The 230686-nt window shown below is 42.6% G+C and carries 174 protein-coding genes, 4 tRNA genes, 1 other RNA gene and 2 pseudogenes (2 of these 181 cut by a window edge); 106 read left to right on the forward strand and 75 right to left on the reverse strand.

Annotated elements, in window-relative coordinates:
* Window positions 1-419: the start of a penicillin-binding protein activator gene (locus FJ709_RS01690; RefSeq protein WP_226412847.1), read on the reverse strand. Its footprint begins 1408 nt before the window's first position; 419 of the gene's 1827 nt are visible here — the first part of the coding sequence; it begins with the start codon at window positions 417-419; the stop codon falls past the left edge of the window.
* An 89-nt stretch (window positions 420-508) separates the two neighbouring features.
* On the opposite strand from FJ709_RS01690, the gene rsmI reads away from it, so the two are divergent.
* From rsmI to FJ709_RS01715, 5 genes are all read left to right on the forward strand, one after another.
* Window positions 509-1351, forward strand: a complete 843-nt coding sequence (gene rsmI, locus FJ709_RS01695; RefSeq protein WP_226412849.1) for a 16S rRNA (cytidine(1402)-2'-O)-methyltransferase — start codon at window positions 509-511, stop codon at window positions 1349-1351.
* Window positions 1352-1417: 66 nt separating this feature from the next.
* An RNA gene (rnpB, locus tag FJ709_RS01700) (RNase P RNA component class A) lies at window positions 1418-1769 on the forward strand.
* Between the two features lie 325 nt (window positions 1770-2094).
* On the forward strand, window positions 2095-7011 hold the full coding sequence (locus FJ709_RS01705) for a PAS domain S-box protein (RefSeq protein WP_226412851.1): 4917 nt from the start codon (window positions 2095-2097) through the stop codon (window positions 7009-7011).
* On the forward strand, window positions 7011-7946 hold the full coding sequence (locus tag FJ709_RS01710) for a diguanylate cyclase domain-containing protein (protein WP_226412853.1): 936 nt from the start codon (window positions 7011-7013) through the stop codon (window positions 7944-7946). Before FJ709_RS01705 ends, FJ709_RS01710 begins: the two co-directional genes overlap by 1 nt.
* Before the next feature lie 382 nt (window positions 7947-8328).
* On the forward strand, window positions 8329-9795 hold the full coding sequence (locus tag FJ709_RS01715) for a carbon starvation CstA family protein (RefSeq protein ID WP_226412855.1): 1467 nt from the start codon (window positions 8329-8331) through the stop codon (window positions 9793-9795).
* Window positions 9796-9848: 53 nt separating this feature from the next.
* Here the strand turns inward: FJ709_RS01715 and FJ709_RS01720 are convergent, their stop codons facing one another.
* The 3 genes from FJ709_RS01720 to FJ709_RS01730 all read right to left on the reverse strand — a co-directional run bounded on the left by FJ709_RS01720 (window position 9849) and on the right by FJ709_RS01730 (window position 15333).
* A complete protein-coding gene (locus tag FJ709_RS01720) occupies window positions 9849-11993 on the reverse strand; it encodes a TonB-dependent receptor (RefSeq protein WP_226412857.1) in 2145 nt (714 codons plus the stop codon).
* Window positions 11994-12126: 133 nt separating this feature from the next.
* Complete coding sequence (locus FJ709_RS01725) at window positions 12127-13800, reverse strand: BamA/TamA family outer membrane protein (protein WP_226412859.1); 1674 nt, start codon at window positions 13798-13800, stop codon at window positions 12127-12129.
* Between the two features lie 312 nt (window positions 13801-14112).
* Entirely contained in the window at window positions 14113-15333 is a 1221-nt protein-coding gene (locus tag FJ709_RS01730) for a threonine/serine exporter family protein (protein WP_226412861.1), read from the reverse strand.
* A gap of 187 nt (window positions 15334-15520) precedes the next feature.
* Between FJ709_RS01730 and FJ709_RS01735 the strand changes: the two genes are divergently transcribed.
* From FJ709_RS01735 to FJ709_RS01745, 3 genes are all read left to right on the forward strand, one after another.
* On the forward strand, window positions 15521-15916 hold the full coding sequence (locus tag FJ709_RS01735) for an MAPEG family protein (RefSeq protein WP_226412863.1): 396 nt from the start codon (window positions 15521-15523) through the stop codon (window positions 15914-15916).
* Between the two features lie 209 nt (window positions 15917-16125).
* Window positions 16126-18453, forward strand: a complete 2328-nt coding sequence (locus FJ709_RS01740; RefSeq protein ID WP_226412865.1) for a YgiQ family radical SAM protein — start codon at window positions 16126-16128, stop codon at window positions 18451-18453.
* Between the two features lie 184 nt (window positions 18454-18637).
* On the forward strand, window positions 18638-19231 hold the full coding sequence (locus tag FJ709_RS01745; RefSeq protein ID WP_226412867.1) for a hypothetical protein: 594 nt from the start codon (window positions 18638-18640) through the stop codon (window positions 19229-19231).
* Window positions 19232-19903: 672 nt separating this feature from the next.
* On the opposite strand, the gene FJ709_RS01750 is transcribed toward FJ709_RS01745, so the two are convergent.
* The 5 genes from FJ709_RS01750 to FJ709_RS01770 form a co-directional block, all read right to left on the reverse strand.
* Window positions 19904-22747 (reverse strand): aryl-sulfate sulfotransferase, encoded by a 2844-nt coding sequence (locus FJ709_RS01750; RefSeq protein WP_226412869.1) that lies wholly within the window; start codon window positions 22745-22747, stop codon window positions 19904-19906.
* Window positions 22748-23231: 484 nt separating this feature from the next.
* Complete coding sequence (locus FJ709_RS01755; RefSeq protein ID WP_226412871.1) at window positions 23232-23810, reverse strand: YSC84-related protein; 579 nt, start codon at window positions 23808-23810, stop codon at window positions 23232-23234.
* A 138-nt stretch (window positions 23811-23948) separates the two neighbouring features.
* Window positions 23949-26012, reverse strand: a complete 2064-nt coding sequence (locus FJ709_RS01760; protein ID WP_226412873.1) for a S9 family peptidase — start codon at window positions 26010-26012, stop codon at window positions 23949-23951.
* A gap of 9 nt (window positions 26013-26021) precedes the next feature.
* Window positions 26022-26924 (reverse strand): hypothetical protein, encoded by a 903-nt coding sequence (locus FJ709_RS01765; RefSeq protein ID WP_226412875.1) that lies wholly within the window; start codon window positions 26922-26924, stop codon window positions 26022-26024.
* 68 nt (window positions 26925-26992) lie between these two features.
* Window positions 26993-27379: a nitrous oxide-stimulated promoter family protein gene (locus FJ709_RS01770; protein WP_226412877.1), complete on the reverse strand. Its 387-nt coding sequence runs from the start codon at window positions 27377-27379 to the stop codon at window positions 26993-26995.
* A gap of 321 nt (window positions 27380-27700) precedes the next feature.
* Here FJ709_RS01770 and FJ709_RS01775 point away from each other — a divergent pair, with 321 nt between their 5' ends.
* The 7 genes from FJ709_RS01775 (at window position 27701) to FJ709_RS01805 (ending at window position 33541) form a co-directional block, all read left to right on the forward strand.
* A complete protein-coding gene (locus FJ709_RS01775; RefSeq protein ID WP_226412879.1) occupies window positions 27701-28462 on the forward strand; it encodes a hypothetical protein in 762 nt (253 codons plus the stop codon).
* Between the two features lie 99 nt (window positions 28463-28561).
* Window positions 28562-29017, forward strand: a complete 456-nt coding sequence (locus tag FJ709_RS01780) for a hypothetical protein (RefSeq protein ID WP_226412881.1) — start codon at window positions 28562-28564, stop codon at window positions 29015-29017.
* Window positions 29018-29078: 61 nt separating this feature from the next.
* Window positions 29079-30560: a protein adenylyltransferase SelO gene (locus FJ709_RS01785; protein ID WP_226412883.1), complete on the forward strand. Its 1482-nt coding sequence runs from the start codon at window positions 29079-29081 to the stop codon at window positions 30558-30560.
* A gap of 12 nt (window positions 30561-30572) precedes the next feature.
* Window positions 30573-30875, forward strand: a complete 303-nt coding sequence (locus FJ709_RS01790; RefSeq protein ID WP_226412885.1) for a DUF3630 family protein — start codon at window positions 30573-30575, stop codon at window positions 30873-30875.
* Window positions 30876-30915: 40 nt separating this feature from the next.
* Entirely contained in the window at window positions 30916-31905 is a 990-nt protein-coding gene (locus FJ709_RS01795; RefSeq protein WP_226412887.1) for a serine/threonine protein kinase, read from the forward strand.
* Window positions 31906-32081: 176 nt separating this feature from the next.
* Complete coding sequence (locus tag FJ709_RS01800) at window positions 32082-32699, forward strand: thiol:disulfide interchange protein DsbA/DsbL (protein ID WP_226412889.1); 618 nt, start codon at window positions 32082-32084, stop codon at window positions 32697-32699.
* A 635-nt stretch (window positions 32700-33334) separates the two neighbouring features.
* Window positions 33335-33541 carry a DUF1107 domain-containing protein gene (locus FJ709_RS01805; protein ID WP_226412891.1) on the forward strand — a complete coding sequence of 69 codons (207 nt, stop codon included), beginning with the start codon at window positions 33335-33337 and terminating at the stop codon, window positions 33539-33541.
* Window positions 33542-33555: 14 nt separating this feature from the next.
* Here the strand turns inward: FJ709_RS01805 and FJ709_RS01810 are convergent, their stop codons facing one another.
* On the reverse strand, window positions 33556-33756 hold the full coding sequence (locus FJ709_RS01810; protein ID WP_226412893.1) for a cell division protein ZapB: 201 nt from the start codon (window positions 33754-33756) through the stop codon (window positions 33556-33558).
* Between the two features lie 253 nt (window positions 33757-34009).
* Between FJ709_RS01810 and FJ709_RS01815 the strand changes: the two genes are divergently transcribed.
* The 3 genes from FJ709_RS01815 to FJ709_RS01825 all read left to right on the forward strand — a co-directional run bounded on the left by FJ709_RS01815 (window position 34010) and on the right by FJ709_RS01825 (window position 36662).
* A complete protein-coding gene (locus FJ709_RS01815; protein WP_226412895.1) occupies window positions 34010-34360 on the forward strand; it encodes a RidA family protein in 351 nt (116 codons plus the stop codon).
* 234 nt (window positions 34361-34594) lie between these two features.
* Complete coding sequence (locus FJ709_RS01820) at window positions 34595-35686, forward strand: branched-chain amino acid aminotransferase (protein WP_226412897.1); 1092 nt, start codon at window positions 34595-34597, stop codon at window positions 35684-35686.
* Window positions 35687-35984: 298 nt separating this feature from the next.
* Window positions 35985-36662, forward strand: a complete 678-nt coding sequence (locus tag FJ709_RS01825) for an SDR family NAD(P)-dependent oxidoreductase (RefSeq protein ID WP_226412899.1) — start codon at window positions 35985-35987, stop codon at window positions 36660-36662.
* Window positions 36663-36866: 204 nt separating this feature from the next.
* Here FJ709_RS01825 and exaC read toward each other — a convergent pair whose 3' ends face one another.
* Window positions 36867-38387, reverse strand: coding sequence for an acetaldehyde dehydrogenase ExaC (gene exaC / locus FJ709_RS01830; protein ID WP_226412901.1), 1521 nt, complete (start codon window positions 38385-38387; stop codon window positions 36867-36869).
* Window positions 38388-38616: 229 nt separating this feature from the next.
* Here exaC and FJ709_RS01835 point away from each other — a divergent pair, with 229 nt between their 5' ends.
* Window positions 38617-39525: an AraC family transcriptional regulator gene (locus FJ709_RS01835; protein WP_226412903.1), complete on the forward strand. Its 909-nt coding sequence runs from the start codon at window positions 38617-38619 to the stop codon at window positions 39523-39525.
* Between the two features lie 26 nt (window positions 39526-39551).
* Here FJ709_RS01835 and FJ709_RS01840 read toward each other — a convergent pair whose 3' ends face one another.
* A complete protein-coding gene (locus FJ709_RS01840; protein ID WP_226412905.1) occupies window positions 39552-40559 on the reverse strand; it encodes an ecdysteroid 22-kinase family protein in 1008 nt (335 codons plus the stop codon).
* A 1-nt stretch (window position 40560) separates the two neighbouring features.
* Window positions 40561-41196: a flavin reductase family protein gene (locus FJ709_RS01845; protein WP_226412907.1), complete on the reverse strand. Its 636-nt coding sequence runs from the start codon at window positions 41194-41196 to the stop codon at window positions 40561-40563.
* A 128-nt stretch (window positions 41197-41324) separates the two neighbouring features.
* Here FJ709_RS01845 and FJ709_RS01850 point away from each other — a divergent pair, with 128 nt between their 5' ends.
* From FJ709_RS01850 to FJ709_RS01880, 7 genes are all read left to right on the forward strand, one after another.
* On the forward strand, window positions 41325-42767 hold the full coding sequence (locus tag FJ709_RS01850; RefSeq protein ID WP_226412909.1) for an MBL fold metallo-hydrolase RNA specificity domain-containing protein: 1443 nt from the start codon (window positions 41325-41327) through the stop codon (window positions 42765-42767).
* 124 nt (window positions 42768-42891) lie between these two features.
* A complete protein-coding gene (locus FJ709_RS01855) occupies window positions 42892-44247 on the forward strand; it encodes a M20 metallopeptidase family protein (RefSeq protein WP_226412911.1) in 1356 nt (451 codons plus the stop codon).
* Between the two features lie 99 nt (window positions 44248-44346).
* Window positions 44347-44844: a peptidylprolyl isomerase gene (locus tag FJ709_RS01860; RefSeq protein WP_226412913.1), complete on the forward strand. Its 498-nt coding sequence runs from the start codon at window positions 44347-44349 to the stop codon at window positions 44842-44844.
* 295 nt (window positions 44845-45139) lie between these two features.
* Entirely contained in the window at window positions 45140-45931 is a 792-nt protein-coding gene (locus FJ709_RS01865) for an EcsC family protein (protein ID WP_226412915.1), read from the forward strand.
* 123 nt (window positions 45932-46054) lie between these two features.
* A complete protein-coding gene (locus tag FJ709_RS01870; RefSeq protein WP_226412917.1) occupies window positions 46055-47632 on the forward strand; it encodes an FG-GAP repeat domain-containing protein in 1578 nt (525 codons plus the stop codon).
* A gap of 371 nt (window positions 47633-48003) precedes the next feature.
* Window positions 48004-49623, forward strand: coding sequence for a methyl-accepting chemotaxis protein (locus FJ709_RS01875; RefSeq protein ID WP_226412919.1), 1620 nt, complete (start codon window positions 48004-48006; stop codon window positions 49621-49623).
* A gap of 183 nt (window positions 49624-49806) precedes the next feature.
* On the forward strand, window positions 49807-51465 hold the full coding sequence (locus tag FJ709_RS01880) for an amidohydrolase (protein WP_226412921.1): 1659 nt from the start codon (window positions 49807-49809) through the stop codon (window positions 51463-51465).
* A 90-nt stretch (window positions 51466-51555) separates the two neighbouring features.
* On the opposite strand, the gene ubiK is transcribed toward FJ709_RS01880, so the two are convergent.
* Complete coding sequence (gene ubiK / locus FJ709_RS01885; RefSeq protein ID WP_226412923.1) at window positions 51556-51804, reverse strand: ubiquinone biosynthesis accessory factor UbiK; 249 nt, start codon at window positions 51802-51804, stop codon at window positions 51556-51558.
* Window positions 51805-51946: 142 nt separating this feature from the next.
* Here ubiK and rep point away from each other — a divergent pair, with 142 nt between their 5' ends.
* Entirely contained in the window at window positions 51947-53959 is a 2013-nt protein-coding gene (rep, locus tag FJ709_RS01890) for a DNA helicase Rep (RefSeq protein ID WP_226412925.1), read from the forward strand.
* Between the two features lie 99 nt (window positions 53960-54058).
* Here the strand turns inward: rep and FJ709_RS01895 are convergent, their stop codons facing one another.
* On the reverse strand, window positions 54059-56653 hold the full coding sequence (locus FJ709_RS01895) for a bifunctional diguanylate cyclase/phosphodiesterase (protein ID WP_226412927.1): 2595 nt from the start codon (window positions 56651-56653) through the stop codon (window positions 54059-54061).
* A gap of 218 nt (window positions 56654-56871) precedes the next feature.
* Here FJ709_RS01895 and FJ709_RS01900 point away from each other — a divergent pair.
* From FJ709_RS01900 to FJ709_RS19645, 5 genes and pseudogenes are all read left to right on the forward strand, one after another.
* Window positions 56872-56948: transfer RNA gene (locus FJ709_RS01900), tRNA-Arg, on the forward strand.
* 49 nt (window positions 56949-56997) lie between these two features.
* Window positions 56998-57073 (forward strand) — tRNA-His (locus FJ709_RS01905).
* A gap of 26 nt (window positions 57074-57099) precedes the next feature.
* A tRNA-Pro gene (locus FJ709_RS01910) sits at window positions 57100-57176 on the forward strand.
* 73 nt (window positions 57177-57249) lie between these two features.
* A tRNA-Pro gene (locus tag FJ709_RS01915) sits at window positions 57250-57326 on the forward strand.
* A 93-nt stretch (window positions 57327-57419) separates the two neighbouring features.
* Window positions 57420-57509, forward strand: a pseudogene (locus FJ709_RS19645) (pentapeptide repeat-containing protein); the annotation flags it as partial.
* Window positions 57510-57540: 31 nt separating this feature from the next.
* On the opposite strand, the gene rimO reads toward FJ709_RS19645, so the two are convergent.
* The 8 genes from rimO to FJ709_RS01960 all read right to left on the reverse strand — a co-directional run bounded on the left by rimO (window position 57541) and on the right by FJ709_RS01960 (window position 73681).
* Window positions 57541-58968 (reverse strand): 30S ribosomal protein S12 methylthiotransferase RimO, encoded by a 1428-nt coding sequence (gene rimO, locus FJ709_RS01925; RefSeq protein WP_226412929.1) that lies wholly within the window; start codon window positions 58966-58968, stop codon window positions 57541-57543.
* Window positions 58969-59155: 187 nt separating this feature from the next.
* Window positions 59156-60271, reverse strand: coding sequence for a PepSY-associated TM helix domain-containing protein (locus FJ709_RS01930; RefSeq protein ID WP_226412931.1), 1116 nt, complete (start codon window positions 60269-60271; stop codon window positions 59156-59158).
* A 111-nt stretch (window positions 60272-60382) separates the two neighbouring features.
* Complete coding sequence (locus tag FJ709_RS01935; protein ID WP_226412933.1) at window positions 60383-62539, reverse strand: TonB-dependent siderophore receptor; 2157 nt, start codon at window positions 62537-62539, stop codon at window positions 60383-60385.
* A 564-nt stretch (window positions 62540-63103) separates the two neighbouring features.
* A complete protein-coding gene (ushA, locus tag FJ709_RS01940; protein WP_226412935.1) occupies window positions 63104-64846 on the reverse strand; it encodes a bifunctional UDP-sugar hydrolase/5'-nucleotidase UshA in 1743 nt (580 codons plus the stop codon).
* 154 nt (window positions 64847-65000) lie between these two features.
* Window positions 65001-67649, reverse strand: coding sequence for an endonuclease (locus FJ709_RS01945; protein WP_226412936.1), 2649 nt, complete (start codon window positions 67647-67649; stop codon window positions 65001-65003).
* 74 nt (window positions 67650-67723) lie between these two features.
* Complete coding sequence (locus FJ709_RS01950; protein ID WP_226412937.1) at window positions 67724-70972, reverse strand: ExeM/NucH family extracellular endonuclease; 3249 nt, start codon at window positions 70970-70972, stop codon at window positions 67724-67726.
* Between the two features lie 33 nt (window positions 70973-71005).
* The gene (locus tag FJ709_RS01955; protein WP_226412938.1) at window positions 71006-72058 is read right to left on the reverse strand and encodes a porin; all 1053 of its coding nucleotides are present in this window, start codon (window positions 72056-72058) and stop codon (window positions 71006-71008) included.
* A gap of 519 nt (window positions 72059-72577) precedes the next feature.
* A complete protein-coding gene (locus FJ709_RS01960) occupies window positions 72578-73681 on the reverse strand; it encodes a phosphoribosylaminoimidazolesuccinocarboxamide synthase (RefSeq protein ID WP_226412939.1) in 1104 nt (367 codons plus the stop codon).
* A gap of 237 nt (window positions 73682-73918) precedes the next feature.
* On the opposite strand from FJ709_RS01960, the gene FJ709_RS01965 reads away from it, so the two are divergent.
* Complete coding sequence (locus tag FJ709_RS01965) at window positions 73919-74881, forward strand: DMT family transporter (RefSeq protein ID WP_226412941.1); 963 nt, start codon at window positions 73919-73921, stop codon at window positions 74879-74881.
* A gap of 100 nt (window positions 74882-74981) precedes the next feature.
* On the opposite strand, the gene FJ709_RS01970 is transcribed toward FJ709_RS01965, so the two are convergent.
* The 5 genes from FJ709_RS01970 to uvrA all read right to left on the reverse strand — a co-directional run bounded on the left by FJ709_RS01970 (window position 74982) and on the right by uvrA (window position 82872).
* Entirely contained in the window at window positions 74982-75551 is a 570-nt protein-coding gene (locus tag FJ709_RS01970; protein ID WP_226412943.1) for a LemA family protein, read from the reverse strand.
* 9 nt (window positions 75552-75560) lie between these two features.
* Window positions 75561-76583 (reverse strand): hypothetical protein, encoded by a 1023-nt coding sequence (locus tag FJ709_RS01975; RefSeq protein ID WP_226412945.1) that lies wholly within the window; start codon window positions 76581-76583, stop codon window positions 75561-75563.
* Between the two features lie 235 nt (window positions 76584-76818).
* Entirely contained in the window at window positions 76819-78690 is a 1872-nt protein-coding gene (locus tag FJ709_RS01980; protein WP_226412947.1) for a DEAD/DEAH box helicase, read from the reverse strand.
* Window positions 78691-78909: 219 nt separating this feature from the next.
* The gene (locus tag FJ709_RS01985; RefSeq protein WP_226412949.1) at window positions 78910-79950 is read right to left on the reverse strand and encodes a M28 family peptidase; all 1041 of its coding nucleotides are present in this window, start codon (window positions 79948-79950) and stop codon (window positions 78910-78912) included.
* Between the two features lie 36 nt (window positions 79951-79986).
* Window positions 79987-82872, reverse strand: coding sequence for an excinuclease ABC subunit UvrA (gene uvrA / locus FJ709_RS01990; protein WP_226412951.1), 2886 nt, complete (start codon window positions 82870-82872; stop codon window positions 79987-79989).
* Between the two features lie 287 nt (window positions 82873-83159).
* Here uvrA and FJ709_RS01995 point away from each other — a divergent pair, with 287 nt between their 5' ends.
* From FJ709_RS01995 to FJ709_RS02025, 7 genes are all read left to right on the forward strand, one after another.
* Window positions 83160-84527 (forward strand): MFS transporter, encoded by a 1368-nt coding sequence (locus FJ709_RS01995; RefSeq protein ID WP_226412953.1) that lies wholly within the window; start codon window positions 83160-83162, stop codon window positions 84525-84527.
* A gap of 54 nt (window positions 84528-84581) precedes the next feature.
* Window positions 84582-85277 (forward strand): single-stranded DNA-binding protein, encoded by a 696-nt coding sequence (gene ssb, locus FJ709_RS02000; protein ID WP_226412955.1) that lies wholly within the window; start codon window positions 84582-84584, stop codon window positions 85275-85277.
* A gap of 126 nt (window positions 85278-85403) precedes the next feature.
* Window positions 85404-86414, forward strand: a complete 1011-nt coding sequence (locus FJ709_RS02005) for a glycosyltransferase family 9 protein (protein ID WP_226412957.1) — start codon at window positions 85404-85406, stop codon at window positions 86412-86414.
* Between the two features lie 57 nt (window positions 86415-86471).
* Window positions 86472-87425 (forward strand): ADP-glyceromanno-heptose 6-epimerase, encoded by a 954-nt coding sequence (gene rfaD / locus FJ709_RS02010; protein ID WP_226412959.1) that lies wholly within the window; start codon window positions 86472-86474, stop codon window positions 87423-87425.
* A 37-nt stretch (window positions 87426-87462) separates the two neighbouring features.
* Window positions 87463-88308: a glycosyltransferase gene (locus tag FJ709_RS02015; RefSeq protein ID WP_226412961.1), complete on the forward strand. Its 846-nt coding sequence runs from the start codon at window positions 87463-87465 to the stop codon at window positions 88306-88308.
* A 67-nt stretch (window positions 88309-88375) separates the two neighbouring features.
* Window positions 88376-89152 (forward strand): glycosyltransferase family 25 protein, encoded by a 777-nt coding sequence (locus tag FJ709_RS02020; RefSeq protein WP_226412963.1) that lies wholly within the window; start codon window positions 88376-88378, stop codon window positions 89150-89152.
* A gap of 8 nt (window positions 89153-89160) precedes the next feature.
* The gene (locus FJ709_RS02025) at window positions 89161-90267 is read left to right on the forward strand and encodes a glycosyltransferase family 9 protein (protein WP_226412965.1); all 1107 of its coding nucleotides are present in this window, start codon (window positions 89161-89163) and stop codon (window positions 90265-90267) included.
* A 75-nt stretch (window positions 90268-90342) separates the two neighbouring features.
* On the opposite strand, the gene FJ709_RS02030 is transcribed toward FJ709_RS02025, so the two are convergent.
* A complete protein-coding gene (locus FJ709_RS02030; RefSeq protein WP_319002889.1) occupies window positions 90343-91101 on the reverse strand; it encodes a substrate-binding periplasmic protein in 759 nt (252 codons plus the stop codon).
* 194 nt (window positions 91102-91295) lie between these two features.
* On the opposite strand from FJ709_RS02030, the gene FJ709_RS02035 reads away from it, so the two are divergent.
* Both FJ709_RS02035 and FJ709_RS02040 read left to right on the forward strand, forming a co-directional pair.
* On the forward strand, window positions 91296-92297 hold the full coding sequence (locus tag FJ709_RS02035; RefSeq protein ID WP_226412969.1) for an NAD(P)H-quinone oxidoreductase: 1002 nt from the start codon (window positions 91296-91298) through the stop codon (window positions 92295-92297).
* A gap of 370 nt (window positions 92298-92667) precedes the next feature.
* Window positions 92668-93099, forward strand: a complete 432-nt coding sequence (locus FJ709_RS02040) for a hypothetical protein (RefSeq protein ID WP_226412971.1) — start codon at window positions 92668-92670, stop codon at window positions 93097-93099.
* 102 nt (window positions 93100-93201) lie between these two features.
* Here FJ709_RS02040 and FJ709_RS02045 read toward each other — a convergent pair whose 3' ends face one another.
* From FJ709_RS02045 to hemC, 11 genes are all read right to left on the reverse strand, one after another.
* A complete protein-coding gene (locus FJ709_RS02045) occupies window positions 93202-95127 on the reverse strand; it encodes a bifunctional diguanylate cyclase/phosphodiesterase (protein WP_226412973.1) in 1926 nt (641 codons plus the stop codon).
* A 7-nt stretch (window positions 95128-95134) separates the two neighbouring features.
* The gene (locus tag FJ709_RS02050) at window positions 95135-95773 is read right to left on the reverse strand and encodes a transglutaminase-like cysteine peptidase (protein ID WP_404829998.1); all 639 of its coding nucleotides are present in this window, start codon (window positions 95771-95773) and stop codon (window positions 95135-95137) included.
* 109 nt (window positions 95774-95882) lie between these two features.
* Entirely contained in the window at window positions 95883-96488 is a 606-nt protein-coding gene (locus FJ709_RS02055) for an OmpA family protein (protein WP_226412977.1), read from the reverse strand.
* Window positions 96488-97849 carry a TolC family outer membrane protein gene (locus FJ709_RS02060; RefSeq protein ID WP_404830034.1) on the reverse strand — a complete coding sequence of 454 codons (1362 nt, stop codon included), beginning with the start codon at window positions 97847-97849 and terminating at the stop codon, window positions 96488-96490. Before FJ709_RS02060 ends, FJ709_RS02055 begins: the two co-directional genes overlap by 1 nt.
* A gap of 74 nt (window positions 97850-97923) precedes the next feature.
* The gene (locus FJ709_RS02065) at window positions 97924-99306 is read right to left on the reverse strand and encodes an HlyD family type I secretion periplasmic adaptor subunit (protein ID WP_226412981.1); all 1383 of its coding nucleotides are present in this window, start codon (window positions 99304-99306) and stop codon (window positions 97924-97926) included.
* Window positions 99303-101480 (reverse strand): type I secretion system permease/ATPase, encoded by a 2178-nt coding sequence (locus FJ709_RS02070; RefSeq protein ID WP_226412983.1) that lies wholly within the window; start codon window positions 101478-101480, stop codon window positions 99303-99305. The genes FJ709_RS02065 and FJ709_RS02070 overlap by 4 nt, the downstream gene beginning before the upstream one ends.
* A 106-nt stretch (window positions 101481-101586) precedes the next feature.
* Complete coding sequence (locus tag FJ709_RS02075; protein WP_226412985.1) at window positions 101587-122061, reverse strand: retention module-containing protein; 20475 nt, start codon at window positions 122059-122061, stop codon at window positions 101587-101589.
* A 466-nt stretch (window positions 122062-122527) separates the two neighbouring features.
* Window positions 122528-123700 carry a heme biosynthesis HemY N-terminal domain-containing protein gene (locus FJ709_RS02080; RefSeq protein WP_226412987.1) on the reverse strand — a complete coding sequence of 391 codons (1173 nt, stop codon included), beginning with the start codon at window positions 123698-123700 and terminating at the stop codon, window positions 122528-122530.
* Window positions 123697-124905, reverse strand: a complete 1209-nt coding sequence (locus tag FJ709_RS02085; RefSeq protein WP_226412989.1) for a uroporphyrinogen-III C-methyltransferase — start codon at window positions 124903-124905, stop codon at window positions 123697-123699. Before FJ709_RS02085 ends, FJ709_RS02080 begins: the two co-directional genes overlap by 4 nt.
* Before the next feature lie 77 nt (window positions 124906-124982).
* A complete protein-coding gene (locus FJ709_RS02090; protein WP_226412991.1) occupies window positions 124983-125705 on the reverse strand; it encodes a uroporphyrinogen-III synthase in 723 nt (240 codons plus the stop codon).
* Between the two features lie 10 nt (window positions 125706-125715).
* Entirely contained in the window at window positions 125716-126645 is a 930-nt protein-coding gene (hemC, locus tag FJ709_RS02095) for a hydroxymethylbilane synthase (protein WP_226412993.1), read from the reverse strand.
* A 461-nt stretch (window positions 126646-127106) separates the two neighbouring features.
* Here hemC and FJ709_RS02100 point away from each other — a divergent pair, with 461 nt between their 5' ends.
* On the forward strand, window positions 127107-129539 hold the full coding sequence (locus FJ709_RS02100) for a class I adenylate cyclase (protein WP_226412995.1): 2433 nt from the start codon (window positions 127107-127109) through the stop codon (window positions 129537-129539).
* 27 nt (window positions 129540-129566) lie between these two features.
* Here FJ709_RS02100 and cyaY read toward each other — a convergent pair whose 3' ends face one another.
* The gene (cyaY, locus tag FJ709_RS02105) at window positions 129567-129896 is read right to left on the reverse strand and encodes an iron donor protein CyaY (protein ID WP_226412997.1); all 330 of its coding nucleotides are present in this window, start codon (window positions 129894-129896) and stop codon (window positions 129567-129569) included.
* Between the two features lie 79 nt (window positions 129897-129975).
* Between cyaY and lptM the strand changes: the two genes are divergently transcribed.
* From lptM to FJ709_RS02135, 6 genes are all read left to right on the forward strand, one after another.
* A complete protein-coding gene (lptM, locus tag FJ709_RS02110) occupies window positions 129976-130152 on the forward strand; it encodes an LPS translocon maturation chaperone LptM (RefSeq protein WP_404829999.1) in 177 nt (58 codons plus the stop codon).
* Window positions 130153-130167: 15 nt separating this feature from the next.
* Window positions 130168-131412 carry a diaminopimelate decarboxylase gene (gene lysA, locus FJ709_RS02115; RefSeq protein WP_226413001.1) on the forward strand — a complete coding sequence of 415 codons (1245 nt, stop codon included), beginning with the start codon at window positions 130168-130170 and terminating at the stop codon, window positions 131410-131412.
* Window positions 131413-131437: 25 nt separating this feature from the next.
* On the forward strand, window positions 131438-132265 hold the full coding sequence (gene dapF, locus FJ709_RS02120) for a diaminopimelate epimerase (RefSeq protein WP_226413003.1): 828 nt from the start codon (window positions 131438-131440) through the stop codon (window positions 132263-132265).
* A gap of 124 nt (window positions 132266-132389) precedes the next feature.
* On the forward strand, window positions 132390-133019 hold the full coding sequence (locus FJ709_RS02125; protein WP_226415806.1) for a DUF484 family protein: 630 nt from the start codon (window positions 132390-132392) through the stop codon (window positions 133017-133019).
* 138 nt (window positions 133020-133157) lie between these two features.
* Window positions 133158-134060, forward strand: coding sequence for a tyrosine recombinase XerC (gene xerC, locus FJ709_RS02130; protein WP_226415807.1), 903 nt, complete (start codon window positions 133158-133160; stop codon window positions 134058-134060).
* Window positions 134061-134068: 8 nt separating this feature from the next.
* The gene (locus FJ709_RS02135) at window positions 134069-134809 is read left to right on the forward strand and encodes an HAD-IA family hydrolase (RefSeq protein ID WP_404830035.1); all 741 of its coding nucleotides are present in this window, start codon (window positions 134069-134071) and stop codon (window positions 134807-134809) included.
* On the opposite strand, the gene FJ709_RS02140 is transcribed toward FJ709_RS02135, so the two are convergent.
* The 3 genes and pseudogenes from FJ709_RS02140 to FJ709_RS02150 form a co-directional block, all read right to left on the reverse strand.
* Window positions 134796-135305, reverse strand: coding sequence for an AlbA family DNA-binding domain-containing protein (locus FJ709_RS02140; protein ID WP_226413005.1), 510 nt, complete (start codon window positions 135303-135305; stop codon window positions 134796-134798). The two genes, FJ709_RS02135 and FJ709_RS02140, sit on opposite strands and share 14 nt — an antisense overlap.
* Window positions 135306-135460: 155 nt before the next feature.
* Window positions 135461-135946 (reverse strand): annotated as a pseudogene (locus tag FJ709_RS02145) (hemerythrin domain-containing protein); the annotation flags it as partial.
* 316 nt (window positions 135947-136262) lie between these two features.
* A complete protein-coding gene (locus FJ709_RS02150; RefSeq protein ID WP_226415809.1) occupies window positions 136263-136472 on the reverse strand; it encodes a YeeE/YedE family protein in 210 nt (69 codons plus the stop codon).
* A gap of 245 nt (window positions 136473-136717) precedes the next feature.
* Between FJ709_RS02150 and FJ709_RS02155 the strand changes: the two genes are divergently transcribed.
* Complete coding sequence (locus FJ709_RS02155; protein WP_226413007.1) at window positions 136718-137242, forward strand: DUF3087 family protein; 525 nt, start codon at window positions 136718-136720, stop codon at window positions 137240-137242.
* 119 nt (window positions 137243-137361) lie between these two features.
* Here FJ709_RS02155 and FJ709_RS02160 read toward each other — a convergent pair whose 3' ends face one another.
* Window positions 137362-137784, reverse strand: a complete 423-nt coding sequence (locus tag FJ709_RS02160; RefSeq protein ID WP_226413009.1) for an organic hydroperoxide resistance protein — start codon at window positions 137782-137784, stop codon at window positions 137362-137364.
* Between the two features lie 197 nt (window positions 137785-137981).
* On the opposite strand from FJ709_RS02160, the gene FJ709_RS02165 reads away from it, so the two are divergent.
* A complete protein-coding gene (locus FJ709_RS02165) occupies window positions 137982-139166 on the forward strand; it encodes a tetratricopeptide repeat protein (RefSeq protein ID WP_226413011.1) in 1185 nt (394 codons plus the stop codon).
* A gap of 329 nt (window positions 139167-139495) precedes the next feature.
* Window positions 139496-141256: an alkaline phosphatase D family protein gene (locus FJ709_RS02170; protein ID WP_226413013.1), complete on the forward strand. Its 1761-nt coding sequence runs from the start codon at window positions 139496-139498 to the stop codon at window positions 141254-141256.
* 93 nt (window positions 141257-141349) lie between these two features.
* Here the strand turns inward: FJ709_RS02170 and FJ709_RS02175 are convergent, their stop codons facing one another.
* The 4 genes from FJ709_RS02175 to arfB form a co-directional block, all read right to left on the reverse strand.
* Window positions 141350-142357: a class I SAM-dependent rRNA methyltransferase gene (locus FJ709_RS02175; RefSeq protein WP_404830036.1), complete on the reverse strand. Its 1008-nt coding sequence runs from the start codon at window positions 142355-142357 to the stop codon at window positions 141350-141352.
* A gap of 138 nt (window positions 142358-142495) precedes the next feature.
* On the reverse strand, window positions 142496-142894 hold the full coding sequence (locus FJ709_RS02180) for a DUF3859 domain-containing protein (RefSeq protein WP_226413015.1): 399 nt from the start codon (window positions 142892-142894) through the stop codon (window positions 142496-142498).
* Between the two features lie 47 nt (window positions 142895-142941).
* Window positions 142942-143397, reverse strand: a complete 456-nt coding sequence (gene aroQ, locus FJ709_RS02185) for a type II 3-dehydroquinate dehydratase (RefSeq protein ID WP_226413017.1) — start codon at window positions 143395-143397, stop codon at window positions 142942-142944.
* Window positions 143398-143508: 111 nt separating this feature from the next.
* A complete protein-coding gene (arfB, locus tag FJ709_RS02190; protein ID WP_226413019.1) occupies window positions 143509-143928 on the reverse strand; it encodes an alternative ribosome rescue aminoacyl-tRNA hydrolase ArfB in 420 nt (139 codons plus the stop codon).
* A 138-nt stretch (window positions 143929-144066) separates the two neighbouring features.
* Here arfB and FJ709_RS02195 point away from each other — a divergent pair, with 138 nt between their 5' ends.
* The 10 genes from FJ709_RS02195 to FJ709_RS02240 all read left to right on the forward strand — a co-directional run bounded on the left by FJ709_RS02195 (window position 144067) and on the right by FJ709_RS02240 (window position 158870).
* Entirely contained in the window at window positions 144067-144438 is a 372-nt protein-coding gene (locus FJ709_RS02195) for a SpoIIAA family protein (protein WP_226413021.1), read from the forward strand.
* A gap of 73 nt (window positions 144439-144511) precedes the next feature.
* Window positions 144512-144688, forward strand: coding sequence for a DUF3012 domain-containing protein (locus tag FJ709_RS02200; protein ID WP_226413023.1), 177 nt, complete (start codon window positions 144512-144514; stop codon window positions 144686-144688).
* 21 nt (window positions 144689-144709) lie between these two features.
* Window positions 144710-145153: a hypothetical protein gene (locus FJ709_RS02205; protein ID WP_226413025.1), complete on the forward strand. Its 444-nt coding sequence runs from the start codon at window positions 144710-144712 to the stop codon at window positions 145151-145153.
* Window positions 145154-145280: 127 nt separating this feature from the next.
* Entirely contained in the window at window positions 145281-146525 is a 1245-nt protein-coding gene (locus FJ709_RS02210; RefSeq protein WP_226413027.1) for an efflux RND transporter periplasmic adaptor subunit, read from the forward strand.
* Window positions 146526-146534: 9 nt separating this feature from the next.
* Window positions 146535-149714, forward strand: a complete 3180-nt coding sequence (locus FJ709_RS02215; RefSeq protein ID WP_226413029.1) for an efflux RND transporter permease subunit — start codon at window positions 146535-146537, stop codon at window positions 149712-149714.
* 179 nt (window positions 149715-149893) lie between these two features.
* Window positions 149894-150268: a BlaI/MecI/CopY family transcriptional regulator gene (locus FJ709_RS02220; protein WP_226413031.1), complete on the forward strand. Its 375-nt coding sequence runs from the start codon at window positions 149894-149896 to the stop codon at window positions 150266-150268.
* Entirely contained in the window at window positions 150268-151485 is a 1218-nt protein-coding gene (locus tag FJ709_RS02225; RefSeq protein ID WP_226413033.1) for a M56 family metallopeptidase, read from the forward strand. The genes FJ709_RS02220 and FJ709_RS02225 overlap by 1 nt, the downstream gene beginning before the upstream one ends.
* A gap of 534 nt (window positions 151486-152019) precedes the next feature.
* A complete protein-coding gene (locus FJ709_RS02230; RefSeq protein ID WP_226413035.1) occupies window positions 152020-154851 on the forward strand; it encodes a hypothetical protein in 2832 nt (943 codons plus the stop codon).
* A gap of 93 nt (window positions 154852-154944) precedes the next feature.
* Window positions 154945-157653 (forward strand): TonB-dependent receptor domain-containing protein, encoded by a 2709-nt coding sequence (locus FJ709_RS02235; RefSeq protein WP_226413037.1) that lies wholly within the window; start codon window positions 154945-154947, stop codon window positions 157651-157653.
* 254 nt (window positions 157654-157907) lie between these two features.
* Window positions 157908-158870: a hypothetical protein gene (locus FJ709_RS02240; protein WP_226413039.1), complete on the forward strand. Its 963-nt coding sequence runs from the start codon at window positions 157908-157910 to the stop codon at window positions 158868-158870.
* A gap of 636 nt (window positions 158871-159506) precedes the next feature.
* Here FJ709_RS02240 and FJ709_RS02245 read toward each other — a convergent pair.
* The gene (locus FJ709_RS02245) at window positions 159507-160112 is read right to left on the reverse strand and encodes a short chain dehydrogenase (protein WP_226413041.1); all 606 of its coding nucleotides are present in this window, start codon (window positions 160110-160112) and stop codon (window positions 159507-159509) included.
* Window positions 160113-160257: 145 nt separating this feature from the next.
* Here FJ709_RS02245 and FJ709_RS02250 point away from each other — a divergent pair, with 145 nt between their 5' ends.
* The 7 genes from FJ709_RS02250 to FJ709_RS02280 all read left to right on the forward strand — a co-directional run bounded on the left by FJ709_RS02250 (window position 160258) and on the right by FJ709_RS02280 (window position 168240).
* Window positions 160258-161142, forward strand: coding sequence for a LysR family transcriptional regulator (locus FJ709_RS02250; protein ID WP_226413043.1), 885 nt, complete (start codon window positions 160258-160260; stop codon window positions 161140-161142).
* 200 nt (window positions 161143-161342) lie between these two features.
* Window positions 161343-163532, forward strand: a complete 2190-nt coding sequence (locus FJ709_RS02255; RefSeq protein ID WP_226413045.1) for a TonB-dependent receptor domain-containing protein — start codon at window positions 161343-161345, stop codon at window positions 163530-163532.
* Between the two features lie 254 nt (window positions 163533-163786).
* Window positions 163787-164758: a hypothetical protein gene (locus FJ709_RS02260; protein WP_226413047.1), complete on the forward strand. Its 972-nt coding sequence runs from the start codon at window positions 163787-163789 to the stop codon at window positions 164756-164758.
* Window positions 164759-165067: 309 nt separating this feature from the next.
* Complete coding sequence (locus tag FJ709_RS02265) at window positions 165068-165823, forward strand: substrate-binding periplasmic protein (RefSeq protein ID WP_226413049.1); 756 nt, start codon at window positions 165068-165070, stop codon at window positions 165821-165823.
* A gap of 298 nt (window positions 165824-166121) precedes the next feature.
* The gene (locus tag FJ709_RS02270) at window positions 166122-167057 is read left to right on the forward strand and encodes a substrate-binding periplasmic protein (RefSeq protein WP_226413051.1); all 936 of its coding nucleotides are present in this window, start codon (window positions 166122-166124) and stop codon (window positions 167055-167057) included.
* Window positions 167058-167182: 125 nt separating this feature from the next.
* Complete coding sequence (locus FJ709_RS02275; protein ID WP_226413053.1) at window positions 167183-167644, forward strand: nuclear transport factor 2 family protein; 462 nt, start codon at window positions 167183-167185, stop codon at window positions 167642-167644.
* Window positions 167645-167730: 86 nt separating this feature from the next.
* Window positions 167731-168240, forward strand: a complete 510-nt coding sequence (locus FJ709_RS02280; protein WP_226413055.1) for a hypothetical protein — start codon at window positions 167731-167733, stop codon at window positions 168238-168240.
* A gap of 625 nt (window positions 168241-168865) precedes the next feature.
* Here the strand turns inward: FJ709_RS02280 and FJ709_RS02285 are convergent.
* Entirely contained in the window at window positions 168866-170800 is a 1935-nt protein-coding gene (locus tag FJ709_RS02285) for a B12-binding domain-containing radical SAM protein (RefSeq protein ID WP_226413057.1), read from the reverse strand.
* A gap of 120 nt (window positions 170801-170920) precedes the next feature.
* The gene (mtgA, locus tag FJ709_RS02290; RefSeq protein WP_226413059.1) at window positions 170921-171595 is read right to left on the reverse strand and encodes a monofunctional biosynthetic peptidoglycan transglycosylase; all 675 of its coding nucleotides are present in this window, start codon (window positions 171593-171595) and stop codon (window positions 170921-170923) included.
* A 428-nt stretch (window positions 171596-172023) separates the two neighbouring features.
* Between mtgA and FJ709_RS02295 the strand changes: the two genes are divergently transcribed.
* Window positions 172024-173256, forward strand: a complete 1233-nt coding sequence (locus FJ709_RS02295) for a glycerophosphodiester phosphodiesterase family protein (RefSeq protein WP_404830037.1) — start codon at window positions 172024-172026, stop codon at window positions 173254-173256.
* Between the two features lie 173 nt (window positions 173257-173429).
* Here FJ709_RS02295 and FJ709_RS02300 read toward each other — a convergent pair whose 3' ends face one another.
* Window positions 173430-173987 carry a protein tyrosine phosphatase family protein gene (locus FJ709_RS02300; RefSeq protein WP_226413063.1) on the reverse strand — a complete coding sequence of 186 codons (558 nt, stop codon included), beginning with the start codon at window positions 173985-173987 and terminating at the stop codon, window positions 173430-173432.
* A gap of 267 nt (window positions 173988-174254) precedes the next feature.
* Window positions 174255-174881 (reverse strand): DsbA family protein, encoded by a 627-nt coding sequence (locus tag FJ709_RS02305; RefSeq protein WP_226415811.1) that lies wholly within the window; start codon window positions 174879-174881, stop codon window positions 174255-174257.
* Between the two features lie 192 nt (window positions 174882-175073).
* On the opposite strand from FJ709_RS02305, the gene FJ709_RS02310 reads away from it, so the two are divergent.
* From FJ709_RS02310 to FJ709_RS02355, 10 genes are all read left to right on the forward strand, one after another.
* Window positions 175074-175457 (forward strand): hypothetical protein, encoded by a 384-nt coding sequence (locus FJ709_RS02310; protein WP_226413065.1) that lies wholly within the window; start codon window positions 175074-175076, stop codon window positions 175455-175457.
* A 1-nt stretch (window position 175458) separates the two neighbouring features.
* Window positions 175459-175950 carry a GNAT family N-acetyltransferase gene (locus FJ709_RS02315; protein ID WP_226413067.1) on the forward strand — a complete coding sequence of 164 codons (492 nt, stop codon included), beginning with the start codon at window positions 175459-175461 and terminating at the stop codon, window positions 175948-175950.
* Between the two features lie 122 nt (window positions 175951-176072).
* Window positions 176073-177320 carry a DEAD/DEAH box helicase gene (locus tag FJ709_RS02320; RefSeq protein ID WP_226413069.1) on the forward strand — a complete coding sequence of 416 codons (1248 nt, stop codon included), beginning with the start codon at window positions 176073-176075 and terminating at the stop codon, window positions 177318-177320.
* A gap of 312 nt (window positions 177321-177632) precedes the next feature.
* Window positions 177633-178829: an HD-GYP domain-containing protein gene (locus FJ709_RS02325; protein WP_226413071.1), complete on the forward strand. Its 1197-nt coding sequence runs from the start codon at window positions 177633-177635 to the stop codon at window positions 178827-178829.
* Between the two features lie 420 nt (window positions 178830-179249).
* Window positions 179250-179981, forward strand: a complete 732-nt coding sequence (locus FJ709_RS02330; protein ID WP_226413073.1) for a substrate-binding periplasmic protein — start codon at window positions 179250-179252, stop codon at window positions 179979-179981.
* Window positions 179982-180482: 501 nt separating this feature from the next.
* Window positions 180483-180767, forward strand: coding sequence for a cold adaptation protein ActJcold adaptation protein ActJ (gene atcJ, locus FJ709_RS02335; RefSeq protein ID WP_226413075.1), 285 nt, complete (start codon window positions 180483-180485; stop codon window positions 180765-180767).
* Window positions 180768-180774: 7 nt separating this feature from the next.
* Entirely contained in the window at window positions 180775-181305 is a 531-nt protein-coding gene (atcA, locus tag FJ709_RS02340; RefSeq protein WP_226413077.1) for a cold adaptation protein AtcA, read from the forward strand.
* Complete coding sequence (atcB, locus tag FJ709_RS02345) at window positions 181305-182066, forward strand: cold adaptation protein AtcB (RefSeq protein WP_226413079.1); 762 nt, start codon at window positions 181305-181307, stop codon at window positions 182064-182066. The genes atcA and atcB overlap by 1 nt, the downstream gene beginning before the upstream one ends.
* Window positions 182067-182077: 11 nt before the next feature.
* Window positions 182078-182968 (forward strand): cold adaptation protein AtcC, encoded by an 891-nt coding sequence (gene atcC / locus FJ709_RS02350; protein WP_226413081.1) that lies wholly within the window; start codon window positions 182078-182080, stop codon window positions 182966-182968.
* 302 nt (window positions 182969-183270) lie between these two features.
* Window positions 183271-185334 carry a PhoX family protein gene (locus tag FJ709_RS02355; protein ID WP_226413083.1) on the forward strand — a complete coding sequence of 688 codons (2064 nt, stop codon included), beginning with the start codon at window positions 183271-183273 and terminating at the stop codon, window positions 185332-185334.
* 189 nt (window positions 185335-185523) lie between these two features.
* Here FJ709_RS02355 and FJ709_RS02360 read toward each other — a convergent pair whose 3' ends face one another.
* Entirely contained in the window at window positions 185524-187818 is a 2295-nt protein-coding gene (locus FJ709_RS02360) for an aminotransferase class V-fold PLP-dependent enzyme (RefSeq protein ID WP_226413085.1), read from the reverse strand.
* A gap of 255 nt (window positions 187819-188073) precedes the next feature.
* On the opposite strand from FJ709_RS02360, the gene FJ709_RS02365 reads away from it, so the two are divergent.
* Window positions 188074-188607: an NUDIX hydrolase gene (locus tag FJ709_RS02365; protein WP_226415812.1), complete on the forward strand. Its 534-nt coding sequence runs from the start codon at window positions 188074-188076 to the stop codon at window positions 188605-188607.
* 108 nt (window positions 188608-188715) lie between these two features.
* On the opposite strand, the gene FJ709_RS02370 is transcribed toward FJ709_RS02365, so the two are convergent.
* Window positions 188716-189177: a YhcH/YjgK/YiaL family protein gene (locus FJ709_RS02370; protein WP_226413087.1), complete on the reverse strand. Its 462-nt coding sequence runs from the start codon at window positions 189175-189177 to the stop codon at window positions 188716-188718.
* A 91-nt stretch (window positions 189178-189268) separates the two neighbouring features.
* Here FJ709_RS02370 and FJ709_RS02375 point away from each other — a divergent pair, with 91 nt between their 5' ends.
* From FJ709_RS02375 to FJ709_RS02390, 4 genes are all read left to right on the forward strand, one after another.
* Complete coding sequence (locus tag FJ709_RS02375) at window positions 189269-190324, forward strand: patatin-like phospholipase family protein (protein ID WP_226413089.1); 1056 nt, start codon at window positions 189269-189271, stop codon at window positions 190322-190324.
* Between the two features lie 167 nt (window positions 190325-190491).
* On the forward strand, window positions 190492-191070 hold the full coding sequence (locus FJ709_RS02380; RefSeq protein ID WP_226413091.1) for an LON peptidase substrate-binding domain-containing protein: 579 nt from the start codon (window positions 190492-190494) through the stop codon (window positions 191068-191070).
* A 43-nt stretch (window positions 191071-191113) separates the two neighbouring features.
* Window positions 191114-192055 carry a pseudouridine synthase gene (locus FJ709_RS02385; RefSeq protein WP_226413093.1) on the forward strand — a complete coding sequence of 314 codons (942 nt, stop codon included), beginning with the start codon at window positions 191114-191116 and terminating at the stop codon, window positions 192053-192055.
* 75 nt (window positions 192056-192130) lie between these two features.
* On the forward strand, window positions 192131-193624 hold the full coding sequence (locus tag FJ709_RS02390; RefSeq protein ID WP_226413095.1) for an EAL domain-containing protein: 1494 nt from the start codon (window positions 192131-192133) through the stop codon (window positions 193622-193624).
* Window positions 193625-193768: 144 nt separating this feature from the next.
* Here the strand turns inward: FJ709_RS02390 and FJ709_RS02395 are convergent, their stop codons facing one another.
* Window positions 193769-194500, reverse strand: a complete 732-nt coding sequence (locus tag FJ709_RS02395) for a sulfite exporter TauE/SafE family protein (RefSeq protein ID WP_226413097.1) — start codon at window positions 194498-194500, stop codon at window positions 193769-193771.
* Window positions 194501-194673: 173 nt separating this feature from the next.
* On the reverse strand, window positions 194674-194988 hold the full coding sequence (metJ, locus tag FJ709_RS02400) for a met regulon transcriptional regulator MetJ (RefSeq protein ID WP_188840950.1): 315 nt from the start codon (window positions 194986-194988) through the stop codon (window positions 194674-194676).
* A gap of 207 nt (window positions 194989-195195) precedes the next feature.
* Here metJ and metB point away from each other — a divergent pair, with 207 nt between their 5' ends.
* The 8 genes from metB (at window position 195196) to FJ709_RS02440 (ending at window position 204226) form a co-directional block, all read left to right on the forward strand.
* Window positions 195196-196368, forward strand: a complete 1173-nt coding sequence (gene metB, locus FJ709_RS02405; protein WP_226413099.1) for a cystathionine gamma-synthase — start codon at window positions 195196-195198, stop codon at window positions 196366-196368.
* A gap of 21 nt (window positions 196369-196389) precedes the next feature.
* On the forward strand, window positions 196390-198783 hold the full coding sequence (locus FJ709_RS02410) for a bifunctional aspartate kinase/homoserine dehydrogenase II (RefSeq protein ID WP_226413101.1): 2394 nt from the start codon (window positions 196390-196392) through the stop codon (window positions 198781-198783).
* Window positions 198784-199048: 265 nt separating this feature from the next.
* The gene (gene metF / locus FJ709_RS02415; protein ID WP_226413103.1) at window positions 199049-199933 is read left to right on the forward strand and encodes a methylenetetrahydrofolate reductase; all 885 of its coding nucleotides are present in this window, start codon (window positions 199049-199051) and stop codon (window positions 199931-199933) included.
* A gap of 306 nt (window positions 199934-200239) precedes the next feature.
* Window positions 200240-200836, forward strand: a complete 597-nt coding sequence (locus FJ709_RS02420) for a c-type cytochrome (RefSeq protein ID WP_404830038.1) — start codon at window positions 200240-200242, stop codon at window positions 200834-200836.
* 9 nt (window positions 200837-200845) lie between these two features.
* Window positions 200846-201904 carry a c-type cytochrome gene (locus FJ709_RS02425; RefSeq protein WP_226413107.1) on the forward strand — a complete coding sequence of 353 codons (1059 nt, stop codon included), beginning with the start codon at window positions 200846-200848 and terminating at the stop codon, window positions 201902-201904.
* Window positions 201905-202006: 102 nt separating this feature from the next.
* On the forward strand, window positions 202007-202258 hold the full coding sequence (locus tag FJ709_RS02430) for a cysteine-rich CWC family protein (protein WP_226413109.1): 252 nt from the start codon (window positions 202007-202009) through the stop codon (window positions 202256-202258).
* Window positions 202259-202421: 163 nt separating this feature from the next.
* The gene (locus FJ709_RS02435) at window positions 202422-203786 is read left to right on the forward strand and encodes an alanine/glycine:cation symporter family protein (protein WP_226413111.1); all 1365 of its coding nucleotides are present in this window, start codon (window positions 202422-202424) and stop codon (window positions 203784-203786) included.
* A gap of 56 nt (window positions 203787-203842) precedes the next feature.
* The gene (locus tag FJ709_RS02440) at window positions 203843-204226 is read left to right on the forward strand and encodes a hypothetical protein (protein ID WP_226413113.1); all 384 of its coding nucleotides are present in this window, start codon (window positions 203843-203845) and stop codon (window positions 204224-204226) included.
* Window positions 204227-204304: 78 nt separating this feature from the next.
* On the opposite strand, the gene FJ709_RS02445 is transcribed toward FJ709_RS02440, so the two are convergent.
* Window positions 204305-205660 (reverse strand): flavohemoglobin expression-modulating QEGLA motif protein, encoded by a 1356-nt coding sequence (locus FJ709_RS02445; RefSeq protein WP_319002917.1) that lies wholly within the window; start codon window positions 205658-205660, stop codon window positions 204305-204307.
* 225 nt (window positions 205661-205885) lie between these two features.
* On the opposite strand from FJ709_RS02445, the gene FJ709_RS02450 reads away from it, so the two are divergent.
* A complete protein-coding gene (locus FJ709_RS02450) occupies window positions 205886-206848 on the forward strand; it encodes a PDC sensor domain-containing protein (RefSeq protein ID WP_226413117.1) in 963 nt (320 codons plus the stop codon).
* A gap of 102 nt (window positions 206849-206950) precedes the next feature.
* Here FJ709_RS02450 and FJ709_RS02455 read toward each other — a convergent pair whose 3' ends face one another.
* From FJ709_RS02455 to FJ709_RS02475, 5 genes are all read right to left on the reverse strand, one after another.
* Window positions 206951-207127 (reverse strand): PA3496 family putative envelope integrity protein, encoded by a 177-nt coding sequence (locus FJ709_RS02455; protein WP_226413119.1) that lies wholly within the window; start codon window positions 207125-207127, stop codon window positions 206951-206953.
* 344 nt (window positions 207128-207471) lie between these two features.
* Window positions 207472-208158, reverse strand: coding sequence for a TorF family putative porin (locus tag FJ709_RS02460; protein ID WP_226413121.1), 687 nt, complete (start codon window positions 208156-208158; stop codon window positions 207472-207474).
* Between the two features lie 308 nt (window positions 208159-208466).
* Complete coding sequence (locus tag FJ709_RS02465; RefSeq protein ID WP_188840938.1) at window positions 208467-208739, reverse strand: HU family DNA-binding protein; 273 nt, start codon at window positions 208737-208739, stop codon at window positions 208467-208469.
* A gap of 123 nt (window positions 208740-208862) precedes the next feature.
* Complete coding sequence (locus FJ709_RS02470; RefSeq protein ID WP_226413123.1) at window positions 208863-209660, reverse strand: response regulator; 798 nt, start codon at window positions 209658-209660, stop codon at window positions 208863-208865.
* A gap of 102 nt (window positions 209661-209762) precedes the next feature.
* A complete protein-coding gene (locus FJ709_RS02475; protein ID WP_226413125.1) occupies window positions 209763-210158 on the reverse strand; it encodes a hypothetical protein in 396 nt (131 codons plus the stop codon).
* Between the two features lie 66 nt (window positions 210159-210224).
* Here FJ709_RS02475 and FJ709_RS02480 point away from each other — a divergent pair, with 66 nt between their 5' ends.
* Window positions 210225-210734, forward strand: coding sequence for a DUF4240 domain-containing protein (locus tag FJ709_RS02480; RefSeq protein ID WP_226413127.1), 510 nt, complete (start codon window positions 210225-210227; stop codon window positions 210732-210734).
* A gap of 126 nt (window positions 210735-210860) precedes the next feature.
* Here the strand turns inward: FJ709_RS02480 and FJ709_RS02485 are convergent, their stop codons facing one another.
* A complete protein-coding gene (locus FJ709_RS02485) occupies window positions 210861-211163 on the reverse strand; it encodes a hypothetical protein (RefSeq protein WP_226413129.1) in 303 nt (100 codons plus the stop codon).
* A 307-nt stretch (window positions 211164-211470) separates the two neighbouring features.
* On the opposite strand from FJ709_RS02485, the gene FJ709_RS02490 reads away from it, so the two are divergent.
* Window positions 211471-212013, forward strand: coding sequence for a DUF3016 domain-containing protein (locus tag FJ709_RS02490; RefSeq protein ID WP_226413131.1), 543 nt, complete (start codon window positions 211471-211473; stop codon window positions 212011-212013).
* Here the strand turns inward: FJ709_RS02490 and FJ709_RS02495 are convergent.
* Together FJ709_RS02495 and FJ709_RS02500 are read right to left on the reverse strand one after the other, a co-directional pair.
* Window positions 212010-213758 carry a GGDEF domain-containing protein gene (locus FJ709_RS02495; RefSeq protein ID WP_226413133.1) on the reverse strand — a complete coding sequence of 583 codons (1749 nt, stop codon included), beginning with the start codon at window positions 213756-213758 and terminating at the stop codon, window positions 212010-212012. The genes FJ709_RS02490 and FJ709_RS02495 overlap by 4 nt on opposite strands.
* 190 nt (window positions 213759-213948) lie before the next feature.
* Complete coding sequence (locus tag FJ709_RS02500; protein WP_226413135.1) at window positions 213949-214260, reverse strand: prephenate dehydrogenase; 312 nt, start codon at window positions 214258-214260, stop codon at window positions 213949-213951.
* A 134-nt stretch (window positions 214261-214394) separates the two neighbouring features.
* On the opposite strand from FJ709_RS02500, the gene FJ709_RS02505 reads away from it, so the two are divergent.
* Window positions 214395-215258, forward strand: a complete 864-nt coding sequence (locus FJ709_RS02505; protein WP_226413137.1) for a TraB/GumN family protein — start codon at window positions 214395-214397, stop codon at window positions 215256-215258.
* 88 nt (window positions 215259-215346) lie between these two features.
* Here FJ709_RS02505 and FJ709_RS02510 read toward each other — a convergent pair whose 3' ends face one another.
* Window positions 215347-216123, reverse strand: coding sequence for a methyltransferase domain-containing protein (locus tag FJ709_RS02510; protein ID WP_226413139.1), 777 nt, complete (start codon window positions 216121-216123; stop codon window positions 215347-215349).
* A gap of 232 nt (window positions 216124-216355) precedes the next feature.
* Here FJ709_RS02510 and FJ709_RS02515 point away from each other — a divergent pair, with 232 nt between their 5' ends.
* Window positions 216356-217192, forward strand: a complete 837-nt coding sequence (locus tag FJ709_RS02515) for a MaoC family dehydratase (RefSeq protein WP_404830039.1) — start codon at window positions 216356-216358, stop codon at window positions 217190-217192.
* A 68-nt stretch (window positions 217193-217260) separates the two neighbouring features.
* On the opposite strand, the gene FJ709_RS02520 is transcribed toward FJ709_RS02515, so the two are convergent.
* On the reverse strand, window positions 217261-218151 hold the full coding sequence (locus FJ709_RS02520) for an aldo/keto reductase (RefSeq protein WP_226413143.1): 891 nt from the start codon (window positions 218149-218151) through the stop codon (window positions 217261-217263).
* Between the two features lie 89 nt (window positions 218152-218240).
* Entirely contained in the window at window positions 218241-219911 is a 1671-nt protein-coding gene (locus FJ709_RS02525) for a mechanosensitive ion channel family protein (protein WP_226413145.1), read from the reverse strand.
* A 207-nt stretch (window positions 219912-220118) separates the two neighbouring features.
* On the opposite strand from FJ709_RS02525, the gene FJ709_RS02530 reads away from it, so the two are divergent.
* Window positions 220119-220445: a hypothetical protein gene (locus tag FJ709_RS02530; protein WP_226413147.1), complete on the forward strand. Its 327-nt coding sequence runs from the start codon at window positions 220119-220121 to the stop codon at window positions 220443-220445.
* Here the strand turns inward: FJ709_RS02530 and FJ709_RS19580 are convergent.
* Window positions 220442-220567, reverse strand: coding sequence for a hypothetical protein (locus FJ709_RS19580; protein ID WP_264177953.1), 126 nt, complete (start codon window positions 220565-220567; stop codon window positions 220442-220444). The genes FJ709_RS02530 and FJ709_RS19580 overlap by 4 nt on opposite strands.
* A 210-nt stretch (window positions 220568-220777) precedes the next feature.
* Between FJ709_RS19580 and FJ709_RS02535 the strand changes: the two genes are divergently transcribed.
* From FJ709_RS02535 to rraB, 6 genes are all read left to right on the forward strand, one after another.
* Entirely contained in the window at window positions 220778-221071 is a 294-nt protein-coding gene (locus FJ709_RS02535; RefSeq protein ID WP_226413149.1) for an ABC-type zinc uptake system zinc chaperone, read from the forward strand.
* A gap of 121 nt (window positions 221072-221192) precedes the next feature.
* Window positions 221193-222404 carry a porin family protein gene (locus tag FJ709_RS02540; protein ID WP_226413151.1) on the forward strand — a complete coding sequence of 404 codons (1212 nt, stop codon included), beginning with the start codon at window positions 221193-221195 and terminating at the stop codon, window positions 222402-222404.
* Window positions 222388-223293: a metal ABC transporter solute-binding protein, Zn/Mn family gene (locus tag FJ709_RS02545; protein WP_226413153.1), complete on the forward strand. Its 906-nt coding sequence runs from the start codon at window positions 222388-222390 to the stop codon at window positions 223291-223293. The genes FJ709_RS02540 and FJ709_RS02545 overlap by 17 nt, the downstream gene beginning before the upstream one ends.
* A gap of 3 nt (window positions 223294-223296) precedes the next feature.
* Window positions 223297-224079, forward strand: a complete 783-nt coding sequence (locus FJ709_RS02550; protein ID WP_226413155.1) for a metal ABC transporter permease — start codon at window positions 223297-223299, stop codon at window positions 224077-224079.
* Between the two features lie 176 nt (window positions 224080-224255).
* Window positions 224256-224990 (forward strand): 1-acylglycerol-3-phosphate O-acyltransferase, encoded by a 735-nt coding sequence (locus FJ709_RS02555; RefSeq protein ID WP_226413157.1) that lies wholly within the window; start codon window positions 224256-224258, stop codon window positions 224988-224990.
* A gap of 59 nt (window positions 224991-225049) precedes the next feature.
* Window positions 225050-225511: a ribonuclease E inhibitor RraB gene (gene rraB / locus FJ709_RS02560; protein WP_226413159.1), complete on the forward strand. Its 462-nt coding sequence runs from the start codon at window positions 225050-225052 to the stop codon at window positions 225509-225511.
* Between the two features lie 160 nt (window positions 225512-225671).
* Here rraB and FJ709_RS02565 read toward each other — a convergent pair whose 3' ends face one another.
* Window positions 225672-226637, reverse strand: coding sequence for a sensor domain-containing diguanylate cyclase (locus FJ709_RS02565; protein ID WP_226413161.1), 966 nt, complete (start codon window positions 226635-226637; stop codon window positions 225672-225674).
* Window positions 226638-226655: 18 nt separating this feature from the next.
* Window positions 226656-227651 (reverse strand): response regulator, encoded by a 996-nt coding sequence (locus FJ709_RS02570; RefSeq protein ID WP_226413163.1) that lies wholly within the window; start codon window positions 227649-227651, stop codon window positions 226656-226658.
* A gap of 373 nt (window positions 227652-228024) precedes the next feature.
* Here FJ709_RS02570 and FJ709_RS02575 point away from each other — a divergent pair, with 373 nt between their 5' ends.
* Window positions 228025-228831: a crotonase/enoyl-CoA hydratase family protein gene (locus FJ709_RS02575; RefSeq protein WP_226413165.1), complete on the forward strand. Its 807-nt coding sequence runs from the start codon at window positions 228025-228027 to the stop codon at window positions 228829-228831.
* A gap of 34 nt (window positions 228832-228865) precedes the next feature.
* Here the strand turns inward: FJ709_RS02575 and FJ709_RS02580 are convergent, their stop codons facing one another.
* Complete coding sequence (locus FJ709_RS02580; RefSeq protein ID WP_226413167.1) at window positions 228866-229720, reverse strand: DUF3530 family protein; 855 nt, start codon at window positions 229718-229720, stop codon at window positions 228866-228868.
* Window positions 229721-229883: 163 nt separating this feature from the next.
* Window positions 229884-230686: the 3' portion of an RNA polymerase-associated protein RapA gene (gene rapA / locus FJ709_RS02585; protein WP_226413169.1), read on the reverse strand. The gene runs 2101 nt beyond the window's last position; only the last 803 of its 2904 coding nucleotides appear in the window; its start codon lies off the right edge, out of view — the gene reads right to left on this strand; its stop codon occupies window positions 229884-229886.

Here is a 230686-nt window from a genome sequence, read left to right on the forward strand (position 1 = left end):
TATGTCGCCATTTGCCAACGGGGCAGTTTCCAATGGGGTGGATATTGTAATGTGTTTAATGCAGCCTGCGCATTTTGAGTCTTTTCATCAATACGCGCATTTAAGTAAATGTGCTCAGCCTGAATGGTAGACACTTTCACCATATTTTTTAGCATCGATGACAAAATGCTACGAGCAGAACTGTAATTACCATCATTAATATACGCATGGGCTGCTAATAACAGGTTGCGATCACGTTTTTCAGGTAAGCTGCTTTTGCTGGCTTCGGATAAATAAACACTTGCTGGTTGCTCTACAGACACTAATGACGTATTGACTACTTGATCAATACTTTCGGTTTTAGTGGCTGAACAACCAATCAATAATGCTGGTAGTGTCAGTGCCAATAGAAATTTAATTGAAATCAGTCTTTTTAACACAGGGCTTCACTCTGGTAAGATATTGGCTTTAGTTTAACCTGCTCTTACGCTGGGCGAAAGACTTGTGCAAAGAGATTATTGAGGTAGTTATGGATCAAGCCGCAGCACTTTATATTGTGCCCACCCCCATTGGCAATTTCGCGGACATGAGTAGCCGTGCAATTGAAGTGTTAAATCAAGTTAGTTTGATAGCATGTGAAGATACTCGGCACAGTGGCAGATTGTTAAGTCATTACGGTATTGAAACCCGTAAAACAGCCTTACATGACCACAACGAGCGTGATCGTGCCCAGTGGATTGTTGAGCAATTACAATCAGGTCAATCGGTTGCGCTTATTTCAGATGCTGGCACACCGCTAATATCTGATCCAGGCTATCACCTAGTTAAACATGTTAGAGAAGCTGGTCATAAAGTCATTCCACTGCCGGGGCCTTGCGCGGCAATTACTGCACTAAGTGCTTCTGGACTTCCCTCAGACAGATTCAGTTTTGAAGGTTTTTTACCGGCGAAAGAAAAAGGCCGTATTGATAAATTAACAGCGCTTAAAGAAGACCCGCGTACGTTAATTTTTTATGAATCACCACATCGTATTGTCCACAGCCTTACCTCGATTGTTACCGCGCTGGGCGCCGATCGCCAAATTGTTATGGCCAGAGAAGTCACTAAAACCTTTGAAACCTTCTTATCAGGCACTGCTGAAGAAGTACTGGCGATGGTTATCGCAGATGAGAACCAGCAAAAAGGTGAAATAGTTATTATGTGTCATGGCTTTGCCCAGGCCGATGATGAGGCGATTCCCAAGGTCGCTATTGACACTTTGACTCTGCTTGCTGCTGAATTGCCGCTTAAAAAAGCCGCCGCAATAGCCGCGCAAATACATGGTTTTAAAAAGAACGCATTGTATAAAATCGGGCTTGAACTCGGCTTATAATTTAAGTCATATCGATAAAGTAAACTATGGATTGGTTTGTTGGCAGGCTTACGCTATAATCCGCGCCGAGTTGGCCAGACAGTTGCCGCGTACGTAAGTACGGGGAGGAAAGTCCGGGCTTCAAAGAGCAGGGTACCAGGTAACGCCTGGGCGGTGTGAACCGACGACAAGTGCAACAGAGAGGAGACCGCCATTTTAGCTTGCTAAAATGGTAAGGGTGAAAGGGTGCGGTAAGAGCGCACCGTGCGGTTAGCAATAGTCCGTAGCAAGGTAAACTCTACCCGAAGCAAGACCAAATAGGGTTCCGCATGGCGCTGCTCGCGTTGGAACCGGGTAGGTTGCTTGAGCCTGTGAGCGATTGCAGGCCTAGATGAATAACTGTCCACGACAGGACCCGGCTTATCGGCCAACTCACCTCTTTATAATAAAAGGCCTCACAGCGATGTGAGGCCTTTTGTTTTTGCGCTTATGTCTATATACGCAGTAGCCGTTCTAACTCGCATGTTATGAAGGTTGGTATTATTTACGGCATAAGCTAATTTTATCAAAGATATCATCAGCCTTGTTGTCTAGTGGCTAAATCTAACTAATTTATCAAAGTGCTCATAAACGGTTTGTGAGTGAAATTAACGCTTTAGAAAAGATCTTTTTAACCATTAGTGATTCTACTGGCGAAATCTTTCTGAGTAGTCCAATATCATAACTCTATAATTTTAATATCTTAGGTGATTATGGATTTGTCTTTGGAGTACAACACTGCCGTTAAGCGGGGCTTCGCAGTGCTATTTTTGGGCTTAATCATCAGTGCCGCTTTGGCCTGGGTAGTTAATGAGCGTAACTCTGCTGAAATCAATAAGTCACTTCAAACTGCTTCAGAACAAATTAGTTATCAAGTATTGAGCCGTATCACTCTTTATCAATATGGCCTTCGCGGTGCTCGTGGAATGATTGTTACCGCTGGCGAAAATGAAGTATCTCGTGAGGCATTTGCTCGCTACAGTGCAACGCGAGAGGTTGACAAGGAGTTTCCTGGCGCGCGCGGATTTGGTTTTATTCGTATCGTTTCACCCGAGCAGCAAGCGTCTTTTCTTACCCAGGCTCAACAAGATAGTTGGCCTAATTTTGCTATTCGTCAGCTTGCTCCCCACGATAATGACCGTTATGTGATTCAATATATTGAACCGGTTGAACGTAATATTGCTGCTGTTGGTCTTGATATTGGCTCAGAGCTGCAACGCCGAGAGGCAGCCGATGCCGCAATACTATCTGGTGACGTGCGTTTGTCTGGGCCAATTACCTTAGTGCAGGTGACAGGCAAAGCGTTACAATCTTTTTTAATTTTGATGCCAATATACCGCAGTGTAGTTACTCCTTTAACACCAGAAGCTCGCAAAATGGAAGCATATGGTTGGAGCTATGCGCCTTTGGTGGCCGATGAGGTATTGAGCGGATTAGCTTTATACCAGCAAACAGCTCAGCTAAAGCTGACGGATGTAACTTCGCAAGATAACCCCAGTACCTTTTATACAACTGAGGCAGCAACAGCGGCTGCTGTTACCCACTATCAATATACGGTGAACAAGAATGTTTTTGGCCGTACATGGCAATTTACGATCAGTGCCTATCCAGAATTTATCAATAACTTACACCTTAATCATGCCAGTGTTGTATTTATTTATAGTGTGCTTGTCAGCATTTTATTGGCGGCATTGGTTGTGCTGTGGTCTATTGGCTTACAACGTAAACAACAAGTGTTAACTGAACAGGCAAGGCTGGCCAATATGCTAGAGCATTCGCTTGATGGCATCATTAGTTATGATCTCGACGGTTATATCACCAGCTGGAATCGAGGTGCTGAGTTACTGTTTGGCTACAACGAGTCCGAGGTGCATGGGTCACTCAGTACTGAGCTGATTGTACCGCCTGAAAAAGCTGAACTTGAAAAGTGTTGGTTTGCGAAAGTGTTAGCTGGAGAGGTTATTTTAAATCAAGTTTCATCTCATCTGTGCCAAGATGGTAAAATTTTAGCAACATCTATGACCGCTATGACGATAGTTGATGAACAGGGTGATATTGTCGGTGTCTGTCAAACTATTCGCGATATTACGGCGCAGCAAGATGCAGAGCTGCGGATTTTAAAGTTAAATGAGAGCTTAGAATTTAAGGTTGCCAACAGAACGCAAGAGCTGCAACATGCTCTATCTGAAAATAGAGCCCTGCTTAAATCAATTAATGATCAACTACTTTCGGTTGTCACTGATATTGACGGTGTTATTTTAGAGGTCAACGACTACTTTTGTCGAATGAGTGGCTATTCTCGCGAGCAGCTCATAGGGAAAAACCATTCAATATTACGCTCTGGTGAACATGATGCTGTATTTTGGCAAGGCATGTGGGCACAGATTAATTCGGGGCAATCCTGGCACGGTGAAATTTGTAATTTAGACCAACAGGGTAGTAGACATTGGTTTGATACCATTATTGGCTCAGTAGCCGATGACAATGGCAATATCGAACGCTTTATTGCACTCAGTACCGATATTACTGAGCGTAAATTTGTTCAGTTAGAGAAAAACAAACTTGGATCACTATTAACCAGTGTATTAAATGCCGCTTCAGAAATGTCAATTATTGCCACAGATGAACAGGGTATTATTAGTATATTTAATTGCGGCGCAGAAAGTTTATTAGGCTATGACGCTAAATCGATAGTTGGGTTATCTAGCCCTGCTTTTTTACACCTCCCTGAGGAAGTTGAAGCACGCTCAATTGAATTATCACAACACTATGGTTTGGCCATTGAAGGCTTTGATACTTTTGTTTATAAAGCCAGAGTTGAAGGACCTGAGACGCGTAATTGGACTTATGTAAAAAAAGATGGTTCCCATTGCCAAATTTCTTTGTCTGTGACTGCGATGCGTGACAGTGATGGTCAGTTACTCGGTTATTTGGGTATCGGGGTTGATGTCACCCAGTCGCTGCTGCAACAAGAGGCCTTGATCTCTGCAAGTAACCATCTGAGTAAGGCTGCTGAGGTCGCTAAGCTAGGCATTTGGACTTTAAACGTACTAGACAATAGTTTGCAGTGGAATGATCGTATGTTCACCATTTACGATCATCCTCTGAGTTTACGAGAACAAGGAGTAACATACCAACATTGGTTGATGCGGGTTCATCCTGATGACCTCCAACGGGTAAAGCAAAAACTGGATGATGTGATAGCCGGTATTGGAAAATTTGACCCTTTATTCAGAGTGGTGAGTGCTGATGGTGAAGTGCGTTATATTCAAGCGGCTGCCGAGATTGAAAAAGACAAGCATGAAAATGTTGTTAGAGTGATTGGTATTAATATTGATATTACCGAACAACGTGAAATAGAAGAAACGCTTCGCACAGCCAAAGAACAAGCTGATGCAGCTAGTGCTGCAAAGTCGGTATTTTTAGCCAATATGAGTCACGAAATTCGTACTCCAATGAATGCGGTGCTGGGTTTGTTACAGTTAATGCAGCATACCTCCATGTCCACTCAGCAAGAGGATTATATTGCTAAGACTCAAACTGCTGCTAAGTCTTTGTTGGGTTTATTAAATGACATTTTGGACTTTTCTAAAATTGAAGCCGGTAAGTTACAACTTGACCCGCAGCCCTGCGAGATAGAGATGTTAATGCGCGACCTTGCCGCGGTGTTATCAGGACATTTTGGTAATCGTGATGTTGAAGTGATGTTTAATCTTGACCCCGCTATCCCATCTTGGCTGCTTATCGATAAGCTAAGATTGCAGCAAGTGCTAATCAATTTAGCCGGTAATGCGCTGAAATTTACCCAACAAGGGCAAGTCGTGATTGGTATTGAGTGCCTTGAATCAACAGCCAATAATAACAAGCTGCGTTTTTCGATTACCGACACAGGGATAGGCATCAGTGAAGAGCAAATTAGTCGCATTTTTACCGGATTTGAACAAGCTGAATCTTCTACAACTAGGCGTTTTGGAGGCACAGGTCTGGGGTTAGCCATCAGTAAACGTTTGGTAGAATTGATGGACGGTGAGTTGTTAGTCACCAGCCAAGTCGGCAAGGGAAGTCGCTTCTGGTTTGATGTCACTTTACCGCTAATACCTATGACCGCAGAAGCTTCAATCGATATTCAGGGATGTCGAATTTTAGTGGTAGATGACAATCATACCACTACGGACATTTTACAAAGTATCTTGGTTAATTTTGGCTGCGTAGTCGAGTGTGCTTATAGTGGTGCAGAAGCGATAGTTAAATGCAAACAGGCAAATAATGCTCGACAGCCGTTTGATGTTGTACTAATGGATTGGAATATGCCTGAACTTAATGGCATTAATGCCGCGAGGTTATTACGGGCTTCGGTGCAAGGTCAGCAGGGCCAGCAAGGTATGGCGCCGGCGGTGATAATGTTGACGGCTTACAGTGAAGAAGTCTTCCGTCAAGATGATAAAGAGTCAAGTGCGCCATTTGTGCACTTTTTAACTAAGCCTGTAACGTCTAAGCTTTTGGCTGAGTCCATTAGCCAAGTGATCCGCGGTGAGCTGATGGCTTTACCGGTACCGTTAAAACTGCACAAGCAAAAGCGCTTGTCTGGATTAACTATTTTAGTGGTAGAAGATAATCAATTAAATAGGCAAGTGGCCGATGAACTACTTACCCTAGAAGGCGCTAAGGTCGTGTTAGCTGAAGGTGGTATTAAGGGCGTGTCTTTGGTTACCCAAGCAAAACAGACATTCGATATCGTTATTATGGATATGCAGATGCCTGATATAGATGGTCTAGAGGCGACTCGACGCATTCGAGAAGATGCCCGTTTTGATCTGTTGCCTATTCTTGCTATGACGGCTAATGCCTCGCAGTCAGACAGAGTCGATTGTATCAATGCCGGCATGAACGATCACATAGGTAAGCCTATTGATATGCAGAAGTTAGTGCCGAGTATTTTGGCCCTTGTCGGACGTGAATTTACCTCAGTTGCAATCGATAATATTGTAGGCAAGGAAGAGACATCTGTTGTGCTTGAGCCTAAAGTTCCTGCTGAGGGGGAGCATTTATTAGATAGTCTTGAACAGATACTGAGCCGATTTGGAGACAATGAAGTTTTTTTCAAAAAAATGGCCAAAGGATTTGAGGCTGAAATAGATAAACAGTTATTACTGTTTACAGCTGCGATTAGGCAAGCCGATCCATTAATTAGCGCCGCAGTTAGCCATGGAATTAAGGGCGTTGCCAGTAATTTTGGCGCAAAAACCTTAGCTGATTTTGCGGCTTATTTAGAACAGCAGTTTAAACACGGTAACCCTCAAGTGCGACAAGTTGAACGCTGGACGGAGAAGTTAACTTTATTAGCTCAACTCAGCGTTAAGCAGCTGTCTGAGTATATATCTGAGACGCTATCAAATGAAGCACCAGCAGTTGACCCACAAGTGCAAGGTTTACCTGAAGATATTGAACTTATTAACAATAAAATCATGTTGTTGAAGCAATATTTACAACAAAACAACCTGGATGCTATTTACCTAGTGGACGACATGGCCGCTTCATTGTCTTATCATAGGTGTTGGACCGAGTTATATTCCCAAGTTCAAGCGCTTGATTTTGAAAATGCTTTGGCATTACTTGCGGTTATCGAGACGGAGGTAGGTTAATGTTAGATTCTGAAGTACTTAGTTTGGCTGACGATAATAAAGGTAAGATCTTGATTGTTGATGATCAGCCGTTAAATATAAAAATATTACATCCGCTATTTCATCAAGAGTTTGATGTCTATATGGCTACTGGTGGTAAACAGGCCATTGAGGTGTGCCAAAAAGTTAAGCCTGACGTGATATTGTTAGATATTGAAATGCCCGGAATGTCAGGGCTGCAGGTCTGTGAAGAGATAAAAAACAATCCCATAACCGCCAATGCTGCAGTGGTTTTTGTGACAGCGCACTTTGATGAAGAGTTAGAAGTTAAAGGGTTTCAATTAGGTGCTGTTGATTTTATTCATAAACCAATAAACAGCATTATTACCACCACAAGAGTTAAAAACCAATTTTTACTCAAGCGCCAATCTGATATTTTACGAGCGATCGCCCTGCTCGATAGCTTAACTGGATTAGCTAATCGCCGTCAATTTGAACGGAGCTTACCTGAATCGTGGCGCCATTGTATTCGTCACAATAAGCCTTTGTCATTGGTCATGCTGGATGTCGACTTTTTCAAACGCTACAACGACACCTATGGCCATCAAGAAGGTGATAATTGTCTTCGCTCGGTCGCACAAGCTATTTATGGCATAGCAATGCGTCCCTATGATCTGGTCGCTCGATACGGTGGTGAAGAGTTTGTTTGTATTCTACCTGACACTGACAGTGAAGGTGCAGTCTCTATTGCTCAGAAGATGGTACAGGCAGTGCAGGCATTAGCTATTGAGCATACTGACTCTAGTATTTCATCTACTGTGACTATTAGTGCGGGCGTTGCCACCATTTTGCCGACGCTAGACGAGACATGGGAACAGGTACTCAAAGAGGCTGATATGCAGCTATATGAAGCTAAGGCAGCTGGACGTAATCAAGTTAAGGGCATAGCTTTGTAAGGCGTGTTTAATCAATTAGCATCCCGATGGTGAGTTCAATAGATTGAGCTTGATTTCACACTCAGTCTTACAATTCATCAATACAAATAGTAACAGCCCACAGGGCACTGTTTTATCGATCACAGCGGCCGAAACTGGATTGAGTTAAGCCATTCGTCGAGGCCACTTTAACCAACCGAAAAACATCATCTTTAGAGACCACAATCAGTATGAGTCATAAGTGAGTGACTCTCTTTGTCTCTCATTCAGCAAAAAAGCTAAAAATGTGAAGTTAAATAGGGATTTGTTAGACCTTAGTCTAGCAGCTCGAGCCTTGACCTCGCACGGTAAGTCGTTGACACTTCTAAGCTACAATAATGCCTCTCCCTACTGGACAAATATTATGCTTATATTTTTCATATGTATTGCGTTGCTGGTCCTAGCTTATAAATTCTACAGCCCATTTGTAGAACGACAAGCTGGAATAGACCCCACCGCAAAAACGCCGCAAGCTCGATTTAATGATGGTGTGGACTATGTTGAAGTTCACCCTGTAAAAGCTTATTTAATTCAATTTTTAAACGTTGCAGGCGTAGGACCAATATTCGGTCCTATTCTTGGCGCTTTATATGGCCCCGTAGCCTTAGTATGGATTGTCATCGGTAATATCTTAGGTGGCGCGGTACATGACTATTTTTCGGGTGTATTGAGTATTAAAGAGGATGGTAAAAGTTTACCTGAAATTGCAGGTCACTATTTTAATATATTCTTTAAAGGTTTAATGCTGGTCTTTACTGCTATGTTACTGTTTTTTGTGGGCGTGGTATTTATCATGAGCCCAGCAGGACTATTAAGTAATTTAAGCTATTTTGAAGGCACATTCTTAAGCGGAAATACCTTTTGGGTATTGGTTATTTTAGTTTATTACTTTCTAGCGACCTTATTACCTATTGATAAGATTATCACTAAGTTATATCCGGTATTTGGGCTGTTAATGATTGTGATGACCCTGTCGTTGGCTGTGGCACTATTAATCAATGCACCGCATTTACCTATGGCCGGAGATTTTCTAGCGTATTTTGACCATAGCCATTATAACAATGATTTATTAGAACCTAATCCTGACGGGTTACCCACATGGCCATTATTATTTGTCACCATTACCTGTGGTGCTATTAGTGGTTTTCACTCGACTCAAGCACCCATTATGGCGCGCTGTTTAACCAATGAGAAATATGTCCGCCCAGTGTATTTTGGCGCCATGATGTCAGAGGGTATTGTGGCGTGTGTATGGGCTACTGCAGGTATTGCAGCATTCCCAGGTGGTTATGTTGAGCTTAAAGAGATTTTGGCTCAGGGCGGCCCTGGGTTAGTGGTTAATCAGGTTGCAACCACTTATTTAGGTGTAGCGGGTGGCATTATGGCAATTATTGCCGTGGCCATTTTCCCTATCACCTCTGGTGATACCGCGTTCCGTTCATTGCGCTTAACCATTACCGATGCGTTTAATATTCCGCAAAGTATGCGTAACCGTTTATTGTTGGCTGTGCCGATTTTAGTGATTGCTTATTTCATGACGAAGATTGACTTCACATTGATCTGGCGTTATTTCGCCTTCTCAAACATGTTGTTATCAACCAGTGTATTGTGGCTAGCGACTAAGTATTTGTTTGACCGTGGCACTTTCCATTGGATTGTCAGTTTACCGGCGATTATTGGTACCAGTATTACGGTATCTTATATTATGACCGCAGGTATTGGTTTTGGCCTACCGATGGAATTAAGTAAGCCAGTCGGTATTGCGGTTGGTGTGGTGTCATTGATTGCACTTGTACTCGCACATCAAAAGCGTAAAACTGCAGTGGTATAAAAAACAGTTTTTGTAATTAAAAAGACCTTGCGCTTGCAAGGTCTTTTTTGGGGTTAAAAATTGGCTTTAACCCCTAGGTTAACAGTAGTGCCCAGAGATTTAGTATTATAGCCATTGTAAGTATATGCCTGTGAACGGGCTGAGAAATAATCTTCATTTAATAGATTTTCAATACCAAGCGATAATTGCCAGCTGTCAATTTGATAGCTGCTGCTCAGGTTCACTACATTGTAATGTTCAATTGGCCCCTGTGCTCCAACGTACGCACCATTGACCTGTTCAAAGCGTTTACGATCGCCTACATACATATAATTTAAGCCGATGCTGGCCTGCTGAATAGGCTGCCAGTTAAGGTAAGCAGTAAATTTAGGTGCGGCAATAATGCCGCCATCTAGGTAAATGTCAGCATCGGTATCTTTACCTTCTACCCAACTGTAGGACATTCCGGAACTTAGGTTGTCGAGTATTTGGTAGTCAAGTTGTGCCTCATATCCCCATATTTTTTGTGGTGCACGCACTGGCATATAAACCCCTGTAACCGGGTCAAATTTGTTACTGGTGCCAAGTTCAGATTCACTCTTGTAAGCCGCAACTTCATAGCTTAGGTCGTTTAATTGACCAGACAGTCCGATTTCATAATTATCAACAACCGAGGCTTGTGTTTGTACTAGGTTGATATCATTAACGGTAGCGGCTCGTAGTAATCTGCCTAAATCTGAAATATCTGCACCTTGAGAAAAACTAACAAATGGGCTGAATTGAGGGTTGAAGTTATATCTTAGCCCCAAATTGTAGGTGGTAGAGTCATAGCTTAAGTCGCCACCTTTTACGTCAAATGGCACAGAACAGGTGCTAGGGGTACTGCATAACTTGAGTGTTTGATAGTTATCAACGGCTAAGTCGACACTGTCTTGTCTTACGCCTGCTTTTATAATCCAGTCATCGGCAATAATAAACTTGGTTTGTAAGTAGGCCGCTAAATTATACATGTCCATTTCTGGCACCCAAATACGGCCATCTTCTAGCGGTTGTGAGCTCACATCTTGTAGCGCATCGATACCATAAATGAAGGTTGCTGCAACGTGTTCCCAGTCGGCAGCTGTGGCCAAATTAACGCGCAAGCCTGTTTTTTCAGATTTAATCAGTGATTGTCCACCATCATAACCTTCGCTAGGGTTAGCTAAGCTAGCTGAATAGAAAAACATGTTCTCTATTGTTTGAAGGTATCCATCTAATGTGAGTTGGGTGTTATAAAAAATGTCCTGGTCGACGTATTTCAACATTAAATTATGATTGCCTCTAGGGCCTTGTGGCACCCCGGGTTTTGCAATGCCTTGAGTGTTATGAATAGCATAGGTTTTTACGCCACTATTAACACTGCCAATTACATCAATCAAATCTGCATCTTGCTGGGCTTCATAATAGTTGTAAGTGAGTTGTACAGACTTATCATCGTCTAGCTGGTAAGCGAGTTTAGTGAAAAGGTTATTTGATTGGGTTTCAGACAAACCATAGATCAAGCCAATAATATCGCCTTCAGCATCTCGCTCTAAACCTGTTTTTTCACTTATTGCACTCAATACATAACTAAAATCATCTAGTGTGCCGTCTATCGAGGTATCAAGCCTTACACCTGCGCTGTCGTCTAGCTTTACCGCGCTAAATTTGGTTGAAACGCCCAGATTAATATTTGCTTTGTCAGTGCCCGCATGTTTGGTGATGTAGTTGATAATGCCACCAGAGGCACCATTACCATAAATTGAGGTTGCCCCTTTAATCACTTCAATACGTTCTATTGCACCTGGGTCGATAGAGCTTATCCCCAGTTGGCCATTACGCAGAGGGGTAGATTGCGGGACACCGTCAATCATAACCAATGCGGCGCGACCACGTAGTGTTTGCCCTGAATTACTTGAGGTCCCCGTGCTAGGGGCAAGGCCTGGCACACGAAAGGCGAGTAAGTTTTGTAGCTCACTGGTCACTTGCATATCTTGTGCTAGGGTTTGTTGATTTATTAACGTAACCGATGACGGGACTTCGTCTATGCGCTCAACAGCGCGACTGCCAGTTATGATCATCCGTTCCATTGATTTGTTGCTAGTCTGAGCCTCATCGGCGATAGCGCTGGCTGATGATAAAGACATTAAGCATAATGCCCAGCGCGTCGCAGTCGCTAATTTACTAGGGGTAAATAACATATGTGTACCTATTGTGAATAATTTTGGCAAATGATATTAGTTATCATTTACGTTTTCAGGTTATTTTCACAATATTTACATTCACGAGACATTTATGCTCGATGCTAGGCTTAGCATCAAACGTGTTACCGAGTTAGAAGTGGTCTTTAATTTGGAATCGAAACTCCCAGCTATTCAAGTCTTGTCCATTAGTGAACGGCTTGGCAATATCAATGTGGGCAATATTACCGTAACTTGATTTAGATGAATAAATTCGAGCGCCAATACCAATACTGCCTATAGGATCATTTACTTCATTAAATGCATCTGTCCCACCAAATGCCTGACCAACATCGGTAAATAAAGCCCAGCCCAAATCGGCGAGTTGATATAAATTGATATTAGGATAATTTCTTAATTCAGCGGTCAACACCCACTGATTATCACCGTGTTGATAATCATTAGGGTAGCCTCTAATACCGGTCTCATCCCCTAAGGCGAATGTACGGTCAAGGTAGTTATTTTTTGATGCTGCAACGACTGCTTTGGTGTAAGCGGTCCATTTATCTGTAATGTTATAAAAGTATTCAGACGCTAACGAAACATTATAAAAATCATCCTGGCTGGTGGTTAAATCAGCCTCGCCCTGCAGTTTGATTAAAAATAAATGGTTATCTGACTGCCATCCTCTGCTGCTGAGAATATTTAAGTGATATCCCAAATTAGCGTTATCGGCAAGATCATTGGTTTCAAAGCCAAGCTTAGCCGAATGGTGCCAACCTAAATTAAAGTCTTCGTTATTGCCGATAAGGTGAATGTTATTAAGAACAGTAAAATCATCCTGTAGATATTCATAGCCTATCCAGGGGTAGATAAAGTCACGATCAACGGGTAATTCACTTAGCGGATACGTTTCAAGATTTTCAAATTTATTGCTATCTTGAGTCAAACCCAAAGTCACCCGGCTAAGTTGATCCTGATCACGGGTTAACAACCAACCATAGGTTAGGTTAGCAAACTCGACATTATGTTTAAATTCATTCACGTCGACACCATTTTGTCTAATGATGTCTGTTCGCTCATCTTGTACCCAAGATGTGCCATACATGTGCTTAGTATCTAAAGCATAAAAGGGTTTGTAAAAAGCCAATGCTGTGGCTTGGCCATCACTATTATCGTAAAAATCTGCTGCAACAATGGCATGTTTGATTGCTGTTACCGGTGCGCTAAAGGCAAATTTGTAGCCTGTTCTGTCATCGCTAGCTTGATATTTCACCCGAGTATTAATACCTAAACCGAGTAAGTTATCCTCCTTAATACCAAAAGAGTACTTAGTGCCGCCGCCATTTTTGCTTAAACTCACAGTCGGTAACAGTGACCAGTTATCCCATGTTTCAACCAGCATGGTTTGGTCGGTGGTATTATCGGCGTCTGGCGCCTTTTGGGTAACGGTAATTTTTGCATCACGAATATAAGATTCTGACCGTAAAAGACGCTGTGCTTCTTCAATATCTTTTTGACTAATATCATCACCCACTTCAAAGCTTAAATTTTCTATGATAGTTGAGTCGGTAGTATTGATATGCAGATAGTTTGCCCAATGATGAATAAAGAATGATTCTGGGTCAGATTCATCAAAGATTGGATTGCTTTGAACCACTATTTTACTGACTTTAACCGTCGATTTTTGCTTATCTTTTTCTGCAGAAAAGGCCGTTTCAGGTGGTGGTGTTAATGATGTGTTATTTGAATTAATGTCAGCGGTATAAGCTGCGAATGGTAAAGTTGAACACGCGATACTCAGTAACACTAAACAGGTTTTTGGCATCGAGACGTCCTTTAATTATTATTTTTAGAGCAATTGTTACTAAAATGGTCGTTAACATTTTGCTGGTGTTTTGTTTTTGTTGTCAGCATGTTTAATAACACACCTGAATTGGTGTAGAGTCAAGTGTTTACCGTATTTGATTGGTATTGTTTTTGATATTGGTTATTAAAAAAACTACACAGACAGGATTAGCTATAAATGGGTAACTAGAATGGTTAATGATTCAGTAGGTAAAATACTATTGTGTAGCGAGAAAAATTAAGCAGGCCGAAAAATAGCAGCCTGCAGTATTTATCTGAGTATTGCTCCTGCCTATAAAGATCGTCTAGGCGGCACTATCACGTTAGCAAAAATAAGCCCTGCGATAAGCGACATAAAGATTAAAAATATTTGCGAACCCAGGTGTGCCTGATTCAACATAGTTTCACCAGAAATCAACGCATTAAGGCCGATATAAGTTTTACTGCCGGGCACCAAAATAACGATGCCTTGCAACAGCGCGATAGAGGCAGGCGCTTTCATCCAACGTGCATACAAATTGGAGTAAATACCTACCGCCAGAGCGCCTACAAAAATACCGATGGATTCGCCTAAATAAAGGCCGCCTAACATGGCTGAGAAAAATGCCACTATGCCGGCAAAAACACCCCATGGCGAATCTTTAAGGCGAGCTTTAAATATAATCACCAGTGACATAGAGAGCATGGGTACCGCGGACCAAATGGCCCAACGAGGCAGTGGTTCAGGATCAATGTAAATCGCTTCGCCAAAAATGGCTTTACCTATGGTCATCCCAAGTACGGCGCCAAAATACAGTTTAAACAACTGCATAACGGCATCCATGATGCGTGCCGTGCCTGATATTAAATCGCGTGCGGCTAACTCAGCTAACCCTAAAGTCAGTGCTAAACCAGGGACAAAGATGATGATCCCAGATAAAATAGTCACAGGTAAATTAATGCTGGCATCAAATTGCGCAATACCACAGGCCAGGATAGCCACAACAACGGCAGCCAAAGGCTCTAGCATTTCGGCAACACGTTTAGAGCGCTCAGCCCAAAACACTAAACTGTATACAATTAGCCCCAGCATGGCAGACCAGAACACATCATGCCAACCCGTACCCATTAACATAGCAAAGGCACCGGCACTTGAGCCAAAGGCTAATAAAGTAAGCTTGTGGCCGTAAGGGTTGGGTTTGTTAGCAATTTCTTCTAAACGGTCAAGCGCCTCTTGCAATGTGCGTTGGCCAGAACTTAATTCTTCAACTAATTCAAAGGTACGCGCCAGTGAGCCTAAATCTAAATCACCGGGTTTTACGCGGGCAACATGGTTGTATTCTTGTTCAGTATCATGTTGTAAAACAAACGTCATAGACGTGGGAGATATAAGAAAATAACCTTCAATACCAAGGGTGTGGGATACCGTCTGCAAATGGGATTCAAGGCGATAAGCTGGCGTACCAAACTTGTGTAATGCTTTACCTAATTTAATGATAAATCTACGTTTTTCGATAAAGTCTTGATTATCCACTGGCCGTCAGTCACTCTTAATTAATCTTGGGTTAATAATGCAGCGAATAGTAACCGATCCGTTGTTATTAATCGATAAACTATTTGCCTTCAATACCAGCCGTTAAAATTTTAGCTGGTTTTTATCAAGGTGATAGTTTACTCATTTATGGTTATGATAGTGTTACAAAAATTGACTGGAGCAAAAAATGGCTTTATTGGTAACAGGTTTGTATGCGAGTTTGACCGGATTACTGGTGATCGCGCTTGCTTATCGCATTGTTAAATTACGACGTTTACATTCTATTGGCATTGGTGATGGTGGTAATAAAGACTTATCGTTAGCAATGCGAGTGCATGGAAACTTATTAGAAAACGCGCCACTGGTATTAATTTTACTTGGGGTGGCAGAAGCAAATGGCATGCCTGTTTATTTACTTCACTGTTTTGGTACCGCTTGGATTGTGGCGCGTTTACTACACGCCATAGGATTAACTCAAGGAAAAGGCGGTTATCATTTTGGCCGTTTCTGGGGAGTATTAACCACCTGGATCGTCACCTTAGGTTTAGTGATAGCTAATATTGGTTTCTTTATCGGTTTTTAATAAACCAGCCACTTTTCAAGTTATCAGTAATAACATACAGAAATAAGTGGAAATTTTTCTATTTCCACTTATTTTATAGGGTTTTAAGCTCTGGTGAAAACATAAAATTATTTCACCTTTGCTGTTTTTTTAGTCACACTTACCCCTTGCCAACTGCTATACTCCGCGTCCGCTTCTTTGGCGTATTTTTCCAATTTTAGGTCATACACATGCAAGTTGAGTCTACATTATTTAGTTATCCCAAATTTTGGGCCGAAAGCTTTGGTGCGGCGCCATTTTTACCTATGTCCCGCAAAGAAATGAATAAGTTGGGTTGGGATAGCTGTGACATTATCATTGTGACTGGTGACGCCTACGTCGACCATCCTAGCTTCGGCATGGCCGTTATTGGCCGCATGTTAGAGGCTCAAGGTTATCGGGTGGGGATCATTTCTCAACCCGACTGGTCAAGCAAAGAAGACTTTATGCAGCTGGGTCGACCAAACTTATTTTTTGGTGTCACCGCTGGCAACATGGATTCGATGATCAACCGGTATACCGCTGACCGTAAATTACGCCATGACGATGCTTACACCGCCGGAGATATTGGTGGTAAACGCCCTGATCGCGCCGTGACGGTTTATGCCCAGCGTTGTAAAGAAGCATTTAAAGAAATACCTGTAGTAATAGGCGGTATAGAAGCGAGTTTACGCCGTATTGCTCATTATGATTATTGGTCAGACAAAGTCCGTCGCAGCGTGATTTTTGATGCAAAAGCCGACATTTTGATTTACGGCAATGCCGAGCGTCCTTTGATGGAAGTTGCTCGCCGTATCGCCAGTGGTGAAGCTATTGGCGATATTGATGATGTGCGTGGCACAGCTGTCATGCGCAAAGAAGCTATGCCTGGCTGGCGCGGCATGGATTCACGCAAAATTGATCAACTGCATAAAATTGAACCTATACCCAATCCTTATGGAGCTGATGACGTTGGCTGTGCCAAACTATCTGGGCCAACGGATAACAAAATTTTTGACAACGATGCGCCTAAAGCGATCAGCGTACAACCGCCTAAACCAAAACCTTGGGATAAAACCTACGTACTGCTGCCAGCCTATGACAAAGTAGCAAGTGATAAGTATTTATACGCCCACGCATCACGTATTTTACACCAGGAGCAAAATCCAGGTTGTGCCCGTGCGTTATTCCAGCCACACGATGCCAATCGTGGTGTGTGGGTTAACCCACCAGCTTGGCCGTTAAATACCGATGAAATGGATGCGGTATTTGATTTACCATACCAGCGCATTCCGCACCCTGTGTACGGCAAGGAAAAAATTCCTGCTTACGACATGATTAAAACCTCAATCAATATCATGCGTGGTTGTTTTGGTGGTTGTTCATTCTGTTCGATTACCGAGCATGAAGGGCGAATTATTCAAAGTCGCTCGCAAGAGTCGATCATTAAAGAAATTAAAGATATTCAACAAAAAGTGCCGGGCTTTACCGGGGTTATTTCTGACTTAGGCGGCCCAACAGCTAACATGTATCGCTTAGGTTGTACTAGCGAGAAAGCCGAAAAAACCTGTCGCCGTTTATCCTGTGTTTACCCATCAATATGTGGCCATTTAGGCACAGATCATAAACACACCATCGACTTGTATAAAGCGGCGCGTGAAGTGCCGGGTATTAAAAAGGTATTGATTGCATCTGGGGTTCGTTACGATTTAGCTATCGAAAACCCAGAGTATATTAGAGAGTTAGCTAAGCACCATGTGGGCGGCTATTTAAAAATAGCCCCTGAACATACCGAAGATGGCCCATTAAGCAAGATGATGAAGCCGGGTATGGGCACCTATGATAAGTTTAAAGAATTGTTCGACAAGTTCTCTAAAGAGGCAGGTAAAGAACAGTTTTTAATCCCTTACTTTATTTCTGCGCATCCAGGCACTACCGATGAAGACATGGTCAACCTGGCGTTATGGCTTAAAGGTCAAAAATTTAAGTTAGATCAGGTGCAAAATTTTTATCCTTCACCTATGGCCAATGCGACCACGATTTATCACACTGAGTTAAACTCACTTAAAAATGTGAAGCACACCAGTGAGATAGTGACAGTACCTAAAAAAGGTCGTCAGCGTAAATTACATAAATTCTTATTACGTTATCATGACCCAGCAGGCTGGCCGATGATCCGTGAAGCCTTGATAGCCATGGGTAAAGAATCGCTTATTGGTAATAGCCCAAGCTGTTTAGTGCCACCCGAAACCCGCAATGAGCAAACAAAACTTAAGTGGGGCCAAAAGCCTGCTAAGTCGTCTGCCAAAGCCGATGGTAAGCAAGATGGCCAAAAAGCCATGACCCGTTTTTCATCAAATCAATTTGATGATCGCAAGGGCGAAGCCAAAGCAGATAAAAAGCCCAAAGCGGCGAATGGACCCGCTAAAGCTGGCACAAGCAAAGCTGGTTCAGGCAAAGCTAATGCTAGTAAATCTAATGCCAGTAAAGCGGGTGGCAAAAGCAATGGCTGGGCAACACCGTCAAAGCATACACGCTAAGATGCACTAGTTAGGTTTATTTGATTCATCAAAGCCGTACAGTTTAACTGTACGGCTTTTTTATTAGCTAAATTTGGGGCTAGGCTCAATTATTTAAACGACTTCCTTTCGGTGCATTTATTCAGGTTCAATTCAAAAAAAACTGCTATGGTTGCCAATCTTACCCATACCAATAGGCATAATAATGACAACAACTCCTATCAAATCAGCCCTATCTTTATCATTACTTACGACAGCACTTTTTTCCGTTGCAAGCCTTGCGGCGGATGACATTCAAAATCAATATTTTGATGCCTTATCCGCCCACTGTGGTAAAGCATTTGAAGGCGTGGTTACCGCAGGTAGCAGTGCTGATGATGGTTTTAGCGGCAAAAAATTGGTGATGCATGTACGTGAATGTAGCGACACCGAATTAAAAGTGCCATTTCATGTTGGCGATGACCATTCTCGTACTTGGGTGATCACTAAAACTGAAACCGGTTTACGCTTAAAGCATGATCACCGTCATAAGGATGGCACAGAAGATAAAGTGACCATGTACGGTGGCGATACCGCAGATTCGGGCACGGTTACCCAACAATCTTTTCCGGTTGATGCTGAGTCCATTGCCAACTTTAAGCAAAACGGTCTAGATCAGTCAGTGACCAATGTATGGCACATGTATATTGAGCCAAACACCTTTACTTACCGCCTAACTCGCGAAGAGCGTAACTTTAGAGTCGACTTTGACTTGACCAAACCCGTCGCATTACCGCCAACGCCTTGGGGGCATAAGTAAGTTTTTGCTGAAAGCATGCAGGTTCTAGAAATACTTAACGTGTAAACTTTCTGCGGTGCGTCACAGATTGCTTAAAAGATAACAGCAAAATCGCAGGATTCCATCCTGCACCGGCCAAAAGGGTATCTACAGCAATACCCTCTTGGAACACCCTGCCGCCCCAGACGAAAAATGCTGAAAAGCGCATCTTTTCGATGGGTATCGATCCAGCTTTTACCCACGTCGGCCATTGTCGACAATCCCTAACGCTTCCGACGGGCCGTCCCTGGCCCAACGTAAGCTAGCGTGGCATCCATGCCAAGCTCACGGAATTGTCTCGATGACCTCAATTCAAATGAAGTCTGATAGTGATATACTGATACAAGTAGTTATTTTTAATGGAAAATTTAGTTTCAAGTGTGACAAAAACCTTGAATTAAACCCACAAATCAGATTAAAGTATAGCCACTTAAGGGTAGGCTTAGCTCGAAACAATCATCGAGCACGCCATTTAGGGAAGAAGAAGCCATTCAGCGGTGATGTGTCAATCGACTGATTTATAGAGATCACTCTGACCCAGTTATTGCAGTAGGTATTTTCGCACTAGCGCTTCCTATCAGTTTTTTGTTGATTGTATTATTTAGATTTATTCAAAAATGGGGTACTCATTTCAGAGCACCCCAAAGGTAGCGGCTAGTTATTATTTATGTTTAGGTCTTGAGGCGTACCCCTAAAACACCCTACGTTATAAGGGAAATCATATGTCCAGTGGTAGTGGAACATATTACGAGTTTCACCATCCCATTCTATTTCATGGGTATGACCATGGCATTCATCCAGATCTGCTGATGTTAACACCTTTCCATCTTCTCCTCTTGGACCAAAAATACCAAAGCCATCTTGGATATATCCCATCAGTTTAGAGTGTCCGCCATTATCTGGATCTAGCTTTGCTGATACATTTTCAGCAAGATAGTGGTAGTGGTATGTTTCAGTGCCGTCAGTATGCCCACCACTGCTGTCTAGCATTTCATAGGCAGAGGCATCGGTGCCAACAGTTGAAGCGCCTTGATAAATAGCAGAGCCAGTAAGTGAAATGCCATTGGCCCCAAACCCAACACAGTTAGGCTGGGCATTGACGCTTGGAATAGCATCAAAGCTTATTTGGATATTGTGTGATCGAATCAAATTTGGGTTTTTATCATATCCATAGGCGACAGTGCCACGCTCAATGGGGAAGGTGCCGGTCGCTGTTGTTGGCAGGTTGTTTCCGGTGATGAGGCGCTTTCCTTGGCCATCAAGCGTCACGCTGAACTCACTGGCAAAATAACTTTCACCCTCAACTTGGGGTTTAAGAATATAGTTCCAGGTACCATCTGCATTGGTCCAGTCGTCGGAAGGCGCTGCTCCAGCACCATCTGCAGGAAGCCGACAAAGCCAGAGTTTACCGACTTCAGGCGTATCATCGCCATTTATCCGCTGCAGAATAAGCGGGTCACCAATGGGAAGGTGGGTTAAGTCGGCATTCACCTTGCTGTCGTTACAAGTGACGCTAACATCGGCGATATTGGAGCTCATGGTGCCGGACCCATTATTAATGTTACAGGTGTGATTATCGGGTAGGGTAATTAACTGGATATTATACGCAGCGCTTTCGCTCACGGTTTCTGTGAATGTAAATCTTGTTGCACCAGCAGAAATTGCTAAGGTTTCATTACCATTAAAAAGACTCAAGCCATCGGCGTGAAGCCCTGAAATTTCGCCCGCTAATATCAATTCACTGGCCGAATCCTTGTTTAAAGATAACAACTCTTCCCAGCCAACGCGTTCAGCGCGGTAGATCTTGTTATTGTTAACATGTAATTCCCAAACAACTTGCGATGGATTAGCGGCGGTCACTTCAACCAAATAAGCATTGTCATTACTGCCTGGTCCTCCAGCCGTGATCAGAATATTACCATTGGGCAGTTCATCAACATCCCCTAAAGATTGAGTATACTTATCAACAATATGCTCCCAAACTTGGGTTGCTGTCTTGGTATCAGCATTAACTCGATACTTAACGGCACGGCTGTTATTCTGCGAACCCGCTAACTCAGCTTCGTTACGATTATCAAACATCAGATAGTCTCCGTTGGCGGTTTGCATCGGCGCGTGTTGCGCTGACATCCAACTGCCTTGTTCTAGACTGATAAATTTGTCCTGTAACGACTGTTTTTGGGTACCTTCAGCGCTGCCAAGGATCCAGTTAATATCGCCACTCTGGTGATTAATATTGACGACCCAGCTTTGAGATCGAACGGAGAGTAACAGCGAACCATCGTCTTGCTGCTGTATTGCATTGGCATGTGTCCACTCCATTGCACCATCAACGACACGTGTCGATAATGCTCCGGGGAAACGTTCGGTATCGAGATGGTCGAAGCTCGACCATTGCCATACTAAGGTTCCTGAAGGGTTATATTCCTCGATACGATCACCTTTTAGTGAGTTGCCATTAACATCTTCAAATTCGTTAACCAACACCACAATATTGCCATTATCTAAAATGCTTGCTTCGTGATGGTAGGTAGGGAGTGGGTAAGAGGATAAAATATTACCTTCTATGTCTATTACCCACACTTCGCGCCTCAGCATTAACATTATTTTGCCATCGCCAAGGTATTTGATGGCAGGAGAACTCGCTAACATAGGAACATCAGTGTTGTGTAAATACCAAACAACTTGACCTGCTTCATCTACGCCAATAAAACGGGCATCTGTATCAGCCACCGAAAAAAAGGTAACGCCTGGATAGCTATTATCACTGCTAGTTTTTAATTGAATATCAGGCAAGCTAAAGGGGAGGCTGGGCGTGGTGTAAGCTTTTGGTTCGCTGCTTGTTACTTCGCCGGATTGACTGGTGATCACGGCGGTGAATTGGTAGTTGGTTTCTGGCCTTAACCCAACCACGGTTAAATCATGGGTTAGTGCAGCTGCAGACTTTGAGGTTGCTCGGCTTGGTGTATCTACCGACTCAAATTGAATGGACACCTCAGTGACTTCACTTGTAGTCACATTTGCATTAACCATTAGCACATTGCTGTCGTGAGCACTGAGACTAAAGTCAAAATCAACAGTAGTTCCATCACTATTAGCCTTCGTAGCAGTGATTGTCACCACATCGGCAGGGCTATTAACCTTGCCATCATTCACAACCAGTGAAATATTATAGCTACCATCAAGATCGCTAGTGAAACTTGGACTCACGCTACTGGGACTACTCAATGTTGCGCCGCTACCGCTTGGTATACCCGTTAGCATCCATTGGTAAGTCAGTGAGTCGTTATCAGGATCTGAACTACGGTTTCCATTGAGGGAGACAAGGCTACCCGTAGTGATATTTAGGTTGTCGCCAGCGTCTGCGATAGGCGCACTATTTGTGATCCCCGTATCAGTGCCAGGATCATTAGCAGTTTCAGCGCCTCCTCCGCAACCAGATAGTAAACTCAAACTAGTAACTAAAATGGGTACTAATATTCGATGATTAACTTTCATTTGACACTCCTTTTTTATCATTAGTACATAGTTCACCTCGTTCTGCATTTACCTTTACTCAGCTTTATTTATCTTTACTCACCTTTACTCCTTTAAGATGCCTAAATAATGATGAACTCAGCGATTGCGATAATGACCCGAGTGATGTCTGAATTTAGTGGGGTCAGTGTAAAAGATAAGTTAACCCATTATCTTTTATCTTGTTTGGTATAGCTTTTTCCTGCAGCTATCAATGAAGCTAAATCGTGTATTAGTCTTAGGGTCAGTATTAGTCGGGTCAGGGTAAACATTTATCGCAGATGATTGTAGTGCCATTCTGCTTCTGGTTATTTCCGCAGGTTGCGGTGTTATCTTTAACTCATTCATTGAATTATAGCTGTACATAAAATTGGTAAAGAAACAAACAAAAATGGCTACCTCAGGTAGCCATTTTTATTGGATAAAACTCACTGGATGAAACTAAATCATCGCAGTTTAACTTGTGTTACTTAGCATCAAAAGTAAACGACTGCCCCGCTAATGCGGCTTCGTACATTAAGCCACCTTTTGCTGCGGTGAAGATAGCCATATTATTGATGTAAACAGCGTTTGCCGCATGATTACTGCCAGCTTGTCCCGCGCCTGCTGAGTTACCTGTCGTACCGACTTGAGCACTGGCACCGACGTTAATTGCTACCGCAGAGGCCTGGGCGCTAAACTCAAAACTACCGCTGGTAAAGTCATTATAGGCTTGAGCATTTTTGAAGAAGATGATTTCGCTATAAGCTTGGCCACCTAGCTGAAAACCAATCGATATTTGCGTTAAGCTTGAGTCACCAGTGTGCACACCACTTTTATACACACGACCTTTACCATAGGCTGCGCCAATGCCAATGCCACCTTTTCCTACCGTGGGGAAAAGCGCGTAACCATATGCGGTATTAAAAAATGCTTGGGTTTCAGTCGCTTTTTTGAAATTAGTAATCGCATCGGGATAACTTGATTCATCAGCATAACTTACAGGGCTTAATAACAAAGATAAGCTAACCATAGTTGTACTAAGCAGGGTGAGTAAACGTGTCATAAATACCTCAATAGGGTGTATTTGTGTCGTAATAATATGAGTAAGCTAACATACTGAGCATACTCAATACCGTGAAAAATGAATATTAATTAAGCCAAGCTACTCTTATTTTAACTATTTACCCGCTTTATCGACTTATTATTTATCCAGCACATAATATTCAAACCACTTTTTGTCCCACTCCATTTTGGCTTTGCGGTGCTGATAAAGGTTAAGTCCGTGCCCCTCGCCAGGATAAACAATCATCTCTACCGGGACATTTAAGTAGTGTTTTAAACTGCGATAAAGCCCTTGGGCATGGCCGACCGGAACACGTTGGTCATGTTCGCCAATATGAATAAGTGTAGGGGTGTTAATGTTATTGGCATAGGTTAAAGATGAGGCTTTATCATAAGCGTCTGGCTGCGCCCAAGGCAGTCCTTGCATAAAGTTAATCACATGACCTGGAGTGTCTTCTTGCATCCACTGTAAACGCTGGTCGAACACACCTGCACCTGAACTAGCTGCTTTAAAGCGATTAGTGGTACTGATTAACGCATTAGTCAGGTAGCCGCCATTACTCCAGCCCATTACCGCCATTTTCTCGCCATCAACAATGCCATCAATAATTAACTTATCGACACCGGCCATAATATCAGCCACCTCGATTTGATGCTCTTTACCGACAAGATCGGTTAAAAACTTATCGCCATAGCCTGTAGAGCCGCGATAGTTAGGCGATAGCAGTGCCCAACCGCTAGCTGGAAATGTTGCACGCCCATATGAGCGATGCTGCAATGAATAAGGTGTGGCAGCGGTAGGGCCGCCATGAATTTGCACCACTAAAGGTAATTTACCCTGGGATTTTTTATAACCGTAGGGCAGTTCTAAAATACCTTCAACAGTTGCCCCATCGGGGGCTTTCCAGGTGACTACTGATATTTGCGGTAACTGCCAGCTATCGACTTGCGGATTGATATTAGTTAAGCGTTTAAATTGGCTGCGTTTATAGTCGGCGTCGGCGATAAATAAGTCATGAAAATGGGTCAAGCTATTATGGCTAAATACCACTTGTTTACCTGATGCGCCAAAACTGTAGCTACCTACTACAGTATCACCGGCTAACACGCTACGTGTATCGCCTACTTTACCTTTATTTATTTGGCTGCAGAATAATTGCGTGCGGGCCGATTGTGCGCCGAGATAACATAACTCATTACTTTTGGGGCGCCATTGAATATCGCCACCTTGAAAGGTAGTTTTGCCTATTGGCTTAAGTTCTATTGTTGGCGTATTTGCTTGGGTATTGACCACAAATAATTTGCCAGGATAACCATCAAAATCGATTCTAAAAGCCAGTTGCTGGTTATCTTGATGCCAATCTAAACCCAATAACCAACCATAAGGCGAAGGTGCTTGTTGGCGCCATTGTTTATCATCTATGACTTTATTACTGGCGGTTTTAACATCAAAAATTTCAATGTTAGACCAACCTTCATAATAAACCAGTTCATTGTCGCTGGTGGTAATACGGGCGATTTTACTGCCGCTGTCATTAACATTGAATTGCCAAACCACTTTGTCATCATCTAGCACTGTTTTCTGTTTGAAGTTAGTGAGATCAAGCACCTTCAATGGATTAGTGTCGCGTTTACCATGGGCATACTTAGGCGCAGAATAATTGGCGCGCATCTCTGCCCATTGATCAGTATCTGTGGATTCTTTATTGGCTAAAAAATAAAGAGATTTACTGTCAGCACTTAATTGGAATGCGTTGACCCCCAATTCTTCTTTGGTCATAGGCTGAATAGCTAGGTTAGCTAATGTGATGCGAAAAACTTGGTTTTTGCCGTTAAACGGGGCTTTAGCATTGTCTTTTTTATCGGCAGAGATAAAGTAAATAAACTCGCCATCATGGCTCCATACTGGGCTTGATTCATTGTCATGGGTAAAGGTTAGGCGTTGGCTTTTTTTATCTTGGGTGTTAATCAGCCATAGATCAGATTGGGCTTTATCTAACGCTTCGTCCCAACGGCTTTCCAACCAAACGGCTTGTTTGGCATTAGGGCTAATCGCCACATCTTGCATTTGACCTATGTCGAAAAAATCATCAATGGTAATCGCGTGAGTACGAGGAGTAGTTGCGGGTGCAGCCTGTGCATCAATAGCCAAAGGGCTTGAAAGCAGTATTGCCATCATGCTGATGTAAGAATAAATACGCATGGTATTCCTTTAAGTTGTCGAGTCTTTGTGTTTATCGGCACCATCGTCAGCGATGACATCTTGCAGATAACTGAGTTCATCAGCATCTAAAATTTGTTGGTTATTCATTGTATTGTTTGAATCTGATTGTATCGCGCGGCGGCTGAAGTAGGCGGTGCGAGTGACTTGATGCAAGCCATAAAAGGCCAGAATATACATAGTTACTAATAAACTTAAGCGGGTTATGGCTTGGGGTAAAATAGAAACCATACTGCCTGAGTAAAAAGGTAAATAGACAATAGTTAACCGCACTAACCAATTTATTAGCATGCCAAGAGCCAAAATAGTAATCCAACGAAGGCGTATTTCACTGAGTAATGGGTCGCCGATGTTGTTGTTTTGTTGGTTTGTTTGCCGCAAAAGGCGATAAATCATTGTAAAATAAAAACCAGTTTGAATTATCATCAAACCCGGCAGAATAAGCACAAAAGCATTGATATGGCTTAACTCTGCTAGCGAATGTATTGCCGTATTACTGGCTTGTAGATTAATGCCTAAGCCAAAAAATATCGCCGAGCAGGTTAGTATCGTCGCTAACATTGCAGCCATAAAATGTTTGAAAAAATTAGCCTGGTAATTATCGCCATGTAAACTTTGTTTACTGTAAATATACAGCAAAGGCATCAATAAAAAATAAATGGGGTAACACAGGGTAAGCAATAGGTGGATGGGTATTGTACTGGACTCTTGAGTGAATAATCCGGTAAGAAAATAGAACCCAATTAACCCTAAGATACCCGCAAGTGATTGGTTATCCGTTGTTTGACCTTGATAACTATAACGAATAAACAACGCTACCCCTAAGCAATGAACACCGCCTAGTAAAGATAGCCACCAATAGGCCTGGATAAAAAAAGTTTGATAGTCTGTCATTATCACTCTCAGTGTTGAAAGTGAATGTTACCCCAAAATATCCTATAGGGGGTAATAAACCTCGTTGGTTAGCCCAATTTTCGTTGGTGGCGATTACTAACACCTTCAGGTGGTTTACCTGGTCCAGGCTTACGTTCAGCCAGTAAATGTTTTATTGCCATTATTGGATGTGGGATTAGCATTCTAGGGCCGGCAAATATCATTATTTCACGTGCTTTTTGTTTCATTTGAGGTTTGTAACAATGCACCGGACATTTATTGCAGGTGGGTTTAGCTTGACCATATGGGCAGCGGTCAAGGCGGGTGTCGGCATACGCTAAAAAGTCGCTACAAGAATGACAAGCTCCGTGGTCTGGTTTCATCGGATGATGTGCTTTACAGTATATCTCGACCATCGCGGTCATGGTGCGAAATTCATACAGTAACTTGCCTGACAGTAACTCAGAAACGGCCATCGCTATACCTTAGTGTTTTGCTCAACTATTGACAGTGTAGGGTGCTCAATAAGGTGACACAAGTCTACAAGTGCAAGCCGTGACATGTGGCAAATAAATGGCAAAATTGCCTGGCTAATCACAAAAAGTGCGTTGTTCAGCACAAACTCAATGCTTTGTTACAGTTAAATCGCTTAAATACTTGATTTGTTGGTAGTGATTAGATTATTAATAACACTGTGTGCTCAAAAAAACAGCGTTGTTTTTCGGTAGGCATCAGCCATATTGTAGCGAGCACAACAACTACACGCGGTTAAGCGCGTTTAAACAGGGTGATATTGAATGAAAGTGATCATAGTCATTATTCTTGTTGCGATTGGGGTGTATCTATTTAATCGTGCCAAGGCGACAGCGCAGCAAGAAACATCTGAGAATGAATCATCAAAGCCGTTAAACCGTACTGAAGCTGAAATTAGTGCGCTTGATGAGACCGACATAGTCGAATCGAAAGCAGTTGACCTTACAGTTGTGGAGGTGGTTGATTCGCTGCCAGAGCCAGAGCCAGAGCCAGAGCCAGAGCCAGAGCCAGAGCCAGAGCCAGAGCCAGAGCCAGAGCCAGAGCCAGAGCCAGAGCCAGAGCCAGAGCCAGAGCCAGAGCCAGAGCCAGAGCCAGAGCCAGAGCCAGAGCCAGTTAAAGTGCTTTTGTTGCCTAAAACCGGAGCCTGGGCAAGTGATACATTTAAACAGTTAGTTGATCTGGCTAATAATGCCGAGGGTAAACAGGGGCAATTTGAAGCAATAACCAATGTCATAGGGCATAGTTATAAAATGCGTAAACAAGCCGATTACTGTCAGTATGGCGCTAAGTTGCAACAGGACTATTTGGGGTTATTTGATAAATTATATCAGCAGGATAAGTCGCTGTTTGCTGATGGAAAAGCTGCAGGTCATTTGCATCTAGCAACATTGCTTAATGACGTCGGTCAGTTTGACCAAGCCATATTAACTTGCCAGCATGCACTTACGCATCAATTATCTGATGGCACCATAACGGGTTTTGAAGGGCGACTAGTGCGCATTGAAAAAGCCAAATTAAAAACTTAACCGCAATAAAACGGTTGCGGTTACAGCGGTGCACTAAGTTGGCTTGAGCTTTGCGGCCAGCTCGCAAAAGGCAAACAGACTCTGGTAATTTCGAGTATCATGTTGCTCACTGAAGTAAAAAGCGGACATCAGTCCGCTTTTTTTATGCATTCTCATTACCATGATGGATTCGACTTTTTATTGCTGAATCGCTTCTATAAAGTGACCCTAGGGATTTATATGACCGCCAATCTACTGAATAAACTTATCGCGTTAACGCTCATGCTTAGCCTGTTTTTACTGGGTGGTTGTATTCGAACCCCTGAGTGGACCTTGTTTTATTTTGCTGATGCCACCGATAAAACCGATCTTACCTTAAAGCATGATGTTATTAATGGTTATTACGACACACTTGAACAGTGCCAGGCGAAAGGTTCAGGTCTGCTGCGTATTCAAGGCATGTCGATGACAGAAAATGTTGATTTTATTTGTGGCCAACAATGCCAAACGTTAGATGATAATCCAGTAGATTGTCAGCAATCTATTAGTGACAAAGACTTTTTGAAGCAGTTGTAGTTAGGCACAATTGTCATGTGCAGCAATTGTTGTGAACAGAGATTGTAATAAGGATTTCATCATGCGCTTTAAGCAGGATTTTTTTGAGCAATTAGAAGGTTTTTATAGTCAGGTATATCCGCAAGCCATTTCTAACCCGCATTGGTTAGGGTGGAGCGATGACGCCGCCGCATTAATTGGTTTAGATAAACCCAATGATGAATTATTGATGCAGCTTTCGGCTAATCATGCCGCAGAAGGCGCCAGTTATTATGCCCAAGTGTATAGCGGTCATCAATTTGGTGGTTACACGTCGCAACTAGGTGATGGGCGTTCGATTATTTTAGGTGAGGCTATTGGCCCTGATCACGCCTGGGACGTGGCATTAAAAGGCGGTGGGCCAACACCTTATTCACGCATGGGTGATGGCCGTGCGGTAATGCGATCAGCGGTGCGAGAGTTTCTTGTGTCTGAATCTTTAGCGGCATTGAATGTGCCGACATCTCGTGCTTTAGCTGTTATTGGCTCTGATTTACCAGTATGGCGCGAAGGTCAAGAAACCGCTGCAATTACAGTTAGGCTGGCTAAAACTCATATTCGCTTTGGTCATTTTGAGTATTTCAGTTATACCGGTAAAGGCGATAACACCAAGCTAACACAGCTGGTGGACTTTACTATTAAGCAGCATTTCCCGCATTTATCGACAGACAACGCAGGCTATGTGCAGTGGTTTAGTGAGGTGGTTGCCGCGACCGCTAAAATGGTTGCCCATTGGCAAAGTGTTGGTTTTGCCCATGGTGTTCTCAACACCGACAATATGTCGATTTTAGGCGACAGTTTCGATTTTGGCCCCTTTTCATTTTTAGATACTTTCAAAGAAGATTTTGTCTGTAATCATTCGGATCATGAAGGTCGTTATGCATTTGGTCAACAACCAGGTGTGTGTTTCTGGAATTTACAACGACTCGCCCAGGCACTGACACCGCTGATAGCGTCTGATGATTTAGTCCAGGCATTGAATCAATACCAGCGCCATTTAATCGATCATTATTTATTACTGATGGGTAATAAATTAGGCTTACCTATATTTGAGTTCACTCAGGAGCAGTCAAGTAATGCCGCTAAAACTGAGCAGCAACAACAAGACTTGCAGTTAGTGGATAAGTTCACCTCTTTACTTGAAGCAAATCAATTAGATTACACTAACAGCTTACGTCGCTTTGGTGAGTTAGACTTAAACAGTCAACATGCCAGTTTACGTGATGATATGGTTGATTTAGCTAAGTTTGATCAATGGTTTGCAGCTTACCAGCAACGTGTTGGTAAAGTGGATGATGTCTTCAATTGGCAGCAGGCGAGAAACGCCGCTAATCCAAAGTATATTTTGCGTAACTACCTAGCCCAAGAAGCCATTATTGCCATTGAAGAAAATGGTGATAACACTAAGCTAGCGCAATTACATCAGTTATTACGTCAGCCCTTTGCCGAGCAACCAGAAATGGAAGACTTTGCTAAACGTCCACCCGACTGGGGACAGGGCTTAATTATGTCGTGCAGTAGTTAATTGAGAAGTGAAATGAACATAGAGTCAGCCACGTTAGACCGCGAAAATTTAAGTTTATTAATTAGTGCTAACATTAATTTTGAGCAATTTGCCGATTTTGCCGAACCATTAGCAGCGGCATTAGATTGCCAGATCCGTGAGCGTCAGTGGGGCGCTGATCGTCATCAATGGCTATTGGATTTTGAAGGCAGTCAGTTATGGCTGCATTATGAGTTTTATGGTGACATTTGCTGGCTAAGCACCGAACGCCAAGATGAGTTCGACGTGCTAGTGTATTTACATAGCTTACTACAGCCCTATATTCAGTCTAAATGACTAACCTAATGCGATCAGAAAACAACAATAAGCGAATAATATGAGTGAACAAGCTACAGAATTTCATTACCAAGCGTTAACACCTGATTTAATTCTTGATGCTATTGAAAGTATCGGCATTTATCCTGAAACAGGCTTATTAGCATTAAACAGTTATGAAAATCGGGTATATCAGTTCCGTTGCGATGACGCCAAACGTTATGTGGTGAAGTTTTATCGCCCTAATCGTTGGACCGATGAACAAATTCAAGAAGAGCATGACTACTCGCTCGAACTGGCTGAAAACGAAGTGCCTGTTGCTGCGCCGCTGATCATAAATGGCCAGTCGCTACACCATTATAAAGGCTTTCGCATGGCGTTATTTGACTCCATTGGTGGGCGTGCATTTGAGGTTGATAATCTTGATCAGCTAGAGGCTGTAGGGCGCTTTATTGGCCGCATTCATCAATATGCAACTAGGCAGCCATTTGTGCACCGTGAAGTACTAAATCCGCAAATTTTAGGGGTTGAGCCGTTAAATTATTTACGTGAAAGTGGTATGGTTGCCCCTTCGATGGCCAACGCATTTTTTACCGTGGTAGAGCAAGTGCTGGACAAGACGATGACCATTTGGCAACGTCAGTCGTTTAGTCATATGCGTTTACACGGCGATTTACACCCAAGTAATATTCTATGGACACCCAATGGCCCAGGATTTGTTGATTTAGATGATGCAAAACAAGGCCCAGCGGTGCAAGATATTTGGATGATGTTAACCGGTGATCGCCAACAACAAACATTGCAGCTGGATATTTTACTTGAGGGATACCAAGAGTTTGCTGATTTTGATACACGCCAGTTAAGTTTAATTGAGCCTTTACGGGCACTGAGAATGATCAATTACAACGCTTGGCTGGCTAAACGTTGGAAAGATCCGGCATTTCCAATGAACTTTCCATGGTTTGGGGATCTCAAATACTGGGAGCAACAAACACTGGCATTTAAAGAGCAATTGGCCGCATTAGATGAAGCGCCATTGAGCTTATTTTAAACACCCTACAGTGGTGAAGGTTAAATAAACTTCATTTTTACTGGTTGGTGTAAATTGTTACAAATACAATCGAGCTATGATTATGAATTTAATCAATACTGAAGGTAAGATGTCAGCATTGATTTATGGTTAACCCAATACATTACCAATATATGCGCTACGCAAAAGGAACTAAAATGAAAAAAGCATTATTAATGGCTGCAGCATTACTGTTTACACCATTGGCTGCAACAGCAGCAGATTACCAAGAAGGTGTGCATTACACTGTGATTAATGAAGGTCCTGGTTCTGCTAAGCCAGAAATTACCGAGTTTTTCTCATTTTTCTGTGGTCATTGTTATAACTTCTCTAAAACCGTTATTCCAAACATTAAAAAGACGTTACCTGAAGGGGTTGCGTTTAATCAGTCCCATGTCGAATTTATTGGCAGTGAAATGGGCGTAGAAATGTCGCGTGCTTTTGCTGTAGCTCACCAATTAAAAGTAGAAGACAAAGTTGAGCCTGCTTTGTTTGCAGCTATCCATGATAAGAAGCAAAGCTTCGCCAGCTTAAATGATATTCGTTTATTGTTTATTGCCAATGGTGTTGAAGGTAAAGATTTTGATGCAGCAGCCAATTCATTTATGGTTAATGCGCAAATGTCTAAAATGAAACGTGATGCGACAAATGCCAAAATCTCTGGTGTACCGTCATTAGTGGTTAACGGTAAATACCGCGTTGAGACTGGTTCAATCAAATCTTATGATGAGCTGTTAGATATCGCTTATTACTTAGCGCAAATGAATAAAAAATAGTTATTCATTATCCTAAAATAAAAAAGGGAGCTTAGGCTCCTTTTTTTATTGGGTCACGTAAAACATAAATAACAGGCAAAAAAAAACCGTACGCTTTAAAAGCTGTACGGTGCAGAGCTAAATAGCTCTGTATACCCTGAGTAACGGGAAAGATAATACCAGTACGTCAAAATATTGGCAAGTGACATTTTTTTGTCACTTTGTGTTTTTCTGTTATGTGAATAAAGTTTCATCAAAAAAGTGTGTTCGGATGCAACTTTGCAGATGCATCGCGGTCAAATAACATGCTTATAGGATTTATAAGCATGTTAAGTCATCTCTAGGCTTGTTTAAGATGTTTAGTGAGTCAAGCATCAGAGAATTAAAACATCTTTAATGAAAGTATCTGGTTTGACAGTTATTGATGGTGTTAAGTGGCTTTAACCTAATTTAAGCATCAATTAAGGGTGCATTATTTATACTGGTTATGGTTTGGAGTGTATCTAGATAAGGCGTTAATCTTTATAAACGATAGGCTTCGATAAGCGGTTAACTTCAATAAAGAGTAATCCAGAGTAACTAGCTGATAACCAATTGCTATATAACTATTGGTTAGCTATAGAGTTACTCGTTAATAGTACCGACAAGGAGGCGATATGAGAATGTTCCCAGTTTATGCTCCTAAACTTATTGTTAAACACGCAAGAATTTTTTTCAGTGGCGTGATTTGGGTGAAGGATCTAGGTCGTTTAGAATTTAGCTACGGAAGGTTTTTATTGCCGAAAAAAAGCCTACCACAGGTTAGGCAGGCTATTTTAGAATTAAATGCACTAATTGAGTCACAACATGATCAACCAGCGTAAAATTTAATATTTGACTAGATTTCGCTATTCAATAAACCAACAAGACCGTTGACCTTATCGCTCCATGAGTTTAGGTCTTGTTCTAGTTGTTGGTTTTTTTCTGTTAGCGTGACATTCTTTTGCTTCTCTTCTTCAAGCTCCATTTTTAGTAGCTCAATGTTTTCAAGAGTGGCCTGGATTTTGGTTTCCAGTTGGGACAATAATTCAAGGCTCATGGGGAGTCCTAATGGTTTCTGGATGTAAACCTCATTCTAGCAGTGACAGCCCCCTGTGGAATAGTCTTAATCGCTAAGTGGGCAAAAAATAAACTAAATTTAATACTATTTTTACGTTTAAGCCTATCTTAGGTCAAACCTATTCATATCACTCGATAAATTCAACTTAGATAGACCCATTGTTGCTAGCAAAAAAGCCAATGTTCATGATACTTTTTATGTTCAATTAAATCATGATGGCGACAACAGCACGATGATCAACCGAATCGATGTCAATCAACGTATGAGCAGTATTGTTATACACAATAAAACCGTTTATTTATGTGGCCAAGTTGCAACCGATAAATTTGCTGATATCACCACTCAAACTCAAACTATGTTAGCTGAGGTTGATGCCTTGCTTATTCAAGCCGGCAGTCAACGTGATCATATTCTGTCAGCCACAATCTACCTTAAAGATATGCAAGATTATGACGCCATGAATCATGTTTGGGACAATTGGCTACCCGAGGGGCATGCACCGGCAAGAGCCTGCGTTCAAGCGGCAATAGCTGAGCCCGAATACTTAGTGGAAGTGTCTATTATTGCCGCTGTGATGGTATAAAAACACTTATGTAAGTGAATGGTAAGTGGTTGGTTTTGTCTATGTTGGTTTTAAAGGTTCAATGTGTGACTTCAAAACCTCATTCTGTTTTAGCTGTAAAAAAGCGAGTTTGAAAAAAAATACTGATGCTTGTTACGTTGAATTGACGTAATCTGCGCAACAAAAGAGACGGTAAACTTGACTTTATTTACCGCTCTCAATAGTCTTCAAGCTCAGTTTTTAAGGTGGTATGCAATGGATATAAAATATAATTTAAAACCCGCGTCAGAGCGCCGCACTGAGCAGTTTACTCCCGAAGGTAATGTTGGCTTTGGTAAGCTACGTACCGACCATATGTTTTTGATGGATTATCGTGACGGCCAATGGTGTGATCCTCGCATTGTACCTTACGGTCCTTTTGAAATGGCGCCAGGTGCCATGACCTTACATTACGGTCAGTCTATTTTTGAGGGCGCTAAAGCCTTTATGCATCAAGATGGTGAAATTTACACTTTCCGTCTGAATAAAAATGCCGAGCGAATGAATCGTTCAGCGGACATAGTGTGTATTCCTAATATTGATGAGCAAACTCAGTTAAATGCCATTAATAGCTTAATTGATGTCGATAGAAAGTGGTTTCCGATGCAAGACGGCGCATGTTTATACATCCGTCCATTTATTTTTGCTACAGAGGACCGTTTATCAGTTAGTCCGAGTCAGCAATACACCTTCTGCGTTATTTTAAGTCCATCTGGTGCTTATTACGCCTCAGGTGTAAATGAAGGTATTCGCTTACTTATTACCACTAAGTTCCACCGTGCGGTATCAGGTGGTACTGGGGCGTCAAAAGCTTCTGGTAACTATGCTGCATCATTACGTGCAGGTAAAGCCGCCGCAGAATATGGTGCTGCACAGGTGTTATATCTGGATGCGAGTAACAAGCAAATTGAAGAAGTGGGTGCAATGAACCACTTCCATATTTTAAAAGATGGTACCGTGATTATTCCTCATTTCACTGACACCATTTTAAAATCGATTACCTCGCAATCTATTTTAGAGCTTGGTGAATTACTGGGTTGTGAAGTACGTCAGGAAACCGTGATGTTAGACAAATTCATAGCCGATATTGAGTCGGGTGAAATTGTTGAAGCCGGTGGTTTTGGCACGGCTGCTGTCGTGTCGCCTGTAACCTCATACATCTTTGAAGATCACCGAATTGTGACGGTTGGTGATGGCAAAGTTGGCCCAAATATTAAAAAGATTTATCAAGTCTTTACCGATATTCAAAAAGGTAACATACAAGGCCCTCAAGGCTGGGTGAAGCGTGTTGAACAGGTTGCACCATAGGGCTTGATGCCCTCGTAAAACCAACGTTAGCAACTAAAATCCGATATCAGTGATGATGTCGGATTTTTTATTTATTCACGTTTAACTGCGTAAATACCGCTTTGGCTAAAGTTGTAAAATCGACAAGCTAACAATCGCATTTGTGAATTAGCATCACGATAGTGATGCTTTTTATAAGGCATAGTGGCACTCTATTTATTCTCCCCGTTTTCGGTTTAGTCAGAGTCTGTTAGGCTTGTTTTTTGGGACTTACCATAGAATGAATTAGGCTTATTTTAGTGTGATTTAAGAGGCAATTATGATTTTGATTACCGGTGCAAGCAGTGGGTTAGGGGCGGCATTAGCTAAATGTTACCTTGATGATAACGAACAGGTGATTATTTCTGGGCGTAATAAAACGCGCTTGAATGCCGTAGCACAAGGGACAAACATCTCCGTTATCAGTGCCGATTTAACCTCTGATACCAGTGTTTCAGCCCTTTTTGATCAGCTTGATCAGGCTCAACAAACTCAATCTAGATTAAACACGGTTATTCATTGTGCTGGCAGCGGCTACTTTGGCAACATTGATACCCAAGACGCGGATTCGATATTTAGCCTTATTCAAAACAATGTTACATCGGCTATTTTACTGGTGCGTGAATTAGTTAAACGCTACCGTCATCAAGCCGTCAATGTGGTGATAGTGATGTCTACAGCAGCATTAACTGCTAAAGCTGGCGAATCCACTTATTGTGCAGCTAAATGGGCTGTGCGCGGTTTTATTGAGTCAGTTCGGTTGGAGCTAAAGGGCTGCCCAATGAAAATTATTGCGGTATATCCTGGTGGAATGGATACCGGGTTTTGGCCGACAAGTGGCAAAGCATTAGATACCTCTAGCTTTATGAGTGCGGATGAAGCGGCGCAAATGCTCAAACGAGCATTAATTGCCACAGAGCATGGTTATATCGCCGATATCACTATCAATCGAAGTTGATAGCTTTGTAAAGCAAACGGTCAATAGAATATCGATGCGCTTTTTATCCCACCTTGGAAGCTAAATATTGTCGTACCTAAAAATATTTTTAATACAAAGCAATAACCCCGTAGCTTAGCTTAATTCAACAGTGTGTTTGTCGAAAATCTAATAAAAAGGGCTGACGCATGTCAGCCCTTTTTTGTTAAATGGAAATATTTTGTGTTAGAAAAACCCTAACGGATTAATATCGTAACTGACCAATAAATTCTTAGTTTGTTGATAGTGATTTAACGCCACTTTATGGGTTTCTCGACCGACACCCGATTTTTTGTAACCACCAAATGCAGCGTGGGCAGGATACATATGATAACAATTGGTCCATACTCGGCCTGCTTCAATCTTACGTCCCATGCGATAAGCTAAATTCATATCACGGGTCCACACGCCTGCGCCTAAACCGTATTCAGAGTTATTCGCCAGTGCCAATGCTTCAGCTTCATCTTTAAACGTGGTTACCGAAATCACTGGACCAAAAATTTCTTCTTGGAACACCCGCATATTATTAGTGCCTTTTAGCAAGGTTGGCTGAATATAAAACCCTTTTTGGTAGTCGCCATCAATCGGTTCTATGTCACCGCCCAGCAACACTTCTGCACCTTCATCTTTGCCAATAGCAATATAGCTCATAATCTTATCGAACTGTTCTTGGGAAGCTTGCGCGCCTACCATGGTTTCAGTATCGAGTGGATTACCGCGTTTAATCGCTTTGGAACGTTCAATAATTTTGGCAATAAATTGCGGGTAAATATCTTCTTGGATCAACAATCTTGACGGGCAAGTACACACTTCACCTTGATTGAAAAATGCCAGTACCGCACCTTCAATGCATTTGCTTAAGTACGCATCTTCAAAATCAAATACATCTTTAAAGAAGACATTGGGGGATTTACCGCCTAGCTCAACGGTTGAGGGGATAATATTTTCTGCGGCGCACTTCATAATATGTGAGCCAATAGGCGTTGAGCCGGTAAAGGCTATCTTAGCAATACGTTTGCTGGTAGCCAGCGCTTGGCCTGCCTCAGCGCCATAACCATTGACAATATTGAGTACACCAGCAGGTAATAAGTCGCCCACCAATTCCATTAACACTAAAATAGACGCTGGGGTTTGCTCCGCGGGTTTTAACACCACGCAATTTCCTGCTGCTAATGCGGGAGCTAATTTCCAGGCGGCCATTAATAACGGGAAATTCCACGGAATAATCTGGCCCACAACCCCTAAAGGTTCATGAATATGGTAAGACACAGTATTGGCGTCAATTTCAGCCGCACTGCCTTCTTGTGCTCTTAAACAACCTGCAAAGTAGCGAAAATGATCAACCGCGAGGGGAATATCTGCATTTAATGTTTCACGCACAGCTTTGCCGTTGTCCCAGGTTTCAGCAACAGATAATAAGGTTAAGTTAGCTTCCATGCGGTCAGCTATTTTGAGTAATATATTCGAACGCTCAGCGGCTGAAGTAGCTCCCCACGACGCTTTTGCTCTGTGAGCAGCATCTAAAGCCAAATCGATATCGTGTTGATCAGAGCGTGGAATTTGGCAGAAAACTTGGCCATTAACTGGGCTGATGTTATCAAAGTATTTGCCATTGACCGGTTCGACCCATTGGCCACCAATATAGTTTTGATAAATCGATTTGAAGGTCATCACTGAGCCTGTTTCACCGGGTGCTGCGTAGATCATAATACTTTCCTCTAATTGTATTTGTTGGATTACTAATTAACCTAGAACAGTTATAGGAAAGTTTACTATTCTGAAAATCCATAGCTGTTGACTCACAGTACAAATAATTATCTGACCTGTGTTTTATGCGTTGCGCCAATAGTAAGGATTGTTGTACGGAATTGTCGTATGGGGTTGATAAGCGGGATTGTTATATCGAATAGATGTAACCCTGCAATAGGTGGCAGACATGATAAATGGATTTTTACAGCAAAAGCGCGCGGCGCCTCAAGTGCTGGTTGAGAATAAAATTAGCTTTGCTGGGCCCGAGGTAGAGCTGAGTATTTATGATACGTTTGAGCAAGCGTCCCGCGTAGCGTTGAAGTCAGATCAATTATTGTTTTGTGGTATGGTGACGGGCAAAAAAGTGATGCATTCGGTTGATGATTATGAGGCGGCTTTTTATCCCCATGAGTCTTTTATTATGGCGCCAAATCAGGCGGTAGAAATAGACTTTCCTGAGGCTAAAATTCATCAACCGACAACCTGTTTAGCAATAGAAATTTCGACTGACCGTGTGCAAACAATTGCCAATCAACTGCAAATGCGTACACCTATTAATAAAAGTTATGGTGATTGGCAATATCAGCAATCCTTAGTACACACCCATCATAACGAGCAAACCCAAGCTTTGCTTGAGCGCATGGTGCATATTTTTACTGAAAACGAAGTCGACAGAAATTGTTTAATTGATTTAGCCATTTCAGAATTGGTGATCCGTTTGTTACGTTTTCAAACTCGGGATTTTTTGTTGTGCCACAGTGAGAAAGACCCTGAGTTTAATGGCCTTAACTCGGCGTTGCAGTATATTAAAAGTCACTTAAATGAAGCACTTAATATCGATGCCTTATGCCGTCAGGCTTGTATGAGCCGGAGCAAATTTTTTTATCAATTTAAAATCCATTTTGGCTGCACGCCAATGGCGTTTCAGCAACAGATACGCATGAAACAGGCTGCAAAATTAATTGCCCAGGGGCAGCAAATTACTCAGGTGTGTTTTTCGCTGGGATATCACAGTGCAAGTCATTTCAGCCGCTTGTTTAAACAGTGTTATGGCATAAGCCCCACTGACTACAAGCTTCGTCACTTAAACAGTTAACCAAGTCATCTCTTGTGTATGCTTGCTTAGCTGTTGTAATCGTTTTCAGCGGCTAACAGCGCCAGTGCTTTTAAGGTTAAGGTTTCAGAGTAGGCATTTATTTTAGGATGCTCTGGGCTCCAGCCTTTAATAAAACGATGAAAGTCAGCCCAGGCAATGGCGTATAGCGGACGCCATGTACTTTCGAGTTGTGCTGAATTGATAGCGGGGTGGTAGTGCGCAACGCTGATGGTTAATTGCTTGAAATAAAAATCAAGATACTGCTGTACGGCTTGCTCTATGCTCGCTGTGGGTTGATTAAATACCATCACACTACTGAGAAAATAGGCCACATCTTTCATGCCGCAGCCTTTGCCAATGTATTGGAAATCGACCGCAGCCGCCTTAGTTGAGTCAGGGGTAAAACAAAAGTTGGCTAGCTTTGCATCACCGTGTACTAAGGTTTTAAACGGGCAATTATTAAGGGTGCTATCTAACGACGCAGCCGCATTTTTGAGTTTATCATCTTGTAATACCTCAAGTTCATCAGGCCTTGTTGCTAAGTGCCAGTAACTGCCAATCGGCCATAATCCCTCGCCAGTATGCTGCATAAATCGGCCATGAAAATGAGCCAGCCAGGTTAAACAGGCCTGAATAACCGATTGTGTTGGTTGGGGGTTAACACGATTGAAACCGAGTACGGCTAAATCTTCTAAAATGAGCAGTGTTTCGTGGTCAGTTGTTTCAATCCATAGACATTTTGGTAGACAAGAATCAGCCGTACAGAGATTGGCGTAATGCAGATACCAATAACTTTCTACTTGATACGATTGGAGTTTCCGCTGGTGTGATAAATCAGTGGCCCAGCCTCTGGGATGAGTTTTGGGCTGTGGGAATTGAATATGTTTAACAATGACCGATGCACAGTGATAACCCGTCAAATAGACTCTAACAAGCTCACCATAACCGCCCCAAAGTGATTGAATCGTGTCAACATGGGAGACGCTTTGCGCGCTAAGGGTGTTAACGATTTTTGCTAACTGTTGTGATTGCATATTACTTTGGCATTACCGGGCGAGATAAATCAAACCGATTGTCTTCGGTAACTGTGTAATACGCGGTTGGGCCGCCTGCTCTCATAACGGGTTCAGCGAGTGTGGTTTGATAGATACCATTGTCATCAATCAGGTGATTGGCGATATGCACCGCAATGACTTCACCAAGCACTAGCCAGGTATCAATATCTTGGCCATTGGCATCTTTTAATTGAATGCATTGGGTTAACTTGCATTCAAAGTTCACCGGACTTTCCGCCACTCTGTCTACCCCAATCAATTTACTCGGTGCAGGGGTTAAGCCCGCAAAGGCAAACTCATCTTCACCGTGGGGTAAAGCCGCCGATGTTTGATTCATTTTTTCAGCTAATTCACGGGTGGTTAAGTTCCACACAAATTCGCCGGTTTCTACAATATTGGCCACGCTGTCTTTCCAAGCTGTGCTGGCAAAACCGATAATGGGCGGGGTGTAATTGAAACAGTTAAAAAAACTGTAGGGCGCAAGATTGCGCTGACCTTTACCATTGCGTGATGAAATCCAGCCTATTGGGCGTGGACTGATAATGGCATTAAGCGGATCGTGGGCTAAGCCATGGCCTTCACTCGGTTGATAAAAATAGCGATCGTCTTGAGCCATTAGTCAGTTCCTTATTGTGATGAATGTTTGTTTTTTGAACATTTATGATCCAGCTCCCGCTTTTTTGTTGCGAACAGCCTAATATTAAATCATCAGAGTGATATCTAGCATACAAATTGGAGATTAGCATGCAAATGACATTGCGATTTTTAGGCGCGACACAAGAGGTTACTGGATCTTGTCATTTAATCACAGTTAACCAGCAATCTATATTACTTGATTGTGGATTAATTCAAGGGGGCAAGGCGGATGAACTTCGTAACCGTGACCCGTTTGATTTTCGGCCTGAACTCATTAGTGCCGTGGTATTAAGTCATGCCCATATTGACCATTCTGGTCGCTTACCGCTATTAGCAAAGCAAGGGTTTACAGGCCCAATTTATACCCATAAAGCCTCGGCAGAGCTGTGCGCTATTATGTTAAAAGATGCCGCTATGCTGCAAGAGCGAGACACCGAGCGGCAAAATAAAAAACGTGCCAAAAATGACTTAACACCGCTTGAGCCTTTGTTCACCCAGGACGATGTTGAACAGGTCTTAACCCAGTTTGTTGCTCTAGAATACGGCCAACGTTTTGCGGTGACAGACGATATCGAAGCAACGCTATCCGATGCGGGTCATATTTTAGGTTCTGCGGTAGTCGAGCTTTGGCTGGGGCAGCAACCTGAGCAAAAAAAGCTGGTGTTCAGCGGGGATCTTGGCCGTGAAGGCATGCCAATTCTGTCAGACCCCACCATGATAGAACATGCAGACTTAGTGATGATGGAAAGCACCTACGGCAACCGTCAGCATCGAAGCTGGCAAGATACCCTGACAGAGCTTAAAGGCATCTTTGCCACTACCATTCATAAAAGCCGTGGCAACATTTTACTGCCTGCTTTTTCAGTGGGACGGGCGCAAGAATTACTGTATTTATTCCATATTTATGCCAAAGAATGGGATTTATCGCGCTGGCGAATTTGTCTTGATAGTCCGATGGCAATTAAAGCAACCCAGGTTTATGTCAATAACTATCCATTGATGGATGAAGACTTTAAGCGTTTTACTCGCTTATCCCCTGGGCAACATCCCTTATTATCTACCGCCGAATTTACTAGCAGCACAGAAGAGTCAATCGAGCTTAATGATATACATGAAGGGCTAATTATTATTGCCGGTAGTGGCATGTGTAATGGCGGTCGCATTCGTAACCATCTAGCCCACAACCTTGCGCGCAAGGGCACTGATATTATTATCTGTGGCTATCAAGCTTTAGGTACTCCAGGGCGTTTGCTCGTCGATGGGGCTAAAGAGCTAACCATTCACGGTCAAAGTATAAAAGTGGATGCTAAAATTCATACTATTGGTGGGCTTTCTGCCCATGCTGATCAGGCCGAACTCTTAAGTTGGTATCGTCATTTTGTTGGTAATCCTCCTGTGGTATTAGTTCACGGAGAGCCTGATTCACAAAAAACATTGCTTGAGATGTTAAGTCAGGACCCGCAATTAGCTCCACAAAAAGGGGTGATCGTTGAAAAGGGCAACTGTTTAGACTTGAATGCCTTACCTGAATTAGTATGGGTACCTAGTTAATGAGGACAGTTATGTCCAGAGAGCCTTGGGCCTTTACACTTAAAAAGCGGAGATTTTATCATTCTGTAAATGGATTTTAATGTGTTAGCTTGTTAAATAACCTTTACTGACATGTTGAAATCAAATGCTGATATATAAATTATTACCGTCCTCTGCACTGGCTTGTTTGCAGGGGTCATTGCTTGCGTTACCTATTATTCTTCACCCTGCGTTTGCTAATGCAAATGTGCCATTATCTAGCAGCGTTAACAAAGCCTTACCACAATTAGAATCGCTTTATATTCACTTACACCAGAACCCTGAGTTGTCGTACCATGAAAAAAATTCCAGCGCTCGAATGGCGCAGGAATTAACCAGTCTTGGATTTACCGTGACCGAAAATTTTGGCGGTTACGGCGTGGTAGGTATATTCAAAAATGGTAAAGGACCGACAGTGATGATCCGCGCTGATACCGATGGTTTACCCATTATTGAACAAACGGGAAAATCTTACGCCTCTAAGGTAACCACACTTGATGCCAGCAATAATAAAGTGGGTGTAATGCATGGCTGTGGCCATGATATTCACATGACTAGCTTAATTGGTACAGCGCAGCAGTTAATGCAACATAAAGCCGATTGGAAAGGCACGCTTATGATGGTCGCTCAACCTGCTGAGGAAGTGGGCGGTGGTGCTAAAGCCATGTTAAAGCAAGGCTTGTTTAGCCAGTTTTCAACCCCAGATGCCGTATTAGGTCTGCATGTTAGTGCGACAATTCCCGCAGGTAAAGTCGGTGCAATTAGTGGTTATGCCCTGGCCAATGTCGATTCTGTCGATATCAAAATCAAAGGTAAAGGTGGCCATGGCGCATACCCACACACCACAATAGACCCTGTTGTTTTAGCTGCGCGCACTGTGATGGCACTGCAAACCATTCCGAGCCGTGAGATATCTCCACTTGAGCCCAATGTGGTCACAGTGGGGTCTATTCACGGCGGATCAAAGCATAATATTATTTCTAATGAAGTGATGTTGCAGCTAACGTTACGCTCATATAATCCTGATGTCCGTGAGCAACAAATCGCGGCGATAAAGAGGATAACTAAAGGCATAGCCATTAGCGCGGGTTTACCAGAAGAACTGATGCCTGAAGTGAATGTGCATGATGATGAAACCATCCCCTCTACCTATAACGACCCAATGTTAGCGGCAAAAGTGAAAGCCAGTATTGAAGCTGAAATTGGTGCCGATAATGTGCTCGTTGCGCCACAAGTTATGGCAGGTGAAGATTTTGGTTTATACGGCAGGACTGCCGAAAAAGTACCTATCACTTTATTCTGGTTAGGTGCAGTTGAGCCTCAAATATATGCCGATAGTGTGGCTAAAGGAGATACTTTACCGTCACTGCATTCAAGCCAATTTGCCCCAGATTATCGGTTAACTATCAGCACCGGGGTGAGATCAATGACCCGAGCCGCGATAGATTTGTTTAATCAGTAAATCTAAAAATGCCTGCATATGCAGGCATTTTTATTTCAGCTATTTTTTATAATAAGTGGTTATAATGCCACGAAATCACTCATTCATTATCGAGCTCCCATGACCATTATTATTACCACCAATGTCGGCGATATTCACATCGAACTCGATATGGAAAAAGCCCCTGTTAGCGCGAAAAACTTCATCAGATACTGCCAGGAAGGTTTTTATGAGCAGACTATTTTTCACCGTGTGATTAAAGGATTTATGATCCAAGGGGGCGGATTTACCGCCGACATGGCAGAAAAACCCACTCATGATCCTATAGCCAACGAAGCTAATCGCGGTTTGAGCAATGTATTGGGTACTATTGCTATGGCACGCACAGATGCGCCGCATTCAGCTACTGGACAGTTTTTTATCAATACCGCAAATAATAGCTTTCTCGATCATACCGCCACCACTAACAATGGCTGGGGTTATGCTGTGTTTGGCAAGGTCAGTGCAGGTATTGAGGTGGTGAAACAGATTGAAAAGGTTAAAACGGCAACGATTGCTGGCCATGAAGATGTACCCAAAGAGCCAATTATTATTGAGTCGGTGACGATAACCACCTAAGCATAACGAGTGAGCATCACAGCGGCCAAATAAAATTCATTACCGATTGAGGGGACTCGATTCGGTAGTGGATTGGTGTTACTGAGATAGACCATAATTACCTAATATAGACAGAATGTTACGACAGATTGTTACAGGCTGTTACCAAAAACCTTGTCACTATTACCACTAACTTTTACTCACACCTTCATTCCGTTGCCTATTGATGATAAAACTAATGCATCATACTAATTAGGTGTAGATAAGTATGTGCTAATAGCCGGTTTATCGAGAAAGAAGGTTTATCGAGAATGTTATGCAGCTTACGGATATAGAATTTCAATGTTTACAACAAGCTAAACAGTTGCTTGAAAACCCTGGGCTGGCGGCTAAGTTGACCGATTACATCGGCGCGCCTATTGAAAAAGGCTTTGCCTTGCTGCCAAAAAGTATTAGTTCAACAGTGACTAAAGTCACTCAAGCAGCCTTGATGAAGGCAAGCCAAGCGGCTTTATATACCTTAAAAAATCAACCAGGGACACAATCATCTAATAAGTTACATAAACTGGGCGTAGCAATAAGTGGTGGCGCAGGTGGTTTTTTTGGCTTGAGCGCGATAGCTATTGAACTGCCTATTTCAACAACCATTATGCTACGTTCAATTGCCGATATTGCTAGAAGTGAAGGTGAAATCATCACTGAACCCGAAACACAACTTGCCTGCTTGTCTGTGTTTGCTCTGGGGGGAAATACCGTTGAAGATGATCAATCTGAGCAAGGCTACTTTGCGGTGCGCACCGTATTAGCGAACTCTATTGCTGAAGCTGCCGAGTATGTTGCCAGTAAGGGGGTTTCAAAAGAAGCCGCCCCTATGTTAGTTAAATTAGTTGCCTTGATTGCGGAACGTTTTGGTATACAAGTGACTCAAAAGATGGCTGCCCAGGCTGTGCCTGCTATTGGTGCTGCCGGTGGAATAGTAATTAACACTCTGTTTATTAGCCATTTTCAAGACATGGCGCGGGGACATTTTGCCGTTAGGCGTTTAGAGCGAAAATATGGCGTAGCGCTTGTGCGTAAATGGTATGACGACATTGAACTAAAGCTCTAAACGATTATGGCCAGGCAGGTGCTATAACAATAAAAGCAGCAGTAAGCAGCATTACTTTAGTCAATAATCTAATAATCAAGATCAAAGCAGTATGCTTTGTTTCAACCAAGGATAGCCATAATAATGAGATTGAACTCAGCCATAAAAGGGATAGTGTACAGTGCGTTAGCTTTAGTTGGTTTACATACAAATGTAACTCTCGCTAAAGATAAATTAAGTTTTTTAGAATACACCATTGATGCCGACATAGAACTTGTTCAGCCTGCTATATCAGCCAATATTATGGACAATGAAGGCAATGAACTTATTGCCATTGGTGTCGATGATGATGCCCAACGTTGGCTATATATTTATGGTTTTAAGCAAGAAAAATTAAGCTTATTAGACAAACAACCATTAAGCCAAGCACTGTTTCGCTACGATGTTTATCAGCCTGAAGATGACAGTCAGCAATTACAATTACAAAAACTGTACTTTTTAAGTGCCGACACTTTGTGGCAATACCAAGTTGGTCATCCTGCGTTAGCGTCAATATCTGAGCAGGCTACGCAAAGCCAAATCAGTAAAGCTGCCAGTATTAGTTCAATTACCTTAACTCCCCAAGCTGATTTCATCTCCCGTGGAGAATTTGTCAAAGACATCAATAATGATGGCATTGCCGATATTGTTTTAAGTGACTTTAAAGCGATGCATATACTGCTAGCTAATAATGATCCCGCCACTGAAATACAGACCTTTACCACACAATCTTTACCTTTATTACCCAATATTGAATTAACCGATAATGGCGCACAATATAGTCAACCAACCTTGTATTTTTCCGACGCTAATTTCGATAACCGAGACGATATTATTAAAGTGGGCGAGGGATTATTAGAAGTTTATTTTCAGCAAGATAACGGTCAGTTTTTGTTATCGGCGACATTTATTCCTGTGAGTCAGCCTATCAGCGGAGTGAATTGGTGGAATAAGCGTGACATTTATGGCGGACAACTAGATCAAAGTAATTTGATGTACCGTAAAGTTGAAAAACTAGACGATATTAACGGTGATGGAATAACAGATTTAGTCGTGCGCTATACCAAAAGCAGCGGTGTATTTGATAAAAGTAATGATTACGAAGTGTATCTTGGCCGTAACAAGGACAATACCCTCAGTTTTGGCCGTAAACCTACTAGTGTTATTCGGGCTGAAGGCACATTATCTGGACTCAGTTTTGTTGATTTAGACAAAGACAACATAGAAGAAGTATTGGTGTCTGGTTTTGATATTGGCGTGTCACAAATTGTTGGCGCATTGTTATCTGGCAGCATTGACCAAGATGTGTATGTGTTCAAAATGAACAGTGAGTTTCAATTTCCCAAACAGGCTAATGTGACTAAAGAAGTTGAATTAAGTTTTAGTTTAACCTCAGGTCAAACCGGTGAGCCTGTTATTACTCTAGGCGACTTAAATGGTGATGGTTTTCAAGAGTTACTCTTATCAGATACCGAAAAACGCTTAAAAATATTTCAAGGCCAAAGTGGTGAGTCACCTTTTTCTAGCCGCAGTGATGAGTTGGAATTTACCTTACCTCAAAAAGGCTCGCTAGTGTCTGTGACCGACATTAATCACGATGGTAAAGATGATCTATTGGTTCATTATGGCCGCCAGGATGATAAGGCCTTGCAGCGCAAAATATTGGTCTTTATCGCCGAGTAATTATTTAGCGAAAATGTGTTAAATGTAGTTGTAGGCTGATTAATTCATCTCCAAAAGATTGAATATAATCAGCCTATTTTTGTATCTACAGTCTAAAATCTGAAATTTATTGATGTTGTTTTCCATCTCAAAAAATCAAAACTGAGTCTGTTTGCAGATTAATAATCTTATTGGTTTAGCTATGTCTTACAAAGGCAATTGATGCGATCAATATTAAGCTGTTTTACTGGTTTGTTGCCTATTTCGTTCTAATTTTAATATGTTGTATTTTGGTTAAATAAATAATGACACCGCTGTCATTGTTGTGGTGTAGTAGGGCAATAAATTTACAAAATACTACTCCAGTATTACGATAGAGATGAGGTTTCCCTATGACATTGAAAACAAAAATAATCTTGTTTGCTACCCTACTGTTTGTGTCTAACCTAGGGATTGCCCTGGGCGGTTTACATGCATTATCAGACTCTAGTCACAGTGATAATATTGCCCGTATTAATCAATTAATGAAAAGCACTGCCAATATTGTGGCTCAATTTGAGCAATTTCAACTATCAGGTGAACTCAGCGAAACGCAAGCTAAGGCATTAGCCATCCAAGTGCTGCGTGAGAACAAATATCACGACTCTGAATATGTTTATGTGGTTGATAATAATATGGACTTTGTTGCCACACCGCATGATCCGCAATTGCATGGAACTAGCTTTAATGACTTTGTTGATGCCAGCGGTAAAAGCATTGGTCAAATGGTACAACAACTCGTGGGCAACCAAACCAGCAAGATTTTGACCTATGAATGGACGTCAGAGCGAGAAGGTGAAGTCGTTGCATTAACCTCTGTTGTGCAACAGTCAGAGGTATGGCATTGGTATGTGGGCACTGGTATCAGCTATGCTGAAGCGGACGCAAGATACTGGTCTGTCGCCAGTGGCTTGTTAACTTTTGCCGTTGTTGTGGCAATTATTTTATCGCTTAGTTTAGCTCGATTTGGCTTTAAGTTACGTCACTCGCTAGGGGCAGAAATTGAGCAAGTACATCAATTTGTGTTAAGCGTATCGCGGGGTAATTTACGCCAGCACCAGGCATTTTCTGCAGCTCAGGGGGACAGTGTGGTTGGTGCAATGAATTATATGCAAGTAGGCTTGCAGGGAGTGGTTAGAGGAATAAAAAGCGTTACCGACACCCTTCATCAGCAGGCCGACGGCTCAGCTAAACGCTCTAATGAGCTAGATCAACTGACGCGTGCAATGCATGATGAAACGCAAATGGTAGCGTCTGCGATTACTGAACTAACCGCATCGTCTGCCAATGTTGTTGAACATGCTAAACAGGCCGCACAGTCGGTTAATGCCGCAGAGCAGCAAGGTATTAATGCCCATAGACTTACCCAAGAATCAGCTAAAACGATTTCGCTATTAGAAAACCAGATTGAAAGCGCGGGTAAAAACATTCAAGTGTTAGACGATGAAGTGAATAACATCGCCAGTGTATTATTAGTGATTCAAGGCATTGCTGAGCAAACCAATTTATTAGCATTAAATGCCGCCATTGAAGCGGCGAGAGCTGGCGAGCAAGGGCGCGGGTTTGCCGTGGTAGCAGATGAGGTTAGGCAGTTAGCACAACGCACTCAAACCAGTACTGAACAGATTAAGCAAATGATTGATAAGCTGCAAAAGGCGACCCAAGACGCCAAGGCTTCTGTGGTAGAAAGTATTGCGACCAGTGAAGAGACAGTCACAAAATCAACACGGGTTACCGACGAGCTTAAAAACATTGCCCAGTCATTATCTGATATTGCCCATATGAGCCAGCAAATATCTCAAGCGGCTACCGAGCAGTTAGCTGCCGGCGAAGACTCTGCCCAGCGTATTGTGGTGATTGCAGACATGGCTTCTAAAACTAATACGGTTTCTGAACAGGCTCATAGTGTCAGTGAAGATGTCAAACAGCTCACCTACAGTTTAGAGGCTGAGATTGAGAAATTCGAAATATAAACAATTATCTATGTGAGAAAAAGGCCGCTGATTAGCGGCCTTTTTATTTGTGTCCATTGTAAAAGTGACTCACAGTAAAGTACTCAATTTATGGTGACTCTTTAGTTGAGTTAATCGACTTGCTTATAACGAATTATTAACATTTAATGGGAGCTGATTTTAATATTCTGATAGGGACGAAACATGAAAAGATTGGCAATAGGTTTGATTGTATTATGTTGTACGCCAAGTTGGGCGGAAACCGCACTAATTCATAATATTCAAGGCTACAGCGTTAATAAAGGCAAATTACAAACATTTTCAGCAGTTAAGTTTACTGACGATAAAATCGAGCGAGTTTATATAGATAAACCTGATTTAGCGCTTGAAAAAGGCGTGACCATTATTGATGGCAAAGGTAAAACATTATTGCCGGGTTTAATTGATGCCCATGGTCATGTGCTGGGTTATGGTCAAAGTCTTCAGCGGGTTGACTTAGTGGCGACCCAAAGTGAACTTGATGCCATTAGCCGTGCACAATCTTTTGTAAATCAAATGCCTTTACAGGGTTGGTTACTCGGCAGAGGCTGGAACCAAGAGCTATGGGACAGTAAAAAATTTCCCACAAAAACTAGCTTGGATAAAGTCTTTGCCGATACTCCAGTCGCATTTGGTCGAGTAGATGGTCATGCATTGTGGGTTAATAGTAAAACTCTCCAGCTCGCCGGTATTACCGCAGCCACTAAATCACCAGAAGGTGGTGAAATTATTCTAGATAGCGAAGGCCAACCTACGGGCGTGTTAATCGATAACGCGATGAACCTGGTATATGAGGTTATTCCTGGCATGACAGCGGTGCAGCTTGAGTCGACTTTAGTCACGGCAATGGAGTCGCTAGCCTCTTACGGGTTAACCAGTGTGCACGATGCCGGTGTGAGTATTGATAATATTAACGCCTATCAAGCATTGGCCAAAGCTAATGCTATGCCTATTCGTATTAACGCCATGCTGTCGGTGGAAGATCCCCAGTATGCTACTTATCTTGCCAAAGGGCCGTTCAAAACCGCTGACGATATGTTCAAAATGGATAGCGTTAAAATATCGGCAGACGGAGCTTTGGGCAGTCGCGGTGCCTCTTTATTGGCAGATTATAGTGATCAACATGGCCATAAAGGCTTAATGCTGTATTCCAATGACAAGTTAGCTGAGTTAATTCTAGAGTCGATGACAGCAGGGTTTCAGGTTAACACCCATGCCATTGGCGATAACGCCAATAAAGTAGTGCTAGATAACTATCAAACCGCGATAGCAAAAACCAAATCGCCCACCTTAAGGCACAGAGTTGAGCACGCACAAATACTAGAGGTGAGTGATATTAATCGTTTTGCCGAATTAGGAGTAATAGCGTCTATTCAAGCAACCCATGCCACTAGTGATAAGAATATGGCTGAAAATCGTTTAGGTAAAGCACGCTTAGTCGGAGCTTATGCATGGCGCAAGTTATTGAATGCTAATGCCCGTATTGCTAACGGCTCTGATTTTCCGGTGGAATCACCTAACCCTTACTTTGGTTTACATGCTTCGGTAACCCGTCAAGACCGAGATAATCAACCTTTAGACGGTTGGCTCTCGGCAGAAAAGCTTACCCGTATAGAAGCGCTTGATAGTTTCACATTATCGGCTGCTTACGCTGGTCATCAAGAAACCATAATAGGCTCAATTGAAGTGGGTAAAAAAGCTGATTTCATTTTAGTCAGTGATGACTACTTTGCGGTTAAGCCTGAAGATATTTGGCGCAGTAAAGTGATAAGTACCTGGGTTAATGGCCGTTTAGTGTATCAAAATAGTCAATTTGATATGTGATGCACAAGTTCAAATAGCCGTCATAATTACCAATAAAAAAGCCTCATAAAGAGGCTTTTATTGGTGTTTATAATGCATTGAGTTGAGATATCACTCAGCTAAGCGTTTTTCTAGCTCAGTGACTTGGGCTTGTAAAGCTTCTAACTTTTCACGGGTTTTTAATAGCACATGTTGTTGTACTTCAAATTCTTCGCGCGACACCACATCTAATTTCATCAGTTGGTTCTGTAACACCTGTTTACTGCGCTCTTCAAACTCTGCTGCAAATTGCTTAACACCGCTGGGTAAGTTTTCGCTGAGCTGTTTGGCCACTTCTTCTATTTTCTTTGGATTAATCATGATTTGCCTTCCTACGCCAATATTGCAGCCATTGTAGCTTAGGCAGATGCTAGCAGCAAAATATGACGTCAAAATTGTTAACTCTACCAAGTTACCATCTGCTATGATCCGCCTTCGTGTTTAATAGTGGGAAAGTTATTTAATGAAACTCAATCCAGGACAGAATGAAGCAGTACATTATGTCTCAGGCCCTTGTCTGGTCTTAGCGGGCGCTGGCAGTGGTAAAACGCGAGTTATCATTAATAAAATAGCTTACCTAGTCGAAAAGTGTGGCTATAAGGCGCGTAATATCGCTGCGGTAACCTTTACCAATAAAGCCGCTCGTGAGATGAAAGAACGTGTGGCTCAGTCTATGGGCCGTAAAGAAGCGCGTGGATTATGGATTTCCACTTTCCACACTTTAGGGCTAGAAATCATTAAGCGTGAACACAAAGTGTTAGGCTTAAAAGCGGGCTTTTCACTATTTGATGATCAAGACACATTTGCACTATTAAAAGAGCTAACCCAAGACGAGTTAGATGAAGATAAAGATTTAATTAAATCTCTGGCGTCAGCCATTTCTAATTGGAAGGGTGGGTTGGTTATTCCACAGCAAGCGCGCAAGCTAGCTAAAGATGAGCAAGGGCAGTTATTTGCCATGTTGTATCAGCGCTATGCGCAGCACATGAAAGCGTATAATGCATTAGACTTTGATGATTTAATTCTTATTCCTACATTATTACTGCGTATGAATGAAGAAGTGCGCACCCGTTGGCAAACTCGCATTCAATACTTGCTGGTGGATGAGTATCAAGACACCAATACCAGCCAATATGAGTTAGTAAAGTTGTTGGTGGGAGAGCGTTCAAGATTTACCGTTGTGGGCGATGACGATCAATCTATTTACTCATGGCGCGGGGCTAAACCGCAAAATTTAGTCCTATTAGGCACTGATTTCCCTAGGCTTAAATTGATTAAACTGGAACAAAACTACCGCTCTAGCCAGCGTATTTTACGTGCGGCTAATATCTTGATTGCTAATAACCCCCATGTTTATGAAAAGGCTCTATTCAGTGAATTAGCCTATGGCGAACCATTGAGGGTATTGATTGCAGCGAACGAAGAACAAGAAGCTGAGCGAGTGATTGCGGAAATTATTCGGCATAAGTTTGTTGGCCGTACCCAATTTGGCCAATACGCCATTTTATACCGTGGCAACCATCAATCGCGCTTACTTGAGCGGGCGTTGATGACCAACCGTATTCCTTACAAGCTCAGTGGTGGTACGTCGTTTTTTTCCCGCGCTGAAATTAAAGACATTATGGCTTACCTGCGTTTAGTGGTTAATCCCGATGATGATAATGCATTTCTGCGGGTAGTGAATTTACCTAAGCGTGGTATTGGTCCAGCAACCTTAGAACGCTTAGGCAACTTTGCCAATCAAAAACATATTTCAATGTTTGAAGCTATTTTTGATGCGGGCTTAAACCATGAACTGGCACCAGCTGCGATAAAATCTTTATATCAGTTTGGCCAGTTTATTGTTGATACCGCAGAGATAGCCAAGCGGGGCGAATCTGTCGATGCGATTAAAAAGTTAATCCGCAGTATTAACTATGAAGATTACCTGTACGAGACCAGTACAAGCGCCAAAGCAGCTGAAATGCGGATGAAGAATATTTCAGAGCTTTATCGCTGGGTGACCGAAATGCTTGAGGGTGATGAGTTAGATGAGCCGATGACTTTACCCGAAGTGGTAACGCGACTCACTTTACGCGACATGATGGAGCGTAATAGTGAAGATGAAGGCGGCGATCAAGTACAGTTAATGACATTGCATGCTTCAAAAGGATTGGAGTTCCCATTTGTGTTTATGGTGGGCGTAGAAGAGCGTATTTTACCTCACCAATCTAGCATTGATGAAGATAATGTTGATGAAGAGCGGCGCTTAGCTTATGTTGGTATTACGCGGGCGCAGCGTGAGCTGTGGTTTGTTATTTGTCGCGAACGTCGTCAGTTTGGTGAGACTATGCGCTGTGAGCCCAGTCGTTTTTTGATGGAACTGCCACAGGATGATTTAATCTGGGAAAATCGCAAACCACAACAAACAGAACAGCAAAGAGTAGAGTCGGGTAAAAGCAACATTGCCAATCTAAGGGATATGTTTAAAAAGTAATACGCCTGGGTGAGGTTTAAAAGGTGATGTTTAAAGTGTGTGCTGCCTGAGTTAAAGGGCGAAGGCGATTGTTAAATGAGTAAGCAAGGCTAAAATTAATCAGTGTGCGAGCTTTAACGCTCGTCCTTGACCTATACGGTAGCCCAATTCTAAAAATTGTTGGCGTTGTTGTAAGGTATCAACACCTGTAGCCACAATCTTTAAATCTAATGCATCAGCCGATAAGCGGTACGCCTTAACTAATTTCAATTGGTTTTCATTGAGTAAATGTTTGCTGATTTCGTTATCTAACATCAAAGTTGATATCGGCAAAAAGCTCAAGCTACTGAGTGAGCTATAACCCGTCCCAAAGTGATCAACGCCAATATTTCCCCCAAGTTGCTTAATAATATCAAATGCGTTGAGATGATTTTCAGTGTCTTTAACGAGGGACTTTTCATTGAAAAAAAGCGTTAATTTAGATAAATCTATTTCGCTACTTTTGACAGTTTTTTTCAAATTTCGCAGCGCGTATTTGTGCTTTACATGCTGGCTTGAAATAGGCATATATAGTTGTATGTCTTTACCAAATTGTTGCTTCAGTTGAGGATAATCTTGGTTTAATCGTTTGAAGATATAATCATCCAGGACGAGTTCGAGTTGTGAGCTATTGGCAAGCTGCAGTAATTTAGCATGGTCCCATTTTCCATGTTTATCATGGTGCCAGTGTGTTTTGGGCTCAATCGCCAGCACGGTTGTTTGATCAATGTCGTATATTGGATGGTAATCTATTTTAATTTGTTGTTGATTGATAGCCTGCTTTAACTGTTGGTCTAAATCATATTGCTGTTCAGACTGATAGCTTAGTTTACTGTCGAAAATGATATAGCAGCCTTTACCATTTGATTTAGCTTTATACATGGCTTTGTCAGCATCACGTAATATGGACTCGCTGGTTTCTAATTGTCTGGTGTTGCTGAACGCAATCCCGATACTGGCTCCCGAAACAAAGTCTTGATTGGCTAACAAATATGGCTGACTGATTTGATGCAAAATCCGTTCACTTACCTCTACCGCATCTTGAGTACCATGAATGGTATCAAGTAATACCACGAACTCATCTCCACCCATTCTGGCTAAGGTATCATTTTCACGAATACAATTGTTTAATCGCTTTGCGGTTTCAATTAAAAACCGATCACCTTCAAGATGACCAAAAGTATCATTTATTACTTTAAAGCGGTCTAAATCGATGAACAGTAACGCAAACTGATCTAATCCATGGCGCCTAACATGTTTCAATGCTTGTGATAATCGCTCCATAAGATAATTGCGGTTAGGCAGACCGGTTAAATTATCATGCTGGGCATCGTGAACAAGCTGCGCTTCAATTTTACGGCGCTGATTAACTTCTTCCTGTAGATTGATATTCATTTGTGCCAGGGCTTGGGTTCGCGTAGTCACTTTTTCTTCGAGCAATTCATGGCTGCGCTTTAATGAATCAACCGCATCTTTGCGTTCAATCGCATTAGCAATATGTTGTGAAACGAAAGTCAGCAGTTCAAGATCTCTGATTTGATAATTTTGTTTTGTATCTAAACTGTAAATGGTTAGCGCACCGACAACTTCGCCCTTAATCACTAATGGTATGCCTATCCATTGATGCATCATTTCAGTTCTATTCAGTGCCGGTGATTGGGCATAAATGTCACCATGCTTAATCAAGGTTTTAATATCATCACCACTGAGTAGCCTTGGCTGCTTGTGTTGCAAAATATATTCGGTTAAACCATCTTGCATTGGGCGGCTGGCTGGATGTTCACTGTCCATTTCCGATACATAAAATGGAAATGACAAAGTATTATTTTTATCAATGAAAGAGATAAAACAATTTTGTGCGGGTAAAAGTTGGCTAATAATTTGATGAATACGATTATAAAAATCATGCTCAGCAACATTGGAAGCAGATAAGTCAGCTATTTCGAATAATGACTTTTGTAAGTTTTCTGCTTTTACTCGCTCTTTTACTTCTGATTTAAGGCTGTTATACGCTTGGCTTAATTCTCTAGTACGCTCTTGAATCGCTAATTCAAGTTGCTCGTTATGTCGCAGACGCTCCATCACACCAGAAATATGATGACTAATAAAGCCCATTAATTCGAGTTCAAGTTCACCGTAATTAATTTGGTCATTGTAACTTTGAACAACCAGTACGCCACTAACCATATCTTGGCTTTTAATGGGCACGCCAAGCCATTGGTGGCATGGCGAACCTAAGCCTTCAATTTCACCTTGGGCAATAAGTTGATCAAAACCTGCGCCGTCACACAGTAAAGGTTGACCTTTTCGAAGCACATAGCCCGTTATGCCGCGCTTTAAAATTGCAGAGATTTCTTCATCAGGGAATAACTCAGTTGGATGTGGGTCTTTTTCATCGGCAAAAAAAGGTAAACTCATCATGCCTGTTTTAGGATTTTGGGATGCTATGAAAAAGTTGTCAGCAGGAATTAAGCGTTGTAAATGTTGATGAACTCCAATATAGAAATCATCTAAAGATGCCGCTTTAGTTGCAATATTAGAGATGCCTAATAAAGCATTTTGAATGATTTCCGCCCGTTTATATTTAGCGGCCAAACGCTTTAAGCGCATGACACGGCGTTGAAGTGATTCAACGTCATTGGTTAGCTTTGGATAATTAACTTCCTTATCTATCATTAGCAGTTGCTTTATCCCATTAAATATAAAAAGAAATCAGTTACTTCAACACATATAATTAGCATAGTTTGATACGTGATCCAAGTAATATTCTGCTGCGTATAATGATGACAATTACGGCAGATTAGTCAAAAGTTAATCAGTCAGTTAAAAAAAGTAAATCAGGGCTAGACGTAGAGGCAATTTATCCTTAGTATATGCGTCGCTAACCAAGGAGAGCGCCCATAGCTCAGCTGGATAGAGCGTACCCCTCCGGAGGGTAAGGCCGAAGGTTCGAATCCTTCTGGGCGCACCATCCGGTAGTATGTTTTGTCGGATTTGGTTAGTAAGATTGAAAGTCAGTGGTGATTGTAGCTCAGTTGGTAGAGTCCCGGATTGTGATTCCGGTTGTCGTGGGTTCGAACCCCATCAGTCACCCCATTCAATTTATTGTTTTATGTATATTTCGGTGATTAGCGCAGCCCGGTAGCGCATCTCGTTTGGGACGAGAGGGTCAGAGGTTCGAATCCTCTATCACCGACCAAATTACCGCTTTCTTATAGCGAATTTAGCCTCAAAGTTAAATAAATATCAGACTTGTTTTCAAGTAAAAATCTCGGTGATTAGCGCAGCCCGGTAGCGCATCTCGTTTGGGACGAGAGGGTCAGAGGTTCGAATCCTCTATCACCGACCACATAAAGCAAAAAGCCACTCTTATGAGTGGCTTTTTGCTATCTGAAATAAAATCTCTTCAATAAGATTAAATGATTAACCTACTTTAACTGATTGTGATTTAACTGATTGTGATTTAACCGGCAGTTGCTTAACTGATAGTTGCTTAACTGAGTGTGACGACTGTAAAAATGCCAGCGATTAAGCTGGCATAGTTATCATTGATTAATGACCGATTAGTCTTCTACGCGTACGCCCCACACATCGTGCTCGTCGGCATGAATAATTTGCACCCAAATTTGATCGCCAGGCTGCACATCAAACTCGTCGGTTAAATACACTTTACCGTCAATTTCTGGTGCGTCCATGTATGAGCGGCCAATAGCGCCTTCGGTGTTCACTTCGTCAATTAAGATTAAATACTCTTGACCAATACGCGCTTGCAGCTTGTCGGCACTGATTTGTGCTTGTAATGCCATAAAACGTTGTAATCTGTCTTCCATTACTTCATCAGGCACATGGTCTGGTAAGTCGTTGGCTTTAGCACCTTTTACTGGCGAGTATTTAAAACAACCTACGCGATCAAGTTGTGCTTCTTCTAAAAAGTCTAATAATTCTTCAAACTCTTCTTCGGTTTCACCTGGAAAACCAACAATAAAAGTTGAACGAATCACTAATTCTGGGCAAATCTCGCGCCATTTAGCAATGCGTTCTAACACTTTGTCTGAGCTGCCTGGGCGTTTCATCAATTTAAGGATGCGTTTATTGGCATGCTGAAACGGAATGTCCAAATACGGTAAAATGCTGCCTTGCGCCATTAATGGAATAATGTCATCCACATGCGGATAAGGGTAAACATAGTGTAAACGCACCCAAACACCTTGTTTGGCTAATTCTTCACAAAGCTGCTGCATATGGGTTTTGATTGGCATGCCGTCCCAAAATGCCGTTTTATGTTTTACATCGACACCATAGGCTGAGGTGTCTTGTGAAATAATCAATAATTCTTTAACGCCAGCTTTGACTAAACGCTGCGCTTCACCTAACACATCACCAATGGGACGAGAGTCTAAATCACCGCGCATTGAAGGGATAATACAGAAAGTACAACGGTGGTTACAACCCTCTGATATTTTTAAATAGGCGTAATGTTTAGGGGTCAGTTTAATACCATGATCTGGCACTAAATCGATTAATGGATTGTGTTTTGGTTTTTCAACATGCTGATGAACCTGTTTAAGTACTTCGTCATACGCATGTGGGCCGGTTACGCCTAGTACGTTAGGGTGTAGCTCAATAATTTCATCTTTCTTAACCCCTAAGCAACCTGTTACCAGTACTTTACCATTAGCTGCTAATGCTTCGCCGATAGTGTCTAAAGATTCTTGTACCGCACTGTCAATAAAGCCACAGGTATTAACGATAACCATGTCAGCATCGGCATAAGTAGAGACTACGTCATAGCCTTCTGTACGTAGCTGGGTAAGAATACGTTCTGAATCGACAAGGTTTTTTGGACAGCCAAGACTGACAAAACCAATTTTAGCCGCGCTAGCTTGTATTGGGCTATTTAGGCTTAATGCTGATTTTGCTTGTTCCTCTATGACCTTCTTGGGTGTCGCTAGGGTAGTGGTTTGTTTAGGGTCATAGTGATTAACAGTCATAGTGCCTCTATAAATAGGTATAAAAAAACGAGTAGATAACAGCCAAAATTGGAGTGGCGGAATTATACAGCAGTCTTTTTGCTATTACAGCTAATGAAAGCAACGCGGGGAAGTTTTTATTGTGTGGCAATAGAGGTTCGATTGAACCTCTATGTGAGTGAGTGTGCTAAAACCATCTTATTGTTAACTAAATAGCCTCGTTTAAGACTTGTTGGCGTTTTTGTTTTGACTGCACTTTAGATTGGCGTCGCTGCCAATATAAATAAAATCCGGTGAAGGCTAAAAATACTGGCATCAAGCCTAAAAAACACCAAATGATACGTGTGATTAAGCCACCAAAATAACCAAAGTGTAATTTACGAAAACTGTCGATAAACACCATTAAAAAACCTGCTTGGCGAATATCTTGCTTTGTCAGTAATTTACCGCTCATTTTATCAAAACTGACCACGCTGCTGTATTCGCTATTCAGTGGGTTTGTGGTGTCGACTTGTCCGTAAAAATCGATATTCCGCCCAGGTTCGTGCGGCATGGCAAGGTAGCCTGTTTGGAAGCTATCTATTTCTTTAGATGACTGTTGACGTAGTTGCTCAAAGGAAATATCTAAGTTGTATAAAGGTTTGGTAATATACACATGCTCGCCGTCACGGTGTTCTGTGACTTCATGAATAATGCCGCTGATATTCCAATAAGCCCCAGTAAAAGCCAATATAATCAGTACTGGTGAGCTAATGATGCCAATCATTTTATGGATGTCGCTGTACAAAATACGCTTTACTGTACCTAAGCGCAGGGTGAATAATTTTGCCCAAAATCGACGGTAAATAATCATACCGCTGATCCCTAAAAATAACATGATGAGTGCCGCAATAAAGGCTACTGAAGCCCCTTTTACATGGAGTAAAAATGAGTAATGTAGTTCGAGTAGCCAGTCGGTGATGTAGTGATCCATAGGTTGAGGTTGTGACAAAATCTGCCCTGTATATTGATTAATATAGACTTTATTCCAATCTTCTGTACCGCGTTTAATCAGGTATGCAGCATCTGAACGTGACTTATCATCAAATAACTCCCATCCGCCTAACTCATAATCAGGATTAGCCCCTAGTGTAGTTTGCATTAAGGTGTCTAAATTAACTCTTGGCGTTGTGGGCTGTGCATCGACAAGCATGTGCTCGGGTCTCAGTAGACTATCTATTTCCACCTTGAAAACCAGTATGCTGCCGGTTATCGACATAATTAAGATAGGCAACATGGCAATTAGTGCACCATAGGAGTGCCATTTAAAGAGGGTTTTTCTCATGCTTACCTCTGTGTAGGTTGTCTGTGCTTTAGATTCGGTTTGACACTTATCATGACAAAGTAATAGCGCAGAATTTTCTACGCTATTGTTTGTGTATGGTTTGATTCGTGACTACAAACGCCAGCTCATTGTGGCGCTGTAATTAGCCGGTGCACCGTAAAATCCCTGTGCCCAATAAAGACTGGTAAGGTATTTTTCATCGGTAACATTGTTGGCATTAACAGTGAGGTCAAGGCTGTCGGTAAAGTGATATTTAGCCATTAAATCAACAATGGCATAGGCTTTTTGATGAGTCGTGATCTCTTGTCCTGCATTAATGACGTCAGCACCAACCACGCCTTGTGAGCGCTGTATATCATCTTGCCAACGCATATTAAGCCCAAATGTGAGCCCTTCAATTAAGGCTAAGTCATAGGTGGCGGCAAATTTAAATAACTTACTTGGAGTGTAAGCTGCAACTTGGTCATTACCTTTAATATCAAAGTCGGTATAACCAATACTTGCGTTTAATCCAGGGTAAATTTCGCCTGCAATATCCAGTTCAAAACCATTACTGCTAATGCCATCTGAGCCGATATAGCGACGTTCTGTCGGAGGTAGCTGACTTGTACGAGGGTCTACCATAGCAAGATTGGTTTGTTGAATATCAAAATAGGCTAAGGTGGTAATCAGATTGCCATTGAATAGCTCACTTTTAAGACCCACCTCTTGGCTTTCGCCGGTTACTGGGGCTAATGTGTTGTCATTAATATCTAATTCACGCTGTGCGGTGAATGTTTCGGTATAGCTGGCGTAGGCCAATAATTCAGGAATGAAGCGATAGGTCATGCCAAGGTAAGGAATAAATTGCGCATCTTCTACATCTTGAACATTACCGTATGATTCACCCGCGGCCTGCCAGTCGTTATAGCGGCCTCCAGCAATGACATAAAAATCTTCAAACAGATTAAACCGACCGGTAAAGTAAGCTGCTTTTTGGGTTGCGCTGACATCGCTGCCACGCAGATCGTCTTTAAAGGTGGGCTTTGGGGTGTTACCGTCCCAGGTATTTAAATCTGGCATTGCAGGGAAGCCATTTCCCGTGCTGTAGTCGTATAGTGAGGTGTCTGTGTAGTCCATTTGGGCATAATTGATGCCTGTAACAATTTGATGCTCTCTACCAAATAGCGTGACATCACCATTGATATAGATATCTGCTAGGTTATGATTTTCGTCTAAATCATATTCACTACCATAACCAGTTAACCCAAGTTCGGTTGTTTTGTTTGGTGTTCCAAAGACATAAAATAGCTCGGTATCTTCATCGGTAACTTTGTGCGAATAAGTTGCGCGTAAACGCCAGTTATCAGAAAAGTAATGGCTTAATTCAACTACAGTATTTTGCTTTTCAACTTGCCAGTTAGACCAATTGGCTGAAGTGTTGGTTGAACGGTCATAGTTTGTTGGACTGCCATCAGTGTAATACAGCGGTAATGCGCCCCAGTTGTTACCTTTAGCGTCATTATCAATATAGCTGTGGCTGATAGACAGGCTGGTATCATCGGTAAATTTGGCGTCAATAAAGGCATAAAGCACCGTTTTATCAGTTTTATAGCGGTCTAAGTAGGAGTCCTTAGTTTGTTTGACTGCAACCACTCTGGCGGTAACAGTATCATTTAATTGAGCAGTGCCATCCACTTCTAAACGTAGGTTGTCCCAGCTGCCATAACTGGCTAGCATATTAAGTTGGTTATCATCTGTTGGGCGTTTACGAATAAAGTTAACCGTTGCAGATGGATTACCCACGCCTGTCATTAAGCCGTTTGCGCCACGTATGACTTCAACGCGATCGTATATCGCGGTGTCTTCGTCGGCATGGTTATTACCTGAGGTAAGCGGCAAGCCAACACCGTCGATTTGAAAATTAGTGACATCAAAGCCACGAGCCGTGTAATAGGTGCGGTCGGTTTCAATGCGTTCTACGTTAATGCCTGTTGCACTATCGAGCGCAGAGTTAATGTCATTTAATTGAAAATCGCGCAGTTGTGCATCTGTTATCACCGATACTGATTGCGGTATGTCGCTGATGGCTAAATCAAGGCGTGATGCTCCGCTGGCTGAATGGGCATTGTAGCCTTGAATATATCTTCCCTTAACCTCAATCGTTTCAACACTCGGGTCAAGTTGATCTACCGCTTCATTTTGGGTCTCATTTGGGGTTTCAGCATGCAGTTGACTGATAGGAGTCAGTGCGAGAAGTATGGCATATGACAGTGTTAATCGTTTCATTTTTTGATCATCTTTATAGCGAGCGAAGAAAACGCGGTTAATGCGCAGAGGTAATTTTCAGGCATAGTTTATATAAATAACACACGAATCTAAATAGAAATGATTACCATTTACACTTATGGTGGATTGTAAAGAAATACCGAAGAGCGTTTGTTATTAGAAACCCGGAAATTGCATGATTCAGAGTAGAATCCTGTAAAAATAATGAGAGTTTTTTGGGATTATTGAGCAGTTTAAAAAACATTTTCATGCTGAAAGCTTTTCTGTACGACATTGTTTTTGGTGGGTTTTATCTAGGTTGTATTATATTTATTCTGCTCTTAATAATGGAGGGTAAGCGTAGGTAATTGAATTTATGATGAGTAAATATAATATTGTTAACTGATTTTGAATATTTAACGCATTTTTTCGCCGCTATCATTCAAGCCTAAGAGTCTCAAAAACGTATTTCCTTGAGATCGGTTTTCCGGGCACATCCCTTAAAATAAACAGCGCCAAACCGAAAGGCAGGGCGCTGTTTAGGGTGTTAATAGAGCAGCCGATTAACCTTATTAGGTAATAAGTTTAGCTGCTGCAGCCATCAGAATTTCTAGAGTTGATATAGCGAACATCTTTCGCAGTGTCATAATCAATAGGATCGAGTGTTCCATGCTTTTTGATGAATTGATAAAGCATATCGGCATCAACAAAGCCTGTGTCTCTCGCCTTTTCCTTCAACTTTGGATATTTGTTACCGCCCGCAGCATTATAGCTAGGGAGGGTAAATCGATAGTTATTCTCTGGCTTGAAGGGCTTGTCACCAATAGCACTGATATCAACATCCTTAGCTTTACAGTCAACGGTCATCTTGATGCCGCTGAAGTGAGCAAAGCCTCCAGAGCCTTGAGTCATAAGCGCAACCTTAGACAAATACTTTTTCAATTCGGCACCATTCATCTCTGTCACAGTGACACTGTTAGAAAAAGGCAGCACCTCAAGCACATCACGATAACGAATAGGCCCTTTCTTTATGGTGGTACGAATACCGCCGGAGTTCATGATGCCAAAATCTGCTGGCACAGAGAGCAGAGTCTGAGCATGGGCTATCATAATCCCTAGAGGTGTCGCTTGGTAACGAACAACCTTTCGATCTCCAATGAAATCCGCCTTCGCAACACCAATCTCCTCTCGCAGTTTTACCTGACCATTGCGCTGATATGGACGCAGTAACTCGAGGGTTTCCGGATCTTTGGGGGTTAGCATAGAAGAATGCTGCATGAAACCATACTTGGTTTCAGTGTTCACTGGAACGAGCTCGTAGCTAGCCAGATGAAGCTCGCCACCATAGTATTCAAAGTCAGCACGGCCAATAAATTTACCCCACTCGTAGGCTTGCATGATCCAAGTGCCATTTTGACGATCAGGCTTACAAGGCTCATCTCGAGCATATTTCTTTACGTACTCACCCGTGTCCCCTTCCATACAGACAGGCAACTGTGAGTGACCGCCAATGATGGCTTGAATCTGCCCAGGTTCAAGACTGCGAGCCAGAGCTACATCACCCGGAGCATTACTGCCATGTCTACCATTTTCATAGTGACCCATGTGGGTGAGACCAAAGACCAGATCTGGTTGATGCTGCTCTTTAAGCTCTGCCAAAACCGCTTTTGCCTCAGCTTGAGCTGAAGTGAATTTTAGATTTTCAACATACTCTGGATTACCTATCTCTGCTGTCTGCTCGGTAGTTAAACCAACAACGGCTAACTTTAAGCCCTGAACTTCGAATAGCTTGTAGGGCTCAAAGTAGCGTTGCCATTCACCATCGACTTGGCGATAGATGTTGGCCGATAACCAAGGGAATTTTGACCAGCTCCTCTGCTTATCCATCACTGTTGATGGATTATCAAACTCATGGTTACCGACGGCCATAGCATCATAACCAAGATGGTTCATGCCGATAAAATCTGGCTCAGCGTCTTGAAGATCAGACTCAGGAACGCCAGTATTGATGTCGCCACCGGAGAGCAGCAAAACCTGGCCTCCTTGTTCAATCACCTCTTTGCGGATCTGATCAAGAATGGTTTTGCGTGCTGCCATACCATACCCACCGTTTTCACTATGCCAAAAACGGCCATGGTGGTCATTGGTATGCAGCAGGGTGAAGCGCTTGCAGTCATCGCCTGCAGCAATACAGGCGACAGATGCCGTCACCTTAGGCGCTTTAGGAGCCTCTTCTAGCTTTTTCTTACCGCAGCCACTCAATGTCAACGCAAGTGCGATTGCTGAGCAGGTAAGAAGTAGGCTAGAAGGACGGAGTGAAGTATTCATAATAATCCTTCAATATTAAACAGATACACATTGCCACTAGCTTTATCATCGTGAGAGAAATGCGCCAAGATGAGATATAAGGCAACGGCAGTACAGTTAAAAAAAAGCAGCAGCCAGAACGATACCGGTGCTGCTTTATTGGCTTAACTGATGATTAGCCTTGGCGGCGACGCAACCACATTAGCGGCAGCAGCAGAGTCATAAAACCACCTAAACTACCCGCACCCTCTGGCTTAGTCCAACCTGTATCTTCGGTGTTTATTACCTCAATACTAACAGACTTACTGAAGCTTTCTTCGTCAACAGTTGCCGTAAGCTCGAACACAAGAACTTGATCGATATTGACGCTAGGAGATGTGACATCCAGTGTCAGACCTGCAGCAGTAAACACTGCCGTGTCTCCAGATACCTGCTTCCAGCTGTAGTGAGTCCCTTCTGGCGCATCCGTAACTGTCGCTGTGATAGTCGTTTTATCACCTTCGGTCACTTTAGTTGTTCCAGCAAACTCTACATTCAGAGCCAATGGCAGGTTAATTACGCTCAGGCTAACAGCTTTGGTTGTTTCCAAAGTACCGTCGCTGATGGTCAAGGTGAAGTTCAATGTCTCATCGGCTTTAACCATTGGTGCAGTTAGAGATAAGATAGCCTCACTGCCAACAACAGTCTTCTCTTCACCAACAATCTGTTCCCACTGGTAAGTAAGGACAACACCTTCGCCAGCTTTGATTGCAGAGGCGTCTATGGTGTAAGCAGCGCCTTCATTGACACTATCAGGAGTAACGATATCGCCTTCGACTTCCAAAACAGGGTTTGGATCGTCACCACAGACTGCACCATACACTTCTTTTACTAACTCAGGACGGTCAATGAAAGGGTTACGGTTACCTTGGTATTTGTATACCTGGTTGTTACGATTCTGCTCGTAGGTATCAATAGCATCTAACTGGTTCCATGCATACAGAGTACAAAGTGTACCGATCAGCGGAGCGCTATCCTCGTCTGCAGTTGTTAAACGATCGACTGCGACTAGATCTGGCATTTGAGTCGTAGCAGTATCCGTGCCTTGATAACGAGTATCCATGTACATGAGCATTCGCGCGACGTCGCCTTTCACCTCATCACGAGGCTCCCAGCAGTCTGTCGTTTTGTCTAGATAGTTACCCGTACCTACACCGTTGAATAGTACCTCTTCGCCTGTATCCTTACATGCACCAAAGTCATTGTTGCTTCGTGCAGAGTTAATACCAGGATCTGATGGACGTAGGTGATGGGCATCGGTATAACCCCATTGAGACTCGCTTGGGAAGCCATGACTCTTAGCCCAAACGTGCTCACGGTTCCATTTACCCACACCGCTACCACTACCCAGATTGTCGTACTTTGATATAGAGCTACCTGTGTAGATCTCAATAACATTTTTATCGTTGGCAGGATCTTGATCTGCGTAGGTCAGCGTGCTCCAAACCTGCTTGTAGGTCAGATACTTGTGATCTTTTGCTATGATGGCCGACAATGCATTCTTAAGCTCTTCTGCAGAGGAAAAATTACCACTTAGTACATCTGAGTAATAGATCTCAGCATTGAACGTCGTAGGATCGGCAACCGGAGTCAGCGTCTCGCAACCGGTGCAAGGACCTGTTTCAGGCTCTGGTACTGGAGGTGTTACTGAACCATCGCAGGCACTTTCACCAGCACAACCTAGGCCATCAGCGGTATCAACATCGAATACTGCCCACTGGTTGTTGGCACCAGGGAAATCGGCTTCGGCCACAGTATCACCAGCAGTGACGCTGGCTTTACGGCGCAGTGTCTTATTCGCAGTAGAGAAATTGGCGTCGTTTGGATCAGTCCAAGCAGACCCCGGGTCTTCGCCTCGCTTACCAAAGCGATCGATAATCACATCGTCTTTAGTCAGAGCGAGGGCATCATCACCGTTGAAGAATGTGACGGTAGAAGCGTTGCCCACTTTGAATGCATCTGCGGCACCAGAATTATGGAATACCAGACTTTTTCCTGGCGCTAAGGTGCCTGTTAAAGTCTCTGTATTACCAGGATCCGTACTACCATTACCAAACAGAGTTAGCTTGTAAACATTAGCATCCAGATCGATGGCGGTGCCACCTACGTTTGAAATCTCAATCGCTTTGTTGTTGCTGCTGCCTTCGATGTATTCGGTTAGCAACAGTAAACCAGGAGTCGCTTCAGAGCTACAAGCGCCTTCACCTGAGCAGCCAAGGCCATCAGAAGTGTCTGTATCAAACACTACCCACTGATTGACAGTACCAGGGAAATCAGCTTCGGCCACTGTATCACCGGCGGTAACACTGGCTTTTCGACGCAGTGTCTTATTCGCGGTGGAGAAATTTGCGTCGTTTGGATCAGTCCAAGCAGACCCCGGGTCTTCGCCACGCTTACCGAAGCGATCGATAACCGCATCGTCTTTGGTTAATACTAGGGCATCATCACCGTTGAAGAATGTTACGGTAGAAGCGTTGCCCACTTTAAACGCATCAGCAGCACCAGAATTGTGGAAAACTAGGCTCTTTCCTGGCTGCAGAGTGCCAGTCAGCGTTTCAGTGTTACCAGGTGTTGATGCGTCAGCGCCATTGCCAAATAGAGTCAGCTTATAAACGTTAGCATCCAGATCGATAGCACTGCTACCTAGATTGGATATTTCAATAGCTTTATTGTTGCTGCTGCCTTCAATGTACTCAGTAATCAGTAAGTCAGCACTCGCCGCAGAAGAAAAAGCGCCCAGAACTATGGCAGTCGCGGTGGCAACTGCACTCATTTTAATTCTCATAATGTTATCTCTTTTGAATCTTTGATGGGAAGCGCACTGCCCGAAAGCAGGCGCTTCATTATCTAGTTGATCGCTTATTTGCGCAGACGACGGCGAATCGCTGCCAATCCGAACAAGGATAACAAGCTGATAAAGCCGGTGCTACCAGCTTTACCATTACCACCAGTGTTATCGGTTTCTTCTTCGACAATGTCAGCAATCAAGGCGTCGCGGCTAGATACCTTCGCTAGGAATGTTTGCTGAGACCCTTCTACAAGTTGGCCATTACGCATTAACTTTACAGTCACGTTGTAGATAGCTGATGGCGCACCGAAGACCTCAAAATTCACCAAAGCTGTTGCGTCATTAGAAAGGACCACATTAGGCAGCAGCAGTTGGGTCAAATCTAAACGCAGTTCATCATCATAAGGACTCATACTGATAGTTGCGATATCGCCCACTTGAGCAGAAATATCAGTAGGGATCTGGTAAGGGACCTTGATCAGCTTATTCAGTTTTGTCAGGTTCAGAGGCACGTCAGCATCCGCATCACCAGGCTTATAGCTAAGGTTAATGAGTGCAGGGTCGTGATCCGACGCGCGATACATGTCGGCTTTGTAAAACTTATGTGCGCCAGTACCGTCGATACTACCTTTAAAGCTGTTTTGGTAGTCATACAAACCAGTCTCTGCAGCATTAACATGCCAGTCAGTGGCATCAATCACGCGATCTTTCAGAGAAGGCGAGATCAAGATGTGATCAAGCGATCCTAATTCGTCACTGAAAGAATAACTCCAAGGCGTTTTGCCCTTCTCTTTGAACTTTTCACCGACGATATCGATGTAGCCGTAGGTCTTAGTGATAGTGACTGGAGAGCCATCTTCGTTAAACTGAGGCTTAGGCCCAAGGAAAGTGTGGCTAGCAGTGACGATCGTCTTATTACGTGGGTTCTCGGTAAGAACCAGTACAGGATCTTCTTTACCATAGGCGTTCAAATCACCAAGGATGATCTTGTCCCCACGCACATCTTCCATCTCTTCACCTAAGTGTACGGCACCGGCTACGCGGAACTCGGCACAAGCCCCTTGGTAGTCCAGATCGGGTGCTTCACGGTTGTTCCACGTCGTGGCATTGCCAAACTCAACATCTTGCCATTCTTCCCAACAACTAGAGCCTTTTGACTTAAGGTGATTTACAGCTAGCGTCAAGCGCTTGCCTGTTTGGTTAATGATAAAGGTTACCACCAAGGCATCGCGGTGGTAGTTTTGACCGTCCTCTAAGATCTCTTGGTTTTGATCTTTGATCACCTCACCTAAATCGTTGACGATAGTAGGCGCTTTCTGCTGAGGCATTGGGATAACGCGAGTGCGCTCAATGCTCATCTTGCTTGGGCGATAGATGATACCTGTTGCAATGGCGTCAGAACCAATGGCGTCTAAGTTATCAAGCATTTGATTACCGTTGTTGTCAAAACCAACAAACACATAACGGTTCTCTGTAGAGTTAGGGCCATTGTAATCCTGGGCGCGCTCATCCACATACTTGATATTGACCTGGTTCACAATCTCAGCAATAGCACTGTCATCGCCAAAACCGTTGTTTTCAATCTCCATCAGGGCCATTACATCAGCATCCTGAGCACGAATAATTTCTACCAGCTTGGTTCTCTGGTGAATGTATTCATCGTAGGTATCAGCGCCTCGGCTCTGACCAAAGTTGTTATTGTCGCCACCGAAAGGAGAGTTAAAGAAGTTAAACAGGTTCTGACTGGCAACGCGGATGGCAAACTCATCTTCTGCCACAGTGTCATTCAGATCAGGCTTATTAGTACGCGGTAGGTTGTGAATAAAGTTATCACTCGCCAACTGATTGGTTATGGTCAGGCTGTAGTCCTGGTCATACTTATCAGTGCCAGGGATCAGCTCGGTTTCATATTGACTGATCACACCCTGCGCATTAACGAGACTATCGTCGATGCGAATATAGTTAGTGTGTGGGTCACTGTTAAAGCCTGCGTAATAAGGCAACTCGGTGCCGTTGGATTTAGGCGAACTTTCAATCACTAAACGATAGTCATTGTTCTGCTCATAAGCCGCTTTAGACTCTGGGCTTCCAGCAACATGCAAGTGGTTAGGCTGTAAATTAGGACGCTTATAAGCCGCCACCATGTTGTTACGACCGTTAGGCGTTGATAGGTAGTTGTAGCTGAAGCTGCGAGCAATACGCATATCTTGGTCGCCATCAGTCTGAGGATCCAGATCTGTAGGCAAGTTAACCAACATACCTTCATAACGTTCTAGGGTCTTATCGAAAGAGCCGTTATCAGCGCTAATAACCTCAATATCTGTAGGCAACGTTAGAATGTTAGTATCAGTCACGTTCCAGCTAAATGCCGTATCAGCTGACAGTTGCGTCTGGCCTTGGTATTCAGCTACTTTACTGCCGACACAAACAGTCTGACCTACTTTTAGATCACCAGCAGCGCTAGAGCTAACAAAGATACCATCGGAAGTCTCAGAGTCGTTGTCAGAAACAAGATTGCGAAGATAGAAGCCTTCGTTAGGGATAGAAACCTTAACTGAGATGACCCCCTCTACGGCAACTTTTTCATCTGATTCAGTCTTACCTTCAGCAATTAAAGGCGAGGTAAAGCCTGTCCCCTGAACTTCGCTAGGAGACATGATTTCACTCTTATCCGTTGGACAAGTGAAAATATCCATGATGTCGGTAGCATCAGCAGCGGGCAGCTCTGATTTACCTAAATCATCAAATCTCATTGGTAAGATGTTCTGCCACTTCGTCGCATCGAAGGTGCTTGATTGAGCGGGAGTGTTGCCATCAGCGGCTTGCTTACGACGTAAAGTGGTATTCGGTGCCCATTTGCTACCATCATTCACTGCTCCAACACGATCAATAACGGTATCACCATTTTTCAGGAAAAAGCCGTCATTGCTGGTCATGAACAGGTTGTTATACCTATTGCTGCTGTCATATGTAGAGACAATAACTGTGCCACCTTGAGTCGCAATAGCATTACGAAACTCTTCAGTAGATCGACTATTAACAATAACCATAGACGCGCCGGAGGCAAGAGTCTGACCACTCAACAGCGGCTTAGCATCAGCGTTGAGTAACTCGTTGTCATACTTACCGTCAGAGCGTTGGAAAGCTGTAATATCATCAGTAAAAGTGAAGGCATCAGAGCCTGTATTAGTGATCTCAACCGCGCCCACATTGGCATCGGCACTTTGGGTCATTTCGGTGATCAGCAAATCTTCAACGCCAGCGAAGGCGCCCATGCTGATGGTGCTGGCAATGGCCAGCGATAGGAAACTTTTTTTCATAGTAAACTCTATAAAAGTTGAATTCAATTCGGACTAGAAGTACATACGCGCGTAAGCGTAGGCTGCTTCAGGGGCTTCGCCAACTCGGCCTTCTAGGGACAGCACGATGTCGCGGGCAGGACGATAGTTGAAACCTAAACTGGCCCACTGTCGCTCTTTTCCGTACTCAGGTGGCAGTTCGGAGTAGTCGTAGTTAGGACCAATAAGATCCCAGCCCTCGTACTCTTCGTGGTTTACCGAGCTGATGATTTCCCAGTGCTGGTTCAGGTCGTACTTCGCACTTACCGTTACTCCCTGATTACGGAAGGTCTGATAATCTAGGTATACGTCACCGCTCTTACGTGTTGATAAGTCTTCATCTTCTACAAAACCATTCAAACCAATAGATAAATCTGGCATCAGTTTCAGGCGTGCACCGAAACCTATCTGTTGCTGCTCACCATATTTACTGATCCCGTTAGAGCCGCCGCGCGTTTCTAGGCCAACCACAATAGATAGCAGATCAGACATCCACCCCATGTATCCGTTAATGATGTCACCTTGTAGCGCACCACTCTTGTGTTCACCATCGTATGAGTAAGAAGTACCGAAAATTAGATTTTCAAATTCAGCTTGATACTTAACTGTGTTCTCTTGGTCACCCGCTTCACCGGTTTCAACGGACTTGTTGAAGGTAAAATCACCGAAGTGGTCGTAATCGTCGAATGCTGTATCGGTCAAGCCGAGCTCGATCCACTGTTGTTCGGTAAAGGCATAGCCTACGTATAACTTGTCGATGGCCAATTCAAACTCACCGTCTCCGCCTAGCCAGTTACGGCGTTGGTAATCGAGCTCAAGACGATAGGTAAATTGTTGACGTTGCCCCGTTACGCCCATGGTGGCGAAGCTATCATCTACATAGCCCTTGGTATCATAGAACTCATTGTGGTTGTAATCTGCGTGAGTATCAAAATGCCCACCGACACCCACTTCGCCATATAAGCGAACATTGTCGCCTTGACTGTCACCTTCTAGCATTACAGCGCTTACTGAACCTGCACTAAACATAGTGACAATAGCGATTGCAATTATTGATTTGTTTAACATTGCTGTTACTTCCGATTAGTAATTTGTCAGCCTATATTTGAAGGCTAAACTCAAAATTAAAAATATTTATTTATTAATTCGTAAACTGCTAACGGCTCAGAGAGGTGGAGCATTCGATGGTGAAATCACCAATATCTTTGTTACATATTTCATATATCAACCCCGTTTTTATAATGTTTTCGCTAATTTTTATTAACGTGAGGTGCGATTGTTACAGAGTTTCACAACAAAAAAAAGGATGTTCAGTCACATTTGCATACATAAGTACCTGTTAAACAAAGATAAAAAGTGACTTATTGGGCATGTCAGAGAACGAGGTTCGATCATTGTTTGTTTATGTACCATAAGATCAGTCACTTAAGGGAGAACGTGGTCCGATGTGTCTTGTGTGAAATGATGTGAGAATTAAGGGGGTGGTTATTTAAGTTGTACTGATTAAGATAGGCAAGTTAACAAAAAAGGATGACATAGCGTCATCCTTTTTTGTTATTTTAAAAGCTAAAACCTAATATCTAAAAGCTAGTCGATAAGATCGTACTGTTTTTTTAGAATGTCAATAATGTCGGCTTTTGGGTTAGATGATAAGGTGATTTTTTTACCGGTCACTTTTTCTGCTACGCCAGTATAGGTTTCTGACACCAACATCATCGCAGCTAACGGTAAATCGTTATCGCGAGCTAATGCTTCGCGCTCAGGCATTCTGTCTTTATTTAATAAAATGTCCGCATCGTCAAAATGGTTCAATAAGAATTGGCGGAAACCTTCTTTTGAATTCTCGACAATTTTACCATCACGGTAAGCTGGGCCGTCCCAAATACGCGAAGAATCTGGGGTGCCGACTTCATCCATATAAATAAGTTTTGAGTGGCCATCTTTATCGGTGACATAACCAAATTCAAACTTGGTATCAACAAAGACTTGATCTAACTTGGCTAGCGCATCTGAAATAACATTGAAGCCTTGCTTGAGAAGTTTTTCATATAAGTCGATATCAGAAGCTTTTTCAAAACCAAACGCTTGATAATGGGCTTCAATATCACTGCGGCTAATGTTGACATCATCTTGTGCAGGCACGCCTGGAATACCGGTTAAAATGCCTTTGGTCGACGGCGTGATTAATAGCTCAGGTAATTTTTGATCTTTGCTTAATCCTTCAGGTAGTGTGATACCACAGAATTCACGCTCGCCTTTAGCGTAAGCACGCCACATAGAACCGGTAATGTACTGACGACAAATAGCTTCAACTTTAATCGGACGGGCTTTTTGCACAATCCACACAAATGGATGCGGGATATCCAGAATATGGCTGTCAGCTAAGCCATTTTCAGCAAATAGCTTAAACCAGTTATTTGAAATAGCGTTCAGTGCCGCGCCTTTACCTGGAATGCCTTGTAAATTGCCTTCACCATGAAAAATACAATCAAAGGCTGAAATTCGATCACTGATCACCATGATAGCAAGCGGGGTATTTTCAGGAACATCATAGCCTTTGTCTTTGATTAAACGACGACTATCAGCTTCAGTTAGCCAGTAAACACTGCGTACTTTACCGCTATGCACGGGTTTGTCTGTGCGAATAGGTAAATCGTTATTAACGGCTAAAACGGAATCGGCAAGACTCATAACGAGTATTCCTCTATTTGAAGGTGTAAGGGCTATTTTTGATGGTGGCTATTTTACCCGTATTCCTCAGTTTTGCCACGTAAAAAGGCTAGGGTTAAATAGGCTTTTTTGATAACAGAACAATCATCGGCATAAATTTGCCTGTAACAAGCAATATCGCGAGCACACCGTAATATTTGCTGACAGGTATTCGCATATCAGGCAGTATTCATTTCTTTAACATAAAGAGTCAATAACGTGACCAATACCCAAGTCGATAACGCCGCCAAGTTAGGTCTGATTTTTGTTTCCATAGCGGTCTTTTTTTGGGGTATTTTACCCATAGCGTTGAAATTGTCTGGGCAGTTCATTGACCCCGTAACCTTGACCTGGTTTCGATTTGTCATGGCGTTTGTGGTGACACTCTTGCTGCAATGGCGATTCGGTAAGCTGAAACAATTTAATGTTTTAATCAGCAGCGACTGGCTCAAATTAAGCCTTGCCGGTATTTTGTTGATGTTCAATTATGTCTCGTTTGTTTACTCGCTCGACTATCTTGCCCCTGGCACAGCGCAACTGAATTTTCAAACTGCTCCCTTCTTTCTCGCTTTTGGTGGAGTGTTATTATTTAAAGAACGCTTAAATGCGATGCAGCTGAGTTGTTTTGCCACATTAGCCATTGGCATGTTGATGTTTTTCCATCCGAATTTAAATTTGAGTCATAGCGACAATCATCAAATAGTCATCGGGGTGATGATTGTGCAATTTTCGGTGTTGTCTTGGACCAGCTATGCCTTATTGCAAAAATCATTAGGCAGTAAATTATCACCCAGTAATGTGTTGCTGTTTATCTATGGGCTGGGCATTTTTGCTATGGCGCCGTTTAGTGACTTTAGTCATTTTGCATTAATGGATTCATCTAACTGGATGGTAGTTATTTTTTGCGGCGCCAATACCTTAATTGCCTACGGCTGTTTTGGTCAGGCGATGAAGTATTGGCCCACGGCTCAGGTTAGCGCCATGCTAGCCTTAACGCCGGTGCTGAGTTTCAGTTCAACGGCCTTAGTGGTCAGCTTAGGCTGGTGGAATGGGGTATTTAGCGCAGATAACCTAGATGCACTATCGCTAATGGGCATAGTGTTGATTATTTGTTCAGTGTTTGCGGTGCAAATATGGCCGCTGTATTTGAAGCGTAAGGCAGCTAAACGGCTTGTGAGCTAAGTTTGCTATTCTATTATGCCTGCATCAGCCTGAGTCCAGATAATAGTGACAGGGTATGATGCAGGTTTCTCATGCTCGCGCGAATGTCGTTCGATACAGTTTAAAACTTAGGTTTGTACTCAAACTCAGCTTGGGCTTTGCTGTCGGTAAAAATTTCAATAGCCTGTTTTTTATTAAAAAAGCGATTAACAAGGTTATTCGGAAATGACTGAATATAGGCGTTAAAGTTAGCCACGTTTTGATTGAAAATTCTTACCGCCGCGCCTACATTATCTTCTTGTTCGGTCACTTCATACATAAATTTAGCGAATGATTCAGACGCTCTTAATTCTGGATAAGCTTCAACTGCCACATGAATGCCTTTGATTAAAGCTTGTGATGCCTGATCGACTTTGCTTTGTAATTGGGTATCAATATTATTGTCTTGTAGCGCATTAATCCCTTGACGTAATGCAGTGATTTTAGGCAACAACTCTTTTTCATAATCTTGGTGCTGCTGCAGCACGCGGTCAAGCTCAGGCATGATGCGGCCACGTTGTCTTTCTTGCGTTAACACATCTGCCCAGCCTCGCTGTACCGCGTTGTGCTCTTTAACAATACCGTTATAAATACTGAAAACAGCAATGGCGACGACAACCAGGATAGCGATGATAATGAAAGACGATTGCATAATTTATCCTTAATATAATGGGTTAGCACTGTGTTTGATGATTTGATTCACAAAGCCAAAAATACGGTTTACGGTGAACAATGAGGTCTCATTGAGCAGTTCTTGTTTAAATTTTGTCGGTGAACTAATGTCATAATCCATGGGCGGATTAAGTAAATGAGTATTTTTTTGATTGATCAACACACTGCCATCATAGGCGAATTCAATGGTGAGATCATCGAGCTTATGGGCTAATTGTTCGCACGCAACTACCACTACCGGTTCTAAAAACTTCGCTGCATTAAATTCAGAGTTTGTTTGCAGGTAAAACTTTTTCTCAAATTCCCGCGAGGCAGGCATAAAGTGTTGTTGCCAATGCTTAGGCAACTTGCTTTTGCTCATCACTAAATGACTCGTGTTATTGATTGCGGGGAAAATCACTCCTTGGCGATAGTAGTGATCGTAAACGGTGCGAGTGCGTGTTCTGCTTCCGCCTTTACCGTCAGACTCTTGATAGGTTTCTGTTCTTCTATCGACATAGTGATGGTAAACCACAGAGGCACGAATTAATCCTAGTTCAGAGTTAAAGTCGATTTCTTTGCCCCACTCAACATTTTGAGAATAATTACCTCGTTTAAAGTCGACAAATTTATGTTCAGCATTATTTAAAAATGTTGCTCCACAATCTGTCATATTGTAAAGATGCTTTAGGGCTTCATCTCTGAGTAAATTGGAGAGATTCTTTAGGCTTTTTTGACGCTTAAATACAGTAAAAATACCGACTAAAAGTGACAATAAGCACAAAGCAAAAATAACAAAGTCACTGTGAGTATAACGATACAACTGACCTTGAGTTTCAAGGTGGAACCAATATCCTATGCTGGCGATAATGGCGGCTAGTATGCCAAGATATAACTGAGTGTTGCGGTATTTAAGTTGGTGTGGATACGCGATGGCGTTGTCTAAACATTCTGTGACAACCGCAATAGATTCTGAGTCAGACACCTTCGCCTGCAGTTTTTTAATAAACTGAGTCAGGGCTTTATTATTCATTCTTTTTTTATCTGATAGAGACTTAACTTCAGGGCTGAATGCTGACATAGGTGGAGTAGGTTGTTCTTTTTTAAGATAGTGTAGATATTACAAGGCAGAATTAATCTGTAAAGCGTTAAGATTATGCGGGCAGTTACCTTTATATTTTATGAGATTGGCATAACTGAGAGTAAAAACAAAAATGGAGCCGTTAGGCTCCATTTTTTATTCAGATAACTGAATGATTTACTGGTAATTAACCATTGTCACGTGGTTTACGTGGACGACGTTCTGCACTAGCAGGACGATCACCAGCTGGGCGGTCAGTACGTGGACGACGGTCGCCTGATGGGCGGTCACCACGTGGACGACGAGGTGCAGCTGCACCACGGCCAGAATCAACGAAAACTTCATCACCGGCTTCGCGAATGTTAAGTGGACGACCACAAACACGCACTTTTCTTAAGTGAGTTAACACGTCTTTTGGCATGCCATCAGGCAAATCAACAGTAGTGACTTGATCATATAACTGGATTTGACCAATATAACGGCTATCGATGTTCGCTTCGTTAGCAATTGCGCCAACAATGTTACCCACACCAACACCATTTTCACGACCCACATCAATTACATAGCGGTTCATTTTCACGTCAGGATTATCTTTTAATCCTTCAGGTTGACCAAATGTGGTTGGTGATGACGGACGACTACTGCGCTCACTGCGATCACGACGTGGACGATCGCCACCATCGCGAGAACCACGGTCACTACGTTCACTTCGCTCATCACGTGAATCACGTTGACGCTCTTGGATCGGCGGTAACTGAAGTGGACGCTCTTGCTGCACTTGCTGTAATAACGCTGCGGCTAATAAATCGGTATCGATTTCTAGCTGAGTACATAATTCTGCAACGGCATTTTTCATGAAATCTAAGTCACCGTTTAAGGTTTCTTGAATTTGCTCACCTAAACGAGATAAACGGCGCTCAGCAACCGATTCAGGTGTAGGGATTTTCATTGGTGCAATACGGCTGTTTGTTGCACGTTCAATAGTGCGAAGCATACGCATTTCACGGCTTGTCACAAACAGAATTGCCATACCTGTACGACCAGCACGGCCAGTACGGCCAATACGGTGAACATAAGCTTCTGTATCATATGGGATATCGTAGTTGACTACGTGTCCAATACGTTCTACGTCAAGACCACGAGCCGCAACGTCAGTCGCAATTAGAATATCTAATTTGCCATTTTTTAACTGTTCAACAGCACGTTCACGTGCTTGCTGGTTCATATCACCATGTAATGGTGATGAAGCATAACCACGTGCTTCTAATTTTTCTGCTAACTCAACACAGCTATTACGGGTACGGACGAAAATGATCACACCTTCAGTGTTTTCAACTTCTAATACGCGTACTAATGCTTCTAGTTTATTGTGTTGTGATACTTGAACATAGCTTTGCTCAATTGATTCAACCGTTGCTTGGCTAGAAGCGATACTGATATTAACTGGGTTGGTTAAGTGCTTGCTGGCAACACGCTTAATTTGCTCAGGCATAGTGGCTGAGAATAATGCAAGTTGGCTGTTAGCTGGCTTGTGCTCTAATACCCATTCGATATCATCAATAAAGCCCATTTTTAACATTTCATCAGCTTCATCAAGCACTAATGCTTTTAATGAATCTAACTTTAATGTGCCACGACGCATGTGATCCATTACTCGACCAGGTGTACCAACAATCACTTGTGGTCCACGCTTAAGGGCGCTTAATTGCTGATGCATGCTTTGACCGCCGTAAATAGGCAGTACGTGGAAGCCTTTCATATGTTTAGCGTAACTACCAAATGCTTCTGCTACCTGAACGGCTAGCTCACGAGTGGGTGCTAATACTAATATTTGAGGGGCGTTTAGATTGATATCTACTTTGTTAAGCAGTGGTAATGCAAAAGCACCTGTTTTACCAGTACCTGTTTGCGCTTGACCGATAATATCTTGTCCTGCCATAAGCGGGTCGATACTAGCTGCTTGAATGGGTGTTGGGTTCTCATAGCCTAATTCGTCTAGAGCACGCAACAAGTTCTCAGACAGGCCGAGTTCGCGGAAAGTTCTTTCATTGGATGACATTGGGTTGTAGCCTTGTGGATGTGCACGAAATTCGGATGCTCGTGCTGAGTTTCACAGACAGAAAATCAACCCCGTGTCGATTTCCCGCGCCGAAAGGGCGATATTATAGCAACCATTTTGTGGTTTGACTATATAAAATATGACAAATAATTCAATGTGGCCTGATTATTGCCTTATTTTAACTAAGTCATTCGGTTATTGCTGCGTTCGCAAGTGTAACTATTTTGCTTTTAACTGTATGTTAGTTTGAGTAATAAAGCTAAAGGCCATTTCAGTTACGCTGGTTAGAAAGTCGATATTTAGCGTGTCTATAGTGTCATCAACCGTATGGTATTTGCTGTGCGGTGGTACGCCAAAATATATCCAGGGAATACCCGCTTTATGAAAAGGGTAGTGGTCGGAAGCTTTTAGCCAGTTCATGCGTTTTATACCCGCGGTGTTAAATTTTGAATAACTTAATCGAATACACATTTGATGCTGTTGACTTAGCCAAGCTTGTGTCTGGCTAAAGTGGCTGAAGTTTTGCTCGCCTTCTATATAGATTGCCCGCGGTCTTGAAGGATGGCCAATCATGTCTAAGTTCATTGCAAGTTCAACCTCCATATCAGGGGTTGCCATAATCTGCTCTACTAATCCATAGCTACCATACAGTCCTGGTTCTTCAGCGTCAGTGGCAACCAACATAAGATTAATATCTTGTAAGCCGGTCAATTGCCATTGTTGCGCGATGGCTAATAAGCCTGCAACACCAGAAGCATTGTCATCGGCACCATGAAAAATACGCTTACCCTGTTGGCCTAAATGATCATAGTGGGCGGTAATCACTCGCCAACGGTTTGAAGGCACGCGGCTTGGAATTATGCCAATCATATTAACCCCCTGTTGCTGGCTAAATTGATATTGATAGTTAAAAGTGACGCTAAAGGATTGCTGCCATGGGATGAGGCCAATATCAGTAAAACGCTGCGCAAGGTACTGTTGCGAACTTATTGCCCCTTGGGTGCCGGTTTTGCGACCGCTAAATTCTGTCGATGTGAAGGTGCGAATATCTTGGATAATTTGTGCTGTATTAGCCCATTGATGTTGCGGTGGTAAATTACAATTTATTGAAGCGGTATTGACGCAGCCTGTTAGCAAGATTAACAATGCGATACACATTAAGTGAGGGGATAATTTAGGTTGAGCGAGGATGTTGATATTTACTCGTAAAAGGCGGGTGTTTCCCTTTAGCGGAAAGGCAGATTTAAGCGTGCTTGTCATCTGGTGGTCTCCGTAAAGGGAATGAATCGACTGTAATTATTTTTTAGTGCTTTTTTTAGCTTTGCTAACTTTATTACTTGCTGCACGCTGCTTATGTAATGCCAGCATTGGCTTTAAAAACCGTGCTGTGTGGGATGTTGGGTGCTCGGCCACATCTTCAGGGCTGCCAGCAACTAAAATATTCCCGCCTCCCGATCCGCCTTCTGGGCCTAAATCGATAATCCAATCCGCTGTTTGAATCACATCTAAGTTATGTTCAATCACCACGATAGTATTGCCGTGGGATTTAAGGCGATGCAATACATCTAATAGTAGTTGAATATCAGCAAAATGAAGCCCTGTAGTGGGTTCGTCCAAAATGTATAAGGTTTTGCCTGTGTCGCGTTTTGACAGCTCTTTAGCCAGTTTGACACGCTGCGCTTCACCGCCAGATAGAGTCGTCGCACTTTGTCCTAAGCAAATATACGACAAACCGACATCCATCAGTGTTTGTAATTTACGGGCAATTGCAGGAATAGCATCAAAAAACACCCGGGCTTCTTCAATCGTCATTTGCAGGACTTCGTGAATGTTTTTGCCTTTGTATTTTACTTCTAAGGTTTCACGGTTATAACGCTTGGCTTTACAGGCATCACAGGGCACATATACATCGGGTAAAAAGTGCATTTCGACTTTAATTAAGCCATCACCCTGGCACGCTTCACAGCGACCGCCTTTGACGTTAAACGAGAAACGACCCACCAGATAACCTCGGGTGCGGGACTCTTGAGTCGCAGCAAATATCTCCCGTATTGGGGTAAAAATACCCGTATAGGTAGCAGGGTTTGATCGGGGAGTTCGGCCAATTGGGCTTTGATCAATATCGACGACTTTATCGCAATGCTCCATGCCTTTAATTTCTTTATAAGGCGCGGGTTCATCAACAGTTGCGCCATTGAGCATGCGATGGGCAATTTTGAAGAAAGTATCATTAATCAGGGTCGATTTACCCGAACCCGACACACCGGTTACGCAGGTTAATAGGCCTACTGGAATAGTTAAGTCGACATTTTGCAGGTTATTACCTGTTGCGCCGAATAACTCGATAACTTTTTTAGGATCGATTGGGGTACGTTGGTCACTAATGTGAATTTGTTTTTTGCCTGACAGGTATTGACCCGTAACAGATTCAGCACAATTAAGAATATCGTTTAAGGTGCCCTCTGCAATAATCTCCCCGCCATGAACCCCTGCGCCAGGGCCAATATCAATCACATGGTCAGCCATACGAATGGCATCTTCATCGTGCTCTACCACAATGACGGTATTACCTAGATCACGCAGGTGCATTAAGGTATGCAATAGACGTTCATTGTCACGTTGATGCAGGCCGATTGAAGGTTCATCGAGCACATACATTACCCCGACTAAGCCCGCACCAATTTGACTGGCAAGACGAATACGCTGCGCTTCACCGCCTGATAAGGTGTCAGCCGAACGGGATAAGCTTAGGTAATTAAGTCCGACATTTACCAAGAAACCTAAACGCTCACCAATTTCTTTTAAAATTTTGTCAGCAATTTGTGCCCGCTGGCCATCAAAGGTTAATTCAGCAAAATAGCTTTTTGCTTCGCCAATTGACCAGGTGGTCAATTGTGGCAAGTTGAGATCGCCAATAAACACATTGCGGGCTTCTTCACGTAAGCGTGAGCCACCACAGCTATTACAAGGCTGCATATTGATGAATTTAGATAATTCTTCACGTACCGAGTTACTTTCAGTTTCGCGGTAGCGGCGATCCATATTATTGAGAATGCCTTCAAAGGGGTGATTACGTACCACTACATCGCCACGATCGTTTATGTATTTAAAGGCAATGCTTTGTTTACCTGAACCGTATAGCACCAGCTTTTTGATCTTGTCATTGAGCTGTTCAAAAGGGACTTCAACATCAAATTTGTAGTGTTCAGCTAATGAACTGAGCATTTGAAAGTAATAAAAATTACGGCGATCCCAACCGCGAATTGCCCCGCCAGCTAAAGATAACTCACTATTGGTGATCACTCTTTCTGGGTCAAAAAATTGTTGTACCCCTAAACCATCACAGGTTTGACAAGCACCAGCCGGGTTATTGAATGAAAAAATACGCGGCTCAAGTTCGGTCATTGAATAGCCACAAAGGGTACAGGCAAAGTTGGCTGAAAAAATCAGTTCTTCAGTATTGTTATCTTCCATTGAGACAATTTTAGCAATACCACCGGACAGCTCTAATGTGGTTTCAAATGATTCAGCTAAACGTTGTTTTAAGTCTGGACGCACTTTGAAACGGTCAACCACCACTTCAATGGTATGTTTTACGTGTAAATCAAGCGTTGGTGGGTCGGTTAAATCGCAAACTTCACCGTCAATTCGGGCGCGGATATAACCTTGGGCAGCTAAGCTTTCTAATAATTTTACGTGCTCACCTTTGCGATCATTAATCACAGGAGCTAAAAGCATTTGACGGCTATCTTCAGGTAATGCGAGTACCTTATCGACCATTTGGCTGACAGTTTGAGCCGCTAAAGGTTGTGCATGTGTGGGGCAGCGCGGCTCACCAACACGGGCAAATAATAGTCGCAAGTAATCGTAAATCTCGGTCACTGTGCCAACCGTTGAGCGTGGGTTATGTGAGGTCGATTTTTGTTCGATAGAAATTGCTGGGCTTAATCCTTCGATATGATCAACATCAGGTTTTTCCATTAAACTTAAAAATTGGCGCGCATAGGAGGATAAAGACTCGACATAGCGGCGCTGACCTTCTGCATACAAAGTATCGAAGGCTAATGAAGATTTTCCTGAACCAGATAATCCTGTGATAACAATTAGCTTATCTCTCGGGATGGTTAAATTGATGTTTTTAAGGTTGTGGGTTCGGGCACCGCGGATTTCAATATTGTCCATTTACTCGCTCTATGTTCGCTATGGGGCAAAATGGGTTTTAGTATCGCACATTAAGCACAAGCTGTAAGGGGCTGTTAATCTTTCTAGGTGATTTACCTTAAAAGTTCAACAAACACAGATTATCTATCATAGTGATATGTCGTTTTGGCTAGTACGAATAGAACCCAAAAATAGATTAGTGATATTTTAAATTCAGCTTTAACCCTCAAACTGTGATTTCCTTTTGAGCATGTGATTCAGGCTATGGTAATATGCGCGACTCGTAGAATTGCTAAAAAGGTATTTGAATGGCCAGTAATGGGCTGTCGGGCATGGAAAAAAAAGTCGCGTTTTCGTTAGCCAGTGTATTTGGTTTACGGATGATGGGGCTATTTATGATCATGCCGGTATTTGCGTTATATGGACAACACCTTGAAGGATTCTCTCCACTTTGGGTGGGTATTGCCATAGGTGCCTATGGACTTACCCAGGCTATGTTACAAATTCCGATGGGTATACTGTCTGATAAGTATGGCCGTAAACCGATAATTATGGCTGGGTTAGTGGTATTTGCCATTGGCAGTTTAATTGCCGCCTCATCTGATCATATTTATGGCGTAGTATTTGGTCGCGCTGTTCAGGGGATGGGCGCAATAGCTGCTGCTGTTTTAGCACTAGCGGCTGACTTAACCCGCGATGAGCAACGTACCAAAGTGATGGCCGTTATTGGTATGTGTATTGGTTTCTCCTTTGCACTCTCTCTTTTGCTTGGCCCTTTAGTGGCACAACATCTTGGTTTAACCGGTATATTTCTACTGACGGCAGTGTTAGCGGTTGTTGGTATTGTGATAGTGCAATTTTTGGTACCAAACCCTATTAGTCAAGCCCCTAAAGGCGATACTTTAGCAGCACCAGCCAAACTCAAAAGAATGCTGCTAGACCCGCAGCTGTTTCGCCTAGATGCAGGTATTTTTATTTTGCATTTAGTATTAACTGCGGTGTTTGTTGCATTACCATTAGATTTGGTCGATGCCGGTTTAGTTAAAGAAAAACATTGGATGTTATATTTCCCCGCGTTTATCGGCGCATTCTTTTTGATGGTGCCATTGATCATTATCGGGGTGAAGAAGAATAACACCAAAACCATGTTTCAAATTTCATTGTTATTGATGATGGCATCCTTAGGTACTATGGGGGTTTTTGCTGATAATTTATGGGTGCTAAGTGGGGCGGTAGTATTATTTTTTACCGGTTTTAACTATCTTGAAGCTTCATTACCTAGCTTGATCGCCAAGTTTTGCCCTGTGGGTGATAAAGGCTCTGCGATGGGAGTGTATTCTACTAGTCAGTTTCTTGGGGCGTTTTGTGGTGGTATGTTAGGTGGAGGAGCCTATCAGTTGGTCGGTGCCTCCGGGGTGTTTTTTGTTGCGCTTGGGTTAATGACACTGTGGCTATTTTTGACTTTTGGCATGGCTAAACCCGTATTGCTAAAAAGTTATACCCTTGAAGCCAATATAAATGATAGGCCCCATGCACAAACAATGGCCGCACAGTTATCAAATTTGACCGGTGTCGCCGAAGCAATAGTGGTACTTGAGGACAAAGTCGCCTATTTAAAGGTGAATGACGATTTCAATTTAAGCGAAGCCAGAGCTGTGTTAGGCTCTGTCAATTAGATCATTTTGATCAACCGAATAAGTATATAGAAAAGATAATCGCAGGAGATTTCGATGGCCAGTCGTGGTGTGAATAAAGTCATTTTAGTGGGTAACTTAGGTAAAGACCCTGAGGTACGTTACATGCCAAATGGTAATGCCGTTGCCAATTTTACTGTCGCGACAAGTGAGTCGTGGAAAGACCAACAAGGTCAGCTACAAGAGCGTACTGAATGGCATAACATTGTCATGTACCGTCGTTTAGCTGAAGTGGCCGGTGAGTACCTTAAAAAAGGCTCAAAGGTTTACCTTGAAGGCAAATTGCAAACCAGTAAGTGGCAAGATCAAACTACCGGTCAAGACCGTTATAAAACTGAAATCAATGCGATGGAAATGCAAATGCTTGACGGCCGCAATAGCGGAGCAGGTCAAGATAATAATCAATATGATCAATCGCCACAGCAACGTGCTCCACAAGCGCCACGCCCAGCAGGTCAACCTCAGTACAATCAAGACCAAGGTTCAAACCAGGATAGTCATCAAAATTCAGCGGGTGGCTACCAACAAGCGCCTGCTCAAGGTGGTTATGCTCAGCAAAATAAGCCAGCGCCACAACAACCTGCTTATGCGCCAAAACCACAAGCTCCACAAGGTAATTATCAACCACAACCTCAACAAAATGCTGCACCAGCTCAGCGCCCAGCGCCTCAGCCTGCACAAAACTTCACTCCTGATTTGGATGAAGGTTGGGATGATGATATTCCGTTTTAGGCTTTATGCTGTTAATGCTTAACGCAAGTTAACTGAACTTTAAGGCCTGCTTGCAGGTCTTTCTCTTTTATATGTTTGGTCTGTAAACTCTGTTTAGATGACTTAGACAATCTAAGAAAGAAGATAATGATGGAAAAAATTCTGTTTATTCGTCATGACAAGATTGGAGATTTTATTCTCACATGGCCTGCTTTTTATATTTTGAAAAAAGCACTACCCAATACGCGTATTGAGGTGTTTGTGGCGCCTGTGATGAAAAGCTTTGCGCTGACTTGTCCTTATATTGACGATGTGGTGGTTGATAGCGGCGATGATACCCAGTTAGTCGAGCAAATTAAGGCGAATAACTATGATGCTGTTGTCGTGTCACATTCTGACTTGCGCATTTATCGTTTAGTTACCAAAGCGGCTATTGCATATAAAATTGCGCCTAATCATGGCTGGTTTCAATATCTTTACCCCCACCGCGCGAATACCCAATATAAAAAAGGTGAACCCTGTTGGCGTGGTAGTTACATGTTGGCGGAGCAATTTCTAAATAATCATCAAATATCGATCCCTGCGTTACCGGCGCAATTATGGGACGTTAGCTCTGAACGTGAGCAATGGCGCAAGTATTATCAGCAACAAAATGATGAAAAGTTAATATTTATTCACCCCGGTACGGGTGGTTCATCTGGCAGCTTGCCGGTTGATCATTTTGGCCAACTTATCAAAAAAATTGATAAGCTTACAAGTTTAGAGTGTCGATTTGTTCTAACTTATAACGGTGACGAGAAAGCACTGGCGCTTAACATTCAATCTATGCTGAAGAAGACCAAGATTAAAGTTGAATTAGCGACGCCGCTGAAAAGTTTGGCTGATTTTGCTCGTTCAATTGTCGCTGCAGACATGTTTATTGCGGGCTCCACAGGACCGCTGCATATTGCTGGGCTGCATAATATTCCAACGGTAGGCTTTTATGCTGGGCGGCGATCTCAACCTAAAGTGAAATGGCAAACATTGACAGAGCCAGCTAAAAGGCTGGCATTTACGCCACCTGTTGGTCGCCGTACAGGCCGAAATATGGCCTTGGTTGATGTTGATCAAGCGGCTGAAGATATCAGTGAATTTTTAAATCGACATTATGCTAAATAAGCCAAATTTGAATAGTTTGTTTAAACAAAATTAATCCAACTCAGTGGAAGCAAAAATATGATCATAATTACTGGAGCCGCAGGCTTTATTGGCAGTAACTTAGTTAAGGCATTAAATCAATTAGGCAGAACCGATATTATTGCGGTAGATGATTTAACTGATGGCACTCAAATGTTCAATTTAGCTGATTGCGAAATTGCTGACTATTTAGATAAAGATGCCTTTCTCGCTCAAGTAAAATCAGGCCAGTTAGATTATGACGTTGAGGTTATTTTTCACCAAGGTGCTTGTTCATCCACCACCGAGTGGAACGGCAAGTTTATGATGGAAAATAACTTCGAATACTCGAAAACTTTATTGCATTTTTGTCAGGCTAACAATGTTCAGTTTATCTATGCGTCATCCGCATCGGTATACGGTGGCAGCGAGAGTTTTGTTGAACAACGTGAAGTGGAGAAGCCACTTAATGTGTATGCATATTCGAAATTTTTATTCGATCAATATGTCCGTCAGCAAAAGTTAACCACGCAGGTTGCTGGATTACGTTATTTCAATGTTTATGGCCCGCGTGAACAACACAAAGGCGGCATGGCAAGCGTAGCATTCCACTTTAATAACCAAATAAAAGCCAATGGAGTGTGCCGTTTATTCGCTGGTGTTGATGGTTACGGCGACGGTCTGCAATTACGTGATTTTGTGTTTGTTGAAGATGTGGTTCAAGTCAATTTGTGGTTATGGCAAAACGCCAAAGTATCGGGGATTTTCAATTGCGGTACCGGTAAAGCACAAAGTTTTAATGACGTTGCAAATGCGGTAATTGACTATCATGGCAAAGGTCATATTGAGTACATTCCTTTTCCAGATAAGCTAAAAGGTGCATACCAGAGTTACACTCAAGCTGATTTAACTCAGCTTCGTGCGGTAGGTTGCCAGCACCAATTTAAGACAGTAGAGCAGGCTGTGCCTGAGTACTTAGATTGGTTGAAAGCGCAGCACTTTATTGGACAGTAAATTGTTTTTAATTGTTTGATGTTATCTGGAAAATTAAATGAAAAAGGCTATTTTTACGCTGGCGATTGGTGATACCAATCCAATGTACAACGCAGCGTTACTTGGATTTAAGCTTTATGCTGAAAAAGTGGGTGCAGACTTAATTGTGTCTGACCAATTTCATTATCCAATCAACATACAAGATCCTCAGCATACCGCAAGTCCAGCTTGGACCGAAAAGCTATACATCAAAGAGTTGCTAAAAGAATACGATCGAGTCCTATATGTCGATGCTGATATTATTATCACTCCACACGCAAAGGATATTTTTGAACAATACGATGACCTGGAAACCATTTATATGTTCAATGAAGGCGCTTTATTGGAGCGCCAACCTGTACTCGATAAAATATTTGCCATAAAAGGGTCTGTTGCTGATTGGCCGCAAGTCAATGGTCGCCCAGTGTATTTTAATCTAGGCTGTATGTTGATCTCGAATCAAAGCAAATTATTCGACATCGCCACTTTAGAAGACTTACAACAGGTTTGTAATCACATTAAATATTATGAGCAAACCTACATCAATTATCTGATCCAGCGAGATGGGTTAAAGTATCAAAGTATTGATGCAGAATTTAACCGTATGGATGTGCTAGGGCATGATGGCTATCGTAATGCCAGCTTTATTCATTATGCAGGTCGTGGATACACTAACTCCTCTTTAAAGCGCGAAGTGCGATTTGTGAATGATTTTTGTGAATTGAACCAAGATCTCATAGCCAGCGAAACATTGGCGCAAATTAAGCAAAGTGGTTGGGAACTTTTTATAAACAAAGCCCATAAACGTTACAAACTGCCCAAATTTATGCTGAACTATCTTGCTAAGAAGTTTGTCACTATTTAGTGTTTTGGTTGTGGCGAGTCGCGCGATAGGCAATATCGGTAGCGCAATTTATCTGGAGTGATCAATTTTGCTTAAATATAAAGTCTTTGTCATTAACCTTAACCGCTCTCCAAAGCGGTTAGAGGCTATTTCTGCACAGTTACAACAGCAAGACATTCCTTTTGAACGTATTGAAGGGGTGGATGGTGCGACATTAACTGCTGAACAAATTGAAGCCGTTTCGCCACGCTTATTAGCGCAAAAAAGCTACCATAGAGATTTGGGTAAGGGCGAAATTGGTTGCTCATTGAGTCATAAACGCGCTTGGCAAAAAATCATCGATGATGATCTTGATTTCGCCTTTGTGCTTGAGGATGACATTGGCTTAGAAGCTAATTTCGCTGATGTAGTTAATTTAATGGCAAACTTACCCCATGCAAATTGGGACTTTATTAAGTTGTATCCGCTACGTCGTGGTGGTGGGAGTAACATTAGAGATTCATTTGATTATCAAGGCCACCAATTTGTCAGTTACCATAAGTTTCCGATAAGCGCGGTTGCGCAAGTGATCAGTAAGCAAGGTGCTAAGTCGCTATTAAAAAATATGCCTTATATTGTTGAGCCAGTGGATGGACATATTAAATCGTGGTGGTCATTGGGTATTTATCCATTTGGGTTAATTCCTTATTGTGTATCAGTCGACCTGGCAGGGCTTTCAGATATCAATCCTGTGGGGAGTTTAGAGAAAATGCCGCAACGCAAGCTTACAAAACTGCGTTTGAATTGGTCTAGAGCCTTTAAGCGTATGTTAGTGACACCATCATTAGACAAGCATTTTAACCAGTTTAAAGACAGTTTGAAGTAAGGGATAACGTGAGCGGATTAATCAGCCATCAGCAGCTACTTAATGCTAAAAAAGTACTTTATATGACCCACTTGGCCATTGGGGACTTTGTCTATCAAGGTGTCTGGTTATCTGCGTTAAAAGCGAAATATCCCCATTTGACCATTGATATTTGGTTTGACGATTGTCGACGTAGTCCGCATGAATGGGCAGGTGGACGCAATCAAATTTTAACCGAGTGGATTAATGCCATTGGTGATTTTGGTGATATATATCCTATTGTGTCTAATATCGCTGAGCGTGAGCAATACATTACCAAGGCCCAGCAACAAAATTATGATGTTATTATGTTTGTGGGCAAAAACCGTTCAACTCAATATGCAAAGTTAGCACGCACTATTTCTAAACAAGCGCTCAGTGTTGCGACCACAAGTGGGGCGAATTTTTTCAGTAATTGGCTTTATTTTAATAAACTAGATGGGGTGATTAGTTACGATGATATTGCTGACTCGACCCAGCATATTACTGAGTTATATGCTGAGTGTTTTAAGCAGCTTTTAGGGTTAACCACATCTGATTTGGTGTCTGGCTATACCCAATTAATGATCCAGCCTGAAGATAAATACACCCAGCAAGCTCTGCAAATTATTGATGATTTAACCGGTAAAGATAATACCAAGCTAATTTGTTTTATGAATCATTTATCGACTGCGGATAAGAAAGATTATCCTTGGGCACAGTTAAAGACGATTATGTTGACGTTAGCTCAGCTTTATCCGCAAGTGGTATTTATCATTAATACTCCACCGAATAAATTGATGTCAGTACAGCAGGATTTAGAGGCTGATGCAGAGTTGTCAGCGTTAAAAATTCAGGTTTTTACGGCATTAGAAAACTTCTTTCAGTTGCCAGCCTTAATGGCAAAATGTGATTTTTGTTTGAGTGTCGATACAGCAACAGCACATTTGGCAGTCAGTATGAAGGTACCTCAAGTGACCATTATGGCAAGTGACTTTAAATTGTGGCAGCCTTTGGGTGACAGCCTTATTTTAGAGGGCACAGGTAAAGCCAGTTCAGTGTCTACTAATGATGTTATTGATGCCTGTAAGATTCAATTGAGTAAGTGTATTAAATAGTTATTTTTGATATAGAAAGGGCTTATAAAATGTTCAAAGAAATAGTGAGCATTTTATAAGTAAATTCGGTCTACTTTAATCTGATGGGATCTGATACTTATCGAGAATTTTTTGGTATTCCCCCGTAGATTTTAGTGTCTTTACACCTAGATCAAATTGTTGTGCTTTGATCAGTTTATTAAGATTAAAGCCAACGTATAAACTGATTTTATCTGGCATGGAACCAGCATATTTTATTTTTTCAGACAATTTTAGTTGTCTAGCTGTGTATTGAATAACATATCTATTACCAATAATAATTTGGTGCCTCCCTCTGATCATTCTTATAATATTCATCGACAGTGGTTTATCGCCAACAGCCCAATATATTTGCTGATTATTGGACAAGTAAGACTCTAATGCTTCGCCGTAATCGTATCCCTTAATAACTGCAATAGATTGTGATGAAAGATCGCTCAGTTTTTCATATCTCCAGGGATTATTGTTAACAGTAAAAAAATCATTACTTACCTCACCGACAACAGTCTCCCCAGTAAGTAAACCTTGTTCAACAGCCACACTTTTTGATATGGCTAAAACTGCGTCAATATTGCCAACCTGAGTTTCTTTTAATGCGCGGTTAAATGGCATGGGTACAAAAGTTACCTGTACCCCCTGGATTTCAAATGCTCGTTGTACTATTTCAACTAGATAACCTGGTTGGTCGTCACAAATGTAAGGGCACCACACATCAGAGGCTATATGGATAGTCTTTGCGGAAACTGGAAAACAACATATTATCAAAGTAACAATAGTGCTTAATACGGACTTTTTTGACATAGTGGTTCGTAACATAGGTGCCTTGAGTGCTTCTGGGGCGCTATTTTAGCTATTCATATTATTTGATCAATATTTTTCGATTATAAATTAAACAATTTTTTCTTTAGGTAACCAAAGATAAATAAGTTGTCGTTTGTGTTGGTATTTTTTTACCATATTGTAGCGATCTCTTGGTTAGTGGTTTTTATTTAAATTATAGGACTAAAAGTATGCTTCAGAATAAAATGATACAGCAGGTGGTGTTTGATCAACCTGGAGATGCTAATGTCATGCGGCTAGGTAGCGGTAGTCTTGCACCTTTACAATCAGGCCAGGTTTGCATAAAAGTACACGCTGCAGGCGTCAACGGCCCTGATATTAAACAACGTATGGGAGCCTATCCCGCTCCTGAGGGCGCAAGTCCTATTCTTGGTTTAGAAGTGGCAGGCGTTATCATTGCGATAGCGGATGATGTTACCCAGTGGAATATTGGGGATAGAGTTTGCGCTCTGGTACCCGGTGGTGGCTATGCAGAACAAGTTAATACCTTTGCTGCACACTGTTTACCCATTCCTGCAGCTTGGAGTTTTATTCAAGCAGCGGCGCTGCCTGAGACCTTTTTTACGGTTTGGGGCAATGTGTTCATGCGGGCAGGATTAAAAGCGGGTGAAACAGTGTTAGTGCATGGAGGGGCAGGCGGCATTGGTAGCACGGCTATTAAGCTTGCTAGCCAGCTTGGTGCAAACGTTTTTGCCACATCAGGCACCGATGATAAATGCCAGTTCTGCCTTAGCCAAGGTGCCACGCATGCGATTAACTATAATAACCAATCCTTTGCAGATTCTATTTTGTCGCTAACTCATCATCAAGGTGTTGATGTGGTCGTCGATATTGCGGGTGGCGACTTTATTAATGAAAATTTAAAAGTGCTCGCAATGGATGGACGAATGGTATCAATTGCGATGCAAAGAGGGCCTAAAGCAACGGTTGATATTTTCAGGTTAATGGCTAAACGTATTATATGGACTGGTTCGACGTTACGACCACAAAGTGTGGTAGCAAAAGCCCAGATTGCCGCAGAGCTTAAGCAGCATGTTTGGCCGTTACTTGAAAGCGGGCAATTTACTCCACCCATTGATAAAGTGTTTGCGTTTAATGAGGTGGTTCAAGCTCATCAATATATGGAGTCAGGTATCCATAAAGGCAAAATAATTTTAAACTTGTGTGACTAAAACTCAGAAAGATCTGATAAAAACTTGAAGCATGAAAAATTTAAGCTAATCTGCAGTTATCAAATATAAATTGGATGATTTTAAAGCAAGAAAGTGTCGGTTTATGCTTGTGTAAAGTGAAATTTTTTAACGATGTATCATGATACATACATAAATCTTGTGCTTTTTTTAAGGTCATTACGCTATTGGTAAATTATTTTTGAATATTTTTACCAAAATTTGAAAATTAACTAAATTAGGCATTGATTCTCTGTATTATTCTGTTTAAATACCCACATTATTGAAGCTTAATAATATTGAGCCGAGGTTATTAGTAGTTCATCGAGCATATCTTTTTGGTATATGTGTTGATTTAAGGGCGTTAGCATATATGTATAACACAGTAAAAAAACAATTATGGGTTGGTGAGTTAAGAACGGCTAGAGGGAATACAATTGTTATTCACGACGGCCAATTACCTGAAGCATCCAAAGGGCGTATCTATTTATTTAATACAGTACGCAATGTCATCATTGAGTATGTAGAAGATATCGTTAAAGTAAATTTGCATGATCTTGATGAGGCACAAACTAAAGCTGCGTTGGCTGAGTTTGGTGATGCTTGGCAAGTTGCTCGTGCTGAGTTTATGGCTAAACAGCAAACTCGCATTGATTTGTCTAAGGTGCCCGATACTGCGCCTCCCAAGAAAGCTAAGCCAGCACCTGAGCCAGATGAGATTGCAGATGGTGACGATATTGATGTCTTTGATGACGCTGATGATTCAGATGATGATTTTGACATGGATGATGGTGTCGACGATTAAGTTGTTTGAGTCAAGTAGCTAATAAAGTTGAATAAGCCAATAAAAAACCAGTAGCATGCATACTACTGGTTTTTTTGTGGGTGATAGATACCCTAATGATGATTAGGTGAGTTTGATATCAATAGGCGGGGCTATGTAGCCTTGGTGTGCGTCTAAACGTAAGTCGTTAAAGCGGCTTAGCTGCTTATTCTCTTGAATTCCCGTCACAATAACTTGAATATCTAGTCCTTTTGCCACGTTAACCAACGCGCGACATAGCTCACTGTTGTGTTGATTCTCTTCGATAAAAGCAAAAGATTGATCCAGTTTTACATAGCTGGGTCTTAGGTTTTGTAAATAGGCCATGGAGCCGAATTGACGACCGAAATGGTCAATACCGAAGTGGGCACCACAATCACGAATAATATTGCACAAGTGTTCACATGAGCTTAAATCGCTATAGACACTTGCTTCAGGGATCTCAAAACAAATGCGTTCAGGCGTTTTATGATTTCTAAGGAATTTCTTAATCCAAAGATGAAACTCATGATCGCCAATACTTTGATAAGTTAGGTTGATGGCCACAGGTTCAAAATTACGGTCAAATAAATGATGGCTATTAACAGTTTCAATTAAGCAGCGATCTAACACGGTACCCAATGATAAAATTTCCACAAAAGGCATAAACTGACCTGCATGTAACACTTCATTATCTAATGTGAGTTGACAGTACAGTTCACGTTGACACACTTCATTGTTTTCATTTAATAATATGGGTTGCCAACGAAATTGAAATTGATTGTTATTGATTGCGTGGGTGAGCTTTTGTCGCCACTCATCACGGCTGAATAATTGCTGCTGCGTATTTTCATACCAATGAAAGATTTTATTATCTTTAATCGATTTTTGTAACGCATTATCAGCTTGAGCAAGTATGTCCGATACACTCATTTGATCTAAACGTTCAGCGATACCAATATTGAATTGCTCATTGGGTTTACAACCTGCTTTCGATATTTCTTTATTGATTGTGCGGATCATGCCCTGTAAGTATTTACTAAGTTGTTCGTGTTCACTTTCTTCAATTAAGAAGGCGAATTCATATGCTGCTATGCGTGCAATAACAGAAGGGCTAATTTCATCTAAATGTTGATGTAATTTATTGCCAAGTAACTTGATGGTTTCATCTCTTACTTGATAGCCATACTGGCTATGCACATCTTCAAGCCAGTCCATTTTAACTAAAAACAATGCCCCTGAATTAGGTTCACTGAGCCAACCATTAATCCGGCTTACCATGTATTGACGGTTAGGAAGGTTGGAAACTTGATCAACTAAGTTTTTCTTACGTAAAGCTGATACTTCTTCATCTAGAGAATTAAACACCTGTTTAAGTTGGCCCGACATACTGTTAAATGCTTGAACCAATTCCTTTAACTCTGTTGTTTTAGGGGTTGGCATATCTGGGCCAAATTGACGATTAGCAATTTTTTTAGCGTGTTCTGATAACGAGTTCAATGGTTTTAAGATGATGCTTAAACCAACTCGAGCAAAGATAATGGCGATTAAGAATAAAACTGAAAATACTATGACTATATTGGTTATAATCCGCCACATCTCTTGGTAACCAAACCCTGGGTGAGCAGTAATTTCAATTTTAGCCAGCTGTAACCAACCAGATGTGATGATACTTTCTTTAGCAATAGGCTTAAAAATTTCAAGGTCAATAAACCATTGGGGTACATTTTGTACTCGAATGGCATTATTCCAAACTTGCTGTTTACCATCAACTAACCAGGTAAGCTTAATTTGTTGGTAATATCCACCTTCAAACAAGACATTGACTAAGGTCTCTGTTGCAGCATCATCACCTGCTTCTAAAGCTGGTACAAGCATCAGTCCTAATGAGTGACTGGCATTATTAAGGTCTGACTCCATTTGCTTTGCGAGAAAGCTCTGAGTCTCGTTAAATTGAACGTAAGCTAAGCTTGCTATCGTTAGCAAGAATAGTACGAAAAGTAACGCATAAATCTGTCGAAACAGGGTCATGTGGTCACTACTCCATTTTAAGTTTGGGTTGACGTAAACGGTCAACACCTAAGCGATGTGTTAAATCATTCCATTTTTCTAGTCGTGATGATGAGCCTGCTAACACCCCTCGACCTTTTTCTTTATTTAACCATAACTGCTTACCGTTAAAGCTATACACAGGTAGCAAATCGCGTCGCTGTGTGGCAAGTTTAATTTTCTTGTCTAAATTATCTAATACTAATGGTACCGAGCTAGGTGTTTCATAGTAGGCGAGTACCATATGGTATTGATTCACAGAGGTCGCTTTTACCATGGTGATACGCAGTTTATCCTCTGATACACCTAATTGGAGTAAGGTAAAGTATTTGGCAATAGAGAAGTCTTCACAATCGCCGCCATTTACACCGATAAACTCCATTGGTGTGGCCCAATAGTTAGAGTCACCCCAAAGTACTTTATCATCAACAAATCTGAATAAATTGAAAAATTGATTCACTTTCTCTAGTTGTTGTTTTTCCGGTAAAGCTTGTGCTTCGTCAACTACTTTAAACCAGGCTTTGGCCCTTAAGCCTGCGCGTTGGCCATAATTCTGGCTAAGAGTCGAAATAATTTTGTCAGCATTTAGCGTTTGCGTAGGCGCCGCAAAAAGTGTCGAAATAGACAAAAGGGCTGCCACAATTAAAACGTGACAGCCTCTCTTTGTTGTGGACCTATTGCATCTCGATAGAGTCAAACGCTGCTAGCCCTTCTGTGTATTACAACTTTGTTTATCGTTATTCTGTTTGTTGATCAACAGTGTAAATATGCCATTTCAAATTTGGAATAGTCTCTTCACTTTGAACTTCAGCGATAACGCGACGATTCACTTTTTCAGCTTCAGCTGTGCCACTAGTGTCTATAAGGCGATCAAAGCTATAACCTATAGATGTTAGGCGTGACGCTTCAATACCAAATGTATCTTGGAGTATTGTGGTAACGGCTTTAGCTCTGTTTTGTGATAAAGCTAAGTTCAGCTCATAGCTGCCACGATTACTACAATGTCCTTCAATGGTCACAACCGTTGAAGGATAAAGTGTCATCAGACTCGCAACCTTTTCTATTTGTGAGTAATACTGTGGATCGATATAATCAGAGTTGTTTTCAAATAAAATTTCCAGTTCTTGGCGTTCGTTAATCTTTTTAACTGTGCCGCAACCATAATTATCAACTTCAGATCCGATGATTGTGCCCATGCAGCGTTCTCTTGCTGCAATAACACCATCACGATCTTGATCGTTTAGATCAAATTGCTGTTTAGTGGGTTGGTCCATAGAAATAGTATCATTCATAGAACAAGCACTGGTTAAGCTGACCATTAATAATAAAATGAAGTAGCGCATTAGTTTGCTCCTCCTTCGTAATTACGTTCACCAGACCATACATCAGGGCGAGTTACTCGTAATGATTCTAATAACCTACCGGTCGAGTTTAATACACGATATTGAGCAATAATTTCATCATATTCAGTTTGTAAATAATCTTTACGCGCTTCAAATAGCTCGTTTTCGGTGTCGAGTAAATCGAGTAAGGTACGCTGACCTAGGTTAAACTGCTGCTCGTAAGCAACTTGAGTTTGTTTTGAGGCAACAACATGTTCACGAATGTACATTTTTTGTGGCGATAACATTTCAAAGGCGTTCCATGCAAGCGAAGCGCCTTCAACGACTTGGCGGTTTGCGCGTTGTTGAATTTCTTTTGCTTCGCTGATTTTGTAGGCAGATTCTCTATCACGGGCGATATCTTTACCGCCAGCAAATAGGTTGTAACGCATTCTTACCATGCCGACTAAGTCATTGCTGTAACCATTGACATTTTGATTGGCAATTTGGCTGTAGCCGTCTTCGCCGTCTACATCATTGTTCCAGTTACCACTCAGTTCAAGATTGAATTTAGGGTAATAATTCGACTTAACCGAGCTGCGTTCCTGTTTAGCTGCATTAATGTCATTTTCTGAAGATTTCAGAATAGGGTGGCTAGAAGAAGCCAGTTTAATGCTTTCAGATAAACTTTTTGGCAGCATGTCGGCATCTGGTACAGGTAAAATTAAATCATCCGGGGCGACTTCCACAATACGCATATATTGTGCCCTGGCGTCATGAAGATTATTTTTAGCCGAAATCACATTGGCGTTTGCGCGAGCTAAACGGCCGGTGATTTGTGATAAATCTGCTATTGACCCTAAGCCAGAGTCTGTTCGCTGCTTAATCTGATCATATATTTCTTCGTGGCTTTCTAAGTTTCTCTGTGCGAGAGTCAGTACCTGTTCAGCACGGATAAAGTATAAATACACTTTAGTGACATCTAATGCCATATCTTCAGCAGCAGCAAATAATGCCCATTGCTCAGCACTGGCTTCAAACGAGTAGCGATCGACTTCGCTACTGGTATAAAAACCATCAAATAACATTTGTTTAATACTAAAACCTGCTTCACCACGCTCAAGTTCCATCACCCCTTCATCTAAATTATCATTTAGAGGTTGTATTTTTCGACGTGATGATGGGCTATCAGTTTGCTCCCAACCATAGCCTGCCGTAATATCGACCGTTGGCATATATCCTGATTTAGCCTGGTTAACCTGTTCTTCTCGCGCTTTAAAACGGTTGAATACAATACGCAGTTCTGGGTTAGTATCTAATGTATGTGCAACTGCTTGTTCTAGTGTTTGGCTAGACGCTACTGGTGACATTAATACCGACATGGCCAATGCAAGCGCACTAAACCTTAGTTGTCGATTTGTTGTATTGATCATTTGTAAAAAACCCTCCCGGTTCTTTAGCGCTCTCTCAGCGCAGTATCTTTTGCTCTTAAAATTGGATTTAATATGTACTCAAGTATGGATCTTTTTCCCGTAATAACGTCCACCGAGGTGAGCATACCGGGAATAATTGGCATCTGTGTGCCATCGTCTTTCATTAAATTCGATTCTTCAGTTCTTACTTTTATTGTATAAAAACTGTTGCCTTCTTCATCTTGCGACGTGTCAGCACTGATATGTTCAACAGTGCCTTTTAAGCCGCCATAGCGGGTGAAATCATAGGCTGTGACTTTAATAATCGCAGGTAAGCCTGGATGTAAAAATGCGATGTCTTTTGGGGTAATTTTAGTTTCAATTAATAAGCGATCTTCCGATGGCACAATTTCAATTATTTCTTGCCCTGGCTGAACCACACCACCCAATGTATTAATATGAATTGATTTTATCGTACCTGCAACTGGTGAGGTTATAACCGCTTTACTGACTTTATCAAACGCGCCAATTTGTGCCTGGTTCATTCTTGATAGCTTGGTTTGCATCTCATTGAGTTGAGCACGTAAATCTGCTGCATAAATGAATACTGCTTCGCGGCGTTTTAAAATGGCTTCGTCCATCGAAGATTTCACTTTGGGGCGTAATAATCGTACAGATTGAAGTTCACCCTGGATATCGTTAACGACACGTTCTAATTTTAACAGCTCAACTTCAGGAACAATACCTTTTCGTGCTAATGGTTTAGTGAGCTCTAGTTCTCTAGAAATGAGTTGATAGCTTGTGGTTAAAGTCGATATTTTAGACGATAGTTCTTCCGTTTCTTGCTGACGTTGTTGTATTTGGCGGACTAATATCTCAAGTTGGTTACTGAGGTTATCTAAACGACCTGAATACTCTTCCTGTTGACGTTTAACCAATGCTGGTTCTTGTTCAATGAGTTCTGCTGGAAAGATTAAAGACTGTTTGGTTATTTTAACCTGTTGGCGCCAGTCTGCAGACATATCTGAAATAACAATACTGTCTAACTCTGCTCGCATACGGATAACATTGGTTTGTAGTCCGTATACTTCTTGCTCCTGTTGAGCAAAGTCAGAGCGGAAGCGAGTATCATCGATACGTGCTAATGGCTGATCTTTCTCGACGAGCATGCCTTCCTGGACAAAGACTTCTTGTAAAATACCACCGTCTAAACTTTGGATAAGTTGAACTTGAGAAGATGGGATGACTTTACCCATTCCGGTAGTCACTTGATCTAGTTCAGAAAAATATGACCATATGAAAAAGCACAACATCATGGCTGCCATAGACCAAATAATCAATCGATGACCCGATGGGGCATCGGTCATCATGGCGCCGTAAACATCATCGACCATTTCTAAGTCTGCAGTGGTTAAGTGTTTACTCATGTATTTTGGCCTCCTGCAAGCAAGCCATTGTTAAGCTTTTCTAGTACTTCTTTCTTTGGACCATCAGCAATGATGTGGCCACGATCTAAGATGACAATGCGATCGACTAGGTTAAGTAAATGCATTTTATGGGTAATAAGCAGTAAAGTTCGATTTTTACTGACCTGTGCCATTGAATTGACAAATTGTTTCTCTGCACGCGCATCTAAGCTGGCTGTCGGTTCATCCATTAGCAAGATTGGAGGGTCATTTAGCGTTGCTCTAGCTAAAGCCACGCTTTGACGTTGTCCTCTGCTTAATGATAATCCACCTTCACCCACTTGCTGATCAAGGCCTTCAGACTCTAAGTGAGTAAACAGACTTACACCTGACAATTGTACCGCCCTAATAAGTTGATGTTCACTCACTTGGCGTGTACCAAATAGAATATTGTCTCTAATGCTGCCATGAAAAAGGGTGACATCTTGAGGTAAGTAACCAAAGTTACGGCGTAAATCACTGGGATGTATTTGACCGGCATCGATACCATCATATCGAAGGCTACCGTTGGTTGGCTTATACAGACCCAGTAACAATTTAGCTAAGGTACTTTTACCCGATCCGTTTCGGCCAATAATAGCCACTTTTTCGCCGGGTTCGATGTTGATCGACATAGGATACAGGATTGGCTTTTCTGCTGCAGGGAAAGTAAAGCTAACGTTATCAGCGGTTATTCTGCCATTGATACGTTCTTTACTAACGAGTTGACCTTTGTTTTCAAATTCGTCTTCTTGATCCATTATTTGGTTAAGTTGACGTAATGAACTCATGGTGTAATTCCCCCTAGTTATCAAGGAGGCTAATTGTGCCATGGGGGTGACAGCTCGGCTTGATAGCATAACTGCGGCAATAATGCCGCCCATAGAGAGTTCGTTGTCAGCTAAGCGATATACCCCGAAAATAACCACGCAAATTACGCTAAATTGCACAGAGAAATTGGCAAAGTTGGCTAAATAATTAGCCAGTTTTTTAGTTTTTAATTCCCAGTTGGCAGTATGGCCAATCATTTGTTGCCAACTCTTTTGAACAATACCTTCAGCGCCATTGGCTTTAATCGATTCGATTGCAGTTAAGCTCTCGACTAAATGTCCATGCTTTAAACTGGCAAAACGGTTACTTTCTTCAATTGCAGCTTTAAGTTTAGGCTGTACATATAAGGTGACAGTAATAATCAGCAAGCTGGCTATAACTGGGATTACTGCCAAATCGCCTGCAACGATATAAATAATAATGACAAACAGGATTGCAAATGGTAGATCAACTAGTGAGGTGATGGTTGCAGAGGCTAAAAACTCTCGAATACTTTCAAATTCACCTAGCTGGCGTGCCATACCGCCAACACTAGGAGAACGCAGAGATAATGGTATGCCAATAACTTTAGCAAAAAGTTTAGAGGAGACAATGATGTCAACTTTTTTTCCAGCTATATCAATTAAGTAACTTCTTAGTTGTCGCATGATGAAGTCAAAAACATAAGCAATACCCGCACCAATAGCAAGTACCCACAGTGACTCAAAAGCAAGATTTGGAACAACTTTATCATAAACATTCATGATAAATAATGGTGACACTAAGGCAAATAAATTGACCAGTACCGACGCAATTAACGCATCTCGATAAATTGGAGCTGAGTCAACAATACTTTGTTTTAACCAATGCACGCTACTGTCATGAATGTGAACATCAACAGCAGCATCACCACGGTAATGTTGTTTTACTAAAAACAGATAACCAACAAAGAGGGTTTCTAACTCCTCTAAGGTAAGCGTTTCTTCCCCACCCGTTTCAGGAAGTTGGATAACAGCCTTGTCTTGTTCAATATTGATTTCACGTAAAATACAGGCTTTCTTATCTTTGAGTAATAGTATACAAGGTAATAAAATTGGTGTTATTTGATTAAGATCTTTTCGTGAAAGCTTTGCTGATAGGCCTGCGCGTCCAGCCGCCTGTGGCAGCAAGTCAGGGGTTAGCACTGCACCGGTTAACGGAAGTCCTGCCGCAAGTGATTCACTTGAACATGGGCTGCCGAAATGCTCGGTTAATAAGACAAGGCAATCAAGAAGTGGATCGACTGTCACTCTTTGTGAGGCCGAAATGGTCCACTGTTCCTGAATCTTGGAAGCAGTTGCTGGCACTGTGGTGATATCCTTATTATTCTTTTATGTACTTATTATTCTTATTGATGCTATGAACATCTTTTAGCGCCCCCATATTACTATGGGGGGATTTTTTTGCCTAAAATTAAGGGATCATTTGCCCATCAGGCTTATCAATAAATGGGTCTATTCCTTGTCCATTAGGTGCTGGGGTTGGATTTGTATCAACAATTAGCGCGCCATCCTTGAGTAACCCGTTAATGATAACCCCTTCAGCAGAACTGCCATAAATACCCGCTAAGTCAACGCCATTAAGGGTAATCGTTTGCTCGAAAGTACCATTGCCATCGGCATCGATTTCAATAACACTTGAGCCTGTGGCGTTGTAGCTAAAGTTAAGTAGATTTTCAAGATTGTTATATTCCTCATTAATGAGTAAATCTCTTAGATCAATCTTATCTTCCAGGCGGTTAAAGTCAGAGATTATATCATTACCAAACTCACCTTTTTGCCATACGAAAGTATCAATGCCGCTATCTCCGCGTAATACGTCATCACCTAAGCCACCAATGAGAGTGTCATTACCTGCACCACCACGTAGACCATCGTTATGGGTGCCTCCATCGATAAAGTCATTGCCAGTGTGACCAAAAAGAATATCTGAACCAGATTGACCATAGATAAAATCGTTACCACTACCACTATTAACTACATCAGCTTTTTGTGATGCGACATCATTGGCAAGCAATAAGCCATCAAGGTCTATCATGGTATCTGCACCCGATAAGGTGCCTGTCATAATATGATGACTAGCAATAGTGTTTAGATCGAGTTCTAACTCATCATCAGATCTATAACCAAACGCACCTGTTTCACCTGCGTAGATAATATCGCCGCCACGACCTGTTTCAATATGGTCATTACCTGAACCGCTGCTAATAACTTGTGAACTATCTTTACTATAACTCGTTAAATTAGCACCTGAAGCGGATATGGCGTTATTATTTGCATCTGTAATCTGACCCGTTAGTCCGCCACCAAAATTGACGTTAACTTGTTTCTGATTTAAGCCATTTTCACCATTAAGCACTACAAAATCATCATTCAGGCTGGCACCAGTAGTTGTGACCTTAGCTGCATCTTCAACGGGTACGTTTTGAGCATTCACTAGGCTTACGTCTATGGTTAATGTTGCACTTGAAGTATCACCATCAGCATCTCTAATTGTGTAGGTAAATAAGTCAACGGCTCCCGTTGGTATGTTGTCTGTGGTACTCGTTAACTCGTAGGTGTAACTTCCATCATTATTAATGATTAATGTGCCGTACTGGCCAGTGATGATTGCGCTGACATTACCCGTGACACCTGTACTCGTTTGATCGCCAGCTGCAACGCCAATGACTAAACTAATATCAGCACCACTAATATCGTTGTCCATAACGTTTCCTTCTACTGAAGGTAAGTCATAGCCAGTACCTGCGACCATGCGAATAACTAATTCGTAGCTGGTTGAAGCATTTTCATCGGTGTAAATAGAGGTAACGATATTGCCGTTATTATCTCTAAAACCAATTACTTGAATGGTATATAAGTCGCCTTCATAGTTGAAGGTGACGTTGGTTTGACCAATAGTTACAATATCACGAGGATCTGGTCCATTGTTAGGCGTCTCGTTGTGGCTAAAGTTTAGCTTCAAGGTGACGCCAGTAACATTACCAAATGAGTCAATCACATTGAACACTACATCCATAGTGGCGGCTGTGATAGATGAACCACTACTAATAGGGTAGTTATAGTGAGTAAATGTACCTAATACAATATCTTGGTTTAATGTTACTTCGCCGTTAAGTGCTGCATCATTATCCATAAACCCATAGCCAGATTGAGCACCACTTGTAGTACCCCAACGAACTTGATCTAATGCTAAGTCATTATCTTCACCACCCGAACCGACATCGCCATCGAATCGGTTAACGCCAGTACCACCTGTAACCGTTTTCCATTCCGCTTGAACACCACCAATAATAGCGAATGAGTCTTGGATAACGGTTAATGAGACGGTGTCATTGGTCGCAATAGATGCATCATCATATACCGTTGCATTTAGTGTAGCTGTGGCTTGATCACCATCAACATCAAATGCAGTTATTTGGAACACATCTGTTAGTGAGTCTGAATTTGTTCCACTATGAGTTTGAGCATTAGTTAACGCGTAGGTGTATTCCAATACGCCATCGTTATATCCGGTAATAGTAAGCTGCCCAAACTCTCCAGCAATTATAAGAGGTGAAGCAACTGATGCCGCAATTAAAGCCGCTAAGGTCAGAGTATTAAGGGTGCCACCAACTTGAATTTCCAGTCTGTCTAAACCATCTTTTGCCCCAATGGTCATGCTGCCAGAACTTTGAGTTACAGCTGTACTGTTTGATCCGTTTGTTAACCCTGCTTCATATACAGAAAGAATATCTGGAGTACTTATAGTGACGTCATCGTTCACTGGGGTCACTGTGATGGTCAAGGTTGAAGTATCAGTGCTTGAGCCGTCGGTTAACACATAAGTGATCAGCGGTACTGGCCCATTGTAGTTGGCGAGCGGGGTAAAGCTGTAGTTACCGTTGGCGCTTAAGGTAAAGCTGCCGACACCGGTAATGGTCACTGGCTGACCTAAGGTAAAGGTGCCGGTTACGCCATCAATGCTGAAGCTTTGCACTGTCACGTCGCCATCAACCGAGCTGGTGCCGGTTAATACGCTGCCCGTGGTGGCGCTGCTGTCTTCTGCCACTGAAATCACTTCGTTTGCGTCAGTGAAGTCATCGTTCACTGGGGTCACTGTGATGGTCAAGGTTGAAGTATCAGTGCTTGAGCCGTCGGTTAACACATAAGTGATCAGCGGTACTGGCCCATTGTAGTTGGCGAGCGGGGTAAAGCTGTAGTTACCGTTGGCGCTTAAGGTAAAGCTGCCGACACCGGTAATGGTCACTGGCTGACCTAAGGTAAAGGTGCCGGTTACGCCATCAATGCTGAAGCTTTGCACTGTCACGTCGCCATCAACCGAGCTGGTGCCGGTTAATACGCTGCCCGTGGTGGCGCTGCTGTCTTCTGCCACTGAAATCACTTCGTTTGCGTCAGTGAAGTCATCGTTCACTGGGGTCACTGTGATGGTCAAGGTTGAAGTATCAGTGCTTGAGCCGTCGGTTAACACATAAGTGATCAGCGGTACTGGCCCATTGTAGTTGGCGAGCGGGGTAAAGCTGTAGTTACCGTTGGCGCTTAAGGTAAAGCTGCCGACACCGGTAATGGTCACTGGCTGACCTAAGGTAAAGGTGCCGGTTACGCCATCAATGCTGAAGCTTTGCACTGTCACGTCGCCATCAACCGAGCTGGTGCCGGTTAATACGCTGCCCGTGGTGGCGCTGCTGTCTTCTGCCACTGAAATCACTTCGTTTGCGTCAGTGAAGTCATCGTTCACTGGGGTCACTGTGATGGTCAAGGTTGAAGTATCAGTGCTTGAGCCGTCGGTTAACACATAAGTGATCAGCGGTACTGGCCCATTGTAGTTGGCGAGCGGGGTAAAGCTGTAGTTACCGTTGGCGCTTAAGGTAAAGCTGCCGACACCGGTAATGGTCACTGGCTGACCTAAGGTAAAGGTGCCGGTTACGCCATCAATGCTGAAGCTTTGCACTGTCACGTCGCCATCAACCGAGCTGGTGCCGGTTAATACGCTGCCCGTGGTGGCGCTGCTGTCTTCTGCCACTGAAATCACTTCGTTTGCGTCAGTGAAGTCATCGTTCACTGGGGTCACTGTGATGGTCAAGGTTGAAGTATCAGTGCTTGAGCCGTCGGTTAACACATAAGTGATCAGCGGTACTGGCCCATTGTAGTTGGCGAGCGGGGTAAAGCTGTAGTTACCGTTGGCGCTTAAGGTAAAGCTGCCGACACCGGTAATGGTCACTGGCTGACCTAAGGTAAAGGTGCCGGTTACGCCATCAATGCTGAAGCTTTGCACTGTCACGTCGCCATCAACCGAGCTGGTGCCGGTTAATACGCTGCCCGTGGTGGCGCTGCTGTCTTCTGCCACTGAAATCACTTCGTTTGCGTCAGTGAAGTTATCGCTCTCTGGGGTCACTGTGATGGTCAAGGTTGAAGTATCAGTGCTTGAGCCGTCGGTTAACACATAAGTGATCAGCGGTACTGGCCCATTGTAGTTGGCGAGCGGGGTAAAGCTGTAGTTACCGTTGGCGCTTAAGGTAAAGCTGCCGACACCGGTAATGGTCACTGGCTGACCTAAGGTAAAGGTGCCGGTTACGCCATCAATGCTGAAGCTTTGCACTGTCACGTCGCCATCAACCGAGCTGGTGCCGGTTAATACGCTGCCCGTGGTGGCGCTGCTGTCTTCTGCCACTGAAATCACTTCGTTTGCGTCAGTGAAGTCATCGTTCACTGGGGTCACTGTGATGGTCAAGGTTGAAGTATCAGTGCTTGAGCCGTCGGTTAACACATAAGTGATCAGCGGTACTGGCCCATTGTAGTTGGCGAGCGGGGTAAAGCTGTAGTTACCGTTGGCGCTTAAGGTAAAGCTGCCGACACCGGTAATGGTCACTGGCTGACCTAAGGTAAAGGTGCCGGTTACGCCATCAATGCTGAAGCTTTGCACTGTCACGTCGCCATCAACCGAGCTGGTGCCGGTTAATACGCTGCCCGTGGTGGCGCTGCTGTCTTCTGCCACTGAAATCACTTCGTTTGCGTCAGTGAAGTCATCGTTCACTGGGGTCACTGTGATGGTCAAGGTTGAAGTATCAGTGCTTGAGCCGTCGGTTAACACATAAGTGATCAGCGGTACTGGCCCATTGTAGTTGGCGAGCGGGGTAAAGCTGTAGTTACCGTTGGCGCTTAAGGTAAAGCTGCCGACACCGGTAATGGTCACTGGCTGACCTAAGGTAAAGGTGCCGGTTACGCCATCAATGCTGAAGCTTTGCACTGTCACGTCGCCATCAACCGAGCTGGTGCCGGTTAATACGCTGCCCGTGGTGGCGCTGCTGTCTTCTGCCACTGAAATCACTTCGTTTGCGTCAGTGAAGTCATCGTTCACTGGGGTCACTGTGATGGTCAAGGTTGAAGTATCAGTGCTTGAGCCGTCGGTTAACACATAAGTGATCAGCGGTACTGGCCCATTGTAGTTGGCGAGCGGGGTAAAGCTGTAGTTACCGTTGGCGCTTAAGGTAAAGCTGCCGACACCGGTAATGGTCACTGGCTGACCTAAGGTAAAGGTGCCGGTTACGCCATCAATGCTGAAGCTTTGCACTGTCACGTCGCCATCAACCGAGCTGGTGCCGGTTAATACGCTGCCCGTGGTGGCGCTGCTGTCTTCTGCCACTGAAATCACTTCGTTTGCGTCAGTGAAGTCATCGTTCACTGGGGTCACTGTGATGGTCAAGGTTGAAGTATCAGTGCTTGAGCCGTCGGTTAACACATAAGTGATCAGCGGTACTGGCCCATTGTAGTTGGCGAGCGGGGTAAAGCTGTAGTTACCGTTGGCGCTTAAGGTAAAGCTGCCGACACCGGTAATGGTCACTGGCTGACCTAAGGTAAAGGTGCCGGTTACGCCATCAATGCTGAAGCTTTGCACTGTCACGTCGCCATCAACCGAGCTGGTGCCGGTTAATACGCTGCCCGTGGTGGCGCTGCTGTCTTCTGCCACTGAAATCACTTCGTTTGCGTCAGTGAAGTCATCGTTCACTGGGGTCACTGTGATGGTCAAGGTTGAAGTATCAGTGCTTGAGCCGTCGGTTAACACATAAGTGATCAGCGGTACTGGCCCATTGTAGTTGGCGAGCGGGGTAAAGCTGTAGTTACCGTTGGCGCTTAAGGTAAAGCTGCCGACACCGGTAATGGTCACTGGCTGACCTAAGGTAAAGGTGCCGGTTACGCCATCAATGCTGAAGCTTTGCACTGTCACGTCGCCATCAACCGAGCTGGTGCCGGTTAATACGCTGCCCGTGGTGGCGCTGCTGTCTTCTGCCACTGAAATCACTTCGTTTGCGTCAGTGAAGTCATCGTTCACTGGGGTCACTGTGATGGTCAAGGTTGAAGTATCAGTGCTTGAGCCGTCGGTTAACACATAAGTGATCAGCGGTACTGGCCCATTGTAGTTGGCGAGCGGGGTAAAGCTGTAGTTACCGTTGGCGCTTAAGGTAAAGCTGCCGACACCGGTAATGGTCACTGGCTGACCTAAGGTAAAGGTGCCGGTTACGCCATCAATGCTGAAGCTTTGCACTGTCACGTCGCCATCAACCGAGCTGGTGCCGGTTAATACGCTGCCCGTGGTGGCGCTGCTGTCTTCTGCCACTGAAATCACTTCGTTTGCGTCAGTGAAGTCATCGTTCACTGGGGTCACTGTGATGGTCAAGGTTGAAGTATCAGTGCTTGAGCCGTCGGTTAACACATAAGTGATCAGCGGTACTGGCCCATTGTAGTTGGCGAGCGGGGTAAAGCTGTAGTTACCGTTGGCGCTTAAGGTAAAGCTGCCGACACCGGTAATGGTCACTGGCTGACCTAAGGTAAAGGTGCCGGTTACGCCATCAATGCTGAAGCTTTGCACTGTCACGTCGCCATCAACCGAGCTGGTGCCGGTTAATACGCTGCCCGTGGTGGCGCTGCTGTCTTCTGCCACTGAAATCACTTCGTTTGCGTCAGTGAAGTTATCGCTCTCTGGGGTCACTGTGATGGTCAAGGTTGAAGTATCAGTGCTTGAGCCGTCGGTTAACACATAAGTGATCAGCGGTACTGGCCCATTGTAGTTGGCGAGCGGGGTAAAGCTGTAGTTACCGTTGGCGCTTAAGGTAAAGCTGCCGACACCGGTAATGGTCACTGGCTGACCTAAGGTAAAGGTGCCGGTTACGCCATCAATGCTGAAGCTTTGCACTGTCACGTCGCCATCAACCGAGCTGGTGCCGGTTAATACGCTGCCCGTGGTGGCGCTGCTGTCTTCTGCCACTGAAATCACTTCGTTTGCGTCAGTGAAGTCATCGTTCACTGGGGTCACTGTGATGGTCAAGGTTGAAGTATCAGTGCTTGAGCCGTCGGTTAACACATAAGTGATCAGCGGTACTGGCCCATTGTAGTTGGCGAGCGGGGTAAAGCTGTAGTTACCGTTGGCGCTTAAGGTAAAGCTGCCGACACCGGTAATGGTCACTGGCTGACCTAAGGTAAAGGTGCCGGTTACGCCATCAATGCTGAAGCTTTGCACTGTCACGTCGCCATCAACCGAGCTGGTGCCGGTTAATACGCTGCCCGTGGTGGCGCTGCTGTCTTCTGCCACTGAAATCACTTCGTTTGCGTCAGTGAAGTCATCGTTCACTGGGGTCACTGTGATGGTCAAGGTTGAAGTATCAGTGCTTGAGCCGTCGGTTAACACATAAGTGATCAGCGGTACTGGCCCATTGTAGTTGGCGAGCGGGGTAAAGCTGTAGTTACCGTTGGCGCTTAAGGTAAAGCTGCCGACACCGGTAATGGTCACTGGCTGACCTAAGGTAAAGGTGCCGGTTACGCCATCAATGCTGAAGCTTTGCACTGTCACGTCGCCATCAACCGAGCTGGTGCCGGTTAATACGCTGCCCGTGGTGGCGCTGCTGTCTTCTGCCACTGAAATCACTTCGTTTGCGTCAGTGAAGTCATCGTTCACTGGGGTCACTGTGATGGTCAAGGTTGAAGTATCAGTGCTTGAGCCGTCGGTTAACACATAAGTGATCAGCGGTACTGGCCCATTGTAGTTGGCGAGCGGGGTAAAGCTGTAGTTACCGTTGGCGCTTAAGGTAAAGCTGCCGACACCGGTAATGGTCACTGGCTGACCTAAGGTAAAGGTGCCGGTTACGCCATCAATGCTGAAGCTTTGCACTGTCACGTCGCCATCAACCGAGCTGGTGCCGGTTAATACGCTGCCCGTGGTGGCGCTGCTGTCTTCTGCCACTGAAATCACTTCGTTTGCGTCAGTGAAGTTATCGCTCTCTGGGGTCACTGTGATGGTCAAGGTTGAAGTATCAGTGCTTGAGCCGTCGGTTAACACATAAGTGATCAGCGGTACTGGCCCATTGTAGTTGGCGAGCGGGGTAAAGCTGTAGTTACCGTTGGCGCTTAAGGTAAAGCTGCCGACACCGGTAATGGTCACTGGCTGACCTAAGGTAAAGGTGCCGGTTACGCCATCAATGCTGAAGCTTTGCACTGTCACGTCGCCATCAACCGAGCTGGTGCCGGTTAATACGCTGCCCGTGGTGGCGCTGCTGTCTTCTGCCACTGAAATCACTTCGTTTGCGTCAGTGAAGTCATCGTTCACTGGGGTCACTGTGATGGTCAAGGTTGAAGTATCAGTGCTTGAGCCGTCGGTTAACACATAAGTGATCAGCGGTACTGGCCCATTGTAGTTGGCGAGCGGGGTAAAGCTGTAGTTACCGTTGGCGCTTAAGGTAAAGCTGCCGACACCGGTAATGGTCACTGGCTGACCTAAGGTAAAGGTGCCGGTTACGCCATCAATGCTGAAGCTTTGCACTGTCACGTCGCCATCAACCGAGCTGGTGCCGGTTAATACGCTGCCCGTGGTGGCGCTGCTGTCTTCTGCCACTGAAATCACTTCGTTTGCGTCAGTGAAGTCATCGTTCACTGGGGTCACTGTGATGGTCAAGGTTGAAGTATCAGTGCTTGAGCCGTCGGTTAACACATAAGTGATCAGCGGTACTGGCCCATTGTAGTTGGCGAGCGGGGTAAAGCTGTAGTTACCGTTGGCGCTTAAGGTAAAGCTGCCGACACCGGTAATGGTCACTGGCTGACCTAAGGTAAAGGTGCCGGTTACGCCATCAATGCTGAAGCTTTGCACTGTCACGTCGCCATCAACCGAGCTGGTGCCGGTTAATACGCTGCCCGTGGTGGCGCTGCTGTCTTCTGCCACTGAAATCACTTCGTTTGCGTCAGTGAAGTCATCGTTCACTGGGGTCACTGTGATGGTCAAGGTTGAAGTATCAGTGCTTGAGCCGTCGGTTAACACATAAGTGATCAGCGGTACTGGCCCATTGTAGTTGGCGAGCGGGGTAAAGCTGTAGTTACCGTTGGCGCTTAAGGTAAAGCTGCCGACACCGGTAATGGTCACTGGCTGACCTAAGGTAAAGGTGCCGGTTACGCCATCAATGCTGAAGCTTTGCACTGTCACGTCGCCATCAACCGAGCTGGTGCCGGTTAATACGCTGCCCGTGGTGGCGCTGCTGTCTTCTGCCACTGAAATCACTTCGTTTGCGTCAGTGAAGTCATCGTTCACTGGGGTCACTGTGATGGTCAAGGTTGAAGTATCAGTGCTTGAGCCGTCGGTTAACACATAAGTGATCAGCGGTACTGGCCCATTGTAGTTGGCGAGCGGGGTAAAGCTGTAGTTACCGTTGGCGCTTAAGGTAAAGCTGCCGACACCGGTAATGGTCACTGGCTGACCTAAGGTAAAGGTGCCGGTTACGCCATCAATGCTGAAGCTTTGCACTGTCACGTCGCCATCAACCGAGCTGGTGCCGGTTAATACGCTGCCCGTGGTGGCGCTGCTGTCTTCTGCCACTGAAATCACTTCGTTTGCGTCAGTGAAGTCATCGTTCACTGGGGTCACTGTGATGGTCAAGGTTGAAGTATCAGTGCTTGAGCCGTCGGTTAACACATAAGTGATCAGCGGTACTGGCCCATTGTAGTTGGCGAGCGGGGTAAAGCTGTAGTTACCGTTGGCGCTTAAGGTAAAGCTGCCGACACCGGTAATGGTCACTGGCTGACCTAAGGTAAAGGTGCCGGTTACGCCATCAATGCTGAAGCTTTGCACTGTCACGTCGCCATCAACCGAGCTGGTGCCGGTTAATACGCTGCCCGTGGTGGCGCTGCTGTCTTCTGCCACTGAAATCACTTCGTTTGCGTCAGTGAAGTCATCGTTCACTGGGGTCACTGTGATGGTCAAGGTTGAAGTATCAGTGCTTGAGCCGTCGGTTAACACATAAGTGATCAGCGGTACTGGCCCATTGTAGTTGGCGAGCGGGGTAAAGCTGTAGTTACCGTTGGCGCTTAAGGTAAAGCTGCCGACACCGGTAATGGTCACTGGCTGACCTAAGGTAAAGGTGCCGGTTACGCCATCAATGCTGAAGCTTTGCACTGTCACGTCGCCATCAACCGAGCTGGTGCCGGTTAATACGCTGCCCGTGGTGGCGCTGCTGTCTTCTGCCACTGAAATCACTTCGTTTGCGTCAGTGAAGTCATCGTTCACTGGGGTCACTGTGATGGTCAAGGTTGAAGTATCAGTGCTTGAGCCGTCGGTTAACACATAAGTGATCAGCGGTACTGGCCCATTGTAGTTGGCGAGCGGGGTAAAGCTGTAGTTACCGTTGGCGCTTAAGGTAAAGCTGCCGACACCGGTAATGGTCACTGGCTGACCTAAGGTAAAGGTGCCGGTTACGCCATCAATGCTGAAGCTTTGCACTGTCACGTCGCCATCAACCGAGCTGGTGCCGGTTAATACGCTGCCCGTGGTGGCGCTGCTGTCTTCTGCCACTGAAATCACTTCGTTTGCGTCAGTGAAGTCATCGTTCACTGGGGTCACTGTGATGGTCAAGGTTGAAGTATCAGTGCTTGAGCCGTCGGTTAACACATAAGTGATCAGCGGTACTGGCCCATTGTAGTTGGCGAGCGGGGTAAAGCTGTAGTTACCGTTGGCGCTTAAGGTAAAGCTGCCGACACCGGTAATGGTCACTGGCTGACCTAAGGTAAAGGTGCCGGTTACGCCATCAATGCTGAAGCTTTGCACTGTCACGTCGCCATCAACCGAGCTGGTGCCGGTTAATACGCTGCCCGTGGTGGCGCTGCTGTCTTCTGCCACTGAAATCACTTCGTTTGCGTCAGTGAAGTCATCGTTCACTGGGGTCACTGTGATGGTCAAGGTTGAAGTATCAGTGCTTGAGCCGTCGGTTAACACATAAGTGATCAGCGGTACTGGCCCATTGTAGTTGGCGAGCGGGGTAAAGCTGTAGTTACCGTTGGCGCTTAAGGTAAAGCTGCCGACACCGGTAATGGTCACTGGCTGACCTAAGGTAAAGGTGCCGGTTACGCCATCAATGCTGAAGCTTTGCACTGTCACGTCGCCATCAACCGAGCTGGTGCCGGTTAATACGCTGCCCGTGGTGGCGCTGCTGTCTTCTGCCACTGAAATCACTTCGTTTGCGTCAGTGAAGTCATCGTTCACTGGGGTCACTGTGATGGTCAAGGTTGAAGTATCAGTGCTTGAGCCGTCGGTTAACACATAAGTGATCAGCGGTACTGGCCCATTGTAGTTGGCGAGCGGGGTAAAGCTGTAGTTACCGTTGGCGCTTAAGGTAAAGCTGCCGACACCGGTAATGGTCACTGGCTGACCTAAGGTAAAGGTGCCGGTTACGCCATCAATGCTGAAGCTTTGCACTGTCACGTCGCCATCAACCGAGCTGGTGCCGGTTAATACGCTGCCCGTGGTGGCGCTGCTGTCTTCTGCCACTGAAATCACTTCGTTTGCGTCAGTGAAGTCATCGTTCACTGGGGTCACTGTGATGGTCAAGGTTGAAGTATCAGTGCTTGAGCCGTCGGTTAACACATAAGTGATCAGCGGTACTGGCCCATTGTAGTTGGCGAGCGGGGTAAAGCTGTAGTTACCGTTGGCGCTTAAGGTAAAGCTGCCGACACCGGTAATGGTCACTGGCTGACCTAAGGTAAAGGTGCCGGTTACGCCATCAATGCTGAAGCTTTGCACTGTCACGTCGCCATCAACCGAGCTGGTGCCGGTTAATACGCTGCCCGTGGTGGCGCTGCTGTCTTCTGCCACTGAAATCACTTCGTTTGCGTCAGTGAAGTCATCGTTCACTGGGGTCACTGTGATGGTCAAGGTTGAAGTATCAGTGCTTGAGCCGTCGGTTAACACATAAGTGATCAGCGGTACTGGCCCATTGTAGTTGGCGAGCGGGGTAAAGCTGTAGTTACCGTTGGCGCTTAAGGTAAAGCTGCCGACACCGGTAATGGTCACTGGCTGACCTAAGGTAAAGGTGCCGGTTACGCCATCAATGCTGAAGCTTTGCACTGTCACGTCGCCATCAACCGAGCTGGTGCCGGTTAATACGCTGCCCGTGGTGGCGCTGCTGTCTTCTGCCACTGAAATCACTTCGTTTGCGTCAGTGAAGTTATCGCTCTCTGGGGTCACTGTGATGGTCAAGGTTGAAGTATCAGTGCTTGAGCCGTCGGTTAACACATAAGTGATCAGCGGTACTGGCCCATTGTAGTTGGCGAGCGGGGTAAAGCTGTAGTTACCGTTGGCGCTTAAGGTAAAGCTGCCGACACCGGTAATGGTCACTGGCTGACCTAAGGTAAAGGAGCCGGTTACGCCATCAATGCTGAAGCTTTGCACTGTCACGTCGCCATCAACCGAGCTGGTGCCGGTTAATACGCTGCCCGTGGTGGCGCTGCTGTCTTCTGCCACTGAAATCACTTCGTTTGCGTCAGTGAAGTCATCGTTCACTGGGGTCACTGTGATGGTCAAGGTTGAAGTATCAGTGCTTGAGCCGTCGGTTAACACATAAGTGATCAGCGGTACTGGCCCATTGTAGTTGGCGAGCGGGGTAAAGCTGTAGTTACCGTTGGCGCTTAAGGTAAAGCTGCCGACACCGGTAATGGTCACTGGCTGACCTAAGGTAAAGGTGCCGGTTACGCCATCAATGCTGAAGCTTTGCACTGTCACGTCGCCATCAACCGAGCTGGTGCCGGTTAATACGCTGCCCGTGGTGGCGCTGCTGTCTTCTGCCACTGAAATCACTTCGTTTGCGTCAGTGAAGTCATCGTTCACTGGGGTCACTGTGATGGTCAAGGTTGAAGTATCAGTGCTTGAGCCGTCGGTTAACACATAAGTGATCAGCGGTACTGGCCCATTGTAGTTGGCGAGCGGGGTAAAGCTGTAGTTACCGTTGGCGCTTAAGGTAAAGCTGCCGACACCGGTAATGGTCACTGGCTGACCTAAGGTAAAGGTGCCGGTTACGCCATCAATGCTGAAGCTTTGCACTGTCACGTCGCCATCAACCGAGCTGGTGCCGGTTAATACGCTGCCCGTGGTGGCGCTGCTGTCTTCTGCCACTGAAATCACTTCGTTTGCGTCAGTGAAGTCATCGTTCACTGGGGTCACTGTGATGGTCAAGGTTGAAGTATCAGTGCTTGAGCCGTCGGTTAACACATAAGTGATCAGCGGTACTGGCCCATTGTAGTTGGCGAGCGGGGTAAAGCTGTAGTTACCGTTGGCGCTTAAGGTAAAGCTGCCGACACCGGTAATGGTCACTGGCTGACCTAAGGTAAAGGTGCCGGTTACGCCATCAATGCTGAAGCTTTGCACTGTCACGTCGCCATCAACCGAGCTGGTGCCGGTTAATACGCTGCCCGTGGTAGCGCTGCTGTCTTCTGCCACTGAAATCACTTCGTTTGCGTCAGTGAAGTTATCGCTCTCTGGGGTCACTGTGATGGTCAAGGTTGAAGTATCAGTGCTTGAGCCGTCGGTTAACACATAAGTGATCAGCGGTACTGGCCCATTGTAGTTGGCGAGCGGGGTAAAGCTGTAGTTACCGTTGGCGCTTAAGGTAAAGCTGCCGACACCGGTAATGGTCACTGGCTGACCTAAGGTAAAGGTGCCGGTTACGCCATCAATGCTGAAGCTTTGCACTGTCACGTCGCCATCAACCGAGCTGGTGCCGGTTAATACGCTGCCCGTGGTGGCGCTGCTGTCTTCTGCCACTGAAATCACTTCGTTTGCGTCAGTGAAGTCATCGTTCACTGGGGTCACTGTGATGGTCAAGGTTGAAGTATCAGTGCTTGAGCCGTCGGTTAACACATAAGTGATCAGCGGTACTGGCCCATTGTAGTTGGCGAGCGGGGTAAAGCTGTAGTTACCGTTGGCGCTTAAGGTAAAGCTGCCGACACCGGTAATGGTCACTGGCTGACCTAAGGTAAAGGTGCCGGTTACGCCATCAATGCTGAAGCTTTGCACTGTCACGTCGCCATCAACCGAGCTGGTGCCGGTTAATACGCTGCCCGTGGTGGCGCTGCTGTCTTCTGCCACTGAAATCACTTCGTTTGCGTCAGTGAAGTCATCGTTCACTGGGGTCACTGTGATGGTCAAGGTTGAAGTATCAGTGCTTGAGCCGTCGGTTAACACATAAGTGATCAGCGGTACTGGCCCATTGTAGTTGGCGAGCGGGGTAAAGCTGTAGTTACCGTTGGCGCTTAAGGTAAAGCTGCCGACACCGGTAATGGTCACTGGCTGACCTAAGGTAAAGGTGCCGGTTACGCCATCAATGCTGAAGCTTTGCACTGTCACGTCGCCATCAACCGAGCTGGTGCCGGTTAATACGCTGCCCGTGGTGGCGCTGCTGTCTTCTGCCACTGAAATCACTTCGTTTGCGTCAGTGAAGTTATCGCTCTCTGGGGTCACTGTGATGGTCAAGGTTGAAGTATCAGTGCTTGAGCCGTCGGTTAACACATAAGTGATCAGCGGTACTGGCCCATTGTAGTTGGCGAGCGGGGTAAAGCTGTAGTTACCGTTGGCGCTTAAGGTAAAGCTGCCGACACCGGTAATGGTCACTGGCTGACCTAAGGTAAAGGAGCCGGTTACGCCATCAATGCTGAAGCTTTGCACTGTCACGTCGCCATCAACCGAGCTGGTGCCGGTTAATACGCTGCCCGTGGTGGCGCTGCTGTCTTCTGCCACTGAAATCACTTCGTTTGCGTCAGTGAAGTCATCGTTCACTGGGGTCACTGTGATGGTCAAGGTTGAAGTATCAGTGCTTGAGCCGTCGGTTAACACATAAGTGATCAGCGGTACTGGCCCATTGTAGTTGGCGAGCGGGGTAAAGCTGTAGTTACCGTTGGCGCTTAAGGTAAAGCTGCCGACACCGGTAATGGTCACTGGCTGACCTAAGGTAAAGGTGCCGGTTACGCCATCAATGCTGAAGCTTTGCACTGTCACGTCGCCATCAACCGAGCTGGTGCCGGTTAATACGCTGCCCGTGGTGGCGCTGCTGTCTTCTGCCACTGAAATCACTTCGTTTGCGTCAGTGAAGTCATCGTTCACTGGGGTCACTGTGATGGTCAAGGTTGAAGTATCAGTGCTTGAGCCGTCGGTTAACACATAAGTGATCAGCGGTACTGGCCCATTGTAGTTGGCGAGCGGGGTAAAGCTGTAGTTACCGTTGGCGCTTAAGGTAAAGCTGCCGACACCGGTAATGGTCACTGGCTGACCTAAGGTAAAGGTGCCGGTTACGCCATCAATGCTGAAGCTTTGCACTGTCACGTCGCCATCAACCGAGCTGGTGCCGGTTAATACGCTGCCCGTGGTGGCGCTGCTGTCTTCTGCCACTGAAATCACTTCGTTTGCGTCAGTGAAGTCATCGTTCACTGGGGTCACTGTGATGGTCAAGGTACCGATGTCAGTTAACGTGCCGTCGGTAACGGTGTAGTCCACTGTGTCAACGCCATTGAAATTCAACGGTGGGGTGTAGGTGTAACTGCCATCAGCGGCAATGACTATGGTGCCGCCTTGAGTGGTGGTAAAAGTGCCGGCGACCACTGACAAGCTATCGCCGTCTAAATCAGTGTCGTTGGCATCTAAATCTACTGTCGAGGTAAATGTGGTGTCTTCCTGGACATTAATTACATCATCAACAGCCACTGGCGCATCGTTGCCTGCACCCACATTGATGGTCAGGGTACCGATGTCAGTTAATGTGCCGTCGGTAACGGTGTAATCCACTGTGTCGACGCCATTGAAATTCAACGGTGGGGTGTAGGTGTAACTGCCATCAGCGGCAATGACTATGGTGCCGCCTTGAGTGGTGGTAAAAGTGCCGGCGACCACTGACAAGCTATCGCCGTCTAAATCAGTGTCGTTGGCATCTAAATCTACTGTCGAGGTAAATGTGGTGTCTTCCTGGACATTAATTACATCATCAACAGCCACTGGTGCATCGTTGCCTGCACCCACATTGATGGTCAGGGTACCGATGTCAGTTAATGTGCCGTCGGTAACGGTGTAATCCACTGTGTCGACGCCATTAAAATTCAACGGTGGGGTGTAGGTGTAACTGCCATCAGCGGCAATGACTATGGTGCCGCCTTGAGTGGTGGTAAAAGTACCGGCGACCACTGACAAGCTATCGCCGTCTAAATCAGTGTCGTTGGCATCTAAGTCGATGCTTGAGTTGAAGACCGTATCTTCTTGAATATTAATTACATCATCAACAGCCACAGGAGCATCGTTGCCTGCACCCACATTGATGGTCAGGGTACCGATGTCAGTTAATGTGCCGTCGGTAACGGTGTAATCCACTGTGTCGACGCCATTAAAATTCAACGGTGGGGTGTAGGTGTAACTGCCATCAGCGGCAATGACTATGGTGCCGCCAGCCGTTGTGGTAAAGGTGCCCGGTACAACCGTTAAGCTATCGCCGTCTAAATCAGTGTCGTTGGCATCTAAGTCGATGCTTGAGTTGAAGACCGTATCTTCTTGAATATTAATTACATCATCAACAGCCACAGGAGCATCGTTGCCTGCACCCACATTGATGGTCAGGGTACCGATGTCAGTTAATGTGCCGTCGGTAACGGTGTAATCCACTGTGTCGACGCCATTAAAATTCAACGGTGGGGTGTAGGTGTAACTGCCATCAGCGGCAATGACTATGGTGCCGCCAGCCGTTGTGGTAAAGGTGCCCGGTACAACCGTTAAGCTATCGCCGTCTAAATCAGTGTCGTTGGCATCTAAGTCGATGCTTGAGTTGAAGACCGTATCTTCTTGAATATTAATTACATCATCAACAGCCACAGGAGCATCGTTGCCCGCGCCCACATTGATGGTCAGGGTACCGATGTCAGTTAATGTGCCGTCGGTAACGGTGTAATCCACTGTGTCGACGCCATTAAAATTCAACGGTGGGGTGTAGGTGTAACTGCCATCAGCGGCAATGACTATGGTGCCGCCAGCCGTTGTGGTAAAGGTGCCCGGTACAACCGTTAAGCTATCGCCGTCTAAATCAGTGTCGTTGGCATCTAAGTCGATGCTTGAGTTGAAGACCGTATCTTCTTGAATATTAATTACATCATCAACTGCCACAGGAGCATCGTTGCCCGCGCCCACATTGATGGTCAGGGTACCGATGTCAGTTAATGTGCCGTCGGTAACGGTGTAATCCACTGTGTCAACGCCATTGAAATTCAACGGTGGGGTGTAGGTGTAACTGCCATCAGCGGCAATGACTATGGTGCCGCCAGCCGTTGTGGTAAAGGTGCCCGGTACAACCGTTAAGCTATCGCCGTCTAAATCAGTGTCGTTGGCATCTAAGTCGATGCTTGAGTTGAAGACCGTATCTTCTTGAATATTAATTACATCATCAACAGCCACAGGAGCATCGTTGCCCGCACCCACATTGATGGTCAGGGTACCGATGTCAGTTAATGTGCCGTCGGTTACGGTGTAATCCACTGTGTCAACGCCATTGAAATTCAACGGTGGGGTGTAGGTGTAACTGCCATCAACGTCAATGACTATGGTGCCGCCAGCCGTTGTGGTAAAGGTGCCCGGTACAACCGTTAGGCTATCGCCGTCTAAATCAGTGTCGTTGGTATCTAAGTCGATGCTTGAGTTGAAGACCGTATCTTCTTGAATATTAATTACATCATTAACTGCAACTGGTGCATCGTTTACTGCGCCCACATTGATGGTCAGGGTACCGATGTCAGTTAATGTGCCGTCGGTAACGGTGTAATCCACTGTGTCGACGCCATTAAAATTCAACGGGGGGGTGTAGGTGTAACTGCCATCAGCGGCAATAACGATCGTACCGCCTTGAGTGGTAGTAAAGGTGCCCGCGATCACTGACAAGCTATCGCCATCGACATCGATGTCGTTGGTATCTAAGTCGATAGTTGAGGTAAATGTGGTGTCTTCCTGGGCATTAATCACATCATCAACAGCCACAGGTGCATCGTTTACTGCGCCCACATTGATGGTCAGGGTACCGATGTCAGTTAATGTGCCGTCGGTAACGGTGTAATCCACTGTGTCGACGCCATTAAAATTCAACGGGGGGGTGTAGGTGTAACTGCCATCAGCGGCAATAACGATCGTACCGCCTTGAGTGGTAGTAAAAGTGCCCGGTACAACCGTTAGGCTATCGCCGTCTAAATCAGTGTCGTTGGCATCTAAATCTACTGTTGAGGTAAATGTGGTGTCTTCTTGAATATTAATTTCATCATCTACGGCAACCGGCGCATCGTTTTCAGGTGTAATTTCAATAGTTAACGTTGCTGTTGCACCAGTATTAGTGGTGTAAGTGACAATCGGAACTTGACCGTTCCAATTTTCATTAGGCGTAAAAGTATAAGAACCATCTTCATTTATGATTAATATGCCGCCGTCCAGAGTCACTTCAGAATCGGCAAGGTAAGTCACACCACCGATGTCAAAACTGATGACAGTAAGATTAGAATCTGGATCGCTGTCATTATCTAAAACATTACCTGACGCGGGGGTATCTTCAGCAGCCACAACTGAATCATTTTCGATAACAGTTTGGTCGTCAACCGGTGTAATTTCAATAGTTAACGTTGCTGTTGCACCAGTATTAGTGGTGTAAGTGACAATCGGAACTTGACCGTTCCAATTTTCATTAGGCGTAAAAGTATAAGAACCATCTTCATTGATGATTAATATGCCGCCGTCCAGAGTCACTTCAGTGCCAGCAGGATAGGTTTCACCATTAATGTCAAAACTGACCACAGTAAGATCGGAGTCTGGATCGCTGTCATTATCTAAAACATTACCTGACACAGGCGTATCTTCAGCAGCCACAACTGAATCATTTTCGGTAACAGTAGGGTCATCAACCGGTGTGATTTCAATGACTAACGTAGCCGTTGCGCCAGTATTGGTGGTGTAAGTGATAACCGGAACTTGACCATTCCAATTTTCATTAGGTGTAAAAGTATAAGAGCCATCTTCATTGATGATTAATACGCCGCCGTCGAGAGTCACTTCAGTGCCAGCTGGATAGGTTTCACCATTAATGTCAAAACTGACCACAGTAAGATCGGAATCTGGATCGCTGTCATTATCTAAAACATTACCTGACACAGGCGTATCTTCAGCAGCCACAACTGAATCATTTTCGGTAACAGTAGGGTCATCAACCGGTGTGATTTCAATGACTAACGTAGCCGTTGCGCCAGTATTGGTGGTGTAAGTGATAACCGGAACTTGACCATTCCAATTTTCATTAGGAGTAAAAGTATAAGAGCCATCTTCATTGATGATTAATACGCCGCCGTCGAGAGTCACTTCAGTGCCAGCTGGATAGGTTTCACCATTAATGTCAAAACTGACCACAGTAAGATCGGAATCTGGATCGCTGTCATTATCTAATACATTACCTGACACTGGGGTATCTTCAGCCGCTATTACTGAATCATTTTCGGTAACAGTAGGGTCTTCAACCGGTGTGATTTCAATGACTAACGTAGCCGTTGCGCCAGTATTGGTGGTGTAAGTGATAACCGGAACTTGACCGTTCCAATTTTCATTAGGTGTGAAAGTATAAGAACCATCTTCATTGATGATTAATACGCCGCCGTCAAGAGTCACTTCAGTGCCAGCTGGATAGGTTTCACCATTAATGTCAAAACTGACCACAGTAAGATCGGAATCTGGATCGCTGTCATTATCTAATACATTACCTGACACTGGGGTATCTTCAGCCGCTATTACTGAATCATTTTCGGTAACAGTAGGGTCGTCAACCGGTGTGATTTCAATGACTAACGTAGCCGTTGCGCCAGTATTGGTGGTGTAAGTGATAACCGGAACTTGACCGTTCCAATTTTCATTAGGTGTGAAAGTATAAGAACCATCTTCATTGATGATTAATACGCCGCCGTCAAGAGTCACTTCAGTGCCAGCTGGATATGTCTCGCCATTAATTTCAAACGTAACAATTGATAACTCAGAATCAGGGTCGACGTCATTTGCAAGCAAATTGCCTGCAATAACTTCATCTTCAGCAACGATTTGGGTGTCGTTTGCCAATACAGACGGTACATCTTCGGGAGTAATGGTATTTTCTTCGGCAGTTAGAGGGCTAACAGCGGGTTGGGTCGCAGTGTTAAAGCCAGCATTCGCAATGGTTTCATTACCAGAACGATCTAATGTGATAAAACTACCACCTTCGTTACCGGTTGTTGGTGTACCTGCAGCGGTTTCAGGAAGGTCAACAGTTGGATCTTCACCTGACGCAATAAGGGCTTGTAATGCTTCTATTTCATCAAGCGCTTCAAGGTTGGTGAAATCGTCATTTAACTCTGGTTGAGTAACAGAGATATCATTTTGAGAAAAAATGGTGCCATCATCAAAGGTGATAACAAAACGTGCGCTGTCATCAAAAATTAACAAACTAGCCTCGGGGATTGTTTGCCCTGGCTGTAAAATTGTTAATTGATTACCAGCAGATATACTGATTTGGCTTTGTGCCTCAGTTAATACGCCTGCTTTTGTTGTTGTTATCGTACCCATTAATTAGCTCCCAACAGCTATTCCTGACTCGGAAATATTCAATACATTATAGACTTAGCGTAAAGATGTAAGATTTCTATGCTTTACAACGCCATACACTAACCCAGATTTAACAATTTTACTTCAGAAACACTAAACATGTCAATTTTTTGACATGTTTTTGACTAGTCTTAACCATATGAATTTTTTAAAAAAGCAGATTTATTTGCACATATATCATTCAAAAGATTCATTTTTAAATGATACCAATTGAAGAGTAAAGATTGATATTCTTTAGTCGTGTGCGGTACATGAGCGATTCAGTTATAGAAATATGTTATTAAATGAACATAAATTTACCCTCTATCGGTTATCGGTTATAGGTAGTAAAAGTTTAGTTAATTCTATTGTTAATGAGTCTGAAAAATGCAAAAAAGCCTGCAATTTATGCAGGCTTTATGGGGGAAAAAATAATATATATAGTTAGCTAGCTGCTAGCGTTAGCTGCGTGACGATAGCTTTGCATTGCCATCGTATTATCACCAAGCTGCTCTTGTACTTGCGCTAAAGCTAACCATCTAGTGCGACTTGGTGCAATTTGGCAGGCATTGTACCAATGTATTTTAGCTTGTTTAAAATCACGAGTTTGTAAGGCTAACTTAGCCAAACATTCTTGGTAACTGACAAGGTTTTCATGTGTTTGCTCAAATTTACTGAGCAGTTTTCGAATATCATTATCATGCGCGCTAGCTATCTCAGCTACCGCATCGAATAAACTCTCAACAGGGTTAGACTTGAGGTGTTTAAAAAGCAGCTTTAATGCTTCATCTTTGCGTTGTAGCTTACATAATCCATAAAGATAGGCTATTAAGGTTCGAACTTGATTCCGTTCAGATTTACTTAACCAGCCCCAACATTTATCAAGTTCACTTGCCGTTTTTTCAGCAGCTTGATTGATTAAATGGATATTAGCTTGGGTCGTTATTTCGATAATTTCCTCATCGGAATAAACATGTCGCTTAGCTAAAGTAGGCATAATTAATTTAAGCGCTGCCCAGTCCTGTTGAGCCAGGTATAAATCGGCAGCCAACTTGATAACGGAATCTTTACTCTTGCTTGTTGGATCAAGTTCATTCAACAGGATACGGGCTTGAGTCAATTCGCCTTGTTTCAATAAATAGCGCGTATGAGTTGTTAATACAGCTTTTTTGGCTAAAGGATCTAATTGTGCTTTAGCAAGATAATCATCACGTTCAGTAGTTTTATGTTGATGTTGTGCGGCTCTTGCTGCAGCAAAATAATTAAGCGCAGGCAGCTCGCCATTTTCAGCACCTTTGACCATGGCTTTTTCGGCGGTGGGCCAATCCTCTTCTGCTAAGGCCAATGCACCCATTAAGGTTTGTTTTTTGGCTTGTTCAATACGCCAACGCTCAGGTAAATAGCGGCTACTTAACACTAAAGTTAATAGCAATATTAAGACTCTTTTAGTTAATGCTAAGCCAATATAAAAGGCTAATAATGCAAATAAACCAAAAGCTAAACTGGTTTCAATTTGATAGTCCCATATTGCGATATAAATATAGCCTTTGGTTTCTAAAAGGTACGGCGTGACACACAAACCTAATAGAATGATAATCACATAAGCCAACATTTTTATCATAGTGCTGGCTCCTCTTCAGGCATCATTTTCCCGTATGTCATTAATTGTTGTAACAGTGGAGTAGATTTAAATTGATAAGCATTCGCGGACTCAATAGAAAGCTGTGATAACACTTCTAGCTGAGCGAGCGTATTTTGGGTGCGACGATCACTGGTATCAAAATATTGTTTTACCCAACGATGAGCATAATTAATTGCACTGTGATAACCCTGTTGATCATAGTTGTGCAACGAAAACTGAGCTTGTAACAATTTCAGGCGTACATTTTCTACTAAATACCATTGTTGTTCTAATGGTAGTAGCGGTTCTAAATCAGTAGTTCGCTCGCGAATAGTAATAAAACCATCAATAAATTGCTTAAATGACTTAGATAAATTCGTTTGCCAGTCATCAATAGAATCAGAAAGAGGTTCAGCTAATTCATCCACGGCTAAATCTGTATCAGCTTGATTTAAGGGGAGGTTAGCCACTTGATCTATCACCGCATCAATGGCATACACTGCGCCTGCTACATCGGTCGTTTTAATCGAACGCGTTGCGGCGATATCCTGTGCAATAGCTTTACGCAGTTGATGTAATGCTGGATCTTTCATCGCTTCAATGCGGTTATCGGCCGACTGCAATAAGCTGGCTGCAGTTTGAGGGTCTTTTTCAAGCCACAGTTTTCTACTTGCCATACGCACTAGATAATCAGCTTCAGACGCCATCCAATGGTTTGGACTACGTTGAGCGACTATTGCAACTCGTTCTTGCAGTTGTTTTTGCGCCTGTTGCAGCACAGCCAACTGCTGATAAGCTTTTGCATCATTAACTTGTTGCTGTTCTAATTGGGCAATACGTTGGTTTGGTCCGGATAGTGACTGCTGTAATTCCTGCTTTAGTTTTTGATTGTTTGTTTCAAGCAGAGTTAATTCAGTATTTATCTCTTGTTGTTGATTTTGCTGGTTTTCTTGTTGTGAATTGAGTTGTAAATAAAGCCAATAACAACCAGCAATGGCCGTGCTAGCGGCCATCCAGCTAATAAAAATACTTAATCGAACCCACCATGAACTGCGTAATTTACGATGCCGACTTGAAGGGCCTGGTTGACGTTTTGGCGTAGGAGAGGCTGCTTTTGCAGCTTGAGGTGAGTCGCCCTTTGCCTGAGGTTTAGACACTACATCATGAGTATCAACTTCAGTGGATTCGAGTTTGTTATTTTCCATGAACAGTCCTTGAAAGCAAAATACGACAAATTGATAGTGAAAGGCTCACTATCATTGAACAGTGTTAAATAGTGAAATTACGCTGTTAAGCCCAATGCGACAAGTATTGCCCGAGTATTTGCTCCATTTGCATTGGTTACTCTATGTAAACCTAATGCATTTGCCTGTAATTTCACACGATTACTTGGCACTATGATATGACATGAATCTAACCATGCAAATAACTCTTTTGGAATTAACGCAATTAAATTGGTTAATATCTCACCACTAGTGACCACAATTGTGTTGATACCGAAATCTACCCATTGTGAAACAACCTGTTGATTATCGAGTGTTGGCCGCGATCGTTGGTATACATCCCAATAGCTCACATTAGCCCCACGCAGTTCGAGTTGTTCAGCTATTGTTTCGCGTCCACCTGAGCCGCGGCAGATAATAAAGGATTGTTTATTAATATGTTGCAGCTGTGGTAATGATAAAAGCCCTTCACTGTCTTGGCTATTTTCTGGGGCAGAAAATACAGTCAAGTTGTATTGTTTTAATGCATCAGCCGTGGCTTGACCTACAGCAAAGTAGCGACATTGAGAGGGGAATAATTTATGACGTTTTTCTGCAGTAAATGTCACCGCATTAGTGCTAATAAAAATGAGATTATCAACGTCATCAAAAAAAACAGGGGCTGGAAGGTGAGTCGCTTCTACACCTAGAAGTGGAGTGACTATATGAGCAACTTGATACTTATCAAGTTGCTCAATCATATCTTGATTACGACCTTCTGGACGTGTCAGCAAGACTTTCATATTTGAGCCGTTACTGGGCGTAAACCGCATCAAGAATAGTTTTAGCACCACGACTTAATAAGTCATTCGCCAGTGCCTGCCCAAGCTCGATAGCCTGTGTTTTATCACCAGCGACCTGGCCAGTAATCACCTGGCTACCATCTGGATTACCCACTAATCCGCGAAGTGTTAAGGTGTCGCCGATAATTTCGGCATAGGCGCCAATAGGAACCTGACAACCGCCCTCCAGGCGAGTATTCATTGCGCGCTCTGCTAATACACGATAACGGGTTTCTAAATGCTCAAGTGGTGCTAATAAGTTTTTTACTCGCTCATCATTAGTGCGGCACTCAATACCAACAGCACCTTGACCGTTTGCGGGTAATGACTCTTCAGCTGAAATAAAACTGGCAATACGTTGCGTTAACTTGAGGCGAATTAAGCCTGCAGCAGCAAGAATAATTGCATCATAATCACCACTGTCTAGCTTGGCCAAACGGGTACCGACATTACCGCGTAAATCTTTGATCACTAAATCAGGACGGGCGGCACGAATTTGACATTGACGACGAAGACTTGAAGTACCTACAACAGCGCCTTGTGGCAATTCGCTGATACTTTTACAGCTATTTGATACAAATGCATCGCGGGGATCTTCTCGCTCACAAATTACTTGTAAGCCTAGTCCCTCAGGGAAGTCTACGGGCACGTCTTTCATTGAATGCACTGCAATATCAGCACGGTCTTCCAACATGGCAACTTCAAGTTCTTTGACAAAAAGCCCTTTACCACCCACTTTAGCTAATGGTGTGTCTAAAATAACATCGCCTTTAGTGCTCATTGGCAGTAGCTCAACAATCAAGCCTGGATGAATGCGTTCTAATTCAGCTTTTACAAACTCAGCTTGCCACATTGCCAGTGGACTTTTACGCGTTGCAATACGAATAGTGTTTTCAGACATGGCCATATTTATCCATCAACTAACAGTAATTGCGCTAATGCTAACATTGGATTAAGGAGTTTGTCATAACTGTATTGAAATTGTTTGAAGTTGCACGATGATTTTATCATTTGGCCTTAATCCACTTAAGTTAGGGGGGCAATAAAGCAAAATAATACAGAGACTATTTTAACGGACATAGATGCGGCTGCTTAGCCCTATTTAAGCTTATTTTAATGCTATAAGCGGTTAAATTAGCATTAAGCGCTTATTTGGTAGCCAATCGAAGTTATTATCTGAATTCGGGGGGCTTTAGTTTTGTTCTAAGACCTTTGGTCAGATTGCTAAAATTGAATTTGGTGTTAACCTTGTCACATTGAATAGATTTTTTTGATATAGATCACTCTCGTGCATCCATATGAGTTAAAAGCTATGGTTTGAGCGATTAAAGTTGCTAGGTGAGTGGTTTAAGGATGGAGTCTTTGCACGATTTACCCGATTCAAATACTGACAATACTAGCGCAATTTATCGTGCTGAAAAATTGAATTCGTTGAGGTTACAACGAGTTAAATTAACCTTGCCTGAGCAACAATATCAGTTGTTTTTGCTTATACCTTATCTTTTACAGATTAATGCAATTCAATTGCCCGGTTTTATCGATGCAGTAACGCCATCGGGAATTTGTGATTTCAATTTTTCATCTGTACTCGAGCAAGCGTGTCAAGCTGTCGGCGTACCATATATATCAACAGTGTCTGAGCAACCCTATGCATTTGAAGGCATTTACGCCATGGGAAGCTCATCCAGTTTTGGCCAAAACCTCAATAGTGATGTTGACATCTGGTTAGTGCATCACATTACGTTGAGCCAAGCAGATATAGACCGACTCCGTGCAAAAGTTTCTCATTTAACCGCTTGGTTTGTTCAATTTGATTTTGAAGTGAACTTTTATCTTATTCACCCTAACCAGTTCCGTGAATGCAGTTTGTATGAAAACTGCCAACCATTGGGTGAAGAGCACAGTGGGTCGGTTCAGCATTGGTTGTTATTGGAAGAGTTTTATCGCACTCATATTCGATTAGCCGGCAAATATGTTGCTTGGTGGCCGGAAGCGACTGGCGATGCATTGCTGTTTTTAGGTGACTTGAAAAACTTGCCTGCCAGCGAGTATTTTGGCGCATCTTTGTGGCAGCTATATAAAGGCCTTAATAAGCCGCATAAAGCGCTCTTGAAAGTATTATTACTTGAAGTTTATGCTAGCGAGTATCCGCAAAATCATATGGCCACAGAAGAAGTTTGGCAATATTGTTTAAATGATAATTTCTCTGACGATAATGATGCCTACCTTATTCTATATCAACGTATAGAGCATTATTTGTTATCTCGCCGAGAAGTTAAAAGGCTTGAAATTGTACGACGCTGTTTTTACCTTAAATGCGGTATCGCATTATCTGAACCACAACAAACACAGCATGATTGGCGCTATCAAAAACTCACAGATTTAACGGTGGATTGGTGTTGGCCAAGTAGTCTACTAGTCACTTTAGACAATGCGACAAACTGGCATTCTGGTCAGTTACAATGGTTTAATCAGCAGTTAAATGAGTTGCTGCTTGCTAGCTATAAAAACCTGCTTCAATTTGCTTCTAAACATGAACTTAGCGATCGTATGAGAGTTGAAGAGCTTTGCCTATTAGCGCGTAAGTTGCATGGTTTTTTCAGTGATGCCCCCCATACTTTACCCCCGCTTAATCCACTGTGGAGTCAAAATGTAAGTGAACCAGAGCTTGCGGTATGGTTTTCAAAAAAGAAGTCCCAATATCAATTATTTAGGGGCGTCAGTAACGCGGATAAACTCATCGGACAGCAGGCATTGTTTGTTGGAAAAACAGATGTAGATGTGGTGGCTTGGGCGGTGATGAATGGTTTGGTTACCGACAGAACATATTGGTATAGCATTGGGCGAAATAAAGCCTATGCCACCAAATTAGCACGCCTAGCCAAAGGGCTAATGCAAAATGTTAACCATACGATTGAAGTGACTAAAAGCCATTTATGCCAACCTTGGTTTTATCAGCACATCATTGTTATCGCCAATATGGATAATGATGTAACTGAGCAATGGCATGGACAGGAGATCATGGTCGATTATATGAATGGTGATATTTTGTCGCTAGGCCGTGATAAGAAAAATATGTTATCGAGTATTGATATTATCAGCTTAAATAGTTGGGGTGAGTGGCACAGCCACCGATTTGAAGGTGAAGTAGCGGTGCTAGAGGCGCTATCTTTTTTAGTGCTAGGATTGAAACGCGCTAATGCACAAAGTCAGTTATCGGTATTATCCTGTTCAACTAAGTTGGTCAAACAAATTCAGGACCAACTTATGCAATTACTGAAATTATGTCATCAAACCATTCAAAACGTCAGTGACAGCCAAACACTGCTCATTGAGCTCAATATGGGCAGTCAAAAATACGGTCTACATTTCAATTCTTTGGGTATGGTTTATAACGTATTAGCGAGCTCTAGAAACATGTTTCACTATAACAGGCCACGTTTAGTGACTCACCTACCACGTCCTGAACTTAATAATGAGCCATTTTCAACGGTGCCAGTAATTATTCAACGTTATATAGCTCATGGTGCAAAACAGTTTTTTTTACGACAATTAAGCGATAAGTTGGAAGTTATTCTTGTCGATGAAACTAATATACTGACCCATAGCGTGCACGACAATATGACTATAAGCCAATTAGTGAGCCAGCAGAGTTTAAGTTTTGTGAAAGACAGTCACTGCGATCAGCAAGCATTTTTTAATATGCCGCAATTCTTTCGGTTAGTGAGAAAAGAGGGCTCATTGAAGGTCGAACCTTTTGGCGTAACGGAAGATGAAATGGGCTCAGCGTTCTAGCTAAACCCATTAACAGTGGTAATAGGATTAAATGGTAATCACTATTCCACCTTGCTTAGCAATTGAATCTAGTACAAATGGCACAAAATCAATGTTATTACGGGTATCTAACCATTTACCATTTTGGTAAGCAAAGTGGTATCCACCAGTGATGGTCGCTAACCAGATCTCGTGCAAAGGTTCTTGCTTGTTGATCACAATTTGCGAACCATCTTCAAAGGTCAATTGCACTAGATTTCCGCTGTAATTGATGTCTACATCCGCGTCTTGTTCGTCAATAGCGGTTTCAATAGCGTTATCGATTGCGCTGAATATTTCATCAGCTAATTGGTGAAACTCTGTATCTGTCATAGCCATGCATTTCTATCCTTTGCTTTCTGCGAGATGAATGCGATTATAAGGCCATAATTGATCAGATGCACAGATGTTGAGAAAAATGAGACTGCTTTTATTACTTTTGCTTGCTAGCCTAGTGCTAAGCGCCTGTGGTCAGAAAGGGCCTTTATACAAAACTCCCGCGCAGGAAGATAATAAAATTTCCGCAGCGCCAATTACGGCTGACTTAGAAACACTACCAGCGGGATCAGACTCAACAGCTGATATACAGCAATAATATAGGAAACGTATTGTGGATTTTTTTACTTATCAAGACAGTCATTTATTTGCCGAAGGTTGCGACGTCAGTGCATTAGCCAAAAAATATGGTACGCCACTGTATATTTATTCCCGCGCAACGCTAGAGCGCCATTGGCATGCTTTTGATAAGGCTGTCGCTAATCATCCTCATTTGGTTTGCTATGCCGTAAAAGCTAATTCTAACTTAGGAGTGCTCAATGCCCTAGCTCGCCTGGGCAGTGGTTTTGATATTGTATCTGGTGGTGAATTGTCACGCGTTTTACAAGCAGGTGGTGACCCTAAAAAAGTAGTCTTTTCGGGAGTGGGTAAAACCATTACTGAGATGGAGCAGGCATTAAAAATCGGTATTTATTGTTTTAATGTTGAATCAAGTGCCGAGCTTGAGCTATTAAATGAGGTTGCTGGCCGTTTAGGTAAAATCGCGCCGGTATCATTGCGGGTTAATCCTGATGTTGATGCAGGTACCCACCCTTATATTTCTACCGGCTTAAAAGAAAATAAGTTTGGTATTGCCATGGAAGAAGCTGAGCAAGTTTTTGCCCGCGCAGCTGAGTTACCGCACTTACATGTTAAAGGGGTAGATTGCCATATTGGCTCGCAGTTAACTGAACTAAAACCGTTTTTAGATGCGATGGATCGTATGCTGTCTTTGATAGACCGCTTAGCTGAGCAAGGCATAGTGATTGAGCATTTTGATGTGGGTGGTGGCTTAGGTGTGCCTTATAATAATGAAACACCTCCTCACCCAGACGCTTACGCCGCTGCGTTACTTGAACGGCTAGGGCAACGCCCGATAAAGTTGATTTTCGAACCTGGCCGAGCCATTGCTGCAAATGCGGGTATTTTTGTCACTGAAGTGTTATTCCTCAAAGAAAACAGCGACAAACGCTTTGCCATTGTTGATGGTGCTATGAATGACTTAATTCGTCCATCGCTTTATAGTGCGTGGCAGAATATTATTCCTGTTAACCAAACTGATGCACCAACCCAAGCTTATGATGTGGTTGGCCCAGTGTGTGAAACCGGCGACTTTTTAGGTAAAGACAGACAATTAGCGGTTAAAGCTGGCGACTTGTTAGCAGTGCGTTCAAGTGGTGCATATGGCTTTGTGATGTCATCTAATTATAATTCTCGTCCACGGGTGGCAGAAGTGATGGTTGATGGCGAACAAGATATACTGGTGCGTGAGCGTGAAACCGTGGCGCAACTTTGGCAAGGTGAACACCTGCTACCTTAATGAGTAAATGGAAAAGGAAACACCTTTGATTCAATTCACTAAAATGCATGGGCTAGGCAATGATTTTATGGTCGTTGATGGTATTACCCAAAATGTATTTTTTTCGCCAGAGCAAATACGTCGATTAGCTAATCGAAATTTTGGGATCGGTTTTGATCAATTATTATTGGTCGAGCCGCCCTATGATCCCGATTTAGATTTCCATTACCGTATTTTTAATGCCGATGGTAGCGAAGTTGAGCAATGTGGTAATGGTGCGCGATGCTTCGCTCGTTTTGTGCGTAATAAAGGCTTAACCAATAAGAATAAAATTCGGGTGAGTACCAGCTCAGGTAAAATAACCCTGCGTATTGAGCGAGATGGTTTAGTCACAGTCAATATGGGCGTACCTGTCACTGACCCGAACCACATTCCGTTTAAAGCTAAAAAGAGTGAAAAAACCTATTTACTGCAAACCCCGATGCAAACTTTTTTATGTGGTGCTGTGTCAATGGGCAACCCACATTGCGTGCTTGAAGTGGAAGATGTAGAAAATGCCGCAGTTGCGGAAATAGGTGCCATGTTAACCAACCATGAGCGATTCCCAAAAGGGGTTAATGTCGGCTTTATGCAAGTCATAAGCCCAAGCCATATTAAGCTTAGGGTTTATGAGCGTGGCGCTGCAGAAACACTTGCTTGTGGCACTGGCGCCTGTGCCGCTGTTGCTGTGGGTATACTGCAAGATAAGTTAGACAATGAAGTGCGCGTAGACTTACCCGGTGGTTCATTAACCATTAATTGGGAAGGTGAAGGTAAGTCGTTGTGGATGACAGGCCCTGCTGAACATGTATATGATGGTCAAATACAGCTGTAATATTTAGGTAGATTAAATTTTTATGAGTGAGATAACGTCAGCCGCTGATGTGGCATCAAACCAAGATTCATTATCAGACGCACTATCGGGTATCGATGCAATCGGTCAAGATTTAGGCGCTGAAATGTTGGCGAACTTTCGTAACCAAGTGCTAGATGAAAATCTAGTGCGTGATTATTTACTCGACAACCCTGAGTTTTTCAATCGTCATCCTGAGTTACTGATTGCGCTTCGGTTGAATCATCATGAGCGTGGCGCGGTATCACTGGTTGAGCGTAGACAAGAAATACTGCGCCAAAAAGTGACTCAGCTCGAAGAAGAAATTACTGCGCTAATGAATGTGGCAAAGCAGAATGAACGTATATTTATGTTTAATAATGAATTGTCATTTCAATTATTGGCTTGTAAGGAGCTAAGTGAACTTAGGCAAACCTTGTTTGAAGGGTTAAAGGCTGAGTTTGGCTTTACCCATGTGCGTTTAATTACCGTTCATGATATTGACAGTGAATTAGCTAACATTTGGCGTCATCGCATTCAAAATAATTACTATTTTGGCCGACTAACTCAGTCAGAATCAAAACGCTTATTTGGCAGTGAAGTTGGCTCTGTTGCGTTAACTAGACTATCGGATGAAAATGGCCAGGTCATATTTGCCATAGCTAGCGCCGATGCCGCTCACTTTCACCCCAATATGGACTCTTTACTATTAAGCCAATTACGTCGTTTACTCAGCCATTTATTAGCAACATTTTAACCTAGTGGTTTGTGACTGATTGGTACATGGTCAAATCTTGGTGTTGTGTTCTCCAAATATAATATTCAAGGCTATGATTTTCAAAGCTGTAGCGTTCAAGATACTGCTGCGTATCAGCATAAAGCAGGAGTCGCCGTGATGACACAGACAGATTGGCAAGCTAAGTATCGCCAATACTTGACCTTTGAGCGTCAGTTATCGGCTTACACTATTCGCAATTATTTTTTTGAACTCAACCGTGCTCAATCCTTATTAGGCGAAGATATTTACTTACATAATGCTAACCGCGATCAGTTGCAAAGTGTGCTAGCCAAATTGCATCGACAGGGTTTAAGTCCGCGTTCAATTGCATTAAGCTTGTCGGCACAAAAACAATTTTATGCTTTTTTACTGCGTGAAAATGTTATAGCAATAAATCCTGCTAAAACCCTCAGTGCCCCCAAACAAAATAAGCCATTACCTAAAAATATGGATGTCGATGCCGTCAGCCATTTACTCGATATTGACGCTGATGATCCGCTGGCTATTCGAGATAAAGCTATTATGGAGTTATTTTATTCCAGCGGGCTTCGTTTAGCCGAATTAGCCGCGTTAAATTATGATGACATTCAGTTTGATAACGCAGAAGTTAAGGTCATGGGTAAGGGCAGTAAACAACGGATTGTGCCAATTGGTAAAGTGGCTATCAATGCGTTAAAAGTATGGTTTACCTGCCGTGAACAAGTGTCTTCTTTACATACGAATGATGCATTGTTTATCAGTAATCAAGGCAAGCGATTATCGCACCGTAGCATTCAAGCCAGAATGAATAAATGGGGTCAAGAGCAGGCGTTATCGGTTAAAGTGCATCCGCATAAGTTACGCCATTCTTTTGCGACTCATATGCTTGAATCTAGTGCCGACTTACGTGCAGTACAAGAGTTACTGGGCCACGCAAACCTGTCTACAACTCAAATTTATACTAGCTTAGACTTCCAGCATCTCGCTAAAGTTTACGATGGTGCTCATCCTAGAGCGAAAAAAAATAAGGGCAACTCATAATGGTGCACATGTTAGCGCAGCAAAGCCAAACGGGTATGATTCAATATCAACGGCTCAAACCTTTTAAAGCCATTAGTTTTGATTTAGATGACACCCTATATGATAATAAACCCATTATCGTTAAGGCTGTTGCGGAGTCATTTAGTCTATTACACCGTAAGTACCCTAAATCGTCCCATTGGACCGCAGTTGATTGGCAGCGTTGTAAACTTGCATTGCAAATGCGTCAGCCTGAGTTAGTGCATGACACCTCAGCGGCGCGCTATGCTATGCTGCGTGAAGGGTTAATTCAGTTGGGTTACAGCGAAATTGAATCCAGCCATGGGGCGCAAGCTGGGTTAGATTGTTTTCACCACTATCGCAGTGATTTCACCATTGTCCCAGATGTGCTTGCTACGCTTAATACATTAAAACAGCACTTTACTTTAGTGGGTATTACTAACGGTAATGTTGATGCTAGCCGTATTGGTTTAGATACTGTCATGCAGTTTGTTTTGCATCCAGGATGTGGCGTTAAAATGAAACCGGCAGGTGATATGTTTGATTTAGCCTGTAAACAGCTGGCGATAAAACCGTCAGAATTGTTGCATGTTGGCGATCACCCTAACTCAGATATTGTCGGGGCTAAAATGGCCGGATGTCAGACTGTTTGGCTAAACCCTTGCCAGCAAAAAAGGCATAAAAACCCTGCGAGTTTATTACCCCATATCGCGATTGATCAGTTGTCGTTATTGCTTAACTTGATTTAGGTTTTAGCACCACACCTGCGCGTTGTTTCATTTGATCAACTTGTTCATGACTGGCATGCATATCGGCATCACCTACTCGGAAATAACTACCACCGTAGGGATCTGTGCCGATATAGATAGGTCGAAGCTTGGGATCTACCGCAGGAACATGAATTCGAATCAACTTCTTACCCATAATTTCAATAATTTGTACATCAGTAGGTGAGAGGATATTGTGGCTAATTTTTTGCGGGTTATTAAGGATTTGCCAAATTTCACTGAGCATAGGCATAAGGTTAACAATACCCTCGATACTAAACTCTCCATGGTCTTCCTTTACCCCTAGAATAATTTCACCCCCTAAGGTATTGGCAAACGCGCTATAGGTTTCCCACATAACTTCTGGCAATTTTCCATTACCGTCGCGGCCACCAGCAAGCTTAAATTCTACCTGGGCAGACTCATGAAGATTGGCAATATCATCTAATGCAAAAGTGGGGTAATTATGAGTGCTCATAGGATTAGTCAATAATTAAGATTCTCAACTTAGCTTATGAATAAATAACTGAAAAAGAAAGCTAAAAGTGGAAACTGGCATAAGAATTTCATCCCAAAAGCAGCTAAAAGAGCTGTTAGGTAACCTCAATAGCCCCCTAATCTAACGTTAATTCTTTATAACCCCAATGCTTTTGGAAATAGTAGATTATTTTCAAGATGAATATGCATTTGTAAGTCAGCATCAAATTCTGCCAGGGTTTTATAGCAGGTGCGCCATGTGTTACAGGCACCTTCCGGCACTTGATAGTTGCTCGTTATTTGTCTCAGTTTGATCAGAATGTCAGCGGTATTACCATGTTCATGTTCCATCACATTAATTGGATTACCTATGTGACCAAAACAGCCATTTATCTTTTCCCCTACACTTAATGAGCGAATAGCAGGAAATAAAATCCGTTCTTCTTTCATTAAATGCGGCATTAACTCAGCTACTAATGAATTTACCCATTGAGCAAAAGGTAGTATTTCATCATGGTCATCGCCGTGGGCATTGACCATTATCTCGGTATACTCTTGCAACAATGGCGCGGTATTACGCACGTATTTGTGGTGGGTAGCCTCAATGTAATTAACCAACTCAATCAATGACAATTGATCTAATGCAGCCAGTTGTGCTTGGTGTTCAGACGAGCATGACTCAAGGGTAAACATTGCGATTCCAGAAAGGAAAACAGTAAAGCCGAATTCTAAATACGTCTTTAAATGGTGCAAGTTAATCCGCACTGTTCTGCTAGGCTAATCACAACTTATTTGCTAATGAATGTTACAATGTGGCTATTTCAACGATTAGACAGATTTGGTAAGGCGGTTTAGCATCAACTATTTGCGTAATAATTAAGCCAAATCCAAATAAACTGCCAGCAATAAATGCAACTAATACATGTAGAAGAGAGGTGGAGTGATTGTATTGACTAATTTAACCTCCAACTATATGACGGCTGACAAACACAACTATAGCGGCGACCAACATAAATATTACAGTCGAAGCTATTGAGCGTGCTGACATTCTACCTATACCGCAAATACCGTGGCCACTTTTACAGCCACCGGCTAAATAAGCCCCAAATCCCACAAGAAATCCACCCCAAATGGTTAATCCCCAACTGGCATCTAATGTTGTAGGCAGAGTAAAGTTAGCAAAAGGTGCTAATACCCCTAAAAAAGCCTAACGCCATATTGTATTAGGACTATTGAATTGTAAGGCTCCGCAAATTAAAGCGCTGACAGGGGGAAATTCAGTCATATTCATTTAAGTTAATGGTAGAAATGGCAAGTTTATCGTATGGCAAAAATTTACCTAGATATGCTTAATGAGTGATTCATATTAAGCAGGTATAATGCCGCTATTATTGAATGCTAAGAGTCATATTGATGAAATTAAGACATGTAGATAAACCGCAATATCGTAAGATGACTAATCAAGTCCAATTTGGTGTTATAGCCATTTTAGCGATTTCGTCATTAGTCTTTGGTCAAATGTTAATCGCGATATTGAGTTCGGCAACCGTCGTAGCCGGTCAGCCAACTGGCAATTTCTATTTTAATTTTGGCGGGGTAATTATGGGTCTTATGCTATGCACTTTAGTGGTAAAGCATGGCCGTAAAAAACCTCAGTATGCTGATGTCTATTATGTTTGGCAGCTGAAACAATTACAGAATAAAATTTATCGTAAGCTTAATGCGATTCAACAAGCCGCAGCTGACAATAATGTTAATGCATTAACTATATTATGTTTTTATTATCAAAGTTTAGCGATTGTTTATGAGTTAGATAACAATACCTTAACCATGACCGAAGTGAATCGACAAATCAGCTTATTAGAACAGCAAATCCAAGATAAAAATTTGAGCTGTAATGCAGATGATTTCAGCGTAGAACTGTTAGGTGATTTTTAATTAGCAGCTTAAGCCGTAAATTTTTTATATCATTGTAGGGTAGGTACATGAATGTAAAAAGCCAAGGTTGACGCCTTGGCTTTTTGTTACTTTTTTTGTTGCGAAATAGTCGATAAAAATTAAATTGCGACGCTATTAACCGTTAGCTTCACATCAATATTACCGCGAACCGCATTTGAATATGGACACACTTGATGCGCGGCCTGAACAAGCTTGACGGCGTCATCTTGCGCCAAATCTAACTCAACAGCGAGTGCAACCGTTAGCGCGAACCCTTTAGTATCATTTGGACCAATACCCACAGTTGCGGTTGTCGGCGCAGCTTTAATGGCGACTTTCATTTCACGTGCCACGTGTAAAATGGCGTTTGAGAAACAGGCAGCATAGCCCGCAGCAAATAATTGCTCAGGATTAGTGTGTTCACCACTGCCGCCCATTTCTTTTGGATAGCTCAAACCGACATCGAGTTTTTTGTCATCTGTAGTTACTTGACCATTACGACCTGCCAATGCTGTTGCTGAAGTTGTATATAAAGTTGTCATAGAAATACCTCTAAAAGTAAGTTAATTTAAGTTGCGTGCAATTTAATTGCGCTCACTATAAAGGAACGTTTATAAATACGCAACTAAATTGTGTGCAATTTAATTTGGTTGTTGAGGTTAGGGCATGGAGATGATCTTGTAATGTGAAACGAGTTCATTCATATTGGATTAACTAAAACGTACATGGAATGTAGCAAATGCTTCTGTTAAATCATTATCGGCAATTTAAACATTACTCGATATTGTCTTTATGCTTTTTTTTGATGAGTGCGTGTGCAGTCAACACAGAAAATGCTCATAAATCTTATCACTTACCAGAATTTAATCATTCCCTCATTCAAAAAAACACTCTATTTAATGTGCCTTCTATCGACAGCTTATCCCGTTTATCAGAAGCGCAGCGACAGGAGTTACAAGCCTTTATATCAAAAGATGATGTTAAGGATTTACCGAATCGTTTAAAAGTGGCTCATTTTATCAATTACAAAATGGTTAACTTTAATTATGAAGGCCGTAATTCTACTAGTAGTGAGTCTTGGGAAAGTAAATCGGGTAATTGCATGGCCTTAGCGCTATTGACCTATTCAATAGCAAAAGAACTAGGCGTCTACCCCGTATTTCAAGTGGTTTACGCCTCGCCCGTATTGACCAATATTACTTCAGATCTTTTGGTCACATCCGATCATGTACGTACATTCTTATATGATGAGCAACCCAATGGCCACTATTTTAGTGGCAGTACGTCAACCGTAATTGATTACTTTCCTGATAGGTTTGATAGAACGGGTGCCATTGTTTCTCAGAATGAGTTTTTAGCAATGTTTTACCGAAATTTAGCCGCTGATGCGTTGTTATTGCACAATTATGAACATGCCTTTGTGTTATTAAAACAAGGGTTCACCCTTGCGCCAGAATATGAGCCTTTGATCAATATGATGGCAATTGTTCATCGTCGCTTAGGAGATAATGTTACTGCGGAAAAATTATATCGTTATGGTCTCAATGTTGAACCAAGCTCATTAACAATGCTAAGTAATTATCGCTTATTACTTGAATTACAGGGTCGTAAAGAAGACGTTGCTAGAATAGATCAACAATTATTATCTATTGAGTCAAGTAATCCTTATCGTTACTACAGTTTGGGTCTTGAAGCATTAGAGTTTGAAGATTATAACAGGACGGTCATTTTTTTAGAGAAATTTATCAAGAGTGCGCCATATTTTCATCAAGCATATTTTGCATTAGCTAAAGCTCAGCTAGGTTTAGGTAATACAAAAAAGGCGCATAAAATTTTAATTCAAGCAGTCGAGTTAACCGATGTTCCTGAAAATAAAAGATATTATTTAGCAAAATTGGAAGCACTTAATAATCCCCTTCATTAAGTTGTGTTTTACGTTACTGCTTACATCTTTTAAATATCGATCCTTGAGCTAAGGATCAGCATCAAATTAAAACAAATTTGATGCTGATCGGTTGAGTGAATCCCTCTAATATTTCTATATTTTTATCCAATCAGCTCAATCAATCCTCTTATCTCAACCTTAGTGATGACATTTATGACTCAAAACTTAACTAAAGTTGGATGATAAAGCCTTTATGTAACGATTTTGTCATGCGATTGTCATCCTGTATTCGCACAATAGCCATGCTTGTCTGACCTGTTGCAATGATTAACATGCAGACACCATCATTGACTTAAAAGGAATATCGAATGAAAACAGGGTTAAGTCGTCGCGACTTTTTAGCTATGTCAGCCAAAGGCGTTGGCGCGGTTGTTGTGTCATATGGATTAATGGGCTGTAGCAGCGATGACGAAGAGATCTACTCGGGTCAATTTTTACAAGGCATTGCCAGTGGCGACCCAGCCAAAGATGCAGTGATCTTATGGACCAGGGTCACTCCAGATGTTGAAGCTGATATCACAGTGTCATGGGAAGTGGCCTTAGATGCTAATTTTAGCCAAATAGTCACTAATGGAGTAATGAAAACGAATGCTAAACGTGACTATACGGTGAAAATTGATGCGGTTGGCCTTGAGGCTGGCAAAGGATACTTTTATCGCTTTAAATCGGGTAAATATGTTTCAGACGTTGGTATGACTAAAACCTTACCAGAAGGGACTGTTGATTCGGTCAAATTAGCTGTGATGTCATGTGCAAACTACCCTGCGGGCTACTTCAATGTATACGCATTGGCGGCCGAGCGTGATGATTTAGATGCGGTTATTCATCTAGGAGATTACTTGTATGAGTACGGTCGTGGTGGGTATGCCAGTCAAGATGCGGCGGCTTTAGGGCGTGAAGTATTACCCGCTGGCGAATTATTGGTACTCAATGATTATCGCACGCGTTATGCACAATATCGTGGTGATATGAGCTTGCAAAAACTGCACGCTAAAGTCGCTTTTATCACTGTATGGGACGATCATGAAGTCGCTAATGACACCTGGATAGAGGGCGCTGAAAACCACAATGACAATGAAGGGGACTTTGATTTACGCAAGCAAGCGGCACTGCAGGCATATTTTGAATGGCTACCCATTCGTCCTTGGAGTGAAGGAAATCATCAAGAAATATACCGTAGCTTTAACTATGGTGATTTAGTTGATTTGCATATGTTAGATACTCGATTGCTGGGGCGAGACAAGCAGCTAGATTATGCGGATTACATGGGCCCGGTGACAAAGGCATTTAATAGCGGCGCTTTTTTAGGTGATGTGACTAACGTTAACCGCACCATGTTAGGCCAATCTCAATTATTATGGTTGCAACAAACCTTGCTTGAATCGACGGCGAAGTGGCAGGTGCTAGGTCAGCAAGTGTTGATGGGTAAAATGCTACTGCCAGCGGCTATTGCGACTCAACAAATGAGTATTCCTCAATTTGCTCAGCTGGCGACGTTAGCCCAATTAGCCGCGCGTGCGCAGGCGGGCGATCCGACATTATCTGCGCAAGAGTTAGCTTACTTACAAGCTAATCAAAGTCAGTTAACCCCTGAGGTGCTAGCCTTACTTCAATTGCCTTCTATTCCTTATAATTTAGACGCTTGGGACGGATACGCCTATGAGCGAGAAGTTATTCTTGCCACAGCTAAATCGATGCAGCATAACTTAGTGGTTATTGCTGGTGACACTCACAATGCTTGGGCAAATGAGCTAACTGACAATCAAGGTGAAGTGGTTGGGGTTGAGTTTGCGACCAGTTCAGTATCTTCACCTGGGTTAGAATACTACTTAGGCCTATCTGATGCTGAAATGCCTGCAACTGAAGCTGCAATAGTGAATCTTATCGCTGATTTAAAATATGCTAATTTGAAAGATCGCGGTTACTTATTGCTGACCTTTAGTGCCGAAGAAGCTAATAGTGAGTGGCTATATGTGAATACGATTAAAGATAAATCATTCACCACATTAGTTGAGCGCTCTGCTTCCGCTAAAGTTAACATCCAACAACCAAAAATCATTTTTGGGTAACAATGAATCACATCAGCCGATGCCGCAGTGGCATTGGCTGAAGTAGTCATGGCTATAATCTGATAGTTATAATGTGGTTGCTTACTTTGTTGCTTAGTCTATGGTCAGGGCCACAATTTTTAGTGGATGATTGTCATCAAAGGAAGGGAAGTCTTGGTAGCAATCAAGCCATTCAATATTAATGATTTTTCGACCTTGTTTTTCAACGCAGCGGACTAGGCTGTCCAACCAAGATTGGCGTTCCACTTTGGCGACATTGTTACAGCAAACAATGGTTCCGCCCGCCTTGGTGGTCAGCATTGCGGGCTTAAATAAGCCTTGATAGTCGTTAATTAAGTCGACCACCCCAAAGACGCTTTTTGCAAAGCGTGGCGGATCTAAAAACACTAAGTCGAAAGTGGTTTTAGCGAGTTTTGGGAACTTGGGCAGTTTTTGATTACGACGTCCGCCCACAGGTAAACCGGCTAGTTGACGTAAGGCTGGAAACGCATCGCTTTGCACAAACTCACATACAGATTCAACTTTATTCAGTGCGGCATTTTTTTGGCCTGCTGCTAATGCAAAAGATGAAAAATCGACATTCATTACCCGCTTGGCGCCGCCCACAGCGGCCGCAGTTCCAATACCACAAGTATATGAAAATAGATTTAACACTGCTTTATTGTGACTGTGTTTTTGCATGTATTCACGACCAATACGCATGTCTAAAAACAGTAATGGGTCTTGGCCTTCATGGCGTAACTTAGTGGTAAAAGCTATGCCGTTTTCATGCATCACTTGTTCCGACATCGCATAGTCTTGCGCTTCATTGACTAAGTTATTGGCGACGCGAGAATTTTTTTGTGAGCGGTCGTTATACACTACAAAATAATCACCATGTTGTGCTAGAACGTGGGTAATTTGCTTAAGTTGATCTTCATTGAGTGTGTCATGAAATGATTGCACCAACCAAGCATCACCATAGCGGTCTATGTTTAAGCCATTGGCTCCCTCTACTGTGCCATGAAATACCCGATAACAATCAGTATTATTCAGCTTAGCTTTCGCAAAAAAGGCTTGGCGCTTGAGCATTGCTTCAGCAAGCACTTTGCTAAAATCTATTTCATCTGACTGTGTCAATAAAGGGGAAGAAGGCGTTTGAGTGGTCATAACAGAAGTCGCTTGAATGTGGTTGCAAGCTGGCTATTATATCAGAGAATTTTAGATGGTTTCGAATAACGACAAGGTTTATTTACGCGATTAATTATCTAACACAGGGTGAACCTTAAATGTTTTGTCGGCAACAATTTTATCGTTCAGCTCTAGCGTCATCCGCCAATCCCCTGTCTTATTGTCAACGGGTGACCATATGCAATCGCCTAAATAAAACTTCCAGTCGTTTTCTTTAATAAAGACTTCACCATCAAAAGGAGGACGAGTATTACCCTCATCATCAGGTATATTAGGATGATAAATACAATAACGTAGCCGTTGGTTTTTAGCTTTACGGATGCGAACAATAAATCCAAACTCGATATCTAGCGTGGCAGGAACATGTACTGTTGCCTTTAAGAATTGTGGCAACTTTTCACTTTGGCTGTCCCATCGGCTAAAGATGCCGCTGTAAACAATGCTCACATCGGGTTTAAGCTTACTCACTGATGATGCCTTTATTGTCTTAGCCGTTATATGAAGTCTATTCGCTACTAATGCGGTGCGTTGTTATCTTGCAAGTGCTTAAGCGCTGCTTGCAATGCAAATTGATAGCCCTGTGCACCTAAACCACAAATAACCCCAATCGCTTTGTCAGAGAAGTATGAGTGATGTCTAAAGGGCTCACGGGCATGTACATTGGATAAATGCACTTCAATAAATGGAATAGCTACGCCTAAAATCGCATCGCGGATCGCCACGCTTGTGTGGGTGAATGCCGCTGGATTAATAATGATGAACTGTGCATCAGTTGCATGAATGGCATCAATAATTTCATGCTCAGCGTTAGACTGAATATGCTCTAACGCTACCCCAGAGGAGGTCGCCGCACCTTGTAATTCAGATACAATGGTGGCTAAGTTTTGTGTGCCATAATGACCTGGTTCACGACGTCCCAGTAAATTTAAATTAGGGCCGTTAACTAATAAAATTTTTGCGGTTTGGCTCATAATAATCCTTTGGCAATCTCAACTTGGTGAGGTTATTCACTATTTCAGTTAGCTTGTTTTTAACGCAAGTTAGCTGTTCAGTAAACTTAAATTTATTCAAGCACAGGTTAATTAATCAAATCGCGGTTTACCCTGGCGCAGTGCTTTAGTGGCTCCGCGTTGTTTTTTGGTTTCTATGCGGCGTTTTTGGCTGCCTTTAGTCGCTTTGGTTGCAATGCGCTTTTTGGCGACAATGGCGGCATTTTTTACCAGCAAAATAAACTGCTCCAGTGCCTGCTGTCGGTTGAAATCTTGACTACGAGATTGCTGACATTTAATGATGATCTTGCCGCTTTGGGTAATACGGTGATCAGCTTTAGTTAATAACTTTTGTTTATAAAAGTCAGGCAAAGACGATTCATTGATGTCGAAGATCAGTTGCGCAGCGGTAGACACTTTATTGATATGTTGGCCACCCGCACCACTTGAGCGCACAAATTGCCACTCAATTTCTTTGTCTTCGATAGTCACGCTATTAGTAATATTTATCATACTGTAAAGGGTATCACTTTTTAGATTAAAAATAGTTATATATTGGCGACGGTAATATTTGTTATGATTCGCGTCATTGAAGTGAATGTCTGGTAAGCGAATTTTATTCGGCACCTATCCATGACACCGGAGCTATTTATGTTATGCCAAATTTCTGATATCGCCAAAGGCGTTATTAGCCTGTTTGTAAGTGGTCGTTTGTCTGCTAAAGATTATCGCTCATGTTTACAACCCGCTATTCGAAACTATCGTAAAGATTGGGGACAAGTGTGCTTATACATTGAAGCCGATGTGCTGTTAGAAGGGTGGGAGTTTGGCTCATTAACCGGCAGCGGTGAAGTACAGTTGCCTGAGTTTGATGCATTAGTGTTCGTTGGTGGTCCTGACTGGGTGGGTAACTCGGTCAGATTAATGGGCCCGTTTATGCAAGGTGAAGTGGCATGGTTTCCATTAGCACAAAAGCAAGATGCGATTAATTGGATTTCTAAGCGATCGCAGCACAAAGCTTAATTTTGACAATAATTTGTATTATAAAAATTAAGGCGATTTGTCTAATTCAGCCTTAACACATCAAGGAAGTACTATGTTATTCAGAAAATTATTAGCATTATCGGCAGTGGGTATTTTTACTTTAGGCCTAACAGCATGTACACCAGAAGTAGGCAGCGACGCCTGGTGTAAGCAAATGAAAGAAAAAGAAACAGGTGATTGGTCTGCTAATGAAGCGGCTGATTATGCTAAACACTGCGTATTCAAATAAACGCTGTTTCAGATGACTAGCATGAGTCACCTTAATTCGTTTTCAATGATGCGTTCAATTAAGCTATTGATTGCTATTATTGTGCTGCAATTTGCCGGTGCGAATTTAGGTGGCCATCAATTACATATTGGCAATAGTACAGAAGAAAAAAGCAATCATGCCCATGTGCAATTCACGCCTACCTTAGATATTACCGCCCTAAGCCAGCTAGCGGAGTGCATACAATGCAGTTGCGCAGCAGAGGGTGCCCGTGAACATGCGCCAGCGGATGACCATACTCACCCTGCACCAACAGACAAAATGGTTGATTTATGCCTAGATTGTCAGTGCCACGGTGGTTTAGTGGCCATAATGCTGCCCGATAATATCGATACGACCGAGCAAGCCAATCAACAACCGTTACAAACAGTTCAATCCTATTTCCCTCCCGCTTTAGGTGCCACGTACCGCCCCCCGATAGTGTAAATCCTGTTTAAATTCATTCATTAAAGGTTTGCTGTTGTTACTGGCAAGCTTGATTATTTTTTATGGCTAAATTGAATGCTTATCGCAGTATTTCAACTTGGTTATGTTTGAGTTCTAGGATTTATTTATGACAATTCCAACTATTTATTCGCCGATAAATACGCGTTTTTTAGCATCGTTTTATTTGATAACACGCCAGTTATTCTGGCTAGTTATTATCAGCTTTGGGCTAACGCTTTTTAGCTTCAAAGTGATTGCAAGTGATGATCATGATCTGCAGCAATCAAAGCCACACTCGCCTTCGTCTTATTCGCAAGAGGATGAGCATGATGAGGCATTAACCTTAACGCCGCAGCAACGAGAGTTGGCCAACATTCAGGTTGAAACGCTGACATTTAGTCTATTTGATCTCACCTCAGTTGCGACTGCGCAGCTGGTGGTTGATAAAGACAAAACAGTCACTATAGCACCACAGCTGGCGATGCAGGTATTAAAACGCCATGTGGTGCCGGGTCAGCAAGTGAAAAAAGGCCAGGCTTTATTAACCTTAGGTGGCACCGAAATAGCACAGGCACAGGCCGATTATATTAACGCCGCCACAGAATGGCAGCGGGTTAGCCGGATGAGTAAAGGGACAATTAGTGCCAGTGAAAAAATGCGCACCGAGGTCAATGCTGAGCTTAAGCGGGCGATATTAAACGCCATCATGATGAGTAATGAGCAAATATCAGCGTTAACCACATCGCCTCAATCGATTGGCCAATTTCAGTTATTAGCGCCAATTAGCGGCCGAGTGCAACAAGATGAAGCCATGCTAGGTCAAGTATTGGATGCAGGCACACCGTTAATGCAATTAACCGATGAGTCGTTTTTATGGGTAGAAGCACAGCTAACACCGGTGCAGTCAGAACGGGTTGAAATTGGCCAGTCTGCACTGGTGCGTGTTGGGCAACGTAATGTTACGGGCGTAGTGATTGGCCGCTCCCATGAGCTCAATCCGATGACCCGCACTGAACAAGTGTGGATCAGTATGGCGAATCCGCAGCACGTGTTACATGCCGGTGAATTTGCTGAGTTGTATTTTCAGCAAAGCAGTTCAAAAGGCGACAAATCAGCACAAGCCAAAAAATTATCTCCCTTAAACGGCATTATTGTGCCCGACAGTGCATTAACGCGCAGCAGTGATGGCGACTGGCAAATTTTTATTGAAGATGAAGATGGTTTTGAAGCGGTTAAAATTGAAGTGCTACAAAGTCAGCGCGGGCTGAATTTAATTACAGGTATAAAAAGTGGCTCGCAAATAGTGGTGTCAGGTGCGTTTTTCCTAGCATCTGAATTGGCTAAATCTGGCTTTGATATTCACAACCACTAGGAGGCTGTTATGTTAGCAAAATTAATCCGTTCCGCTATTGAACAGCGACTGCTAGTGGTATTAGCCTTATTGGCCGCGATGCTAGGCAGTATTGCGATATTACCAAAGTTAAATTTGGATGCATTTCCCGACGTGACCAATGTGCAGGTCACCATTAATACCGCCGCTGAAGGCCTAGCCGCTGAAGAAGTTGAAAAGCTGATAAGTTATCCCGTTGAATCAGCCATGTACGCTTTACCGGCCGTCACCGAGGTTAGATCGCTATCACGCACTGGCCTGTCTATTGTCACCGTGGTGTTTGCCGAAGGCACTGATATTTACTTTGCGCGCCAGCAAGTGTTTGAGCAGCTGCAAGCTGCTAAAGAATCCATTCCTGCGGGGGTCGGCACACCTGAGATTGGTCCTAATACCTCAGGGCTAGGGCAAATTTATCAATATATGCTGCGGGCTACGCCAGAATCCGGTGTAGCAGCAGCCGAGCTTCGCAGTATCAATGACTACTTAGTTAAGCTGATATTAATGCCCGTTGGCGGCGTGACTGAGGTGTTGTCTTTTGGCGGCGAAGTGTTGCAGTACCAGGTGCAAATTGACTTGAATAAACTGCGCAGTTACTCACTCACCATGGAGCAAGTTATTGAGGCGCTTGAAAGTAATAACCGTAATGCCGGTGGCTGGTTTATGGATCAGGGTCAGTCGCAATTAGTGGTACGCGGTTACGGTTTATTACCCCCAGGAGATGAAGGAATAGAGGCCATTAAGCACATTCCGCTCACCGAGTTTAATGGTACGCCAGTAAGAGTAATGGACATTGCCAATGTTGATTACGGCAGTGAAATCCGTGTGGGCGCAGTGACTATGACCCGTCGAAATGACAGTGGTGAAGCGGAACGATTAGGTGAGGTGGTTGCCGGAGTGGTACTAAAACGCATGGGCGCTAACACCAAGCAAACCATTGACGACATTGAAGCACGTATTAGTTTAATTGAACAAGCCTTACCCAAAGGGGTGACGTTTGAGGTGTTTTACGATCAGGCCGATTTAGTCAAACAAGCGGTTGATACCGTGCGTGATGCGCTACTCATGGCCTTTTTGTTTATTGTGGTGATTTTAGCGTTCTTTTTGGTCAATATTCCCGCGACCTTACTGGTATTGCTGTCCATCCCAATTTCAATTGGTCTTGCCTTAATGGTGATGGCATATTTTGGCATGTCGGCAAACTTAATGTCACTGGGCGGTTTAGCGGTTGCGATAGGCATGTTGGTCGATGGCTCAGTGGTGATGGTTGAAAATATTTTCAAGCATTTAAGCCAACATGACGCACAAACCGATGTCGGTAGCCTCGATGGTAATGTTAGGGACGGCGCTAGTGCTAATGTCAGCATTAGTTCTAAGGTTTGGCAAGCGGCTAAAGAAGTGTGCAGTCCTATCTTTTTTGCTACAGCCATCATCATAGTGGTGTTTGCGCCTTTGTTTGCCTTAGAAGGTGTGGAAGGTAAGTTATTTCAGCCAATGGCTACTAGCATTATTTTGGCCATGGTTGCCGCGTTAATTGTTGCCTTGTTTGCTGTGCCAGCACTGGCAGTTTATGCGTTTAAGTACGGTGTCGTGATCAGGCAAAGTTGGCTACTGATGCCAGTTGAACGGCTTTATCGACAACTGCTTAGCATGACCTTAGCGCGCCCTAAAACCGTGATGTTAATTGCATCATTGATGTTTGTTAGCAGCATGGCGTTATTGCCGCGTTTAGGCACAGAGTTTGTGCCCGAACTCGAAGAGGGCACGATTAATTTACGCATCACCTTAGCGCCCACAGCGAGTTTAGGTACCTCGATAGAAGTGGCGCCTAAGTTAGAGGCTATCTTGTTAAGTTTTCCTGAAGTGGAATATGCCCTGAGCCGCATAGGTGCACCAGAATTGGGCGGCGACCCAGAGCCGGTTAGCAATATTGAAATCTACATTGGCTTAACACCCGTTAACCAGTGGCAAAGTGCCTCAAATCGCATTGAGTTACAGCGATTAATGGAACAAAAGCTCAGTGTGTTTCCGGGTTTATTGCTGACGTTTTCACAGCCAATAGCCACTCGTGTTGATGAGTTATTATCAGGGGTTAAAGCACAGTTAGCGATTAAAATATTCGGCCCTGATTTACAGGTATTATCAGCCAAAGGTCAGGTCTTATCTGAACTGGTGCAGCAAATTGATGGCGCGGTAGATGTGTCGCTAGAACAGGTTAGTGGCGAAGCACAATTAGTGGTTCGCCCTAAGCGTGAATTATTGGCGCGCTACGGCATCAGTGTCGACCAGGTGATGAGTTTAGTCAGCCAAGGTGTCGGTGGTGTTAGCGCAGGACAAGTGATTGATGGCAATGCCAGATACGATATTAATGTTCGGTTAAGGTCATCACAACGCAACTCACCTGATGTATTGCGTGACTTACTGCTCACTGGGGTGAGCGGCGCAACCGTGCGTTTAGGTGAAGTGGCCGACGTTGAAGTCGAGATGGCGCCACCCAATATTCGCCGCGACGACGTGCAGCGCCGCGTGGTGGTGCAAGCTAACGTATCGGGTCGAGATATGGGCTCGGTTGTTAATGATATTTACGCCATCATCTCACAGGCTGAATTACCTGCAGGCTACACAGTCGTGGTCGGCGGGCAGTATGAAAACCAACAGAGGGCGCAGAAAAAACTGATGCTAGTGGTGCCTATTTCAATCACGCTAATTGCGCTATTACTGTATTTCTCATTCGGCTCAATTAAACAAGTGTGCTTAATAATGGCAAACGTCCCGTTGGCATTAATTGGCGGTGTGATTGCCTTATTTGCCACTGGCACTTATTTGTCAGTGCCCAGTTCAATCGGCTTTATCACCTTATTTGGTGTGGCCGTACTCAATGGCGTAGTGCTGGTGGACTCGATTAATCAACGCCGCAAAAATAGCGTAGAGTTCAGTGAAAATGAAAGCCTGTATACCAGCGTTTATGAAGGTACAGTAGGGCGATTACGTCCAGTATTAATGACCGCATTAACCTCTGCTTTAGGCTTAATTCCTATCTTGTTGTCAACCGGTGTCGGCAGTGAAATACAACAGCCATTAGCGGTAGTAATTATTGGCGGTTTATTTAGCTCAACTGCATTGACCTTGCTGGTATTGCCCACGGTTTATCAATGGCTGTACAAGGGCAAATAGCACTCACTTAAGTGGATGACACCAAGCCCAATCTTTCGATTGGGCTTTTTTTATTGCAATCATTGCTAATAAATAGATCAAATAACTGCTTGCTTATTTAAGATTACAGTTGTAATTTAATCATATGGATTACATGCGTAATCTTAATAAGTGAACCACAACCTAGTAAGTGACTAAGCATGAAAGAAATCAGTAACAGTGAATTGTTAGTATTACAGCAACTTTGGCTGCGGTCGCCATTAACCTCTAATGAGCTGGTTGAAGCATTAGAGCAAAGCCATGATATGCATGAAAAAACAGTAAAAACCTTGCTGAATCGTTTAGTTAAAAAAAATGCGCTGAGTTTTGAAAAGCAAGGGCGCACATATCATTACTCGCCGTTAATTGCTGAGCAGGAATACACATTAAAAGAGTCAGTGTCTTTTGTAGATAGACTATTTGCCGGAAAATTAACCCCATTAGTGGCCGGTTTTGCTGAAAAAAATAAGCTATCGGCTGAGGATGTTGCTGAGTTACAAAGCTTGCTTGATGATTGGCACAAGGAGCAAAAGTGATGATCAGTTGGTTTATGGAACAAACCCTATTACTTAGTTTGGTTTGTGTAACATTATTAATCTCACATCGTTTTTTATTGTCAAAAATAGGCGCGCATTATACTTATAGTCTTTGGCTTGTTGTGCCACTGTTACCGCTGGCGGATGTAGTGCAAACTCTGTTACCACAGTACTTTAATTGGTTAAGCCCAAATCAAACACTGGGCGTAATTCAACAATATTATGTGCAGGCTGCTGATACCGCATCGATGTCGAGCAGCTTGTTTAAGTTATTATATTTGCCTTACCTGTATGCTGCTGTGGTGCTGGTACTGGTGGTTAATTTAGTCTCAGATTCTATTCATCTGCAACAGCTCACGCGACGCGCCAAGCCTGTTGTGATTGAGTCAGGCAAGCTTAATGTATTTATTCATCCCAATATTGAATCGCCCATGTTAGTTGGGTTAATCGCGCCGCAAATATTAGTGCCAAGCAGTTTTACCTTGCTTGATAGTCATCAGCAAGACGCCATTATTCAGCATGAGCTTTATCATTATCAGCGCGGTGATTTATGGGCCAATATATTGGCTTATAGCTTAACGATTATGTTTTGGTTTAACCCGCTGATGTGGTGCGCTTACCGCCGTTTTAGGCAAGATCAAGAGCTGTCATGTGACGCACAAGTGACTGCCAATATGGAAACAGATTCTAAAATTGCCTATAGCAAAGCGCTATTGGCTTATTCGCAGCATGCACCGTTAAGCATGTTACATACTCACTATGGCGACAAAACCATACTTAAAGAAAGGATCTTACAAATGAAAAAACAACATGGAAAAAATACCTTGGTATTAATTGGAGTGACGCTATTACTTAGTGTTAGTGCGCTAACCTTAAATCAGCAAGCGCAAGCAGGCGACAATCAAAGCCATACGCAAGCTAAAGCTGATGGAATATACCCTACAATCCGTATTGAACCTGTTTATCCTATTGAGGCTGCTAAAGAAGGGATGAATGGTTATGTGCAATTGTCGTTTGATATTAATCCAGCAGGTAAGGTATCAAATGTGATGGTGATTAAGTCATCTCCTGCCGGGGTATTTGATGACTCAGCGGTGACAGCACTTGAGCAGTGGCAATATCAAACCTCCGCTAATGGCATGAAAGGTGCGCAGGTTCAATTAGACTTTGTTATTCATCAGCCAGATGCTTCAGTGGAAAGAATACAGGTCCGCTAAAATGGCTAAAGCTAAGTTATTAAGGCTAAGTTAGTCTGGCTAAATTAACAGGTTAAGTACAACGCTGAGGTGTCAGCTTGAGCCTGTAAATAATAATGTGCCTTGTATTAACATTGCAGTAGCGTTTGTTTAGGTTTGGCTTGATCAACTAAACCTTACACTTAATCAATATTGAGATGAATTTTCTGTATTTCCTTCCGAGTCAGTTTTATTGATGCTTGTTTAAAGTATTACCTCCTTAGTGATTACTTTTATTTCTATTAAGATTAAATTTATCATCAATAAGCGTAATTTCGTCAAAATACGATACATTTACGACATTTTTGTGAAAAAATAATTCCCTTAAAACATACTCAAAGCCGCATCCCCACAGGGTTTACATAATTCTGTCATGTTGCGGAAATGTTATTGTCATTTTTAAGCAGTCTTTTTGTCATTTTTACTCGTTAGTTTTATGCACCAGCAAATGCGTATGCCTATGGCGCGCACTAAACCCTAACTAACTTGAAATGCAATCCGTCTTCGGAGATGACAATGGAACTGAAAAACCTTTTTAAACTTACGGCGCTTTCTACTGCTTTAGCAGCAACTTTAGGGCTTGCGGGTTGTGGTGGTGATATCAATATCAACACAGGTAGCGATACCGTGACACCGACTCCAACAATACCAACAACGCCAACAGAAACGGCTCAACAAAAATCTTATAGTGGCTTTGCCACTAAAAGCACCACCTTTGCATCAGTTGATGGCAAAGAGGTTTGGGAATTAAAAGGCACATTAGCTCCGTCTACAGCGGCATCAACTATTTCTACTGGCGGCCAAAACGGCGATAAAATCGTGCTTGGTAACGACGTTGTATGGCTGCTAAATGGCGCAGTCGTTGCCGGTGGCGATAATGAAAAATCAGTTGAGTTAGCTATTCTGCCTGGTACTAAAATTTTAGGCGGCAGTGATTCATATTTAGTCATTAGTCGTGGTTCAAAAATAATGGCCGAAGGTTCGGCTACCGCGCCTATCGTATTCACCTCAGCAGAAACTGCATTAGGCCAACCAGGCGAAGCGGGTCAATGGGGCGGCTTAGTGTTACTGGGTAATGCACCGGTTAATACTTGTCCTGACTTAGCAAATTGTGATGCGTCATTTGAAGTGGGTAACCACAGTTACGGCGGTGATAACACCCAGGACAACTCTGGTGTGATTAAGTACGTCCGCGTTGAGTTTGGCGGCTTTAAAATTAACGATACCCAAGAAATGAACGGTATCAGCTTTGCTGGTGTAGGTAGCGGCACTCAAGTTGACCATATTCAAGTGCATTTAAATAACGATGACGGCGTAGAATTTTGGGGCGGTAACGTGTCAATTTCCAACGTGGTACTAACAGAAAACTTTGATGACTCGTTAGATTGGACAAACGGTTGGCAAGGTAGCGCACAGCACGTGTATATTCGTCAAGCTGACAACGGCTCAAACCGTGGTATCGAAGCTGACAGCAATAAAAGCGCTAGCGCAACGCCAATGTCTAAACCAACACTCGCTAACATTACCATGCAGGTGGCTAACGGTACTCACGCCGGTGGTGACGATGCTGAAGGTATCTTATTCCGCGTTGGTACAGGCGTAACAGCTTATAACTTATTAGTGAAAGGCGATGTTGATTCTGGCGAATGTTTAGAAGTCAACGATGACAACACAGTCAACAATGCGAATACAGGCGAGTTAACCGTTGAAAACAGCTTAATCGATTGTGTTGAGCCATTTAAAAATGCTAAGGCAGATGCTGCTGAAGGCCGCACTTTAGCATTAGATGTTAAAGCTTGGTATCAAGGTCAAAGCGGTAACTTAGTGGGCGCATCAGACTTAACAGACTATATGCCAAATTCATCATCTGTAGCATTAACCGGTGGCAAAGCCGATTTAAGTAATCTTGATGACCGCTTAGTTGATGCACCTTATATTGGCGCGTTCGACGGTACTACCGATTGGACTTTAGGCTGGACCACTGCGATCCACGGTGACACAGCACCTGCACCGACCACACTTCCGACATTAACATCTTGTCCTGTAGGCACAACTGCTGAAACAGTGGTTGCCGGTTTATACAAAGATGACACAGTCACTTTAGTGTGTACTTTACAGGGTAACGTACTGAGCAACACTACACTGCTTGCCGGTCAAAACGTGATGTACAAAATTGACGGCGGTGCGGTAGTGGTTGGTGGTGATAAAACTAACTCTGCTACCTTAGCGATTCAAGCGGGCACTAAGTTGTTTGCAACGGATAACAGCTATATAGCGGTTAGCCGTGGTTCAAAAATCATGGCTCAGGGCAGTGCTGCGCACCCAATTGAAATGACGTCACAGCAGGACGTTATTGCTGGTGCAACGGGCGAACGCGGTCAATGGGGCGGCTTAGTGATTTTAGGTAAGGGTTTAACCAATACTTGTCCTGATAAAAATGCCTGTGATGCGTCATTTGAAGTCGGTGATTTCCCGTATGGTGGTAACGACAACACTGATAACAGCGGTCAAATCAGCTACGTAGTGATTAAATATGCTGGCTTTAAAGTGAACGACACCCAGGAAATGAACGGTATTTCATTTGCCGCAGTGGGTAGCGGTACACAAGTAGACCACATTCAAGTCCATGCTAATGGCGATGACGGTGTTGAGTTCTGGGGTGGCGCGGTTAACTTGAAATATGTTTACCTCACGCACAACTTCGATGACAGCTTAGATTGGACCAACGGTTGGACCGGTAAAGCACAGTTTGTGTACATTACCCATGAAGATGGCAATGCAAACCGTGGTATTGAAGGCGACAGCCACAAGGGCGCAACAGATACACCAGTATCTAAGCCAAAGCTGGCTAACTTCACTATCTTACCTGGTACAGACATTGAAAATGCTAGCGGTGATAAAGGCGAGGGGATCTTACTTCGCGTAGCCACAGCAGGTGAGCTTTATAACGTGTTAGTGCAAGGTCGTAAAGGTAGCACAAGCACTACAGAGTCAGGTGAATGTTTAGAACTAGATGGCAGCTATGCTGGCTTAGTCGACAACGTTAACAATAATACCTTGACTATGTCTCACTCGATTATCGACTGTAATGAGCCATTCAAATATAGCTCTGATAATGCGGCTACAGCCAATGCTGTCAATGTTGAAACCTGGTTTATGGGTCAAGAAGGTAACGCTACAACAGCGGTTACTCTCACTGACGGTATGCCAGCGGCAACAGATGCAGCACTTATTGGCACAGGTAAAGACTTAAGTACCGATGACAACTTCTTCGAATCAACCAACTTTATTGGTGCATTCGATGGCCAGAATGACTGGCGTCAAGGTTGGGCTTACTTTCCACAGTAACCCTAATCTAATCGTAAATTAAGTTTATAGCCGCTCGCTAATGCGCAATGTTAGCAGCGGCTATCTCTGAACCGCATACAGGACTGTTAACGTATGAAAACCAAGCCGAGTTTTACCGCCAACAAATTAACCCTCGCAATTATATCGGTACTTTCTGTTACCTCATTTGCCGCACCGGTTTTAGCTCAAGATGACACAGCTAATCCACAGCAAGCACAAAGCAATGAAGCGTCGACAAATAAGACTGGAGAATCTTTTCCCATAGAACCGATTGAGGTAATTTCTGTTACTGGGCGACTACGTACCTCAGCTTCGGCCGCGACAGAAGAGCGTCGCGAACAAATTGCTGTAGCCGATATTATGGGCTCAGAACAAATTTCTAGAACCGGTGATGGTGATGCCGCAGCAGCGCTGCGCCGTGTGACCGGTTTAACCTTAAAAGATGGAAAATTCATTTATGTTCGCGGTTTAGGTGAGCGCTATTCAAGCACCTCACTCAACGGTGCAACAGTGCCATCACCTGATCCAACCCGAAATGTGGTGCCATTAGACATGTTTCCGGCATCAATTATTGAATCTTTATCAGTACAAAAGTCAGCCTCGGCAGAAAAGCCCGCCGCATTTGGTGGTGGCCATGTCGACATTCGCACTAAAGCGATTCCGGCTAACTTCTTTTTCAAAGCCTCTGCTGGTGGACGTTTCAATACTAATGACAGCAATGACACCTATACCTACAACAGTGGCGGTGATGATTGGACCGGCAAAGATGACGGCACTCGTGCTATGCCATCAAGTATTAATAACGCCATTAATCAATATGGCGGCATTAGCCCAATAGACATAGTTAGTGGCTCAAACGGGGCAATAAATTACCCCGCTGCGCAAAAAATGAATCGTGAATTAGCCTTAGACATGTACCGCGACATGGCGGTAAAAACGGAAAGTACCGACCCAGGCTTTAGAGGCGACGTTGCCCTAGGTGATCGCTGGGACTTTTCCGACGATATCGTGTTTGGCGCGCTGGCGGCTTATTCATATAAACAGCAAGCTGAAAACTACACCAAGTATGAAGTGGAGTTAGATGGCGACAGCGAACAAGCTCAAATTGAAAACCAAAAAGATGTTATGGGGACAGATTCAATTGTGCAAATGTCTACCATGCTTAACCTTGGGTTAGAAATTGGCTACAACCATAAAATTGAAACCTTCACCACTTACCTGCGCGACACCTCTGATGACGTGTCGGTCGGTATTGAAGAAACCATAGATACCCTAGGTGAACCTAATGCGCTGCAAGTGTATGAAATTGATTATGAAGAAAGATCATTAATCAGCAATCAAATTAAAGGTCATCACTTTATTGAAGCATTAAATGATTCCGAGTTTAATTGGATGTTCTCTGACGCTAAATCAGAGCGTAATGCCCCTAACGAATTATCATACACTTATAACGTTATTTTAGATGAAGCTAACCAGCCGGTTTCGCGTAACCTAAATACCCAAGATGCCCCTAAATACGTTTACTCAAATCTACAGGACGAAAGCCAAAACTACGGTTGGGACTTTGCTTATCCGGTACAGTTTGATGATGCGTTAATGAAAGTGAAAGTAGGCTATCAATATTACGAACGCACCCGTGAAAGCTTCGCGACACGTTTAGGTTTAGATGTAGACTTAAGCCCAACTGACCCAAATGGTAATATTTTATCTCAAGATTTTGATGATATTTTCTCTAATGACAATATCAATAATGACACCTTAGGGCTTGAGTTGAAAGATGCCTCAACCGACACCGAAGACTATGTTGCAGCAGAGATAAATGATGCCGCCTTTATTAGTTTTGATGTCGACTTTGACGATGTATGGCGCGTTTATGCAGGTTTGCGATATGAAGATTTTCGTCGAGTCACATTGCCGATAACCCCAGAAGGAGAAATATCTGACGAGGGCGGCCGCTACGATTTAGAAGATTACGCCATTGCCGAAGACGGCTGGTTCCCATCAATGTCACTCACCTGGAAGCAAACCGACACCACCCAATGGCGTTTAGGGGCAAGTAAAACGATAGTGCGCCCAGACTTACGTGAAGTGTCGCCGGTTCGATTCCAAGATCCAGTCACAGGTTTTGATTTCTTCGGTAATCCAGAACTTAAAAGCTCAGACATGTATAACCTTGATTTACGCTGGGAATACTATTCAGAAGCCGGTGACAACTACAGCTTAGGCGGGTTTTATAAAGACGTAGACGCGCCAATTGAGCCAATACAACGTATTTCAGAAGCCGGTCGCCAGCTTAAGTTTTATAACGCTGAGTCGGGTTATGTTTATGGTATTGAAGCCGAGTTTTTACAAACGCTAGACTTCATCAGTGAAGGCAGCATGTTGGAAGACTTCTTTGTTGCCGGTAACGTGACCTTAGGTGATTCAGAAATTACCATTGCCCCTAATGGTGAAATTGACCCGACTAACAATATGCGCCGCATGACAGGGCATTCAGCCTGGGTTGCCAACGTGCAGTTAAGTTACGATTCATCTAACAGTTACCACAGTGCCACATTAGTTTATAACGTGTTTGGTGAGCGTATTGCTTACGGCGGCCGTGGTGGTCTAGATGATGTGTATGAAAAACCATTCCACAGCTTAGATTTTACTTACAGCTTTTTCCCCACCACCAGTTTGGCGGTTAAGTTAAAAGCGAAAAATCTGTTGGGTGAAGTGACCGAATACGATCAACAAGATATTCAAGTGTATGCCAAAGACCCTGGCACAGAATACACAGTGCAGTTCAGTTACGAGTATTAATACTCATTGTGACCCCTTAGTTGGCGAGCAATATAAGTTGAACGCAGTAAAACCAAGTACTGATTTTTAGCCGCTTTTACTCATCATTTCAGCTGCTAAAAATGTGTATGGCCACTTTCTTTGGAACGAGAAAGTGGCCTTTTTCTTTTTGTTTACCGCAGTTGCATCAAAATCACTTTTACTAGATCATGCGTCGCTGCTAATTGTTACTGCCAATCTTGACAAATACCGATTAACCCCTAAGCCTTAAGTGAATGACGACTATGTTTAACCGCCTTAAATACCTGTTGTATGTTCTATTAGCACTGTCGACCAATGCATGTGCTATGCAGACGGGAGTGACTCAAACGGGCAGTATTAACGCACCATTAATTGATGAAGCCAGCGGCCTAGCAGTATCACGTTTGAATGAACAAATACTTTGGACACATAACGACAGTGGCGACACTGCAAGGTTATTTGCAATAGACACCAGCGGTAATCAGTTGGTCACACTGAATGTTAAAGGCGTAAAAAATACCGATTGGGAAGATATCGCCTCGTTTGTTTACCAGGGACAAGCGTATTTATTAATAGCCGATATTGGTGACAACTCACAGCAGCGAACACAATATCAATTACACCTTATAAAAGAACCTGATTTAAGCCCGCTGAATGGCCAAAAAACACTGTCGGTAACCCCTCTTTGGAGCATGGCATTTACTTATGAAGACGGCGCTCGCGACAGTGAATCAGTCGCGGTTGATGTGGCTAAGCAAAAAATACTGTTACTGACAAAACGCGATAAACAGCCCATTTTATACGAATTACCTTTAATCAGTCCGACCTCAAAGCAAGGCCTGTCAAGCAGTCAATCGGTTCAAACATTTAACAAGCAGGCCAAAAGGTTGGGTGACATCGCTGCGTTACCCACGGCCGTACTTGATTATGCCAGTATCTATACCTGGATAGGTTTTGCCGGAAAACCCACTGCAATGGACATATCCGCAGATGGATTATCTGCTGTGGTGTTAACCTACACCCATGCTTTTTATTTTAGCCAATCACAGCCCGGTGATTGGCTAACGCTGTTGTCGTCAGCGCCTAAACAAATTAGCTTACCATCAATAATCCAAGCCGAAGCCGTGGGGTTCAGTCAAGATGGTCACAGCATTTACATCACCTCAGAACGCCTGCCAGCGCCATTATATAAAGTGGATATAAAGGCTTTTAATTGACAGAAACCTTAATAGTCTTAATGAAAATGTATCGTGTTTTGATTTTTTCAATCCTGGATTGTCAGCATTAGTGCCTACGGCAGGCAATTGATTGGAGTGATGCAATGACCTGTAGCGACTCAGTTGATAAATCTAAGCTATTGATATTAAATTCAATATGGCAAAGTTGTGATGATTTAGGGACAAGTCTGGGCTGCATAGAATATGACTACTAACGTGATTTAGGGAAGAAAAAGACACATAATGGCATGTACCAATCGGATCTAGTTAACCACTGTTTTAAGCTTATGTTCGTGGGTTAACTGTCTACACCATTTTACTGTCCCCTTATGTCTCGGAATCCTTTTACAAACTTGATTTTTGCTTATAGGATTAGCGGCTGAGTCTTCGTTATGAACATTTTGAAAATGAGCACAACCGGTTAGATAAATCGATATTAATACAATGATATATATTTTCATGATGATTCTTAACAGTTCAATGGATTAAACCATTCAAGCTAGCGACAACTCAGTTATCAGTTGAGCCTTAATATCCTGAATGTAGCTTTTTGCAAGAATGGACGTCATGTATGTCAGGTACAGCTTGTCAGAGTAGGGGACCTAATTTTATTAGCCCCCTACGATTCACATGACATTAAGCGTCTACAAAAATAACTTCCCCAGTAATAAAACCATCGACAGAACGCTCAAATGCTTTGCCTACGAGTTTGCTTGTAACGGGTTGAAATCCGGGCATCATTTCGCCATATACATCCCACGCTTCAGTTAGTACTGTTGGGTTTACTACATTTATTCTGGTATTTCTTGGCATTTCGTAAGCGACACATTTTACAAACGTGTCAATTGCACCGCTTGTGGTGGCATCAGCAATCGCAAATGGAATGGGTTTAACATTTAATATGCCGCTTATTAATGTAAATGAGCCGCCATCAGCAATGTATTTTTGACCGATCCGGACTAAGTTAATTTGTCCTAACATTTTGCTCATCACCGTGGTCATCCATTGAGTCGGTGTCATTTCTGTAAAGGGAGCATACTCACACACTCCCACAGTATTCACTACTGCATCAAAATGACCCACTTTTGCATATAAGGATTCAATTGATTCTTCATTCGTAATATCTACAATATAATCCACATTACCAGAGCGGCCCGCCGTAATAACCTTGTGCTTGCCAAGACCAGATAGCGCAGCTTGTCCCATTTTACCTAGTGCACCAATTAAAATTACCGTTTTCATTTCTCTCTCCAACCATTGATTTGACTTAATGGTTAGACTTTAACTGACGAGCAAAACAATATGAAACAATGGTTAATTGTAAGTGATACAAGTTATACTTGTTAATGATTTGGCAGACTAGATAGCGATAGAAGCAGGAGATTGTATGAGTAAATTGGACCGTTTAGAGTTAAAACAGTTGAAGGTATTTCAGGCACTTATGCGTGAAGAAAGTGCCTCTAAAGCCGCAAGTCAACTCGGATTGACCCAACAAGCGGTTAGTGAGCATTTAAAAAAATTAAGAGATGTGTTCGATGACCGGTTGTTTGTGAGAAAAACCAGTGGTTTTGTCCCAACCCCATTTGCAGAAGAACTATCAATTGGTGTGGATAAACTACTCATTGATTTAAATTCATTGATATCAACGAAAACCTTTGTTCCTTATAAAGTGAAGGGCACTTTTGTTATCTCTGCAACTGATTATGCTCAGCAGATCATTTTACCCAGTTTAATTGCAAAGCTGAGGGAGTATGCGCCCAACTTAAAACTCATCGTCAGAGATTTTGAAATAGATAATCTTCATGAATTAATGGAAAGTGGCAAGGTCAATTTAGCCATCGCATTTCCGGACTATATACCAGATAGTTACCGCATCGTTAAGTTGTTTGAAGAGCATCATGTTTGTGTTACGTCGACGAACTCACCCATATCGAAAACAAAACCGTCGTTAGCCGAAATTGCGCAATACCCAACAATTATAGCATCGCCGTCCCGTCCAAACTTTAAAGGTTCTATTGATGATTGGTTTTTGCAGTTTGGTTTGAAACGAAATATTGTCGTGTCAGCCCCCTGCTTTTCTGTTGTGCCAATGTACCTTAAAGCAACTGACTCAATTGCATTTTTACCTTCGAGAGCTATTAAAGAATTAGATGTGGTGGCCATACCACTTGAGCAATCTCCAGAAAGTTTTGATGTCGTTGCTGCATGGCATACTCGCTATCACGACGATCCACTTCAAAAGTGGGTGATATCTTTGCTGGACGTTGAGTAACTTGGATTCTGTTATATCAGGCCACGTTATACCATGTCATTTATTAGTAAATTTGTAGCCAAGCGGCCGAGGTACGTTGTGGTGCTTCGCGCTATTATAACTCACAAAAGCTTCATGCTGCCGGCAAGTCTCGGTATCAACTTACATGGAATTAATTACATTTTGAGTACTTTTTAGGAATTTGTTTATTAATATAGCCATTGATCTGTTTTGATATTTATTCAAATCATGAATTCGAATTATCGTTTTCGGATAACTTCTTTTTCAAAGCCTCTGCTGGTGGACGCTTCAATACTAATGACAGCAATGACACCTATACCTACAACGGTGGCGGTGATGATTGGACCGGCAAAGATGACGGCACTCGTGCTATGCCATCAAGTATTAATAACGCCATTAATCAATATGGCGGCATTAGCCCAATAGACATAGTCAGTGGCTCAAACGGGGCAATAAATTACCCCGCTGCGCAAAAAATGAATCGTGAATTAGCCTTAGACATGTACCGCGACATGGCGGTAAAAACGGAAAGTACCGACCCAGGCTTTAGAGGCGACGTTGCCCTAGGTGATCGCTGGGACTTTTCCGACGATATCGTGTTTGGCGCGCTGGCGGCTTATTCATATAAACAGCAAGCTGAAAACTACACCAAGTATGAAGTGGAGTTAGATGGCGACAGCGAACAAGCTCAAATTGAAAACCAAAAAGATGTTATGGGGACAGATTCAATTGTGCAAATGTCTACCATGCTTAACCTTGGGTTAGAAATTGGCTACAACCATAAAATTGAAACCTTCACCACTTACCTGCGCGACACCTCTGATGACGTGTCGGTCGGTATTGAAGAAACCATAGATACCCTAGGTGAACCTAATGCGCTGCAAGTGTATGAAATTGATTATGAAGAAAGATCATTAATCAGCAATCAAATTAAAGGTCATCACTTTATTGAAGCATTAAATGATTCCGAGTTTAATTGGATGTTCTCTGACGCTAAATCAGAGCGTAATGCCCCTAACGAATTATCATACACTTATAACGTTATTTTAGATGAAGCTAACCAGCCGGTTTCGCGTAACCTAAATACCCAAGATGCCCCTAAATACGTTTACTCAAATCTACAGGACGAAAGCCAAAACTACGGTTGGGACTTTGCTTATCCGGTACAGTTTGATGATGCGTTAATGAAAGTGAAAGTAGGCTATCAATATTACGAACGCACCCGTGAAAGCTTCGCGACACGTTTAGGTTTAGATGTAGACTTAAGCCCAACTGACCCAAATGGTAATATTTTATCTCAAGATTTTGATGATATTTTCTCTAATGACAATATCAATAATGACACCTTAGGGCTTGAGTTGAAAGATGCCTCAACCGACACCGAAGACTATGTTGCAGCAGAGATAAATGATGCCGCCTTTATTAGTTTTGATGTCGACTTTGACGATGTATGGCGCGTTTATGCAGGTTTGCGATATGAAGATTTTCGTCGAGTCACATTGCCGATAACCCCAGAAGGAGAAATATCTGACGAGGGCGGCCGCTACGATTTAGAAGATTACGCCATTGCCGAAGACGGCTGGTTCCCATCAATGTCACTCACCTGGAAGCAAACCGACACCACCCAATGGCGTTTAGGGGCAAGTAAAACGATAGTGCGCCCAGACTTACGTGAAGTGTCGCCGGTTCGATTCCAAGATCCAGTCACAGGTTTTGATTTCTTCGGTAATCCAGAACTTAAAAGCTCAGACATGTATAACCTTGATTTACGCTGGGAATACTATTCAGAAGCCGGTGACAACTACAGCTTAGGCGGGTTTTATAAAGACGTAGACGCGCCAATTGAGCCAATACAACGTATTTCAGAAGCCGGTCGCCAGCTTAAGTTTTATAACGCTGAGTCGGGTTATGTTTATGGTATTGAAGCCGAGTTTTTACAAACGCTAGACTTCATCAGTGAAGGCAGCATGTTGGAAGACTTCTTTGTTGCCGGTAACGTGACCTTAGGTGATTCAGAAATTACCATTGCCCCTAATGGTGAAATTGACCCGACTAACAATATGCGCCGCATGACAGGGCATTCAGCCTGGGTTGCCAACGTGCAGTTAAGTTACGATTCATCTAACAGTTACCACAGTGCCACATTAGTTTATAACGTGTTTGGTGAGCGTATTGCTTACGGCGGCCGTGGTGGTCTAGATGATGTGTATGAAAAACCATTCCACAGCTTAGATTTTACTTACAGCTTTTTCCCCACCACCAGTTTGGCGGTTAAGTTAAAAGCGAAAAATCTGTTGGGTGAAGTGACCGAATACGATCAACAAGATATTCAAGTGTATGCCAAAGACCCTGGCACAGAATACACAGTGCAGTTCAGTTACGAGTATTAATACTCATTGTGACCCCTTAGTTGGCGAGCAATATAAGTTGAACGCAGTAAAACCAAGTACTGATTTTTAGCCGCTTTTACTCATCATTTCAGCTGCTAAAAATGTGTATGGCCACTTTCTTTGGAACGAGAAAGTGGCCTTTTTCTTTTTGTTTACCGCAGTTGCATCAAAATCACTTTTACTAGATCATGCGTCGCTGCTAATTGTTACTGCCAATCTTGACAAATACCGATTAACCCCTAAGCCTTAAGTGAATGACGACTATGTTTAACCGCCTTAAATACCTGTTGTATGTTCTATTAGCACTGTCGACCAATGCATGTGCTATGCAGACGGGAGTGACTCAAACGGGCAGTATTAACGCACCATTAATTGATGAAGCCAGCGGCCTAGCAGTATCACGTTTGAATGAACAAATACTTTGGACACATAACGACAGTGGCGACACTGCAAGGTTATTTGCAATAGACACCAGCGGTAATCAGTTGGTCACACTGAATGTTAAAGGCGTAAAAAATACCGATTGGGAAGATATCGCCTCGTTTGTTTACCAGGGACAAGCTTATTTATTAATAGCCGATATTGGTGACAACTCACAGCAGCGAACACAATATCAATTACACCTTATAAAAGAACCTGATTTAAGCCCGCTTAATGGCCAAAAAACACTGTCGGTAACCCCTCTTTGGAGCATGGCATTTACTTATGAAGACGGCGCTCGCGACAGTGAATCAGTCGCGGTTGATGTGGCTAAGCAAAAAATACTGTTACTGACAAAACGCGATAAACAGCCCATTTTATACGAATTACCTTTAATCAGTCCGACCTCAAAGCAAGGCCTGTCAAGCAATCAATCGGTTCAAACATTTAACAAGCAGGCCAAAAGGTTGGGTGAAATCGCGCCGTTACCCACGGCCGTACTTGATTATGCGAGTATCTATACTTGGATAGGTTTTGCCGGAAAGCCCACCGCAATGGACATATCCGCAGATGGACTATCAGCCTTAGTATTAACCTATACTCATGCATTTTATTTTAGCCAATCACAGCCCGGTGATTGGCTAACGCTGTTGTCGTCAGCGCCTAAACAAATTAACTTACCATCAATAACCCAAGCCGAAGCCGTGGGGTTCAGTCAAGATGGTCACAGCATTTACATCACCTCAGAACGGCTGCCAGCGCCATTATATAAAGTGGATTTGAAGCCCTATCAGCCCCAGCATTAACTAGCACTTTTATTTGGGGCCAGAGGCCACTAACGTCTTGATGCTGTGGGGGGGAAAGTGAAAGTGGTTGTGTCTCTTGGCCATAGTGCTAACGACTCAAGTTGTTGATAATCTGAATCAAAAACGGTTGTGTTACTTCATTATAAAAATGGCTTAGTCATACTCATGCCGACCCATCAAGATATTCAATTTATCGTAACGAAAAATGAACCGATACTACTTTGCTATAAAACCTAAATGTTGCTAAGTGTCACTATGCAGTCTACTTTTAATCCAAGGCAATTCAAAAAACTCATCAAAGGACTTGTTATGCAGGCATTTACAAAGTCATTAATATTAGTTTCTGTTTTTAGTAGTAGCGCAGTATTAGCCGATACCATTAGCATCCGAGCTGACAATTGGTTTCCCATGAATGGCCAACCCAACGCTCAGCAACCAGGTTATATGATTGAATTAGCAACTCATATTTTTACTGCTGCCGGTCATACGGTTGATTATAAATTAATGCCTTGGGAACGTGCTGTCGACTCAGTGCGCAAGGGAGAATTTGACTGTGTGGTTGGCGCCTACAAAGATGATGCGCCAGATTTTGTCTATCCTCAGGCACCTTGGGGAATGGACAGTACGGTATTTTTTGTTAAAGCAGGCGATAGCTGGAATTACAGCGGATTGGCATCATTTCAAGGAAATAAGATTGCGATAATTAAAGGCTATGCTTACGGTGATGAATTTGATCAATATGTTATTGATAATTCGAGTGTGTTTGATGCCATAGGCGCAAATAACGGCCTTGAAAACAACATTAAAAAGCTCGTGGCGGGAAGAGTAAATGTTGTTGCCGAATCCCCCAGTGTTATGGAGGCAAAACTTAAAGAAATGGGCGTCAGTGGCATAGTTTCAGCGGGCTCTTTGGGCGAGGCAACTGAAATGTACATTGCCTGCAGTCCGGCAAAAGCGACTTCTGCAGGCTACATCAAGTTGATTGATGAAGGGACTGCAAAACTAAGGGAATCGGGCGAATTCGAAAAAATCTTATCATCTTATGGGATCAGTGATTGGCAGTAATTGTTTGTCATTATAGTCATTCTAAATCCATTCAGCCTTGTGCGAGCAAGATACTCAAGGCAATATATAGTCACTCACATAGACGCTTTCGGTGAACTAAGACAATAGTCTCCCACCGAAGGCTTTTGATCTGAGTTATCTATTTAACCGCTCGCCCTTGTTGTTCTGTTTATGCGACTCATATCCCGCTAGAAGCGGTTGTACTGCGCTGATGTTTAACAAAGAGGTTGGCTATGCATGATTTTAAATGGATTGGCCTCAATGAAGTTCTTACCACTGCGCCTTTCAATGTCAACCCATGAGAATTAGAACCAACATTATCCTTTGCCTATTAGGGCTAGCATTAGTTGTACTGCGCTATCTATTAATCGTTAACAACAAACTTGGTGAGTGTGTAAAATTATACCGAACTCCCCTCGCTTGGTTTCTATTTGCGAAAATGAGCATTGTCGTTTATTGTTCAGCTACTCTATTCACCTTCGATATTCTGAATATGCGAAAGCTCGCACTTCTAATTCTTGTTTGCTTTACTCTGGAAGCTTGGGCTACGCCAGGGGTAAGAGTTGAGTATCGTGATAAGCCTCCTTACACTTATAGCGAAAGTGGCCAACCTCGCGGCTTTATTATCGATATGACCCAGGAGATCTTTCGCCGTGCCGGTGTTGCAGCGACTTATTCAGAAGTCCCGGTTAAGCGTATTTTTGCTAATATTCAGAACGACAGTGCAGCTGTCTGTTCCCCAAGCTGGTATAAGCTGGCCGACCGGGAGTTATATGCAAATTTTTCACTGGTGATCCATAAAGATAGGCCGCACATGGTGCTAGTGGCCCCCAGGGTTATCGAGCTTGTAAAACAACACCATAGCTTAAGTTCATTGTTCGGAGATCCACGACTCAAGCTCGGCGTGGTTGCCCAAGTGTCCTATGGCCCTGAGCTTGATCTGGTAATAGCGAGTAAACTTGAACGTGTAACCGATTCGGCGCGATCCGTGGAGAGTCTGGCTAAGATGGTGTCATTCAATCATGGGGCCGACTATATGCTTATAGACAGGGAAGATTATGATTATATCAACCGAATGGGTGAAATCAGTGCCATGGGTTTGCTGCCAATGTATTATTCTGACATGCCGTCAGGACTGAATCGTTATCTTATGTGTTCCAAAAGCGTAGATGCAGAGACAATGGCACGTTTGAACCAGGCAATACGTGAGTTGTTACCCGAAATCAATGACTGATGCATCGAGCTACCCACATAAATTATTCGGCTATCCTACAAAGTTTCCCCTGACCCAACTAATTCCGAGACGCACCTTATCGTTCGACTCAAATAAACCATAACTTTAAATAGGGTACTAATGTCATGAAGTGCATTTTAAAAGTAGGGTGTGTTGCCATCTGTCTAATCCTATCAAATATTGTTTTGGCGGTAGATTGTAACTCGCAGTGTCAGCTAACTCAGATCGAAGCTTATTTCACAGCCTTAGACAAAATGAGTCGTAAAGGCTCATCCATCAATGATATTGATACCCTCTTGAGTTTGACTCATGACGATGTCGAATACATTCACGTTGCCTATGGTGCACATTTTACTAAAAGTAGTTGGCGCCAAGCGTTTGTACGAAACCTTGAACGGAGTGCGTATAAAAACACAGGTAAAAATAAAATAAGGATCACAAAGCAAATATTCGGTAATAATTACATCGCCATTGAATATTCCCACGGTATTATCCAACAAGATGGAACATGGCAGGCAACAGAGCCCTTGCTCGTTCTCTTTGGCTTCAGTGATGACAAAATCTCCTTAATCAAAGAATTGTGGTAACTGCATTTCGCAGTTTGTTTCCTTCGTTCACCCATAAAAAAACCAGCTAACAGTTGTTAGCATTGACATTACAAAATGGAAAAAAAATGAAACTAGCTAACCTTACATTAATTGTTTTTGCCTATGGTCTGTCGGGCACCGCAGTAGCAAATGAGAATCACCTAAACGATCAGCAAGACATTAAAAATGTGATTGAAACGTTCAGGTTATCCATCATTAACAAAGATAAAGAAACCTTTAACACACTTTTTTACAGTGAAAGTACTCCATGGGTCGCGGTTTTCAGCAACGAAATGGTCAATGCCAAACGAACAACAAATGCCAGCTTCCCTAACACGGTTAATTTTGGAAAGTTTGGCTCACCAGCAAACATGATATCCGATGATGAGAAACAAGAAGAAAAAATGTGGGATATTAAAATTGATACCGACGGCTATTTGGCCTCTGTTCATTTTCATTACAGTGATCACCGTAATGATATAAAAAAAGCATACGGTACAGAAGCCTGGGATTTAGTCAAAGACGGAGAAAGTTGGAAAATTGTATCGGTTAAATACACGGTGACGGAAGTCCCTTCTGCAAACAATAATAGCTAAGCTATTGTCAAATTTAGACATCCACCACGCAGTTAAAGCCTAGTGAAGGTGGTTTTAGCTCTCAGGGAAATGAACTGAATATGGCCTGTCAACTTTGCGTGTATAGTAGGGTCTGTATAGTAGGGTCAGGGTAAACATAATTTTAAATTGCCTAAAAATGTAACAAAACTAAGAATATCGACCGCAATGACGGGATTTGGGCCTTGCAGTCACTCGGCCTGTGTTCGCTGCGCTATGTGAATAATTCTAACAATGGAATGTTTAAAATAAATTAACCATGCCACCCATTGTTAAATTTTAACCTAGTCTTTTAAAACCAGCAGGTTAAGGCAATGTCACAAAGGTGAATCATGATGATTTACGAGACGACCGTCCGCCCCATGGACGGGGCGGTTGAGCTATAGGGATATACTTGTGCGTGTCGGTGAGTGAATGTCATGGTTTGCCTGTATTACTAAATGTGACTGTTCCAGCTCTTGGACTAAGCGAAGCACCACGACGTTAGTTGCTGCAAGCCATAAGTAAAAACACCTGGATTCCGGCTCAAAATCATTGCCGGAATGACGGAGTCAGGAAATACGAGAATCATGAAACGACCGCTGGATTTCACCCCAAGTCAGCTTATCTACTCTTCTTGACTCAAAATAAAATTGTTCACCGCTTTTGAAATCAAATCTTTTTTCATCGTCGTGCGGGCAACGTTCTGGTTAAACCAAAAGCTCATTGGCTGATCAAAGCCGATGCCGTGCATGTAGTTGTATAGTGCTTTACGTAATCCTTCCCCTAGCATGTCATGATCCGTCCCAGTTGGGTCGGTGAAGTCGACATCGTTTTCAGCGAATAAAATCTCTGGCCGTTCAGCTAGGGTAATGCCGAATTGCTCAGGATTCATGCCAATAGGACTGTGGATGGTGGCGACAAAGCGGTGCCAGTAGGCTGACTGAAAACAGCCTTGTTGCATCAATTGGCGCACCATTTCCAGTGAATCAACGGTTTCTTGCTCGGTTTGAGTGGGGAAGCCATACATTAAATAAGCATGCACCAAAATACCCGCGTCACTAAAAGCTTTAGTCACGTGGGCGACGCGCTCAACACTGACGCCTTTTTTCATCAGTTTTAGTAGTCTGTCTGAGGCCACTTCAAGGCCGCCGCTGACCGCGATACAGCCTGAGTCTGCCAGCAATTGGCAGCGGTCTGGGCTAAAGGTGCGCTCAAAGCGGATATTGCCCCACCAACTGATGACCACATTGCGTTCAATCAACCGTTTTGCAAAGGCAAATAAGGTTTTTGGCGGTAAGGCTTCGTCGACAAAATGAAAACCTGTTTGTCCGGTTTCTTCGATAAGTGCTTCGATGCGGTCAACTAGAATATCAGCGCCAGCAGTGTCGTAGCGGTCGATATAATCTAAGCTGACATCGCAAAAACTGCATTTTCGCCAGTAACAGCCATGGGCTATGGTCAGTTTATTCCAGCGGCCATCACTCCAAATACGGTGCATTGGGTTAAGCATTTCACATAACGACAGGTATTCGCCTAGTGGTAGGCCATCGTAAATAGGGGCGCCAACTTCGACCTGTGGAATATCGTGCAGTTCGGTGTTTTGATTTAGATGCACATAGGGCTCACCATTTTCATCTTCAGCAAGGAAGTAAGTGCGCACTAACTCGTCTATCGCGCGCTCGCCTTCAAAGTATTCCAGCAGGGTGATAAGCGGGCGTTCGCCGTCGTCAAGACAGATATAGTCGACAAATTCGAATACCCTAGGGTCTTTAAGTGCCCGCAGCTCGGTATTAACAAACCCGCCGCCCATAACGATAGGGATGTCAGGGTTAATAGCTTTACAGGTTTGCGCAATACGTAACGCGCCGAGCATATTACCGGGAAACGGCACGGTTAGTGCGACTACGCTTGGCTGCGTGTCTTCCAGATACATCTCGACCAACTGCTCCAAAATTTCAGAGCTGAAACTCGGTTCACCCATTAAGGTGTCGTAGAGGTTGTCAAAGCTTGGGTTGGCTGAGGCTAATTTCTCACCATAACGGCTAACTTCAAAATAAGGGTCGACGCCTTGGGTGATCACGTTCGACAGATCATTTATAAACAGGGTGGCCAGATATTTGGCTTTATCTTGCACACCTAAATTACCAAAGGCCGCTTGCAATACATCGCCAGATATTTCTTCCATCTGGGCTATGGTGTCAAATGCAGGGCCTTCGGGTAAAAAACGGCGTGAGTTAATTCGCATCGCCAAGCTTGGGTCTTTACCCTGTAAAAAGCGGATCGCGGGCTCAACGACCAGCAGGTAACGATCGTATTCAGCTAGAAAGTTGAAGATAACATCAGGCAGTTCATCGTCTTCAAAGTGTTCAAAGTTTTCTTCGACATGCTGGCGAATAATCTCTAGCGCTGGCGCTGTCATCATTTCAAGAAACAACTCAATAGCAGGATCTCGCTGCACCGCCTCATAGCCTCGTGAGCGTAAAAAACCAGTTAAATACGCCGTTGCTGGGTACGGCGTATTAAGTTGGGTCATGGGTGGAGTCATTAGAAGAACGGTCATAGCCTGCCTTTAAATAGTAAAACCTGAATGCTTATTGCGAAACAGAATAATGGCAGCAAATGTTGCTGCCATAAAATAATAATCAATTCTAACAAATGGCCTGTTAAAAAGCCCCGTAAATTAAAGAATAGTCTCTAGATAGCCACTACCAAGCTGTTTCATTTGTCGCTCAACCCAAACCGCTCTTTGGCTAAGATAAGGGCTTAAATTATTAGGATTACGTTTGCGAGGGCTGGGCAGTAGCACGGCCAGCCGCGCGGCTTCATTTTTGCTGAGATAACGAGCCGATTTATTAAAATAGTGCTGACTTGCGGCTTCTACGCCGTAAATTCCTTGGCCAAATTCAGCCACGTTTATATACACTTCTAGAATACGTTTTTTACCCCAAATGATTTCAAGGCTAATGGCCAACATGGCTTCTAAGCCTTTGCGAATAAAGCTTCGCCCTGGCCATAATAGAAGATTTTTGGCGGTTTGTTGGGTGAGTGTACTAGCACCCCGAAGGCCTTTGCCATCATCATGTTGGTCAAGGGCTTTAGTGATGGCGCTTAAATCGACCCCAAAATGTTTAGTAAATAGTTGATCTTCTGAGGCGACCATTGCCAGCGGGATATGCGATGGTAGCTTATCAATGCTTATCCACTGATAGCTCACTGGGTAAGGGCTTTGCAACATAAATGACGTAGTGGGCGGTGCGATAAACTTTAATGCCAGTAACAATAGCGCGAGTACCAGCATCAATCGCCACATGACATACCATGTCCAGCCGAAAACTCCCCGTGTACGATTTTGCATTAACGCCTCTTTGTTATATTTAGCCAGATTCTTGTGCTGGTCGCTATCGACGCGCAAGAGTATAGGATAAGCGCATTAAGACCAAATTCTAATCTGCCTTGTTTAAATTTTTTCTAAGGTTAGCTGGCTTTATTATAGCTGTAGTGATTGATTCTGCTTTAATTAGCATTTGTTATCGGCTGCTATTTCGGTACATATCAATACTGAATAGCTCACAATTAACGCTCATCTGCTCAGTCATTAATCTTGTCATATTAATTCGATATTTTCGTCATATTCACTGCGTAAGCTAGTGCTGATAATCAGTTAATTCAGCGTGTATTATTGCAAAAATGCATAACAACAGGCATGACAGCACGACAATATGGAGCAATAAGATGACAAGGCAAAAAAGCGTAATACTGGGAGTTATTTCTGTTTTGGCCAGTATGCTATGGGTTTCAGGCTGCAACAGTAACGATAATAATGATGATGCTAGCTCAGTAGGCGTTGATAAAAGTGTTAACGCTCAAGTTGGCCCTAGACCTTTATTTTTAGTCGATCAAATGCAAGCCAGCGAGCTAAAAACTCAATTGGTACAATGCGAGTCGGGGCCATTTTATCGAACGGACTTTTCGATTGGGCATCGTGGTGCATCAATGCAGTTTCCTGAGCACACTAAAGAAGCCTATCAAGCGGCAATTCATTCCGGTGCAGGTATTGTTGAATGTGACGTTACTTTTACCGCAGACAAAGAACTCGTATGTCGCCACTCACAGTGTGACTTAGCCACCACCACTAATATTTTGGCCATTCCAGCGCTTGCCAATAAATGTTCAGTGCCTTTCTCGCCTGCCGATGTTGCCAACGGTGTTAGCGCAACAGCCACTTGCTGTACCAGTGATATCAGCCTAGCTGAATTTAAAACCTTAAAAGGCAAGATGGATGGTTTTAATCCAAAAGCGACCACAGTTGCAGAGTTTATTGATGGTACACCAAATTGGCGCACAGACTTGTACGCAGGTAATGGCACCTTAATGACTCACGCTGAAAGTATTGCTTTGTTTAAAGCTGCTGGAGTGAAGATGACGCCAGAGCTTAAATCGGCCAATGTGAGCATGCCCTATGATGGCTTTACTCAACAAGATTACGCCCAAAAAATGCTAGATGAATATGGCGCCGCAGGCGTTGATGCTTCGCAGGTATTTCCGCAATCATTTAATTTAGATGACGTGAAATATTGGATAGCGAACGCACCTGAATTTGCAGAGCAAGCGGTGTATTTAGATGATCGTTATGATTTTAGCAGCGGTTTTGATCCACAAAATAGTGCCACCTGGTCACCGAGCATGGAGACTTTGGCGGCAGATGGTGTGAAGATTATTGCACCGCCATTATGGGTGTTAGTCACTTTAGATGAGAATAAGGCGATAGTCCCTTCTGAATATGCCAAAGCGGCTACAGCAGCGGGCTTAAAAATAATTGCCTGGTCACTTGAGCGTTCAGGGCCCCTTAGTCAGGGCGGTGGCGGTTGGTATTATCAAAGCATCGCCGATGCGATTGATAATGAAGGTGACACCTTTGAGCTGCTAGACGTGTTAGCAAAAGATGTTGGGGTAATAGGCGTATTTTCAGACTGGCCCGCTACGGTAACTTACTATGCTAACTGTATGGATAAGTAAGCTATAGCGAGCTTTGAAAATTAGTCGATTGGCAGAGTTAACATAGCTAAAAGCGGGATATCATTATCCCGCTTTTTTGTTGATGTTTGGCGATTTTTATAGGTAATTTGCAGCTTTAATAATTCATCTTATATATCGGCATCGGATATCAAGCTGCAGAGTGGGATCATCAACTATTCATATTTTTGTTCTACTTTTTCAATCAAAGCTTGCCACTGCGGATACTCTTCAAAACTTTTTTGTAAGTCTCCCCATGGCGACAAAGTGTCATTAATATCGACCTGTTGATCTTGCTGAGTGGCTAAGTAAAGATAATAAAACGCCGAGGCGCGATAATTTGCTGCACAGTGCACCACCACAGGTTGATCATTATTGGCCTTCATTAATGCAAAAAATTGCTCAACATTTTCAAGTGTCGGTTGTTGCCAATCAACGCTGATATTGTGGTATTGCATGCCCAGTTTCGTCACTATTTGTTGTTCATTTTTAAGGGCATTTGGATTGTCATTGGGGATTAAATTTATGACGGTTTTAACGCCAGCTTGTTGTAATAATGCAAATTGCCCTTCTGTAGGTAAACCTGCGGTAATAACTTGATTTTGGTTAAATTTAACCGCTTTAATTTCACTTAACTTGCTAGTGTTTATTTGAACTGCCGCCATGCTATTCCCACCCGTCAGAAGTAGTAAGATGACTAAGTGGGTCATCATAATAATTTTAAAGTGTTTCATTGGTTATCCTTGCTGCATATTGCCTTAACTTGTTCAAATTGACTTAAAGTTAGTTGAGTTTAAATTAAACTAACGCCCAGTTAACTGAACTGAACTGAACTTAGCCAAACGTCGCCAACCAAAGCATAGCGGTTATTGATACAGGTTTTAATCATAGAACTGCTTATCCACGTCGACAAGCTTACATCAAATCTGCCAGTTGTTGGGGACTTCATTAGCTGTTAGCATTATTTCCTTATAATAAACAGATAGTTAATAGCATTAGTGCTAGCTCTGAATAAGGCGCTTTATCTGTTTTAGGCTAGTTTCATAATGCTGATAATCCAGCTTGATTGGGTAAAACTGCTGATTATGCAGTAACACTAATGACGGAAATCCTTGAATAGGCAGTTGCCTTGCTTGAGTGATTTCGGCCATTAACTGTTGCTCCACTTCCTCACTTTGCATCTGTTGCTCAAAATGGTTTTTATCCATGCCGATACTGACAGCCAGCTCAGATAACACAGCAATATCAGACGGATTTTTTGCCCGTAAATAATAGGCTTGTTGAATGGCATGAATCATTTGCGCTTCTAAGCCTGATGCTCTTGCCACCAAAGCTGCGCGGCAACTTGGGTAGGTTGAGCGTCTTGGCTGGCACACAGTCCAAAAATCGTGGTTAAACTCAGTGCCGAGTTGCTGATGGATGTTATGCCATGTTTGCTGTAAAAATTGCTGCATCTCTGCTGGCATGGGGGCGAGACTGTCGGGTGCTAAGCCACCGACTGTTAATTCAATGGCTAGCTTATCGGTAAACATTGCTAACTGATTTTGCAGTTTTATCCACGTTGGTTGGTAGCCCCAGCACCAACTGCACATAGGGTCGTAAACATAATATAGAATCGCTTTCTTCATGGTTATTTTGCTAATCATCTGACACTTATCAACATAATGGCATATTTTACGCGTCTTTTAAGCACTATTTAAAATAGTGCTGCAAGGTGATAAAAATTAACTATTTTTCAAAGCACTAAATAAATAACGTAAAGCTTGAGAAGCCTTTAACAGTGGTTATAATAATGATCTCGATCACAAAAGGAGAGATGTATGTTCGTAATGGGCTTGTCCAACGATGTCACTGATTCAACTGACGCAACCATACAAAAAGGCGCATTTCGTGCTGAGGGTACGCTATGGATTGAGGAAGAGTACTTACATTTTGAACCTTTTAATCAAGACCTAGCTTATGGTCCTTATGCAATAGAGTTAGATAACATCAAGTCGGTAACCACTTGCTGGAGCCGCGGTACAGGAGTTATTCCTGTTGATGCTGATTCTATTCAAGTGATTACATTAGATAGTCAAAAATTCCGCTTTATTTTAGATTCCCCTAAAGAGTGGACTGAAAAGCTGTTGTCTTTGCTAACGCCTAAATTGTCACTTAAATCATCGACTAAACCTTCGTCTAAATCATTAGCGAAAAACGCTTAATATGAGCCGTGAAAAGTTGAGTTTAACGCCAATAACCGAGGCTGATTTAGCCACCTTGTTTGCTTTTGAAAGTGACCCTATAGCCAGCCAAATGGCACACTTTCCTTCACGTGATAAAGCTGCTTTTTATCAGCATTGGCAACAAAAAGTCATTAGTGCACCTGACGCGATAGCGCAAGGGATTTGGCTACAAGGCCAGCTTATAGGCAGCATGCTCAGTTGGTACAACCCAAAAGATAGCCTCATTCAAAATGGACGGTTAATAGGTTACTGGATCGACCGTGAATACTGGGGACAAGGCATAGCCACCCAAGCTTTAGCGCTGTTTTTACCTTTGCTACCTAAAGAGCCGTTATTTGCTTACGTAGCAGCACATAATATCGGCTCATTAAAGGTGATTAAGCGATATGGTTTTATGCCTGTGGCGTTGACGGCAGAACAAACCAGAGACTTGCCACAAGGATTAGGTTTATATAAAAAAGCCGATGAATAAATCCATTAATAACAGTCATTCATAGTGATGGATTAGGTGCCTTTTATCTCGCTAATGGCTAAAGGGCATTTATGATTTAACCCGCTAATGCTAAAATCTTGCCTTCATTTTGGGAGAACCACATGTCTTTTGGCGCGCTAGCATTACATCCGCAATTATTCTCACGTTTAAGTGCGCTTAATTTTATCCAGCCTACGGCGATTCAAGCTGAGGCAATACCGGTTATTTTATCGGGTAAAGATGTCATGGCAGGCGCTCAAACTGGCACGGGTAAAACCGCAGCATTCTGCCTGCCGATCCTGCATCAGTTGCTAAGTCTGCAAGATAGTCAAATTGACACAGCTAGTTCAACCCCAGTTAGAAAGGTGAAGGCATTAGTGCTAACCCCAACCCGAGAATTAGCCCAACAAGTACACCATAATTTAACTCAGCTAATGGCTGATACTAATATCAAGGCGGCATTACTTTACGGTGGCGTTAGCACCCAAGTTCAAGTTAGCGAGTTAACCGCAGGGGTTGATATTATTGTCGCCACCCCAGGCCGCTTACTGGACTTATTACGTCGACGGGCAACCAGCTTGTCTGCGGTTGATTACTTTGTCATTGATGAAGCCGACCGCATGTTAGATATGGGCTTTAGAGATGAAATAATTGACGTGTTAAAGCGCTTACCCAAGCAGCGCCAAACCTTGTTGTTTTCCGCCACCTTAGATGACCGTATTTTTTCATTTAGTAAGCGGTTACTTACCCAGGCTAAAGTGATTGAAACCCACGCCCGTAATCAAACAGCGGTCACGGTGACAGAGCGAGTTTATAATGTCGATGCACATAAAAAATGTGATTTACTGTGTAAGCTTATAACCGTTGAAAAATGGCAACAAGTATTGATTTTTAGCCGTACCAAGCAAGATGCCGATGTGTTGGTGAAACAAATGAGCCTACGCGGGGTAAAAGTGGCGGCTTTACATGCTGACTTATCGCAATTAATACGTGAGCAAGTACTTACTGACTTTAAAGCTGGCCAATTAACCGCGCTAGTTGCCACCGATGTTGCCGCACGTGGAATTGATATTGCGCAGTTGGATTATGTGGTCAATATGGAGCTGCCGTTTAAGCTTGAAGACTATGTGCATCGCATTGGACGCACTGGCAGAGCAGGGCAAGCTGGTCATGCCATTACCTTATTAAGTGTCGACGATGAACCATTTTTAATAAAGCTAGAAGCTTATTTAGATAAGCGTTTACCACAGCAATGGTACCCAGGTTTTGAACCTGATTTAACCCAAGTCGCCCCGGTGACGCGTAAAACCAAGAAAGGCTCGTTAAAGCAGCAAGCTAGGCAAAAAGCATTAGCACAATCAAAACGTTAGAATGGTGTTCACAAGGCTGTAGTTGTTAATCAGGTAACCTAGGTATAAGCGCTTCTGTGATGCGCAGCAACTACCTATATACTTAAGACACCATGAATTAAGAACATAGCTATTTTTTTCTGGAAAAACTGAACCTGCTGTCGATGCTTACTGCCGCGATTGCAGGTGGAGTTATTCTTGTGGCAAAGCTTGAGCGGAGTGTCATTTTGCTTATATTACATTAATAAATAAGCTATCTTGTAATATACAGGATGCAGAACATGCCGAGCTGTTAATTTATTTAATGTTAGTAAATAGCCCCAAGGAACCTTTATGCTGATTGAACATGACATTGCAGACGTATGTGTTGGGATGTATGTGGTCGAAATCACCGAACCTAAAGATACGTTTTCGTTAGCTAAGCCTGGGGTGCTTAAAAGTGAGCGTGTTATCGAAGCATTAAAGCGCAAGTCGGTCACTAAGCTGTTAATTGATACCAGTAAAACAGAGGGCGTTGTTACTAAAATTGTTAAAAGTGTGCCAACACCTGCACAGGAAACTGCTAAGCCTGTTACAAGGAACTTTTTTAATCAAGAATTAGTTAAAGCTCGCCAAGTATTTGATGAATCTAAAAATATCCAAAAAAAGTTATTCCATAATGCACAGCATGGTTTGCCGTTAGATATGGACCCGGTGCAAAAAATTACTACCGAATCGACAGATTTAATTTTCAATAACCCAAATGCGCTATCGTGTGTGATTAATATTCGCAATAAAGATGAATATTTGCTTGAGCACTCAGTGTCAGTATCGGTATTGATGACGATGTTTGCCGTGTATAAAAAAATCGATAAAGAGATTGTTAATCAACTCGCTATTGGTGCATTTTTACATGATGTCGGTAAAATTATGATCCCCGATCGTATTCTGAATAAGGCCGATAGATTAACAGATGAAGAGTTTCATATTATGAAAACTCACGCCAATTACTCGATTGAAATTATGAAAAATACCCCAGGCATCAGTCCGCTTAGTCTCGAGGTTGCAAGCTTACACCATGAAAAAATCAATGGTTTAGGTTATCCATTTGGCGTCGCTGCAGAAAAAATTACCCTTTACGGAAGAATGATCAGTATTTGCGATATTTTCGACGCATTGATTTCACATCGCTGCTACAAGCAAGGCTATGCCCAAGTAAAAGCCTTTAGTATTTTACGTGTATTAGCTGAAAACAATGAATTAGATAAAGACTTAGTCGATCAATTTATCCGTTGTATGGGTGTTTACCCTGTTGGCTCAGTGGTGCTTCTTGAGTCAAATAGGCTGGCTATTGTCGAAGGCCATAACCCGAAAGACCCTATTCGCCCTCTTGTGAAACCGTTTTATCATTTAAAACCTAATCACTTTGAAACAGGACAAAAGATTGATTTGGCCACAGTCACCGACGAACTAATTGTTAAATGTGTCCGTGCAGATGATTTTAATCTCAATATGGAACAAATTATTGAGTATTTAGCTCACGAGGGCTAGCCTGTAAATCCGCTTATTTGCTGTTAGGTCATGACTTCAGAAAACATGGCCATCTAAGAATACTAGGGTCATTATTCAAAGTGGCATTAGAAGTGTTTCTAGCATGAACTGTATATTGTGAATATTTAGAGACTCGTTTTATTAAATGGTAGCGATAGCTGTGTGATTAAAAATTAACTTATCCTTGGTCTATTTTGGCTAACATGGGTAAGATCGATACAGTTCTTCCACACCCAATCCCAATCAAGTATCCCTTAGCAAAAATTAATATAGTCATAACATGCTAGGCTTGAAAGCGTGTAAAAAGGTACTACTGCGTTTGAAACTACATCTAGAATAAATGAGCTTATTGTGAAAAATGAACTAATATTATCTAATTAAAGCAGTTTAGATACATATGGTTTAACGAGCGAATGTCTAATGATAAAAATAGTATTACTGACCATGGTTATTATTTTTTGCCTACCTCTAAATGCTCAAGCTTTGCGAGTCGTCACAGAAGATCTTCCGCCTTATCAAATTGTGATAGATGAAAAATTGGTTGGTGGGAGTTCATTTTTGGTTGTAGAAGAAATGCTAAAACGTGCTGAACTGGACCCTGAAATTGAATTATTGCCGTGGGCTAGAGCCTACAAAATTGCAACATCGAGTGCTAATGTTATTATTTTTTCTATTGCTAGAAATAAAGGAAGGGAACCGTTATTTCATTGGCTGGCAAAATTAAGGAACCTAAAATATCATTTTTATTCTTTAGTTAAACGACAAGATTTAATGAACTTAACCTTGGCTGAGGCACTAGATCGAACAGTCGTGGCAGTACGTTATAGTTATGAAGCAGACTTACTGCAAAAAATTGGTTTTGTAGAAGGTAAAAATTTAATTTTAACCGTGACCTATAAAGATGCATGGAGAATGTTATTAAAAGGACGTGCTGATTTCACTTATGCTAATGAATTCATTGAATCAACAATTTTTGAAACACTAATTATTGAGCCTAATTTGTTTATTGCAAACTTTGATTTGGGTGACACTTCTGATCTTTATATTGCAGCCAGTCTTGATACCTCGCCACATATACTGAAGCAACTCAAAGACAGCTTATTATCAATGCAACAAGATGGTACCTTTAAACTATTATTGGAAACAGACTAATCATCTTCGCCCTATAATAAAAAAGCTGCTAATAACATGATTGTTTATGGTTACCTAGAAAGTCTAAGCACGAGTGTGTTATTAAAGTCTTTTAGGCTTATTTTTATTCAATAGCTCACTTTTATACTCTTGCCTTGCTATGACTTTTGATACGATTCATATACCGCTATAAGCAGTTTACTGCGCTGATATTTATCAAGCGCTAGGAGCAATATTCAGCTATTCTTCTAATTAAATCCGGACTATAAATATGAGTGGCTTGGTCTTTTTTACCTAACCACCAACAGAGTAACGTTTCAGTGCCCATTCAAGACTAATTCCATTAGTCATTAGCCCTTGCTCTTGATTGCTGAATTAGGACTGTTTCTGTTATCATCACCGATCCGATATTCTACGCCCGCTAATGTTGCAGATTAACCTGAACGATTAATGGATTGTGCTTAGAATACGCGCTTTAAATATGTGATATCTATCGACAGCTTTCGCCTACAGGTAACCTTTATGATTAACCACTTCACTGTACTGGGTGTCAAAGCCAGTGCCAAAGAAGATGAAATAAAAAAAGCCTATAAACGTTTATCCAACAAGTATCACCCAGATAAACTACTCTTAGCCTCAGATGAAGAACGGCAGCAAGCAGAAGTGCAACTGCAAAGAGTCAAGAAAGCTTATGATGTGCTAAGTGATAAAAAGCTCAGAAACGCATTTATCAAAGACTTTAATAACGTGATAGTGACCGATCCTGCCGCCGCAATGCGCGAGCTGTGGGACCAATTTTACCCTTGAGTATCCCATGGCCAAATCATTAAATATTGCTCGTATCCATGAGCTTAAAAACAATGCCTATGACAATATCGAGTCATATAACGACCCCGATACGCCAAAGGCATTAGAAAATTTTTCTCGTCAGATAAAAGAAATTTTGCTGGCTGATATCAGTATGCTGTCTTCAGTACCAGAATACTTACCCGTTGCCTTATTTGGCCAGGTTAAGTTTGCCCCTGACGCCCTACTTAAATGGGCGCACTGGATAGATAATGCTATTCAACCAGAGTGGGATGAATTTAAAGTCAGTATCGCTTTTAATAATGGCGATATCCCTTTAGTGCAAGCGGTACGCGCCCAAGGTGAGTCGTTACTAATTGAAAGCTGCGCGGTATTGTATTTGCTTAATCAAGAAGCCAATGGCTCGAAGAAAAAAGCCAAGCCAGCGCATGAAGATGACGATGAAGAATACGGCCAATCTAATAGCGACTATGATGATGACGATAATGATAGCGACGAAGAAGGCTATTACGATCAATACGATGACGAGGACAGATAATGACAACCAGTTTGATTGAAATTACCGCTCAAGAAATAAAGCAACTTGCTGACGTTGAACCACAGCAAGCCAGCAAGCGTTTTGAGATCATCGCTAATACCATGACCGACGCTCAACTTGTGGACGTTATTGAGCTGATGGATATCGTTACTCTGACGCAAATCAACAGCCATCATGACATTTCTTGCCCGTCAATCATGTCTGAGTTGATGAGCCCAGAGCAAATTCGTGACATCGTTTGTCAGCAGCCCTTATATTGGGAAGAGCAAATAAAGACCAATGCCGATGAGCTACTTGCTCACACCTTTGAGTTTTTAACGTATTTAATCCGCATTCAAGGCAGTGAAGAAAAACAAGCCGCTATTTTGGAATGTATTGCCGATGATCCTGCTGGTCTGTTTTATTTATCGATTCCTTTTATTGAGCTTATTCTTGCGCCCAGTGAAGCAGAGGAAGGCTCACCTGAACGGGATCATTATGACGATGAAGACGACGGTACTACGGTTGGTTATGATAATTGGCATGCTAATGAAGAGTCGCACAGCCTTAGCATGGACGATCCACGCAGCTTAATGGCGCTTATTCAAGAGCTTACACCAGAGGTTGCCAAGTCGATTAAAAATTTACTGCGTAACGAAAGTTCTGGCTGGGAGCAAATCATTGCTAAGTTCGTTAATGAATTGGTTTTACAGGCGAAAGATAAAAACCAAGTGGCCGATGAATATGCGGAAGTCGACGATATGTTTAGCTTTTTAGATTAAGGATTCCAACTATGCAACTGGCATTACGGGACCCAAATCAAGGGCCATACCTGACAAAGGTGATCGCTTACGGTCAAAGCGAAAACAAACTAAGCCAAGAACAGCTCGAACAAATAAAGGCTAAGGCGATTTTAATGAGCCTTAAGCTGGCAGATAAGTTCTACAACAAGCATAAAGTGCACTTGTTAGAACATGCTGCCCATGATGTTATCGGTGTCGTCAGCATAGGACTTATTGCCTTAACAGGCCAAGAGCCGGCAACGTCTTTGCCTTTAATGCAAAGTCCTGATGGGGTACTTAAGTGCTTTCAAAAGGGCTGGAGCTTGCTCACCCACGCAAGCAGTTTGAACACCAATAAATCACTTTATGGCGATGTGAGCGAAACGTTACTTGAAAACGTGTCTAGCCCGCCGGATATGGAAGAATGGCTAGGCTGGCAAAGCTATCAAAGTGCGTTAACCGAGCACCTGCGTCAGCAGGGTATTAAGGCGCTATTGCAGGCGTTTTATGTTACCTCAGATCACGACCCTTTAGATTGCCTCAATCTTGAAGCTGTATTGGCAGAAGCGGTGATTTATCGCACCTTATTTGCTGATCGCGGCGTGAGACAAGATCTTAAAAAACGCTTAGGTAAAATTGAACTTGATGATGCCTGGTTTAATGGCGATTATTTGATGGCGCAAACTGAAAATGCCATTGCTAAATTGCCTCAAGATTTGGCTGAGATAATCCGTCAAGATTTAAGCAAGCATTACATTCAAGGTTTACTGCGTACCTTAAGTTTTGCGAAAGGTTATCGCGAGTTGCAAATGCAAGGCGCAAGCCTGGAAAAGCTTGAGCGATTTGAGCAAAAAGAAGGCCTACACGGCTTATTGGGTTGGCCGCTATACTTAGATTTGTAGTGAGTTAGATTTATAGAAACAGCTAGATTGTAGACGCTGCTAGTGTAATGGCGCTTAAGGTCTTATTTAGTTCCAACTTAGTCTCAACAATAAACATAGCGACCTTGAGTCGCTATTTTTTTAGCTATTTTTTTAGCATTAGCCTGCTGTCTTTAAACTGCCACTTTTCTGTCATCTAATTTATGCTCAATTGTCATAAACCCCGCTTATCTTATGTCCGGAAACTAATCTTATAAAAAGAAAGTTTACTTGTTGCAGATGACAACGATCTCGAAAACACCTAGACATTCAAAGGACATATTATGAGCAAAGCGACATTTGATCCACGACGTTTTAACCAAAGCGATAACACACCTTTTGCACAGGTGATGGAAAAACATTTATCTCGTCGTAACTTTGTTAAAAGAGGCCTAGGGATCAGTGCTATGACCGCATTCGCCGGTGTGGGATTAACCGCATGTGGCTCAGACGACAATACAGTAACACCCGATCCAACGCCGACCCCTACACCAACTCCAATTCCGCCAACAAAAAGCTCTGCGGTATTAGGTTTTGATTCTATTGCAGGTTCAAAAACCGACGCAGTGGCTATTCCTGCCGGTTATTCAGCATACGTGCTTGCGCCATGGGGAACTCCATTGAACGCTAAAGCCGCGGCCTGGAAAGCAGACGGTACCAATACCGGTGAAGACCAGGCTAACTCAGTGGGTATGCATCATGATGGTATGCATTTCTTCCCACTTAATGACTCAAATGACGATGGTTTATTATGTATTAACCATGAATATATTGATGAAGATGCGCTGCACCCAACAGGACCAACCTTTGATGCCAATGGCAAGCGCACCATAATTGATGAAATTCGCAAAGAGATTAATGCCCATGGTGTATCAGTTGTGCGCATTAAGCTCAATAACGGCATGTGGGAAGTGGTTAGCAATGATGCCCATAACCGTCGTTTTACCGGCGCAAGTGTGATGGACATTGCTGGCCCTATGGCTTATACCAGTTACTTAGAAACACGTTATTCACCCGATGGCAGCCAGGCCCGTGGTACATTAAATAACTGTGGCAATGGCAGCACACCTTGGGGCACTTACTTAACCTGCGAAGAAAACTGGCCAGGGTATTTTGTCAATAAAGGCACATTAGCGGCAGACCAATCACGTATTGGTATTTCAAAGTCTGGTACCCGTTATGGCTGGGATCACCTTGCTGGTGATGATGATGAAAGATTAGATGAATTTGCCCGTTTTAACATTACACCATCAGGGACAAGTGCGGGTCAGGATTACCGTAACGAAGCCAATGGTCACGGTTATATTGTAGAAATTGACCCGTACAACCCTAATTCACGTGCGGTAAAACGTACCGCCTTAGGCCGTTTCCGCCACGAAGGTTGTACTTTTGGTAAGTTAGAAGAAGGCAAACCGATTACGTTTTATTCTGGTCATGACTCTCGTTTTGAATACCTGTACAAGTTTGTCTCCGATGCTGCATGGGATGCAGCCGATGCTAATACCTCTAATCGCATTGCTATGGGTGACAAGTACATGAATGCGGGCACGCTTTATGTGGCTAAATTTACTGAAGACGGCGTGGGCGAGTGGTTACCATTAACTTTAGATGCTGTGACTACAGATGGCAGCACTTTAGCCAGCAGTTTCGATTCACAGGCTGCGATTATTTTAAACACCGCCGGTGCTGCTGATTTAGTTGGTGCAACTCCGATGGATCGTCCTGAATGGGCAACGGTTGATCCATTTACTGGCAGTGTTTATTTAACATTAACCAATAACACTAAGCGTACAGAAGCAAACACAGCGAACCCTCGCTTAAACAACAGTTTTGGTCATGTTATTCGTTGGGACGAAGGCGATAAAGCTACCGAGTTTAGCTGGGATATTTTTGTATTTGGTTCACCAACCGATGGTGATGCAGATACTAACTTGTCAGGTTTAGACGACTTAAATCAATTTGCTAGCCCAGATGGTTTAGCGTTTGATGCCCGTGGTATTTTATGGGTGCAAACCGATAACGGTGCCGATGAAGTGACCTCTTATACCAATGATCAAATGCTAGCGGTTGTGCCCTCTACTTTGGTTGATGCTGATGGTAAGCAGCAAGTGATTAGTGCTGAAACACAAGCGCAGTTAAAGCGTTTCTTTGTTGGCCCTAATGATTGTGAAGTGACCGGTTTTGCAATTACGCCTGATTATAAAACCGCGTTTGTTAACATTCAGCATCCAGGCAACTGGCCATACTCGAATAACGCGACTGAAGTCACTCCAGCGGGTACTCAGCTACGTCCCCGCGCTGCCACTGTGATGATCCGTAAAAATGATGGCGGTGAAATCGGCATTTAATCTGACTGATTTAACTGCCCTTACTTAGCAGCACCTATTTAACAGTGCTGAGTGTTAATAGAATGGCCCTAGACGTAAAGTCTTAGGGCCTTTTTTATTGTTAGCTGAGTATGACTTTTTTTCAACAGCCTCAGCAAGCGCAAACGCATTGGTCCCCAAATCAATAGACGCGACAAAGGACAGGCTTAATTAGTTAGCCAGTGCATAACCACCTTTTAGGTGGGCGATATGTGAAAACCCTAGGCGCTGCATAGCTTGAGCTGCCACAAGAGATCGACTTCCGCTACGGCAAACTAACACCCATTCACTGTCTTTATCATGCAGATGTTGTTGCATAAATTGCACTAAACGCGTTAATGGCACATTTTCACAAGCCTTTGACGTATGGTGTAATGCATATTCGTGGGGCTCGCGGATATCAATTAATTTAACCTTAGAGGAATGTAAGGCGATATCTAAACTGGCTGCTGAATACTCTATGATGGGTTTAAGTTTGCTGCAACTCGCTGTGGGTAAAGCACCGCAGAGTATTTCACTGCCGGTTTGATCATTAAGTTGGCTGTCGAGTGCTAACTTACGCGCCACAAATTCATCCACAGTGATGGTGTTTTGACTCACCTGTTGTAATAACGGATTGCGCAGGCACTCAGCGCTTAAGTGAGTGGCAAATTCATTTTGATAATCATGGCTTGCACAAATAAGGCTTTGTGGTGCTAAGACAGAGCTGAGTAATTGAATGCTGTCATACATGGATACTGCACTGCTACTGTCGAAATTAGTCCGCCCTAGGGTGCCCATTAAAATAGTGTCCCCACAAAAAGCAAATAAAGTGTTACTGGCTAATGTGTCTGAGCCGCTTAAAGGCTGGCACAGTAGCAAGCTTATACTGTCACCGGTATGCCCAGGCGTAGGCACTTTGACTAGCCATTTGTCAGCCAACTGAATGTATTCCAATTGGCGGCCATTTTCTGTCACTGATAAGGTAGTTTGGGGCCAACCTAGTCCGTCACACTGAATGTTTTGCGGATGTTTTTCCGCCAGCAATACCCGTCCTGAAACGTGGTCAGCGTGGCCGTGGGTATCAATAATGGCGATTAAATCTAACTGCTGACATTGCAGTAAGGTATCTAAACGCTCTGTTAACTCTGGCAGAGGGTCAATAATAAACGCTTTCTTTGACGCCGCTTCGATATAAACCCAAGTGCAGCTAGCGCCTGAGCGTAATTGTACTAAACCATTTAAAGGGGTTTTATCATCAATGTTAGCACTATCTAGCACCATGCAACTTTGGGTTAAGGCTTGGGCGGTACTGATAATACGCTGACAAGCTTGACTCACTTCAGCTTGGGTCATGGCAGGGCCAAAAGACAGTCTAATAGCCGACTCACTTTGCCAGGCTGGTAAGCCCATAGCATCTAACACAAAGCTACGGGTGACTTTAGATGAGCATGCAGAACCTGAACTAACGCGAATATTAGCGGCGTCAAATAAGTCCATTATTTCTTTGCTGCTAAAGCCTTTAATTGCAAAGTTCAGTGTCGTTGGCACGCTATTGTCAAAGCTGTGATTAAACACAATTTGCGGAAAAGCTTTCCTTAGGGTGTCGGCAAGTTGTTGGCGGTATGCATGTAAGGTTTGATGACTGGCAAAGCATGAGTCTGTTGCAACCAGTTGGTCAAAAACAACATTAATCGCCGCCATGCCTGGCAGGTTTTCAGTGCCTGAGCGCTGGCCGCTTTCTTGTCCACCACCGGCAATGACCGGCGTAAGTGGCGCATTTTCTCTGATATAAATAAACCCTATGCCTTTTGGCGCATACAATTTATGGCCACTAAAGGGCGCATAGTCGATAGTGGTTTGAGCCAGATTAAGCGATATTTTCCCAAGGGCTTGTACACAATCAACTAACCAAAAAATAGTGCTGCTGGCTTGGCGAATGGTATTTTCTAAGGCGCTTAGGTCTTGATATACCCCGGTTTCGTTATTCACCGCCATGGTACAAATCATTAATGATTTAGGCGCATACTGGCTAATAAAGTCATGATCTAAGTTGCCATAACCATCAACCGGAATGGCGATGACCTTTGCATTGATACCAAGCAAGGCATTCCAATGTTTAAGCGACTCTGGCACGGCTTTATGTTCTGTTGCGCCATAGAGTAAATAGCAATCTTCGCCCCGTTGTTGAGTGGCTTTTAAGGTTTCTCTGGCACTGATTAATGCTGACAGAATAGCGGTTTGAATGCCTTCGGTTGCGCCGCTGGTGAAAATGATTTTGCCATTTTCAGAACCTAATATTTGCTTCGCTTTGTTGCGGGTCTGTTCCATTAAATCTTTGGCGCGAAGGCCGGTGATGTGGCTTGAACTTGGGTTACCAAACCGCAGCTCCATGGCCGACAGTGCAGCTTGGGCTGCTTGAGGTAGCACAGGGGTTGTCGCATTGGCATCTAGGTATATTTGGCTCAGGTCGTGGTTATTATTCATTTAGATCAACTCTGCTTGGTATTATTAGGTGAAACTGCATATTTCTTTTTGTTATATCTAATTTCTTTTTGTTATATTAGCAGTTTGGCGATCAGTTACAAGCCTAAACTTATGGTGATTTATCTTTGAAGATTCTATTAATCAGCTTTGTTGAACGCTTACCTTTGATTAGCTTGTTTAAAGTATTTTTCGAGCGCTTTCTTGAACCAAAACACCTTGCAACGTATGATGCGTTTTTTGTCAGCAGGCCCTAAGATGCGTCATTTAACCACTCGTTATCATCCTGAAACGCCGGCAGCATTTATTGATAATAATTCGTCCACTATGCTGACACGTTTGGCTGCCCGTGCCATTGTGCTTCGTGGCAACCATATTTTGATGTTGTACACCCAGCGTTATCATGACTATTCACTGCCGGGCGGCGGGGTCGATGCGGGTGAGGACATAGTGCAAGGGTTAGTGCGTGAGCTGCGGGAAGAAACCGGTGCTAATGTCACTGGTGACATCATTCCATTTGGTTTGTATCAAGAATACCGTCCATGGCGACGTGACGGTTTTGAATCGGTCAAGATGCTGTCTTACTGCTATGTATGTCATATTGAAGATGAATTGGGTGACACCCAGTTTGAAGCACACGAGATCAGTAATGGTATGACCCCGGTGTGGATTGATATTGATACCGCGATTTCCCATAATCTAGAAACTATTGCTAGCAGCGATAAAAAAGGCTTATCAATAGAAAGAGAAACCTTTTTACTGCGGTTGATTAAGCAAGAATTATTGAATTAAACAGCAAGCGACTTTGTGGTAAAAGTCGCTGCGAGTAGGATAAGGAATAGCATTCATTCAATGCTAGCTATGACATTTCGCAGTTAACTTTCAGATCAATACTGACAGTTAAATACGCACTTTGATAACCACTTTACGCACCTTTTGAGGGGTAGCGAAAGTGCCTGGCATGTGTATATCTCCGGGGAAGAAAATAGCAAACATACCGGTTTTTAATGGAATAAACGCCGCCGCTTGTTTATTTGATTCAAAATCAAACTCAGCATAATCATGTTTGTCATAATACGGCTTAGACGGTGTTTGATCCGCTAACGGTAAATAACCAAACTCTTCTGCACCACTGACCACATATTGGACATCAATATATTGTTGATGTGCTTCAAAAGGCCCAACTTCTCTTGGTTTAGTTTCATAATCATTGACGATAACAAATAGATTTTTACCGTCTAGTTCATAGTTACCAACAGCTTTGGCGGTAAAATCTGTTTCAGCTAAATGAGCTAATGCTGATGCTAAACGCGGATGCAGTTTTGTATATAGGTGGCGATTTGCTAAAGTGTCAACAATCATAAGAGTCCCAATGAATAATTCAGCAGTGAAAGTGTCATAATGTGGCAATAATATCACTGTTTCAACTCTTCAAGTATTAGAGGAACAACATTTGTCAGCATTACGGCTTATTGCAGGTGAAACCGCTTTTAAACAGATAGAAGTGCAAGGTTTACAGCAAGGTATGTTTACCCAGCTATTAGCGGCTTCAGGTGGTCCTAAGTGGATTGGTATTGCAGGGTTAGACAAGTATATTTTTAGTGAGTTTTTTAAGGACCGTCAAGATCCATTATATATGCTGGGAGCCTCTTCTGGTGCATGGCGTTTAGCATGTTTAGGACAAGACAACCCTTTAGCAGCCTATGAGCGATTAGAACATTTTTATATTAATCAGCGTTATGATGAGGTGCCAACAAGAGAGCAAGTCACTCAGCAAGTACAGGGTGTGGTTGACGGCATTTTAGGTGATCAAGCGGGGGCAGATATTATTGCTAATCCGATATTTCGAGATCATATTATTGCCTGCCGTGCTCGTCATGTGAATAGCAGTCAGTCTAAGGTGGGTATTGCTATTGGTTTAGCATTAGCCGCTGCCAGTAATAGCGTTAATCGTAAAAGCATAGCATGGCATTTTGAGCGCATTTTATTGAGCCATAAAGATGCCGCATCTCCATTTGGACGCTTAAAAGATTTACCGACTAAGCAAATGGCACTGACTGAAAATAATATTCGCCAGGCATTACTCGCCACAGGCTCTATTCCGTTATTACTCGACCCAGTACGTGACATAGATGGTCTGCCAAAAGGTAAGTATTACGATGGCGGCATTACCGATTATCATTTTGATTTACCCTTACCCAAAGAAAGCGGCTTAACTTTATATCCGCACTTTTACCCGCATATGAGCCCAGGATGGTTCGATAAATCATTAATATGGCGTAAAGCCCGCAGTAATTACCATAATGCGCTTATTTTGGCACCATCAGCTGAATTTATCGCTTCGCTGCCCTATGGCAAAATTCCAGATCGTGAAGATTTTAAGCATCTTGATACCCAATCTCGTATTGATTACTGGCAAACAAGCGTTAAACAAAGCCAAATATTAGCGGATGAATTAGCGACTATTGTGGCCAATGGATCTGTGATGGATCATCTTGAGGCTTGGTAAGGTTACGATACTAGATAAGCATTACATTAAATATCATGTCGTTAATTAGCATTAATTTATCTTAGTTCACTGTTGGTTTTTTAACCTTTGACTACACTGGTATAGAGCGATATCTGATCGATACTCGCTTTTTACGGTGCTTCACCTTTATGGTGTTGGAGGAGAAAATGCAAACACGTGAAATGGCTTTACTCATACAAGATGCGGTATTACTGCCTAATGGCCGACTCGAGTTTAGGGTGGCTTTTCCTGCTGAATTGGCGCTGGTGGCATCAGTACTTAAAGGTGAATACGGTTTGGCGATGGCAGCGCAAAAGGCAAAAAGTGAATTGCCCTGTTATCGCAGTATTACCGAATGTGAAATTATCGACTTTCATCAACTAGAAGATAAGTCGCTAAGTATTGTGTTAGAAGGTAAGCAGCGCTTAAGAGTATTATCGGCGGCTAAACAACGCAATGGCGTATGGATCGCACGCACACTGCCTTGTCAGAATTGGCGCCATGAGCCAATAGCAGGCAAGTTTGAAATTATTAGCGCTGCGCTTGAACAATTTTATGAAGTTAATCCAGATTTACTTGGTTTGTATTCACAAATTCATTTAGAAGATGCCACTTGGGTCAGTCAGCGTTGGCTGGAGGTTTTACCTATGTATAGTCGTGATAAATTACGTTTGGTAGAACAGCCCAATTGCCACAAAACCATGGACTTTGTCCTGCAACTACTAAAATCCCATGTTGGCGTATAACCTGATAATATAAGGGTATCTATTCGGTACCCTGATACTTTCTATGTCAATATTTACTCACGAGTTACCTTCCGCAACGGGCGCTATTGCCGCGCAGCCATCCTACGTTGTATTACCTCGCCCCAGTGCATCTAGCCCGGTTTATCCAACCGTGTTGGCTTTTTTAATTGATAAGTTTCCGCAAATATCCCCCTCGGCGTGGGATCAACGCATTAAGGAAGGTAAGGTACATTGGCAAGATGGCCAATTGATTGATCATCAAAGCGAATTTGTTGCGACCAAGCGGGTTTATTATTATCGTGAAGTCGCAGTTGAAAAAAAGGTACCTTTTACCGAACACATTCTTTATCAAGATGCCCATAAAATCATTGTCTATAAACCGCATTTTTTACCGGTTACCCCTGGTGGTAATTACGTTAATGAATGCTTAGTACACCGTTTACGCATTCGTACTGGAATAGAGACTATTGCCCCAGCTCATCGGCTTGATAAAGACACTGCGGGGGTGATGTTAATGACAGTAAATCCCGAGACTCGGCATGCTTATCATCAACTTTTTCTCGATGGTAAGATTAAAAAAACCTATCAAGCAGTGGCCGAATTACCGCAAGATTTCGCATTAAATCAGGCGATGTTGCCACACCATTGGACCATTAATAATCGGCTAGAACGTGGAACACCTAGTTTTACCATGCAGATTGTTGACGGAGCCAGTAATAGTCATTCTGAGATTAAATTGCTCAAAATTAACAATAATCTAGGGCTTTTTGAACTTGAACCCGTTACCGGTAAAACCCACCAATTACGGGTACACATGCAGAGTTTAGGCATGCCTTTATTACATGACCGTTTTTATCCTACACTGCAGGCTAAAGGCGAAGATGATTTTGACAAACCATTACAGCTATTAGCGCAGCGTTTGCAGTTTGTTGATCCAATTACCAATGAAGTTAATGATTGGTGCTGTGAAGGACTCACTATGTGATTAATAGCTTATTATCATTATATTAGGTGTCATTATGAGCTATATTTATCTTATATGTTTAGTGAAGGAAGTGCCATGCAGCGGATTAAAAGTGGGTTAGTATTTATTGCGGTTTTTATTTTATGCTTAATTAGCTTAAAAGGGCTTGATCATTTTCTGGCGCAGCAGATCATTGCCCGTGATGCAAAGATTCTTACTGAAAAATTTGAAGATGTAATCCGAGCTAGCGCTCTTGAAATGAATAAGTTACCACCCATTTCAAAAAAAGACTTTAATTGTACCCCAGATACTACTGAATATTTAAGAAATGCTGTTTATGATGCGGTGTTTATTCGGTGGGTTGGTGTGACTAAAGGGGGTAAAATTTTTTGTGAATCTAATAGCGTCATTAGAGATATTCACAAAATAAAAACTCACCGAATAAGTGAAAGTTTTAGTTTAGGTGTAGTTGAGATTGCTAACCGGGAACATCATGAATTAATTTTAGTCAGACATTTTGAAGATGTTAACTATACAGCCAGTATTATTCCCCTCAAACCAAGTTACTTTGTCCCCTTAGAATGCAAAGACTGCTTAGAGTATTCAATTGGTTTCGAATCCGTTCCATTTTTGACATTTGGCTTTGATGCATTTGAAGGTGAGCCATTTGTTAGCAAGAAAGTTGAGTTAACATCGCCTTATTTTGTTGCTACGTTCGAATTGTCTGGTGATTTTGAATTCTATAAACAATACAGCACCATTTCATGGTTGTTTATTGTGATGTTTGCATTGTCATTTTCTGTTTGGTTAACTTACTTGATCCATCGTTGGCAAAAGAAGTCAGTGTCAATGCGCTCACAAATATTGAGTGGGATTAAGCATCATGAATTTATTCCTTTTTACCAGCCAGTTGTTGATTCGCGTACGCAAAAAGTTATTGGTTGTGAAGTGTTAATGCGATGGCAACGCCAAGATGGTTCTTTGATGCCTCCAAATCAGTTTATTCCTTATGCTGAAGCTAAAGGACTCATTATCGATATGACAAAAGGCATGCTTGAACATGTTTTCAATGATATTAAAAAATTAGGAGAAAAACGTGAAGCATTGTTCTTCAGTGTCAATATTGTCCCAGAGCATTTAGATAACGATGATTTATATCAGTTATTAAAGAGTGTTGTTGAATCAGAGCTGTTAAAGCAGCATCGAATTTCATTAGAGATTACTGAGCGTTTACCTATTAGCGATCTCGTGTCGGCTCGTAGAATGTTAGATAAGTTTTATGCGTTAGGTATAGATTTAAAATTAGATGATGCAGGCACCGGTTACGGTGGTTTCAGCTATGTACAAAACTTAGGAATTAGCACCCTAAAAATTGACAAAATGTTTGTTGATACGATAGGTAATAAAGACAACTTCAATGCTAAAACGATTGAAGCGATTATTTCATTTGCGAAAACATCAGGTTTAAGCATGATTGCAGAGGGTGTTGAAGACAGTCAACAAGTCGCATATCTCAGTCAGCATGGTGTGTATCTCATTCAGGGTTATGTTTACTCTAAACCACTACCAGCCAAACAGTTTTTTAACTAACAGCGCTTACATTTTTAATCATTAAATACCTTATTTAATTGAATAAGGTATTTTTGTTTTACTTCTCGTTTAATTATATGAAGGAAAAGTATGATTAAACGGTATGCTATAAAATAAGATTTCAGGTCATTTTCATGGATGAAATTATAAACTACCTAATGACTTTATCGTTAACAGCAATGCACTCAGCGTACACAAAATTAACGTTGCTTTGCGGGTTTTATCTTTATCGACTCGCCCAACAATTCGTCCTGCAATGATGTACCCTGCAATGACGGATGGTAGCAGTAACAAGGATAACCAAAGGTGTTTTACTTCAACCAAACCGACTATAGCTAAAATAGCGAGTGCGATCATCGAGCTGAAGATAAAAAAGGCTGATAGTGCCGCTCTAAATTGGCTGGCATCTTTACCCGATAACAAAATGGCCATAGGGGGACCGCCAATGGCGGCAATGTTGCCAAAAATACCTGAAACAGTACCGGCAATAAATAACGTTATCCGATTCACAGGTGCGGACAGTTTAAAAACACTCAATAAAACGGCTGTAAATACAATGCCCGCAATTGCGAGGCCTAATATTGGTTGAGGGGCGAGTAATAGTAAACTTGCGCCTAAAAAACCGCCTGGGATCCTACCCAGTAACGCATATTGCAACCCATTAAACTCTAAGTGGCTACGTTCTCTGAATAAGGTCATCAGTGAAATAGCAAACCCCATCACAATCACTGGCACTGGCACTAACTGAGGGTCGACAATATACAGTAAAGGGCTGGCGACTACGGCTAATCCGAAACCGATTAAGCTCTGAGTTAACGCGCCGCAAAAGATAATGACTGAGGCGAGTAATAATGTGGTGGGATCGATAAATGGCATTACTATGGCTCTAAGTTACTAGCGTGTTTCAACACAAGCATTTTTGTGTTGATTGGTATCAATCGTTTGATCGCGTCTTAAAACAAAATTCCATCAAGATAACTACCCTGACTAAGCAGGATATTCATCTTGATGGAATGAATAGCGGGTGTGAAATACTTAAAAGTGATTAATTACTCTAAGTCTTCCCATTCAATACCCATTTGGTCCATCAATGCTTTCGCTTCACGCGGAATACTGTCTGGCTCATCTTTTGATAAGTCATGATCATCAGGCAATGGTTGGCCAGTGTAAGCATGTAAGAAAGCTTCGCAAAGTAATTCACTATTTGTCGCGTGACGTAAATTATTTACCTGGCGACGAGTGCGCTCATCGGTCAGCACTTTCAATACTTTTAACGGAATTGAAACTGTGATTTTTTTTACTTGTTCATTCTTCTTGCCGTGTTCGGCATATGGGCTAATATAGTCGCCATTCCACTCAGTCATTAACTCACCCTTTACTTTAAATTCGGTGCAGATTTTAAACCCTTAAAGTTTCTAGTCAAATTATTGCTGTGTTTTAGTGCACATTGCAAATAGATTTCTTTATGTTTAGACGTCTAAACGTCTATTTTTGTTGACCTGAGCGGTTCTGTTAGGTAAATTTAGCCATCTAGACATCTCTTTGTGTGTTCGTAATGTTAGGAATCAATCATGACCAAGTCTTGTAAACAACATAGCAATGCTACTGTCGCTGTCCGTCAGGGTATTGAAAGTGACACACAACATGGTGCAGTTGTTCCACCCATTTATTTATCGACCAATTATTCTTTTGATGGCCACAAAAATCCACGTGAATTTGATTATAGCCGTTCAGGCAACCCAACACGTTGTATTTTAGGCGAAGCCTTAGCCAAATTAGAGCAAGGGGCAACCGGGGTGATAACCTGTACCGGTATGGCTGCAATTACCTTAGTGACTCATTTATTAGGGCCAGACGATTTACTGATTGTGCCACATGATTGCTACGGTGGTAGTTATCGCTTATTTACTAATTTAGCCAAAAAAGGTCAGTTTAAATTGGCTGTGGTTGATCAAACTAACGCGGCAGCATTAGCTGAGGCCATCGCTAAAAAACCTAAAATGGTGTGGTTAGAAACGCCGTCTAATCCTTTGCTTCGGGTGGCGGATATTGCAGAAATAGCCAAAGCCGCTAAGCAAGTCGGTGCATTAGTTACCGTGGACAACACCTTTTTATCGCCAATATTGCAACAGCCACTTAATTTAGGGGCTGACATTGTTATTCATTCGACCACTAAATACATCAATGGACACAGTGATGTGGTTGGTGGCGCGGTTGTGGCGAAAGACCCTGAAATCGGCGAGTTATTGCATTGGTGGTCAAATACTTTAGGGTTAACGGGATCAGCGTTTGACAGTTACCTGACTCTGCGTGGTATTCGTACTTTAGCGGTGCGAATTCGTGAGCATCAAGCCAATGCAAAACAGATTGTTGATGTGCTATGTCAAAGCCCTGTGGTCGCAAAGGTGTATTATCCAGGATTAACAGATCATCCTGGACATGATATTGCGAAAAAGCAGCAAAAAGGCTTTGGCGCTATGCTCAGTTTTGAGCTAAAAGGTGGCGAAGCAGAGGTTGTCGCCTTTTTAGATGCGTTAACCTTGTTCAGTGTTGCTGAAAGTTTAGGCGGAGTGGAAAGTTTAATAGCCGTTCCTGCGACTATGACCCATAGAGCAATGGACGCCCAAGCCCGTTTTGAGGCTGGCGTTAAAGATACATTATTGAGACTATCTGTAGGTATTGAAGATAGTGAAGATTTAGTGGCAGATATTGAAGCCGCATTAGCTGCAGTCGCAGCGCTGTAGTTGTCGTTTAAGGAGTAATACATGGCGCGTGGTCATTTACATAAATTTGGTGGTTCAAGTCTTGCAGATGCAGATTGTTATCGCCGAGTCGCCCACATTTTACTGACCCATGGTCACAGCGATGATTTAATCGTTGTTTCAGCGGCAGGTAAAAGTACCAACTTTTTATATAAGCTGCTCAATTTGCGTGAAACCGGTCAGCTATGGCAAGAAGAGCTACAAGTATTAATCGGCTATCAGCAAACCTTAATCGAACAATTATTATCTAATGAGCAAGCACGTGATTTACGTGAGCGCTTGTCGACCGACAAGTCACAATTGATTAGCTTATTATCACTTGAACAGCGCAATGAATATCAAATTAGCCATGTGGTGAGTTTTGGTGAACGTTGGTCAGCAAGATTAATGGCGGCGTTATTACGTGAGTCTGGTGTAGCGTCATCCCATGTAGACGCCTGTTCAATACTTGTCGCTGACGAAGGTGCTGTGCCTAATATTCGGGTAGAAGAGTCGCGAGCCAAAGTGCAGGCTTTATTAGCGGCTCATCCTAATGAGCGTTTAGTCATCACTGGGTTTATTTGTGCCAACAGCCAGGGTGAAACGCTATTGCTTGGGCGTAATGGTTCTGATTTTAGCGCGACATTAATTGCCAGCTTGGCTGATATTGATCGGGTAACAATTTGGACCGATGTTGAAGGGGTATTTAATGCTGACCCGAATAAAATTAATGATGCCAAACTGCTAAAAAGTATGTCTTTGGCTGAAGCCGATCGATTAGCTAGACTGGGCTCTCCAGTATTGCATTCTCGTACATTACAGCCTCTGTTCAATACCGAAGTGAGTTTAGCCGTTCGCTCAAGCTATGCCTCTCACACTGATTTTACATTGATTGCACCCCACAGTTCGTCAGCTAGTGCACCTGTGGTAACCAGTTTAAATGAAGTGGTGTTATTTAGTTTTAAAGCCGCCGCAGCTATAGAGCCTTTGTTAACATTACTGACCGAAGCGGGCTTAACCCCATTGGCTTATTGGTCATTGGCGCAACATAAGTATGAATTAGCCTTTACCTTAGAAAGGCAAAAGCAAGTGCAGTCTTTATTAGTGTCTCAAACTGCTGAGTTTAGTATTACGCAATTGCAGGCGCAGTGCGACTTGGGGCTAGTGGCTTTGGTCAGTGCCGATGCAGAATTATATCGCAAAAGCTTTGCCCGTTTGCTAAGTCGTGATGCAAAACCTGTTTATCAAGACGGCTTAAGCCTAGTGACATTAGTGCCACAGGGGCAAGTTAGCTTACTGACTCAAAAAATACATCGCCGCTGTGCTGGCCCAAGAATGCGCATAGGTGTACTACTTCTGGGTGTAGGCAATATTGGTGAGGCTTGGATAGATTTATTTAAACGTGCTCGCTTTGGGTTAAATAAAGACTTAGAAGCCACAGTCGAATTAGTCGGTTTGGTGAGTTCTAAAAAGGCCTTCGTTGATAACGCAGGGGTTAATTTAGACCACTGGCAGCAACAATATGAGCAACAAGGTACAGAATGGACCTATGACAGTTTGTTTGACCAATTAGAGCAACTGTCTTGCGATGAGATTGTAGCGCTTGATATCAGTGCCAGTGCCACCTTGACTTTACAATACCCACAATTGTTTGCTAAAGGTATTCATGTGGTTAGTGCTAATAAATTGGCGGGTTCAGGACCATTGCCTTTTTATCGTGAGCTAAAGCAGCAACTGTGTAATCGACGTTTATTTTGGCGCTATAACGCCAGTTGTGGCGCTGGGTTGCCTATTCAGCATGCGTTAAATGACTTACGTAATAGCGGTGACACTATTGAAGCGGTTGGCGGTATTTTTTCAGGTACTTTATGTTGGTTATTTGAAAACTATGATGGCAATAAACCGTTCTCTCAATTAGTGCTTGAGGCGAAAGAGCTGGGGATTACAGAACCTGATCCCCGTGATGATTTATCGGGCCGAGACATGCAACGAAAATTGCTTATTCTAGCGCGTGAAATTGGTTTAGCCATTGAGTTAGAAGACATTACCCTAAACTCATTAGTGCCTGAAGCATTGGCTAAACTCACATTAGCAGACTTTTTAAAGCGTATTGCTGAGCTTGATACTGATATGTTGCAGCAGTTTATGGCCGCAGCAGAGCAGAATAAAGTACTGCGTTACGTGGCTGCCTTGGATAAAGTTAGCGGTAAGTTGAAAGCTGAAGTTGGCATTCAGTGGGTAGACAGCAATCATCCGTATGCGAACTTAACGCCCGGCGACAATGTGTTTGTTATCCGCAGTGCATTTTATCAAGGTAATCCGCTGATTATACGTGGCCCAGGCGCGGGTAGAGAAGTCACCGCGGCAGCTATTCAGTCTGATTTAGTGCATATTTGTCGTGATTTATTGCAAGAATAATAACTTTGCTTTGACGACAACCCAGTTCAATTAAGCAAGACTCTTTTGAGTCTTGCTTTTTTTTCATCTTTAAATTGAACATTCTTCATCGTGTTTATACGTATTCAATGAATATTTATTCTTGACTTCATGGTCAGTTAAATTACTATATAGACATATGGACGTCTAAACGTCCGTTGTTAAGTCGCAGTAAAGTAATAGACAGTCATCATCCGAGTATTAAATCCATCGATGTTCGCATCGAAGCAGTTGAAGGAAATATAAAATGGCTTTTCATCACGCCCAGCACTCACAGTCGTTAAACCAGAGCCTATCTGAGTTAAGTGATATCAACGTGTCATTTGAATTTTTTCCACCTTCAACACCAGAAATGGAAACCATTCTGTGGAATTCTATTCGTCGTTTAGAACCATTAAACCCTAAATTTGTATCGGTAACCTATGGTGCTAATTCAGGCGTGCGCGACCGTACTCACAGTGTTATTGAGCGTATTCAAAGTGAAACTAATTTAATTGCAGCGCCGCATTTAACCTTAGTTGATGCCAGCGATGAAGAGCTGATTGAACTTGCCAAACATTATTGGAATTCAGGCATTAAAGATATTGTCGCACTGCGTGGTGACTTACCTGATGGCAGCCCAAAGCCGACTCGCTTTGCTAACGATTTAGTGCGTTTACTTCGCTCAGTTGCTGATTTTGATATTTCGGTAGCGGCTTACCCTGAAGTGCATCCGGATGCGCGCAATGCTCAAGCTGATTTAATTCACCTAAAGAAGAAAATTGATGCCGGAGCAAACCGCGCAATTACTCAGTTTTTCTTTGATGTAGAGTCGTATCTTCGCTTTCGCGACCGCTGTGTTACAGCAGGTATTGATGTTGAAATCGTGCCAGGTATTTTACCGGTAACTAACTTTAAGCAAACTAAGCGTTTTGCGGATATGACTAATGTAGCGATTCCACAATGGTTACACCGTCAGTTTGAAGGTTTAGATGATGATCCAGCCACGCGTCAATTAGTGGGTGCAAACGTGGCCATTGATACCGTAAAAGTATTAGCCCGTGAAGGGGTGAAAGACTTCCACTTTTATACTTTAAACCGTGCCGAACTGACTTATGCTATTTGCCATACCTTAGGCGTGCGCCCTAAGTAACTTCACTTGAGTTAATGACAGAATCGTTAAACTTATTAAGCCTTCGTTGTGATAGCAACGGAGGCTTATTAGTATTTAACCTCAGCACAAAGTTCAATTTTTACGTAAGCAATTGAATATTATATTTTTAATCTCGCTTGTTCATCTCTTAACCCGAGTTGAGATGACTTATTAAAAATGGATGAAAAATAGTCGGTGTTAATAGATTAAATAATCATCTATAGTTTGTCCGATGAATATAGATACGGACTTCTTAAGGGCGAGATGATGAATAAAATAATAATCGCTGCAACATTCGTGAGCAGTATGGTAAGTCTACATGTGAGCGCATCCATTCCAGAGTCTTCACCCAAAGAGTTACTACAGACTGTGCCCGTTCCGGCGCAGGTATGTGTGAGTTGTCATGGTGCTCAAGGGCAGGGGCTTGATGTTGCAGGACCTAAATTAGCCGGTTTATCAGCATCCTACATGGTTAAACAGATCAAGTTGTTTCAAGTTGGGCAACGGCAAAATGCACTAATGCAGCCTATGGCAATGACGGTACAAGGGGATAATATTCAAGTCGCCGCTGACTACTTTGCCTCTCAAGCCGTCGATGACGTTACGCTGCGATACCGTGGTGATAAAGTGGTGATTGCAGATCCCGCCGAAAAACTCGCTTATCAAGGAGATTGGGCGCGCGATATTCCCGCCTGCTTTACCTGTCATGGTCCTTCTGCGATAGGTGCTGAGCAATTTCCTCGCTTAGCAGGTCAGCAAGCTAGTTATATTAAAAGCCAGCTTGAAGCTTGGCAAAAAGGCACCCGCAAAGGTGATGCCGATAATATGATGGCTAATGTTGCCAGTAAACTCACCGCAACCGAGATAAATGCACTTGCTCACTATTTTGCTTCGCTTAAGTAAGGATACGCCATGAAATTCCAATTAAACATCATCTTAGGCGCAGTAGTACTGTTTAGCTTAAATATGAGTGCTGCAGTTATTGCTACAGAGCTACCTGATCGCCAGCAAGCTTTACCTTCAGTGCCTAAAGCTAAACAAACAACCCTTCAGCCAGCGGCATTGTCAGATATTCCAACAGGTGAGTTTGGTGATAAAGTTCGCTTAGGTTACCAATTATTTGTCAATACTCAGCAACTGCGTGATAAGTATGTCGGCAATCAACTTAATTGTGTTAACTGTCACCTCAATGCGGGCAATAAAGCCAATGCCTCACCTTTGTGGGGAGCATATTTTGCGTATCCGGCTTACCGTAAGAAAAACGATAAAGTAAACAGTTTTGAAGAACGTTTACAAGGCTGTTTCACTTATTCGATGAACGGTAAAGCGCCAGAATCAGGCAGTAAAGAGTTAGTCGCGTTATCAGCTTATTCATATTGGTTGGGCATGTCTGGTTTGATGCTGCAACACAATGTTACGGGCTCTGTACCAGAGTTAAGCGATAGTGAATTGGTTAAAGGGGCAAAACGCGATGACTTTATTTTACCTGAGGCCATCTCAAGTAAAATGGATCAAAATGCATTAGCGCAATTACCTGGTCGCGGTTACCCTGCAGTGCCTAAAGCCGAACAAGCTTATTCACCTGAACGAGGTTTAGTGGTATATCAAGCGCATTGTCAATCTTGCCACGGGCAAGATGGTCAAGGTCAAATCATTGCCGGTGTAGCTGCTCTGCCACCAGTATGGGGAGCACAAAGTTTTAATTGGGGCGCGGGCATGCACAGAGTCAATACCGCGGCAGATTTTATCTATGAAAATATGCCTTTGGGTAAAAGTGTCCAACTGACTCCTCAACAAGCTTGGGACGTCGCGGCTTATATTAATTCGCAAGATCGCCCTCAAGACCCTAGATTTAAAGGCAATGTCGCTGAAACACAAAGCCAATATCATCAGCATGATGGTTTTTACGGTCAAAGTGTTGCAGGAACAGTATTAGGCAGTACTTCTTCTGCTAATTTTCCAAAAAAATAGTGTATAACTGATATCGTTCTAATTTGAAGTGATGGCGATGTCAGCTTTCAGTAGCTATCGATTAATATTCAGCATTTAATAACAACTAACAAAGGTATGGCTTTGTCTGCAAAAAACTGCCCCATCTGTGATCAAATGAACCAATGTATGATGGCCAGTGGGCAAGATATTTCAACTTGTTGGTGTGTATTGTCAGATTATTCAGCGGTCGAACTGATTAAGCGCTATCAGTTAGCGTATCCTCAAGCCAGCCTTAATAAGGAACAATGTGTCTGTCAATCCTGTTTAGCCCAAATGGCACGCATGTCTTTACCTGCCTTACCCGTGGTACAAATTTTTAAGCCTTCGATATAGCTATTCAAATACTGATTCTAATTGCTCAATTGTTGCAAAAAACACACTAATCAAGGTACTCTAAAAAATTGCTGCAATTAATGCTTCGAGTTCGATAGCTTTCAGCATTGATAAAACATAAATAACAATAAACATAATAATTTAGTTAAACATGGGATGTTAAATGGAAGCGATCACACTTTTAGTAAGTAATATTAACAGCATCGTTTGGGGTGTTCCCATGCTGGTGATGATATTAGGCGTAGGGTTATTTTTATCTATTGGTTTGAAATTTATGCCAATTTTAAAGTTGGGCACAGGTTTTAAATTATTATGGTCAGGCAGAACTGTCACTGATGAAAGCGAAAAAGGTGATGTAAGCCCTTTTAATGCTTTGATGACCTCGCTATCAGCAACCATAGGTACAGGCAATATTGCCGGTGTTGCCACTGCAATTGTCATTGGTGGTCCAGGCGCCTTGTTTTGGATGTGGTGTACAGCATTAGTGGGCATGGCAACCAAATTTGCAGAAGCGGTATTAGCGGTTAAATTTCGTGAAACCGACAGCAACGGCGATCATGTTGGCGGCCCTATGTATTACATCAAAAATGGCTTAGGCAAAAAATGGGCCTGGTTAGGCACAGCCTTTGCGTTTTTCGGTATGTTTGCTGGGTTCGGTATTGGTAATACTGTGCAATCAAATTCAGTAGCAGACGCATTAAGCAGTAACTTTGGTGTACCAAGTTGGATTACCGGTGTGGTGCTAATGGTATTAGTTGGTGCTGTGTTGATGGGCGGTATTAAACGCATTGCAGAAGTTGCCGGTAAACTTGTGCCATTAATGACGGTGTTTTATATCACTGCGGGACTAGCCGTATTAGTGGTATATATTGATCAAGTGCCAGCAGCGTTTGAGCTTATCGTTCACAGTGCATTCAACCCTGTTGCGGCACAAGGTGGATTTGCTGGCGCTGCAGTATGGGCGGCAATTCGTTTTGGTGTGGCCCGCGGTATATTCTCAAATGAAGCCGGCTTAGGCAGTGCGCCAATTGCCCACGCAGCAGCAAAAACAAACAACCCCGTTAAGCAAGGCTTAGTGGCAATGTTAGGTACGTTTATCGACACTATCATTGTTTGTTCTATCACCGGCTTGGCTATTGTTGTTACTGGCTCGTGGACATCGGGTGAGAATGGTGCGGCATTGACCTCGCTGGCATTCTCCCATGCCTTGCCTTTGGGGAATTACATTGTGGCAATTGCATTGGCTATATTTGCATTTACCACCATTTTAGGCTGGAGTTTTTACAGTGAGAAGTGCGTACAGTACTTATTTGGTGATAAAGCCGTGAAGCCATTCCGCTTAATATTTACCTTAGTCGTACCGATTGGTGCGATTAGTTCATTAGAGTTTATTTGGCTATTAGCTGATACGTTAAATGCGATGATGGCGCTGCCAAACTTGATTGCATTGATGTTATTAAGTCCGGTAGTGTTTGGCTTAACACGTGAGTATTTTGCGAAACAAAAAGCGCTTAAAAAAGCGTTATAAGGTTTAAGCACACCAAGTGCGCTTTAATTAGGATTACATATAATAAGGATGTTGCAATGCCAGCTTTTATGGTTTTAATGTTAATGCTTATGGCGTCATTGTTACTGCAAGGATGCTCATCAATTAAATTTAATACTAATGTATTGGATGTTGGTGAACAAAACATCAGGGCTAATGATGTTGATGTCTATAGCCAGCAATACGTCTTTAATCGTCAATACAAAGACCTCGGTAATGTCGACGCGTCATATTGTCAGCAGGATAGGCCGACTGATTTAAATAAGATAGCGCCCAGTGATGAGTCATTGATAAAGTCTTTGAAAGCGCAAGTCCAGAGGCGAGGTGGAAATGCATTGGTAGTGCACGAGTGTAAACGCTCAAGCTATGGGCAATGTAGCTTATTGATTGAGTGTCGAGGGACTGGATATCTTATTGATTGATTCTAGAGTGACTCGTTTATTGATTGATAGGACATGAAATAAAATAAGGGCAACTATGGTTGCCCTTATTTATGGATGTTAATCCGAGTTATTATCAAATTCTGAATCATCAAATAAGTCTGCTTCTGAGGTTTTGATGGTGACCTTATCAAAAGAGCGCGCAAAGTGGCGTTGCACTCCTTTTAAATCAATATTGCCAATACCTGAAGCAAACCCAAACCATGCATATAAACCACTAATGTCTGCAAACATAGGTGGAAGATACTTGGGCCCAGCAATCACACCTTCTTGATAAGCTTGATAGAGATCAGGAATATCTTCGATAGCCAGTTTACCTAAAAACAGCATAGGGATAAGTTCAGGTAAACCAGTGCTAATAGCACTGCGAATAAAGTTGATGTTTTCAACATAGCCGCGGACATAGGAAATATCTTTGGTAAAGAAACTGCCGCCTTGTACCATGCCACCACGAAATACACGTTGGGTGACCCGGTAACTGTCTTTTGAGCTTAAGTGTAGGTTTCTGAAATATCGATACACTTCGATAAAGTCTGCACCTTGTTCTGCCATATCAACGGCTGACACGCGATCGCTGATACGTCTAGCTCGTCCTGGGTTAGAACTTAGGGTTAACATTTCCATTAATACCGCTAGACCTTCCTGTGAAGCGGTAACGCGCGGTGAACCAACACTTAGCCATGTTGCATGCGGTTGAGCTCGTCCATTGAGTGTAGTGCCCACATGTACCCAACCTTCATGTACTTCATACACATTCATATCTGATTCGCTGAACATGGCGCGGGTGTTTATTTTAACCGTGTCACCCCCGACAGCAGCATCTGACACAATACCATCGCTTAGTTTTACGTATATTTTATCATCATGAAAGTAATTAACCAGTCGCTGACTCAGTTGGTTTACGGCCTCTGGTGCGGTGATGATTTTAGGGTGTTGCTTACTCATATGCCTTGCTGCGGGCAATGAGAAAATATGGCTTAGCCTGTCGCCTAACTGACGTAATGTATGGCGATCACCGTGTAATTTATGACTGGCACTACCATAAAGCTCCTGGCTGAGCTTGCCAAACATGGGTTTTCCACGGTTGTTAAGCATATCGATCACAATGCGATACTGGTCGACATTGGCAATGAGTATTTTGCCTAGTTTATCTTTTTTACCTAAGCCTTTTTCGATTGCAAAACGAAGACCTTTTAAGTCTTGCTGGGTTTTATCGGTATTGAAAGACACGGGAATTGAATCGTAAAAGTCAGTGCTTATCTCTGGCAGTACTTTAGTTTGTTTGGCTAAAAATTTGTCTTCGATTTCACGTGGCCATTTAATGGTGTCGAGGATTTTAATCGGTGCTTGTATACGGATTAATTCATCCGAAAAACGGCGAATATCCTGTTGATAACGAGCTAAAGCATCAGACATTGCATTACCTATGGTTTGATAAATCGGGGCAAAGTTAATCAATGTTCTCATTAATTGCTTTGTTTCACCAATCGAAAATTTTCATCTACCATGGATTATATCGGTGCAATTGCACTGTTTTGTGAAGTGGATAAGATAGATGTATTCTTAAGCTTATGAATTTATGATATTAATTAGTTGGCACAATCACTGCTTTAACCTCTTAGGGTAAAGAAGGAGTGATATATGGCTGCAATGAGTTTTTTAAGTGTTATCGAACGTTATCATGAGCATGAATCGGTTATTCATGAATTATTGGATTCTATTTTATTAGGGTTAAGTGATGCATCGATATTTCAAAACCCGACCTCAGACAAGGTGTTTAATGAGCTAGCTAGAAGTTACCCTTTTGTGCAATTGCTGTATCTACTTGATGAAAATGGCACTCAAGTGAGCGACAACCTTGTGGTGTCTAAAGGCAAAGTTAAATTATCTGATAAAGGGCGCGATATCGACAGAAGCCATCGTCCCTATTTTACTGGTTTAGCCGAGCAAGACAGCACTCGCTATATTACTAGCCCATATTTATCTAATACGGGTGGTGGCCTGTGTGTAAGCGCGTCAAGACAGCTGTTAAATGCTAATAGTCAGCGCGTCATTGTAGTGGTGGATATTAATCTTACCCACTTAATAGAGTTCATGATGGGCGACAGTGCAAGACGAAAAATGACGCCGATATTTAAAACAGTATATTGCTTTATTGTGCTGGGATTATTTGTATTAGTTAGCGTATTAATGTGGACTGTCGTTGCTGATATTTATCGATTATTAGTTGAACCCGCACAAAATGATCCCTTACTACCTTTTGGTATTATTATTTTTCTAACCCTTGCGCTGGCGATTTTTGATTTGGGTAAAACGATTTTGGAAGAAGAAGTACTAATGCATAAAGATATATTTCGTCATAGTTCAACACGGCGGACCATAACGCGTTTTATTTCCACCATCTTAATCGCAATTTCGATAGAAGCTTTGCTAACCATGTTCAAAGCTTCTTTAGGGGAGAAACAATATATTGAGCCGGCCATCATGATGATGTTAGCTGTGGTTGGCTTGTTAGTTGGGCTAGGTATTTATGTTTATTTAGGGGCAAAGGCAGAGCAATTGTTGACTCAAAACCAGCAACAAAAATTTAATCGCTTATCCTAAAATTTTAGTTTATTTACCGCTATTAAAAAACAAACCATCGTGTTAACTGCTTAGTAATAGCAGTTGTAACGATGGTTTTTTATTGGTGTGATGACCATATGACTAAAAGAAGTCGTCATCACCAATGGCTTTTCTAAGTTGTGCTTGCTCAAGAAAATCTTCTAAACGCCTTTTGACTTGACGTTTATGTTGCAAATTTTCGGCTCCCTTAGCACTTCTTGGTGAAGTCATCGCTTCAATTTCTGTATCGTCAGGCACTCTTTCAGTGATATTAGCCATAATAAAACCCTCATAACCAATGGTAAACAACAGTACTAAACCAATGAGCTCTTTCTAACCAAAAAATTATCCTTAGAAAAGCAAAATATATTGTTCAAGCTGAACAGTTTTTTTTACCTTCACTATTTGAGCTTAGCAGTTATTTTCCGGCAAGCTAATTGAGCGATATAAAAGAGGGAAAGTACACGGCTTTTTATTTTAAGATTGACGAACATTGGACTCGTAATTATTTGGGTAAGGTTTAGAAGTAAAAACGCCACCCTAAGGTAGCGTTAACGCAACTTAACATGCCAATGAAAATTGCTTACCTACTAGATTAGCAAACAATTCACATTGTTGTACTGCTATAGATCAAAGCCGTATGAATAACCTAAAACGACTTTTGCATCGTCATCTGCTAAATCTGTGTTAGAAACCATGAAAGATACTGTGCCAACACCTGTGTCAGCGCTCAGTGATACGTTGTAATCAGAATAGGTTTCGCTAAATAGGTCTTTAACGACATCACCCTGTGAATAGCCATAATGAACGCCTAAGCTGACTTTCTCTGTTAAAGGGAAGCTGGCATTAGCTTGTAAGTAACTCCAATCAGTTTCGCTGTCAGCGCCAGAAACCCCAGAATCAGCATTGACCACTTTTGAATAACCTAATTCTAGCCATTTCCAACCCAATACAAATGAAACTTCACCAAAATCATAGCTGCTGTCAGCATCAGGGTAGGCGTAATATAAATAGCTTACGTCGTAAGTGAAATCTTCAGCAAACTCTCCAGCATAGCCTGCATAAAAGTCCGCTTCATAGGTTGCTGCATCACCAAAGTCGACATTTGATGCCCAAGTGCCAGCATAAAAACCAGACTCGTGTGCGTAATCAATGCCACCCTGCACAGCAACCGCATCATCTGTCTGGGTGACTCCGCGCCATAAGTAGTTAGACGTTGCGCCAATATTAGCGGATACTTCGGCAAAAGCTGTGCTGCTGAGTAATAGTGTGCTTGATAACGCAACTGCTTGTAATAGTGATTTTTTCATCATCTTCCCTCAAAGTTTTATTATGCATCTAATACCATGTATGTCAGGACAAAGTGTTAAATGTTGGTTTATCTACTCTGAGTTAAGCGAAGGTTGTGCCAATGTTAAAATACCATATATATCAATGCATTATTAAAATTCGAACACATTGAAAGCCTATTGGTTGCTTTGTAATGGTGCGGCATTGCACTTGGGTTGTGCAGTAAGCTGATCTGGCGATGTTGATTCGAGGATTGCCCGATTTGACAGAAATAGGGCATAAAAAAACCTCCGAAAGGAGGCTTTTAAAAATAACAGTTAACTTATTTTTAGTTAACGCTATCTTTTAACGTTTTACCAGCTTTGAACTTAGGTACAGTTGCAGCGGCAATTTGAATTTCTTTACCAGTTTGCGGGTTGCGACCAGTACGTGCAGCACGTTGTGAGGTTTCAAATGATCCAAAACCAACGATAGAAATTTTTTCGCCATTTTTCATCGCTTCAGTTACCGCTGCTTCAAATGATTTTAATGCACGGCCAGCTTCTGCTTTAGTTAGATCTGCGTTTTCAGCAATTTTTGCAATCAGTTCACTTTTGTTCATATTGATATTCTCTGCTTTCCATAGAAATGTTTTTAAAAACGTGGTTAACATGCCATAAGCGTTGACGCTTTAAAAGTATTTTGTCCGATAAAAGGGTAAAAAGACTGTGAAATACCCACTATGCTACTCTTCAAGCAGTTGATATAAGATCCGTTTGACTAAATTAGGTTCAAAAGGCTTATCACAAAGGGCATTAACCCCAGCGCTGGATACGTTACTTAAATGGGTGTCATTAGCCTCAGACGATACCATTAAAATAGGAATGTGTGACTGTTGGCTTTCATTACGAATATATTGCGTTAGCGCTAATCCATCAACACTGGGCATGTTGTAATCGGTAATCACTAAATCATACATATTATGCTGCATTAGATTAATAGCCTGCTGACCATCTTCTGCTTCAGTAATAATTTTAATCCCTAAATTACCAATGGTACGTTTAATCACATTACGCGCTAAACGACTATCATCAACGACCAACACTCTCAGATTATGCACATCAAAATGGCTCAAATCTAATTCGTCATTACTGATTAAATCTATGGTTGAGTTTAATGCGCGAGCCAAATGGTCTGAATTGAAAGGCTTAGGTAAAATGGCAACCACACCTGACTGTCTAAAAATTTCAAGTTGCTCGCGGCGGCATTCACTCGATACCAACATAAACTGAATGTCTTGGTATTCTGGTTTTTGCTTGATATACGCGAGTAAATCCGTTGCTTCGCCGTCAGGAAAGTGTAACGCGCTAGTAATTAAGTCAGGCTTATGACGAGCTATAATCGCTTTGGCATCTTCAAGAGTTGTAGCGGTTTGAATGCTAACAACGCCTTCTTGCTGTAATCGAGACATAATTATTTTTCGTTGAGTCTCAGAAGGCTCAAGCAATAAAATAGATAATTCGCTAGGGGATAAACTGTGCATTTATTGAACTCTTATTATTTTGTACCACTAGATAGACTATAGCATAGACATATAAGTAGATTACTATCAAATACGTCCTCGAAAATCAGTTTCAAGTGGTCTTTAAATGCCAATATTATTTAAATACTGACGCGCTTTATGGTTTAGTGCTGCCCACCACTGCAGAGTGACCAGACTTATAGCAGCGCTTGCCACTATCCAAATAGGAATGATTTGGCCATTAAATTCAATTTTCACATCCTCGGGAGTGATTTGATACGCGATTAACGCAGTAGCCCCCATTGCAATTAACACTAATGTTTGCAGCCCTAGATGAAAAAAGAGCACTATTTTAGCCCATTTTGCGCGGATCAATAGACCCACTAATACGGGTAAAACACCAAGGGTTAATATGTCAAAAGTCGCATATTGAGTTGCACGCCAAAGGGCGATAATAGTAAATAAACTGTATAAAGCAGTAAGTAATATAATGCCCAAGGGGCGCTTAACCTGTGTCATTTTGTTCACTTGGTTTGATGTATTTAGGATAGAATATCGCAATTTAATGGATATTGGGAAAGTTCAATGACTGAAACACAATTTTGGCAACTGGTCACCCGCACCCATGCAGACCAGTCTTCTGAACAAATCGTACAGCAATTACAGCAGTCACTAGATTCTTTAGATGATGAGTCATTAAAAGCATTCGATAAAATGTTTGGCCAACAATTACGTAGAAGCTATCAGTGGGCTATTTGGGGCGCAGCTTATATTGTGACGGGCTGTGATTCTGATTATGCTTTTACTGAGTTTCGTTGTTTTATTTTGTCATTAGGGCAAGAGTGGTATGACAAAATTATTGCCCAACCGGATAGCTTAGGTGATTTGGCGCAATGGCCATTAAAAGATAATTATGCTTATCCTTTTATTGAAGATTACGATTTAGTTGCGGGTCAGTTATATGAAAACCGTAATGAAGATGAATTACCGTTTGTACCTTCAGGCAACAATACTCCTGTGGGGAAAAAGTTTTCGACTAAGCCTAAAGTGTTAAAACAGACTTACCCTAAATTAAGTGCGCGATTCCCATTTTAACTCAGACTGTTTGAGGTTTAAACATGGCCTAAATGAGTCGCCCCACACCCCATAAGTGAAAAAGCCCTGACAAGTCAGGGCAATGAATAGATGTGTCTTGAGAGTCGCTCTATGTTGGATTAGCGACTACTTTATACAAGTAGATGTCTCATTATCATAAGATAAATCATGTTGTTGACAAATTTTAGCAACATACTGGCTTTCTGCTTTGGCTACTTGTTGAGTGAGTTTCTGTTCTAACTTAAATTCTAATAGCTGTTCATTCTTTTGCATTTGTTGACTCAATTGAGTGCTGCGCTGATCCATAACACCTCCGTGAAGGTTGGATTCATTGGCTTGGCTTTGAGCTGAAATAGCTAGGCCCACGACAAGAGTGGCTAATAAAGCGGCTAAAGAAACACGTTTTGTTGAATTAGTGATCAGTTTCATTGTTATGACTCCGTAGCATTAATATTAATTAGTCACGACGTTAGTTCCTTGAACAATCGCTAGTGTAAAGACGCTGTCTTTTTGTTGGAGTGATAGTAGCTTCAGTTTGTTGAACCAAAGCTGAACGAAGCATAAAAAAGCAGATTAGTTAGATTTTTACGTTTTTAGCTATTTAAAAACAGTGCTTTAATTTATATTCTTGGAATATGCTTTATGTTAAGCAAATGTACAGGTTCATTTTGTTAAAGTAGTTTCATCAAGTAAACAAGCTATCTAAATCTATTTAAATTTTGCCTGGAGGCATTTTATGAACATTAACTATTTATTGGTAGTAGGGGCATTCGTCAGTAGCGTGGCAATTGCAGAGGAAGTTGAAGTGGTTAGCCCTATCACTGAGACAGGCATTGTTAAAGTAGAGTGGCTAGAGCCTGATAATTACAATGACATCAAGGCCTCAAATGAATTGCAATCGCGCTTTGAAAATAGATTTTTTGAGACCATGACTAAAAATATTAATAAGCAGGCAGAGAAAACGCTTAAGCCTAATCAGAAGCTTGAAATGCAGGTTTCTAATGTCGATTTAGCGGGTGATATGCGTCCTACTTTTGGTGCGACAACTGGCGACTTGCGGGTTGTTAAAGAGCTATACCCACCAAAAATGACCTTTACTTATCAAATTTTGGAAGATAATAAAGTCATTATTAGTGGCGATGAAAAATTGACTGACATGAGTTTTCTGAGCCGTATAAGTCGAATTAATGAACGTCCTTTTTCGGCTGAAACGACTATGCTAAATGATTGGCTAAAACGTACGGTTGCCCCACAACTTGAGGCACCCAAAGCGCTTTAAGCGACATGTAATTCCATTATTTGCTCCGATAACAGGTAAAGTCCGCTAACGGCGAGTTTTGCCTGTTTTTTTGCTTGAGCACTTAATGTCGACAATTGATGCTCTGTCGCATTAGTGGTAATGCTTGGAGGTAATACCCCGATACATAATGAAATCAATGGGTGATGTTGCAATTGTCCATTTCTATCCTCTGTAAATATGCTTTGGCTTTGTAAGTGTTCGTCGCGATAAAATTCACTCTTATGCTGATTAAATTTCTCAATAATGTGTTTGCTGTGCTCTATGGTATTTTCACAAGTGCAAATCATCACAAAATCATCCCCACCAATATGCCCTACAAAGCAGCGGTCGCTTTGATACGGCATTAATAGTTTCGCTACCACCTGAATAACTTCATCCCCACGACAAAACCCATAAATATCGTTATATGGCTTAAAGTGACATAAATCTAAATAGGCTAAATAGAATGGTTTTCGTTGAGTTCTTAACAGCTTCAGTTCCTCTTGAATAGGCACGTTACCGGGTAAATTGGTCAATGGGTTTGCGTGTCGAGCCATTTTTATGCGGTGTTCAGTGATTCTTTGTAGTAAGTCTTTGGTATGACCGATACCGATGAGTTTTTGATTGCGGGTAATAATAAATTGCTGAGCGACTGTATTAGCGTCTTCTGATGTTAGTAATTGACTGACTTCAGATAAAGGCCTATTGGCGTCAATTTGTAACACATGAGTGTCCATTACTGCACTTGCTGGATGATTTTCATGCAATGCGCGTCCGTATGGCGTACTAAATAGCTCTAACAATGTTGTGCGGTTAATAATACCCTGAGCAACACCATCCTCAACTATAACAATAGCTTGTAATGCAGGTTGATCTGTAAATTTTTGACTAAGTTGTTTCAATTGTGTTGTTGCCGTGGTAGTAATTGCACTATGACAAATACTTTCTGCTGTTTCACAGTATCGAATGCGAGGGGCGCTGGGTGGGCTAACCTGCGGTTGATAATATTCTTGTATTGGCTGGGTTTCAGGTCTGCCAAGTAGATATCCTTGGCAATAACTTATCCCTAACTGAGAAAGCATTGTGAGCTCTTCTTTTGTTTCAATGCCTTCAGCAATCACTTTACAGGTTAAGCTTTGACATAAATCGACAATTGAGCGAACAAACTCTTGTTTTACTGGGGTAATATCTATTTGATGAATGAAATGGCGATCAATTTTAACATAATCAGGCGCGAGCTCTGACCATAGCCTTAAACCGGAATAGCCGGCGCCTAGGTCGTCAATTGCGGTAAGAAAACCTTGATTTCGATAATGATTTAGGCAGGATTTGAGCAAGTCTATATCATCTGCGGGATATTGTTCCGATAGCTCTATGACGACATCACTCGGCGATAAGCCTAATTGCTTAATGAGCTTTAAGGTGGCGCCTTTGGGATGTGTCGGATCGAGTAACGCTTTTGGCGATATATTAATGAATAACTTGCCCGGCAATTGCCGCTGTTTAAAAGCATTAATTGATATACCGCGACAGAGCGTTTCTAATTCACTGAGTTTGTCGCAATGTTCTGCCGTTTTAAACAGGGAAGCGGGAGAGTGCAAAGTGCTATGTTGTGGACCTCTGCTTAATGCTTCAAACCCATGTAGCTTGTTGGTGCTGATATTAAAAATGGGCTGGAATACGGCATTAATATTTTGTGTATCAATGATTTCATTTAATGTATTACATAAATCGATAGAAGACATGAGGGGTATCTTACAACGGATGATAGCTTATCATAATCTTCATCAATGACAGATTTATGTCATATATCCTCACTAACAAAACAGCACTTATCGCATTGTAGAATTAAAAAATCCTGCAATGTTTAAATTGCAGGATTGAAGTATTATTTAACCACAGCTTTGGTTAAGCGCTTATTATCCCTAGTTGAGGTTATTTACTTTGCTGTTTAAATGCCTGCAATGTCTGCAGTAGAATGGCCAACTTTTTAACAAATGCCTCAATCGTTTCTGGTGCTGTGTGGACACTTTCTTGTATGGTTTCAAATTCTGTGGCAAGTTCTTGAACATACGGTAAAAAGCGATTGCTGCTCTGGCTAAAGCCATGTTCTTCTGTAAATATAGCAACAAACTTACCGTGACCCGCCTTACGAAGTTCATCTAAGCGAATATCACAGTCAATGGCTTGTCTGTAAGCGACTTGCAGGTTTTCTTTTAACTGTTGAATGACTTTGGTATACGGCATAAGAGTCTCTAAATCTAACGATGCATTTTTACAAATTATAAGGTTCTGACATGGATGCAACAAGGAAAAGTCATCATAGTGTGAATATGAATATACAAATGTTAGCTATATTGAGTCTTAACGGGGAGAGAGTAATGCTTTTTTTTAAGCATATATTATTGATTGTATTGGCAAATTTTTTTATTTCGCCGCAGTTATATGCCGCGCAAGATGATAAACCCCCTTTCTATAAAGTGACCTGGAAAAATCAGCAAGCTTATTTACTGGGCTCTATTCATGTGGGTAAGGCTGACTTTTATCCTATGGCGCCTCAAATTGAGCGTGCTTTTGAGCAAAGTGCTGCCTTGGTGTTAGAAGCTGATATTAACAAGGCTGATATCATGGGGTTATTACAACAATACGGCTACGCAGAGGCAGCATTAATTGAGCAAGCCAAACTAGTTACAGTGAAGTATTGCCAGTCAATGGAGCAATTTTGTGTAGCGATTCAGCAATTTGCGCCTTGGCTGCAAGCTGCACAAATCAGCATGATGCGCTTTACCGCGTTAGGATATAGCGCAGAGCAAGGTGTCGACGTCTCCTTTGCTGCAATACGCCAATCCAAACCTCTATTTGAACTTGAAAGTGTGGCTTTTCAATTTGAGTTGATTTCATCTTTTAGTAGGCAAAGCCAAATTCAAATGTTAGACGAGGCGGTAAATGCCACTGATGCCGAAATGCTCGAGTTAATCGCAGCATGGCGTAACGGCGATGAAAAACAGTTAGCCAATATTATGGAGCAGCAAGCTGGAGAATCAGACGAGTTGTTGAGTAAATTGCTATGGCAGCGAAATCACACCATGAGTGACAAAATGCTAGTATTGATGCACCAAAAAACTCAGCAACCACTGTTTTTTATTATCGGTGCCGGTCATTTAGTCGGGCAGCAAAATATACCTCAATTGCTGCGTCAACAAGGTGCAACAGTGCAGAATTGTTGGCAGCAAAGCTGTAATTAAAGCTGTCACTAAGTGATTAAGGATAAATAACAGGCTCAAATGATATCGAGCAGTGCTCAGCCCTGCTTAGTTATCTTTTGAAACAAGTTTAAGCTTGTTTAGCCAAAAAGTGTACATAACGACCAAGTGATAAATAGGGTTCGCGCTGCGAATAAAGTAGCTCCATCTCTATCAGCTGTTTAATATCGAAATTAGGCGGTAATTGATGCTTTAAATAATCATTAATTACCCGAACACCAGACTGAGAAACTATTTGTAGTTGCCATTGGTTAAACCATTGGCGAACATCTTCGATATATAAAGGATGTGTAGGAGTTAAACCGACTTTCTTTTTGACTTTCATATCACGCATGACATAGTCGAAGTTGCCAGAAACTAAGCTGTGAAACCGCATTGCCTCTTTGTTGTAGAACATTAAAGAGAATAGGCCTTGTGGCTTTAATAAGGATAATAATCCCTGCAGTGTTGATTGTGCATCGATTAACCATTCGGCCACAGCATGGCATAAAATGATATCAAACTGGCCATTAAGCTCAGGTGTTAAAGCTTGTATAGGGCTGTGAACCAGGGTGATGTTTAACGGAGTTTCACTTGCTTCAATTTGTCGTTGTGCCTCGGCCAGCATCTGCGCTGAAATATCACAAAGCACCACTTCGTGTCCTAGCATAGCCAACTTTTGGCTTAATAAACCAAAGCCGCCGCCAGCATCTAATATCCGTAACGGTGAATGATTTAACGCGGCCAATAAATCTATGGCAGGCTCAAGATCGCGCCACAATACTGCGGCTCTAATATCACCCTTAGTGGTGCCATAGATATTTTTAGCAAATTTTTGGCTGAGTTTATCGAAGTTAGTATCTTGCACAGTACATCTTTTTATTAGTTTGATAGGCGCTTATTCTGCAATGACTGTGGTGATGGGTAAAGCTAAAAGTAGCTGTATCTACTCATTGAACTAATGATAAATATTAAGAGTTAATTCAAGTATTTCAATTTTAGGGAAATACTGAGTTATAATATCACCACTATGGTGCAAGGCGTGCCGTTTAAAAAGGGTTGTCACATTGAGTTTCGATTACAAAATTGATTTAAAAGCGATGCCATCGCTTTTTACACTTTATCGCAAAATATTTTTTAGCCGTAAACCTGGCTGGGATAAAAAACCGTTACCTAAAATAGCGATTCAAACTGATAATGTTTTTTTATCAAATGATAAAGTACGTCAATATGCAAACGTTTGTGGCTTTCAATTTGACGAGAAAGTGTTACCACCCACTTACTTATATGTCCTTGCTTTTCGTTTACATGCGGTGATATTTGCACACAAGGCGATTACCTTCCCTTTGCTTGGTATGATCCACCTTAAAAACAGTATTAGTGTATTACGCCCGGTGAAAACGAATGAGATATTAACCGTAAAGTGTCAGCTCACTAGTAGCACTGAAACTGATGCTGGCTTGGAGTTTGTGCTTGAGTCGAGTGTTTATGCAGCAGAAGAATTAGTCTGGCAAGCGCATTCAACCTACTTGTACCGCATTGAGTCCGCCAAACGTCGTCCTCGCCCACCTCGAGCATCTGATATGGCTTGGGAAAATATACAGCAATGGCGCTTAACAGAAGACTTAGGCCGTCATTACGCTAAAGCATCGGGTGATTACAACCTCATCCATTTACACCCATTACTGTCAAAACGTTTTGGGTTTGAGCGAGTACTCGCCCATGGTATGTGGTCAAAAGCACGTTGTATGGCACAGCTAATGCAATTTATTGGCGAGCGTCCATTTACTGTTGATGTGGAATTTAAATTACCCGTATTTATGCCATCAGAAGTGACTTTTGCCTATGAATCGCTTGAAGATGGTAAGTGTTTTGAAATGCGAGATGTAAAGGGCAAGCGTCCTCATTTACATGGTAAAATGCGTTATCTAGATTAGGCTGCCCCCGCCCTTGTAACCCTCAACCCTCGTACAAGCAATACGAGGGTTATCTGATGTACTTTTGCTTAGGCAACACTGTGTCCCGTTGATGCTTGCCAAATACTGAACCATTGTTGTTTGGTTAGTACAATGCTGCTTGAGTCAACCGCACTACGAATTCGCTCAATATTACTACTGCCAATAATAGGTGTTGGTTTACTGGGTAACATAGTTACCCAGGCATAAATGACTTGACTTATATCCGTTACTCCTACCTGCTCCGCCACTTCAGTTAGACAGTTTCTTAATCGTATCGCTTGTTCTGTTTGCTCACTAAATAATGTACCGCCTCCCAAACATGACCATGCCATAGGACGTATATTTAATTGCTGGCATTGATCTAATACGCCATCGTGTAAATGGGTTAAGCATTGCGGTGATATTTCCACCTGATTGGTGATAAGCGGTTCGTCTAGTCGTGACTGTAACAAGGTGAAATGATGGGGTAAGAAGTTGGATACACCAAAGTGGTTTACTTTACCTTGCTGCTTTAATTGCAAGAAAGCTTCAGCTACTTCATCTGCTTGCATTAAAGGATCTGGACGATGAATTAATAATGCGTCTAAATAGTCGGTTTTTAGTTCGACTAGTGAACGCTCAACGCTGCGAATAATATGCTGTGTACTAGTGTCGTAATGATTGACGTAACGATTGTCAAAACCATTAAATGCGGGTTTGATACCACACTTGCTAATAAGTTGCATCTTTTGACGTAATTGAGGCGCAAGAGCAAGGGCTTCGCCGAATAAGGTTTCACATTGGTATACACCATAAATGTCAGCATGATCCATGCTGGTTACTCCAAGCTCAAGATATTGCTCAATAAGCGTAAGCCTTTGTTGAGGGGTCATGTTCCATGCATCAATACGCCAAAAACCGGCAATAAAATCTGAAAATTTAAAATGAGATGTTGTCATGAACTATCCTAATGTAATTTGATGCTAAAGTGATTCAGCATAATCAATGTACCCACAGCGCAGTCGGTACATTTTTGTCAGTGGTGATGTTATTTCTGATAGATATGCACATCGCGTTGTGGGAACGGAATACTAATTCCTTCCGCATCGAAGCGCATTTTCACTGCGCGGTTGATATCCCAGTAAACATCCCAATAATCATCGGGTTTTACCCAGGGTCTAACGATAAAGTCGACAGATGACTCGCCTAAAGTGTGCAACTTCACTATAGGCTCAGGCGTTGCTTGCACTTTTGGATGTTGCTGTACAATATCTTTTAAAATTGTTTCCGCATGCTCGATATTATCGCTATAACTGATGCCAAATGTCATATCTACACGTCGCTGGTGCTCTGCGGTAATATTATTAATAGTGTCGCCCCAAATCTTGTTATTAGGAATAATAAGACGTTGGTTATCTAGGGTTTTGATGGTTGTCGATACTAGACTCATATGGCTGACTCTTCCTGTTACGCCGGCGGCGTTAATTAAATCACCAACGTCAAAAGGGCGATACACCAAAATCATCATTCCCGATGCAAAGTTAGATAAGGTGTCTTGCAAGGCGAAACCTATAATGACACCAGCGATACCAAAACCTGCTAGCAAAGGGCCTAACTCAAAACCTAGTTGAGATAAGGCGACCAATAAACCAATGGCGAACACGGCTTTGCTCGATAACGAAATAAAGAATTCTTGTAATAATTTACTAAATTTAAGCTTAGATGCCCTGACAGTTTTAGTGGTAATTCTGGTCACTATTTTTGCTATTAAACTGCTGATAAATATTATTAATATAAAAACAATGATTTTAAAGGTAACACTTGGGCCATTGTCTAAAGCTTGATGTTTAGCAACATTTGCCCATTCTTCAAGTAAGCTGGATGCAACATTAAAATTCAGCACATCCTGGGTGATATCACCCGATATACTAAATAGGGTTTGTTTAATGTTAGTAGTGTCCTGACCTAATTGTTCTAACAGGGATGCAGCGGCCGATAAGCTGGCGCTATTTTGTGCTAGCCTTTCTTTGAGCGAACTCACGCGCTGCTTTTGCTCTGAGCTAATGTTTTCGCCTGCAGCGGTCGCTTCGCTGACTGATTTCTGTAGCTCATTCTGTGTATAAGACACTAAACTGTCTAGTCTATCGGCACGGGTTATTAAGCGTTTGGTTAGGGTTTTCTTTAAGGTTTCGACATCGAGTTTGACTTTTTCTGCCCAGATAATCGTTTCTAATTCTGCTCTAAGGTAATGATCGCGTTGAAACTCGCGTTCTGAAATTTTCAATAAGATAGTATTATCACCGCTGCCACCATCTACCTGACTGCGAAGCTGAATAATATCGGCATTAAGGTAGTGACGCACTTGCTTTAAAAATACTAATTGAGACTGTACTAGTGGAACCACAAATTCATCATCAATTTTACTGGCATTAACCAAGTTATCGATCAGGTTTCTAAGTTCTATCACTCTGGTTTTAATGCGATATTCTGTAATTGATTTAATTTCACCTTTCAAGTCTGGCAATAAATCAATATCACCTTGAATGATGGACGAGAGTGCTTCAATTTTATCGCGAGCATCAGTACTGGTTTGATGGGCAGGTTCGATTATTTGCTCGGTATTGAGTGGTGATTGAGCATGTGCGCCAGCAGTGCCTAAAATACAAGCTAGAGTAAAACTGGCAGTAATGAGCATTCTTGATATATGCAAGCTGGGCATAATTAAAAGATCCTATGAATAAACGATTTTGATTTGTGCGTGCGGGCGATGAGATATTTTATCATAAAGTGTTTATCTCGCTTAACCAATAAGCTTTTGGCATTAAGCCAATCTTAGCCCATAATACTCCACTGATTTTATAGGGTTGTAGATATACACTTAATAAGTGTTACGTTTGAAAGGTATGTTTACCCGCAAGGATTTAAGATGTTATTACAATGTGCTTTTTGTCATAAAGGGTTTTCGGTCGCCAGCGTTACGCAAAGCCGTGGTAGAGGTCTTGGATCGCATATTCAATGCCCTAAGTGTAGTGCTTGGTTAGGGCGGAATAAGTGGTTAACATCAGCCAAAATTATTGGCTTTTATGTTGCGGCAATAGCCGGTGTTGCAGGATATTATCTAGATAATGTGATGCATATTGTTACCCCAACCATCATTTTATCAGTGATATTGGTCGGGATAACACACATTATGGATCATTTAATTCTCATTGAAGCACCTGAAAAACAAGTGCCAAATATAAAGCTAGATTAGCTTATTATCTGTTCTTGGCTTTCTAAAGAGGCTTCCACCCAATAGATACCACCGAGTACAACAACGCCAATGATAACCATGGCAAGAATAATGCCGATGTTTGCACGTATAAAGTTAGTCATGGTCAGTCCTATTTTTGAGATTTAACAGAATATGCGCCAATGTTACGAACAACAGCTTAAGTTTATCTTAATTTGATTAAGTCTTTGGTTGAATAGCCTAGTCGCGCACAAATTGGCGCTAAAAGTGATTTGTAACAATCTATAGCTTGCTTTTTTACTGCTGTCTTTTAGAATTGCTGCTTATTACATCCTCTTAAGTTTGGTATTTTTGTGAGATTTAGCCTTCAGTTAAAGCAACATATCGCAATTTGGCTTTGTGCCATTTTGATGGTATTGGCTTTGGCTGCGTCAAATCACAGTACTGAACACCATGAAGACGGCGTAAATTCTCATCACTGTACTTTGTGTTTTCACCAGCATCAGCTGAATAAAGTACTGCATGCATTTTCTTTTTCTATTCCAATCCAAAAACAGCAATATGAAGTTAGTATTAACGTATCGCCTGTTTTTTCATCAGTTAGCATCTTTCATTATCACAGCCGTGGCCCTCCTTATACCGTGTAAACCCATTACAAATTGTTATTAATTTTTAATTGAATCGTCAGCAATTATTGCTTTGACGATGTTAGGTTTATGGTTTTAGTCTCGCTAAATGATATTGCGGACTAAAACGTAGGGAGCATGTATGTCTGTTTTAAAAACACCTTTATCTTTAGTCGCTATCGGCTGTGCGTTTACTTCCGTTGCCGTAATGGCGGAAGATTCAAGTTTAACTAACCCCAATATTAGTGCCGTGTTAGACGGTTATTATCAGTCGGGTGACCGTGCAATGTCTGAACGTGCCGAAGGGTTTGGTTTAGGTGAGACCGAACTGGCTATCAGTGCCAATATTGACGATATGTTTTATGGCAAAATGACCGCAGTATTAGCCAGCCACGGTGGTGATACTGAGCTGGAATTAGAAGAAGCCTTTATTCAAACTATGGCTTTGCCGGAAGGGTTATCTGTTCGCGCAGGGCGCTTCTTATCTGATGTGGGCTATCTGAATAACCAACATTTACACACAGACTCTTTTGCCGATCGCCCAGCTGCTTACCGTGCATTTTTAGGTGGTCATTATTTCGATGATGGTTTACGAGTGAGTATTGTTGCTCCAACTGATATTTACTGGAACTTAGGCCTTGAAGTGTTTCAGGGCGATAAAATGCACGCAGCTGATGAGCATGGTGAACGTGACTTTAGCAATTTAGGTGTATATACCGCTTTCACCAAGTTAGGTGGTGATATTGGTGTTGATAGCTCCTGGCAGCTTGGTCTAGCTTACCTTAGTAATGACAACGGTAAAGTGATTGGCGAAGAAGAAAACGATCATGTTGATGAGGGCGATGCTCACGGTGAGCATGATCACAGTGCGCAATATACCGGTGAAAATACCTACATTGCTGATTTTGTCTATAAATGGGCACCTAATGGTAATTATAAATATCAGCACTTAACTGTAAGTGGCGAATACTTTCGTGTGACAGACATTTTCGGTGTTGAAGAACTTGATCTGGACCACGCAGATGAGCACGACCATGGTATGTTAAGCGAAGGTGCTACTAACGACTATCATGAAGGTTGGTATGTCAGTAGCGTGTATCAATTAAGCCCAAATTGGTCTGCGGGTTTACGCTATGGTCAAGTGGATACTTTTGAAGCTCATGGCGATCATTTAGATCCACAAAAGCTAAAAGAAACTGAAATCAGTTTAGCTTGGCACAACAGCCACTTCTCAACGGTTCGCATGCAATATACTCATCAGCAAGGGACTAATTTCGAAGGTTTTGAAGACGATAATATCATCACTTTACAATATGTTATGACATTAGGAGCTCACGGTGCACATCAATTCTAGAATGATTAAAATGGCTGCAGGGCTTGCGTTAATATGCTCGGCATCTGCCAATGCAGAGTTAAATGTATTTGCTTGTGAGCCAGAATATGCTGCATTGACGCTATCACTTGCGCCTGATGCAAAAGTGTATTCCGCTACCACAGCTATGCAAGACCCGCACTTGGTGCAGGCTCGTCCAAGCTTAATTGCCAAAATGCGTCAAGCCGATTTAGTGGTTTGTGCCGGTGCTGACCTTGAAATTGGCTGGTTACCTATGTTGCAGATGAAAGCATCTAACAACAGAGTACGTTCAACTGATACAGGATTATTCTATGCTGCCGAACATACCAACACCCTAGATAAACTCGACAGTGTCGATCGTTCTATGGGGGATGTGCATGCTAAAGGTAATCCACATTTACATTTTGATCCTGTTAAGGTGCTTGAAGTCGCTCAAGGTTTATCCGCTAAATTGATCCAGTTAGATCCGGACAATAAAGCGGCTTATACACAGGCGTTGAGTCAATTTAGCGGCCAGTGGCAAGCTAAAATTCCACAATGGCAACAACAAGCACAAAGTCTGAAGGGTAAAAAAGTCATCGCTTACCATTCTAGTTTTCGTTATTTGTTTAACTGGACTGGGATTGAGCAGGTGGCAGATTTAGAGCCTAAGCCTGGTTTAGCGCCTACAAGTAGTCACTTAGCAACTTTACTTGCCCGTGCTGAAAAGGGCGATGTAATGGCGATTATTGTGGCATCTTACCAGGATGAGCGTGGTGCTGAATGGTTAGCGGAACGAGCTAATCTTAAGGTTGTTACTTTACCTATGTCGGTTGGCGGTAACGAGCAAAGTACAGACTTGATCAGTTTGTACGATAGCGTGTTGTCGTTATTAAACGGAGTGAAATAACTCATGTTTGATTTCGAACTTGCCTCCATTTTATTGCCTGCCTTAGTGGCGGGTTTGCTCGTGTTATCCACTCATGTGGTGCTAGGTCGGCAAGTGTTAAAGCGTGGCATAATCTTCATTGATTTGGCTATTGCCCAGGTTGCTGCGCTTGGCGCTATTGTGTCGCACATTGATCACGATATTGAGAATATACCTTTTTCACACGTGTGGATGCCGGCGCTGTTTGCGCTAGCTGGCGCAGGTGTAATAGCTTGGATGGCACGTAAATTTGAAGGTGAGCTTGAGGCTTTTATTGGTTGTTTTTATGTGCTTAGTGCAGTTGGGGCTATGTTGCTGTTAGCCAATGATCCCCACGGCGCTGAGCTGTTAAAACAGTTGATGTCAGGTCAAATATTGTGGGTGAGCTGGTCACAATTAATCTTACCAGCTGTAGTGTCAGCAGTTATTTTAGCCGCTATCGCGATTAGGCCTAACTTACTTGAAGGCGCTGGTTTTTACTTTCTATTTGCGATTGTCATTACTTTGTCTGTTGAGCTTGTGGGGGTCTATTTAGTCTTTAGTTCGCTAATTTTACCGGCACTCGCACTGAATAAATACTTAGGTAAAGCTAGATTAGTATTGGCTTATATGGTCGGTGTTATTGGTTATGTTAGTGGTTTATGGTTATCGGCCAGTTATGACCTACCTAGTGGTGCCGCGATTGTTGCCACTCTAGCTATCAGCGCCTTGGTATTTAGATTAGCCATTGCTCAAATCAATAAAACCTCGCCTACTGCGATGAATTAAATTATTTATTATTCATCTATAAAGACTTGTTGTTTATAAATAGTCTGTATCTTCAGGCGAAATCGACGGTTTATGTTGGTTTCGCCTTTTTTTGAGCGTACACATGTATGCAAAATTGATTGAGTCAACTTGCTGGCATCGTTATACTGTCGCCAATTAATCCGCAGGAGTCTGTTGTGCTGCTAATCGCTCGTACGTTAATACTAGCCATACTATTGTGCCTTGCTTTTGTTTTGGTACTTCTTTTATGTATCGTTCGCCCTATGCACCGTGACAATGTTCATGTTTTGGCTAGAATTTTTGCCTCAGTATCACCCGTGCTCGGCATTAAGGTGATCACCCGTCACGTGCAACCTGATGTGGTTAATCAACAGAATATCTACCTAGGTAACCATCAAAACAATTTCGACCTTTTTACCCAAACATCAGCAGTACCTAAGGCGACTGTGAGTTTAGGCAAAAAAAGCTTGGCATGGGTTCCCTTGTTTGGGCAGATTTATTGGCTAACGGGTAATATTCTAATTGATCGTAAAAACCGTTCTAGTGCATTTGATACTATGGCAAAAACGGTTAAAAAAATGCAACAAAAGCATTTGTCTGTATGGATTTTTCCGGAAGGAACCCGTTCTAGAGGCAGAGGATTACTTCCCCTTAAAGTGGGGGCGTTTCATACTGCAATAGCTGCTCAAGTGCCAGTAGTGCCAGTGTTAGCATCTTGTCAGGCACATATTAAGCTAAATCGTTGGAACAACGGTGTGGTTATTGTAGAGATGATGGCGCCAATTAGCACCCAAGGTGTAGATAAAGCAGATGCAAAGCTTTTTGCTGTGCAAGTACATACTATTATGGCTAAGCGTTTGGCTGAGTTAAATCTAGAAGCCGCTGAATTAATGGCTAAACCTGCGGCTTAAGATAACGTATAATACACAGATTATTAGCTTATTTATTTTTAAGTCATTTGGAGTACTTCATGTCCATCGAACGTCAGTTGAAAGAACAGTTAGCCGAAAACCGCGAAATTGTTGAGACCCTTATTGCTGATGGTTCTGAACCTGATGCTGAATATACAATTGAACATCATTTTTCATCAAATAACTTTGACCGTTTAGAAAAAGCGGCTGTTGAAGCATTCAAAATGGGTTTTGAAGTCAATGATGCAGAGGAAATGGAATTAGAAGATGGATCAATTATCTTCTGTTTTGATGCTATCTCAAATCATAAGTTAGAGGTTTCTTTACTTGATCAAGCTTGTGAACAGCTGATAACTATTGCTGTTAAACAAAAGGTTGATTATGACGGCTGGGGAACTTACTTCGTCGGTGATGTCGAAGAGGGTGATGAAGACGACGATGGTTATGACGACGAAGACGACTTTGAAGATGATTATGAAGATGACTATGAAGATGATGAAAACAGTGTTAAACAGCACTAGGTTCAACTGAATTTTATTTCAAAATTAGTGCTAAAGTCAGTTTTAAAACTGTTTTTTAAATTAATCACTACTGAAATGACAGTCGTTAGTGCAAAACATAAAAACCACTCTAATGAGTGGTTTTTATGTTTTTGGCTTATTAACTTGGTTTATCAGAGACTTACTCATTAGCAGTAAAAACTACACTTTGGTTGCGGCCATTTTGTTTGGCTTTATAAAGTGCTTTATCTGCACCTGATAACCAAATTGAGCTGTTATCCGTACCAGGTTTAATTTCGTTAATTCCCAAACTTACAGTTACCTTAATGATACGGTTGTCACTTATTATCTCTGATGCTTCAATTTTTTTACGTAATCTTTCTGTAAAATACAAGGCGTCCGCTGAGCCTGTTTTAGCTAATACAATAGCAAATTCCTCTCCGCCATATCGGCCCGCAGAATCAGTTTCACGCAAAGACTGCTTTAATAAATGAGCAATATGCTGAATAACTTTATCACCCGCTGGATGCCCATATGTATCATTTACATTTTTGAAGTTGTCAATATCGATCATCACCAATGTAGCTTTATCTTGATAGCGAGTATTGCGTTCATATTCACGTTCCATACAGTCTTGCCAATGTCGGCGATTATGTAATTGTGTTAATCCATCTGTCTGGCTCAACTCTTCAAGTTGCTGGTTCATTGCTTTGAGCTGCAATCTATTTATTGCGACATCGCTTATATCGTAAACAATGATACTGATGTGGGTGATGTTACCTGTCAGTGAGGCGAGCGGCAGCAATGTAATATTTTGGTACATGAAATCAGCACGGCCAGTGATTGGTCGATAGTTTTTAAATTTAAACACGTATGGCCGCTGTTCCCAGCTGATGAAAGTGCGGTTTTTGAGCATAAATACCGACTCCATTTTCTGTTTTAACCAGTCAGCTGGGACTTCTGGCAACTCTGTAAATAGGTTCTTGCCTTTAATAAAGTTCGGTGAAATGCCGCTATGGTTTTCCATAAAGCCATTCCATAGCTGAATATTGTAATTGCGATCTAACACAATCAAACCGACATCTATGGTTTGTACCATATCGATAAGCCAGTGTAGTTCGTTCATCGCATCGTGATCATTTGACATATTAACAATATCCAACCTTTAATCGAGAAGATAACCGAGCTTGAAATTAAGCGTTGGTATTGAGTCTTCGGTAAACAGTAGCAGCAAGTCGCATTGGATATTGTAATCTTCAATACGATAATTAATTTCCATAGCAAGCGTACGCTGCCACTTTTCAGAACTAGCATGTATAAGGTCGTTAACTGTACAGTGGCGGCCTAATACAATAGGATGGCTTTGACTAAACTTCATATCAAGTTGTTCAGATATACCACTTAAAAATGCACCAATGAGTACATTGCCGGTATCCATTAGTACTTCAACTTCGGTGTGAGTTTCCTCTTCACTGTTAATCTTCATCAGTTTTGCCATATCTTCAAAACTCGAATCATGAAACAGCAATAATGCTTCGCCAGCAACACCTGCCCCAATAAATCCCTGGCAAAGAGCTGATATCGATGAAGAGTCTTCAGTTGCCTTTAGTGCCATTGTCAGCTCACTGACTTCAAGTACGTTAACGTTAGGAATAGGCAATACCACGAAAACATCTAGTAATTTTGACAGTAAATCAGCTGCACGCCCCATAGCAACGTTAGCTATTTCTTGGCAAGCATCACGTAGGTCGACTTTAACCATAGGCTGGATATCAGCTTCAGCACCCTGAGTAAGGGTGAGTATGCCGTATTCTTGTAAAATATTGCTGATAGCATCAGCACTAACGGGTTTTTGGATAAAATCTAATGCACCTAAGGCTTTAACGCGCTCGTGGGCTTTTATTTGAATGTCACCGGAAACCACAATGATTAATGCAGGTAAGTCTTGCTGTTGAACGATTTGCAATACTTCATAGCCGTCCATTACCGGCATATTCAGGTCAAGGAAAACGATTTCGCCTTTTCCTGCGCGAATAGCTTCAATGCCTTCAGCGCCATTATTGGCAAAAGTCACTTCCACATCCCAGTCTTTTGGGAGTGTACGTGCCATCTGTTTTCTTGCTAATGCAGAGTCATCGCATATTAGTACAGGAATGGTCATGTTGACTTGTTGTCCTTATTTCGCCTTGATGATGCAAGTATTTACTATTACGAGGGCAGCAATACAATCTGGGCGTTCGTTTATTATTATAAGACGTTTTGCTACTTTATCTTTTATTCTAGGATACTCGTCAACAAGATGCGAAATTATTAATATTTTCATACATACATTTAACAAGATAATTATTTATATAATGCAGTTTTTAACCAATTCTACTTAAAAACGCTGTAAAAAAAGTGGATGGTTTATTTGTTGCATGTAAAGCACCGTCGACTTATTGACTTTAGCCAATAAGTCGACATGTTATATCTATTCGCTATATACGACAAACATGTTAACCTAAAATCTGGACTGACCAGTAAGGAAATGTTTCATGGGAATGGATTTAGTGACGTTTGAGATAAGACAGCATATTGCTTATGTTTGCCTTAATCGTCCCGAGAAAATGAATGCATTAAATTTTGATATGTTTGTCGCTATTAATAGCACTATTAAGCGTATTGCCAAAGACAGCAGCGTTAAAGCCGTTATTTTATCGGGTGCGCAAGGTAACTTCAGCTCAGGTTTAGATGTTAAAAGTTTGTCCAAGCAGCCATCGAAGGCTGTTTCCCTATTGTTTAAATGGTTGCCAGGTAATGCAAATTTAGCTCAACGCGTATCGATTGGTTGGCAGAGACTCCCCGTACCTGTGATTGCTGTTATACAAGGTTGTTGTTTTGGCGGTGGGACCCAAATTGTATTAGGTGCAGATATGCGTATTGCAGAGCCTTCGGCAAAGTTTTCTATTATGGAAGCTAAGTGGGGGTTGCTGCCTGATATGGCAGGGCTTGCCAGTTTAAGGCACATTATGGCTAAAGATAAAGCGCTACAGTTAACCTATAGTGCACAGATACTCACGGCAGATGATGCTTTAAAATATGGATTAGTGTCAGAGGTGACTGAGGATGCTATGGCAAGGGCTGAAGCTTTAGCTACACAATTTATGCAAACCTCACCCGATGCCATAGCGGCAATTAAACACAGTATTAATCGTAGCTGGGGCGCATCGGTTAGGCAGCTATTAAGTCGTGAGTCGTTGAGTCAGATACGTCTTTTAATCGGAAAAAACCGTGTTATCGCTGCAATTCGTCAAACTAAAAATCCTGAGAAATCTTATCAACCTCGTCAACCATGGTGGTAGAAGCGGCTCCACTCACCATTATTTGCCATAAGCGTTATCGGCCGATAACGCTTCTTGAAAATCCTTCAATTCGTTCAAGTGCTTCTTGCCAACCACTCGAGTTAGCTAAAGTTAAGTCTAATTGATACTGGCGATAGTATTTAATGGGTTTGACTTGGTTGTATTGCTTGCGCGCAGGTGCATTCGCTTGTGCTAGGGGGTGGGAGTCAGGTGAAACTAAATCTAACACCGGAATAGACATCATCACCAATTGTTCGGCTATTTGCTTACGTTGACTCGACTCTTCTATTAAGTCTTCATACTCTCGGTAGGGGTTCACTAAAATTAGCAGCTCAGGGCTTGGTATTTTCTTTTCAAAAAGTAAGTGAGTGACCATGCCAGCACTGTCATCAAAAGCGATGATAATTTTTGCGCCTGGGTATGGCTGGCCAATCGCGGTTAATTGATTTAATGCTTCAGTGAGGTTAGCTTGCTGAAAATTACGTAATTCGAGGAGTTGTGCTGAGTTATATTTAGGTACGGCTTGTTGTGCGGGTAGGCTGAGTTGCGCGTCACCGGCTTTTTTTATTTGTTCACTTTCTGTGGTGAAATTAGGTCTATATAACCCTTTTGGTGGGGTTAAACTGATCGTAGCCCAGCCCTTAGCATTGAGTTCATGGCGTAAAAAACCCACCAGTCCCATACTTTCCGCCTGGCTGTCAGACGGCCCTATGATGATAGCTAAGCCAAATTGCTGTTTACCACTCCAGGGTCTGACTAATACATCTATTTCTTTTGCTTCTACGGTGATTTTTTTTATTTCAGCGGCGGGAGTTGGGGCAAATGAAGGTTGCGCTAAAACAGCTGTGGACATTAACAATAAATAATACCAAGTACTTAATGAGCTCAAATTAACCTCTTCTTATTTATGCTATAAACCAGCCAGGGTACAAACTTGTCATACCAATAATAGCTTAATTGATTTAAAAAAGAAGCACATGCCTTTTAACGGGGCATGTGCTTCTTTTTTATGCCTATTCAAATAGATTTATTTAAATAGGTGTTAGATGTGTTTACACGTGGCTAACTAATACCATGCGTATTGCATCAAGTTGCAGCTGGCTGTCATCAATATATTCATTCAACTCTGCTATTTGGTTACGGATGTAATCCAGTTCAGCATCACGAATATTAGGGTTAACCGCTTTAAGCGCCTCAAGACGGTTTAACTCGCCACCAAGCTGATGACTCATTTTATCTTTAGCGTTGAGTACTAATTCAGATAACACCGCTTTTGCATGGCCTTCACCGTGGGCAAACAAAGGGTGCAATATTGGCTGAGAAGCATTAACAAGCTTGCTGGCAATATGACGATTAACTGCACTAAGTTGTTTATCAAAGCTTTTATAATCGACTTTGTCCGACATATTGTTGCCACTCTTATCCAGTAAAATGCGGATAGGGGTAGGTGGCATATAACGGTATAACTGAGTCGATTTTGGTGCCGAAGCATCGGCCATATAAATCAGTTCTAAAAATAAGGTTCCAGCAGGCAAAGCTTTGTTTTTCAGCACAGCAACACTGGTAGTGCCTGTTTCTGAACCGGTAATTAAATCTAAACCCGTTTGTACGATAGGATGTTCCTGCGAGATAAAGGCTATATCATCGCGTGACAATGCAGTTTCACGATCGAACGTCACAGTGACACCATCTTCAGGTAAACCTGGATAAGTTGGATATAACATGTGCTCGCTTGGACGTAAGACAATAGTGTTTTCGCCGCAATCTTCTTGATCAACGCCAATAATGTCCCATAGGCGGATGACACTGCCAATAAGGTCGGTACTGCTATCATTGTCCGCTAGGCGTTTAATCA

This window comes from Shewanella glacialimarina (assembly GCF_020511155.1).
GTDB classification, from domain to species: domain Bacteria; phylum Pseudomonadota; class Gammaproteobacteria; order Enterobacterales; family Shewanellaceae; genus Shewanella; species Shewanella glacialimarina.

Excerpts from the sequence above, each read along its gene's own strand:
- FJ709_RS02195 (WP_226413021.1), top strand. The coding sequence starts at position 144,067 with ATGTTATGCCAAATTTCTGATATCGCCAAAGGCGTTATTAGCCTGTTT.
- FJ709_RS01725 (WP_226412859.1), bottom strand. The coding sequence starts at position 13,800 with ATGCCAAAAACCTGTTTAGTGTTACTGAGTATCGCGTGTTCAACTTTA.
- rsmI (WP_226412849.1), top strand. The coding sequence starts at position 509 with ATGGATCAAGCCGCAGCACTTTATATTGTGCCCACCCCCATTGGCAAT.
- FJ709_RS02495 (WP_226413133.1), bottom strand. The coding sequence starts at position 213,758 with ATGTCTTCTATCGATTTATGTAATACATTAAATGAAATCATTGATACA.
- FJ709_RS02480 (WP_226413127.1), top strand. The coding sequence starts at position 210,225 with ATGACTGAAACACAATTTTGGCAACTGGTCACCCGCACCCATGCAGAC.
- FJ709_RS02165 (WP_226413011.1), top strand. The coding sequence starts at position 137,982 with ATGCTTCTGTTAAATCATTATCGGCAATTTAAACATTACTCGATATTG.
- FJ709_RS01810 (WP_226412893.1), bottom strand. The coding sequence starts at position 33,756 with ATGAGCCTTGAATTATTGTCCCAACTGGAAACCAAAATCCAGGCCACT.
- FJ709_RS02315 (WP_226413067.1), top strand. The coding sequence starts at position 175,459 with ATGAGCCGTGAAAAGTTGAGTTTAACGCCAATAACCGAGGCTGATTTA.
- FJ709_RS01985 (WP_226412949.1), bottom strand. The coding sequence starts at position 79,950 with ATGACAAGCACGCTTAAATCTGCCTTTCCGCTAAAGGGAAACACCCGC.
- FJ709_RS01795 (WP_226412887.1), top strand. The coding sequence starts at position 30,916 with ATGAGTGAACAAGCTACAGAATTTCATTACCAAGCGTTAACACCTGAT.
- FJ709_RS02360 (WP_226413085.1), bottom strand. The coding sequence starts at position 187,818 with ATGAATAATAACCACGACCTGAGCCAAATATACCTAGATGCCAATGCG.
- FJ709_RS02325 (WP_226413071.1), top strand. The coding sequence starts at position 177,633 with ATGCTGATTGAACATGACATTGCAGACGTATGTGTTGGGATGTATGTG.
- rraB (WP_226413159.1), top strand. The coding sequence starts at position 225,050 with ATGTCCATCGAACGTCAGTTGAAAGAACAGTTAGCCGAAAACCGCGAA.
- FJ709_RS02205 (WP_226413025.1), top strand. The coding sequence starts at position 144,710 with ATGAGTCACCTTAATTCGTTTTCAATGATGCGTTCAATTAAGCTATTG.
- FJ709_RS02380 (WP_226413091.1), top strand. The coding sequence starts at position 190,492 with ATGCAAACACGTGAAATGGCTTTACTCATACAAGATGCGGTATTACTG.
- FJ709_RS02435 (WP_226413111.1), top strand. The coding sequence starts at position 202,422 with ATGGAAGCGATCACACTTTTAGTAAGTAATATTAACAGCATCGTTTGG.
- metJ (WP_188840950.1), bottom strand. The coding sequence starts at position 194,988 with ATGACTGAGTGGAATGGCGACTATATTAGCCCATATGCCGAACACGGC.
- FJ709_RS02085 (WP_226412989.1), bottom strand. The coding sequence starts at position 124,905 with ATGGAAAATAACAAACTCGAATCCACTGAAGTTGATACTCATGATGTA.
- FJ709_RS01735 (WP_226412863.1), top strand. The coding sequence starts at position 15,521 with ATGGCTTTATTGGTAACAGGTTTGTATGCGAGTTTGACCGGATTACTG.
- FJ709_RS02295 (WP_404830037.1), top strand. The coding sequence starts at position 172,024 with ATGCTATGGGTTTCAGGCTGCAACAGTAACGATAATAATGATGATGCT.
- FJ709_RS01875 (WP_226412919.1), top strand. The coding sequence starts at position 48,004 with ATGACATTGAAAACAAAAATAATCTTGTTTGCTACCCTACTGTTTGTG.
- FJ709_RS02015 (WP_226412961.1), top strand. The coding sequence starts at position 87,463 with ATGAAAAAGGCTATTTTTACGCTGGCGATTGGTGATACCAATCCAATG.
- FJ709_RS02080 (WP_226412987.1), bottom strand. The coding sequence starts at position 123,700 with ATGATAAAAATGTTGGCTTATGTGATTATCATTCTATTAGGTTTGTGT.
- FJ709_RS01860 (WP_226412913.1), top strand. The coding sequence starts at position 44,347 with ATGACCATTATTATTACCACCAATGTCGGCGATATTCACATCGAACTC.
- FJ709_RS01995 (WP_226412953.1), top strand. The coding sequence starts at position 83,160 with ATGGCCAGTAATGGGCTGTCGGGCATGGAAAAAAAAGTCGCGTTTTCG.
- ubiK (WP_226412923.1), bottom strand. The coding sequence starts at position 51,804 with ATGATTAATCCAAAGAAAATAGAAGAAGTGGCCAAACAGCTCAGCGAA.
- FJ709_RS01720 (WP_226412857.1), bottom strand. The coding sequence starts at position 11,993 with ATGTTATTTACCCCTAGTAAATTAGCGACTGCGACGCGCTGGGCATTA.
- FJ709_RS02425 (WP_226413107.1), top strand. The coding sequence starts at position 200,846 with ATGAAATTCCAATTAAACATCATCTTAGGCGCAGTAGTACTGTTTAGC.
- FJ709_RS01710 (WP_226412853.1), top strand. The coding sequence starts at position 7,011 with ATGTTAGATTCTGAAGTACTTAGTTTGGCTGACGATAATAAAGGTAAG.
- FJ709_RS02200 (WP_226413023.1), top strand. The coding sequence starts at position 144,512 with ATGTTATTCAGAAAATTATTAGCATTATCGGCAGTGGGTATTTTTACT.
- FJ709_RS02540 (WP_226413151.1), top strand. The coding sequence starts at position 221,193 with ATGTCTGTTTTAAAAACACCTTTATCTTTAGTCGCTATCGGCTGTGCG.
- FJ709_RS02440 (WP_226413113.1), top strand. The coding sequence starts at position 203,843 with ATGCCAGCTTTTATGGTTTTAATGTTAATGCTTATGGCGTCATTGTTA.
- FJ709_RS02385 (WP_226413093.1), top strand. The coding sequence starts at position 191,114 with ATGTCAATATTTACTCACGAGTTACCTTCCGCAACGGGCGCTATTGCC.
- FJ709_RS02515 (WP_404830039.1), top strand. The coding sequence starts at position 216,356 with ATGCCATCGCTTTTTACACTTTATCGCAAAATATTTTTTAGCCGTAAA.
- uvrA (WP_226412951.1), bottom strand. The coding sequence starts at position 82,872 with ATGGACAATATTGAAATCCGCGGTGCCCGAACCCACAACCTTAAAAAC.
- FJ709_RS01840 (WP_226412905.1), bottom strand. The coding sequence starts at position 40,559 with ATGCAATCACAACAGTTAGCAAAAATCGTTAACACCCTTAGCGCGCAA.
- aroQ (WP_226413017.1), bottom strand. The coding sequence starts at position 143,397 with ATGAGCCAAACCGCAAAAATTTTATTAGTTAACGGCCCTAATTTAAAT.
- FJ709_RS01945 (WP_226412936.1), bottom strand. The coding sequence starts at position 67,649 with ATGAGAATTAAAATGAGTGCAGTTGCCACCGCGACTGCCATAGTTCTG.
- FJ709_RS01930 (WP_226412931.1), bottom strand. The coding sequence starts at position 60,271 with ATGAGAAAAACCCTCTTTAAATGGCACTCCTATGGTGCACTAATTGCC.
- FJ709_RS02260 (WP_226413047.1), top strand. The coding sequence starts at position 163,787 with ATGACGACTATGTTTAACCGCCTTAAATACCTGTTGTATGTTCTATTA.
- FJ709_RS02045 (WP_226412973.1), bottom strand. The coding sequence starts at position 95,127 with ATGACCCTGTTTCGACAGATTTATGCGTTACTTTTCGTACTATTCTTG.
- FJ709_RS02490 (WP_226413131.1), top strand. The coding sequence starts at position 211,471 with ATGAACATTAACTATTTATTGGTAGTAGGGGCATTCGTCAGTAGCGTG.
- FJ709_RS02125 (WP_226415806.1), top strand. The coding sequence starts at position 132,390 with ATGTTGGCGAACTTTCGTAACCAAGTGCTAGATGAAAATCTAGTGCGT.
- FJ709_RS01785 (WP_226412883.1), top strand. The coding sequence starts at position 29,079 with ATGCGCTTTAAGCAGGATTTTTTTGAGCAATTAGAAGGTTTTTATAGT.
- FJ709_RS02005 (WP_226412957.1), top strand. The coding sequence starts at position 85,404 with ATGATGGAAAAAATTCTGTTTATTCGTCATGACAAGATTGGAGATTTT.
- FJ709_RS02245 (WP_226413041.1), bottom strand. The coding sequence starts at position 160,112 with ATGAAAACGGTAATTTTAATTGGTGCACTAGGTAAAATGGGACAAGCT.
- metF (WP_226413103.1), top strand. The coding sequence starts at position 199,049 with ATGGCTTTTCATCACGCCCAGCACTCACAGTCGTTAAACCAGAGCCTA.
- FJ709_RS01845 (WP_226412907.1), bottom strand. The coding sequence starts at position 41,196 with ATGGCTCAAGACGATCGCTATTTTTATCAACCGAGTGAAGGCCATGGC.
- atcA (WP_226413077.1), top strand. The coding sequence starts at position 180,775 with ATGGCCAAATCATTAAATATTGCTCGTATCCATGAGCTTAAAAACAAT.
- FJ709_RS02395 (WP_226413097.1), bottom strand. The coding sequence starts at position 194,500 with ATGCCATTTATCGATCCCACCACATTATTACTCGCCTCAGTCATTATC.
- FJ709_RS01740 (WP_226412865.1), top strand. The coding sequence starts at position 16,126 with ATGCAAGTTGAGTCTACATTATTTAGTTATCCCAAATTTTGGGCCGAA.
- FJ709_RS02485 (WP_226413129.1), bottom strand. The coding sequence starts at position 211,163 with ATGAAACTGATCACTAATTCAACAAAACGTGTTTCTTTAGCCGCTTTA.
- FJ709_RS01755 (WP_226412871.1), bottom strand. The coding sequence starts at position 23,810 with ATGACACGTTTACTCACCCTGCTTAGTACAACTATGGTTAGCTTATCT.
- FJ709_RS01850 (WP_226412909.1), top strand. The coding sequence starts at position 41,325 with ATGCAAATGACATTGCGATTTTTAGGCGCGACACAAGAGGTTACTGGA.
- hemC (WP_226412993.1), bottom strand. The coding sequence starts at position 126,645 with ATGTCTGAAAACACTATTCGTATTGCAACGCGTAAAAGTCCACTGGCA.
- FJ709_RS02160 (WP_226413009.1), bottom strand. The coding sequence starts at position 137,784 with ATGACAACTTTATATACAACTTCAGCAACAGCATTGGCAGGTCGTAAT.
- FJ709_RS02530 (WP_226413147.1), top strand. The coding sequence starts at position 220,119 with ATGTTATTACAATGTGCTTTTTGTCATAAAGGGTTTTCGGTCGCCAGC.
- FJ709_RS02155 (WP_226413007.1), top strand. The coding sequence starts at position 136,718 with ATGAAATTAAGACATGTAGATAAACCGCAATATCGTAAGATGACTAAT.
- rfaD (WP_226412959.1), top strand. The coding sequence starts at position 86,472 with ATGATCATAATTACTGGAGCCGCAGGCTTTATTGGCAGTAACTTAGTT.
- FJ709_RS01880 (WP_226412921.1), top strand. The coding sequence starts at position 49,807 with ATGAAAAGATTGGCAATAGGTTTGATTGTATTATGTTGTACGCCAAGT.
- FJ709_RS01760 (WP_226412873.1), bottom strand. The coding sequence starts at position 26,012 with ATGCGTATTTATTCTTACATCAGCATGATGGCAATACTGCTTTCAAGC.
- mtgA (WP_226413059.1), bottom strand. The coding sequence starts at position 171,595 with ATGCAAAATCGTACACGGGGAGTTTTCGGCTGGACATGGTATGTCATG.
- FJ709_RS02445 (WP_319002917.1), bottom strand. The coding sequence starts at position 205,660 with ATGTCTGATGCTTTAGCTCGTTATCAACAGGATATTCGCCGTTTTTCG.
- FJ709_RS02170 (WP_226413013.1), top strand. The coding sequence starts at position 139,496 with ATGAAAACAGGGTTAAGTCGTCGCGACTTTTTAGCTATGTCAGCCAAA.
- FJ709_RS01825 (WP_226412899.1), top strand. The coding sequence starts at position 35,985 with ATGATTTTGATTACCGGTGCAAGCAGTGGGTTAGGGGCGGCATTAGCT.
- FJ709_RS02215 (WP_226413029.1), top strand. The coding sequence starts at position 146,535 with ATGTTAGCAAAATTAATCCGTTCCGCTATTGAACAGCGACTGCTAGTG.
- FJ709_RS02455 (WP_226413119.1), bottom strand. The coding sequence starts at position 207,127 with ATGGCTAATATCACTGAAAGAGTGCCTGACGATACAGAAATTGAAGCG.
- FJ709_RS02280 (WP_226413055.1), top strand. The coding sequence starts at position 167,731 with ATGAAACTAGCTAACCTTACATTAATTGTTTTTGCCTATGGTCTGTCG.
- FJ709_RS02465 (WP_188840938.1), bottom strand. The coding sequence starts at position 208,739 with ATGAACAAAAGTGAACTGATTGCAAAAATTGCTGAAAACGCAGATCTA.
- FJ709_RS02240 (WP_226413039.1), top strand. The coding sequence starts at position 157,908 with ATGACGACTATGTTTAACCGCCTTAAATACCTGTTGTATGTTCTATTA.
- FJ709_RS01805 (WP_226412891.1), top strand. The coding sequence starts at position 33,335 with ATGAGAATGTTCCCAGTTTATGCTCCTAAACTTATTGTTAAACACGCA.
- FJ709_RS02270 (WP_226413051.1), top strand. The coding sequence starts at position 166,122 with ATGAGAATTAGAACCAACATTATCCTTTGCCTATTAGGGCTAGCATTA.
- atcJ (WP_226413075.1), top strand. The coding sequence starts at position 180,483 with ATGATTAACCACTTCACTGTACTGGGTGTCAAAGCCAGTGCCAAAGAA.
- FJ709_RS02300 (WP_226413063.1), bottom strand. The coding sequence starts at position 173,987 with ATGAAACACTTTAAAATTATTATGATGACCCACTTAGTCATCTTACTA.
- FJ709_RS01980 (WP_226412947.1), bottom strand. The coding sequence starts at position 78,690 with ATGTCATCCAATGAAAGAACTTTCCGCGAACTCGGCCTGTCTGAGAAC.
- FJ709_RS02250 (WP_226413043.1), top strand. The coding sequence starts at position 160,258 with ATGAGTAAATTGGACCGTTTAGAGTTAAAACAGTTGAAGGTATTTCAG.
- FJ709_RS02355 (WP_226413083.1), top strand. The coding sequence starts at position 183,271 with ATGAGCAAAGCGACATTTGATCCACGACGTTTTAACCAAAGCGATAAC.
- FJ709_RS02565 (WP_226413161.1), bottom strand. The coding sequence starts at position 226,637 with ATGTCAAATGATCACGATGCGATGAACGAACTACACTGGCTTATCGAT.
- FJ709_RS02040 (WP_226412971.1), top strand. The coding sequence starts at position 92,668 with ATGTATAACACAGTAAAAAAACAATTATGGGTTGGTGAGTTAAGAACG.
- FJ709_RS02550 (WP_226413155.1), top strand. The coding sequence starts at position 223,297 with ATGTTTGATTTCGAACTTGCCTCCATTTTATTGCCTGCCTTAGTGGCG.
- lptM (WP_404829999.1), top strand. The coding sequence starts at position 129,976 with ATGAGACTGCTTTTATTACTTTTGCTTGCTAGCCTAGTGCTAAGCGCC.
- FJ709_RS01815 (WP_226412895.1), top strand. The coding sequence starts at position 34,010 with ATGATCAACCGAATCGATGTCAATCAACGTATGAGCAGTATTGTTATA.
- FJ709_RS01775 (WP_226412879.1), top strand. The coding sequence starts at position 27,701 with ATGAAAGTGATCATAGTCATTATTCTTGTTGCGATTGGGGTGTATCTA.
- FJ709_RS02330 (WP_226413073.1), top strand. The coding sequence starts at position 179,250 with ATGATAAAAATAGTATTACTGACCATGGTTATTATTTTTTGCCTACCT.
- FJ709_RS02365 (WP_226415812.1), top strand. The coding sequence starts at position 188,074 with ATGCGTCATTTAACCACTCGTTATCATCCTGAAACGCCGGCAGCATTT.
- FJ709_RS02460 (WP_226413121.1), bottom strand. The coding sequence starts at position 208,158 with ATGAAAAAATCACTATTACAAGCAGTTGCGTTATCAAGCACACTATTA.
- FJ709_RS02265 (WP_226413049.1), top strand. The coding sequence starts at position 165,068 with ATGCAGGCATTTACAAAGTCATTAATATTAGTTTCTGTTTTTAGTAGT.
- FJ709_RS02140 (WP_226413005.1), bottom strand. The coding sequence starts at position 135,305 with ATGAGCACTCATAATTACCCCACTTTTGCATTAGATGATATTGCCAAT.
- FJ709_RS01790 (WP_226412885.1), top strand. The coding sequence starts at position 30,573 with ATGAACATAGAGTCAGCCACGTTAGACCGCGAAAATTTAAGTTTATTA.
- FJ709_RS01895 (WP_226412927.1), bottom strand. The coding sequence starts at position 56,653 with ATGATAGATAAGGAAGTTAATTATCCAAAGCTAACCAATGACGTTGAA.
- atcB (WP_226413079.1), top strand. The coding sequence starts at position 181,305 with ATGACAACCAGTTTGATTGAAATTACCGCTCAAGAAATAAAGCAACTT.
- FJ709_RS02410 (WP_226413101.1), top strand. The coding sequence starts at position 196,390 with ATGGCGCGTGGTCATTTACATAAATTTGGTGGTTCAAGTCTTGCAGAT.
- FJ709_RS01855 (WP_226412911.1), top strand. The coding sequence starts at position 42,892 with ATGCTGATATATAAATTATTACCGTCCTCTGCACTGGCTTGTTTGCAG.
- FJ709_RS01750 (WP_226412869.1), bottom strand. The coding sequence starts at position 22,747 with ATGAAAGTTAATCATCGAATATTAGTACCCATTTTAGTTACTAGTTTG.
- FJ709_RS02390 (WP_226413095.1), top strand. The coding sequence starts at position 192,131 with ATGCAGCGGATTAAAAGTGGGTTAGTATTTATTGCGGTTTTTATTTTA.
- FJ709_RS02220 (WP_226413031.1), top strand. The coding sequence starts at position 149,894 with ATGAAAGAAATCAGTAACAGTGAATTGTTAGTATTACAGCAACTTTGG.
- FJ709_RS02230 (WP_226413035.1), top strand. The coding sequence starts at position 152,020 with ATGGAACTGAAAAACCTTTTTAAACTTACGGCGCTTTCTACTGCTTTA.
- FJ709_RS01770 (WP_226412877.1), bottom strand. The coding sequence starts at position 27,379 with ATGGCCGTTTCTGAGTTACTGTCAGGCAAGTTACTGTATGAATTTCGC.
- FJ709_RS02075 (WP_226412985.1), bottom strand. The coding sequence starts at position 122,061 with ATGGGTACGATAACAACAACAAAAGCAGGCGTATTAACTGAGGCACAA.
- FJ709_RS02505 (WP_226413137.1), top strand. The coding sequence starts at position 214,395 with ATGCTTTTTTTTAAGCATATATTATTGATTGTATTGGCAAATTTTTTT.
- FJ709_RS01820 (WP_226412897.1), top strand. The coding sequence starts at position 34,595 with ATGGATATAAAATATAATTTAAAACCCGCGTCAGAGCGCCGCACTGAG.
- FJ709_RS02450 (WP_226413117.1), top strand. The coding sequence starts at position 205,886 with ATGGCTGCAATGAGTTTTTTAAGTGTTATCGAACGTTATCATGAGCAT.
- FJ709_RS02575 (WP_226413165.1), top strand. The coding sequence starts at position 228,025 with ATGGGAATGGATTTAGTGACGTTTGAGATAAGACAGCATATTGCTTAT.
- ssb (WP_226412955.1), top strand. The coding sequence starts at position 84,582 with ATGGCCAGTCGTGGTGTGAATAAAGTCATTTTAGTGGGTAACTTAGGT.
- FJ709_RS02285 (WP_226413057.1), bottom strand. The coding sequence starts at position 170,800 with ATGACCGTTCTTCTAATGACTCCACCCATGACCCAACTTAATACGCCG.
- FJ709_RS02060 (WP_404830034.1), bottom strand. The coding sequence starts at position 97,849 with ATGTCGGTATTAATGTCACCAGTAGCGTCTAGCCAAACACTAGAACAA.
- FJ709_RS02310 (WP_226413065.1), top strand. The coding sequence starts at position 175,074 with ATGTTCGTAATGGGCTTGTCCAACGATGTCACTGATTCAACTGACGCA.
- FJ709_RS02030 (WP_319002889.1), bottom strand. The coding sequence starts at position 91,101 with ATGTTACGAACCACTATGTCAAAAAAGTCCGTATTAAGCACTATTGTT.
- FJ709_RS01950 (WP_226412937.1), bottom strand. The coding sequence starts at position 70,972 with ATGAAAAAAAGTTTCCTATCGCTGGCCATTGCCAGCACCATCAGCATG.
- FJ709_RS01935 (WP_226412933.1), bottom strand. The coding sequence starts at position 62,539 with ATGAAACGATTAACACTGTCATATGCCATACTTCTCGCACTGACTCCT.
- FJ709_RS01715 (WP_226412855.1), top strand. The coding sequence starts at position 8,329 with ATGCTTATATTTTTCATATGTATTGCGTTGCTGGTCCTAGCTTATAAA.
- FJ709_RS01970 (WP_226412943.1), bottom strand. The coding sequence starts at position 75,551 with ATGCAATCGTCTTTCATTATCATCGCTATCCTGGTTGTCGTCGCCATT.
- FJ709_RS02210 (WP_226413027.1), top strand. The coding sequence starts at position 145,281 with ATGACAATTCCAACTATTTATTCGCCGATAAATACGCGTTTTTTAGCA.
- cyaY (WP_226412997.1), bottom strand. The coding sequence starts at position 129,896 with ATGGCTATGACAGATACAGAGTTTCACCAATTAGCTGATGAAATATTC.
- FJ709_RS02065 (WP_226412981.1), bottom strand. The coding sequence starts at position 99,306 with ATGAGTAAACACTTAACCACTGCAGACTTAGAAATGGTCGATGATGTT.
- FJ709_RS02320 (WP_226413069.1), top strand. The coding sequence starts at position 176,073 with ATGTCTTTTGGCGCGCTAGCATTACATCCGCAATTATTCTCACGTTTA.
- FJ709_RS01780 (WP_226412881.1), top strand. The coding sequence starts at position 28,562 with ATGTTGCTCACTGAAGTAAAAAGCGGACATCAGTCCGCTTTTTTTATG.
- FJ709_RS02520 (WP_226413143.1), bottom strand. The coding sequence starts at position 218,151 with ATGACAACATCTCATTTTAAATTTTCAGATTTTATTGCCGGTTTTTGG.
- FJ709_RS01975 (WP_226412945.1), bottom strand. The coding sequence starts at position 76,583 with ATGAATAATAAAGCCCTGACTCAGTTTATTAAAAAACTGCAGGCGAAG.
- FJ709_RS02055 (WP_226412977.1), bottom strand. The coding sequence starts at position 96,488 with ATGCGCTACTTCATTTTATTATTAATGGTCAGCTTAACCAGTGCTTGT.
- FJ709_RS02135 (WP_404830035.1), top strand. The coding sequence starts at position 134,069 with ATGTTAGCGCAGCAAAGCCAAACGGGTATGATTCAATATCAACGGCTC.
- metB (WP_226413099.1), top strand. The coding sequence starts at position 195,196 with ATGACCAAGTCTTGTAAACAACATAGCAATGCTACTGTCGCTGTCCGT.
- FJ709_RS02420 (WP_404830038.1), top strand. The coding sequence starts at position 200,240 with ATGGTAAGTCTACATGTGAGCGCATCCATTCCAGAGTCTTCACCCAAA.
- xerC (WP_226415807.1), top strand. The coding sequence starts at position 133,158 with ATGACACAGACAGATTGGCAAGCTAAGTATCGCCAATACTTGACCTTT.
- exaC (WP_226412901.1), bottom strand. The coding sequence starts at position 38,387 with ATGATCTACGCAGCACCCGGTGAAACAGGCTCAGTGATGACCTTCAAA.
- FJ709_RS02525 (WP_226413145.1), bottom strand. The coding sequence starts at position 219,911 with ATGCCCAGCTTGCATATATCAAGAATGCTCATTACTGCCAGTTTTACT.
- FJ709_RS01865 (WP_226412915.1), top strand. The coding sequence starts at position 45,140 with ATGCAGCTTACGGATATAGAATTTCAATGTTTACAACAAGCTAAACAG.
- FJ709_RS19580 (WP_264177953.1), bottom strand. The coding sequence starts at position 220,567 with ATGACTAACTTTATACGTGCAAACATCGGCATTATTCTTGCCATGGTT.
- FJ709_RS01960 (WP_226412939.1), bottom strand. The coding sequence starts at position 73,681 with ATGAGTCTTGCCGATTCCGTTTTAGCCGTTAATAACGATTTACCTATT.
- FJ709_RS02475 (WP_226413125.1), bottom strand. The coding sequence starts at position 210,158 with ATGACACAGGTTAAGCGCCCCTTGGGCATTATATTACTTACTGCTTTA.
- FJ709_RS02470 (WP_226413123.1), bottom strand. The coding sequence starts at position 209,660 with ATGCACAGTTTATCCCCTAGCGAATTATCTATTTTATTGCTTGAGCCT.
- FJ709_RS02275 (WP_226413053.1), top strand. The coding sequence starts at position 167,183 with ATGAAGTGCATTTTAAAAGTAGGGTGTGTTGCCATCTGTCTAATCCTA.
- FJ709_RS02090 (WP_226412991.1), bottom strand. The coding sequence starts at position 125,705 with ATGAAAGTCTTGCTGACACGTCCAGAAGGTCGTAATCAAGATATGATT.
- FJ709_RS02500 (WP_226413135.1), bottom strand. The coding sequence starts at position 214,260 with ATGCCGTATACCAAAGTCATTCAACAGTTAAAAGAAAACCTGCAAGTC.
- FJ709_RS02305 (WP_226415811.1), bottom strand. The coding sequence starts at position 174,881 with ATGAAGAAAGCGATTCTATATTATGTTTACGACCCTATGTGCAGTTGG.
- FJ709_RS01765 (WP_226412875.1), bottom strand. The coding sequence starts at position 26,924 with ATGACAGACTATCAAACTTTTTTTATCCAGGCCTATTGGTGGCTATCT.
- FJ709_RS01870 (WP_226412917.1), top strand. The coding sequence starts at position 46,055 with ATGAGATTGAACTCAGCCATAAAAGGGATAGTGTACAGTGCGTTAGCT.
- FJ709_RS01745 (WP_226412867.1), top strand. The coding sequence starts at position 18,638 with ATGACAACAACTCCTATCAAATCAGCCCTATCTTTATCATTACTTACG.
- FJ709_RS01835 (WP_226412903.1), top strand. The coding sequence starts at position 38,617 with ATGATAAATGGATTTTTACAGCAAAAGCGCGCGGCGCCTCAAGTGCTG.
- FJ709_RS01800 (WP_226412889.1), top strand. The coding sequence starts at position 32,082 with ATGAAAAAAGCATTATTAATGGCTGCAGCATTACTGTTTACACCATTG.
- FJ709_RS02235 (WP_226413037.1), top strand. The coding sequence starts at position 154,945 with ATGAAAACCAAGCCGAGTTTTACCGCCAACAAATTAACCCTCGCAATT.
- FJ709_RS02370 (WP_226413087.1), bottom strand. The coding sequence starts at position 189,177 with ATGATTGTTGACACTTTAGCAAATCGCCACCTATATACAAAACTGCAT.
- FJ709_RS02570 (WP_226413163.1), bottom strand. The coding sequence starts at position 227,651 with ATGACCATTCCTGTACTAATATGCGATGACTCTGCATTAGCAAGAAAA.
- FJ709_RS02225 (WP_226413033.1), top strand. The coding sequence starts at position 150,268 with ATGATCAGTTGGTTTATGGAACAAACCCTATTACTTAGTTTGGTTTGT.
- FJ709_RS01955 (WP_226412938.1), bottom strand. The coding sequence starts at position 72,058 with ATGTTAAACAAATCAATAATTGCAATCGCTATTGTCACTATGTTTAGT.
- ushA (WP_226412935.1), bottom strand. The coding sequence starts at position 64,846 with ATGAATACTTCACTCCGTCCTTCTAGCCTACTTCTTACCTGCTCAGCA.
- FJ709_RS02035 (WP_226412969.1), top strand. The coding sequence starts at position 91,296 with ATGCTTCAGAATAAAATGATACAGCAGGTGGTGTTTGATCAACCTGGA.
- rimO (WP_226412929.1), bottom strand. The coding sequence starts at position 58,968 with ATGACTGTTAATCACTATGACCCTAAACAAACCACTACCCTAGCGACA.
- atcC (WP_226413081.1), top strand. The coding sequence starts at position 182,078 with ATGCAACTGGCATTACGGGACCCAAATCAAGGGCCATACCTGACAAAG.
- arfB (WP_226413019.1), bottom strand. The coding sequence starts at position 143,928 with ATGATAAATATTACTAATAGCGTGACTATCGAAGACAAAGAAATTGAG.
- rep (WP_226412925.1), top strand. The coding sequence starts at position 51,947 with ATGAAACTCAATCCAGGACAGAATGAAGCAGTACATTATGTCTCAGGC.